A 197,569-nucleotide genomic window follows, 5' to 3' on the forward strand; every position below is an offset into this window, starting at 1 on the left:
ACCAATATTCCTCTGGGGATCGCCGACGGTGATGACGACACGACCTATACCGCTGGCACTGGACTGACCCTATCTGCCGGTAACGAGTTCGCACTAGATGCCGCAACAATAGTCGCGGACTGGGCCAACCTAACGGGAATCCCTGCCAATCTCGACCTTGACCAAACTGATGATTTCAACGGGGACTTTACCAATTTGACCAATATTCCTCTGGGGATCGCCGACGGTGATGACGACACGACCTATACCGCTGGCACTGGACTGACCCTATCTGCCGGTAACGAGTTCGCACTAGGAACAATATCAGGGGGACCCTCAGGTGTAATAGCCAATAACTCAATTACTCAAGGCGATATTGCAAATGGTGCAATTGGACCAGGAGAAATACAATCCGATGCTGTTTCTTCTGATGAAATTGAAGACGACAGTATTCTCAATGAAGATATAGCAGCAGGAGCAGCAATTGACGGCAGTAAGATATTGCCCAATTTTGTAGTTCAAATTGATGCAGCAGCTGGTTTAACTTCAGGAGCTGATATTTTAATGAATGGAAATGCTGTAATTCCCGACTATGTTTTCCAAAAATATTTTACTGGAAACTCAAGTTTAAAAGAAAGCTACAGTTTCCTTGATTTAGAAGAAATTGAAACTTTTATCAAAAAATACCATCATTTGCCTGGAATCAAATCTGCTGAAGAAGTCAAAAAAGAAGGTTTCTGGAATTTAAGCGAATCCAATATCCAAAACCTAGAAAAAATAGAGGAGCTCTTTCTTCATACCATAGAGCAGGAGAAAAAAATAAAAGCATTGCAGTCCAAAAATGAGACCCTAACCCAAGAATTGGATTCCATTAAAAAAGATTTGGCAGAAATAAAGGCCTTGTTAAAAAACAACAACTAATATGAAAAAGTATTTTTTTATACTCTTTTTCCTTTTGGTTTGTTCTACACACGCCCAAACTGCCCTATACAATAGTGGCAACATACAAATCCATGAAGAGGGGCAATTGGGGTTCCACACCCACCTCATCAACAATGCCCCCTTTGATGAAAATCTGGGGTTGGCAGGTTTTTATGGCAACACACCTATTGAGGTATCCGGTGCCTTTATGCCCATTTTTTATGATGTGGAAATGGCCAGCGTTGCGGGAGTAACCCTACATACAGTGGTTAGCGTGGCCAATAACTTTAATTTTATTACCGGTAACATATATACCCCAAGGATAGACAAAGCAATTTTCTTAAGTTTTCTGGAAAACTCGTTTTATAATGGGGAAAGTGACTTCTCCTATATAGATGGGTATGCAAATATTGCCAATAGTGATTTCTTTACCTTCCCTGTGGGTGATGATGGCCGGTTACGTCCTTTAACCTTAGAATCCAGCTCTATTAATCCGCTTGCAAAATGCGCCTATTTCTTTGAAGACCCCAACATTCCCCTATTTTTTGAAAATGGATTTAATACAGATATTTCTGAAACCAATTTTTTGAGCATCAGCACACAGGAATTTTGGCGATTGGAAGGCTCCCAATCTGTCAAAGCAACCCTTACCTGGGATGCCCTAAGCAGTGCTATTGTATTGGGAGAAACCTTGGAGGACCTTAAAGTGGTAGGATGGAGAAAATCCAGCAACAGCTGGGTAAACCTTGGCAATACCCGTGTAGAAGGTACCATGGAGGCTGGATCTATCACATCGGACACCTTTACACCTAACAATTATGAAATAATTACCCTTGGGGGCACCAATAATTTATACGAGACCCTAAATTCCTCCAAACTGGACAACTATTTTATGTCACCCAATGGGGATGGCGTAAACGATACCCTTATCATAGAAGAATTGGATCTTTCACCCAACAATACTCTTTCTATCTATACCCGTGCCGGGCTCAAGGTATTTGAAATGAAAAATTACACCAACGAGTTTAACGGCTTTTCCAACATAAATAATTTAGTCATTAATAGGGAGCAAGGACTCCCAGAAGGTATGTATTTCTATGTACTCACGTTAGATGATTTAGGGCTCAACTATCAAGGGTTCCTCTATTTGGATAGATAACCTATCCGTATTTTAATGACCATTCATATTGCAAAATACTTCTTAACTTTGGGGAAAACTTTTTCTAAAGAATTAGGATATAACAATATTGGCAATGTTTTTGATATTCCCAAGGTTGGAAAATATAATATCCAAAAAACAAACCAGATGAAGAGACGATCATTTATACATAAAAGCAGCTTTTTTGGCATGGCACTTACCACTATGCCTCATTCCATTTGGCCAACACAAGAAGAATATACCGTGGAAGAGCTTATGGGCAAAGCAGAAATTAAGTTGCATGGAGAGGGAATCAACTTAAGAAAAGAAGCCCATGATGCTTTTTTGGAAATGAAAAAAGCGGCCTATAGTGATGGCATTGATCTAAAAATAGTATCCAGTTTTAGGGATTTTTACAGACAAGAATCTATCTGGGAGAGAAAGTACAACCAATACACCGAGTCCGACAATATGGATCCTTTGGATGCCATTGACAAAATCATTGAATATTCCACCATTCCAGGTACTAGCCGTCATCATTGGGGTACCGACATTGATATTATTGATGGGTATAGAAAAACCACAGGGGATGTTTTAGTGCCAGAAAAGTTTGAAGAAGAAGGACCATTTGTGGCCTTTAAAAAATGGATGGACGAGAACTCAAGGAAATATGGGTTTTATTTGGTATACACCAATGAGCCCAAAAGAAAAGGATTTAAATATGAACCCTGGCATTATAGCTATGCCCCTATTTCCATTCCTATGCTTGCAGCTTATCGAAGCAAAAACATTCTACAATTAATACAAAAGGAAGAATTTTCCGGAAAAGAACATTTTACTGCAGGTTTTATAAGATCCTATATAAGAAATAATATTTTGGATATTAACCCAGAACTTTTATAGTCTTTTTTGTAAATTGAAAATCTCACTTAAACACTAAAACCATGAGAAGAGGTAGTTGGAAAATTCGCATTTTTATTGGCTTGGCCATCGTGGCCTTTGCCTTTATTCAACGCTGCAGCAATAAAGAAGAAAACCCGTATACAGGTAGGACCCAGACAATTAATATGAGTGCAGAGCAAGAAATTGCAATTGGTCTACAAAGCGCTCCAGAAATGGCACAACAGCATGGAGGGCTCTATCCGGACGAACGTTTGCAGGCTTTTGTGGATGCTGTGGGCCGCAAATTGGTACAAAGTAGCATTGCCAGGGAAACACCCTACCAATATGAATTTCATTTATTGGCAGACGATCAAACAATAAATGCATTTGCACTACCTGGAGGGCAGATATTTATTACCTATGCCCTATTTTCCCAATTAAACGAAGCCCAATTAGCAGGTGTTCTAGGACATGAAATTGGCCATGTAATTGGCAGACATTCTGCTGAACGTATTGCTGAAAGCAGTTTTTGGCAAACACTTACCATGGGTGCATCTGTTGGTGGTGACATGGGTGGTCTTGTTAGTGGAGTGGGCCAAAATACCTTATTAAAGAACGGAAGGGGCGATGAATTGGAAAGCGATGAACTTGGTGTGCTTTTTATGATTCAATCGCACTATAATCCCAACGAAATGATTGAGGTCATGAGAATCTTGAAAGCGGCAGCTGGACCCAATAGGACACCAGAGTTTCAGAGCACCCATCCGGACCCTGAAAACCGAATTGAAAAAATAAAAGAGGCAATCAACAAATATAAAGGACAATAGAACGATAAAATCCCAATATTTAACCTTTGCCAAATCTTAATTTGTTATATTTGATTCCCTCCAAATCTTAATATAAACAACCTTACATTTAGCCCTTATAGCTGTGGTCCGAACCGATTAAAGAGAACGCTATATGGGGACATTATTAAATTTTAGAAATCTATACGTAGATTCATTCAACGAATGCAAGCCAGGGTTTGCAGTAACAATCTTAAAAGCTTATTCCGTTTTTTGCGGTATTTTACTGGCAATGGCCGTATATGCATTTATGTATAGGGTTATTACAGGCTTTGATTTTTAATATCAAATTACTCTTTTACCTGAACACTATTTGAAGTAATTTAGAGGATAACAAAAACGCCATCGGTATTTCCAATGGCGTTTTTTGGTTGATGAATAAACGTATAGCTATTTTTTCTTGACAGTTTCCAATAAGGCCAAAACTTCATTGGCATTGGACATTTCAGCATATTTTTTAACTGTATATCCCTTGTCGCATTTGGTTTTTAAATTGGCACCATTCTCAATCAACAATTGTAAAATTTCTGCTCTATTGTAGCGTGCCGCAAATATTGCCGGTGTTTTGCCCAATGATTTTTGATTTACATCCTCCCCCAGGTCAATTAATTTTCTTACCGTATCAATATCACCTTTCATAATGGCTTTGCAAAATGAATTAATGTCAACGCTTGTTAAGCTAGTTAGGTTCTCGGTCACATTAGTGACATCTTCTTTGCTTTCGGCACAAATACCGGTAGCTGCCAACATAAATGCAGCAGTTACAGTTAAAATCGTTTTTTTCATGATGAATGAATTATAGTTTTTGATTATACAATAATAGACTCCAGCTATCTCAAAATGTTTCAGCATTAACAGTTAAATAACTTAATTTTAACATATTCACTTATCCTTCAGTTAAATTTTTAACAGAAATATAAAAACAATGTGAAACTTCATAAAAAGCCCAAGTAAATCTTAGCTATACTTATGAGATCGTTCTATTTTTGATGTTGGAACAAAGATGACACCAATGAACAAGAAAGTAATATTGATGATTTTGGATGGATGGGGAAAATCTCCAGACCCAAAAGTATCTGCAATAGATAATGCCCATACTCCTTTTATAGATTCACTTTATACAAAGTATCCAAATGCCTCTTTAAGAACAGATGGTCTGCATGTTGGTCTGCCTGAAGGTCAAATGGGAAATAGCGAAGTGGGCCATATGAACCTTGGTGCAGGACGTATAGTATACCAAGATTTGGCAAAAATAAATCTTGCTGTGGAAAATGATACTTTAAAAGATGAAAAAGTATTGATCGATGCCTTAAAGTATGCCACTGACAATGATAAGAACGTCCACTTTTTAGGGTTATTAAGTGATGGCGGAGTGCATTCACACACCAGTCACTTAAAGGGTTTTATAGATGCGGCCAATGCATCAGGAGTTAAAAATTCATACATTCATGCCTTTACTGATGGGCGTGACGTAGACCCAAAATCTGGAAAAGGATATGTTCAGGATATTGAAAATTATATTGCTAAAACCAATACTAAATTAGCTACAATTACTGGCCGATACTATGCAATGGATCGAGATAAGAGATGGGAACGGGTTAAGTTGGCATATGATGCATTGGTGAATGGTGTGGGAACCAAAACAAGTAACGCTACCGAAGCTATTCAGAAAAATTATGATGTGGACATCACTGATGAATTTTTAAAACCTTTAATTCTTACAAACGGAACCGATGAGCCCATTGCAACCATAGAAAAAGATGATGTGATTATCTTTTTCAATTTTAGAACGGATAGGGGGCGTGAGCTTACTGAAATGTTGAGTCAGAAAGATTTTCCAGAATACAACACCAAAAAATTGGACTTGTATTATGTTACCATTACAAATTACAGTGATGCTTTTCAAGGAATAAAAGTCATTTTTAACAAAGAAAACATTACCGAAACTTTGGGAGAAGTACTTGCCAAACATGGTAAAAAACAAATACGAATTGCGGAAACAGAGAAATATCCCCATGTTACCTTTTTCTTTTCTGGTGGACGAGAAGAGCCTTTTGAAGGGGAATCCCGTATACTAAAAAACTCTCCAAAAGTGGCTACCTATGATTTGCAACCAGAAATGAGTGCATATGAATTGCGTGATGCCTTGGTTGCCGAACTTAAAAAAGGTGAAGCTGATTTTGTATGTCTAAATTTTGCCAATGGAGATATGGTAGGCCATACAGGAGTAATGGAAGCAGCCATCAAAGCGTGTGAGGCTGTTGACGAGTGTGCAAAAGATGTTATTACAACTGGCTTGGAAAATGGCTATACAACACTCTTGATTGCCGATCATGGAAACTGCGAAACCATGGTTAATCCAGATGGAAGTCCGCACACAGCGCATACCACCAATCCCGTTCCAATTATTTTAATAGACAAAGATCTAAAGAAGATCAAAGGAGGTGTCCTAGGAGATGTGGCCCCAACAATTTTAAAATTAATTGGAATACCGCAACCTGAGGTCATGACACAAAAACCACTAATTTAAAAAGTATAAAAAACATCTATACCAATACCTATTTTAATCACTGAATTCAATAAAATCTTTTCTTTTATAGGATTCCTAGTATCTTTGCCCGTATGGTAAAAATCAAAACTTTAGAGGAAATAGAATTGATGCGTGAAAGCGCATTGGTGGTTTCCAAAACCTTGGGCATGTTGGCATCAGAAATTAAACCTGGGGTCAATGCCCTATACTTGGATAAGTTGGCTGAGGATTTTATACGGGAACAAGGTGCAGAGCCCGGTTTTTTGGGAATGTACGATTTCCCAAATACCTTAAATATGAGCCCCAATTCCCAAGTGGTTCATGGAATTCCTACTGCAGAACCCCTTAGAGAAGGCGATATTATTTCTGTTGATTGTGGTGCCCTAAAAAATGAATATTATGGAGACCATGCCTATACTTTTGAGGTTGGAGAAGTAGCTGCGGAAACCAAAAAACTTTTACAGGTCACCAAGGAATCCCTTTATATTGGAATTAGAGAGTTTAGAGCTGGGAATCGTGTGGGAGATGTAGGTTTTGCCATACAAAACTATTGTGAAAATCATGGGTATGGAGTTGTTAGAGAACTTGTCGGCCATGGTTTAGGAAAAAGTCTTCATGAAAAACCAGAGATGCCCAACTATGGAAAAAGAGGAAGGGGCAAAAAATTTGTGGACGGAATGGTAGTTGCCATAGAACCCATGATAAATATGGGGACCAAAAACATAAAACAGTTAAAAGATGGATGGACCATTCTTACCGCTGATGGAAAACCAAGTGCCCATTTTGAGCATAATGTTGCCCTTGTAAATGGCAAACCAGAACTGCTTTCCACATTTCAATATATTTATGAAGCCTTGGGTATTGAAAGTGATGAGGAAAATGAGTTTAGACAGAGTAAACTTCAATTATAAATTCCTGTCTTTACAGGAATGGCAAAATGAAAAAACTTTTTAAATACATCTTAAACATATTTCCACGACCCCTACTTATAAAATTAAGTTACTTGGCAAGACCTATTCTTGCATTATCATTGAAAGGGAAAAACTATACAGACCCTATTGATGGCAAACAATTTAAAAGCTTTCTTCCTTATGGATATGAAAGCCCCCGAGAAAATGTTCTCTCCCCTTCTACTCTATCATTGGAAAGGCACAGATTATTATGGTTGTTCCTTAATAAGGAAACTAATTTTTTTACAGGAAAACATAAAGTCCTCCATTTTGCTCCAGAACAGGCCTTTTTTAAACGTTTTAAAAAGCTGAAGAATATAGAATACATTACTACTGATTTGAACTCTCCTTTGGCAACCGTGAAAGCGGACATCTGTGATTTACCCTTTCTTGATAGTTCTTTTGATGTTATTTTATGCAACCATGTATTGGAACATATTCCCAATGACACTAAAGCTATGCAAGAACTATTTAGGGTATTAAAACCAGGAGGTTGGGGAATTTTTCAAATACCTCAAGATTTGGATAGAGAATCAACTTTTGAGGACAATACCATAACAGATAAAAAAGAGCGCGCCAAAGTATTTGGTCAATACGATCATGTCCGCATCTATGGTAGGGATTATTTTAACAAACTTAGAAGTATTGGTTTTAAAGTGGAAGAAGTAGATTACACCTCCAAATTATCGGCAAAAGAAATTAATGAATACCGATTGGCAAAAGGAGAAATTATTCCTTTGGTCAAAAAATAGTTATTTTACCACTAGATTTTCAAATCCCCTTGTCATAAATTCTGTAGTTTCTCCATTCTTATCCAAATAGATAATATAAGCATCCATACCTTGTTGTTTTACCAACAATTTTATGGAATCATCTAAATCCATTGCCATAAATGCCGTTGCAAAAGCATCTGCCTCCGCACAGGTATTGGCAATTACAGTAGCTCCCAATACATTGGAAGTCTTGGTGTAACCTGTTTTAGGATTAATGGTATGTACATACTTTTTTCCAGTAATGGAATCTATTCTGAACTTTCTGTAATTTCCGGAAGAAGCCAATGCCTTGTCCTTTAATTGAAGTAAAATTTTAGGTTCACTCCTATTTTCGCTCTGTGGGTCATCTACACCTATGGTCCATTTTTTCTCAGAAATTCTATTCTCTCCCTTGGCCACAATCTCTCCCCCAACTTCAATTAAATAATCGGTAATTCCCTTAGCATTTAGCATAGCGGCCAATCTATCAATGGCATATCCTTTTGCAATTGCATTAAAATCAAAGTAAATATTGGGTGATAATTTATGCACAGTGTTAGCCGAAGTAATACTTACTTTATCAAACCCTACATAATTTAAAAGGCTATCAACCCTAGCGCTATCCAATAGTATTTGATTCCCAGGCCCAAAACCCCAAGCGTTAACCAAGACACCCACTGTAGGGTCAAAATAACCATTGGTCCTCTCAAATACCTTATAAGAAAGCTCAAAAACATCCTTGAACATGGCATCCACTACTATCGTAGAATCTCCTTGGTTGATTTTTGAAATATCCGACTCTGGCAAATAAGTTGACATGGATTGGTTTACAACTGTAAAAACAGAATCTATTTCATTTTGAAAATCCAATTCCCGATCAGCTAAATATGTAATGTTGTAAGAGGTCCCTAAAGCAGACCCATAATTGGTATTTTTAGTAAGTCTATTACATGAAAACATGGAAATTAGAATTCCAAGCAACAGTATCTTCTTCATTCTTCTAAACTTCAATAAGTCCGTCATAGTCAACAATATAATCTTCATTTAAGTACACAGGTAAATATTCATCTTTAGCGTTGGACAAACCCACTCCAGCATAATAGGTTATGGCTTTGTACCCCACCGCATGTTGTTTTATTTTTTTCATCAAATTCGCATCATATACCCTTGGGTTTTGGTCATAAGCAACATTGCGTACCACAATAAAATAAACCTGCTTTTCTTTAATACATACAAATTGGGGATTTTTCTTTAGGGCGCTGTTTACGGCCATAAATTCATATCCCTGAGCTTCCAATTCCCGACCCACAATATTCATTGCCAAATTATGCAATTCTTGCTCAGTTAATTCTTTCATCGGTTATAACATTAAAAAAAACCGATATTCATAAAATATCGGTTTATTATTTAGACTCCTACCTTCGTAGAAATTATAATTCTTAATATATCCTATTAACCACCAAAGTCATCAAAACGGATATGTTCATCTGGGATTCCAAAATCCTCTCCCATTTTTTGCACAGCTTTGTTCATTAATGGAGGACCACAGAAATATAATTCAATATCTTCTGGTGATTCATGATGATTTAAATAATTATCTATAACACAATTATGTATAAATCCAACAAAACCATCACCTGGAGCATCTATGCTTTCCTTTACCTTCCAGTTATCCTCGGGTAAGGGCTCGGAAAGAGCTAGGTAAAAATTAAAGTTTGAAAATTCTTTTTCCAATTGATAAAAATGGTCCAAATAGAACAATTCTCTTTTAGAACGACCACCATACCAATAGGTCACCTTTCTTCCGGTTTTTAATGTTTTGAACAAATGGTATAAATGCGAGCGCATTGGTGCCATACCAGCACCACCTCCAACATAAAGCATTTCTGAATCCGATTCGTTGATAAAGAATTCACCATAAGGCCCAGATATAACACAGTCATCACCTGGCTTTAAATTAAAGATGTAAGAAGAAGCAACACCAGGATTTACATCCATCCAACCATTTTTAGCTCTATCCCATGGTGGTGTAGCAATACGTACATTCAACATAATTTCTCTACCTTCTGCAGGATAAGAGGCCATTGAATACGCTCTTTCTACAGTTTCAGGATTTTTCATTACTAATGGCCATAAATTAAATTTATCCCATTCTGCTTGAAATTTATCTGGAGTTTCATGTTCCTCGGGGTGCGCTGTGATATCAATATCGGCATATTTAACCTCACATTCAGGAATTTCAATCTGAATATAACCACCAGCCTTATATGGCATATCCTCTGGTATTTCTACAACAAATTCTTTGATAAAAGAGGCTACATTATAGTTACGAACTACTTTTGCCGGCCATTTTTTAATACCAAAAACTTCCTCTGGAATGGTAATCTCCATGTCCTGTTTCACTTTAACCTGACAAGCTAAACGGGCTCCATGATTTAATTCTTTTTTAGAGAAGTGGGGAGTTTCTGTTGGAAGAGCTTCTCCCCCACCAGATAAAACATGACACTCACATTGAATACATGTTCCACCACCACCACATGCAGAAGGCAAAAATACTTTTTGATTCCCCAAAGTGGTCAACAATGAACTACCTGAAGCTACTTCTATTTTTTTCTCTCCATTAATGGTAATGGTTACGGGCCCCGAAGGAGATAATTTTTGTTTAGTAAATAACAACAAGGCAACTAAAGCCATAAGCAGTATTAAAAAAGATACTACAGTGATCAATATTGTTCCACCTGTACTTGCAACTAACATCATACTATTTTCTTATTATGTTGTTATAAGAGACTTCTTCTTTATTGTTTTCTATCTCTTCCTTAATTTCTTTTTCCTTATTTTCTTCAATTACCTTTACAGTGGTAGTTTCCTCTTCAGCAGGTGCCTCATCGCTACCACCTGTTAACATACCACCAAAACTCTGAAAACCAATACCCATTAATCCTGTTATAATAAATGTGATTCCCAATCCCCTTAGTGGGGCGGGTACATTGGAATACCTTATTTTCTCACGAATGGCAGCAATGGCCAAAATGGCCAAAAACCAACCAATACCAGAACTTACTCCATAATTAAAGGCCAAACCTAAAGTTTCGATCTCTCTAGCTTGCATAAAAAGAGAACCTCCTAAAATAGCACAGTTTACGGCTATTAAGGGTAAAAATATCCCCAATGAATTATACAACGAGGGAGAAAATTTTTCTACAACAATTTCCACCAATTGCACCATAGTCGCAATGGTTGCAATAAAAAGAATAAAAGAAAGGAAGCTTAAATTATAATCAGCATATTCAGGGCCCAACCAAGCCAAGGCTCCGTCTTGCAATAAATATTTATCCAACAACCAGTTTAAAGGAACGGTAACGGCCAATACAAAGATTACCGCAGCACCTAATCCTACCGCTGTTGCAACTTTTTTGGAAACAGCCAAATAAGAGCACATTCCCAAGAAAACAGCAAACACCATGTTATCTATAAAAATGGACTTAAAAAATAATTCTATATGTTCTAACATAATCTTCTACTTAAATTCTATGTTTAGTTTTCTTCTACTAATGCAGGATTTCTTGAACGCTGTACCCAAATAATTATACCTACCACAATTAAAGCGGCTGGTGGTATAATCATAAATCCATTGTTCTCATAACCTGTAGCGTATAATCCTGTTTTTGCGATAGGGTCTCCTAATACAGGTATTCCAAATAAGGTTCCAGAACCCAATAATTCTCTAAAAAAACCAACAATTATTAGAATAACACCGTAACCCAAAGAGTTCCCAATACCATCCAAAAATGAACGCCATGGTCCATTTGCCAAAGCAAATGCTTCAAAGCGCCCCATGATAATACAGTTGGTGATAATCAATCCCACAAAAACAGCGAGGGTTTTACTCAATTCATAGGCAAAAGCCTTTAGTACTTGATCAACAATGATAACCAATGTTGCCACTACGATGAGCTGAACAATAATTCTGATTTTTGATGGGATAATATTTCTCATTAAAGAAATTACCACATTACCAGCCCCTAATACAAACATTACTGAAATTGCCATTACCACAGATGCTTTTAGTTCCGCAGTAATTGCCAAGGCTGAGCAAATACCCAATACCTGTATAGTAATAGGGTTGTTATCCGCTAGTGGATCTAAAATTAGACTGGTATCTTTTTTTGAAAGTAGTCCCATAATTACTTAACTCTAATAGTTTCTAAATAGTCTTTATACAAATTAACGCTCTCCTTAATCATAGCAGAGACACCATTACCCGTAATGGTAGCTCCCGCCAATGCATCTACTTCATTGTCGTCTTTTGTTTTATTTAACGGATCATTATTTCCTTTTGCCACTGAAATACCAGCGTAGCGCGTACCATCCAATATGGTTTCGCCAGCAAAATCATCCATAAAATATCTCATCTTAATATTTGCACCCAATCCAGGTGTTTCACCTTTATGGTCAAAATAAACCCCTTGCACAGTCATGGTATCATCAAGAGCAACAAAACCCCATATAGCGTCCCATAGTCCCTTCCCGTACATAGGAATAATATAAAACTTCTTATTGTCCTTCTCTCCTATAAAAAGGGGAAGTTTATATGCTTCGCCTTTCTTTTTGGCAGCTAACTGTTTTTTAAGATCAATTAGGTAGGCTTCTTTATCTGACGTAGTTTTATCCCCTTCTATTACTAACTGTTCTTTTATATAACTGGTAAATTCACTTTCCACCTTATCCGTAGGGATAAAATTTACACTGCCTGTATCATCACCATTCTCATTTACACCCATGGCGTAAAGAATATTCTGCTGCTTCTCAAACCTTTCATTCTCCGCAATATTCGGTCGAAGAGCGGAAGCCAAAAAGGCAAGGATTGAACCTACTATTACAACCATAACGGCTGCAAAAATAACGGTATAACTATTTTTATCTGTATTGATTGCCATAACTAAACTGTTTCTGCTTGAAGTTCTGCAGTTTTCCCATCTGTATCTTTAGGAATAATTACTGCGTTTTCTAATCTCTTTAATCTGCGTTTTATATTACTACGCACCACATAGTGATCAATTGTTGGTGCAAAAACATTCATTAACAATATTGCCAAGAACACTCCTTCTGGGTACGCTGGATTAAATACTCGAATCATTACTGATAAGAAACCAATAAAGAAACCATAGAACCATTTACCTCGATTTGTTTGTGCACCTGTAACAGGATCCGTAGCCATATATACAATACCAAAAGCTAATCCACCCACTAATAGATGCTTCCAAAAATCAAAATTCATTAAGCCATAGAATTTGCTAGTCTCTGTTATCCAACCCAATTCTACAACTTGGTTAAAAACGAGCCCCATAAATAATGAACCCAAAACAGCGCTTAACATAATTCTCCAACTGGCTATTTTACTAAATATTAAGAAAAGACCTCCTAATAATATTAATAATGTTGGTGTTTCACCAACCGAACCAGGAATAAATCCGAAAAACATATCCGAAACAGTATAACTCATTTCAGCACCTTTGTTCTGAGCTAAAAAACCAAGAATTGTTTCACCTGAAAAAGCATCAACATTGGTTGCCCCTGCAAGAATCTCTTCTGACCTTTCTCTAGCACCATGCACCCATACCTTATCCCCACTCATCCATGTAGGGTATGCAAAGAACAAGAAAGCTCTTATAGTAAGTGCTGGGTTTAAGATATTCATTCCTGTACCCCCAAACACTTCTTTACCGATTACAACACCAAAAACAACAGCTACTGCAAGCATCCAAAGTGGGGTATCTATAGGAACAATAAGCGGAACCAAAATACCGGTAACCAAATACCCCTCCTCTACTTCATGCCCCTTAATTACCGCAAAAATAAATTCCACCAATAATCCAACTCCATAGGACACAGCCAACAAGGGAAGTACTTTAACTATCCCAATCCAGAAATTATCCCAAGTAAGAAAATGTTCCATTACTGAAAAATCCTCTGGAAAACCATTAATGGCCGAAAAATGCTGATACCCTGCATTAAACATTGAAAACAACAATACTGGCACCAAAGCCATAATTACTGTATTCATTGTACGTTTTAAGTCATCAGCAGCCCTTACATGAGAACCCGAATGGGTTGTCTCATCTGGAGTGTACAAGAAGGTATGAAAAGCATTAATGGCCGGAGCCATTTTTTTGCCCTTATACTTCATCTTCAAGTCATGCATTTTACTTTTTAAGCTCATCTCTTATCCTATTTCTTTTTGTAATAAATCTAGTCCTTCACGAATGATCTGTTGATGCGGTTGCTTGGATACACAAACGAATTCTGTAAGCGAAAAATCTTCTGGAGCCACTTCATACAAGCCCAACTGTTCCATTTCATCTAAGTCCTTATACATACAAGCTTTTAATAATTGCATGGGAAAGATATCCAATGGAAAAACTTTTTCATATTGCCCTGTAAGCACAAAAGCTCTATGCTCTCCATTAGTATTGGTATTTAAATCAAACTTCTTACTGGGCATCATCCAAGAGAAGGTCATGGCTCTTGTTGCCGATATTTTGTTAAAAATAGGCTTGTTCCATCCAAATAAATCATAATCATCACCTTCGGGTATAGCAGAAACAGTATTGTTATAAAACCCTAAAAAACCATCTTGGCTACTTTTAGAACCTGTTAAAACATCACCATTTATAACCCTAAATTTATTATCATTTACTCCACTTGCATATAAAAAGGTAGAAGTTTCCGCCCCAATTTTTGTTTTGTAATATTTTGGTTGCTTTATCGATGAGCCAACCAATGCTATAGTACGTTCAGCATTAAATTTACCAGTCATCAAAAGCTCGCCAATAATTACTAAATCTTGCGGCGCCAAAGTCCAAACCTTCTCTCCTTTATTAATAGGGTCTATCTTATTTATCTGAGTACCCACCAAACCTGCAGGATGTGGCCCAGAAACTTTATGAAGCACCAATCCGTTTAAGCCCTCAAAAGGCGAGTTGGACGATCCCCCAATAGAAACATGAACTTTCCCGGGAGTTAATTTACCCAATGCCGTGATAGCTACTTGAAGTTCCTTTTCTTTTCCTTGCAATACGTAGTCCGCTTCAGCGGCCAAAGGAGCCGTAGTATATGCAGAAACAAATATTGCCTTAGGAGTGTCATTGGGATCAGCAATAATATCATATGGCCTTTGTTTGATAAATGGCCAACAGCCAGATTTCAACAACAGTGCCATAATTTCTCTTGCAGATGCCTTTTCCACATCTATCTTTTTGTGCTCTAGTGAACTCTGTTCCTTATCAGCTAGAATTTTCAAAGTAAGAACTTTTCTCCTTGCACCTCTTTCAATCTCAACCAACTCACCACTAACTGGGGACACAAAAAGCATATCCTCATTGTTTTTGCTATAAAAAAGCGCCTCTCCAGCTTTCACCTCTCCACCCTGTTTTACCAGCATCTTAGGAGTGATTCCATGAAAATCCAAAAGATTTATTGAGTATGCGTTGCTTAATACGGCTTTAGAAGTAGTCTGTTCAGCGGCTCCAACAAGGTTAATGTTCAAGCCTTTTTTAATCCGAATGTCTTTAGACATATTTTGTAGACCTTAAATTATCAAAATTTGCTGCAAATCTAATACTTAATCAAAAGTTTTCATAATAATTAACTAGAAAAATGGGCATTAAAACGAGGATACTATTTTAGGTACGCTTTTTGTTTAACTTTGCCAAAAAAAGGATTAAATGCCTATAAAACTTAAACAAATCTTCGTTTTCCTATTTGTCCTGCCCATGTTTTCACAGGTACAAGAAGAAGTAAATGCACCCTTAAATATTAAATCAATTGTTTTTAAAGGGCCAACGGAAGATCAATTTCCCATTGTGCAACTGGGCGAACCCATTACTTTAGAATTTGATGATCTTTTGGCGCAAGAACAGGATTATTACTACAAAATTGTACATTGCAATTATGATTGGACACCTTCATCCCTATTAAAATCACAATATATAAATGGTGTAGACAATCAACGTATTATTAATTATGAAAATAGTTACAATACGCTACAGGCCTATTCCAATTATCAACTTACCATTCCCAACAACAATACTAAATTAAAAGTGAGTGGCAACTATGTCCTAGAAATATATAATAACAGCTATGAGCTTCAGTTTTCGAGAAGGTTTATTGTTTACAAGGATGTTGCCAAGGTAGGAGCAGAAATAAAAAGATCAAGGGATTTTACATTTCTTAATGAAAAACAAGTGGTTCACTTTACTATAAATCCTGTTGGGATTCAGTTGGTAAACCCAAAAAGAGAAGTTAAAGTTGCCATTATACAAAATTATCATTGGCCAACCACACTTTATAACATTGCTCCCCAATATACCATTGGAAGGCAATTGGTATATAAATATGACCAAGAGACCAGTTTCTATGGAGGGAATGAATTTTTGAATTTTGACACCAGTGACCTTCGCGCCCCTAGCGCGGCTATCTCTAGAATAGAATACAAAGAATTGTACCACCATATATTATTTTCCGATAGGGCACGTGCAGATAGACCATATACTTATTTTCCTGATATTAATGGAGATTTTGTAATTAGAACGCTTCAGGGGAATGACAACTCTCGAGAGGCCGAATACACCCAAGTACATTTTAGCTTACCCTATACGCCAGAAATTGGACTGGATGAAGTCTATGTTTTTGGAAAATACAACAATTATGACCTGAATGATGAAAATAAAATGACCTATAATGAAGAATCTGGTTATATGGAAGCAATGATTAAAATAAAACAGGGCTTCAACAACTATAAATATGTGGTTAAAAATGGGGATGGTATTATAGATTTGAATTCCATTGGCGGCAATTTTCATTTTACGGAAAACAATTACACCATAATAGTATATTACAGAAATTTTGGAGACCTTTATGATAGTGCAATAGGAATAGGCTCTGCAAACTCAAGAGATATTAGTAATTAGCCTATATTTACTTCCTAAGGAAGATGGACAACAAACCAACCATACTGACCAAAGGGAGATACAATCTTAAATATCGGGGAACCCTGTGTTTAAATTGTGATCATCCTTTAGATATGAGCGACAAATATTGCCCCAGTTGCTCACAGGCCAACAGTACCAAAAAGTTAACTCTTAAGGATTTTTTTGATGAATTTTTTAGCAGTTTAATATCCTATGATTCCAAACTTTTAAAAACATTATCTGCCCTTGTTTTAAAACCTGGAAGAATTACCCGTGATTATATTAATGGAAAAAGAACATCTTACACCAATCCGTTTCGTTTTTTATTAAGTCTTGCCATTGTCTATTTTTTAATGGTAAACTATACTGGAGATTTTGAAAAACTAAATGAAACAATGGGTAATGATGAAAAAACAAATCAAAAAGTTGGCGCTATCAATTTCAATTTTAATGAAGCCATGGAACAGGAAAAAGAAGCAAAGGCAGCTTTGGACTCCTTGGGTCTAACAGAAACCATTAGCAAGGGGATTGAAAAAGGCATTGAAGAAGCCTCCAAAAAAGACTCGATCATCTTGGCCGACCCCACCGCGCATTTTAGTGTCATAAAAAGCAAATCTGGCTTGGAAAGATATTTTGACAAACACGAATTTTTTAATCTCTTGCTCAACGAAGATGTAGTATCTAATTTTGACGAGGTCAAGGAAAAATATGATATAGAAGACTCCGTTGAAAATAGAAACATATTTAATATGGCCGTCAATATAGAAAAGGCGAAAACAGAACCAGGAACCTTTTTAAGCTACATTGTTTCTAAACTCCCATTTACTATATTCTTCTTTTTACCGGTCTTTGCATTGTTCATTTGGTTGGTTTATATCAGAAAAAAATACAATTATACCGATCATCTTATCTTTAGTTTCCACAATCAATCATTGTTGTTTATCTTGCTCATTATTAGTTTTTTAATAGATACCTTGTTTAAGGTGAGCAGTTCTGGGATTTTTCTTTTGATATTTTCCATTTATCTATATAAAGCTATGAGAAAATTTTATGGACAAGGAAGATTTAAAACTATTGTTAAATATATGTTCCTTAACTCTATTTTCTTTATTTTAGCAACTGTTACTGTGCTCCTATTGATAACGGGAAGCGTGTTAACATTTTGAGATTAAAAAAATATGATCACACAAGTAACAAAAGGCATAAAAATATCTGTGGATACTAGTTTTGAAGGCACTTTCTTCAAAAACTATAAAATGCACTTTGCCTTTGGTTACACCATCACCATAGAAAATCAAAGTAAGGATTCCGTACAACTTACATCTCGTCACTGGCGCATCTATGATGCTTTGAACGAAATGGAAATTGTTGATGGGGAGGGAGTTATTGGCAAAAAACCCGTTATAAAACCTGGCGAATCCCACACTTATAGTTCTGGATGCCTTTTAGGCTCACCCATTGGGGCCATGAGAGGTCATTACAATATGGTAAATTTTAGCTCTACTGAAAAATTTAGAGTCTATATACCCACCTTTAAGTTCAGCGCCCCTTTTGCTTTGAACTAGTCTTTTATTTCTCTTTCTTTTATTTTAAAACCCTTTGAGGTTTCATTACCTTTATCCCGACTAATTATAAAAAACAATTTTATCATGGGAAAAGGATTTTTTCAGGTACCTACAGCATATAACGAACCTATTAAAAGCTATGCTCCCGGCACACCGGAAAGAGACGCCGTTCTTAAGCAATATAAAGCTTATTATAATGGAAATGAGGATGTTCCACTTTATATTGGTGGGCAAGAAATACGTACGGACAAGACAAGAACAATGTCCCCTCCCCATGATCACAAACATCTTGTAGGCAAATACCATTTAGCTGAAAAGACCCACGTAGAACTTGCTATTGCAACAGCTTTAGAGTCCAGAGAAGCTTGGGCCAACTTGGCATGGGAGCAACGAGCCGCCATTTTTATGAAAGCTGCAGAACTAATTGCCGGACCTTACCGAGCTAAAATCAATGCGGCCACCATGATTGCACAGTCCAAGACCATTCACCAAGCAGAAATAGATGCCGCCTGTGAATTTATAGATTTTCTAAGGTTTAATGTAGAATTCATGTCACAGATTTATGAAGAACAGCCTGATTCTGCAGAAGGTATATGGAACCGTGTGGAATACCGTCCCTTAGAAGGCTTCATCTATGCCATAACTCCTTTTAATTTCACTGCCATTGCAGGAAATTTACCTGCAAGTGCGGCAATGATGGGAAATGTAGTAGTATGGAAACCTAGTGACCACCAAGTCTTTTCTGCAAAAGTAATTGTAGATGTATTTAAAGAGGCTGGCCTACCAGATGGTGTTATCAACGTTATTTATGGAGACCCAGTAATGATTACCGAAACTGTATTGGCAAGTCCAGATTTTGCTGGCATCCATTTTACGGGATCCACCTATGTATTTAAAGAGCTTTGGAAGCAAATTGGCACAAATATACACACCTATAAAACATACCCAAGAATTGTTGGGGAAACTGGGGGTAAGGATTTTATCGTAGCTCATCCCTCTGCCAAGCCAAAACAAGTAGCTACTGCCATAACCAGAGGTGCTTTTGAATTCCAAGGGCAAAAATGCAGCGCTGCATCCAGAGTTTATTTACCAAAATCCACAGCTAATGAAATATTGGAATTGGTAAAAGCAGATATCAAATCTTTTAATAAACCTGGCTCTCCAGAGGATATGGGCAATTTCATTACAGCTGTAATCCACGAAGGTTCTTTTGATAAATTGGCAAAATATATAGATCAAGCTAAAAAGGATGAAAATGTGGAAGTGATTGCTGGTGGTGAGTATAACAAATCCAAGGGGTACTTTATAGAGCCTACAGTATTGCTGACTACTGATCCAAGATATACTACTATGGAAACCGAACTTTTTGGTCCCGTAGTCACCATCTATATATATGAGGATAAAGATTGGGGCAAAACTCTAAAATTAGTGGACACAACCTCCGAATATGCATTAACAGGCGCTGTACTTTCCACTGACCGCTATGCCATTGATGAAGCAACCAAAGCTTTGCAAAATAGTGCTGGAAACTTTTACATAAATGACAAACCCACGGGAGCTGTAGTTGGGCAACAACCCTTTGGGGGCGCCAGAGCTTCTGGAACAAATGACAAAGCAGGTTCTGCACAGAATTTGTTACGTTGGGTATCTCCTAGATTAATTAAAGAAACCTTGGTCACACCAGAAAATTATAGGTATCCTTTTTTAGGGGAATAGTTTCTAAAATAGAACATTTTGAAAATTTCTTCTAAGTATTCTTTACTTTTAAAGTTCTTTCCAAGAGAATTCAAGGCAAGGGCATTTTCTTCATTGAAATAACCAAATTAATTTCCGTTTGTCGGAAATATTACGACTTGTCGGTTTTGTGTTATTTCAATGTCGGAAATGTTATAAAATTTGCCGTTTTTGTGCCAGTCACAGAATAATACCCCCCACTACCTTTGCCCTCGAATTTTAAACTTTTAAAAATTAGTCTTATGAAAAAAATTGTATTAACCAGTTTAATATTGGCTCTAAATGCAACCATGGCCATGGCTTCTAATTCCATGAATACGCCCAAACAAGAATTGCGCAAACAAGTAATGGAATTATTAGATAGCCCAAACATTGAATTTAAAAGTGAATTGATTGAAGCAAAAATCACCTTTACCCTTAACAGAAAAAGAGAAATTGTGATCCTTTCAATTGACACCGAAAATTCCGCATTGGATAGTTATATTAAAAGAAAATTAAACTATAAAAAGGTTCTTTTAAATGATATAGCTGTCGGAAATAAGTTTACAGTAAATTTTAAGATAGAAAAAGTTGATATATAATAGTATCACTGAGTTAAGATTTTATATAAAACCTTAATAAATTCCTAAAGTTTAAGGATTTTTACAATCTACATGTTAATTTATTACTTTTAACACGACCTATTCTGGGTATTATTAATCCTAACCCTATAAAAAATGAGAATTCTATTATCTTTTCTAATGTTTATGTCCGTTTTTGCCCTTAAAGCTCAGGACAATGTTGTACAATCTACTTTGCAGGGCACCTTGGCCTACAACCAAGGACAAGTAGTTTCCTTGGCAGAGGCTTTTTCTGAGGATCAATATGATTGGAGACCTTCCGAAGGTGTTCGTTCTGTTGGAGAGTCCCTATTACACATTGCTGGAGGAAATTATTACCTAGCATCTAAAATGGGTTTTGCGCCACCAGCAGATGTTGACATGATGAATATTGAAAAAATCGAGGGCAAAGAAAATATCATTGCTACCTTGAAAAAATCAAATGAATTTGTTCTCAAGAACATAATGCTAATTGAAAGCGATAAATTTGGAGAAGAAATTGATTTTGGTTTTGCCAAAATGAGTGCTTTATCGGGCCTTCTTACCATTTTAGAACATAATGGTGAGCATAAAGGCGGATTAATTGCTTACGCCCGATCCAATGGGGTTGTTCCTCCTTGGAGCAAATAACGACTAAGAAAATGCGTATACAGTAAAAAAGGTGCCATATTATGGCACCTTTTTTTGTTTTTAGAAATAGCAACTATTAATACTCTAAATCCTCCTAAGTCCCTATATACTTAACTTTATTTCATTTTTTCTTCGATAACCAGCAAAGGCAATGTTATCTTCAATGTAAATTTAATGTTAATTAATTGTAAATTAAAAGATAAAAAACATACCTTTGTTTCTAACAAAAGACAGAAAGAACATGAAAAGGCATATATTTTTTATAAAATTTAAAGCATATTTAAGTGCAGTGTACTACCATATTTGGTCATATTTAAAAATTTATGCCAAAAAATACAGGACAGCTTACTATAGAAGTTTAACGCTTTAGTCCTTTTTAAATTTAACAGGTAGATAGACAACTTTTTTAGTCTCAAAAAAGTCTTCTTTAAAATAATTGGGCAAATCAAATATTTGTGCGGTTCGGTAATCCTTTAATTCTTCAGATAAATCCCCTCCCTTTAAGTACAGAATTCCATTTTTTCTTTCGTGTACAGATTCTTTTTTGATTTTTCCTTTTGTCCAATGCACAAAAGTAGGCATGGCGGCAACCGCCCTGCTCACAATAAAATCAAATTGAGGCTTTAATTCCTCGACCCTTCCATGAATAGTTGTTACATTTGATAATTGCAAACCGGCCACAACTTCATCTACCACCTTTATTTTTTTTCCAATGGCATCTATTAAAGTAAAATGGGTTTCTGGAAATACTATGGCCAAAGGTATACCAGGAAAACCACCACCAGTACCAACATCCAAAACAGATGTGCCCGGGTTAAACTTATGTATTTTGGCAATTCCTAAAGAATGCAGAACATGACGTAGGTATAATTCATCTATATCCTTTCTGGAAACTACATTTATTTTTTGATTCCAGTCTTTGTATAGTTCTTCCAGTTTTAAAAACTGATCCTGTTGTAATTTTGTTAAATCTGGAAAATAGTTAAAAATTATGTCCGCTTTCATTGATATTGCCGTAATTTTGTAAAAATACTACTTTAGTATTGTTTAGCGTTATTATCTTATAAAAGGATATCCAAAAAAAATTAATACATTCATAAAAATATATTACATATGGAAAAAGGGCCTATCCGATTTTCTAGAAAAGATTCAACCCAATTCTTTAAAACACTTAATCAAAGAGTAAATACCTATTTCAAGGAAAACCAAGTAAAAAAAACAGGGAACTGGAAATTACATTTAAAGACCATAGTAATGTTCTCAATGTTTTTAGCTCCTTACTTTTTAATTTTAACATTAAACCTTCCTGTATGGGCGTACCTATTGTTAACAGTAGTCATGGGAGTAGGAATGGCCGGTGTTGGCATGAACGTAATGCACGATGGAAATCATGGTTCTTATTCCAACAAAAAGTGGATTAATAAATTGATGGGAGGAAGTATCTATATTCTTGCTGGCAATGTATACAATTGGCAAGTACAACATAATGTCTTACACCACACATACACGAATATCCATAACCATGATGAGGATTTGGAAGCAGGTCGAATTCTTAGATTCTCCAAGCATGCTGAATGGCGAAAACATCACAAGTTTCAACATTTTTATTCTGTTTTCCTATATGGTTTATTAACTTTTAATTGGGCAATTACAACAGATTTTCAACAGATGTACCGGTACATGAAGCGTAAATTGTCCTATGGAAAACTACCAAACAAAGTAACCAATTGGAGCACCTTGGTCATTACCAAAATACTATATATCTCAATTTGGATAGTACTTCCTTTAATTTTTGTTGATATAGCATGGTGGAAAATACTTTTAGGTTTCTTTATCATGCATTATGTTGCCGGAGTTATTTTAAGTGTAGTTTTTCAATTGGCACATGTTGTTGATGATGCTGAAACTCCATTGCCGGATGAAAGTGGTACCATGAAGAACACTTGGGCCATACATCAATTGCTTACAACCGTAAATTTTGGCACTAAAAATAGAATTGTAAACTGGTTTACTGGTGGGCTTAACCACCAAGTGGAACATCATATATTCCCCCACATTAGCCATATACATTACACAAAAATCTCCAAAATTGTGAAACAAACGGCCAAAGAGTTTAATTTGCCTTATAACGAATATAAAACTACAAGAAAAGCCATAATTTCGCACTTCAAACATTTAAAAGAGTTGGGTAAAAATCCAGCTTTACAGTACTAGCAAATTATTCAACTTATGAGTAACCAATTATCAGATAGGATTAATAGCCTAACACCTTCTGCTACCCTAGAAATGGCAGCAAAGGCACGAGAATTAAGGGCTTCAGGAAAAGACATTATTGGTTTAAGTTTAGGGGAGCCGGATTTTAAAACTCCCGATTATATTAAGGATGCAGCTATTGAAGCGATTAATCAAGGCTATAATTCCTATACGCCAGTTGATGGTTACGTGGAGCTTAAAAATGCCATTATCACAAAGTTTAAAAGGGATAACAACATCACCTATGATCCTTCACAAATTGTAGTTTCGACCGGTGCCAAGCAGGCACTTTATAACCTGGCCCAAGTTTGTTTAAACAAAGGAGATGAAGTGATTTTACCTTGCCCTTATTGGGTAAGCTATAGTGATATAGTTAAATTGGCAGATGGTGTTCCTGTGGAAGTTGCAACCTCCATTGACACGGATTTTAAGATGACTCCAGAACAATTGGAAGCAGCCATAACACCAAAGACAAAAATGCTTTGGTACAGCTCTCCTTGTAATCCCAGTGGATCTATTTATAGCAAAAAAGAATTACGTGCATTGGCAGACGTTCTTCAAAAATACCCTCAAATTATTGTTGTTAGCGATGAAATTTATGAGCATATTAACTATGGCGTTACAGAACATGCATCCATGGGAGCTTTTGAGGATATGGCTGATAGAACTGTAACTGTAAATGGTGTTGCTAAAGCATTTGCCATGACCGGATGGAGAATTGGGTACATTGGTGCTCCCACATATATTGCTAGAGCATGTAATAAACTACAAGGACAAGTGACCAGTGGAGCCAATTGTATTGCCCAAAGAGCAGTTATTACTGCTTTGTTAGAATCCCCAACCCGTATAAAGTATATGGTAGATGAATTCAAAGAAAGACGTAAACTGATTTTAGGTTTACTAAATGATATTGAAGGTTTTAAATGTAATGAGCCAGAAGGTGCATTTTATGTATATCCAGATGTGACTCATTTTTTTGGAAAAACATTGAATGGCACTACAATCAATAATGCTTCAGATTTTGCAATGTATTTATTGGAAAAAGCCAATGTGGCTACTGTGACCGGTGATGCCTTTGGAAATGGTAATTGCATCCGTATTTCATATGCCGCATCAGAAAAAGAAATAAAGGAAGCTATTTCTAGAATAAAAGCAGTAGTTTAAAAAATAAATAAAATAGTATAAATCGGTCATTAACTATCTTAGTAGCTAATGACCGATTTTTTTTGCTATGTTGACTTCCAAAAATAAGGTGTCAACAAAATAAGTACGGTAAAAAGTTCCAATCTACCTGCCAACATTAAAAAACCACACCACCATTTCCCTGCATCTGGCAGACTATTAAAATTACTTATAGGATTAAGGCTTCCCAAAGCCGGTCCTACATTCCCCAAGGAAGATGCCGCACCCCCGATGGCAGATTGAAAATCTAACCCTAAAAAACCGAGTCCTAATGAGCCAATTATGAACAATAACATATAAAGCACAAAAAATGCAATGATATTATAAACAATATGCTCTTGTACAGTTTTATTATTATACCTAACAGGAATAATAGCATTTGGATGCAAAGTCCTTTTAAATTCCAATAATCCATTCTTAATAATTAATAAATGGCGCATCACCTTAATACCACCTGCTGTAGAACCTGCAGAGCCTCCCAAAAAGAAAAGCCCAAAAAAGAAAACCGTTAGAAAGGGTGTCCAACTGGTAAAATCAGCACTTACAAACCCAGTTGTGGTAATAACTGCCACAACTTGAAACAATGCATGCCTAAAAGAACTTTCTTCTTTTCCCCATACCATAGGGTGGTAATCTGACAAAGGAACATTGGCATTGAAATAAATAACCAAAGCCGAAACAATTGCAAAAAGCACAATAAATATGGTATAGTATTTAAACTCTTCATCTTTTATGATTCGTTGTATTTTACCTTTAAAAGCAAAATAGCTGAGTACGAAATTACTACCTGCTAAAAACATAAAGAATATTACAATATATTGAATGATGGGTTGGTTGTTCCAATAGGCCAAACTGGCATTTTTGGTAGAAAAACCTCCTGTGGACAAAGTTGCCAAAGAATGATTAATAGCATCAAAAAAAGACATTCCTGCCAATTTTAATAAAATAGTTTCTGCAACCGTATAACCTAAGTAAATAAACCATAGCCTTTTAGCCGTATCCGTTATTCTAGGGTGCAATTTATCACTACTTGGGCCAGGAGCTTCAGCAGCAAACAATTGCATTCCACCAATTCCCAATAAAGGTAGGATAGCAATGGCCAAAACAATAATTCCCATACCACCTATCCAATGGGTAAGACTGCGCCAGAAAAGAATTCCTTCTGGCATGGATTCTATATCATCCAAAATAGATGCCCCCGTTGTGGTATATCCAGAAATGGTTTCAAAAAATGCATTGGTCACATCTGGAATTGCATCAGAAAATAAGTAGGGAAACATTCCTGAAGCTGACATAACCAGCCAGCCAAAGGTGACAATAATGTATCCCTCTTTACGCTTTACCTCCTTTTTATGGCCCCTAGTATAAAACATGGCCAAAACGCCAATGAGCATGGTAACAATTGCCGCAAGGGTTATATCCAAGGTTACGCCATCTTTATATATACCACTTACAAAAGCGGCAATCAACATAAAAAAGCCATTGCAAAGCAACAGCAATCCCATAAGGTGAATAATAATTTTGGAATTTAGACCCATTACAAAAACAGCTTTTCAATTTTTGGAATAGCCCTTGGCAAACAACATACCACAACCCTATCCCCTTGCATAATCTTAAAATCACCTAGAGCGATAATTCCTTCTCCATCACGCACTACACCACCTATGGTTGCCGACCTTGGAAAATCCAGTTCACGTATGATTTTGCCATTTACAATAGAAGTTGGTTTTACAATAAACTCCAAAATTTCAGAATTTAGGTTGTTCAATCTAGTCAAGGCAACAACTTCTCCTTTTCTAACATACCTAAAAATATTATTGGCAGCCAATAGCTTTTTATTGATAAGCGTATCTATTCCTATGGAGTGTGACAACTGAAAATAATCCATATTCTCTACCAATGCAATCGTCTTTTTAATATGCCTTGATTTTGCTACCAAGCAGGACATAATATTGGTTTCGGAGTTTCCTGTAACCGCAATAAAAGCATCCATGGATTCCAGACTCTCCTCTTCCAATAATTCCACATTACTACCATCTCCATTAATTATCAAAGCATTGGGCAATCCATCAGCTATTTCAAAAGCCTTTTCTTTATTTTTTTCAATTACTTTTACATTAAACTTTTTGGCACATAGATCTCTGGCTGTTTTAAAACCTACCTTACTCCCACCAAGAATCATTACATTCTTAATTTCCTCTTTTTTCTTTCCTGTTAACTTATACAATTCATCCACTCCACCTTTAGATGTAACAAAATACACTTGATCTTCTTCCTTAAAAACTGTATCACCTCTAGGAATCAATGTGTACTGGGTACCTGCTCGTTGAATGGCAATGGGCATAAAATGTAGCTCTGGAAATATCTTGGCAGCTTCTTTAACCATTTTACCTACAAATGGAGCCGATTTTGGCAAGGATACCCCAACCATTATCAAAGCACCGTCTTCAAACTCATAGGTATCATTAAAAGCTGACTGATTCAATAACAACTGAATCTCTGTTGCAGCCAATTCTTCTGGGGAAATAAGTTCGTCAATTCCCAACTCATCAAACTTAACAAGTTCTTTATAGTCAACAAATTCTGTATTGGATATTCTTGCAATGGTTCTTTTACATCCCAACTGCTTGGCCAACATACATAGTGTAATATTGGTGGTTTCGGAGGCTGTAACTCCAATCACCAAATCTGACTTCTCCGCCTGCGCATCCAATAATACAGATATTGAAGTGGCATCGCCCTTTAAAACCCTTATATCCAAATGACTATCCGCATAGGAAAGATTTTCTTTATTAATATCAATTAAAGTAATATTTTGAGATTCGTACGATAGTAGTTTTGCCAAATGAAAACCCACTTCACCTGCTCCAGCAATTATTATTTTCATTTGTTCTTAAAATTGTTCTTCATAGGGTAAGACCTATATCTTGTAGGTAATTAACATGTAGCAATCCAAAGCTTCTAATGCCCTGATAGATAATGACTAAATAAAAGAGTTCTTTATCTTGGGACAAAATTACATAAATTAATTTTCCTGTTTATATTATTCCAAGAATATGTATCCATCAAGGGATTCTCAACACATCTTTTACAAAAGAATCAATCTGTACTTGTATATTTGCCCAAAATAGTAACATGGCAGAGAAAATTACCCCATACAAAGATTCCCAATTGGGGAAAAAAGAACAGGTTACCAAAATGTTTGACGCTATTTCTGGAAATTATGATGGACTTAACAGAGTAATTTCTTTTGGAATTGATATAAAATGGAGAAAGCGGGTAGTTTCCATACTTACCAAAAAACAACCACAAACTATTTTGGATATTGCCACAGGGACTGGGGATTTGGCCATTAATCTAGTAAAAACCGGAGCTAAAAATATTATTGGTTTAGATATTTCACCTGGAATGCTAGAAATAGGCAAGAAAAAAGTGGCTGAAAAAAAGTTAGATTCAACTATTGAAATGGTTGTGGGTGATAGTGAAAACTTACCTTTTAATGAGAATACATTTGATGCCATTACCGTTGCCTTTGGAGTACGCAATTTTGAAAACCTTGAAAAAGGATTGTCCGAAATCTATAGGGTTTTAAAGCCTTCTGGAACTTTTGTTGTTTTGGAAACCTCTGTCCCAACCAAAACCCCATACAAACAAGGTTATTCATTTTATACTAAAAATATATTGCCCCTTATAGGAAAAATTTTTTCAAAGGATCAATCGGCTTATAGTTATTTATGTGAATCGGCCTCTGTATTTCCTCATGGCAAAGCCTTCAACAATATTTTGGACAAAATTGGGTTTATAGGTATAGAGAACAGACCCCAAACATTTGGGGTTGCATCCATTTATGTTGCAACAAAATAAATACATGAAAAATATTTTTCCCCTCTTAGCGGGATTTTTACTTTTTTTAGCCCCTGCACAAGCACAGTTTAACGAAAAGCCCATTTTAAATCTTGAAAATGAAGACAAGCCTTTTTTAAATTTTGGCTACTTTCTGGGTTTTAATCAATATGATTTTCAGTTTGAATATAAGGATGACCTACCAGATATTTTGGTAGACAAATCTTTTGGGTTCAATGTTGGTTTAATTGGCGAGATGCGAATTAATGAATTTTTGGATGTTCGTTTTGAACCTGGCTTACATTATACCCAACGAATAATGGGGTTTCCAGGTTTTACCGCAGAAAATGATGCCATTAGAGAAGTTAAATCCACTTACATAAATTTTCCCTTGTTGTTGAAAGTTAGCGCCAAAAGATTAGGGAATTGGAAACCTTTTTTAATTGGTGGAGCATCTTCTTCCCTAAACCTTGGAAGCAACCAAGACAGTTTGGACGATAATAGTAGCGGTACTTTTAGAATGAAAAAAATAACCTATTATTATGAACTGGGATTTGGAATTGATTTTTACACCCAATATTTTAAGTTTGCTCCTTCTATTAGAGGTGTTTTTGCCTTAAGTGATGAATTGGTAAGAGATGTTGACCCAGACAGCCCATGGACAGGGAATATTGATGCCATGCGCACCCGAGGGATTTTTGTAAACTTTACTTTTGAGTAAAAACAGATTTACTCACTCCTTTTAATTTCATTCAATAAAATAGCGGTAGCAGTAGCCACATTTAAGGATTCAGCAGTTTTGCTGCCAAATTGTGGGATACTCACTTTTCTGGTCACAAGAGCTTCTATTTCATTAGAAATACCATTAGCTTCATTCCCCATAACCAAGATTCCAAATTTTGGCATAGGTTCCTTGTAAACAACATCACCATCCATAAAAGCTCCAAAAATTGGAACAGCAGAACCTTCAAAATAAGTTTTTAAATCAGCATACATTATATTAACCCGACTTATAGAGCCCATAGTGGCCTGAAGCACTTTTGGATTATAACAATCTACAGTATTGTGAGAGCACAACAAAGTTTTTATCCCAAACCAGTCGCATAAGCGTATTATTGTTCCTAAATTTCCAGGATCACGCACATCATCCAAAGCCACGGTCCAATCAGCAGTATCAATTTGCTGGGGAGTTGGAATATTAAAAATTCCAACAACTTTATTGGGAGTATGTAGGGAGCTTATTTTTTTTAAATCAGCTTCCGAAATCAATTCGGCCACATCCTTATGCTTTTCAACAAATTCAACATCTGTACTATAAACAACCTCTGCATTAATATGCGAAGCCATAAGCTCCTTTACAACCTTAATACCTTCTACAACAAACTTACCATGTTGATTTCGGTACTTTTTTTGCTGTAAGCTTTTTATAAACTTTATCTGGCTTTTAACAACCATACAAATAATGTATTTTTGATTTCATGAATACCCAAAAGAGTCTTACTGAATACATAGCAAAAATAGGTTTATTATTACTATGTGCTATCATTGCCTCATGCAATACTCTCAAAAGGGTTGGGGAAGACGAGCTTTTACTTACCAAAAATACCATTTACGCTGATGGTGAAAAAGTAACAAACGATGATATAAAAAGTTTAATTGTTCAAAAACCCAACAGTACGCTATTAGGCTATCCATTAAGGCTTAATTTATACAATTTGGCCAAACAAAACCCAGACTCATCTTACCAAGACTGGTTACATAAAAAAGAAAAAAGAGAGCAACGCCTTACCAATTGGCTATCAACAAAACAAGTGGATAGATTAGGGGAGTCCTTTTTGGTAAAAGGATATAGTGAATGGCTCAAAAATATTGGCGAACCTCCTACTGTAATAGACACATCAAGAACGACCAAATCCTTAAATAGGCTGGAGGCCTACTATGGTAGTAAAGGTTATTTTAACAACAAAACAGATTACCACATTGTAAATAGCAATAGAAAGCAACGAGCCCAAATAGATTACAGCATAGACTTGGGAAAACCCTACATAATAGACTCTATCACCAGTGATATCAGTTCAAAAGCTATTGATTCAATTTATAAAAGTCAAACAGATGAGTCTCTTATTGTTTCTGGAAATCAATTTGACCTAAACAATTTTACTTATGAAAGGGAAAGGCTTACATCTCTTTTTAGAAATTCTGGTATTTATAATTTTCAGGAAAGCTCCATAAAATACACAATTCTTAGGGACACCACAACAACCCATGATGATCAAAAAATGGATATTGAGCTCAATATTGACAATCTAAAATCAAGAAGTGAAAATACTTTAACAACATCCGAATATAAGGTCCATAAGTTTAACAAAATTAATATTTACACCGATTATTTATTTAACGAAGAGAAAGACTCGCTTCAATCGGTAGATTATGAAAATATCACTATTTACCATAAGGGCAAATTACGTTATAGACCTAAGGCCCTTGTCAATTCTGTTTTTTTGGAAAAAGACAGCATCTACAGAGACATAGATAGATTGCGAACCTATAGACAAATAACCAATCTAAATACTTTTAAATATCCCAGTATAGACCTTATTCAAGATAGCACCCATACTAAACTTACATCCAACATTTATTTAGCGGCACGACCAAAATATTCATCGGAAACAAATTTTGATGTTACACATTCTGATATTCAACGCTTAGGATTTGCCTTTAGTCAATCTCTGGTTATAAGAAATGTGTTTAGAGGTGCAGAAACCTTAAGTTTTTCAGCTAGGGGAACTTTTGGTCTTTTAGCTGACCGTTCATTGTCCGAGGATTTTTTTTCAGAAATAGGTGGCGACATCAATTTGACATTCCCTAGAATTTGGATGCCTCTGTTCAATACAGAAAAAATCATCCCATATTATATGCTACCACAGACAAGAATGTCCATAGGTACCAGTTTTCAAAAAAACATTGGATTAGATAAGCAAACTTTTAATAGTATACTCAGCTATAATTGGGCGCCCACTAATTTTAAAAAAAACAATATTGAATTGTTGAACCTTCAATTTGTAAGAAATTTGAATACGAGTAGGTATTTTGTTGAGTACCAAAATTCGTATAGAAGATTGGATGAAATTGCAAATGGCTATGATAATCCCATTGAATACCCAGAGCTTATTCCTTTATTTGATGATAACACAGACCCAGCTTTAACAATACCTGATGGCACAACTGGATTTATAGATGAGGCACTGAACAATGGTCTAATTTCACCGGGCACAGAAGGTTATAATGAAGTTAGAAGTATTGAGGAACGTAGAGAAAGGCTTACGCAGGATAATCTTATTTTTGCAACCAATTATTCCTATACCAAAAACAATAAAAATGGAATAAATGATAATGATTTTTACCAATTTAGATTTAAACTGGAGAGCGCTGGCAATCTTTTATCGGCCATGTCCAATATTGTCACTTTTAATCAAGATGAAAATGCCAATCTACTTGTTTTTGATGTTCCCTACTCCCAATATGTAAAAACAGAATTTGATTATATTAAACATTGGGACCTTACGGGCTCAAATGTATTGGCAATGAGAAGTTTCTTTGGCATCGCCATACCCTATGGAAATTCTAACAACATACCATTTACCAGAAGTTATTTTGCCGGTGGATCTAACGATAATAGAGCTTGGAATGTCTATTCCCTAGGTCCTGGCAAAACACAAGAAGTCAATGATTTTAATGAAGCCAACCTTAAATTGGCCCTTAATATGGAATACCGTTTTCCTATCGCAGGTGACATAAAGGGAGCTTTATTTGCCGATGCAGGAAATATTTGGAATGTTTGGGACAATGTGGACGACACAGATGCCACTTTCAATGGTTTTAGTTCTCTAGCAGATATAGCTCTGGGAACAGGTTTTGGTCTTCGTTATGATTTTACATATTTTGTTATTCGCCTAGATACAGGATTTAAAACCTACAACCCTGCAAAAGTAACTTCCCAAAGATGGTTTAGTGAATACAATTTTGCCAATGCTGTTTTTAATATAGGTATAAATTATCCTTTTTAGACCTAATAATTTTAGTACATTTGTGCCGATATTTTTAACACAACTAACAGATAACAGACCAAAATTATGTCCCACAATATCAAAGCAGGAGTTGCCACAGGAGATGAAGTTCAAGAAATTTTTAATTATGCAAAAGAAAAGGGATTTGCCCTTCCTGCTGTAAATGTAATAGGCTCCAACACTATCAACGGGGTACTGGAAACTGCGGTTAGCTTAAATGCTCCCGTCATTATACAGTTTTCAAATGGCGGCGCCCAATTCAATGCAGGAAAAGGATTGTCCAATGAGGGGCAAAAAGCAGCTATTGCAGGTGCTGTCGCTGGAGCAAAGCATGTACATCAATTAGCTGAAGCCTATGGCGCAACTGTTATTTTACATACCGATCACTGTGCAAAAAAGTTGTTACCTTGGATAGATGGTCTTTTAGATGCCAGTGAAAAGCATTATGCGGAAACTGGAAAATCACTTTTCAGTTCACATATGATAGATTTATCAGAAGAGCCTATCGAAGAAAATATTGAAATCTGTAAAGAATATTTGGCAAGAATGGCCAAAATGGATATGACATTAGAGATTGAGCTTGGAATTACGGGTGGCGAAGAAGATGGTGTTGACAATTCTGATGTGGATGATTCTAAATTGTACACTCAGCCCGAAGAAGTGGCCTATGCATATGAAGAACTATCTAAAGTAAGTCCTCGATTTACCATTGCAGCAGCTTTTGGAAATGTACATGGAGTTTACAAGCCGGGCAATGTAAAATTGACGCCAAAAATTCTCAAAAATTCTCAAGAATATATTTCAGAAAAATATGGTGTGGAGCATAATCACATAGATTTTGTTTTCCACGGTGGCTCTGGATCTACTGTAGAAGAAATTAGAGAAGGCATTAGCTACGGAGTTATCAAAATGAACATTGATACAGATTTACAGTATGCTTTCCTTGCAGGTGTAAGAGATTATGTTCAAGATAAAAAAGACTATTTACAAGGGCAAATAGGAAACCCAAATGGAAGCGATGAGCCTAACAAAAAGTATTATGACCCACGAGTATGGTTGCGCGAAGGGGAAAAAACTTTTGTGGAGAGATTAAAGAAAGCCTTTGAAGACCTTAACAATGTAAATACATTATAATTTAACAACATCCTTCTAATATTATTTTTGACGTATGACAGCATGGTTTAAGAGAACGGAAAAAGGAATCCAAACAGCAACAGAGGAAAAAAAAGACACACCAAAAGGGCTTTGGTATAAGTCTCCCACAGGAAAAATTGTTGAATCGGAAGAATTAGCAAAAAACTTTTACGTTAGTCCAGAGGACGACTACCATGTTAGAATAGGAAGCAAGGAATATTTTCAGATTTTTTTTGATGATAATAAATTTAGGGAATTGGATGCCAAGTTAACATCCAAAGATCCCTTAAAATTTGAAGACACCAAAAAATATACGGATAGACTTAAAGCAGCGGAGAAGAAAACAGGATTAAAGGATGCTGTTAGAACCGCTGTTGGAAAATCATTGGGCAAAGATTTGGTTATTGCCGCAATGGATTTCAGTTTCATTGGAGGTTCTATGGGAAGTGTAGTTGGAGAAAAAATTGCTAGGGCAATTGATTATTCAATTAAAAAGAAAATCCCTTTTTTAATGATATCCAAATCTGGTGGCGCAAGAATGATGGAGGCTGCTTTGTCTTTGATGCAACTGGCAAAAACATCTGCTAAATTGGCCCAACTTGCCGAAGCTAATATTCCTTACATATCTTTATGCACGGACCCAACTACAGGTGGCACAACTGCTTCTTACGCAATGCTTGGCGACATTAATATAGCAGAACCTGGGGCATTGATTGGTTTTGCAGGGCCCCGTGTTGTAAAAGATACCACTGGAAAAGAATTGCCAGAAGGTTTCCAAACTTCAGAATTCCTTAAAGAACATGGTTTTTTGGATTTTATCTCCCACCGAAGAGACCTTAAAAAGAAAGTAAACCAATACATAGATTTAATACAGAACAATCCTATTAGAAAATAATAGTTACTGACCTCTAGATATCTTAAAAATACCGGTAATTAATTTTGACCCTTTTTCGCTATAAAATTTTCCATTGAGAATTTTAAGATTGCGATAGTCTTTTAAGGCAGGGAGTAATTCTTTTTTTGAAAGTTTTATTTCTTCTTTCAGATTCCTTTTATTTATCTCAAATTCATCAGGTCTCAACATTATAAATCCTAATGAATCCAGAGCAATATAATTCAATTCAAAATCAATACTAGAAGCTCGAAAATATAAATTAGGTTCATATTTTACAATGTGACCGTTCACATCAGTCACTGGATCCACTTCCAAAACCTTAAAAGTGTATACATCACCTATCTGGGGATCATTAGCATAAAGCTCTTTCTTATCTATCCTTTCCTCCTTTTTCCTCCATTTGGAAAAATTATCTTTGGACACATCAAATGTTCCATAAAGGACATAGAACAAACCAATTAAAATGGGAAACGCCAATATCAATGTCCCTGAAAATGACCATAGAGGGCTTTTAGTCTTTAAAAGGGCCATATCCAACTTATTCCTAATTTCTGGAGTAGAATCCAAGAATTTTTCTTTTGTTCCCTTTTTAAATATTGCCCAATACTTTTCAACGGGAAAAAGAGGGATGTACCAAAAATGAAATACTTTTTGATGAAAAGAAAAATCCAAATGATCATAATTTCCCATAAGGTTCAAATCATTCTTAGTCAATGATTTAATTTTAATAGAATAGGTGCCAAACTTGAAAATTCTCATAATAATTTATCGCTGTAGGTAAAGCTTTAACGTTTTCAGAAAAATGATATTGCAACATATTAAGTTATATACCAAAACAATATTATAAATTAATTGTATATTTGCGCCCTGATTGAAAATCAATCATATACATAAAAATCATTTAAAATAATATTGGAATGTATTTAACAAAGGAAGTAAAAGCCGACATTTTTAAAAAGCACGGCGGTTCTGAAAAGAACACAGGTTCTACAGAAGGACAAATTGCATTATTCACGCACCGTATCAATCACTTAACCGGGCACTTAAAAAATAATCGTAAAGATTATAACACAGAGCGTTCTTTGGTTAAATTGGTAGGTAAAAGGAGAAGCCTTTTAGATTATTTAAAGAAGAAGGATATTGAAAAATATCGTGCTGTAATTAAAGAATTGAATATTAGAAAATAAAAAAAAAAGGGGAAGCTAAGCTTCCCTTTTTTTCAACATAAAGTCCTAATTATAAAATTAGGCAACACAAAAAGCTGCATTTAGTTTTTCATTGGTCAACACAACAACACAACCCGACCGTCAGGAAGACGGTAGACCAAATGTTTAACAGACCTATTAAGATAAAATAGGTTGTAACAATTATTTATGATTCCGAAAACTTTTAAAGAGGTCATAGACCTCGGTGACGGTAGAGAAATTTCTATCGAAACCGGAAAATTGGCAAAGCAGGCCCATGGTTCTGTTGTTGTTCAATCTGGAAAATGTATGTTATTATGTACAGTAGTTTCCAATTACAAACAAAGCGATGTAGATTTTCTACCCTTAACGGTAGATTATCGTGAAAAATTTGCTGCTTCTGGCCGTTATCCTGGAGGTTTCTTCAAAAGAGAAGCAAGACCAAGTGATGGCGAAGTATTGACCATGAGATTAGTGGACAGGGTTTTACGACCATTGTTCCCAAAAGATTATCATGCAGAAACGCAAGTAATGATTCAATTAATGTCCCATGATGATGAAGTAATGCCAGATGCAATGGCTGGTTTAGCGGCATCCGCTGCTATTCAACTATCAGACTTTCCTTTTGAATGTGCTATTTCAGAAGTGCGTGTGGGTCGCGTAAATGGTGAATTCATCATTAACCCAAGTAGAGCACAATTGGAAGAGAGCGATATTGACATGGTCATTGGAGCTTCTGCAGATTCTGTAATGATGGTAGAAGGTGAAATGGATGAAATTTCCGAAGAAGAAATGGTAGAGGCAATTAAAGCCGCTCATGAAGCCATTAAAATACAGTGTGCTGCACAAATTAAGCTAGCTGAAGCTTTTGGAAAGAAAGAAGTTCGCGAATATGAGTCAGAAAGAGAAGATGAGGAGCTTGCCAAGAAAATTCATGATATGGCATATAATAAAGTTTATGCCATTGCAAAAGCAGGTTCAGCCAAACATGAAAGAAGCACTGCATTTTCTGAAATAAAAGAGGAAATTAAAGCTTCTTTTTCTGAAGAAGAAATAGAAGACTTTGGTGATTTAGTTTCAAAATATTACTACAAAGCGGAAAAAGCCGCTGTTCGTGACCTTACATTAAATGAAGGTTTGCGTTTAGACGGAAGAAAAACAGATGAGATACGTCCTATCTGGTGTGAAGTTGACTATTTACCTTCCACACATGGTTCCGCAATATTTACAAGAGGGGAAACCCAAGCTTTGGCAACTGTGACTTTGGGTACTTCAAGAGAAGCCAATCAAATAGATATGCCATCTTACGAAGGTGAAGAAACATTTTATTTACATTACAACTTCCCTCCTTTCTCAACAGGTGAAGCAAGACCTATTAGGGGAACATCCCGTAGAGAAGTTGGGCATGGTAACTTGGCACAGCGTGCATTAAAAGGAATGATTCCCGAAGACTGTCCATATACCGTTCGTGTTGTTTCAGAAGTATTGGAATCTAACGGATCCTCATCAATGGCAACTGTTTGTAGTGGTACTATGGCATTAATGGATGCCGGTGTGCAACTTAAAAAACCTGTTTCTGGTATCGCTATGGGATTAATCTCTGACGCGGATAGTGGAAAGTATGCTGTTCTTTCGGACATCTTGGGTGATGAAGACCACTTGGGGGACATGGATTTTAAAGTAACCGGTACTGATGACGGAATTACGGCTTGTCAAATGGATATTAAAGTAAAAGGGCTTTCTTATGAAATCCTAGTAAATGCTTTAAAACAAGCTCAAGCTGGTCGTATTCATATTCTTGGTAAGTTGACCGACACTATAGCAACTCCAAATATAGATGTTAAGGCACATGCACCAAAAATGGTCACTAGAACCATTCCAAATGAGTTTATTGGTGCGTTAATAGGACCTGGTGGGAAAGTAATCCAAGAATTACAAAAAACTACCAAGACCACTATAGTAATCAATGAAGACCCTGTTACAGAAGAGGGTATTGTTGAGATTTTGGGAACAAATCAAGAAGGTATAGATGCGGTTTTGGCCAAAATAGATTCTCTCTTGTTTAAACCAGAAGTTGGTAGTGTTTATGAAGTAAAAGTAATTAAGATGTTAGATTTTGGGGCTGTGGTAGAATATATGGAAGCTCCAGGAAATGAGGTTTTATTGCATGTTTCAGAATTGGCGTGGGAACGTACAGAAAATGTTTCTGATGTGGTGAACATGGGAGATGTTTTTGATGTGAAATACTTTGGAATCGATGCTAGGACCAAAAAAGACAAAGTATCAAGAAAAGCGTTGTTGCCAAAACCTGAAGGTTACAAAGAAAGACCACCTAGAACCGATAGGGACAATAATCGCGGTAGAGGAAACGATAGAAATAGAGATAGAGATCGTAAACCAAGAAGGGATTAAAACTTCTTAATTACAGAAACTGCAAAGCCTTCAAAATCATTTTTGAGGGCTTTTTTTATACTATTTATCCAAAAAAATAAAAATTTGATAACACTTTTGTAACATTTCTTCTTTTTCTACGTATAAGTATATGCAGTCTATGCAAATTGAACTTAATTTATTTTAATGAGACAGCTTAAGATTACAAAACAGGTTACCAATAGGGAAACCGCATCTTTGGATAAGTACTTGCAAGAAATTGGCAAAGTGGATCTTATTACCGCAGACGAAGAAGTAGAATTGGCACAACGAATCAAGGCAGGCGACCAGATCGCTCTTGAAAAACTAACAAAAGCCAATCTAAGATTTGTGGTGTCCGTGGCCAAGCAGTACCAAAACCAAGGGCTTACTTTACCGGATTTAATTAACGAGGGCAACCTTGGCCTAATTAAAGCTGCACAACGTTTTGATGAAACAAGGGGGTTTAAATTTATCTCTTACGCCGTATGGTGGATTCGTCAATCTATATTACAAGCATTGGCCGAGCAATCGCGTATTGTTCGTTTGCCATTGAATAAAATTGGTTCTATTAACAAGATTAATAAAACCTTCGCTTTCTTGGAGCAAGCTCATGAGCGTATGCCATCAGCAGAAGAAATTGCCAAGGAATTGGACATGACAGTTGACGATGTAAAACAATCCTTAAAAAACTCTGGACGCCATGTATCCATGGATGCGCCCTTAATTGATGGAGAGGACTCCAACCTATATGATGTACTTCGTAGTGGTGAGTCTCCTAATCCAGATAGGGAGTTGTTGCACGAATCGTTAAGAACAGAAATAGAAAGAGCTTTAGAAACATTGACTCCTAGAGAGGCAGATGTTATTCGTCTATACTTTGGTTTAGCCGGACAACATTCGATGACTTTGGAAGAAATTGGTGAGACTTTTGACCTAACAAGAGAAAGAGTCCGTCAAATTAAAGAAAAAGCCATTAGAAGGTTAAAGCATACTTCTAGAAGTAAAATTTTAAAGACATATCTTGGTTAACCAAGAAAAAATTACAAGTTAAATTTAACCTAAATTGGAAATTTGGCATATTAATTGTAATTTTAACAGTAACAACAGTTTATCATGACTGTTCGTTTTTTGATTGATGAATAAACTCCGGCTGATTACCGGAGTTTTTTCATTTATAGAATTTTACCAAATAAATGGAACGAAATTCCGTTAATACCCAACAAACCATACAGCATGAAAAAACCATTTTTTTTATTCTTATCAACCTTAGTACTAACATTTGGAAAGGGTTTTTCCCAAGAATCTGGAAACTACTTATTAATTATTAACAATGACACCACAAAAATTAATTTAAAACAGGCATTTGAGTATAAGGCAAAAAAAGGTGAACTATTGACCATCATTGTAGATCAACCAGCAATACAAACCTATTCGGATGAAATGATTTCTTTTCAATATGACAAAGCATACGGCGCGTCCAAAACCAAAATTGACATGGGAATTGAACAGATTATGGTAATGAGCTCTGATGGAAATGGTTTTATTGTCCAAAAATATTCCTCGATGGATCCAAGTGGCCTAATAAATCTAATGATGAGTGAATTAATTAAAGAAAGTATTACCTACGGCTACAAAAAAACTGAAGAACCCTATACCAAAGAGCTTAAAAGTGGGCAAACTATAAAGGGAATAAAAAATACCCTTGAATACAAGGGTGAAGAAATTGTGTATATGGTGGGAGCCCATGGTGGTAAAGATGAGGGGGTTTTAATAGTTACCATGCTCCAAGACGCAAGCTATACGCAAAATGGCCTACCTATGATCAACCTCTTTTTGGACTCTCTTCAAATAAAAGAATAGGCCATTATTCTATTGTAGGTCCAATACCATTAACCATTACATTTTCACTATTTTTGTATACCTATCCATAGAGAGCAGAAATAATGAGTAAAAAGATTATTGCACCTTCGCTTTTGGCAGCCAATTTTGCCAACTTACAGCATGATATAGAAATGGTGAATCAAAGTGAGGCAGATTGGTTTCATTTGGATATTATGGATGGTGTCTATGTACCCAATATTTCCTTTGGAATGCCAGTGGTAAAAGCAATTGCCAAATATGCCAAAAAAATATTGGATGCACACTTAATGATAGTAGAGCCTGATCGTTACATACAAACTTTTGCAGACTTAGGAGTCAACAATCTTACAGTTCACTATGAGGCTTGCACTCATTTACATAGAACTATACAAGCAATAAAAGATGCTGGAATGAAAGCTGGTGTAGCATTAAATCCACACACGAATATAGATTTATTGGAAGATACAATATCAGATATTGACATAGTCTGCATTATGAGTGTTAATCCAGGTTTTGGCGGTCAATCCTTTATTGAAAACACCTATGACAAAGTAAAAGATCTTAAATCCTTGATAAAAGCTAAAAAAACAAAAACTTTGATTGAGATTGATGGTGGTGTTACTTCAAAAAATGCCAAAAAATTAGTTGATGCTGGAGCAGATATCTTGGTAGCGGGTAGTTTTATCTTTAAAAGTGAAAATCCGCCCCAAACCATTATAGAACTTAAAAATACTATTTCATAATGGAACATTTTGATGTTGCCATTATTGGCGGGGGACCCATTGGGATTGCCTGTGGTCTGGAAGCCAAAAAAAAAGGACTGACATATGTTATACTTGAAAAAGGCCCAATTGTAAACTCTTTGTTCAATTATCCTGTGAATATGCAATTCTTTTCCTCTTCAGAAAGATTGGAAATAGATGATGTTCCTTTTATCAGTAAAGAAGCAAAACCTAAAAGAAGTGAGGCACTGGAATATTATAGAAGAATAGCAACTTCAAATGAATTAAATATCAAACTATTTGAAAAAGTAGAATCGGTGTCCAAAACCAATCAAAATTTCACAATAGTTTCAAATAAAAACAAGTACAATTCCCAGAATGTAATTGTAGCTACAGGTTTTTATGATTTGCCCAATTTACTGAAGGTTCCTGGAGAAAACCTGGCAAAAGTATCCCACTACTATAAAGATCCCCATTTTTACGCAGGTCAAAAATTGGCTGTAATAGGGGCAAGCAATTCCGCGATTGATGCGGCATTGGAATGTTGGCGTAAGGGTTCGGACGTAACCCTTATTATTCGTGGGCCAGAAGTAGGGAAGCGTGTAAAATATTGGGTGCGCCCTGATATTATTAATAGAATTGAGGAAGAAAGCATAAAAGTGTTCTACAATTCCACAGTAAAAGAAATAACCGAGAATGAAATATTAATAGATTCTCCCAAAGGTCCCATTAGATTGGAGAATGATTTTGTTTTAGCCTTGACGGGTTATATGCCCAATTTCAATTTTTTGAAAAAAATAGGGATAGAACTATCTAAAGACGATAAAAAATTACCCAAATATAATCCAGAAACAATGGAAACCAATGTGGAAGGAATTTATCTAGCTGGAGTAATTTGCGGTGGTATGGAAACCCATAAATGGTTCATAGAAAATTCCCGAGTACATGCTCCCATGATCATGGCCAATATTGTATCAAAAAAGAAAGCCTAAGATTTTTTATCAGATGAAAACCGATTCCCCAAAAATAAAAAATCCCTATCAAGACCTTTTTGATTTACAAAAAGAGAATCAGTACAATGTAGCAAACACTGCCTATAAAGAGCGTAAAGCCAAACTGAATGCTTTAAAATATGCACTGGAAAAAACATACAGAAGCAAGCTGCAAAAGGCGATGTATGACGATTTTAAAAAACCAATTTTAGAGACCGATTTAACAGAAATATACCAGGTCGTTGGAGAAATAAAGTATGCCAAAAAGCATTTAAAGGAATGGATGTGGAACCAATATGCAAAAACTCCCATTACGTTACTAGGGTCATCCTCTTGGGTAAAATATGAACCAAAGGGCGTATGTTTAATCATTTCTCCGTGGAATTTCCCAATAAACTTAACTTTTGGACCTCTTGTATCTGCCATAGCCGCGGGAAATACCATAATTCTTAAACCTTCTGAAATGACATCCCATACATCTTCTGTTATGGGTGAAATTATCGAGGAACTCTTCCCAAATAATGAAGTTGCCCTAGTTGAAGGTGGAGCAAATGTTTCAAAAGAATTATTAGAACTGCCCTTTAACCATATTTTTTTTACAGGCTCTCCGTCCATAGGAAAACTGATTATGAAATCGGCTGCCGAGCATTTAACATCTGTCACTTTGGAATTGGGCGGTAAATCGCCAACAATAGTGGACAAAACTGCCAATTTAAAAATGGCAGCACAAAGAATTGTCTGGGGTGCCTTTTTAAATAATGGCCAAACCTGTGTTGCTCCTGATTATGTTCTTGTTCATGAAAACAGAAAAGAAAAGTTGGTGGAAGAGATAAAAAAACAACTAGAAAAATTTTACTCTAATAATCCATCGACTTCCGAATCCTACTCCAGAATTGTAAATAAACACCATTTTAATAGGTTGGTCAATTATATTGAAAACGCAAAAGAAACAGGAGGGATTATTGAAATAGGAGGGGATTTTAATGAAAAGGATAATTATTTAGCACCAACAATTATTTCCAATTTGCCCAATAATGCCAAATTGCTTCAAGAAGAAATTTTTGGCCCCATTTTACCTATCGTAACGTACAAGACTATTGATGAGGCCATACAATATGTTAATTCCCATGAAAGACCTCTAGCCCTATATATTTTCAGTACCAATCGTAAAACAATGAACCACATACTCACCCATACGAGAGCAGGAAGTACTGGAATAAACAACAGTGTGCTACAATTTACAAATCATAACTTACCATTTGGAGGCGTAAATACCAGTGGTATTGGAAAATCTCATGGGTTTTACGGCTTTCAGGAATTCTCCAACATAAGATCGGTTTTAAAACAACATACTATAGGACCCACAAGTTTCTTGTTTCCTCCTTACAACAAGCTAAAACAAAAGCTGGCAAATATTACCATAAAATGGCTCTAGTTTTGACCTTCAATTAAATCTATTAAACAATAGCAAAAACTTAAAACGGCCATAATTAAGAACACATAATAGGTCCAATCCTTTTTATAGGTCGGTGTATTATTTATAAGCTTCATCTTACTATTTGATATTTTTGGTTCCTGAAGCAATTTTCTAAAAAGTAAACTCCATTCAATTTCTTCATTTTTATGAATCTCCAAAAAAACTCCTTGGTTTAAAAAAGCTCTTGCTCCCGGTCTAGAACATAGTAAAAATATATTAGTTCCATTGCCATCAAGGTTATCCAACAAATTTGGATTAAAGTCAATTATTTTCTGTACCATCTTATTGAGCTCCCACTCTTCACATACCACTCCTGTATATCTTTTGAGAAGTTCTTTTACCCTAAAATAATAAGGTCTGTCCAAAGAATAACCGAAAAATGTGCCTTGATTTCAGCTCATAATCTTTGGTCCATATAATTCTTAGAATTCGAAAGAAAGTTAAACCAATGACCAAAAAAGTGCCATCAACTAGCTATGAAGAAATTGTTGGGTAAAGATTAAACATAAAAAGCAAGCCTTATACTTATGCCTGCTTTTATATTAGTGACCGCGGAAGGATTCGAACCCTCAACCCTCAGAGCCGAAATCTGATATTCTATCCAGTTGAACTACGCGGCCTATGAATGTATATTTTTTAGGAAAGTTTTGCTTTTACAATTGTGGAGATTGTCTTACCATCGGCTTGGCCGGCCAATTCTTTCGATACCATGCCCATTACCCTGCCCATGTCCTGCATGCCAGAGGCTCCAATAGCATCAATGGTCTGCACTACAACTTTCTCTATTTCTTCCACGGATAATTGTTCTGGCAAAAACTTTTCTATTACGGCAACTTGTGCCAATTCTGGTGCTGCCAAATCTTCTCTTCCTTGTTCTGTAAAAATTGCCGCACTATCTTTTCTCTGCTTAACCAATTTTTGAACTAATTTAACCTCATCTTCTTCTGACAATCCGCCACCAGCACCACTTTCTGTCTGTGCCAACAATAAAGCGGATTTAATTGCGCGAAGGGATTCTAAAGCAACTGTATCTTTGGCCTTCATTGCGGCTTTCATCTCTTCCATTACTTGTTGCTGTAAACTCATAATTCAGTATTTTTTGCGGCACGAAGATAAAAAAATAAACCCGAAAATAGATGAACTATTTTCGGGTATGCTAATAGCTTTTATAACCCTAATTATAAAAAAACACTAATCCACATTATCGTGTAAAAAAGAGTTATTGGAGCGCAACTGTATTTCATCATTGCTGTCCTCGCTCAATGTTGTCCTTGAGACTTTATTTTCATTGGGCTTATCATTAAGGTTTACTCCTTGTCTTTTATAGGCAGGTTCCTTTTCTATTTCATCCACATTATTAATGTTATTCTGAAACTTATAATTAAAGTCCTTTAATTTTCTTCTTCTCTCATCGGCCCTATTGCGCAAGATATCTTCAATAGAACTGTTCATTGGGTCGGCTTCACCCCCCAAACTTGCTTCTGTTTTATTCTCTTTTTCCTTTAAGGTAATTTTTTCAAAAACCAATTCTTCTTCCACAATTTTAGGAACGAACTCTTCTGCCTTAGATTTAGCTCCTGTCAATTTTTCTTCCAATTCCATATAATCATCAAGACTATATCTTGTCTCACCTTCTTTGTTGTATTCTAATACTGGAACAACTTCTATATGGTCGTTTACATCAATATCATTCACTTCGTCGCTTAAATCAAACGTAATTACATGCTCCTGCTCATCCTCTTCCTCAATATCATCATTAAATAATGGTAGATCGAAACTCAAAGCTGTTTGGTCTTCCTCCTTTTTGGAAGACACCACGACAGGGTCAATTACTTCAATATCATTTATTAAATCTTTAGCATCAATTATAATAAAATCATCTTCAGCAACATTGTCGGCAACTACTTCCTCATAAAAAACATTGAAGTTTCTAATATAATTGGTTGTTGGAATTAAATCATCATCAAGCTCAATATCCATAAGCGTATGCTTAATGACCGGTTCTGGAGTCTCTTGTTCTTCCAAAACAATTTCCTCTATAGCTTTATTTTCCTGTATTGCCTGTTCCCCTTTTTTTTCATCCTCCAATGTATGGATAATCTTCTTTGTTTCGGTATTTACAATATCGTCTTGTTGTTCTATATTAAAACCTGTTGCGATAACAGTAACTGCAATGGCTTCTCCCAAAGAATCATCCTCACCAACACCCATAATAATATTGGCTCCAAAACCAGCTTCTGTTTGGATATGATCATTAATTTCCCCTATTTCATCTATTGTGATTTCTTGAGAACCAGAAACAATGAGCAACAATACATTTTTAGCGCCAGAAATTTTATTATCGTTCAATAATGGAGAATCCAAAGCCTTCATAATAGCCTCATTGGCCCTTGAGGAACCCGATGCTGTAGAAGAGCCCATAATGGCCGTACCACTATTGGAAAGCACTGTCTTAGCATCTCGTAAATCTATATTCTGGGTATAATGATGGGTAATTACCTCTGCAATACCCCTTGCGGCCGTGGCCAATACTTCGTCTGCTTTGGAAAAACCAGCTTTAAAACCTAAGTTGCCATATACCTCCCGTAATTTATTATTATTGATGACAATTAAAGAATCAACATTCTCACGTAACTTCTCTATTCCTTCTTGTGCCTGTTGACATCTCATTTTACCTTCAAACTGAAATGGCATAGTGACAATTCCTACTGTCAAAACATCCATTTCCCTAGCTTGTTTTGCTATGATGGGAGCAGCACCAGTTCCTGTTCCCCCACCCATACCAGCAGTAATAAACACCATTTTTGTACTATGTCCCAGCATGTTTTTTAAATCTTCCATACTTTCAATAGCCGCCTGTTCACCAACTTCAGGATTTGCACCAGCACCCAATCCCTCTGTTAATGAAACGCCAAGTTGTATTTTCTTTGGAACCGGGCTATTTTCCAATGCCTGGGAATCGGTATTGCAGATTACAAAGTCCACCCCATTGATTCCTGCCTGGAACATATGATTTATAGCATTACTACCGCCACCGCCAACGCCGATAACTTTAATTACGTTACTTTGATTCTTAGGTAAATCAAAGGAGATATTATCAAATTCGGTGCTCTTGCTCATGTTTTAAAAATTACTGGTTGTATACTGATTTTTTTTTGAATGATTTATTTATTCTGCGTTATCTAAAAAGTCTTTCAACTTTTCAGACCATTTATCAAAAACAGACTTTCGTTCTTTTTTGACCGCTCCAGTGGTCGCAGTTTCCATATGCTGCTCATCATATATACCCTCTTCCAATTCACCTTGCTCATCAACAACTCTATTCTTATCTTTATTTTTTACTGCGTTCATTAATAGTCCCACGGCAGTTGCATACATTGGGCTAGCTATTTCTTCATCAGAATCACCCGCCAAATGCTCATTTGGAAAACCAATCCTTGTATCCATTCCCGTGATATATTCTACCAACTGTTTTAAATGCTTTAACTGGCTACCTCCTCCTGTTAGAACAATACCTGCAATCAACTTTTTCTTTTGGTCATCGTGACCATAGTTCTTTATTTCCACATATACCTGCTCTACAATTTCCACTACTCTAGCATGTATAATCTTAGAAAGGTTTTTAAGTGTAATCTCTTTTGGCTCCCTTCCTCTTAACCCAGGAATGGAAACAATTTCATTATCCTTATTCTCTCCTGGCCAAGCTGAACCAAATTTCATTTTTAGCAGTTCCGCTTGCTTTTCTATAATGGAGCAACCCTCTTTAATATCCTCTGTAATTACATTTCCACCAAAAGGAATAACCGCGGTATGCCGAATGATTCCATCCTTAAAAATGGCCAAATCTGTTGTTCCTCCTCCTATATCTATAAGCGCCACACCTGCTTCTTTTTCTTCCTGACTCAGTACTGCATCAGAAGATGCCAAAGGCTCCAATGTTATGTTTCCTAAATCCAGTCCAGCACTTTTAATACACCTTCCAATATTTTTAATTGAAGTAACTTGGCCAACAACAACATGGAAATTGGCTTCCAATCTCCCACCGTACATTCCCATGGGCTGTTTTATCTCTGCCTGTCCATCAACCTTATATTCTTGAGGCAATACATGGATTATTTCCTCTCCGGGAAGCATTATTAATTTATACACCTGATTACATAACTTATCCAAATCCTCTTCATTGATAACTTCTTCTGAATTGATTCTAGTTATATAATCACTATGCTGCAAACTTCTTATGTGCTGACCAGCTATACCAACAACCACGGAACCAATTTTTAATCCAGCATCTGCTTCTGCCTGCTCCACAGCTTGTTGAATAGACTTTATGGTTTGGGTAATATTGTTTACCACCCCACGATGAACACCCAAACTTTTAGATTTACCAATACCCAAAACCTCAATTTTGCCGTATTCGTTCTCTTGCCCAATAATGGCTACAATCTTTGTGGTCCCTATATCTAACCCAACTGAATAATTACCTTGTTCCATATTTTATATTTTGGTGCAAACTACCTGATTATCAAACTCTAAGCTTACCATGTTATATTCTTCTAGCGTTTTGTCCTTATTAGCTTTGGTATAAAACGCCTTAAAATTGTTGAACTTTTCCGTTAAACTGTCAACCCCTCCAAGATTCACCACAAAATTTTCCATTCGGAATTTAAGTTGGTACTTATCCACATCATCAATGTGTATACCAATCACATTTTTACGTAAAAATTCATCAGAATTTATGTGTTTTAGAATAACATAAACATCCTCCAAACTTTCACCTGTGATTTTCCCAGTAATTATAGGAACCCTTGCTGAATGATATTTGGATAACGGCATGCGTTTTCCTTCATCATCCACATAAAATTTTGTAATCCCCTCAACTCTTCCGATTGGTCGCCTTTGAACAATTTTTGACGTAAGTTCACCATCCACAGTAAGATAAACTTGGGCACTTTTCACCATTTCATTGGCCTCTATGACCTTTTCTATAGTATTCAAAACTAATTTTTCTTTGGTGATGTTTTTAAGGCTCCCATAATTTTGTATTAACAATTTATTAACCGACTCATTTGTTAGGTATAAATTATCAATTCCAACAAACTCTATTTTTAAGTCCTTGATTTCCTTGTTTTTACTTCTATTATTGGTAAAGGCATAAAGACCACTTACAATAATCAGAAGAAATACCATTTTAAAAATGTTCCAATTAAATCGCATTTTCAAATTCTTTTTTTATTAGTGATACTTCCAACCCAATATCGCCAGCCCCCATAGTGACCAGAACGTCTGGTTTTTGTTTTTTTATTTCTTCAATTAAGTCCTTTTTAAGGACAAGCTTTTTATTCTTGTTATCAATTTTATCTAATAACCATTTTGAGTTAACCCCTTCTACTGGCAGCTCCCTTGCAGGATAAATATCTAATAATAGAACACTATCAAATTTTGCCAAACTCAAGGCAAAATCAGCTACAAAATCCTTAGTTCTAGAGAATAAATGAGGTTGAAAAATAGCCAACACTTTCTTATTGGGGTGCATTTCTGAAATAGCCTCATAAACGGCATTGATTTCTGTAGGGTGATGCGCATAATCATCTATAAAAATGAAGGCATCATCCTTAATTTGATAAGAAAACCTACGTTGCACTCCTTTGAAGGATTCCAAGGCATCTACAAGACGATTCAAAGGGGAACCAGCTTGAATCGCCATTGCAAAAGCTACTAAGGCATTCAACAAATTATGCCTTCCTGGCTTATTGAATTTAACCCCATTAAGACTAGTTTCTGGGGTTTCCAAATCAAAAATGTAGGTGCCATGTTCTATTTTCAAATGTCGAATACAATAATCCGAATCATCTTCTATTCCATATGTTATTCCTTTCAATGGCAATCCTTTTCTAATAAAAAGCTTCCCATTTGGCTTTATTTTACCTGCAAAATCCTCGAAAGATTTCTTTAATTCATCGGAATTACCATAAATGTCCAAATGATCGGCATCCATAGAAGTTATACATGCAACATTTGGAGATAGCCTTAAAAATGAACGGTCGAATTCATCTGCCTCCACAACAGAATATTCATTTCCTTCAAATAAAAAATTACTATTAAAATCTTCCGAAATCCCCCCCAAAAATGCCGTTAATGGAGTTCCTGTTTCCTTAAGCAAATGTGCCAAGATGCTAGAAGTGGTAGTTTTTCCATGCGTTCCTGCAACCGCAAAGCAAAATGTATCCTTGGTAATAATTCCCAAAACTTCTGACCGTTTTTTGACCTTAAACCCATTTTTCAAAAAATAGCAAAGCTCGCTATGCTCTTTTGGAACCGCTGGCGTATAAACTATAAGTGTGTTCTTTGGATTTAAATATTCTTTGGATACCGACCCCATATAATCATTATAATGAATATCAATTCCAATACTCTCTAAACTTTCCGTTAACGGGGTTTTAGTCTTATCATAGCCTGCAACATTCTTCTCAATAAATTTAAAATATTTGGCCAGGGCGGACATACCAATACCTCCTATACCAATGAAATAGACGCTATGTATATCTTTTAAGTTCATGATGCCTTTAGCAATTTCTCTATTTGATCTACAATATGTTTTGTAGCCCTTGGCAATGCCAGTCGTTTTATATTATTAGCTAATTCCTCTTGTTTGCTTTTTGATATATATACATCCGAAAAAAAAGGTTCGAACTCATTTTCCAAATCCTTTTCCTTAATCATTAATGCCGCATTTTCTTTAACTAGAGCTTCAGCATTTTTTGTTTGATGGTCTTCCGCTACATTGGGAGACGGTATAAAAATTGCCGGTTTCCCAGCTATACAAAGTTCAGAAACGGAACCTGCCCCTGCTCTTGAGATAATAATGTCGGCAGCAGAATATGCATAATCCATTCTGTCCAAAAAAGGCAAAACTTTTATCTTATTTGAGTCATATTTTTTATAAGACTCATAATATAACTTACCACATTGCCATATAACTTGTAGGTCAAAAGTTTCAAAAAATTCTAGCTTTTGCTCTATCAATTGATTAATTCTCCTTGCGCCAAGACTACCTCCCAAGACCAATAAGGTTGTTTTATTTACATCCAAGCCAAAGAATTCAACAGCTTCTTTCGCAACACTCCTATTTTCAACCAAATCGGATCTAACAGGGTTTCCTGTCTTAACAATTTTATCAGCAGGAAAAAACACCTCCATTCCGTCATAGGCCACACATATTGTCTGTGCTTTTTTTGAAAGTAGCTTATTGGTAATTCCTGCGAAAGAATTCTGTTCCTGTAAAATACAGGGAATTCCTTTTTGAGAGGCTACTTTTAAAAGAGGTCCACTGGCAAAGCCCCCAGTGCCAATTACAGCATGCGGTTTAAACTTTGCTACTATGTTCCTTGCCTTTATCAAACTACTTATTAATTTTATTGGAAACATTATATTTTTTAGGGTTAGTTTCCTTTGCAACCCACTAATCCACAAACCCTCTATCTTATAACCTGCTTGGGGCACTTTCTCCATTTCCATTCTATCCTTTGCTCCAACAAATAGAAATTCAGCCTCCGGATATCTCTCTTTTAACTCATTTGCTATGGCAATGGCAGGATAAATATGTCCGCCAGTACCTCCTCCAGAGAGTATAAACCTATAATTGCCCACTCAAAACTTCTAAAGGGTTCGTCTCATCCATCTCCATACTTTGTATTTCAGAAGATGTTCTTTTAATACTGGCACTTAAAACAACTCCAATAGCCAAACAGGTCATCCAAATCGATGTGCCACCCATACTAATCAGTGGCAAGGGTTGACCCGTTACCGGAAAAAGTTGAACAGCTACCGCCATATTAATCAATGCCTGAAAGACAATAGGAAGGCCTACACCCACAACCAACAACTTACCAAAAATGGTCTGGTTTGCATTGGCAACCACTACAATTCTAAACAACAACAACAAATAGAAAAACATGAGTGTAAACCCTCCAATTAGTCCGTATTCTTCAACAATTATGGCATATATAAAATCCGATGAACTCTGCGGCAGAAAGTTTTTCATGACACTCTTCCCCGCTCCATTCCCTATTAAACCCCCGCTTGCTATGGCTATTTTTGCCCTTTCAATTTGATAATCCGCCTCAGTATCTTCAGAATTTGAAAAACTTTCAATTCTGCTCATCCAGGTATCCACTCGGTTCGGAAATAAATCTGGTAAAGCTTTCGCTGTCAACACAAACAAGGTCAATCCCAACAACCCAGCACCAACTATTCCCATTAAATATTTTATGGGATATCCACCTAAAAAGCACAATACCAACACCATAAAAAAGATTATGGCAGCTGTGGAAAAATTTGCTGGTAAAATCAAAACAATTACTAAAAAAACCGGAATCCATAGAGGCAGTATACTTTCTGAAAAAGTAATTACTTTATCTTTTATTTTGGTTAAATACCTGGCCACATAAATCATTAATACAACGGAAGCCAATGTTGATGCTTGAAATGTAAATCCCACTATAGGCAAACGTATCCAACGACTGGTATTGGTAGCACCCGAGCTAGAACCCTGTGCCAATGTGTAGACTAATAATATTAAAACAACGGGCATTGCTATTAAGGACAGTCCCTTAAAAAAATGTGTGGGAACTTTATGTACACCATAAATAATTCCAAAACCCAAAAACAAAAACAAGGCATGCTTTACCAAATAACCCATGGTAGTACCATTGCCCACAACATAGACTAAATTGCTACTTGCACTATAAACAGGCAAAAAGGAAAACAATGCCAAAAGGGCAACCACACCCCATATAGCCTTATCCCCTTTTATATTTTTAAAGAATTTCATCATTCCTTATAAACTTTTTACTGCCTCTTTAAATTGGTCCCCTCTGTCCTCGTAACTATTAAAGAGGTCAAAACTTGCACATGCTGGTGACAACAATACGGTGTCCCCTCTTTCTGCTATTTTATATGCAACTTTTATAGCCTCTTCCATTGCATAGGTTTCCACAATTAAATCCACCACATTTCCAAAAACGTCCACTATTTTGGAATTATCCATGCCTAAACAAATAATTGCTTTCACTTTCTCGCGGACCAATGGCATTAATTCCATATAATTATTGCCCTTATCCACACCTCCAACAATCCAAACAGTAGGAGAACTCATACTATCCAAAGCATAATATGTCGCATTTACATTTGTTGCTTTAGAATCGTTTATATATTGAACATGATGTATTTTTAAAACTTTCTCCAACCTATGTGGCGCTCCTTGAAAATTTTCAATACTCTGGCGTATGGTTTCTTTTCTAATGCCTACCAATTTAGCCGCCATTGATGCTGCCATCGTATTTTTAAGGTTATGTCTTCCTTCTAAAGCCAATTTGTCCGTAGTCATCATTGTAGTCTCTCCTTTAATATTAATTCTAATTTCATTGTTTACTAAACATGCTCCTTCTCCTACTTCCTTCTCAATAGAAAAAGGCAACAATTTTGATTGAATAGGGTTTTCGTCCAACCATTTTACCAACACCTCATCATCTGTATCATAAATAAGATAATCATGGTTATCTTGGTTTTTTGTTATCAAAAATTTGGATTCAATATAGTTTTCAAACTTATAGCCATATCTATCCAAGTGGTCCGGCGTTATGTTGGTAATAATGGCTATATGGGGCTTAAAATCTACTATACCATCCAGTTGAAAACTACTGATTTCCAAAACATAGAAATCAAAATTGTTTTCTGCCACCATCTTGGCGTAACTATCACCAATGTTACCTGCCATACCTACATTAAAACCACCTTCTTCCAAAATATGGTTCGTCAACATAGTTGTGGTGGTTTTTCCATTACTCCCTGTAATTCCTATAATAGTGGCATCCGTATATTTGGATGCAAACTCTATTTCAGAAATAACGGGAATTCCTTTCTCAATAATTCTGAGAACCAAAGGGACTGTGTCCGGAATTCCAGGGCTTTTCATAACAACATCAGCATTCAATATTCTATCTTCCGTATGCTGTTGTTCCTCCCAATCAATCTCAAAATGTTCAAGAACTTTTTTGTACTTATCTTTTATTTCTCCTTTATCAGAAACAAAAACCTCAAATCCTTTGTTCCGTCCTAAAATAGCTGTACCAACACCACTTTCTCCACCTCCCAATATTACCAACCGAGCCATTTATCTCACTTTTAATGTCACAAATGTCACAATGGCCAATAGGATTCCAACAATCCAAAATCGTACAACTATCTTACTTTCGTGATATCCCTTTTTCTGATAATGGTGATGAAGTGGTGCCATTAAAAAAATACGCTGCCCTTCACCTAATTTTTTCTTTGTATACTTAAAATACCCAACCTGTAGCATCACAGAAATAGACTCAGCGAAGAAAATCCCACACAAAACAGGTATCAATAATTCTTTTCTAACAATTATAGCTATGACCGCAATGATTCCTCCAATTGTCAAACTCCCCGTATCTCCCATAAACACCTGTGCCGGAAAAGCATTGTACCATAGAAAACCCACCAATGCTCCAACAAAAGCCGTAATAAAAACAACCAATTCCCCGGCCATTGGTATGTAAAAAATATCGAGATATTCGGAAAAAATAACGTTACCTGAGACCCACGCAAAAATACCTAGGGTAAGAACTATAATTGCGGATGTTCCAGCAGCCAGCCCATCAATGCCATCGGTTAAGTTGGCTCCATTTGAAACTGCCGTTATAATTATGATTACTATCGGAATAAAAATCAGCCAGGCATACTTTTCTAGACCATCCCCTGCCCAGGAAATTAAATCTGCATAATCAAATTCATTGTTCTTAAAAAATGGAACTGTCGTTTTTGTAGATTTCACCTCTTGACCAGGAATTTCTTCCACGGTAAATTCTTGTGTGATTATAGTCTTACTTTGCTCTTTCATTGTCACCTGCGGATGAAGGTAAAGCGTTGCGCCAACCATTAATCCCAAGACCACTTGACCCATAATCTTAAAGCGACCTTTAAGACCTTGTTTATCCTTTTTAAACACTTTTATATAATCATCAACAAAACCGATAATACCCATCCAAACGGTAGTAATAATCAATAAAACCACATATACATTATCCAGTTTGGCAAATAAAAGCACCGGAATCAAAGTTGCCATGATGATTATTAAACCCCCCATTGTTGGGGTCCCTGCTTTTTGTTTTTGACCTTCCAATCCAAGGTCTCTAACTGTTTCCCCAATTTGTTTACGTCTTAGGAAAAGAATTATTTTTTTTCCAAATACTGTTGCAATTATTAATGACAATAACACAGACAAGGCGGCCCTAAATGTTAAGAACTGGAAAAGTCCAGCTCCTGGCAGCTGATATTGTTTTTCCAAATATTCAAATAAGTAGTATAACATAATTGCTAACCTGTCAAGGTCATTTATTTAAACTAGTCAATAATTCCTTTACAATCTTAAAATCATCAAAATCCGTTCGTTCACCGTTTGTTTCCTGATAGGTCTCATGCCCTTTTCCGGCCACAAGAATAATATCATTGCCAACTGCCAATTGACAGGCTGTTTTTATGGCCTGTTCGCGATTCTCGATGGAGAGTATTTTTTTTATATTTTGGGGCTCTACACCTGCTTCCATTTCTTCAATTATCAGGGCTGCAGATTCCGTACGGGGGTTATCTGATGTGAAAATTGTCTTATTGCTCATTTCTGAAGCGATATGACCCATAACCGGGCGCTTAGACTTATCTCTGTCACCACCACACCCCACTACGGTGATAACATTTTCATTTCCAGTCCTCAATGCATTGATAGTATCAAGTACATTTTTAAGCGCATCCGGCGTATGGGCATAATCAACAATTGCCGTTATTTTTTCTTTAGATATATAATATTGAAATCTTCCGTCCACATTTTCCAATTCACTCAGAAGGCGGAGTGTTTCCATTTTTTCCAACCCCAACAAATCAGCCGTTGCATAAATTGCCAACATGTTATAGGCATTAAAGTCTCCTATTAATTTTGACCATAATTCATTGTCATCAATCTTTAAAAGTTGACCATGAAACTGATTTTCCAAAATATTTGCCCTATAATCTGCATAGGTCTTTAAAGCATAGGTATACTTCTTGGCCTTGGTATTTTGCAACATTACCAAACCATTCTTATCATCAATATTGGAAAGGGCAAACGCCTTTTTTGGAAGATTATCGAACAATTTTTTCTTGGTATCCCTATACTCAGCAAAGGTCTTATGATAATCCAAATGATCATGGGATAGATTTGTAAAAATTGCCCCTTCAAAGACCAAGCCCTCTGTTCTTTTTTGGTGGATTCCATGCGAGCTCACCTCCATAAAACAAAATTCCACGCCTGCATCATTCATTAAACTTAAATGTTTGTTTATAACCAATGCATCTGGAGTAGTGTGGGACGTAGCATATTGTTCATCGTCCACCATAATTTTTATTGTGGAAATTAATCCAACCTTATACCCAGCCCTTTTGAACAATTGATACAAAAGGCTACTGACAGTAGTTTTTCCATTGGTACCGGTAACAGCCACCAGCTTCAAATTTTTAGATGGATTTCCATAGAAATTTGAAGCCATAATAGCTAAAGCTTTTGCTCCATTATCAACCTCAAGATAGGTAACACCATTTACCATGTTTTTGGGCAATTCTTCACATACAATGGCCTTGGCTCCTGCATCAACGGTTTTGGCTATGTACTTATGGCCATCTGTAACTGTTCCTTTTATAGCCACAAAGACATCGTCCATTCCTACTTTTCTAGAATCAAAGCATATGGTATTTACCATTGTATTTGTAGTTCCACTTACTGCAGAAAGACCAACTCCATATAATATGTCTTTAAGCAACATCACGATAGTTCCAATACTATTTTTTTAACCTTATTCAAATCTGTTCCCTGGGATATAGATTGTTCTTTTACTTTTCCGTTTCCTTTGACCTCAACTTTTAATCCTAAATTTTCAAGAATGGAAACAGCATCCATTCCGCTCATACCTTTTACATTGGGCATAGTGCTGTACTTTTTTTGAGCTTCCGCATAGTATCCCTCATACTTTAATTCCAACTCATTGTTTTGGGGCTTTAGAAACTCCACTTCATCTGTCTTTGGAGAAATAGTATATATTTTCTGGGCAATTGATTTAAAAACCGGACCGGAAACATCGGCACCATAATATCCAACGCCCCTATCGGGCTCATGAATCACTACAATGCAAGAATATTTTGGATTGTCTGCTGGAAAATACCCAGCAAAAGATGAAATGTATTTTAACTTATCCGGATCCTTAGAAACATAGTTTTTCTGCGTAGTGCCTGTTTTTCCTGCCATTGAAAAATTTTCAGTATACAATCCATGCCCAGTTCCATGTTTTTTTTCGACCACATTCTTTAGCAACTGCTTTACCTTTCCAGCCGTTTCTTTGGAACAAATAGATGAATTGATAACCTCCTTATCAAACTTCAGAATGGTCTTGTTCCATTCCTTGACCTCTTTAATCAATCGAGGTCTTAACATTTCACCATCATTGGCAATGGCATTATAAAAAGAAAGTGTTTGCAATGGGGTTAAGGACACTTCATAGCCATGGGACATCCAAGCCAAAGAAATACCGGACCATCCCTTATCTCCTGGATATCTTATAACTGGCGCACCCTCCCCTTTAATGGGCATTCCCAATTCTTTATGAAGACCCATATTCATTAGCCTATTCACAAACTTTTCTGGGTTCTCCTTATAATTATTATGAATCATTTTAGCAAAAGCCGTGTTAGAGGATACTTCAAAAGCTTTAGAAAGAGAAATCTCTCCATATCCTCCCCATTTAGAATCTCTTACAGTTCTATCATACACCTTAAATCTTCCTTTTTCGGTATCAAGTACAGTACTGGTATCCACTACTTTATCCTCTAAAGCGGCAACCATGGACATTAGCTTAAATGTTGAGCCGGGTTCATGGGATTCTCCTACCGCATAGTTTAGCCTTTCATAATATTTACCCTCTGCCGTTCTTCCTAAATTGGAAATAGCCTTTACTTCTCCTGTTTTAGTCTCCATGACAATGACACAACCATGGTCTGCTTTATAATGTTCCAATTGCCTCAACAAAGCGTGATGTGCAATATCCTGAATATTAATATTAATAGTAGAAACCACATCATAGCCATCCTTAGGTTCCACAATATTGTCCAACCCAATAGGCTTCCATTGTCCTTTAGCAATTTTCTGCTTTAAACGTTTACCCTCAACACCTCTTAAGTATTGCCCAAAAGCCCCTTCCAGTCCAACTCTGGTATAATATCCATTTTCATCCACGCGTTCATAGCCAACACTACGTTCAGCAATTTTTCCCAAAGGATGCTCTCGAACGATTTTTTGCTCCGCAATAAAACCCCCTCTATTAGGCCCCTTCTTAAAAAGAGGAAATGTTTTCACTTTTATATAGTCAGAATAGTCAAGATTTCTAGCAATAAGGGCGTATCTATTTTTGTTGACTTTTGCTTTTCTTAAAATTTGTTCGTAATAAGAAGACGGTTTACTTAGCAATTTGGAGAGCTCATTGGAAAGCGGTCTGATGTTTTCCTCAAAATCAACATCTTTAACAGTTTCAGCATCAAAACGAATTGTATATCTGGATACCGAAGTTGCCAATAGGCTACCATCATCTGAATACAGATTACCCCTATTGGGTTCTATGGTAAACATCCTTTCTGTACGCTGCATGGCCAAATTCTTGTACTTATCACCATCCACCATTTGTATCCTCGTCATTTTAAATACCACAGCAAAAGCAAAGACAAAAAGAAATCCTGCCACTATATATAATCTGGTCAATATTTTTTTTTCTGTTACTGCCACTATTCTATTGCCTTAACCTTTATTTTTTTTGGTGGAGTTTCTGACGGGTACAAACCCTTTGCCTCCACAACTTGCATTACTTTGGATTCCAATTTTAATCTTTGAACATCACCACGGGTATCCACAAACTCACTTCGTAATTCTTTCACCTCTTCATTTAATGCCGCTATTTGATGTACTTTTTTATCTGCACTATGGGAACTTGCAATCATCACCACTGCCAAAAAGGAAAAGAAAAAAATGAACAGCCAATTTTTTGGGGCATCTCCACTTATTAAAAACTTTCCTTTTAATATGTCCAATAGTCCTTTTTTCATTTTCTATATTCTTTCAGCTATTCTCAGTTTAGCACTTCGAGCTCTATTATTTAATTTTATTTCTTCAGCTGATGGAGTAACCAACCCTCCTACTTTTTTAAAGGGCACATTAACATTACCATAAAAATCTTTCTCAGCCTCTCCCTCAAATTTACCTTCCCGAACAAATCTTTTTACCAACCTATCTTCCAAGGAGTGATAGCTTAAAATGCTCAATCTCCCTCCTTTATTAATTAAATCCGGTGTCTGTAGCAAGAATTCCTTTATTACCTGAATTTCTTGATTTACCTCAATACGAATGGCCTGATATATCTGGGCCAAAATTTTATGCTCTTTAAACTTTGGCAAAAACCTTTGCAACACCTTTTTTAATTCCTCAGTAGTCTTTATTGGGGACTCTTCCCTGTACTCCACTATTGTTTTTGACAAAGCATTGGCATTTCTTAAATCCCCGTACTCAAAAAAAACCTTTCTTAAATCATCATAGGAATATTGGTTTACCACTTGAAAAGCGGAAACACTATTTTTTTTACTCATTCTCATATCCAAATCAGCATCAAACCTTGTGGAAAAACCACGTTCCGCTTTATCAAATTGATGAGAAGAAACCCCAAAATCTGCTAGGATTCCATCTACTTTCCGAATGCCATAGAACTTTAAAAACTGAGTTATGTACCTAAAATTTTCATTAATCAGGGTAAACCTTTCATCTTTCAAGGCATTTTGCAACGCATCTTCATCTTGGTCAAATGCATATAGCTTGCCTTCATTGCCCAGCCTTTTCAATATTTCTTTAGAATGCCCTCCACCGCCAAAGGTCACATCCACGTACACTCCATTTTGCTTTATGCCTAGACCATCTACAGTCTCTTTGAGCAATACTGGACTATGGTAACTCATCGGCTTCTGTCTTCTTACTTCCCATGGACTCCTCTGCCATTTTAGCTACCTCCTCATCTGACACATTTATGGTTTCTTCATATCCATCCTTGTCCCAAACTTCAATAAAACCAACAGAACAGGTCAAAACCACTTCTTTACTGATACCAGCAAATTCTACTAAGTTTTTTGGGATTTGCAATCTTCCCGTACCATCTATTTCAACAGGTGCCAAACCAGCCGTATAAATCCTAAAAAAAGTATTGTTTACTTTATCAAAACTATTCTGCTCCCTTAACTGCTTGCTTATATCGTTCCAGTACTCCATTGGATGTAGTTCCAAACAACGTTGAAACATTGATCTCTTAAGAACAAAGCCGTCATTAAGCACAGGTGCCAGCTGTTTTTTTAGCACAGTTGGCAACATAATCCTACCTTTGGTATCGGCTTTACAATTAAATTGTCCTATGAGATTAATCACTGAATATGAATGGCTTTAGCTTTAATAACTCAAATATATAGAAATTATTACCACATTTTTCCACTTTTCTCCATAATTTACCACTTTGTTGATAAATTTTTCCACTTTCGCATGCCTAAAACCCACTTTAATGAAGAAAAGCACGGCTGATATTTGACCTATTTCCACAAAAAAATCAATGGTTTATGAGGTATAGATTACATGTGCTGACAATACTTTTGCATGGTATTATATGGAAATGTATATATTTGTCACAATTGACCGGAACTAGCCTTTAATGGAAGAAAAAATTATTACAGATGGAAAATACCGATATATAGAAATAGGGGATGGAACCCCTATTATTATATTACATGGTTTGATGGGGGGATTGAGTAATTTTCAAGGAGTTACGGAGTATTTTCCAGAAAAAGGCTATAAGGTCTTAATTCCTGAACTACCCATCTATGACATGCCGTTATTAAAAACCAATGTGAAATTTTTTGCAAAGTTTTTAGAGAAATTCATTGAGCATAAAGGTTTAAAGGATGTTATCCTATTGGGAAACTCCTTGGGTGGCCATATTGGGTTATTGCACACCAAACTATATCCTGAAATGGTAAAAGCATTAGTAATTACAGGAAGTTCTGGCCTTTATGAAAGCGCCATGGGTGATGGATATCCCAAGCGAGGTGATTATGAGTTCATAAAAAAGAAGGCACAGGATGTTTTTTATGATCCCGAAGTGGCAACAAAAGAAATAGTTGATGAAGTTTTTGCAACGGTTAACGACCGAATGAAGCTTGTAAAAACATTGTCCATTGCCAAAAGTGCCATACGTCATAACATGTCCAAGGATTTGCCGCATATGCACACTCCAACCTGTATTATATGGGGCGAGAATGACTCTGTTACTCCGCCTAATGTAGCAAAGGAATTTCATGAACTTCTACCGGATTCCGACTTGTTTTGGATTGAAAAATGTGGACACGCACCTATGATGGAACATCCGAAAGAGTTTAATGAGTTATTGGATGCTTGGCTTACAGAACGTAAATTCTAAATAATACTTTTCTGATGAAAATAAAGTCTTCCGACTTTGTAATGAGCAACTCCAGTGTGGAAAAATGCCCCAATGAACCCATTCCAGAATATGCGTTTATAGGAAGGTCCAATGTAGGGAAGTCTTCTTTAATTAATATGCTTACGCAAAGAAAAGGATTGGCAAAAACATCCGGCAGACCAGGGAAAACCCAGCTTATCAATCATTTTAAAATTAACGGCAATTGGTTCTTGGTTGATTTACCTGGTTATGGGTATGCAAAAGTCTCCAAAAAAGAGAAAAAAACATTTCAAAAATACATTACGGATTATTTTTTAAAAAGAGAACAGCTGGTATGTGCCTTTATTTTGATTGATATTAGGCACGAACCGCAAAAAATTGATATGGAATTTATGGAGTGGATGGGTGAAAACCAAATTCCTTTTTCCATTATTTTTACCAAAGCGGATAAACTTAAACCCAAAACAATTGAACAACATGCCAATGGCTATCTCAATGAATTACTAAATGGTGTTTGGGAAGAAGCTCCAAATCATTTCATTACTTCCTCATCTAAAAATATTGGAAGAGAAGAAGTTCTGGATTATATCGATTCTATAAACACAAATTTTTTTAAACAGGTTCAAGATTGATTTATATCTTAAAAAACCTCTTTTTTTTCACCTCAATAAGTTCTATTAGTTCCTCGGAAGTTTCTACAACATTTAATATTTCAGTATGTATAAAAACTTCCATATACCCATTAATAATTGCAAATACTATAGGATATGAATAGGGATCATCGTCTTGATGGTCAAACTTCTTTATAAATTCGTTCTTATGTAAAAACTGCATTTCAAGACCCTTGGGGTTATGAGCCTTAACCATATTTTTATTGCTCTTCCTATATTTTCTCCAAATCTTATCTTCCTTAATAGTTCCATAAGTTATATCGCAAAGATTACAGGCATAGGTTTCTGGGCTTAACATTTTATGGGCACTATCCAAAATAGCATTATGTATTCCAGAATTGGCATTGTAAACAAAAATTAACTTGTTGTTTGCCATGAATTATTTTTTCAACTCCAACTTCTCAGCAAAATATTCACAAAAATCCTTCATAGTGGCAGTCATTTTTTCATCTTGGGTTGCTTTCATAAAGGTATCGGAAAGAGATACCAAAGTCTGGTGAAAGAAAATTTTCATTTCATCAACAGGCATATCCTTTGTCCATAAATCTATCTTGAGGGACTCTTTATTTTTGCTATCCCAAACAGACAACAACATAGCTTTAGCTTCCTCATTGTCTATACCACCATCTTGTGCGGACCAAGTTAATTTCTCTGGAACTCTGTTTTCATCCAAGCCTACCGTCAATGTAATTTCTGATGTATGCAATTCTGCCATTTATTTTGTGGGTTTATAATTTGATTCTTTAAATATTTCCTCCTCAGGTAAATTTAGTAACTGTTCAAGGGTCACATCATTATCATCCATGAATGCCCTAACTATTTGCCAACCCATATATCGACCTATTCTTCCTGGGGATTCATTGTCAATTATTTCCAATTGAAACTTGGAAAATGGTGCCGGATCCAAAAATCGAGGCCCCAGTTTACTGTCCGTACTGTATAGCAACTCTCGCTCTATAAAATATCTCCATGTTTGTTCTTCATTTGCTTTGGCCCAATCCAATTGCTCTTCCGTATAACCTATTTTCTGGGCATCCGTCTTAAAAGGAATCAATTTATCCTTTAAATAAAGTTCTTTTCCATAAAATATCATTTGAGATAAAAAAGAGCGGTCTTTTGATGGCTTCACCACTATTTTGGCAAAAGCACTCGCTACATCGCTTATGATATATTCTTTGTCCAATCCTTGAGCTATATACCGTTGAATACCAGTATAGAATTTATGTGAACCTCCCAAATAATTATCCAAACCTATCAATAACAAGGAATCTGCCAACACTACCCTATTTTGATATTGCACGTCAGAAATTACAGTAACAACTTTTGGGGTTTCAAAATGAGGAAAATAATATTTAATATGTTTAAACAATAATTCCAAATCAGCAGATTCCTGCTCAAAATCACCAAAAGTAGTATTGACTTCACTTAACAATTCTATTTGCAAGGTGTCCGTCATTTTAGATATCCATACACTATCAGGGTATTGTTTGGGAAATAGATATAGGTATTTATTCTTTAAATCTGCTAACTGTTCGGGGGTAGTTTCTGCAAACTCTCGGTCAAAACGACTTATTTGTAGATTTAAGGATATGTTTTCTATCTCTTTAGCTATCTTATCATTATCATTACAGCTTGTTAAAAACAAAAAAAGCAAGAAAACTATAAAAAAAGGCTTATACATAATAAGTAATTGGAAATCAATTTTATTTTTAAGCGTATACACTTTATTTTTACAGGCAAAGTTAATTGATTTCATTCTAATAAAGTACCACTATGCACACAGAAAAAGTTACGGACTATATAGTGAATTGGTTAAAGGATTATGCAACCAATGCAAATATTAAAGGTTTTGTAATTGGAGTTTCTGGCGGAATTGATTCCGCTGTGACCTCAACATTATGTGCCAAAACTGGTTTAGACCTTTTGGTTTTAGAAATGCCCATTCACCAAGCTGAGAGTCAGGTATCAAGAGCTTCGCGACATATCGATTGGTTAATGGATAATTTTAAGAATGTGAACAGACAAATGGTAAATCTTACGCCAGTTTTTGACAGTTTAGTAGCAACTTTACCGAAAGTTGATAATGAGGAAGAGCGTTTTATGTCACTTGCAAATACGCGGGCAAGATTGCGGATGACGAGTCTCTACTATTTTGCCGCTCTTAAAGGATATCTTGTGGCCGGCACAGGAAATAAAGTAGAGGATTTTGGAGTTGGTTTTTATACCAAATATGGGGATGGCGGTGTAGATTTAAGTCCAATCGCCGACTTAATGAAGTCTGAGGTTTATGAAATAGCAAAATTCCTAGGAGTAAATGAGGATATAATTAAAGCCCCACCCACTGATGGTCTTTGGGGCGATGATAGAACTGATGAAGACCAAATAGGAGCATCTTATCCAGAACTGGAATGGGCCATGAAAATGAATGATAAAGGAAAAACAAGTGATGATTTTACCGGAAGGGAAAAGGAGGTTTTTCTAATTTATAAAAGGTTTAATTCTGCAAATAAGCATAAAATGATTCCCATACCTGTTTGTGAAATTCCAAATACTTTAAAATAACGTCTCAACTGATAATCATGTAATTAAATCGAAAAAAGAGTGAAAATATGTTAATTCCAATAAAAAAATTCAACCTTTACCCTTGATAATTAGATTTTTAACCTTACATTGCATGTCAGTATTTTTACACAAATAAAAAAGGTAAATAAGTCTTTTAAACCACCAGACCATGATAAAAGTATTGATTGCAGATAATCATCCAATTGTACGCTTAGGTATTAAACAGGTATTGGAATCTGCAAATAATTTTGAAGTAATTAATGATGTTTCCACTACTAGTGAGTTGTTCAAATCAATGGAAACTGCCGCTCCAGATGTAATTATTTTGGAGATGGATATCCCAGAAATTAACGGAATAGCAACTCTTAGAAAATTAAAGCAAGATTATCCTAACGTAAAAGTGTTGATTTATAGCAGCCAGTCTGAGGATGTTTATGCTTTAAGCACTATAAGAGCTGGCGCATATGGATACCTTTCCAAAACAGCAGATTTGGACTATATCATTAGTGCGTTAAAAAAAGTAAGCAATGGGGATATGTTTATAACCAATGAACTAGCGCAACGTTTGGCCTTTGATGAAGGAACACAAAAACCAAGAAGGTTCTTTAGAAAGCTATCCACAAGAGAAGTGGAAGTATTGAAAATGCTGGCCAGTGGAAAACGTAATAAAGAAGTTGCCGAAGGATTAAACCTTAATGAAAAAACTGTAAGTACCTATAAGGCCCGTTTAATGAGAAAACTTAATGTTGACAACCTTGTGGATTTGCTACAGCAAGCAAAAGCTTTGGAATTATATTAAGACATAAAAACTATAACGATTTCGAAAATCCTTAGATTAGTTTCTTTGGATTTTTTTGTTTTTAGGAAAGTACCCTATTCAACTTTTTATTGAGCAATTTATTTAATTGAAGATAATTCATGATTTCTTCCAAAATTTCCGAATTGTCTTCCATATTTCCTTCTGTGCCTTCTTTTAATTTTTCTATTCTTCTTTTTATCAAAAAGCAACGTAGAGTCAATATTGTTTCACTTACCAATTGCGAAACCGATTTTTGCTTTTCCTTGGGATAAATATTTTTTCTCTCCCAATTATGAAGTGCATATTTTTCATCTTCCATTAAAATGGAAGAAATTTCTGAACTTATATCATGTTCCAAATTGGATATAAATGTATTAACAGAAAAATTCTCTTTCTCGTTCAACTCCTCAATCAACTTATAATAGGTGTTTTTAAATTGACTGTGGGTTAGTTCTATCTCATCTTCCTGTAAGTCCAAATATATTTTTTCATATACCTTGGATTCCATGCTTTCTGGTTCCAAAACTAAGTCCCCCTCTTCATTCTCTTTTAAGATTAAATCTTCAAATTCTTGCTCTTGGTTTCCGTACAGCAAGAGCATTTCAATGATTTTTCTTTCTAGTTCATATTGTACATCTACTTTTTCAACGGTCTGTTTATTTTTAACAATTTCAAAAGCCTTTTGTTCCTGCTTAACCTTTTTCACGGCATCAGCAGCTCCTTTTTTACCTATCTGCGCTAATGTATTGAATAAAACTTCTTCCGAAACATTCATTAATCTAGCACATTCCTGAATATAGATTTCCCTTTTGATTTGATCAGGAATTTTGGAAATACTGTTTACAATATCACGTACAGTATCCGCCTTTTTTATAGGGTCATTATTGGATTCTTCTACCAACAACGAAGTTTTAAACTGAATAAAGTCTTTAGAATTCTCTTGCAGATAAAGCACCACCTCCTCATACCCATTGTTCTTAGAAAAGCTATCAGGGTCTTCCCCTTCTGGAAAAGTGCAAACTTTTACATTCATCCCCTGTTCCAGAATTAAATCTATTCCCCTTAAAGAAGCGCGAAGACCAGCTGCATCTCCATCAAACAGTACCGTTATATTTTTGGTCAATCTATTGATCAATCTAATTTGATCCGGGGTCAATGCCGTACCACTAGAAGCCACCACATTTTGAATTCCTCGTTGGTGAAACTGAATTACATCTGTATAACCCTCTACCAAATAACAGTTATCCTCTTTCGCAATGGCCTGCTTGGCAAAATTAATACCGTACAGCACCTTACTCTTATGGTATATTTCACTCTCGGGAGAGTTTAGGTACTTGGCAGCTTTCTTATCATTTGTCAAAATTCTTCCACCAAAACCTAAAACCCTTCCACTCATGGAATGAATAGGAAACATTACACGACCTTTAAAACGGTCGAATTTTTTGGTGGCATCTGTTCCTTCTTTCACAATGGTGAGTCCCGTTTTCTGCAAAAATTCCAATTGATATCCCTCATCCAAGGCTCTGTTTGTAAAAGCTTCCCATTGATCTAGACTATAGCCCAATCCAAACTTTTTAATGGTTTCATCGGTAAAACCCCGTTCCTTAAAATAACTCAGGCCAATGGCTTTTCCCAGTTCTGATTGCCAAAGGGTATTGGAAAAATATTTTTGGGCATATTCAGATACCAAATACATACTTTCACGTTCATTCGCCAGCTCTTTCTGTTCGTTGCTCTGCTCTGTTTCCTCTATCTCTATATTATATTTTTTGGCTAAGTACTTTATAGCCTCTGGATAGGTAAAGTGTTCGTGCTCCATTAAAAAAGCCACCACATTTCCTCCTTTGCCACTACTAAAATCTTTCCAAATTTGTTTTACTGGGGAAACCATAAAACTAGGGGTACGTTCATCCGAAAATGGACTAAGTCCTTTAAAACTGGAACCCGACTTTTTTAATTGAACAAAGTCACCAATAACCTCCTCTAAGCGAGCGGTTTCATATACTTGGTCTATTGTAGCTTTTGAAATCAAGGGTTCATTAATTTGTAGCAGATAAATGTAACAAAAATAGTTGCGCTTAAAAAGGGAAAATTATGTAGATTGAAGTTCATAAAAGATTTGAAATGATTTTATTCTTTGGGACCAGACCAGGAAAAACTAAAACTATTGCCATACAAAATACTCCATGTCCAAATTGTGGGCAAACAAATACATTATCATTAGTTACTACAGCTAACTATTTTCATTTATTTTGGATAAAGCTTTTTAAAATAAGTACTGATTCTTTTGCAGAATGCGCTCATTGCAAAAGAGGTTTTTATAAGAATGAGTTTACAGAAAAAATGAAAAAAGCACTATAAAATAAAAAAGGGATGCGTGACACACCCCCTTTAACACTTAACTAAACTTTACATAATTATAAATCAAACCTTAGGCCCAAGGAGATATTGCGTTGTTCTATGTCGGCATTCTTAAACAACGGATTCAAATCATACTTCGCATATAATAAAACCCCATCAAAACCTACATAGCCACTTAATCCATAAACAAAATTGGTAGTATTATAACCTCTTTTCAACTTATCCTTTACGTTTTCACCTGCTCTATCGTATTTTAGTTTTTGACGTGTCCCCAAATTAAATCCTCCATATCCTCCAATGCCAATTCTAAATTGATTTTGTATAGAATAGCGAAAGTTATTTTCGTTCTCTCTTTTTCTAGAGGGGCCAAATTCCAAATGCATTGGAAATACCAGGTTATCCATACGAAGTTTAGATTTCTTTAATTCATATTCAAAATCTGCCAATTCAGATTGACCATCAACGACGGTGAAATATTGATTGTCCTTTGGTTTTAATCCATTGTACTGAAAGGAGAACCCATAATTAATTCTCATAAAGTTAGAGTTTTTAAACACTCTTGTTCTCCATTGCCATCCCATTTCAAAAAAACGACTTCCACCAATTTTATAGGGTGTATCCTCTATAGACTGTCCCTCTATTAAAGTATTATTTAGACCAATAGCCATAACAAAGTCTGAATATGTTCTACGATCATATTTAATTTCTCTTTTTTTCCAATGTTTAGAGTTTTTAGAGCTAAAAGAAAAAGCTGGCTTTCCGTTAAAACTTATTCCAAATCTAACATTGTCGCCACTAATGGTATCAGCTTCTATAAGAATCAAAGTCTTCCCATCGTTTCTTTCCAACAGGGAAATTTCATTTTCTATAATTGCTATTCTGTCCTCTATATTTAAAGCTCTTTTTGTTGCTGCAGCTTCTTTGAGAGTTTTTGCCTCTTCTTGGGTAATTTCATTGTTATCAATTCTTCTATTTATATCCTCGACTTCAATTTTAAGAGCCTCTTTTTCTTGAAATGTAATTTTATTCTTCCTCTCTTCCAAAACTTCCACTTTCTCTTTATATGAAGAATCCTGGGCGCTTATTTTTTGGATAAATAAGGAAAATAACAATACAACTAAAACGAAAATATTTAACGTTCTCATACTAATTTTGATTTAGAGCCCCCCTCCCTTCCTCTCCAGATGGAGAGGAAAGCTTGGAAACTATTGGTTAATGATTGATGAATAAACTAATTGTTGCGGTCTGCAACTGCTGTTCTTACTTTTATAAATCCACTTTTTAAAGACTCAAAAATTTGGTCACGGAAAGAATGGTCCAGCTCATCTTCAACTTCACTCAGTAGTGCCAAGGCATCGACCTTTTGATTTTCCATAAATATTTTATTGGTCAGTATTTCTGTTTGCGCTTTTCTTAGCAAGGAATCAACTTCCATATCTGTTAGCAAATCATTGTCTTTTTCCAATAAATTCACCTTTGCTATCACCTCAGCTATTTTGGAATCAATTAATTTTTCAGTGTCAGACAATGATTTGTTTAACATCGAAGACTGGTTTTCTTGAGTAACCGCAACCGTTTGCTGCTCAATATTTTTAACCTCCTTCTTATTTTTCTTGATGGTGTTTTGCTTTACCGGGGCAACTTCCTCCACTGTCGCATATACCTCTTCTTGCTGTAATGGAGCAATAATTTCAGTTTTACTTTTCTCTACTTTATTCTCCAAAGGTTCATCAACAATTTCAACCCCTTTACCTGGTATAGAACCACTAGAATTAAAAACCAAAGTGGACACTATCAAAATTCCTATGAAACTGGCTGCCACGGCATACCAGATAAAACCCTTGGTTCTTTTATTTTGTGGAGTTTCTAACGTGCTGGAAATCTTCTCCCAAGCATTTTTTGATGGAGCAATTTCTCTCTTTTGCAACTTCTCCTTTATTTCATCCTCAAATTTAATGGGCGCCATAACCTAAAATTTTCTGTTCTTTTAATTTTTCTTGCAACATTTTTCTTGCCTTATACAATTGAGATTTGGAAGTGCCTTCAGATATTTTAAGCATTTCGGCAATCTCATTATGCTTATATCCTTCCACGGCATACATCACAAATACCATTTTATACCCTTCTGGAAGTTCATCTATCAATTTTTGAATATGCTCCACATCCATACTGGAAGAAATGGACACATTTTCATGGGCTTCGTTTTCATATAATTCATTGTCAAAAACTACAAATTGTTTTTTCCGTAAAAAGGATATGGATTCCCTAATCATAACTCGTCTAATCCATCCTTCGAAACTGCCCTCATGTTTAAAACTTTCCAAATGTTTAAAAACTTTTACAAATCCGTTGACCATAACGTCTTCTGCGAATTGCACATCCTTTACATATTGCCTGCAAACACTCAACATTTTTGGGGCATATCTTTCATAGATTAGCTGCTGAGCTTCTCTATCATTAGCGACAGCCTTGCTGATTAGTCTTTTCTCGTTATTGTAAAATGAAATAATTTTCAAACCTCACATTTTGTCTTCTATAAAGATAGACGTAATGAAATTGAAAAGCGTTGTATGAAGAATTAATATTTTTATTAAAAAATATGTAAACTACTGATTGTTAAATATTTAATTTTTTATTTTTTTCTATCCACCACATAGTTCACCATCAATTTTAAGGAGCTTTTATAATCAGATTCCGGGTAGGCATCCAAAAGTGTAAGTGCTTCTTCTTTGTATTTAAGCATCTTTTCAATGGCATATTCCAAACCTCCATTGCTTTTTACAAAGGAAATTACTTCTTTAACTCTCTTTTTATTTTTATTATGGTTTTTAATGGAGTTGATGAGCCATTTTTTCTCCTCTTTGGAACAGTGATTCAAAACATGAATTAAAGGAAGAGTCATTTTCTGTTCCTTGATATCAATCCCCGTAGGTTTTCCTATTTGTTCTTCACCATAATCGAACAAATCATCCTTTATCTGAAACGCCATTCCTATTAGCTCCCCAAACTTTCTAAACGTTTCCACATCATCTGACTCTGGCTTTACTGAACAAGCCCCTAAACTACAGCATGCTGCAATTAAAGTAGCAGTTTTTTGCCTAATGATTTCATAATACACGTCCTCTGTGATATCTAGCCTTCTTGCCTTTTCAATTTGTAAGAGCTCACCTTCACTAATCTCCCTCATGGCAACGGAAATAATTTTAAGCAAATCAAAATCATTATTATCTACTGATAACAACATACCTTTGGCCAAAAGAAAATCGCCAACAAGAACAGCAATCTTATTTTTCCAAAGTGCATTCACCGAAAAGAAGCCTCGGCGTTTATTGCTATCATCCACTACATCATCATGTACTAGGGAGGCAGTGTGTATTAATTCTATTACTGAAGCACCTCTATAGGTTCGTTCGTTCACCTCGCCATTGTTCAACAACTTTGCTGTTAGAAAAACAAACATGGGGCGCATTTGTTTTCCTTTCCTATTTACGATGTAATATGTAATTCTGTTCAATAGGGCAACCTGGGAGGACATTGATTTATGGAACTTTTTTTCAAAAAGTTCCATTTCATTCTGTATAGGTTCCTTTATTTGTGATACAATTTTCACTGGCAATGACTTTTCAAAAGAGAAAAAGTATAGGTTTGGTCAGATAAAAGTAGTTAAAATAACAAGTTTTAAGGCAACTATTAGTTAAGGTTGCCATAAAATCCCATTAAAAAGAAAACAAAATTTAATTCTTATGATTTATTTGCCAATTGGCCACATGCAGCATCTATATCTTTCCCTCTGGAACGGCGTACGGTTACCGTAATTCCATTATCCTCCAAAGTATTTACGTACATTTCTATTGCTTTGTTAGATGCTTGCCGAAATTCCCCATCATCAATTGGATTATACTCTATTAAATTAACTTTAGATGGTGCAAATCGGCAAAAATCCACCAACGCATCGACGTCCTTTTTAGAATCATTAATACCTTGCCAAACTACATATTCATAAGTAATTCTGCTTTTTGTTTGTTCATACCAATATTGTAGGGATTCCCGTAAATCTTTCAAAGTAAAATTGGCATTAAAAGGCATTATCGATGTTCTTATTTCATCAATTGCAGAATGTAGTGAGACGGCTAGCTTAAATTTTACTTTTTCATCTGCCATTTTTCTTATCATCTTGGGAACTCCAGAAGTGGAAACTGTAATACGTTTGGATGACATACCCAAACCTTCTGGGGATGTTATTTTATCAATAGCCTTAAGTACGTTGTTATAATTCATTAAAGGTTCACCCATGCCCATAAAAACTATATTGCTCAAGGGCATATTATGATAAAGCTTACTTTGACTATCAATAGCAACTACCTGGTCATATATTTCGTCAGGATTCAAGTTTCTCATTCGTTTTAGGCGGGCAGTTGCACAAAATTTACAATCCAAGCTGCACCCAACTTGGCTAGAAACACATGCTGTAGTTCTCTTACTGGTAGGTATTAAAACTGATTCCACAATAAGCCCATCATGCAAACGCACGGCATTCTTAATAGTACCATCCTTACTCCGCTGCATTTGATCAACCTTAATATGATTAATTACAAAATTGGCGTCCAATAATTCCCGTGTTTCTTTAGACACATTGGTCATACCATCAAAAGAGTGGGCAGATTTCTGCCACAACCACTCATATACTTGATTGCCCCTAAAAGCCTTATCGCCTTTTTCCACAAAGAAGTCGCGCAATTGCTCTTTGGTCATTGACCTTATATCTTTTTTACTATTTGTTTTCACTGCGATAAAGATAGGAAATAGAAAAAATCCTGTAACCCAATTTCTTAATAGGTAACAGGATTCTTATATTTAAGTGAGTCCCTTATTATTGGAAATCAAAAATTATAAAATCAACATGGCATCGCCATAGGAATAGAACTTGTACTGTTCCAAAATAGCCTCCTTGTATGCTTTTTTCATTAAATCATGGCCCATAAATGCAGAAACCATCATCATTAATGTAGATTTTGGCAAATGGAAATTGGTCACCATACAATTAGCTATACTAAATTCATGTGGGGGAAAAATAAACTTGTTCGTCCAACCATCAAAGGTGTTTAAGGTATTCTGGGAAGAAACTGCACTTTCCAGCCCTCTCATTACCGTTGTACCTACAGCACAAACTCTTTTTTTATTGGCTTTAGCTGCATTGACCACTTCAGTTGCTTTTTCTTCTATCACCAGTTCTTCACTATCCATCTTATGCTTGGACAAATCTTCCACTTCAACAGGATTAAAGGTTCCCAAACCAACATGGAGTGTCAATTCGGCAAAATCTATTCCTTTTATTTCCAAACGCTTTAATAAATGCTTTGAAAAATGAAGACCGGCTGTAGGAGCGGCTACCGCACCTTCGTGTTTTGCATAAATGGTTTGGTATCTTTCTTCATCTGATTCTTCCACCTCTCTTTTAATATATTTTGGAAGCGGAGTTTCTCCCAATTCTCTTAACTTTCTTCTAAAATCCGTATAAGATCCGTCATATAAAAAACGAAGTGTTCTACCTCTAGATGTTGTATTGTCTATCACCTCGGCAACTAGAGTTTCATCATCCCCAAAATATAGCTTATTACCGATACGGATTTTACGCGCTGGATCTACCAAAACATCCCAAAGACGTTGCTCTTCATTTAATTCTCTTAACAAAAAAACTTCAATTCTTGCTCCAGTTTTTTCCTTGTTTCCAAATAATCTTGCAGGGAAAACTTTTGTATTATTAAGGACCATCACATCTCCTTCATCAAAATAATTAATGAGATCCTTAAACATTTTATGCTCTATTTTTCCTGTTTCTCTATGAACAACCATTAATTTGGATTCATCTCTATGCTCAGCAGGATACTCAGCCAATAAATCATTAGGAAGTTCAAAACTAAAGTGTGATAATTTCATGTAAACTTTATGTTATGGGTTTAAGCGGTGGCAAATATACAATCCTGACATAGGGGATGTCAAGTAAAACCGTATTTAAATAACAACTAAAGTTCTTTAATGCCTATTTTAAGCTTTTCCATGTCCGTCCAAAAATCTGGATATGATTTGGAAACTACTTCTGCATCATTGATTATTATTGAGTTTTTTAATGCCAATGGGGCAAATGCCATAGCCATTCTATGGTCATTATAGGTATCTATAGCCACTTCATTATTAATTGTCTTGGAAGGTTTCAAAGTCAATGTTTTATCAGTAACTGTAATATTCGCACCCAATTTGGAAAGCTCAGCTTTTAATGCCTCCAGTCTATCAGTTTCTTTAATTTTTAGAGTATGAAGACCTGTAAGGTGACATCCCAGCCTTAATCCAAAACAAGTAACAGCAATTGTTTGGGCAATATCTGGAGCATTGGAAAGGTCATAATTTATAGAAGGTTGTGCCTCAGCTGTTTTCCTTAAAACAATTTCATTCTCCAAAAATGTAGTTTCTACTCCGAAGTCCCTATACAGTTCTGCCAAAACACTATCTCCCTGTAACGAATCACTTTTGTATGCCGTCAATGAAATTTTGGTTCCAACTTCACTAAGAGCTACAATACTATAAAAATAACTGGCTGAACTCCAGTCGGACTCTACCACCATTATTTTGTCCAGCACATCTTTTTCAGGAGATACTTTAATAACATTACCTTCAAAAAAAGTAGTAACTCCAACCTGGTTCAATAAGCCCAATGTCATTTTTATATAAGGAACGGATGTTATTTTTCCTACCAAATCCAATTCTAATCCATTTTCTAAACTAGGTGCTATTAACAACAAGGCCGATATATACTGACTACTAATATTAGCAGGCAAACTTACCTTGCTCTTTATAAGCTTTTTACCTTTTATTTTCAAAGGAGGGTATCCATCATTGCGCTCATATTCAATATCGGCACCTAATTCCTTCAGTCCATCCACCAAAACTTTTATGGGTCTTTCCGTCATCCTTTTCGAACCAGTCAGCACCACTTCTTTTCCTTCTTGAGAGGCAAAATACGCTGTTAGAAAGCGCATTGCTGTACCCGCATGGTGAATGTCCACTTCACCAAAAGAAACTCCCAATCCATTTTTCATTACCCTTCCATCATCCGAATTAGATAGATTTTCTATTTGAATATTGGGAAACAAGGCCTGTAAAAGCAACAACCTATTGGACTCACTTTTGGAGCCAGTTACTTGAATATTGGTTTCTATTAGATTAGTTGGTGGAGTAGAAAGAAATAACTTCAACGGTATGAATTTAAAGCATTAAATTGGAGCACAAATATACTATTGTTATTTGAGTTTTTTATTGTTTTGATGCCTATCGTGATCACGCCTGGCTTTAACGTCCAGTTTCTTATCAAAAGCCTCTTGCAAGTCAACTCCTGTTTGGTTTGCCAAACACAACACTACAAAGAGAACATCAGCAAGTTCTTCTCCCAAGTCTTTATCTTTATCAGACTCTTTCTCGCTTTGCTCACCATAACGACGGGCTATAATTCTGGCCACTTCCCCTACCTCTTCGGTTAATTGTGCCATATTGGTGAGTTCATTAAAATAGCGAACTCCATGATTCTTAATCCATTCGTCAACGACTTCTTGTGCGTTTTGTATGTTCATTTTTAAATTTTAGATAATACTATTTGCTCAGATTCTTTTACTATTATTTGTTTATAAAACTCCTTTAAATAAAGGTAAACATCAGCACCTATCTTAGAATGGTTAATTTCATAATTAACGAGCAATTTAATCATATTATCATCATTATTTATCACATACTTAAAAGCACCCATATCCTCAGGCAACTTCATTAAAATTGTTTCCGGTTTGGATTCTAAACTATATCCTTCAGGAATTTTAATATTAACAACATATGTGTTTTTAAACGGAAATCCGAAATCTACAGGATATTCCCTCTTTTCCATTTTAAATGGATTTTCTCCTTTTTTTAAAAAAGTCAAAGGCTGAAAATATATCTTGTCATTTATTATTTCTGAGGCATTCTCATCAAAGAAATCAAAAAATTCTGATACTGGCCCCTCAAAAGTAGTTGCATTCCTTGTCTCATGATTAGATACTTCTATACCGTTGAACCTTGTTTCCAAATCAGTTAAATAAGACTCTTCGTTTTTGTCTTTATATTCTTTTCTATAGTCCATTGCAGCATGCTTGGTGTATCGAAGGCTACACTTGCCTTCCGAGGTGCCATCTTCATTAAGCGTTAACTCCAAATTAGCCATTCTTTGAGCTTTATTTGGGGAGTTAATATCAATTAAATCCCATTTCATACTATCATTATCTATTAAAATACCTCGCCAATTATAATCTTTTATGGGAAGTAAGTTAACATCACTAAATTCTTCCGTTGCATCTAAAAAATAAGGTTTGTCATTTATTATGGCATAGGCCAGAACATAATTTAGCCTATCCACAGTAGGAAAAAAAGGAACGGCATTCTCCTTTGTACTAATTATTACTGGGTTGGCGTCTATGCCTGCATATCTTAACATGGCCACTGTTAAAAGATTAATATCCGCGGCATTGCCCTTTTTCTCTTTTAATGTTTTTTTCAATCCGTTATAAAAATATTTACCATCTATTCCATTCCAGGTAATATTATCCTTAACATATTTGAAAATGGATTTCATTTTGCCCATTTGGTCATCTTCATTGGCTAACAAAATATCTAGTTCATCATCAAATGAATTAGATTTATCCAGTTCATTTTTATAATCGTCTGAGTTACCAATTGTTTGAGCTACATCTTTCCATGTTTGAGCATAGCTTTTAAAATAAGGGGGGATATTAACTGACACCAACTCAAACATTACACCAGCTCTATAATTATCTATGTTATCTACATAATTTTCTTCCTTTAAAGCAGGTACGTTGTTAAGGTTGTACTTGTTAATAACCACATTCATTCCTATACGGTTATCCCTTTCGGCACTTTCCTTTGGGTAAAAAGGCACACTTCCTTTGAACGTTTGCTTGAACTTAAAACCTTTTGGAGTCCTAATCTCTGCATGTAATTTTTTTATAGGAATATCATATTGAAACCTAAACTCATCTATATTCCAAATAAAAGGTGAGCTTATTAGATAGCTAAATTCTACAACTGAACCCTCTTTTACATTGGGCATTGTAAATTTTACTTGTTTATAATTATAACTAGCCTCTGTCTTAAATATTTGATTTTTATCTAGCTCCGTTTCAACAATTTTATCATTCTCCAGATTATAGGTAAATGCTTTAATTTTGCTTACCCCCTCACTGTCATGACGGGTTTTAAACAGATTAATTGACTTTGTTGCATAATCAAAACCATCCTTATTATATATTTTAATACGCTCATGAACCTTTGTCATTAACATACCATCTCCGCCTGCATTTACATAATATGTATTTTGATTCTTATATACAACTACAGCATTTGCAGATTTATCATTTACATATTCTTTCTCCAATAACTCTTCCTTGGTTACTTCTCCAAATTTTACTTCTTGAGCAGTAAGGAACTGTATAGAAATAAATAGTATTGAAATTACAATTGGGAACTTTCTCATCTAATTATATTTTGGTTAGCACAATTTTAGAATTATCATTTTTAGATATTTCCCTTCTAAAATTTCTGTAATCATTATAGTCCGTATTGACATAATCACCCTTCTTAATCAAAAGTCTTCTTTTGAATATAATTTGATTCCCATTAAGGGCATAGGACACTTCATATTCCCCAAACATATTCTTTATAGAAGTTTCTTGTGGGAAAGCTTCAACAGCATATCCTTCGGGCAAATCAATTATATATTCATCCTCATCCAAATAGCCCCTTTGTACTTCAAAAGGTAATTTTCGACTTCTATATCTATTAGGGACATATTGACTATTGTTGAACAAATTGCCCGACAGTAATAGTTTGCCATCTGTTACCGTTGCATATTTGGTTGCATTTACTTTAATGTGCTCCCCGAACACCACACTATCTTTGTTATTTTCAAATTGATAGCTTTCAATCTCTAGATTATTAATATTTTTCCAATAATTTTTATAATATTTTTCTAATTCAAGGTCTGCCATATCTTCCAAATAAAAGTGATTATCGTATTGCGTTCCCTTAGTTAAAACTTTTATATCACCAACAATACTTCCACTCTCTTTCAATCTAACACTGGCATAAGTCTTTTGATGATTATCATCATTAATATAGGATTCTGTAGTAACAATTTCTCCACCATCTGGTTTAATTAGCAACACTCTTCTACCATCTGTAAAATCCCCCAAAAATCCAAACGGATGTACTTGGGATGTACAGTCTATCCAATAATATTTTTCATTATAGGGTATTGCTAGAATTACATGATTTCCTTGTCCTATAGATGGGAAATTATTTTCAAAATCTATTTTATCCCTACCTGCTTCAACATGTGTATAATATGCTTTTACCCCTACAGCCTTTAATAAAGCCTTAGTATAATTTGAAAGCCCTTTACAATCACCATATTTTAATTTATCCACTTCAATGGCGCTAATGGGCTGAAGACCTCCAATGCCCACCTGTACACTTATATATCTGGTGTTCTGCTGCACATATTTATAAACCAATTTGGCTTTTTCCAAATCATTCATTTCGTCATTGACGAGCTCTTTTATTTTAGCGACCGTGCCTAGCTCCAACTCGTCCCGTCCTTTTAGTAAATTAGAATACATCCAAAGTCCAACGTCATTCCATTCCTTAATAGTGCCTTCATATCCCTCGTAATAAAAATTAAAAGGACTGATCATTAACCTTGGAACAAGCTTATTGAACGAGGGGCTTAAACTCTCTTCTTTTATAGCGGCAATGTTATTTGCCCTATATAATATACCCCCATTTACTTCTTCTCTTTCAATTGCATAGCCTTCAAAATTCCTTTCTTTAATATTTGGTTTTAGTTCTGGAGATGAAAAATCCAGCTTGTAACTACTATTTTCAGTACTTACCATGAAACCATCTAAAAAAACCCAAGATGGAATAGTACCTGTATTATCAGTAATAACTTCGTATGTAAAAGAAATAGTATAGGGATATTGGATTGGGGTATATCCTAAAAACAGCACTCTTGAATCTGAATATAAGGTTCCACCATCTACTGCGCTTACATCTATAAAATCCTTTTGCTTTTTCTTGTCAAGAACCTTTCCATAAGAATCATAAATGATGGCCTGTGCATTTTTTACTTTTAGGCTTTTGTTATATCCAATATAGGCTTGTGCATGCTTTGAACCAGATTCATTTATTACGGTAACTACTCTTGTATGCGTTATCTTCATTTGCCTTAAAGCAACTATTTCAATATGCATGTCATTTATTCTTACTACTGCATTGGCATTGACCAATAACTCCTTGGGAATAGACTCTGAAGAATAGTTAATGGTTTGTGAAACGGATAGATTATAGAATAAAGAGAGAATTATATAGGAAAATAATCGCATGTAGCTTGGCTGGTTTAAAGTATAAAACGTAAAAAACACTTTCTTCTTATATAGCACCAATATTTACTCTCTATTTTTTGTGTCGATACAAATGGTCACCGGACCATCATTTAATAATTTCACCTTCATATCAGCTCCAAATATACCCGCACCCACCTTTTTACCTAAGTTATTTTCAATTTGCATAATGAATTCTTCATATAATGGAATGGCAATTTCTGGTTTAGATGCTTTAATATATGAAGGTCGGTTTCCTTTTTTTGTCATGGCATGTAAAGTAAATTGGCTTACCACAATTACCTCTCCATCAATATCTTTTACAGAACAATTCATTACTCCATTTTCATCGCCAAAAATCCTAAGCTTACTTATTTTATTGGAAAGCCACTCTATATCTTCTTTATCGTCTGCATCTTCAATCCCCAATAAAACCAAAATACCTTCCTCAATTTTGGAAACAACTTTACCATCAACGGTAACACTTGCATAGGATACTCTTTGTATAACTGCTCTCACTATTTTTCTGCGTAAATATCTACCCTATAATTATCGTCCTCCCCCGTTACCATACTTACATAACTCCTGTACCTACTCCATGCTACTTCATCATTTTCCAGGGCATCCTTGACTGCGCATTTAGGTTCGTCTAAATGCAAGCAATTATTAAACTTGCAATTCTCCTTTAATTCAAAAAATTCAGGAAAGTAATCCCCAATTTCTTCTCTTTCCATATCCACAATTCCAAATCCCTTGATTCCAGGAGTATCTATGATTTGTGCTCCCATTGTCAAATCATACATTTCTGCAAAAGTGGTAGTATGCTGCCCTTGAAGATGTTGTTGGGATATTTCGGTGGTTTTTATGTCCAACCCTTTATCAATGGCATTTACCAAAGTAGATTTGCCCGCTCCCGAATGACCAGAAAACATACTGGTTTTTCCAAACATCAATTCCTTTACTTTATCTACATTCTTACCAGTTTTTGCCGATATTCCAAGACAGGTATACCCTATTTTTCTATATAAGGCTGCCAAATATTTTATTTCAACTAGTTCATCTTCATTATATGTATCTATCTTGTTAAAAAGTAAGATAGCCGGGATATCATAAGCCTCGGCAGTTACCAAAAAGCGGTCAATAAAACTGGTATATGTTTTTGGGTTATTAAGGGTGACCAATAGGAAGACTTGGTCCAAATTTGCCGCAATGATATGTGTTTGTTTCGAAAGATTTACCGATCTCCTAATGATATAATTCTTTCTATCTTTAATCTCTTTAATTACTCCTATAGTATCATCACCAATTTTTTCTACACTAAAAACAACTCTGTCTCCGACTGCTATAGGATTTGTACTTTTTATACCTTTTATTCTAAATTTTCCTTTTATACGGCATTCATAAAAACTACCGTCATCTGTTTTCACAGTGTACCAACTCCCAGTAGATTTATAAACCGTCCCTTGCATATATTGTTAACATTTTTACAAAGAAACAACAATCCTTTTATACTACTATCAAAATATGAACGTTTGAAATTCAATTATCAACCAATAATTAATAATAATAAACATGAAAAAAATCTTATTAATTGCCTGTTTGGCTTTAGCTGCCACAATTGATGTTAGCGCCCAACAATTTAAAGTAATCACCAGTGTAGAATCTATTGTTCCAAACGGATTGGGTAGATCAAGAATCGTAAATGCATTGGAAGAAAAAGACTATAAAGAGTTTACCAGTGTACAAACTGAGGATGACAATACCAGAAACAAATCCAAAAGAGACGAGATTAGAGTTAAAAACTTTGAAGAAACAAAATTGTTAAACTTCTACAATATTGGGGGTATTCGTTTTCAAAATATTGCAGCCAATGATGCCTTATTAACTTCTATGATCAACGATATGGTCGCCAATGGCTGGGAATTGGCCTTTGTGACCAGTGCTGTTGAAAGTGAAGGTGGTAAAGGTGATGGAAAAGGGATTTTTATTACAAGATATATTTTCAAGAAATAATCTTAAACATACAATTAAAAAGCCCGATATAAAATCGGGCTTTTTAATTTTTAATCTTTTATATAAATTCTACCTCCAGCCAAGGTGCTTTTATTAACTATTTTGGGGTCGCCGTACACATAAACATCCCCGCCAGCTTTTACATTAATATCAATTTGGTCAGCTGCATAAACTTCTGCTTCACCAGCTGCCGTAATTTTTACTTTGGAAAACTCGGTTATAAGTTCCCTTCCTTCATAAACTCCACCAGTATTCAAAACTACTTGCTGCTCTGATGCCAAACCAGATGCTTCCACAATTCCACCTGTTACAGCTCTAATGTCCACAAAATCCACATCCAAACCTGCAACTATCTTGGCCCCTTCCTGAGTACGCAACTCTATAATATCTTGTTTTACTGTTTCATTAAAAACAATTCTAGCTCCCTCATTTCCATCTATTACATTCAGTTTTTTATAGTGAACCTCTACAAAAGTATGTTCCCCCTGAAACTTTCTATCCAACTGCATTCTTATTTTTAAAACTCCATTTTTGTTCACTACCTGAATATCATCTACATTCCATCCTTTGATAAGCACTTTATTCTCGTCAGATTTAATAAGATTTACCTCAATAAGGTCAAATACTTTGATTTTATCAAAGTCTCCAACATTTTTATCCACTGTTCTTTGGGAGAAAGCTGATAAAGAAAAAAGACATAAACAAGCAACAATTATTTTTTTCATGATCTGTTTTTTTGATTTATATAAGAGACAACTAAAAATGTTATCTGTTACACTTCTAAAAAAATAGACAAAAAAATCCCGATGCTGGCATCGGGATTTAAAATAACTATGCGTTAATTACTTTTTCTTGATGGTTGATAGATTCCTGGTGAATGGCCTTGAACATCTTAAGAACAAACTCTTCACTTAGACCTTCCCTTTCTCCTTCCAAAATCATTTTTCCCAAAATCTCGTTCCAACGATTACTCTGTAGCACTGCTACATTTCGTTGTTTTTTCAAGCCTCCAATAGTATCGGAAATTTTCATACGCTTACCAAGAGTTCCTATAAGTTGGTTGTCAATTACATCTATCTGAGCTCTTAAATTATTCAACTTGCCTTTATACTCAGTCTCCTCATCGGTTTCTTTTCTAATCTTCAAATCTCTCATAATCTGCTTCAACGAATCAGGAGTCACCTGTTGTGCAGCATCACTCCAAGCATTATCAGGATCATGATGTGTTTCTATCATCAAACCATCAAAATTTAAATCCAACGCGGTTTGTGATACATCAAAAATCATATTTCTTTTTCCTGTGATGTGGGATGGATCACATATCAAAGGTAAATCTGGAAATTTGTTTTGGAACTCAATTGCCATTTGCCACTCAGGAATGTTTCTATATTTTGTCTTTTCATAGGTAGAGAAACCTCTATGGATAGCTCCTAGATTTTTTATTCCCGCAGTATACAACCTTTCTATCCCCCCTAACCATAAGGATAAATCTGGGTTTACCGGGTTTTTAACCAATACTGTTTTATCTGTTCCTGCCAAAGCATCCGCTATTTCTTGCATTATAAACGGGCTCACTGTAGAACGTGCCCCAATCCAAAGCATATCAACATCATATTCCAAAGCCAATTTTACATGAGCTGCATTGGCTACTTCAGTGGTAGTTTTTAAACCTGTTTCTTCTTTTACTTTTTGAAGCCATTTTAAACCTAAAGCACCTACGCCCTCAAAATTTCCAGGTCGTGTTCTTGGTTTCCATATCCCAGCACGGTAGTAATTTACGTCTGAATCCTTAAGCTCATGTGCAATTCTTAAAACCTGTTCTTCAGTCTCCGCACTACAAGGTCCAGCAATTACAAGTGGATGATCCAATTTCATATCATCTAACCAAGACCTCATTTCCTTTTTATTTTCCATCTCTATATTCTATTTTTTGTTCTGTGGTATTCCGTTTAATATTTCTTTTATTCTATTGGTATTGTTCATTTCGTTATAGATACTATCATAATCATCATTTTTTAGCATTTCTTTAAATGCCTCTAAATTTTGAATATACTCTTCTAATGTGTCCACAACATTTTCTTTGTTCTGCTCAAAAATAGGTGTCCACATGGCAGGTGAACTTTTTGCCAAACGCACTGTGCTTTCAAATCCACTACCAGCCATATCAAAAATATCCCTTTCATTTTTTTCCTTCTCTATCACCGTCTTTCCAAGCATAAAAGAACTAATATGAGACAAGTGAGAAACGTAAGCAATGTGCTTATCATGTGCCTCTGGGTTCATATATCTAATTCTCATGCCCAACTGTTTAAAAATGTCCAACGCTTTCTTATGAATGTCTTCATTTGTCTTATCTACCTCACAAATAATATTCGCTTTCCTATCAAACAATTTATCAATAGCTGCTGAAGGACCCGAAAACTCTGTACCAGAAATAGGATGACACGCCAAAAAACTACTTCTATTAGGGTGATTTTCTACAGCTCTGCAAATATTACCTTTTGTAGAACCAGCATCAAAAACAAGAGTATTGGAATTTACGATGTCCAAAATCTTTGGCAGTTCCAAAACCATGGCATTTACTGGAATACTTACAATAACTACTTCAGCCAGATTTAATTCTCCATAAGATGATTTTTTATCTATAATATTTAAAGCCAATGCCTCATCCAAATGCACTTCGTTGGTGTCTATTCCATAGATTTTAGCCCTAGGGTTACTGCGCTTTATATCCTTGGCCATGGAACCTCCTATTAATCCGATACCGATTACAAATACTTTCATATTCTTTTGCTAAAACCTACTAATAGCCTCTTTTATCTTATCTTCTTTTACACACAATGAAAACCTAATATATCCTTCTCCATTGCTCCCAAAAATTGTTCCAGGGGCAATGAAAACATTCTTATCATAAAGTATTCCATCAACAAATTTTTCTGCCGATTTTATTCCCTTGGGCAATTTTGCCCAAACAAACATTCCAACTGCATTTTTATCATAGGAACATTCCAGTTTATCGGCTAATTGGAACATTAAATTTCTACGAGTAGTATATAACTCATCCAATGCATTAAACCAATCCTGTCCACTCTTTAGCGCAGCAATGGCACCTTTCTGTATTCCATAAAACATACCGGAATCCATATTACTTTTTACTTTTAGGATGGCATTTATGTGTTCTGAACTACCTAAAACCATTCCTACACGCCAACCGGCCATATTAAATGTTTTACTCAAAGAATTAAGTTCCAACACAGTTTCTTTGGCACCATCAATAGACAATATGCTTATAGGGTTAGTACTCAATACAAAACTGTATGGGTTATCATTGACCAATAAAATATTATTTCTTTTTGCAAAATCCACCAACTGTATTAACTGCTCATTGGTAGCTGTTGCTCCCGTTGGCATATGAGGATAACTTGTCCACATTACTTTTACTTTGGACAAATCTTTTTTTTCTAATTCTTCAAAGTCAGGAAACCACCCATTTTGTGCCTCTAAATCATAATATTTTGGTTCTCCCCCAACTAATTTTGTTACCGAAGTATATGTTGGATAACCAGGATTAGGAATTAGAACCTCGTCTCCATGATTTAAAAAAGCCATGCTAATGTGCATTATTCCTTCTTTAGAGCCCATTAACGGTAGAATTTCGTCAACTGAATCAACAACTACATTAAATTTTTCCTTGTAAAAATCCGCAATCGCCTCCCGCAATTCTGGCAGGCCTTGGTAGCTCTGATATTGATGGGCATTATCATGGTCAATAGCTTCTTGAACTGCCATAATAACTTCTTTGGAAGGAGCTAAATCTGGACTTCCTATTCCCATATTAATAATAGGTCTACCTTCCGTTATTAGTCCACGTACCTCTCTCAATTTTTTGGAGAAATAATATTCTTGTACTGTATTTAATCTATCGGCAGTAATCATACTATTCTTGCATTTTTATATTCTCCCAATACCCTAAAATCCTCGGCCATGATTTCTAGCAAAGCTTTTGCCTTTGAAAAATCTGAATACGCATCAAAAGTGACATCTACAAAAAAAGAATATTTCCATGGTGATTCTATAACCGGCAAAGACTGTATTTTAGTTAAATTCAAATTACAATCGCTCATTACATTTAACACGGCTGCCAAACTCCCCCTTTTATGATCAGTAATAAACCTTAAGGATGCCTTATTTATTTCATTTTCAGGTAAAACTTTATTTTCTGTTTTTACAATAATAAACCGGGTCGCATTATTATTAATAGTCTGTATTTCATTGGCAATAATATTCAAACCATATAACTCAGCTGCAACTTTGGGCGCAATGGCCGCAACACCTCTTAATTGTTCGTCTTGGATTCGTTTTGCGGTTTCCGCAGTATCTACATCTTCCATCAATTTAATGTGCGGGTATGTTCTTAAATACTCCTTGCACTGCAACAATGCCATGGGATGTGAGGATACTTCCTTTATATCATCTATTGACTGCCCTTTTAAAGCCATTAAATTATGGTGAATGCTTAAATAATGCTCTCCTATTACATGAAGATGATTATTGGCCACCAATGCATAATTGGGAATTATGGAACCAGCGATAGAGTTTTCAATTGCCATTACACCTTTGTCTGCTGTTTTGTTGATTAAATGGTCTACCATATCATCAAAAGATAGGCACTCCACCAACTCTACCTCATCTCCAAAGTATTCTCTGGCCACCTGATGATGATTAGATCCTTTTATTCCCTGTATGGCTATTTTTAAACTCATTTTATTATTTACCCTTTATTAAAAGACAATCTTTTAAACTGTTCGGATTCTGAAATAAATTCAGAGTATTTTCAATTTTATTTACTTATTGAAAATAAAAAAGTCCCGGTTTTCACGGGACTTTCACAATCTACTATATTTTAAAATATGCTAGAACAGTCCCGTACTTCTCTTAAAAAAGAAGTAGAAATAAAAACCGTTCCAGAAATATTGTTTTGTCATTCTATTATTAAACTTTGGCTAAGATAACAATTAAATTTAAAAATCAAGTTTTACTCCCTTTTTTTTGATTAATACAATTTCTGTTGAACTCTTTTGTAATACTTTTGATATGTAATTCTCTATTTTTGAAACAAATTAACAGCAATGTCTATCACCGTAAATAACATCACTAAAAGTTTTGGCAACCAAAAAGCTTTGGACAATATATCTTTTTCCATAAATAAAGGAGAAATTGTTGGGTTTTTAGGACCTAACGGAGCAGGAAAATCTACCCTGATGAAAATATTGACCACCTATAGTTTGGCGGATGAAGGAGAGGCTAAAATTAACGAGTTCGATGTTGTAAAAGACCAAAAAAATGTTCAAAAAAGTGTAGGTTATTTGCCAGAGCATAATCCCTTATATCTGGATATGTATGTTAAAGAATACTTTGGTTTTAATGCCGATGTTTACAAAACTGACAAAAAGAGAATAACAGAAGTCATAGAACAAACTGGATTATCGTCTGAAGCCCATAAAAAAATAGGACAGCTTTCCAAAGGGTATCGCCAACGTGTTGGTCTTGCGGCGGCATTGTTGCACAATCCGGAGGTTTTGATATTGGATGAGCCAACCACTGGATTGGACCCCAACCAATTATTGGACATAAGGAAATTGATAAAAGAAATTGGTAAGGAAAAAACAATTCTCTTATCCACTCACATAATGAAGGAAGTGGAAGCTGTCTGTGACCGCGTTATTGTAATTAACAAAGGTGCTCTAGTTGCCGACAAAAAACTGAAGGAATTACGAGAAACGGAAGAGCAGATTATTGAGGTTGAGTTTGATTATCGTGTGGAAGAACAATTATTACAGCAATTGCCCAATGTAGCAACAGTAAAAAATACTGGTGGTTTTATTTATGATATTACCTTTAATACCAATAAAGATATGCGACCTGCTGTGTTTGATTTTGCCCATGACAATAAACTAAAAACACTTCAGTTAAGCCGAAAAAATAAAAATTTGGAAAGTTTGTTTACGGAGTTGACCCAATAAAGTAATTAAATCCTTTTTAAATCAACATAATGGGCAATTGCGGCCAATACAAAATAACTTGCCAAAGCAGAAATTGTCAAAGCAATTACATTGTGGTTTGCAGGTAATACAAAAAGGTTTAAGTAATTAACCAACAACAAGAACACCACAAATATTATAGCTATATATTTCCCAATATTTGAAGTCGGTTTTGTTTTTTTTAAGTAGTACCATAGTCCTGCGGCCAATAAAATTGCTTCCAAAGCAAAAGTTAAAATTTTATTATTCCAGAGACCCAATCCCACTTTAGGCTCTCCATAAATCAATGGCAAATCTGGTGTATGCACCAATAAATCTGCAAACCAATGGGAAAGTACCGCCAAACCCATTATCAATGCAATACGTTTTTTAGTTTCCTTCTTTTTTGCAAAAACAAAATAATACAACGCATAAATCAGCCCGGCCCAAAGCATACTTGCAAGTAGCCCATGGGTATAGGGAAACTCCATTTTAAAATCGTTCACGGCAGTATATCTATCAATAAAAGTCAATTTTTCTAATCCAAGGACGACAAGAGGAAAAAACAAAATATCTACAAATTGGGTTGCTAAAAAAAGCATTCCCAATGAAGCATTTTTTTCCTTGCCCTTAAGCACAAAGGCAGCAGCATAATGGCCTACAAACATTACAAAAGGTATTGGTTACCATATAAAAATAAGGATTATATGTTCTAAATCAACTCTTCACAGTTTAAAATAAGAGTACTGATAACTTCATCCAATTCAGGCTGTACTTTTGGGTCCGTGCAATTTATCAATATAGAAAAAACCATTTGTTCTTCTGGATATATATAAAAATTAGAATACCCTCCCACACCATTGCCAACATGCCCGTAAAAAGGTCTTCCTGTTTTATCAAAACTAACCTGCCAACCCAAACCATAATAGGTAGGCTTCCCTTTTATTTTTTCTGAAGTCAAAAAATGGGAAAGAATAGCTTTATCCCCAGTTTTTTTATCCAAATAGGCCTGTCCCAACTTAGCAATATCTTCTGAGGTCGACAAAAATCCCCCACCAGCTAGTTTGTAAAAATTGTTCACACTAATAGATTCTCTAAAACCTAACTTAGTTTTGGTATAAAATGTGGTCAAATTGGAATGCTCATTCTTTATTTCAGAGAATGTATTGGTCATTCCCATTGGCTTCAAAACCTTTTCTTTTACATATTCTTCAAAAGGAATTCCACTTGCCTCTTGCATCGCCAAAGAAACCAAAACCCAATCAAAACTATTATACAAATAATCCGTTCCAGGTTGAAATACTAAATCATCCTCTTTAAAAATATCAATACTATCTTTTATGGAATATGCTTCGTTTAGCGCATATTCCTTTCCCCTGTATCCTCTTATTCCTGCCGTGTGATTAGCCAATTGTCGTATTGTAAAATCATATTTCTTTTTAGGAAAATAAGGTACGTAATCATAAAGTGAAGCATTCAAATCAATTATACCCTCTTCTACCATTTTGGCCAATGCCGTAGCCGCTATAGGCTTGGAAACACTTGCAATCCTAAAAATACTTTTTTGTGGGTCAATGAGTTCACCGGTATCCATGTTGGCATAACCATATCCTTTTTGAAATATGGTTTTTCCGTCCCTTAAAGCAGTAATTGCCAATCCCGGAACCTTGTCTTTATCCACCAGATCTTTTAAAAGTATATCTGCTTTTACCAACTCTTTAAGGTGATTATCTTCCCCTAAAATCTTCTTGGATACAATAAGATTTTTTAGATATGTAAAAATGGGATTCACTAATCCTTAAATATTAATTTTCCGCGATACAGCTCCTCAACTTCTACTTCTGAGGGACGATTATAACTTATAACATCTCCTGTCCCTCTAATAATGCCATTTATAGCTTGTTGTGGATTGACCAAAACATCATTGGATGCTCTATGGTTTATAGAAATTCTTTCAGCCATTAGACCTTCTGCTTCTATTCTAGAATCACCGGCTGCCAAATTCACAGCCAATCTACCGGTACTTCCTTTTAATTGAAAATATGCCAATCCATTAGATACAATTGAGACACTATTATTTTCCAATTCCAAATTAAAATGTCCATCTGTGGTATCCGCATTAGGATTTGAGAAGCTTTCAGAAAGCAAGTTTAAACTTGGGAAGGTCAATATTCCATCACTTTCAATCAGCAATCCCGTACTACTTCTAATTTCAGAAACATTGGGTGAAGTTACATACACTTTTGTTAAGCCATAATCCCTAACATAATTGCAACTATTTTCATTCCTGAGTACCAATCTACCTTCTTCAACTATTGCCGTTACATCATTTCTTAAAAACTCACCTGTTTCAATTTCTACTTTTTGAACTTCTCCTTGTTTAATGACCAGACCCACATTTTCAAATACCGTGATTTTTGAAAAATCTGGCATACTAACTTCCTCCCTAACTATTTTCCCAGCTTTTTGAAAGCAGTCTCCGGCATTTTCACTGTTACATGATATGAAAATAGTCATCAGTATTATAAAAATAGATTTCTCCTTTACTCTGGAAACGACATTCTGGTATATATTGTATCTATCTTTTAACATCTATGTCCTAAAATCTAATTCCTATTCCAAATTCAACTGCTTCAGCTTTGGCTCCATGTGATTTCAAGGTAATCGCTCCAAAGACCTTGTCACCAAAATAACGTTTTAATCCAATCCTATTGTATACTTGCCCCTCAAAATCAAATGGATAATAAATATAATACCCAAGCTGAGCTATCATGCTCATTTTATTAATAAACAATTCATGTCCCAGAAAAATTCCTGCTCTTTTGAAATCCTCGTCACCTGAAACATTCTGTTCTGGAAAAGCTATAGATTGATATTCTATCAACTCCTTTAAAAAATTAGAAAAGAAAACATCTGTTCCTATTTGAATAGCGCTTTTTCTTCCCAAACGTTTATCCGCATAGGCCGAAAAAATATAAAACCCATATTGGCCAGAATTTATTACATCACTTTCATTTAGACCTGTCCTTAAAACAAGATTTATTTTAATTGGCTCGGTAATTTTCTCTTTTGTAGGGTTTACCACATACGCCATTTCTTCACCACCTTCCAAATTATATACCATTCCAACATTTAGCGCCAATGTATTGGTAGAAGTATTGGGTGCCCTAAAATTAGCATTGGAATAATGAACTACCATTAAACCTGCCTTAAAACCCAAACCTTTAAAAACATTCTCTTTGTGGTAATTGAGCATAAGATAGGTAGAACTCAAAAAATCTGAACCAAAGGCATTATTCCTAAAATTGGTTTCCTTATCATAAGGATTAGTATTGTATGCAATTCCCTGACCCAATCTAAATTGGATGTTTCTCTTAAAAAAGTAAAAATTATAATGTACATATAGCCCTAGGTTTTTACCTAGAACAGAGTTATTATTATCTTGATATACAGCAGAGTACCCCAAATCTGGATAATTATATTCCTGTTCCCATTTCTTGGCTCCGTATGTTTTCCTACTGTAGCTAATAATGAAACCGCCAGGATGATTTGTTATTAAATGGGAAATATCTGGATTATGAAGTAAAATTGATCCGTAAAACTGATTAACATCAATAGTGCGTCCAGCTTTTTTTTCACTGTCTTGGGAAAAGCAAAAGACACCGATAAAAAGAAAGTACAAAAAGACCTTTAGATTCATGGAATGTAAAATTAGACAATTAAAAAAGCTCTCTAGCTATTGCCTTTACATTATCTGATTTTCCCATAGAATAATAATGCAGCACTGGAACACCAGCTTCTTTTAATTCTTTCGATTGTTGAATTGCCCACTCAATACCAACTTGTCGCACAGCTTTGTTATCTATACATGCATCCACGGCATCAATTAAATCCTGTGGCAAATCTATTTTAAATACTGGTGGAAGAATATTCAAATGCCTTTTTACCGCAATAGGTTTTATTCCTGGAATTATTGGAATATTAATTCCCATAGCTTTTGCAATTTCAACAAACTCAAAATACTTTTGGTTATCAAAAAACATTTGGGTCACAACATAATCTGCTCCTGCATCTACCTTTTCTTTTAATCTTTTTAAATCTGATTGTAAGGACGGTGCTTCCATATGCTTCTCAGGATAGCCAGCTACTCCAATGCAAAAATCGGGTAGATTATCCATCTCTATATCATCATGTAAATACTTGCCTTCATTTAAATTTTGCACTTGCGCTACTAGTTCCGAAGCATAAGTATGTCCTCCCTTGGTTGGTGTAAAATATTTTTCTTCTTTCATTGCATCCCCACGCAAGGCCATAATATTTTCAATGCCCAAATACTGACAATCGACCAACATATACTCTGTTTCTTCTTTGGTGAAACCACCACACAATACATGTGGGACTGTATCCACCCCATATTTGTGCTGTAAAGAGGCGCAAATACCTACCGTCCCAGGGCGCAAACGGGTCATTTTCTTATCCAAAAGCCCGTCTTTCTCTTTATATATATATTCCTCTCTTGATGTTGTTACATCAATAAAAGGAGGGTTAAACTCCATTAACGGGTCTATATTATCGTAGAGACTTTGGATATTTTTTCCCTTTACCGGTGGTACAATTTCAAAGGAAAACAAAGTTTCTCCTTTTGCTTTTTCTATATGATCGGTTACTTTCATTATTCTTTCGTCAATTTCTTTTTAATGGATTTATAGCTTTCTTCATATTCCCAATAAACCCATCTACCGTCTAAATAATCTATCAATATATATTTTTCGCTCAAAGATTTTATTCTTGACAAAGCTACCAACTTGTTTGAAAAATCTGCCGCTACTTCTTCCAATATCTCCTTATTATTCTCATCATACCCATGAGAAATCATATGGCTTCCTAAAGTTAATTCTATAAATTTCCCACTCATGATTCTGCAATATTAGGGGCCAACCATTTTGTAGCCATTTCCAAAGATATTCCTTTTCTAGTAGTAAAATCCTCCACTTGGTCCTGCGCTATTTTTCCTAATCCAAAATATTTGGATTCCGGGTTACCAAAATAATACCCACTGACACTTGCAGCAGGCCACATGGCCATGCTATCCGTTAACTCTACTCCTATTTTTCCTTTTACATCCAAAAGTTCCCAAATTGTCAATTTTTCCAAATGATCTGGACAAGCAGGGTATCCCGGGGCAGGGCGAATTCCTTTATATGACTCTCTTATTAAATCCTCATTACTTAAACCCTCATTTGCCGCATAACCCCAATGTTTGGTTCTCACTTCTTTATGCAAATATTCTGCAAAAGCCTCGGCCAATCTATCTGCCAACGCCTTGATCATAATGGAATTGTAATCATCCATATCTTTTTCATAAGCTGCTGCTAATTCTGCTATTCCAAATCCTGTAGACACGCAGAAAACACCCATATAATCTTGGATTCCAGACTCCTTTGGTGCTATAAAATCTGAAAGGGCTATGTTTGGCACCCCCTCTCTTTTCTTTAGTTGCTGACGAAGGGTTCTAAAAATTAGAGATTTTTTGCTTTCCTTCGAAAGGACTTCTATATCATCATCATTAATAGTATTGGCTTCGAACAAACCAAAAACAGCTTTCGCTTTTAATTGCTTTTTTTCTATAATGTTTTTAAGCATGGCTTGTGCATCAGCAAAAAGCTCCGTTGCTTGTTCCCCAACAACCTCATCTGTAAGAATAGCTGGATATTTACCATGCAATTCCCAACTTCTAAAGAAAGGTGTCCAATCTATAAAATCGACTAATTTTTTCAAGTCAAAATCTTCAATGACTTGGATTCCCAATTGGTTCGGTTTAATAATTTCGGCAACCTTCCAATCTAATTTTAATTTATTGGCACGCGCCTGATTTAAAGTGAGGTATTCTTTCTGTTTTCCCCTATTCAAAAATTTAGTCCTAAAATCATTATAATCCGCTTTAACGGATGTTTTATATGATTCCGAAGTCTCTTTTTGAAGCAAGTCGCCAACTACAGTTACCGCTCTAGATGCATCATTTACATGTACCACTGCATGTTGATATTGTGGGTCTATTTTTACCGCTGTATGTGCTTTACTGGTTGTTGCGCCCCCAATAAGCAATGGTACTCTAAATTTTTGACGTTCCATTTCTTTTGCCAAAAAGACCATTTCATCCAAAGACGGGGTAATCAATCCACTAAGCCCAATAATATCAACTCTCTCTTCTCTAGCTTTTGCAATAATTTTCTCCGGAGGTACCATTACACCCATATCAACAATTTCATAATTGTTACATGCCAAGACCACGCCAACAATGTTCTTTCCAATATCATGTACATCACCCTTAACCGTCGCCATTAGGATTTTACCAGCTGCTTCTGATTTTCCTTGTTTGGAGGCTTCAATGAAAGGCAATAAATAAGCCACCGCCTTTTTCATTACCCGAGCAGATTTCACCACTTGTGGTAAGAACATTTTTCCGCTACCAAACAAATCCCCCACCACATTCATTCCGGTCATTAAATGACCTTCAATCACTTCAATAGGTTGATCAACACTGGTTCTTGCCTCTTCTACATCTTCAACTATAAACTCATCTATCCCTTTTACCAAGGCTCGGGTAATTCTATTTTGAAGTGGCTCCTGTCGCCATGACATATCCACTTTACTTTCTTTTGTTGTGCCTACTACGGTTTCGGCAAACTCCAACAAACGTTCCGTAGCATCGTCTCTTCTATTCAGGATTACATCTTCAACATGCTCTAATAAATCTTTTGGAATATCATCATAAACTTCCAACATGGTTGGGTTTACAATTCCCATGTTCATACCCGCTTTTATTGCATGGTATAAGAATGCAGAATGCATTGCTTCTCGTACAGGATTATTTCCTCTAAATGAAAAAGAAACATTACTTACCCCTCCACTAACACTACAATAGGGAAGATTTTCCCTAACCCATTTTGTCGCTTTAATGAAATCTATGGCATTTAATTTGTGTTCATCCATTCCTGTTGCTACAGGGAAAATATTAAGGTCGAATATGATATCTTCAGGTGCAAAATTCACTTGATTAACTAAAATATCATAAGAACGCTTTGCAATTTCTATTCTACGCTCATAATTATCTGCCTGACCAACCTCATCAAAAGCCATAACAATAACCGCTGCCCCATATCTTTTAATAAGCTTCGCATGATGAATGAATTCTTCTTCTCCTTCTTTTAAGCTGATAGAATTCACCACACATTTACCCTGTACCACTTGAAGTCCGGCCTCAATAATTTCCCATTTAGAGCTGTCTATCATAATAGGAACTCTAGAAATATCCGGCTCGGAAACAATCAAGTTTAAAAACTTAACCATGGCTTCCTTTCCATCGATTAAGCCATCATCCATATTAATGTCAATAATCTGGGCTCCCCCTTCAACTTGATGCCGTGCAATTGCCAAAGCTTCATCAAACTTTTCTTCTTTTATCAACCGAAGAAACTTTCGAGAACCTGCTACATTGGTACGTTCTCCCACATTAATGAAATTGCTCTCTGGAGTAACGACTAGTGGCTCTAGACCGCTTAATTTTAAATATTTAGCTTTTATATTATCCATAAATGGATTCCTACCTATGCAGGAACAACAATTTTTCTAGGTTCATACTTGGCAACAACATCAACAATAGCCTTAATATGCTCTGGTGTTGTTCCGCAACATCCTCCAACAATATTTACTAAACCTTTTTCTGCATACTCTTTAATCTGCGCTGCCATTTGCTCCGGGGTTTCATCGTACTCTCCAAAAGCATTGGGCAAGCCAGCATTAGGATGTGCAGATACCGCATTATCAGTTTTTGATGCTAAAACCTCTAAATGGGGTACTAACTGACTGGCGCCCAAAGCACAATTAAACCCCACTGATAAAATTGGGATATGGGATACCGATATTAGAAAAGCTTCTGCTGTTTGACCTGACAATGTTCTCCCCGATGCATCTGTAATAGTGCCGCTGACCATAATAGGCACGTCTATATTTCTTTCTTCTCGCACCTCATCGATGGCGAATAATGCAGCTTTGGCATTTAGTGTGTCAAAAATAGTTTCCACTAATAATATATCTGCCCCTCCATCCAACAAAGCTTCAACTTGTTGTTTGTAAGCAACACGTAATTCTTCAAAGGACACAGCTCTATAACCAGGATCATTTACATCTGGGGACATGCTGGCCGTTTTATTGGTCGGGCCTATGCTACCTGCAACAAAACGTGGTTTATTAGGGTTCTTTGCTGTATACTCATCCGCAACTTTTTTTGCTATTCTAGCAGATTCATAATTAAGTTCATATACCAAATCTTCCATGTGGTAGTCGGCCATGGCAATGGTAGTACCCGAAAAAGTATTGGTTTCAATAATATCTGCTCCAACATCCAAATAAGCCCTATGTACATCTGCAATGGCCTCGGGTTGAGTTAAAGAAAGTAAATCATTATTACCTTGCAATGGATGTTCCCAATCCTTAAATCGCTCACCACGAAAATCTTCTTCATTGAATTTATAGCGCTGTAACATGGTACCCATGGCCCCATCCAATACTAAAATTCGTCTGTTTAATTCTTCTCTAATCTTACTCATAACTACTTGTTTGAAAGAATACCTTATTGGTTGTCTTTAAAACGAATGCAAAGAAACGGCACTCCTTAACCAATTGCAAGAAATGTGTGTTCCGTAACTTAATTGCAATAAAAAAGCCTTTCAACCAAAATGGTGAAAGGCTTTTATCATTTTTTTAAATTTTTAAACAATACTTTGCACCACTTCTTTTTTAGCTTCCTTTTTAGATCCATCAAATCCTTCTACACCTCCCACAGTTGTATATTTCATTACAAACTTTTTGTTTGGGTTAATGATTTGATACGCAAACTGACACATGACGGCTGCTTCATGGAAACCAGAAAGAATCAACTTTAATTTTCCTGGATATGTATTCACATCACCGATAGCAAAAACACCTGGGATGTTTGTTTGATAATCCTTTGCATTATTTACTTTAATGGCGTTCTTTTCGATCTCTAACCCCCAATCACCAATAGGGCCTAATTTTGGAGAAAGTCCAAATAGAGGTATAAAATTATCAACCTCCAAAAGTACATCTTCTACATCTGCCTCTGTGCTTTTAATTAACACAGAATTTAGCTTATCCGTTCCGTGTAGTTCTTTCACCTCAGCTTTGGTATACAGTTTAATCTTACCCAACTTAGCCAATTCTGATGCTTTTTCAACTGAATCCAAAGCTCCTCTAAATTCATTTCTACGGTGGACCAAAGAAACCTCTGAAGCAACATCAGCCAAGAATATGGCCCAATCCAAAGCAGAATCACCACCACCAGCAATGACCACTTTTTTATCACGGTACACTTCTGGGTCTTTAATAATGTATGCGATTCCTTTATCCTCAAAATCTACAATATTGGAAATCTGAGGTTTACGCGGTTCAAAAGAACCCAATCCTCCAGCAATAACAACAACTGGAGCTTGATGCTTAGTGCCTTTGTTTGTGGTCACAATAAATGAACCATCTTCCTGCTTATCCAATGTTTCAGCTCGTTCACCCAATGTATACCCAGCTTCAAATGGTTTTATTTGCTCCATTAATTTATCAACCAAACCACCCGCCAATATTTCCGGATATGCCGGAATATCATAAATGGGTTTTTTTGGATAAATCTCTGAACATTGTCCACCTGTTTGCGGTAATGCATCGATTAAATGACATTTTAACTTTAACAATCCTGCTTCAAAAACGGTAAACAAACCCGTTGGTCCCGCTCCTATTATAAGTATATCTGTTTTAATCATTTCTTCTACTATTTGAATCTGATGTAGATTCTCACTTTCTAATTATTAACTAATTCTATTTGACAGAAATTCTTGTTGTATCTGTACGATCTGTTCTCTATGCCTTACAACTTCTCCTATTACAATTATTGCCGGATTGGACAAATTTCGGGATTCCACAACTTCTAATATGGAACTAATGTTGCCAATCCCTATTTTTTCTTCATTTGTTGTACCACTTTGAATAACTGCCACTGGAGTTTCTGATTTTCCTTCTGATATAAATAATTCAACAATTTCTGGCAATTTGGACATTCCCATTAAAATAATCACCGTGGCACTTGATTTTGCTGCCAAAGACACATCTTTTGAAAGCTTATGCTCCTTATTGGTGCCAGTAATAACCCAGAAACTTTCGGATGCACCTCTTTTGGTTACAGGAATATTTTGTGAAGCCGGTACAGCTACAGATGACGAAATTCCGGGCACCATTGCAACTTCTAGACCATGTTCAGCGGCATAAAGCATTTCTTCCGATCCCCGACCAAAAACAAATGGGTCTCCACCTTTAAGGCGAACTACGTGACCATGTGTTTGGGCTTTGGCCACTATCAATTCATTGATTTGTTCTTGTTGGTATGCATAACAGCCTTTTCTTTTGCCAACAAATATCTTTTCAGCATTTTGAGCAAAATCTAAAAGCTCTGGATTCACCAAAGCATCATACAAAACCACATTGGCATCTTGTAGGGCTTTGACACCTTTAAGGGTGATCAATTCCGCATCGCCGGGTCCAGCACCAACCACCGTCAATTTCCCTCTGCTATAATATGATTTCTTGTTATTATCCAAAACTATTTATCAGCTACAAGTTCCAATTGTCTAAAAGACTCCAATTTTGCAAGTACCTGCTTTGCATCTTCTAAATAAGATTTTGCAAAAACTTCAGTAGGCTCATTCTTATTTAATTGAAGCACTAATTCAGTAAATGTACCAATAAAATCAATTTTTTCCGACTCTACAAAGGTTGTATCAAAATCTTTGATGATACCTGCATGTGTATTGGTTTTTACATTTTCAGCAGTTAATAAGGCTTTCGCAGAATTCACCATGGATGTATACGAATAATATATACTGGCAGCCCATTTTTGCTCCTTTATTGCCTCTTCCGCATTTTCAATTTTTTCCTGACTTTCAAAAAATAATGTTGCAATTAAATCGATTACAACGCCTGCACACTCTCCAATACCAATTTCTTTCTTATATTTTTCCGTTGTACCCCAATCAATAAAATCTTCTGGAGTCAAATTATCAACATCTGTCAAGACCTTTAGGATATCATAAAAATAATGCTCCCCTTTTTCAGCATAATAATCCACAAAAGAAGCTCCATTTCCATTTGCTTCAAAATCATTTAATATCAATCGTAATGCCTGTGGCCCTCTTTTGCTTGGAATTTTCACCACTTTGTCAGCAAAACGTCCTTGGCCATTTCCAAGATTTCCACCGCCCAACAACACCTGAAGCGCTGGCGCAACCAATTTATCCTTGGTACGTACCGACATTCCTTGAAAACCAATATTTGCCATATTATGTTGTCCGCAAGCATTCATGCATCCACTGATTTTAATCACCACATCTGGGTTATTTATGTACTGTGGATACTCCGCTTTTATTACTTTTTCCAACTCATCTGCAATTCCAGTACTACTGGAAATCCCCAAATTACACGTATCAGTTCCTGGGCAAGCAGTAATATCCAATGCCTTGTTATAACCGGCTTCAACAAATCCCAATTTTTCCAATTCCACATAGAAAAAAGGAATCAATTCCTCTTTTACATATGGTATCAAAATATTCTGTCTCAATGAAAGTCGAAGTTCACCAGCAGCGTATTTCTCTACCAATCTAGCTAATTCTCTAGCTTTATCAGTATAAAAATCTCCCAGTAGAACTTTGATTCCAATAGCTACATAACCTTCTTGTTTTTGAGGCACAAGATTGGTCGCTTTCCATTGCTCAAAAGCCTTTGTATTTTGAACCTCTACTGATGGCGTTTCTATATTGGCCACTTTAACCTGTGGATAGCTCTCATAATGGATTGGGTATGTTTTTACGGGTACCGCCTTTTGTTCCGCTTCCAACAATTCCTTAAATCCATCCAACCCTATATCTTTTAACAAGAATTTCATTCTTGCTTTGGCCCTACTTTTACGTTCTCCATATCTATCAAACACCCGAACAACACCATCCATTAAGGGAATAATCTTATCCGTAGGCAAAAAGCTATACAACTCATCTGCATGTCTAGGTTGAGAGCCCAAACCACCGCCCAACATTACTTTAAAACCTCTTACACCATTTTCGATTTTAGCAATAAAGCCAAGGTCGTGCATATAAGAAAGTCCAGTATCTGCATCACTTGATGAAAAAGAAACTTTAAATTTCCTTCCCATTTCCTGACTGATAGGGTTTCTTAAAAAGTACTCAAACAATGCATGGGCATAGGGAGAAACATCAAAAGGCTCGTCTACATCTATCCCAGCTGTTTCACTGGCCGTTACATTTCTTACAGTATTCCCACAGGCCTCACGAAGGGTAACATCATCTTTTTCCAGCTCCGCCCAAAGCTCTGGAGTACGGTTTAGATCCACATAATGTATTTGAATATCTTGACGTGTGGTAATATGCAATCTACCTCTAGAATATTCATCGGAAACATCACAAATACGTAATAATTGCTTGGACTTTACTTTTCCATAAGGCAATTTAATACGAATCATTTGCACACCTTCTTGACGCTGACCGTACACACCTCTTGCCAAACGCAAGCTCCTGAATTTTTCCTCATCCAATTTCCCATCATGAAACTGACGGATTTTGGCCTCTAATTCTATAATATCCTTTTGGACAATTGGATTCTCTATTTCTGTTCTAAAACTTTGCATCTTATCTTATTGTAAATGAATTCCACATTCTCTATTTTCTAAGGCCTTAATTGGGTCAAAATAAGTATGATTTTTAGGCAGCCCATTCTTACACAACAAAGCATCTAATTCACCATCAGTCCAATAATAAAATGGGCTCACTTTTAAAATACCTTCTTTGCTATAGCTCAAAATATCCTTAGAGTTTCTATATTCTGTTTTCCTAACCCTAATATTGGTAAACCAAAGATCTGGCTGGTGTTTCTTTAAAGCCCTTCTAAATGGTTCCAACTTAACAATTTCCGAAAATTCCTTATGTTTAGGATCTTTAATATCAGGCAAGCCAAGCCTAAACTCAGTAAATGCTCTAGATTCCTTTGGGACATATACATTTAAATTAAGTTTAAAACGACTTATCAACATACTTGCATGCTCATAAGTTTCTGGCAAATTATATCCAGTATCGCACCATACCACATTGATATTACTGTCTTTTCGATTGAAAGTACTCAACAATACAGCTGAGTATTTCCCAAAACTAGTTGTTACAATTCGCTTTTCTGATAGTTTCAGAGCCCAATCAATAATTTCATCAGGTGTACTATCTTTGAGCTTTTTATTCCAATAAGACAAATCAATATTCTTAATGTCATCTATTGGATTTTCTGTAACAGTATTCTTTGAGGAAGAATTAATCAAAGTACCATTTTCAATTTTAAAACTAAGCTTATCCTCTCCGTAGTTATTATTTTTCAAAATATAATATTTTTATCCTATAGACTTAATAGAGTATTCAAAAATACATCTTTTATTTATATATAGACGTTAAAAGCATCAGAATATTACCTTTATCCTATAGTTTTAGTAGATTAATAGAAAAACTAACCTATTTTTAATAATATGAAAACAAAAAAAGTTAGGATATTAAGTCTTGTAAGGCAGTATTGCGGTAGACTGTCAATGCGCTGTCTCTTACAGCAATCATAAGTTTGTGAACCGAGCACTTATTTTCGTCCGGGCAATCATCACATTTTTCATAGTAGTTTAGACTTACACATGGTACCATGGCAATAGGCCCTTCCAGTACCCTAATAACCTCTGTCATTTGAATTTCGGAAGGCCTTTTAATAAGATAATAACCTCCACCCTTTCCTTTTTTAGAGCTTAAAAATCCTGTTCTCCGCATCGAAAGCAAGATGCTCTCCAAAAATTTTTGTGAAATGTTCTCATGTTTAGCAATTTCAGCAATCTGAACAGGTCTATTTTCTTCTTGTCCAGCTAAAAACGCCAGTGCTTTTATTCCGTATTTCGTCTTTTTGGAGAGCATATGGCTAATATAAGTATTTCTCTTAAATCCTATAAGACAAGCATACTCTCTTTTAGGAATGCAATGTTAGCTCCATCATAATATTGCTTCTCTTATATTCTGTATGTCCATCCAAAGGGACTTCAACAAATCCATACTTTCTATATATATGAATAGCATTCTCTAAAATTATATTGGAATATAATATTAATTTATCCCAAGGCTGTTGTTTAGCAAATTGAATGCAGAATTGAAGTAGTTGTTGACCAATTTTGTAGCCTCTATATTTTGGGGAAACGCCCATTTTTCCCATTTCATAAACACCTTCTTTAACTTTTATCAAAGCAAAAGTACCCACAATTTCCTCTTCTATCTTTGCAAAAAAGATATGCCCCCCTGGGTAGATAATAGACTCTTTACAGTTTAATAAAAGTTTTCTATCCTGTGGCTCTACTTCAAAATATTTTTCTATCCACTCCAAATTTAACTCTGCAAAATTAACGGCATATCTATCCTCAAAAGGCACGATCTGAAGTTTCTGCATTTTTAATGATTTTTTAATTTTGAAAGTATTCTTTTACTTAATGATTTTGCTTCCAGTTTTAATTCAATTTCATAGAGCATGTCAACAAGACTATTGGCACTCACTTGAGTCAATGTTTTAGCCTCTTCATTTATAACTTTCCAAATAGGTTTTAATAACATATTTACCTCTTCCCCTTTCTTTGTTATATATAATAGTTTTTTTCTACCATCATTCTGATCAATCTTAGATGAAACATAACCCAATTTTGATAGTTTCCCTATGGCCTGAGTTATAGCGGGCTGGGTATACCTTAATGCTTCCTGAATGTATGATGTTGTGGTCTCTTGATTATCTATAATAGTTTTAAAGATTGGGAATAAATAAGGATCAAAATCTACTTTCATCTCATCATATACTATTTGCGTTTCCCTGGCTATATAACCACTCAACCTTTTTAGTCTTGACCCAATTCCTAATTCCAAAAAGTGTAAAAATTTATCTTCCATAAGTATTTATATAATTACTTATGTAAATATATACAATTGATTTGATATTACCAAAGACATTCGGATTTAAGCCAATGCCTGCTCTATATCCGAAATAATATCCTCTATATGTTCCAAGCCCACAGAAACCCTTACAGAACCATCGGTGATGCCAACTTCTTCCCTTTCTTCTTTGGTAAGTTTACTATGGGTTGTAGACGCAGGATGGGTAACTATACTTCTAGAGTCCCCTAAATTAGCCGATAGGGACAACAGTTTAATAGAATCGAAGAATTGTCTACCGCCATCTATACCCCCTTTAACCTCAAAAGCAATAACACTACCACCTGCTTTCATTTGCTTTTTGGCCACTTCATATTTAGGATGAGACTTTAAGAAAGGATATTTAACCCAATTAATTTTTGGGTGATTTTCTAAGTAATGAGCCAATTTCAATGCATTTTCACAATGTCTATCCACCCTTAGACCAAGGGTTTCCAAACTTTTGGATAGTATCCATGCACTAAAAGGTGAAAGTGCAGGACCTGTAATCCTAGAAAAACGATATACCTTATCCATTAATTCTTTGCTACCTACAGTTATTCCGGCCAACACCCTACCTTGCCCGTCCATCAACTTGGTGCCAGAATGTATCACCAAATCAGCACCAAACTTAATGGGCTGTTGTAAATACGGAGTAGCAAAACAGTTATCTACAACAAAAATAAGGTTGTGTTTTTTTGCAATTTTTCCCAACACCTCCAAATCCAAAACGTCTACTCCGGGATTGGTCGGTGATTCCGCATAGATGATTTTTGTTTTGGGAGTGATTAAACTTTCAATCTTTTCCAGTTCATCCATCTTAAAATAACTGGTAGAAATATTCCATTTGGGAAAAAACTGAGTAAACAATGTATGGGTTGAGCCAAATATACTTCTGGAAGATATAATATGGTCTTCACTTTCCAACAAAGCTGCCAATGTGGAATATACCGCTGCCATACCCGATGCAAAAGCAAAACCATCTTCTGCACCTTCCATTTTACAGACCTTTTCTATGAGTTCTGATGAGTTTGGGTTAGAATATCTTGAATAAATGTTCCTCTCTTTTTCTTCAGCAAAAGAAGCTCGCATATCCTCTGCATCCTCAAATACAAAACTTGATGTTAAATATAACGGACTGGAATGTTCCAAAAATTTAGAACGTTCTATTTGAGTCCTAACCGCTTCTGTTTCGAATTTATACTTCTCCATATTAATTTTTTTCTGCTATTCTTAATATATCACCAAAAACACCTCTTGCAGTTACTGCTGAACCTGCACCTGCCCCCTGGATTACCAATGGATGACCTCCATAGGATTCTGTAAAAATCTCAATAATGGAATCTGAACCCTTTACTTGTCCCAGTGCACTGGTTTTGGGAACAGAAATAAGTTTCACATCCAATTTCCCCTTCTCTTCCTGTAGATTTCCAGATAAATCTCCAACATATCGCAATACATGATTAGGCTTTTGCTTCATTTTTATTTCATTAAAGATTGGGTCTAATACTTCACAATTTTTAAGGAAATCTACTACTGTACCTTTTTTAAGTTCTTCGGGAATTAAATTTTGAATATTAATATCCGAAAACTCGTTGTGTAAATCCAGCTCCCTTGCCAAAATCAATAGTTTTCTTCCAACATCATTTCCAGACAAATCTTCTCTTGGGTCTGGCTCAGTAAAACCTTTATCCATTGCTTCCTTTAAAATAGTGGAAAAAGAAGCGTCAGACTCCGAGAATGTGTTGAAAATATAGCTCAATGAACCTGAGAAAATCCCTTTGATACGCGTAATGTTCTCACCGGACAAATGCAACAATTTAATAGTATCAATCAAAGGCAACCCCGCACCTACATTGGTTTCGTATAAATACTGTTTTTGATTTTTGATTAAATCCTCACGCAATAATTTATAATAATCGAATCCTAACGTATTAGCAATTTTATTTGAGGAGACTAAATCGAAACCGTTTTCAACGAAGTCAAAATAATTGCCCACAAACTCCTCACTTGCCGTATTGTCCACGGCTATTAAATTCTCTAAATGGTGCTCCTTTGCATACTCAAAAACTTCATTTAACGTATATGGAATTCCTTTTTCCTTAAGATTTGCTTTCCAATTCTTGGTAATCCCTTTTTTGTTGAACAAAATGTTTCTTGAATTTGCCACGGCAAAAACATTTAAATGAATCCCCTTGCGCTCTTCAATTGTTTTATTCGATTTTAATATTTGGTCTATAAGGGTACCACCAACATTACCATGCCCAAAAACTATGACATTGACTTTTTTAGAAATTCCAAAAATTTGTCCGTGCATTACATTCAATGCCTTCTTCAAGTCAGATTTCTTTAAAACCAAACTCACATTTTTTCCTGAAACCGTATTATTGAAGAGTAAAGGAACTATTTGATTCTTTATCAATGCATTGTACGGTTTATGAAAGGTGCTTAAATCCTGCCCTACAATTGAAACCACAGAAACATTATCCATTACTGTAATCATATTCACATCCTTGGAATGAAAGTCATTTTCAAACTCTTGTTCCAATGCAGTTTTTGCTTCAACTGCCTTGTTGGCAGCAACCACAAGACCTATTCCTCTTTCAGAGGATCCTTGTGAAATAATGCTCACATTAATTCCCTTGTTCCCAAGAGCCTTAAAAATACGTGCATCTACTCCAACTTTCCCAAGAAGTCCCCTACCTTCTAAATTAATAAGTGCCGTATTTTCAATTACGGACAAAGATTTTATTTTCTCCTCACTGCTCTTGGCACTTATTAAAGTACCCTTATCATCATTATTAAAAGTATTGAGAATTCTAAGTGGAATATTCTTTTCAATTAATGGAATGATGGTCTTGGCGTGCAATATAGTGGTTCCAAAATTTGCAAGTTCATTTGCCTCGCTATAGGATAACACTTCCAATTTTTTAGCATCTGAAACAAAATCTGGGTTTGCTGTATAAATTCCATCCACATGGGTGTAATTCTGTAATTCTTCGGCATCCAAAAAATTGGCAATCAAGGCAGCCGTATAATTACTTCCATTTCTACCCAATGTAGTAGTCTCATTGTTCATGTTAGAAGCAATAAACCCAGTTATTACAGGCACTTCATTTGCTTTTAATTTAGAAAATTCTTCCACCACATTTTCTTTGGACAAAGCTTCCAAAACAGCGGCATCACCAAAAGTTGTATCAGTTTTTATCAACTCCCTGGCATCTAACATTTTAGAGGGTATACCTTTATCATTCAACAATTGTGTCACCACTTTCGCAGAAATAAGCTCTCCATAGGCCAATACCTCATCTTTTATTTTGGAGCTATAATCACCTAAAAGAGCTACTCCTTCAAACAATCTGATCAATTCCCTAAACTCCTTGGAAAGGTTTATATTCTTAAAGGTATATTTTTGATAGGCTTCAAACTTTTCAAAATCCTGTGAATAATCCTTTCCATCAGCTGCTTTTTGCAGCAAAATTTCTAATTGATCGGTTGCCTTTTCCCTAGCCGATAGTACAACAGTTATTTTCTCCCCCTCATTTATTTTACTACCAATGATATTTAAAACCTGTTCTATGCCTTCACCATTAGCCAAAGATTTTCCTCCAAATTTCAAAACTTTGGTTTTTTTGTTTTTCCCATTTTTATTGAACACTCCTTTGAGCAATTGCTCCATTTGTTCAAACTCAATTAAAAAGGCATCGTGTCCATGAAGCGAATGTATCTCTCCATAGGTTACATTACTATTGGCCTGAGCCAAACGTTTAAAGGTTTCCTTATTTTCCTTGGCCGTAAAGAACAAATCCGAATCCACACCAATAATATGAATGTTCGTACCACTATTTTGAAGTTTGATAAAATTGCCTTCTCCTTCACGGGTAATATCAATGGTCTTCAATAATTGGTTCATCAATTTATAAGCTGATAATTGAAAACGTTCCTGTAATTTTTTACCATGGTGCGTTAACCAACTCTCTACATTAAAAACCTGAAGCTCGTCATTTGTTGTTCTTTTAAAACGCTCCTTAAATGATTCTGGTGTACGGTAGCAAAGCATGGCATGCATACGGGCATCATGCACTGGCTGTTTGGAATTTATCAAAAACTGCTCCTGAATCTGACAGTTTGCAATTAACCAATCAGTAGATTTCCAATCCGATGCCACAGGAATCAAATGCTCTGTTAAATTTGGATTCAATGCTGCCATTTCCCAGGCAATACCTCCTCCCATAGAGCCTCCAATAATTGCATATAATTTATTGATGTTCAACTCCGTTAAACCTCTTAAAAATATTTTGGCAATATCTTGAGCAACAAAATTCTTATAATTTTCAATAATAAAACTATCGTGCCCATTTCCAGGCACATTAAAACATAAAACAGTATATTTCTTGGTATCAATGCATTTATCATCGCCTACCAAAGCAGACCACCATCCCTCTTTACCAGCAACATCAGAATTACCTGTTAGGGCATGGTTTACCAAAACAATGGGTGCTGTATGGAGCTCCAATCCAAATAATTGATAGGATAAGGAAATATCCAATTCCTTTCCGCTATTGGTAGTATACTTATCTATTTTTATATGATGTAGCATCTTATTTTTGTATAATTATGGGCCTGTACAAAAGAGGCCCCAATACCCTTCTATTATAATTGAGCAAAAACCTGCTCCAAATCCGCTTTTAAATCCTCAATATTTTCCAAGCCAACTGACAACCTAATTAGATCTTTAGTAACTCCGGTATCCTCCTGTGCTGCCTCATCCAACTGTTGGTGTGTTGTACTCGCTGGGTGTATAATTAAAGATTTAGTGTCCCCAATATTTGCCAATAAAGAAAACAATTTGGTTTCATCTGCAATTTTCTTTGCCGCATCATACCCCCCTTTAACTCCAAAAGTCACTAATCCGCTTTGCCCTTTTGGCAAGTATTCCTCAGCCAATTTTTTATACTTGCTAGATTCCAAACCTGGATAGTTCACCCAATTCACCTCATCTCTGTCCTGCAACCATTTTGCCAATGCCAGAGCACTTTCACTGTACTGTTTAATACGAACCTCCAAAGTCTCCAACCCTTGAATAATTTGAAAAGCATTAAATGGGCTTAAACATGCACCAAAATCACGCAATCCTTCAATACGCACTTTAGCAATAAAGGCTGCTGCACCTAAGGCATCATGATAAACCAATCCATGATATCCCGCAGATGGTTCTGTAAACTCTGGAAAATTTCCATTTGCCCAATCAAACGTTCCTGCATCTATAATGGCCCCTCCCAGAGCAGTTCCATTTCCATTAATGTATTTTGTAAGCGAATGAATTACGATATTGGCACCATGCTCAATAGGGTTCAATAATGCCGGGGTGGCCACCGTATTATCCACAATAAACGGAACTTTTGCAGCTTTGGCTTCTTTAGAAATGGCTTTTAAATCCAGCACATCCAATTTTGGGTTCCCCAAAGATTCCACAAAGAAAGCACGCGTATTGTCTTGTACTGCCTTCCCAAAGTTAGATGGGTCTTCTGGATTTACAAAAGTTGTTGTAATTCCCAATCGGGGAAGTGTAACGCTCAATAAATTATAAGTACCTCCATATAAGCTGTTGGAAGCCACAATATGGTCCCCTGCTTTTAACAATACCAATAATGCCGTGTTTATAGCACCAGTTCCAGAAGAGGTAACTACAGAAGCAATTCCACCTTCTAAAGCTGCAAGACGTTGTTCCAATATATCATTGGTCGGATTATTTATTCTTGTATAAATATTCCCAAATTCCGCCAATGAAAAAAGATTGGCCGCATGGTCAGAATCATTAAAAACATAAGCCGTACTTTGATATATGGGTACTGCCCTAGTTCCTCCGTTAGCAGCAACATCATGTCCTGCGTGTAATGCGTTGGTCGAAAATTTTTGTTCACTCATGGTTCCCAGGTTATTAGTTAAATTTTATTTGTTTCAGTTTAAAAATTGCCCATAAAAAAAACCCCTGCTTCTGCAGAGGTTTTGTAAATTCTTTATTGGGTAAAGTTTATACAATACTGTCCTCTGCGGATATCTTCCACATCATCATAGACATATTGTACATTACTTTTTTCATTTCTTTCTTGTTGTACAAATTATTCGAAACATTTTTCAAAAAACCAAATTTATTTTAAAAAATGTTGTTTTGTCTATAACGGTGAAAGAGACAATTATATTTTAAAAGCTTCTTTTACTGCATCGATCATATCCAATTTTTCCCATGTAAACAATTCCACTTCTTTTTCAATTCTACCGTTATAAGGAGATTCAAATACCTTGGTAATTGTTCTTGGCTCTTTACCCATATGGCCATATGCTGCGGATTCCAAGTAAATGGGATTTCTCAATTTCAATCTTTCTTCCAAAGCAAAAGGGCGCATATCAAACAATTGTGCAACCTTATCGGCAATTTCACCATCCGTCATATTAACTTTTGATGTACCGTAGGTATCCACAAAAATAGAGGTAGGCTCTACCACACCAATGGCATAACTTACTTGTACTAATATTTCATCTGCAACACCTGCTGCCACTAGATTTTTTGCCGCATGTCTTGCTGCATAAGCTGCACTTCTATCCACTTTACTTGGGTCTTTACCACTAAAAGCACCTCCGCCATGGGCTCCTTTACCACCATAAGTGTCCACAATAATTTTTCTTCCTGTAAGTCCAGTATCTCCGTGAGGTCCTCCTATCACAAATTTCCCTGTTGGATTGATGTGATAGTTTATTTGACCATCAAATAGTTTTTGAACCTTAGCTGGGAACTGGGCCACTACCTTTGGAATAAGAATATTGATAATGTCCTCTTTGATTTTTGCCAACATTTTATTGTCGTCTTCATCAAATTCATCATGTTGGGTGGACACTACTATGGTATCTATACGTACCGGAGTATTTTCATCCGAATACTCAATGGTTACTTGTGCTTTGGCATCTGGTCTTAAATATGCTATTTCTTTCTTCTCTCTTCTTAAGTCTGCCAAGACCTGAAGAATTTTGTGGGATATATCCAATGCCAAGGGCATATAATTCTCAGTTTCTTTGGTGGCATACCCAAACATCATTCCTTGGTCTCCGGCACCTTGCTCTTCTTTAGAGCCTCTATCCACACCTTGGTTGATTTCTTTTGATTGTTCATGTATCAAAGAAATTACCCCACAAGCATTTCCACTAAATTGGTAATCCCCATTAGTGTAACCTATTTTATTGATTACATCCCTTGCGATTTGTTGTACATCTAAATAGGTATGGCTTTTAACCTCTCCTGCCAATACCACTTGACCGGTAGTTACCAGGGTTTCACAGGCTACCTTACTTTCTGGGTCAAAGGCCAAAAAATTATCCAATAATGCATCACTAATCTGATCTGCAATTTTGTCCGGATGCCCTTCACTAACGGACTCCGAGGTAAATAAATACGACATGTTTAATTTTTGAACGGAAAAAGGATTTGACGGAAAGTAAGCCCTAAATTTAAGCTACTGCTTTAGCATTTTTTTAATGAGGTTGCAATCAGTCAAATCCTTCCTCTAATTAATAATAATGGCAAAAGTACGTATTTGTTGGAAACTTAAAAATATTTAGCGTTTCATTTTTAAATCTTTTGTATTTCAACCTTTATTTTTTCTCTAACCCAAGATACTTTGTATATTGTGAGGCACATTTAGAATCAACCATTAATTAACAAAACCTATGCACATTGCCGTTGCAGGAAATATTGGAGCAGGAAAAACAACTTTAACTCGGCTCCTTTCAAAACATTATAAATGGGAAGCACATTTTGAGGATGTTGTGGACAATCCCTACCTTGATGATTTCTATACCCAGATGGAACGTTGGAGTTTTAACTTGCAGATTTATTTTTTAAATAGTAGGTACAGACAAATTCTACAAATACGTGAAAGCGGCAAAAATATTATCCAGGACCGTACCATTTATGAAGATGCCCATATTTTTGCTCCCAACTTACATGCTATGGGTCTTATGACCAACAGGGACTTTAATAATTATTCCTCTCTTTTTGAGCTAATGGAAAGCTTGGTGCAACCACCAGATTTATTAATTTACCTAAGAAGTTCCATTCCCAATTTAGTGAACCAAATTCACAAACGCGGAAGGGATTATGAAAACTCCATTTCCATTGATTACCTAAGTAGATTAAATGAACGTTATGAGGCTTGGGCCCATGGCTATGAAAAAGGAAATCTTTTGGTCATAGATGTAGACGATTTGGATTTTGTTGATGACCCAGAACATCTGGGACTTGTCATTAATAAAATTGATGCCGAAATAAACGGGTTGTTTTAAGCTATATTCATACTTAGATCACATTAAAATTCATTTCCCTCACTCAAAAGGTGCGTTCCCTCATTTGTCATTTTTTTAAACGGGTTAAACTGGTAGTTTTATTTAGGCATTATGCTCCTATAAACTAAAACACCTATTGTTTAACCAACCTGCCCTGGCAGGTCTAAATTTTAAAAAAATGAAACCAAAAAAGAATCCTAAAAAAGATTTAAACAAAAACAGAGGCTTGTATTTTATAGCAGGCCTTGCACTTGTAATGCTTTTGGCATATGTAGCTCTGGAATGGAAAACCTACGAAAAAAATTCAATATATATTGGAAGTATTGATGTTCCAGATGACAATATTGAGGAGGAACCTGCTATTTTTCAGCTTAAAACTCCACCGCCACCGCAACCTATAGCACCTCCAGTAATTGAAGTCGTTGATGATGAAAAAGACGTAATTGAAGATGAAATAATATCATCAGAAACAAACCAAGAAGAAGAGGTAGTGAAGGTCGAGGATATAATAGTAGAAGATATAGATATTGTAGAAGAAGTAGATTTTATTCGTATTGAAGAGGCACCTATTTTTCCGGGGTGCGAAAAAGCTTCAGATAAAAAAGCTTGTTTTCAAGAAAAAATGAAAGAGCATATAAGAAAGAACTTCAGATACCCTGAACCTGCCCAAGAAATGGGAATTCAAGGTAGGGTAAGTACTATGTTTGTAATTCAGAAAGATGGAAGTATAAGTGATATAAGATTTCGAGGACCCGACCCATTATTAGAAAAAGAAGCGCAACGAATTATTGGTAAGCTTCCAAAAATGACACCAGGCAAACAACAAAACAAGTCAGTAAGGGTTTCCTTTGTTCAACCTATCATTTTTAAACTCAATTAGAAAGTCATTAAAAACCTCCCTAAAGAGAAACAAGTTTCAATCGTTTCTCTAACGAAAATAACAAAACAAAAAAAAGCCCGAAGTTATACTTCGGGCTTTCATATTTTAACAGAAAGATTTTATTCCTTTACCTCTTCAACTACTTCTTTAATGATTTTCTTTCCTTTTACTTCAATATCAACATTTTTAAGGGATTCAATTTGTGATTTCACCTCTTCTTCTGTTCCTGTAAAATCTCGAACTTCTTTCTTTTCAACTCCATTTTCAATATATGTAGTTGTAACTGTTGCTGTAGCTATACCAACATCATTCTTTACCATTTCTATACGGACATCTTTTTTAGATTCATGGCCGGCCATTCCAGTATCTGAATGTCCTCCCAAGATTGGAGCGATTACTAAACCTACCAAACATGTTAATTTAATTAAAATGTTCATGGATGGTCCAGAAGTATCTTTAAATGGATCTCCAACAGTATCACCAGTTACAGCTGCTTTATGGGCATCAGAACCTTTATATGTCATTTCACCATCAATCTCTACTCCAGCTTCAAAAGATTTTTTAGCATTATCCCACGCACCACCTGCATTGTTTTGGAAAATAGCCCACATTACACCACTTACACAAACACCTGCCATGTAGCCTCCCAATGGCTCTGCACCAAACAACAATCCAATAATTATTGGAGTAATAATGGTTATTAAACCTGGGACAATCATTTCTTTTAAGGCTGCTTTAGTAGAAATATCCACACATTTAGCGTATTCGGGAGTACCTGTTCCTTCCATAATTCCAGGAATCTCCCTAAACTGTCTACGTACTTCATGCACCATTTCCATGGCAGCTTTACCAACTGACTGCATCGCTAATGCTGAGAAAATAACAGGAATCATTCCTCCCACAAATAACATGGCCAATACATCAGCCTTAAAAATATTAATTCCATCTATTCCCGTAAAAGTTACATAAGCAGCAAAAAGAGCTAATGCAGTTAAGGCCGCAGAAGCAATTGCAAATCCTTTACCTACTGCCGCAGTTGTATTACCAACGGAATCCAATATATCTGTACGTTCTCTTACTATATCATCTAATTCACTCATTTCCGCAACACCCCCTGCGTTATCGGCAATTGGTCCAAAAGCATCAATTGCAAGTTGCATAGCCGTTGTTGCCATCATTGCAGAAGCTGCCAGAGCAACTCCATAAAAGCCAGCCAATTCATAAGAACCATAAATTGCAGCAGCAAATAAAATAACGGAAAGGAAAGTAGATTTCATACCCACAGCTAATCCGGCAATAATATTTGTTGCCGCACCTGTTCCACTATTTTGTACAATATCATTTACTGGTTTTTTTCCCAAACTAGTATAGTATGCGGTTACATAAGAGATTAATCCTCCTACAGCCAATCCTATTAAAGTAGTATAGAATACATGTCTAGATGGTATGCTTTTTATTCCCTCCCCAAAGAAGCTCATTTGTAATGTTTCAGGCAACATCCATTTAATTAAAAACCAACCGGCAATAGCTGTAATTATCATGGCCACCCAATTCCCTGTATCCAATGCTTTTTGAACTTGAGATTCTTTAGCATCGTTCGAAGATATTTTTACCAAAAATGTTCCTATGATTGAGGCTAAAATACCAACACCAGCAATTACTATAGGAAGTAAAATTGGCCCCATATTATTAAATGCATCTGTAAACTGGGTTGTTGCAGACATATCTTTTATAAGGTAGTTACCCAATACCATGGCCGCCAATACAGTAGCAACATACGAACCAAATAGATCTGCTCCCATACCCGCAACATCACCAACATTGTCCCCTACGTTATCTGCAATGGTAGCAGGGTTTCGAGGGTCATCTTCTGGAATACCAGCTTCTACCTTACCAACTAAATCAGCGCCAACATCAGCAGCTTTAGTATAAATACCACCACCGACACGAGCAAACAACGCAATAGATTCAGCACCCAAAGAGAACCCGGCAAGAGTTTCCAATACTATGGTCATATTATCATAAAAAGAACCTTCCGTTCCCATAAACTGACCTGCAAAAAACAGAAACAAAAGACTTAATCCAAGAACTGCCAAACCAGCAACCCCTAGACCCATTACTGTACCACCTCCAAAAGAAACTTTCAATGCCTGTGGCAAACTTGTTTTAGCTGCTTCAGCGGTACGTGCATTAGAATCCGTTGCAATACGCATTCCTATATTTCCTGCCAATGCAGAAAAAACAGCTCCGATAATAAAGGCAGGAACAATCATCCAACTGGTTGACTCAACTATTGTAGAAATACCAAACAAAGCGGCAGAAGCAATGACCACAAAAATAGCCAATAGCCTGTATTCGGCACTTAAAAAAGCCAAAGCCCCTTCTTTAATACTTTTTGATATGCTTTGCATTTTATCATCCCCAGCTGCTTGTTTTCTTACCCACGAGGCTTTAATTATCATAAAAACTAACCCTAAAAGAGCAAGTGCAATTGGTATGTAAATGATATTGGATTCCATAAGTTGTTATAAGTTAAATTTCAATTATTTTAAGCTGGGCAAAAGTAGTAAAATCTAAGAGAATAAAAAAAGCAATATCTATAACTGATATTGCTCTATATATAACTGGATACATTGAAGTTAAGCTTTCGTTTTTAAATCTAAAAAAATTAAAATTAACTTCTTGTAATTTATTCTAAATTGTAAAAGTGCGTTTCTTTTTGTGTTCACTATTTTCATAGCGTTCCACGCATTCATGATAAATTTTTACGGCCTCATCTGCATTTCCCCATCCCCCAACATCGACTTTCTTCTTTTCTAAATCTTTATATACTTGAAAAAAATGTTCAATCTCCTTAAGTCTATGAGGGTTTAGGTCCCCTATATCATTATTGTTGCTCCAGATTGGGTCAGAAATTGGGACACAGATAATTTTTTCATCAGGGCCCTTTTCATCTGTCATATGAAAAACACCAATGGGTTTTACCTCCATGACCACCATAGGATAAGTAGGCTCTGTCCCCATGACCAAAACATCTAATGGGTCTTTATCCAATGCCAAAGTCTCAGGAATAAATCCATAATCTCCAGGGTACATCATAGAAGAAAACAACATACGATCAAACCTAATTTTATGTAATGTAAAATCGTATTCATACTTATTTCTACTTCCCTTTGGGATTTCAATTAAAACATCAAAAGTCAATATTTTGTTTTTACTCATTTTATTTTTATTAAAGAGAATTCTTAATCACACTTAAAGAAAGTTGTCTAAAAACTAAACCCAAATGAACCGGTTACACTAAAGGGCCTTGCATTGGGGTTTTCTAGATAATTTCCCCTAAAGTTTAAATCTAACCTAAATATCTTGAAAATATTGCCTACCCCAAAGGAGTATTCCCAATAAATTTTATCAGTTGGGGCCAACAAAGGAATATTGGTTGGACTGCTTAAGAGTATATTCTCTTCCGATAAATCACCCCAAACTCCTCGCAACCCAATAATCTCCCGCAAATTCAATTTACGCAAAACAGGGATTCTCGAAAAAAGTCGGCCATTAAAATTATGCTCAAAATGTACAGATGCGTAAGTATCCGTCACAAACTCATAAAAATCCAAATTGGGAAATGTGTTATACAAAGTAAACAAAGTTTGGTTCCCAGGAACAACATTCAATAATCCCAAGGGGACTGCCCCAAAAGTCTTACCAACCTCTACGGTACTGAATAATCTCCCCATACCTCCTATTTGCCATGGCTGGCTATACGAAAACTGTAGTTTTTCATATTCAAAATCACTTTCCATAAATCCATCCAACCCTTTGGTATAACTCAACAACAATGTACTATAATCATCATTGATATCGTATCTCTCCACTCCATATCCAATGGTTTTCTTCCCAGGAGTGTAAACTAAAGTAGTATTAATATCAAATTGTTTTATTTCGGATGATACACCTATTGGTGAAGTGGGGTCCAAATAATCCAAACTAAAGGCATTTGGTAAAGCGGAGCTAAGCGTTCTAAAAGTGGAGCCAACCCTAATCCTAAAATTGGTTAGCGGTTCCATTTCCACATTAAAGGTGCTTAAATTAATATTGGTGAGCCTATCATTGTTTCCCACCGTTACCACGGATGATGAAGCAATACTTCTTCCCAAAACATCGTTTGTGGAAGTTAGACTAAGACCCAATTGCTCAATATCCCGTCTATTTCCTCCCGAAATCATTAATCTACTTTTTCTATCCAACAACCATTTTGCGGAAAAACCGTGTTTTACTTTGCGGTCTCCAAACCCGTAGGCCATATAACCTTCCAACCGCCATGGGTCATTTTGCCCAAAATAGGTTCTAGCGCCACCACGCAACCGTACCCCCTCTGCATCGTTATAACCAAAAACACTGTACACATCACCAATATCCAGGTTCCATTTGTCAATTTCGACATAACCAGAGGCCATAACACTGACCAAATTATAGTAAGTCTTAAACTTTGGAACTGTTTTTAGCGTATCCAACAACTTGTAAATGCCTGACTCTTCTTTATTTAGCTTCTCTAAACGATTGTTTTTCCAAAAGGTACTGTCCCTACTAAAAACAATAGGGTCAAAAGGGTCAGACTCATTTTTATAGAATGATTTTGGCTTAGGAATGTCAAACTTATAGTTATCATATACAGTTGTTCTTTTTCCATAAAGTCCTTTGGATTTTTCTTTTTTGCTAAAACTAAAATCGCTCAGCATATAGTCTCTTTTCAGAAGAAATACAGAGTCGCTTACAACCTCAAAATCCTGTTCAATATAAACCTCTTTTACCCAATTGATATTAGCACTTTTGGTAACCTCCAGATTTATTTTTTTAATAGCAAAGGTTGAATCGTTCACCCAAAAATCTCCTTTAAATGTCAATTCATTTTTTCGTCTAGGGTAATAAATAATATTATAACACCATTTGTTATCTATAAACGTACTGTCTGAAAGCACATAATTGTATGTATCTATACCCGTTTTGGAGAGTGGACTTGTAAAACTCTTATCAAAAAACTTAAGGTAATTATCATAAATATCATAATCGGAATACAAATCCTCAACAAAGGCCGTAATTGCTTGGTTATTGCTAAATCCAGAGTTTTTACTTCCTAAAATATCTTCCTTACTTTCATCCAGTAGATTATCACCATATGCTTTAGAAAAAACTTCATTTATAAAAATGGGCAGGTAGGTCTTCCCTGTAATTCTAGAAGTGTCCAAATCCTGAAAAACAAATTCCATTCCCTTAAAAATCTTACTTTTCATTAGGGCACTGTCTATGGTATTTAGATCAAACTCAACTTTCTCGTATTTATCATACTGGTACTGTTTAAATTTATAAACCCCATTTACCCGCTTTTTAGCCCATATTTTCTTTAAAATATCGATAGCAGGGTTGTTCTTTTTAGATTGTTTACCAACATAAATTACAACCTCGTCCAACTGTTCATTGGATTCTTGTAAAACAATATTCATGTCATAATTCACCTTTGAAGGCAATGGAATTTCTTGCGGAGCATATCCTATAAAAGAAACTAACAAAATATCATAGGTATTGTCAGATTCCATATAGAACCTTCCATTATCATTCGTGATGGTTCCCTCAACGGAATTTTTGAAAAGAACATTGGCAAAAGCGACGGGATCACCCAATTCGTCCACAACAACACCACTCACTTTAGATTGGGATATGGCGAAACAAGAGAAAAATAAAAATAAAGGAAAGACTATTTTCTTCATTAGCTTTTACAAATAAAACAATAATCAAAGTGATTAAGTTAATAACGCAGTAAAAAAGTTTGGAGTAAATATGCAATCAAATAGTATGCCTTTAAAAAAATGAAGCTCCATCAACCCAGGGTTGATGGAGCTAAGATAGTTTTACAAAATGATATACCTTATTTATATAACACTTTCTTAACAGCCTTGATCACATCTTGATGGTTAGGCAACCACTCTGCCAATAAAACTGGTGAATAAGGTGCTGGCGTATCCGCTGTATTTATTTTTTGAACTGGGGCATCCAAATAATCAAATGCTTGCGACTGCACTTGGTAGGTGATTTCCGTCGCAACATTTCCAAAAGGCCAAGCTTCTTCTAAAATGACCAATCTGTTTGTTTTCTTAACAGAGTTAATAATGGCGTCAAAATCCAAGGGTCTCACGGTACGGATATCAATAATCTCACAGTTAACACCTTCTTTTGCCAACTCATCTGCCGCTTTATGCGCCTCTTTTATAATTTTTCCGAAAGATACTATGGTTACATCTGACCCTTCTCTCACAATATCAGCAACACCCAGTGGAATGGTATACTCTCCTTCTGGCACCTCTCCTTTGTCACCATACATTTGCTCTGACTCCATAAAAATCACTGGGTCATCGTCCTTAATTGCCGCTTTCAAAAGTCCCTTGGCATCTCTGGGATTAGATGGCACAACTACTTTAAGCCCTGGACAGTTGGCGTACCAACTTTCAAAAGCCTGTGAATGAGTTGCCGCCAACTGACCCGCAGAACCAGTTGGTCCTCTAAAAACAATAGGACAATTAAACTGCCCACCGGACATTTGCCTAATTTTTGCAGCATTGTTTATAATCTGGTCTATCCCTACCAAAGCAAAATTAAAGGTCATAAACTCTACAATAGGTCTATTCCCATTCATAGCAGACCCGACAGCAATTCCTGAAAACCCAAGTTCTGAAATAGGAGTATCGATTACTCGATCAGGTCCAAACTCATCCAACATTCCTTTTGAGGCCTTATAAGCACCATTATATTCGGCAACTTCCTCTCCCATTAAAAAAATGGATTCATCCTTTCTCATTTCTTCGGACATTGCCTCTGCTATGGCCTCCCTAAACTGTATTGTCTTCATTTAGTATGGAATATCTTAATTTATTAAAAGTTTATCTGAAAATGCAAGCAAAAATAGGAAATAATCCAACAAATAGCGGTTGTGGTGAAGTAAAAAAATAACAAAATTTACTATGCGTGCATAGTAAATTTGAAAATTAATACCTATCTTAGCCCTGCCAAAAAAAAAGACAAAAAAATGAAAATATTAGTATGTATAAGTAATGTCCCAGACACTACTTCCAAAATAAATTTCACAGATGGCGATACTAAATTTGATGCCAATGGTGTACAATTTGTAATAAACCCCAATGATGAATTTGGCCTAACCCGAGCCATGTGGTTTAAAGAAAAACAAGGAGCCACAGTACATGTGGCAACTGTTGGAGAAGCATCAACAGAACCTACTATTAGAAAGGCCCTTGCCATTGGCGCTGATGAAGCCATTAGGATTAATGCTATTCCAACAGATGGTTTTTTTGTAGCACAACATTTGGCCGAAGTGGTAAAAAATGGAAGTTATGATATTGTTATAGCAGGAAGAGAGTCAATTGATTACAATGGCGGAATGGTTCCAGGTATAATGGCAGCCATGTTGGACTTTAATTTTGTGAATTCGTGCATTAGTTTAGAAGTTGATGGAAATAATGCAACTGCCATTAGAGAAATTGATGGTGGTAAAGAAACGCTGAGCACTTCTTTACCATTAATCATTGGCGGGCAAAAAGGATTGGTTCAAGAAAGCGACCTTAAAATTCCAAATATGAGGGGCATCATGATGGCCCGCCAAAAGAAACTAAATGTAATTGAACCCATTGATGCCTCTCCAGCTACACTGGATACTAAATTTGAAAAACCAGCACCAAAAGGGGCAGTTAAGTTGATAGATTCAAGTAATATAGATGAATTAATAGATCTTTTGCACAACGAAGCAAAAGCAATTTAAAAAAGAAATATGTCAGTTTTAGTTTATACAGAATCCGAAAACGGAAAGTTTAAAAAAAATGCACATGAAACTTCATCCTATGCATATGAAGTAGCCAAACAACTGGGAGTTTCAGTTTCCGCAATATCCTTTAATGCAGATAACAATGACGAATTGGGAACATATGGTGTTTCTAAAGTCTTGAATGTGTCAGATGAAACACTCAAAACCTACAATGCCAAAGCATTTGCCAGAGCCATTGCTCAGGCTGCAGAAAAAGAAGGTGCAAGTGTAATTATTTTAAGCTCCAGTACCAATTCAAAATATCTTGCACCACTCCTAAGTGGAATGCTAAAAGCAGGCTATGCCCCCAATGTAGTTGCCGCACCAGAAAGCACAAGTACTTTTACAGTAAAAAGAACAGCCTTTAGTAACAAAGGTTTTGCGCATACCCAAATAACAACAGCTACCAAAATAATAGGAGTCTCCAATAACGCCTTTGGAGTTATTGAAAATAAGGTTGAAGTTGTTATTGAAGATTTTAGTCCATCCGTAACAGATACTGATTTCTCAGCAAAATCCACCAATATTGATAAAGTATCAGGAAAAGTGACCATTGCAGATGCAGATATAGTTGTCTCCGGAGGAAGAGGTTTAAAAGGTCCTGAAAATTGGGGAATGATAGAAGAATTGGCAGATGTATTGGGAGCTGCAACAGCATGCTCCAAACCAGTTTCTGATTTGGGTTGGAGACCCCATAGCGAACATGTTGGACAAACAGGAAAGCCTGTTGCCAGCAATTTATATATTGCAATTGGAATTTCTGGTGCAATACAACACTTGGCGGGAATAAGTGCCTCCAAGGTAAAAGTGGTCATAAACACCGATCCGGAAGCGCCATTTTTTAAAGCCGCAGATTACGGAATCGTAGGGGATGCCTTTGAAGTTGTTCCTGAACTCATCGAAAAATTAAAGGAATTTAAAGCCCAAAACGCTTAATTTTTGTTAATTTGTGCCCTTAAAGGGCTGTTTAAATACTTAGGGCATCCCTTTATTTAAACAGCCTTTCTTGTTTTAAAAAGATTTATGAGTTTAGTAAGATTAAAAATAAAGGGGATATCCTATAGTCAAACACAAAATGGCGCATATGCCCTTATTTTAAATGAGGTTGATGGCGATCGAAAGCTACCTATTGTTATTGGTGCTTTTGAGGCCCAGTCAATTGCCATTGCACTAGAAAAGGAAATTAAGCCTCCAAGGCCTCTGACCCATGATCTTTTCAAAAATTTTGCTGACCGGTTTGACATAGTTGTAAAACAGGTTATCATCCATAAATTGGTAGATGGTGTATTTTATTCCAGTATCATATGTGAACGTGACAAGATTGAAGAAATAATTGATGCCAGAACCAGTGATGCCATAGCTTTGGCACTTCGTTTTAACGCACCCATTTTTACCTATAAAACCATTCTAGACAAAGCGGGTATATTCTTAAAATTCTCTTCAAAAGAAAAAGATAAAGAAGAAGATGGGGATGACAGTATTATAGTGGATGAAATATTACAGGAAGGTGAAACAGTTGAAATTGATACTGGAGCAACTGATGCCTATAAGGAACTTACTGTTGAAGAGCTTCACCAAGAACTAAATAAAGCGGTTGCCAATGAGGACTATGAAAAAGCGGCACAATTAAGGGACGAAATATCCAAACGTAATTAACCAATTTACTTTTTATGAAAATAGGCCTTTGGATTTCCTTTCTTCTTCTATTCTCTTTTCCATTAGTTGCCCAAGAAGTCACCCTTACAGATTCCATACAGAATGTCGTTGAGACCGTTACAATTAATGATATTCCATCCACAGAAACTCCACAAATAATTCCCAATGAAGGGTTTTCTTTTACTAGTTTATGGCGTGGGATTTTAGGTATGTTCATCCTTATTTTAATCGCTTTCTTGTTTAGTTCTAACCGAAAAGCCATAAACTGGAAAACCGCTGGAATTGGTTTAGGGATTCAACTCATACTGGCCATTTGTATTTTAATAGGAGAAAAAATTGGTTTTAATGCCTTTGGCAGAAGATTTGACCTGAGTTTTGTATCAAATATCTTTGAGTTTGGCGGAAAGATTTTTGTCAGTATTCTTGATTTTACGAGGGCTGGAAGTAAATTTTTGTTTGAGGGGTTAGTTGTTGACATGGATAAATTTGGTTATATTTTTGCTTTTCAGGTATTACCAACTATTATTTTCTTTTCTGCGTTAACATCTGTTTTATATTATTTAGGGGTTATTCAAAAAGTTGTAAAAGGACTGGCTTGGTTGTTGACAAAATCCTTGGGAATTTCGGGGGCTGAAAGCCTAAGTATTGCTGGCAATATATTTTTGGGACAAACAGAAGCACCATTACTTATAAAGGCATATTTGGAGAAAATGAACAAATCTGAAATGCTTTTGGTAATGATTGGCGGTATGGCAACTGTTGCTGGAGCGGTATTGGCAGCATATATTGGGTTTTTGGGTGGAGATGACCCTGTTCTTAGACTATACTTTGCTAAACATTTATTGGCAGCATCTGTAATGGCTGCACCAGGAGCCATAGTAATTTCGAAAATACTATATCCCCAAACCGAAGCTATTAATACTGAGGTTAAAGTATCCACTGATAAAATTGGAAGCAATATTTTAGACGCCATTGCCAACGGAACTACCGAGGGTTTAAAATTAGCTGTTAACGTAGGTGCTATGCTATTGGTTTTTGTAGCTTTTATCGCCATGATCAATGGTGTATTGGGCTGGGTTGGCGATACTACTTCATTTAATTCATGGATAGCTTCCAACTCGGGATATGAGAAACTAAATCTAGAAGCAATTTTGGGTACCATTTTTGCCCCACTTATGTGGTTAATAGGAGTAGCCAAAGAAGATATGATGCTTATGGGGCAGCTACTAGGAATTAAATTGGCTGCAAGTGAATTTATTGGTTATATACAATTGGCAGATTTGAAAAACCTAGCGAATTCCAATCATCTAACCTATAATAAATCCATTATTATGGCAACCTATATGCTTTGTGGATTTGCTAATTTTGCATCTATTGGCATTCAAATTGGTGGCATAGGTTCCTTAGCTCCAGGACAGCGAAAAACCTTGTCAGAATTTGGAATGAAAGCTGTTTTAGGCGGTTCTTTGGCCTCCCTGATTTCCGCTACCATTGCCGGAATGATTTTAGGATAATTCGTTAATAACGTTTTAATAAAAACTAACCATAACGCATTTGCTTTCCTTCTGTTTTTTATACTTTAGTTTCCCAGAAATCCTTAAAGGAAAATGAAACAATACCACGATTTATTACAACATGTTCTTGCCAATGGCAATCAAAAAGGAGACCGTACTGGAACGGGCACCCTAAGTGTTTTTGGGCACCAAATGAGGTTTGACCTTAGTGAAGGTTTTCCTATGGTGACTACAAAAAAATTACACTTAAAATCCATAGTACATGAGCTTCTTTGGTTTTTAAAAGGTGACACCAATATAGAATACTTAAAAGAAAATGGGGTTCGTATTTGGAACGAATGGGCCGATGAAAATGGAGATTTAGGACCCGTATATGGATATCAATGGCGTAATTGGAACGGCGATGAGATTGACCAAATAAAAGAAGTAGTCCGTAGTTTAAAGAACAATCCCAATAGTAGAAGAATGTTGGTTTCCGCATGGAATCCCAGTGTGTTACCCGATACCTCTGTTTCCTTTTCTGAAAATGTTGCAAATGGGAAAGCTGCCTTGCCGCCTTGCCATGCATTTTTTCAATTTTATGTTGCGGATGGTAAACTTTCTTGTCAACTCTACCAACGTAGTGCAGACATATTTTTGGGAGTACCATTTAATATTGCATCATATGCCCTATTCACCATGATGATGGCCCAAGTCTGTGGGTACCAACCCGGGGAATTTATCCACACTTTTGGAGATGCCCACATATACAACAACCATTTGGAACAGGTAGAACTTCAATTAAGTCGTGAACTAAGACCCTTACCAAAGATGGTCCTAAATCCTGAAGTAACGAGTATTTTTGATTTCAAATTTGAAGACTTCGCCTTAATCGATTATAATCCTCATCCACATATAAAGGGCATGGTTGCTATTTAAAACTATAAAAGCCCATTAAAATTTTAATGGGCTTTTATAGTTTTCTTTTTTTATAATACAACTACACCTCCAAAACAGCATTTTCACCACCTGCATAATCATTCCATTGATAACGATCAGCTTCTGTTTCGTTTATATAACTCCCGTCCACTATATATTTAAATTCATATGAATTTTCTTTTGGGAGATCAAAAGTCCCTTTAAAGGTTCCATTTTTTAATTTTTTCAAAAGACTACCCTTAGGGCTCCAATTATTAAAATCTCCTACAACTGCCACCTTTTTAGCATCCACCGCTGGCACGGTAAAAGTAACTTTGCAAACGGGTTTGGTTTTTAGGTATTGCTTTGTGATTGACATAGTATATTTTTTTAATGTTAGGAGCAAAATTAAGCCATTAATTGACTAGTTAACAATGACTTTCGTCATATTTATGATTTTCTTAATATTCAATAAACTATATATTCATTTTCATAAAATAATGCAACCTAATTTTTAGAATCAGAAAAAATAGAACTTTAATTATTACGGTTTAAGTAAAATGATCCGGAACATTAAATTATATTTGTTAGTAAACATATGAGCCATGTTCTCTAAAGAGAAAAAAAGCCCTAAAATAGATTTGGAACAGCATGAGCTGTTGGAACATGCCCAAGTTAGAATCAAACAAAAACAAAGGTTATACCAGCATTTTGTAATTTTTTTGACGGGAAGTATCTTCCTGGTTTTAATCAATAAAATTTTAAAATACGGAGAACAGTATAACTGGTTTGTTTGGGCAATTACTGTATGGGCCTTTTTATTTGTTCTACATGCTTTTAATGTTTTTGTTTCTCAAAAATTTATGGGTAAGGAATGGGAACGAAAACAAAGGGAAAAATTGGTCCTGTTGCAAAAAAGAAGAATAGCAGAACTTCAAAAAGAAATAGAAACAGATTTTCCCATGACCAATATTAATAAAAAAAAAAGTCCATGATGGTTACTATGATAGCTGCTGCTGGGGAAAACAATGCGCTGGGAAAAAACAACGATTTGTTATGGCATTTACCCGATGATTTTAAGCGTTTTAAAACCCTAACTACAGGTCACTATATCATTATGGGACGTAAGACTTTTGAAAGTTTCCCTAAACCTCTACCCAATAGAACTCATTTAATCATTACGAGAGACAAAGACTATTCCACGGAACACAAAAATTGTATTGTTGTCCATTCTTTGGCAGAAGCCATAAAACTGGCCGAAAAAGACAAGACTCCATTCATAATTGGAGGAGGTGAAATTTATAAATTGGGAATGGATTTTTCTGATAAAATAGAACTTACCAGAGTACATCAAAGTTTTGAAGCTGATACTTTTTTTCCTAAAATTGACAATAACATTTGGAAACTAATTTCGGAAGAATACCATCCAAAGGATGAAAGACATAAGTATGATTTTACGTATCTAACCTACGAAAGAAAATAAATCCTAAAAATCCAAACTATCAATACTTACATTCTTTCCTGTAATGCCCAATAACGATCTTAAAACGGATGCATTCCCATTGCTATAAAATTGATATGTTGCTTCCTCCCCCTTTATTCTCAATATACCGTTCTTTTCCAAAATGGCCTTTGTTTGCCTTGCCACTGCCTCACCTGAATCAATGACCTGTATGTGCTTTGGGAGCAACTCGCGTAAAGCCTCCATTAAATATGGATAATGCGTACACCCAAGAACCAAATAATCTATTTCTTCTTTTAACATGGGCTGTAAAATCTTATCCAACAATTCCTTGGTTTCTTTTGAATCTATTTTCCCCGCTTCAATTAAAGGCACTAGGCCTGCTCCTTCCATTTCAATAATGGTAATACCAGAAGCATGGTCATTTGAGGTTTTATGAAACAACGCACTGGAAAGCGTTCCCTTAGTAGCTAAAACACCTACTTTTTTTGAATTTGATTTTAAAGCTGCGGGTTTGATGGCGGGCTCTATACCAATAAAAGGAACATCATAGTTTTCCCTTAAATGGTGAATAGCATTGGTTGTTGCCGTGTTACACGCCACAACTATTAGCTTACAGCCCATTTTTAGTAACAGTTCTGTATTTTTGATACTAAGCCTCAATATTTCTTTGGGCTTTTTTGCCCCATAAGGTGCATTTTTACTATCAGCTAAATAAATTGTACTCTCATCAGGGAGCATAGTATTGATTTCTTTCCAAATAGAAGTTCCACCTACTCCAGAATCAAAAATACCAATGGGATTGTTTTTCATTCTATATTTTAGCTATACCATAAAAATAAAAAACCGTCTTGATCAGGACGGTTTTTTACAACAATATTTTTTATGTAGAGTTCCTTTTACTTAGAATCCCAACTCCTTTTTAACTTCAGGCAATAAATCTTTTCCTTTAAAAACAATAAGACCTGTTCCTTGGGTGGCATCCAAAACATAATCAAAACCTTGGGCCGCTGCAACTTTTTCTATTGCCTCTTGCGCCTTTTTAGATATTGGAGCAAAAAGCTCTGCTTGCTTTTTTTGCAATTCTTGTTGTGCAGTTTGTTGAGCATTTGCAATATTTTTATCTGCATCCTGTAACTCAGCTGCTCTTTTTTGATTTTCCTCTTCAGACATCGTTGTCGCCTCATTAGAGTATTGGGTATACTTGTTTTTAAGCTCTGTCATTGACCCCTCTATATCCGCTCTATACGTTTCTCCCAACTTTTTAATTTCTGCCTGCGCAGCAATCATTTCTGGCATTTCAGATAATAATTGAGATACATCTATATGAGCCACTTTACTCTGTGCATTCACAAAACTGGTAGCTGCAATAAATAATACTAGGGCTACTGCAATTTTCTTTACGTTTTTCATGATTTTAAATAAGTATTAATTTGAGTGTTAATTTTTGAATTTATTATTTATATTTATTATTCTAATTGATTGAGTCCTTTACTGGCTCTGTATTTTCTTTTCTTTCTTCCAATTTAGCTTTTCTTTTAGCCTCCCTCTCTTCCAATAGTTTATTTCTTCTTTCCTCATAGGCCTTCTTTCGCTCTTCTCTTAGCCTTATCTGTTCTGCTCTTTTTTCTTCGGCTGTTTTAGCTCTAGCAGCTTCAGCGTCTTTTGCTTTATTTTGTCTTTCTTGTAACGCATCATTTACAACATCTTCATCTTCTCCCTGTAGCTCTTCTAACCTACTTTTATTGTTTTTCTTTTTTGGTGCACTAATTTTCCTGGTTCTTGCTATTCCCCTTAAAATCAGGTCACTTATATCGTGTCTTTTTTCGGAATACAACATTACAACATCTGCTGATTTATCAAAAATAAAATCATACTTTTTATTTGCGCCAATTTTTTGTACTTCATTAAACACTTGGTCCTGTATTGGTTGTATTAACAACTGTTTCTGTAGCACCAAATCTCCTTGAGGGCCAAATCTGTTTTGTTGATATTCCAACATTTCTTTTTCCAATATCTGAATTTCCTCTTCCCGCTCTGCAATCAATTCATCTGTTAATAGCACTTTTTCTGCCATTAAATCTTTCTTCATTTGCTCAACTGAACTCTGTATTTGTTCAATTTCCACTTTCCACTTCTGGACTTTAATATCCAATTGCTCGGTTGCATCCCTATACTCCTCTACATTTTCAAGTATATATTCCATATCCACATAACCAATCCTTACACCTCGCTGCGCAAAGCTGTAAGTTGAAAACAATACCATGGTTATTATTAAAAGAACTTTTTGTTTCATTTTTGTTTCCGTTTTATACATAGAAAATATCGTGCCAAAAATACCAATTATTTTAAAATGAGCACATTAACTTTGTTCGGAAAGAGATTTACTAAAATTGCTGACCAATGATAAAGTGTGTTTGCCAACCACTGGGCCCATTGGACTGTGGCGAATAATCTTCATCAAATCCGTACCCAAAATCTATTCCCAATAATCCGAAGGCGGGCATAAATATACGTAGTCCCACTCCCGCAGATCTTTTTACTTGAAACGGATTAAATTCACTAAAATTGTTGAAAGCATTCCCAGCTTCTAAAAAAGTAAGTGCATATATAGATGCAGATGGCTTTAAAGTAAGGGGATATCTTAATTCCATTGAGAACTTATTATAGATCACCCCTCCTTCTTGACTTCCTGTCAATGGATCTATTGGGGTTAAAGAAGAGTTTTCATAACCCCTCAACTGAACAACATCACGACCGTCCAATGTAAAGTTACCCAATCCATCACCACCTACAAAAAAGCGCTCAAAAGGAACATCTCCAATATCTGGATTGTAATGGCCCAAGAACCCAAATTCTGTATTTGTCCTAAGCACCAGTTTATCCACTATACGAGTATACCAATCACCCTTAAACTTAATTTTATAAAACTCCAGCCATTTAAATCTTTCCTCTTCCAATTGTTCTAAACGTCGATTGATAGCTGGCGCTGAAGCATCATCTGGGCCAACCGTTCTAAGTTCATTTAAAAGTTCTTCACTTTCATCTTTAATAGATTTATAATCTTTATCGCTAAATAGGGAAAAGGGTGGTGTAAACTTACCTGTAAACTCAAAATTGGATCCGGTCATTGGAAATATTCTACTGGGACCCGAAGAATTTCGAGAAACACCAAATGTATAGGTCAAGCCATTTGCACTACCATTTCCAAAATTAAAAAGTCCAATATTATAATTTCTAAAATCATACAATTGATAACCCAAAGAGTGTGAAATAGTAAAGAAATCATCTGGCCATTGTACTCTTTTTGCCAAACCGGCCGAAACACCAGTAATAGAAAATTGTCTATCCTTATTTACCTCTCTATTGATAAAATCATACTGGAACTGTTGTGTTCTGGAGAAGGAAAGATTAAATCTTACCGGTTTTTTACCGCCCAGCCAAGGTTCTGAAAAATTTAAACTATATACCCTAAAGGATCTACTTGCTTGTAAACGAAGAGAAAAAGTTTGTCCATCACCCATTGGAACTGGCTTATAGGCCTCTCCTTTAAAAAGATTTTGCATTGAAAAATTACTAAAAGAAAGTCCTAGGGTACCAATAAAGCCACCGCCTCCATAACCACCTTGCAATTCTATTTGACTAGAGCCCGCTTCTACGAGACTATAATCTATATCAACCGTACCTGCATTGGGATCTGGGTTTTGGATGTCCGGCTTTATGTTCTCTGCATCAAAAAAGCCCAATTGTCCTAATTCCCGTATACTTCTAATAATATCTGACTTGTTATATTTTTGGCCAGGTTTAGTTCTTAACTCCCTAAAAATTACATGATCATTGGTCTTGTCGTTTCCATTGACCGTAACATGATCCAAGAAGGTTTCTTTTCCTTCTATAATTCGAATCTCAAAATTGATAGTATCATTTTCAGCAGAAACCTCAACCGGGTTTATAGAAGAAAATAAATATCCATTGTTTTGATACAAATTGGTAATATCCTCAGCATCTGGTTTGGTATCATCCGCAATACGCTTCTTCAACAGTACCCCGTTATAAGTGTTTCCCTTTTTAATTCCCAAAACTTGAGCCAATTGCCTATCCGTATAAACAGTATTTCCGACAAAATCTATATCACCAAAATAGTACTTGTTACCTTCCTCAACTTTAATTTTTATATTGATATTGTTCTCATCAACATTAATAATAGTATCAGATAAAACCCTAGCATCCCTATATCCGTTTTCAGCATATTTATCAACAAGAGAGGTTAGATCTTCATTGAAATCATCCTCAATATATTTTGATTTTTTCCAAAACCTGTATAATTTTTTCTTCTTGGTCTTTTTGAGTGCTTTCTGTAATTTCTTCGCCTGAAGTTGTTCGTTTCCTTCAAAGATTATATCCTTTACCTTTACCTTATCCCCTTTGTGGACATTTATAACCATGTTTTGGGCATTGGTCTCTGATGTATCTATAGCCGTGGCAATAGTAACTTTAGTGTTTAGGTATCCTTGCTTTTTATATTTATTCTGAAGGTAGTTCTTGGTATTGGCAATAAGACTTTCGGTGATTTTCTTTCCCTTTTTAAGATCAGTATCCTTAACTATCTCGCTTACCTTTTTTTCTTTAACACCATAGACTGTCACCTTAGATAAGGTAGGTCTTTCAATAATATTAAGTTCCAAAAATATTTTATCATCCTCTATATTGGTGATAAAAAAAGAAATGTCAGTAAAGAGTTCTAACCCCCAAAGTTTGTTGATAACAGCACTAATTTGTTCCCCAGGTATTGTTATGGGCTGACCAACCCTCAAACCAGTATAAGTTTTTACTGTCTGCTCATTGTAACTTTTAATCCCTGTAACCTCTAGACCACCGAGAATATAATTCTTCCCATCTTCATAGGAGGTTTCCTGTGCCTTGGTACTTGTAGTAAATAAAAGGAAGGTTAATGTAAATAAAAGTCCAATCGATATGAACTTTTTCATATCGCTAATTGAGTTGTTCGCTAGTTTTTCCAAATCGTCTTTCTCTGTTCTGGTAATCTAATATTGCCCCTACCAAATGATGTTCACTAAAATCGGGCCAAAATACGTCAATAAAATGTAATTCCGCATATGCAATCTGCCAAAGCAAAAAATTACTTATCCTGTGTTCACCACTGGTTCGGATAAGCAAATCCACATCCGGTAAATTTTGCGTGTAAAGATGGTTATTAATAATGGTTTCGTCAATGTTTTCGGGAGAAATTATATTATTTTTAACTTTGACACTTATCTCCTTAACGGCATTTTTCAACTCTTCCCTAGAACCATAACTTAAGGCCAAAGTAAGCGTCATTGCCGTATTTTCAGCAGTTTTACGCATAACTTCCCTTAATTCCGTTTTAGCCTTGTCGGGTAAGGAATCCAAATTGCCTATGGCATTTAAACGTATGTTGTTTTTGTTAAGAGTTTTAACTTCTTTCTTTAATGAGGACACCAAAATATTCATTAATGTATCCACTTCAAACTTAGGCCTATTCCAGTTTTCAGTTGAAAAAGTATATAGGGTAAGGTACTTAATTCCTATTCTTGCACAATTTTCAACTGTTTCTTTGACACGTTTTACCCCGTTTTCATGCCCAAAGACTCGTAATTTTCCTTGCTTTTTTGCCCACCTTCCATTGCCATCCATAATAATTGCAAGATGCTTGGGAAGTTTATTTTCATTTAAGTCTTTAATCGTATTCATCTTATGTGTTACTCAAAACAATCTTGGCAAGGCTTTCTTCCAAAGGTATAAGTTAATGTTAAACCAGAAAAAACATACCAGTCATCACTAAAAATATTTCCAAATCTAAATTGCTCAAAATTAGACCCTTCGGGGTTGCTGGCATCTAAATTATCTGTAAATGTGTATCTAGCCCCTATTTCCCCACCAAAAATTAAATATTGATTTATTCTTTTCTTAAAACCAACTGTCATAGGGATAGCAAAAGAACCATCCTTTTGACCAACATCTTGAAGTTGTGATGCTTCAAAATAATGATAGCCATACCTAAAATAGGTAATACCTGTATATAGATAAGGAGTAAAGGCAGGGCCCAACTGATGCAGATTGTAATCCACAAAATTAAACTCTAGCCCAGCTGACGCCTCTAATACAGAATTGTCTACCACATAACTTCTTTGCTGCCTGGATGAAATACTGGATTTGGAATCATCAGCAGTGAAATTACCATATATAACAGTTGCGCGCCATGCGTAACGCTTGCTAATATTCCATTTTGCAATACCGCCAAATGCTACCCCCGATGGTAAAATGAAATTGGTTTTTCCTACATCGCCTATATTATTGGCTCCCCCAGCAAACAATCCTATTTCATAGGTTTGTGCTCCCATTTTCCCAAAAACCAGTAAAAAAATTGAAACAATTAAAAATCTCATTCCGCCTAAAAGTTTGCAAATATAACAATTCCAGTTATTTACTTCACCGAAATCACAACATTCATGTTCTCTCTTGATAAACAGTATTTAAACTCATTTATTGCTTAAGGCTCTTTAATTGCGCTTATCCTCGCCCCACAGCAATTTATTACGAAGTGTCTTAAGAAAACTCTCTGAAGTATACTCAATCAATTTTACAGTAAAGTCTGCTTTTTTAATGATTATTTCTGTGCCATTCTCCAACGTGGCTATCCTAGAATCCAAAGAAACCAAATGATTTTCTTCCCTACCCGAAACTTTTAACCTAATAACGGTTCCATCAGAAATAACCAAAGGTCTGGCGCTAAGATTGTGTGGTGCTATTGGCGTTAAAATGAAAGATTTTACGGTTGGCTCAATGACAGGTCCTCCACAGCTAAGCGAATAACCTGTAGATCCTGTAGGCGTGGCAATAATGAGACCATCTGCCCAATAGGATGTTAGATATTCATTATTTAAATGAGTTTCCACCGTTATCATGGATGTAGTATCCTTTCTGCTTACAGTTACTTCATTTAAAGCAAAATTCATGGTTCCAAAAGCATCAGTCTCAGGATTGGTATTAACCTCCACCAAGCTTCTCTCTACAATATTATAAGAGCCTGATACAAACTCGGTCACCACCTTTCTTACATCTTCTTTTTTAAAAGTGGACAAAAACCCTAACCTTCCGGTATTTACCCCAACAACGGGTATTCCCAAATCTCTAACATAGGTAATAGCTCTAAGCACCGTGCCATCTCCGCCAAAACTAACAAACATATCAAATGAGGAATCCAGCCCAGAGGAATCTGTATAGGTATCAAACACCCCAATACCTCGTATGGCCGATAAATATTCTAAAAATTGTTGCTCAAAATAAACTACAGCAGCAACTTTATTTAACTCATCCAAAAGCTCCACCACATAATCCAATGCGATTTCATGGTACGTTTGACCATAGATGGCAACTCTCATACTTGTTAAACGTTTAAATATTTATCAAGATAATCCGATCGCTGTTTTAAATCTTCCAAAAATTGATCGTCACTGTTTCCAAAAAGTATACTGTAGTTATAACGCCTAAAAGTCTGGGATACTTCATTAAGGTCTGTACTGCTTATTTTTAGGGTAACCTGCACAATATCATTATGCATGTCTGTAATAAAACCGCCAATAAGTCTGGCATTGTTGGTTTCAACAATTTGGGCAATTTCACTAAACGAATAATCCTTTAATCCCTTTGCCACAACCAATATTCCGCCAGGTTCTTTAAAAAATGGCGTATCTATGAATTCGCTCACAATATCACTAAGATCATAGTAACCCATCACCTTTTCCCCCTCATTAAGAATGGGAACAAGATTAGCATTATTTCTGGCAAAGATTTCAAGAACATCCAACCAAGAAGTCTCCTTTCTAACAAAGAAAGACTCAAGATTATATCTATAATCACCTATTTTTTTACCCTCTTCAAAATTATCTAGATCATCCTCGCTTAAAACTCCCAAAAACCTATCTCCTTCAGCAATAGCAACATGACTAAAGGTTGTATCCTTAAAAAATTTGATAACATCCTTTAAAGAATCATCCGCCTTGAAGACCTTTATTGAATTAAGTATGTGTGATTGAAGCTGCATAAACTTAAATTATAACGCAAAATACTAATTTATAATATCAAAAGGCATGCCTTATTTGTATTTTTGCCTTCTCTTTTAAAAGATTTCTATATATGGCAAAACTAAGCGTTAACATTAACAAAATTGCAACATTACGTAATTCGAGGGGTGGGAATATTCCAAACCTTTTAAAAGTGGCATCGGATATTGAGAATTTTGGAGGGCAAGGAATAACCATTCATCCAAGACCAGATGAAAGACATATCAAATACCAAGATGCAAGAGATTTAAAACATACTATCACTACAGAATTTAATATTGAGGGGAATCCTGTACCAAAATTCATTGAATTGGTTATGGAAACAAAACCTACCCAGGTAACTTTGGTTCCAGATGCCGTAGATGCAATAACCTCTAACGCGGGCTGGGATACTATAAAACATTCTGATTTTCTTAAAGAGGTAATTTCTGATTTTAAAAATAAAGGCATACGCACCTCTATTTTTGTGGACCCTGTCGCCAAAATGATTGAAGGAGCAGCAAAAACTGGAACAGATAGAATTGAATTGTACACAGAAAGTTTTGCCAAAAATTTTAATCAGAACAAAGAAAAGGCTATACAACCTTATACAGATTCAGCAATACTTGCCAACCAATTGGGATTGGGCATCAATGCTGGTCATGATCTTAATTTAGATAATATTCACTATTTTAAAAACAACATCCCCCATTTATTGGAAGTCTCCATAGGGCATGCTTTAATATGCGAATCCCTTTATTTAGGGTTGGACAATGTTGTAAATATGTACTTACATAAACTAAAATAATGCAATCATTACACTCAAAGGTATTGGGAGAAGGAAGGCCCATGATAATTTTACATGGTTTTCTTGGCATGTCCGACAATTGGAAAACCTTAGGTTCGCAGTATGCTGAAAATGGAATGGAAGTCCATTTAATAGACCAAAGAAACCATGGTAAAAGTTTCCATTCCGAGGATTTCAACTACAAAATCCTTTCAGAGGATATTAGAAATTATATAGAAAGGCATAGTTTGTCCGAAGCCATAGTATTAGGTCACTCCATGGGTGGAAAAACAGCCATGCAACTGGCCTGTAGCTATCCGCACCTGGTAAATAAACTAATCGTCGCCGATATTGGCCCAAAGCAATACCCTCCACACCACCAACACATCATCAACGCACTTATAGAGCTTCCTATAAATGAAATCAGCACTAGAGGCCAAGCAGATACTATATTGAGTAAAAAAATCTCCGATTATGGTACACGACAATTTTTATTAAAAAATCTTTATTGGGTAGAAAAGGGAAAACTTGGTTTTAGAATGAACCTTCCCGTTTTAAGCGCCAAAATGAAGGAAATTGGAGAAGCTCTCCCAAACAATACTTTTTATAGTAAACCAACCCTTTTTGTAAAAGGAGGTAATTCAGACTATATCCTATTAGAAGACACACCACAAATAAAGAAGCACTTCCCACTAGCATCCATAGAGACCATTGAAAATGTTGGACATTGGCTACATGCAGAGAACCCTGCACTTTTTTTAGAAAAGACACTCAATTTTATAAATCAATAAAAAACACCCTATTTTATTATGCATGCATAATTTTTTTGTCTGTTTTATTGTGAGTATAATAATAATTGTTAATTTTGAAACATTCGATTTACATTTTTTTAAAATAAAATTAACTCAAAATTATATAGATGAAAAAGTTCCCGTTTTTGCTCATTTTTTCTGGGCTTTTGCTTATTTCCTGTAGTGATGATGATAGCACCATAGACACCACTCCAGTGGAACCAGAGCCAGTGACCTACACCAGTGGTTCGGCAGATTTTACAAATTATGTTTCAGTAGGAAACTCCTTGACTGCGGGTTATTCTGACAGCGCTTTATTTATTGATGGACAAACAGCTTCCTTTCCCAATATGCTTGCATCTAACTTTGCACTTGTTGGTGGTGGAGATTTTAAAATTCCTTTTATGGCCGATAATTTAGGGGGCGCAACTTTGGGAGCGCAACCAATTCTTGGCAATAGGCTTTTCTTGGATTTCACAACTGGATCTCCAACACCTACTCCCGTTAGCGGTGCTGGAACCACAGAAATATCCAATACCCTATCAGGGCCTTTCAACAATATGGGAGTTCCTGGAGCTAAAAGTTATCATCTGGCAGCACCAGGATATGGCAATGTTGCAGGTATAGCTGCTGGATTGGCAAATCCATATTATGCAAGATTTGCATCCGCAGCAGATGCAACCGTCATTGGAGATGCCGTTGCTCAAAACCCTACGTTCTTTTCTCTATGGATTGGCAATCAAGATATACTGGCTTTTGCTGTTTCTGGTGGTGATGGTGTTGACCAAACTGGAAATTTAGACCCAAGTACCTATGGCGGAAACGATATTACAGACCCAAATGTTTTTGCAAGCGTATACAATGGTTTGTTACAGGCTCTCACAGCAAATGGCGCAGATGGTGTAATTGCCAATATCCCAGATGTTACGACCATTCCTTATTTCACAACTGTTCCGCACAATCCAGTACCGTTGGATGAAGCCACAACTGGATTGTTAAATGGTGCTTATGCTGCTTACAACGGAGGACTGGCACAACTACAGGGCCTTGGTTTAATCACAGCAGATGAATTGGCGCAACGAACCATTTCCTTTAGTCCAGGAGAAGGAAACGCTGTTGTAATAATTGACGAAGATTTAACAGATTTGACCGGTTTTAACCCAGCTTTAATTAATATGAGACAGGCTACCGCAGATGATTTACTGGTTTTTACCTCACAGACAATTATAGGCACATTGACAAACCCTGCCGACCCAACATCCATAAATGGAGTGGCAGTGCCCTTGGCCGATAAATGGGTGTTGACCCCAGAAGAGCAGTTAGCAGTAAAAACAGCACAAACTGCATACAATCAAACCATTGAAGCATTGGCCCAACAATACAATCTAGCATTCGTTGATGCCGAAGGTGTTATGGCGGAAATTGCCCAAAACGGATTTCAAATGCCCGATGGCAGTATGGTAACCGCCACTTATGGAACCGGCGGTGGATTTTCATTGGATGGCGTCCACCCTACCCCAAGGGGTTATGCCATATTGGCTCTCTTTTTTGTAGAAGCCATCAATACAAAATATGGCTCGGACTTACCTGGAGTAAACCCATTGGATTATACTGGGTTATATGTTAATTAGTAAAAAATATATTCTTAATTTTAAGGCATCGAATTAAATTTCGGTGCCTTTTTATTTAAACCTAAACCATATCACCATGAAAATGATTTTAAGAATTTTATTGAGTGCACTAGCCGTGGTAATCTTATCCAAAATACTACCAGGGGTTGGGGTGGACTCATATGTAACGGCCATTTTTGTTGCCATTGTCTTAGGGTTATTGAACTTTTTGGTAAAACCCATTTTGGTGTTTTTTACACTACCCGTAACTATTATAACCTTTGGTCTTTTCCTCCTAATTATCAATGCAATTATCATTCTACTGGCAGATTATTTTATTGATGGTTTCCAAGTGGACAACCTATGGTGGGCACTACTTTTTAGTCTTTTGCTGTCTTTTCTTCAGTCTGTTTTATTTTCGTTCTTAAAAGAAGACACCATAAAGTAAGTTACTATGTGGTATACAGTGGTTTAAAAACTTGTTGAACTACATAAAATATACTACTTTTGCAGCCCATTTATAAAAGCAAAACAAGAGATAGATGAATATTACCAAAGAGCAGATAGACGATTTAAATGCTGTTGTAAAAGTCGCCGTTACCAAAGACGATTACCAAGATAAGGTAGAGACCATACTTAAAGATTATAGAAAACAGGCAAATATTCCTGGTTTTAGAAAAGGTCAAGTACCCATGGGGCTTATCAAAAAACAATATGGAAAAGCAGTATTGGTGGATGAGGTAAACAAATTGTTGCAAGACAATCTCAACAAATATCTTACCGAAGAAAAATTGGATGTGCTTGGAAATCCATTACCCAAACAACAAGACAATTTTGATTGGGATACAGAAGATTTTGCTTTTGAGTTTGAGTTAGGCTTGGCTCCCAATTTTGAAGTGCCCTTAAAGTCCAAAAAAGCTATTGTTCATTATACTATTGTTGCAGACAAAAAAATGGTAGATGAGCAGGTGGAACGTATCCAAAAACAATATGGAAAACTTGTAAATAAATCCGAGGTTGGTAAAAAAGATGAAGTTATAGGTGTATTTAAAAACGAAGCCGAGGAAATAGACAACAAAACAACTATAGAACTAGATAAGGTAAAGAGTAAAAAAGCACTTGAGAGTCTTTTAGGGAAAAAAGTTGGTGATGTAGTTTCATTAAAAACAAAAGGACTTTTTAAAGAAGATTATTTGCTTTCCAGTGCTCTAGGAATTGACAAGGAAAAAGCGGAAAAATTAAATACCGATGTTGATTTTACTATTGAAGAAATCAATGAAAGAGAGCCTGCTGAACTAAACCAAGATTTGTTTGACAAACTGTTTGGCAAGGACAATGTGAAATCTGAAGCCGAATTGAAAGCTAAAATCAAAGAAGATTCAGAAAAACAATTTGAGCAGCAATCCGATCAAAAACTTTTAAACGATATAACCGAGAGCTTCATTTCAACCGTTAAGTTTGACCTACCTTCTGGATTCCTTAAAAAATGGATTCAAATGACAGGTGAAAAACCTTTGACAGAAGAAGAGGCCAATGAAGAATATGAAAAGTCTGAAAAAGGGTTGCGCTATCAGTTAATCGAAGGCAAGATAATTAAGGACAACAATATTGAAATTCAGTTTGATGAATTAAAAGAATTTGCCAAAGGATTCATTAAATCCCAAATGGCTCAATATGGTCAATTAAATCCAGCTGAAGAGGAGTTGGACAATATTGCAGCAAGGGTAATGAGCAACCAAGATGAGGTAAAAAGATTGTCTGAGCAATTGATGAGTCAAAAACTGCTTAATCTTTATAAAGAAAAGGCAAACTTAAAAACCAAGGAAATTACCTATGAAAACTTTGTGAAAGAAGTATACGGGTAGTTTTCAAAAATAAAATAAGTATCTTTACGGTGCCGAAGATCTTCTTTTCGGCACCTTTTTTTTGTTAAAAATTTGATTTATAAACAAATGGATTACGGTAAAGAATTCAAAAATTACGCTATAAAAGATCAGGGCATAAACAGCATGTACTATGATAAAATAATGAGTAGCATGTACCCAGTAAATATGACCCCCAATATCATTGAGGAAAGACAACTTAACGCAATTGCAATGGATGTCTTTTCCAGGTTAATGATGGATCGTATTATTTTTTTGGGAACTGGAATCAATGATCAAGTGGCAAATATTGTGCAGGCACAATTACTTTTCTTGGAAAGTGCAGATGCCTCAAAAGATATTCAGATATATATTAACTCTCCAGGTGGCAGTGTGTATGCCGGTTTGGGAATATATGATACTATGCAATTTATAAAGCCTGATGTAGCCACAATTTGCACAGGAATGGCAGCCTCAATGGGAGCTGTGCTTTTATGTGCTGGACAAAAGGGAAAACGAAGCGGGCTCACACATTCCAGAGTTATGATACACCAACCAATGGGAGGTGCTCAAGGACAGGCCAGTGATATAGAAATTACGGCTAGAGAAATCCTTAAATTAAAGGAAGAGTTATATGAAATTATTGCCAATCACTCTGGGCAAACCATTGATAAAGTACACGACGATAGTGACAGGGATTATTGGATGAAAGCGGAAGAAGCCAAAAAATATGGCATGATTGATGAAATTTTGGTAAGGGACAAGGCATAAATTCGACCAAATACCCTATTAAACGAACCAAAAGTCAGAATTTTCCGTTATTATAGTTAGAAATTATTCTTTTTTATGGCAAAAGAAAACCTAGAATGTTCTTTTTGTGGAAGAAAAAAACCAGAAACAAATCTTTTGATTGCTGGTTTGGATGCACATATTTGTGATAGATGTATAGAGCAAGCACATGGTATTGTTGCGGAGGAATCCAAACAATCCAAAAATGATGATTTATCATCAGAGTTGACTCTAAAAAAGCCCAAAGAGATCAAGGATTTTTTGGATACTTTTATCATTGGACAAGAGCGGACCAAGAAAGTAATGTCCGTAGCGGTATACAATCACTACAAAAGATTATTACAACCCTCTTCCAAGGAGGATGATATTGAGATACAAAAGAGCAACATTGTAATGGTGGGGCAAACAGGTACAGGTAAAACCTTAATGGCCAAAACCATTGCTCGCATGCTCAATGTTCCATTGGCCATTGTAGACGCTACTGTTTTAACCGAAGCTGGCTATGTGGGTGAAGATGTCGAAAGTATCCTTACCAGGCTATTGCAAGCTGCAGATTATAATTTGGAAAAAGCAGAACGTGGTATTGTTTTTATTGATGAGATTGATAAAATTGCCCGTAAAAGCGATAACCCATCCATTACCAGAGATGTTTCTGGTGAGGGGGTACAACAGGGATTATTGAAACTTTTGGAAGGAACCGTTGTAAATGTGCCACCAAAAGGAGGCAGAAAACATCCAGACCAGAAGTTTATAGAGGTCAATACTGAAAACATATTGTTTATTGCCGGTGGTGCTTTTGATGGAATTGAACGTATTATCACCAAACGCCTTAACATGCAAGCAGTAGGTTATAGCGCCTCTAAGGTTGAAGACAATGTGGACAATACAAATATTTTACAGTACATTATTCCCAAAGATTTAAAAGAATTTGGATTGATTCCTGAAATTATTGGAAGACTTCCGGTTCTTACACATATGAATCCGTTGGATGAGAAAACGTTGCGGGCTATTTTGACGGAACCAAAGAATGCCATCATCAAACAATATGAAAAACTGTTTGCCATGGATGGTATTACCTTCAAAATAACTGAGCAAGCGCTTGATTATATTGTTCAAAAAGCCATTGAGTACAAATTGGGCGCAAGAGGGCTCCGGTCTTTATGCGAAGCCATTTTCACAGACGCTATGTTTGAACTGCCAAGTAGTGATATTACCGAGTTTAAGGTCACTAAGCCTTATGCCGAAGAAAAACTTTCTTACGAAACCATTAAAAAGTTAAAAGCCGTTTCATAGAAACGGCTTTTAACTTTTATCGTTCAAACCAACTAAACAGTTTTATCCTTGAAACTGTTTGTGCATTACCTTTTGCAATAGGTCTTTACTTACCTTTTGGATTATTTTTTCATCACTATATAACTCATGCCCAAAATTTGGAACAAATTCTATCCATGAGTTCATCTGCTTACACCATTCTCTAGAAGGTTTGTAAGCATCATTAACACCATAAAGCAATTTGATTTCACAGTCAGGCTTATCAGTTTCATAACGCACCCTTGTTGGGGAAACGGCATTTAAAGATTTCATTGGCAGCCCTTTAAGACCTGCCTTCCAAGCAATGGTACCACCTGTACTAAAAGCCAAATAGTGACAAGGCTCTTTTTCTTTACTCAAAAGATGTGCAACAGCAGTGTCAATGCCGCCCTCCACAAATTCCCTGTGAATATTTTCCTCAGAATTAACCGCTACATCTATATTTGCCAATTGCTGACAGTCATAAAAAGTAATATCGTAATGTTGCTGTAAATATCCAAGATAAGAAGTTATCCAAAGGCCCTTTTTTACGCCCCACATATCCGATAAGACAATCAATCGTTCTGCCATAATAGTTATAGTTTAAATTAGTATTATAGTTAATTTATATTCTAAAGGTGATTATTAAACGAACCATATCCCGATTTATTTGTTTATTCGAATAAATTATTCGGTGTTAAGTCCAAATGCATTATTCTAACGGCAAGAGGTTAAGGCAAATAGAACTCCTTTTTTTAAGGACACAATTTGTTTTAACCCAAATAATAAATGAAAAAATTGTTTAATTCCATAACAAATCTTCTCCTCTAAACCCTAAAATAATATTCCAAAATTAAAGACATTATCGGGGTCTTAAATGCTAAATCTTATAATTGGCACATTTTTAAACAAATTAGGGATGAATAAATGTGTAAACAGTCTAATTAATAAAAAAATAGAATAAGAATAAACACCACATTTTTAACAGTCCATGGTTTTTAATGTTTCATTCAAAGCCATTGAACCAACCTATTACACAAGTCAAAATCATACAAAAAACAAAAAATTGGACAGCTTAAGGGCACATCTCATTTTCTAAAAGAAGTGGGTGTCTCCCCAGTAAACTTTTTAAAGGCGGTATAGAAAGTAGATTTGGAGTTAAAGCCACATTCCAAACCAATGGAGAGGATGGTATAATGTGAAAAATTAAGGTCCAAAAGAATTTCCTTGGCATTATCTACCCTAAGTTTATTAATGTAATCCGAAAAGTTATGGCCAGAATAACCGTTCACTAATTTTGAAAGGCTACTAGATCCCATGTCTAATTCTTCTGCAAGTTTCTCCATGCTTAAATAGGGGTCCAAATATTTTTTATTGGACAATACATACTGGTCCACTTTTTCAAACGATTCTTGTTCCCTTTCTAAACGTTTGGAGGCGTCTGTTACAACATCTGGTTTCTTATATACATAATAAATCCCCAAATCTTTTCTAAGTGCTATTCTATCCTTCATCAATATATAATGAAAAAATGCCTGATAGCCTACCCAGTATATCAATGCCGATGAGCTCAACCTCAAAGGATAATAACTATATGGCGGATTGGACACTTCTGAAAAAGAATTGACCAATACAGCAAAACCCCAAAACAAGAAGACAACCCCTCCCAGTTTAAGAAAAAGCTTAATCCATTTAAGGTCATCAAACTTCAAGACATCGGGATATAATTGTTGGTAATTGAACATGAGCCGGATTGACTTTATGTATAAAAAAATAGAATAGGATAAAGCTATTGCATCCTCAACAAGGTTATAGGTCCTCATTGTGAATGTGCTCATTGCTTCATTTTGCGCCAAAAAAATCAAACTTATCCTAACCATTAATGCCAGGGTAAAAAACAGTAGCGAGAATTTAATGAAAGACAATCGTTTCTCCTCTATCCCCAAATAGAAAACCAAAAAAGCATAAAACATAGGTACAATAAGAATGTACCAGGGAACAGTAAAATTTTCCCAAAAGAAATTTACATCCAAGAACTTCTTATCCACCAACCAAGATTGAAGGTTGTTCAAGGAAATAAAAAGAACAAACAAGTTTAAAAAGAGTACAGGCTTTTCGATCTTCTTACGAGAGAGAAAGGTGCCAATGTTGAACAAAAAACCTTGAACAGCTCCAGCAATTAAAAGAAAATTAAAAATTGCCGTTATATTCATCCCATATAAAGTTTTATGACATTCGTATTGTCTGTTTCTAATTATTCATACGTAGCAATTCCTCTAAATAATCTCTTTCATTAGATAATCTTGGGATTTTATGTTGGCCACCCAACTTATCCTTGGACTTTAACCAATCATAGAAAAGGTCTTGTCTAGCCACATGCACCTTGGGCATTTTTAAAGTCATATTATTATATCGCTTCGCCTCGTAGTCCGAATTTAGGGATTTTAAGGCATTGTCCAAAAACTCAGTGAAATAGGCAATTTCATCAGGGGTTTTTCTAAATTCTATAATCCATTCATGCCCCCCTTTTTCATTTCCGTTCATAAAGATAGGGGCTGCCGTATAGTCCTTTATTTCCGCTCCAGTTTTTTTACAGATACTTTTTAGGGCTTCTTCGGCATTTTCAATAATAAGTTCCTCTCCAAAAGCATTTATATGGTGTTTAGTCCTCCCGGTTACCCTTACTCTATACGGCCTGGTTGAAGTAAACCTAATCGTATCACCTATTTTATAACGCCATAGCCCAGCATTGGTGGTTATGACCACTGCATAGTTCTTGTTCTCTTTTACTTCCCACAAGGGTATTGCCTTCTGATCATAGGACCCATATAAATCCATGGGGATAAACTCGTAAAAAATTCCATAATCCAGCATAAGCAAAAGATCGTCCGCATTGTTCCTATCCTGTATGGCAAAAAAGCCTTCGGAAGCATTGTAAATTTCATAATACTGAAAATTCTTTCTAGGCAACAACTTTTTATACTGGTCTTTATAAGGGTTAAAACTAACCCCCCCATGAAAATACACCTCCAAATTTTCCCATACCTGAAAAAGATGGTCCTTACCGGTCTTCTCAATTACATTATTCATAAGAACAAGCATCCAAGATGGAACACCGGCCAAACTAGTAACGTTCTCCTGTATACTCTCTTCAATTATGGCTTCCATTTTAGCTTCCCATTCGCTCATTAATGACACTTTATTGCTAGGAGTGCTGCTCAACTCAGCCCAAAAAGGCATATTATCAATTAAAATTGCAGAAAGATCCCCAAAAAACGTCCCATTATCCTCGTATAATTCCTTACTTCCTCCCAATCGCAGGCTCTTACCGGTAAATAGTTGGGAATTCTCATTATTATTAAGATACAGGCATAGCAAATCCTTACTGGATTTATAATGACAATCTTCCAAGGATTCAGTGCTTACGGGAATAAATTTGCTTTTTGCGTTGGTAGTGCCACTACTTTTGGCAAACCATTTTATAGAAGTGGGCCAAAACAGGTTCTGCTCTCCCCTTCTGGTTCGCTCAATCAAGGGCTCCACCTCTTCGTAGGAAACAATGGGCACTCTACTGGCAAAGGTCTCATAATTGGAAATAGTTCCAAAATCGTATCTTTTACCAATTTCGGTATCCTTGGCAAAATTAATAAGCTGACTCAGCACCTCTTCCTGCACCTCTTCTGGGTACTTCAGAAAAAGTTCTATTTGGTGATAGCGCTTTTTCAATAGCCATGAAGCAATAGAATTAAATAAAGGTATTGGCATTTTTAGGTATCTTTAACCTGATATAATTCAGGTGGAAATAGTTAATTTATTCTGTTAAAAATAGCTTTTAAAGATACAATTATCAAATCATCTTTTTAATTAGTTTATAATGCAATACGAAGGGGTATTACAGAAAATGCAAACTGAAATGGGAACCCCCATACAGTACTACTTGGTTTTTGAAAACGATTTTTTGAACATGAATCAGGTTTTGGACAAAAAACTGGAACTTACCTTTATAAAACACCAATGTTTAAACTGTGGATTGGACAAACCCATATACCGGCAAGGGTTTTGTAAAAGCTGTTTTTTTGAAATTCCTTCTGCAGGTGATTGGATCATGCGCCCAGAATTGAGCACTGCCCATTTAGACAAAGAGGACCGGGATTTGGACTATGAAAAAAAAGTACAGTTACAGCCCCATATTGTCTATTTGGCAAACTCCAGTAATGTAAAAGTGGGGGTGACCAGAAAAAGCCAAGTTCCTACCCGTTGGATAGACCAAGGGGCACACGAGGCCATAGAGATAGTAGAAGTACCCAATAGATACTTGGCCGGCATAACAGAAGTTGCACTAAAAGAACATGTGAGCGACAAAACCAATTGGAGAAAAATGTTGACCAACAATTTGGAAGATGTCAACCTTGAGGATTGGAAAGAAAAATTAAAGCCTTTTGTCCCCAATGAAGCCGTTGACTATTTTCTTGAGAACAATACGGAAACCCATTTGGAATTCCCCGTGCAACGTTATCCAGAAAAAATAAAAAGTCTTAATCTGGAAAAAGCCATAAGTTATACAGGTGTACTAAAAGGCATAAAAGGACAGTATCTAATTTTTGAGGACAATACTGTTTTTAATATTCGGGGAAATGAAGGGCTTTATGTTGGATTGGAAATAAAGTGAATTAAGAATAAAAATAATCACCTATAAGAGCTGTACATAAGTGTATAATACAACTATATAAACAAGTTAGCAAAAATTTAAAACCAACCGAATGAACAAAATAATTCTGACATCATTAAGCATAATTTTTGCTTGTAATTCAATTTTCGGACAAACGAACGAAGAAAAATATGCGAAAGATGTAAAATCAATAGATGCTATAATTAATGCATATTATGATGTTGTTTCAGGCTCGAGTAGTGAGCCTTGGGAATTTGAAAGAGATAAATATATTCATTCAGAAAGTGCTGTAATCACAAGACTGGACGAAAACGGAAAAGCGGAATCGCATTCTCTTGAAGGGGAATATATACCAATCGGATTATCACCGAAAGAAGATTTTTATGAAAAGGAACTTAAAAGAAAAGTGAGCAAATATGGAAATATTGCACAAGTTTGGAGTGCATTTGAAATAAGAACTGACCCAAATACGGAATCTAATATTAGAGGACTGAATAGCGTTCAACTTCATTACGAAAACGGAAGATGGTGGATAGATAGTTGGACTTGCGAAATGGAATCTGAAAAAAGTTCTGTAGTGACTGAATTTATGAAGAATGAATAAAAAAACTTTTGCTAACAATGTATAACCGCAATTACGGCGGATTCGACTACGTCCGAATCCACTCGGAATTGCTAAAGTCAGTGTCAAACCGAAAATAATCGCTAATTTAACCCGTAACTGACGGTTATACGAATCCTTTCAAGTCAATTAACCGTATCCTTCTTTTTCTTTTTACCCAATAATCCACCTAAAATATTGGTAGCTGCTTCCTTAACCGCATCCTTTTTTTGAGGAACAGAATCGTTTTTAACCACTGTACTGTCTTCCTTTTTACCCCCTAAAATACCTCCAAGAACTTCTTTTACATCTTCCTTGGTATCATTTTTGGGTTTGGTGGAGTCTTTCGGGGTTGTGTTTCCAGCAAGAATTCCTCCCAATAAATCTTTGGCCTTATCTTTTCCTTGGTTCAACAATTTTTGCTTTTCCAATTCTACCAACCTAGTGGTTAGACTTTTTACACCCGATGTTAAATCCGTGCTTACCGTAGGGTTGCTGTACATACCACCAATATTGGCAGTCACGGGAATGGTAAGGTTTTGCAGTTCCTTTTCATCAATTTTTGCAATCAATTGGTTTATTTCGGTTCCCAAATATTTAGCAGGAACATCCAAAGTGGCAGTGTAACTCAATTGCTTATCAAACGTATGGCTCCCTGTCACCTTCACGGCAATATCATTATAATTAACGGTAAAAGGTTTTACGGTTACTTTTCCGTCCTTAAAATCCAGCATTGTTTTTAATCCTTTTAAATCCAAGCTTTTTAAATCTAGAAAACTCAACTTGCTCCCTAAATTGGAAAGTAATGGAGCTTCATTTGGATTAATGTCCGTTGCCAAAACCTCGGCCAAAACCTTTCCAGAAATGGTTGCCAAATCCGGGGTAAAATCGTCGGTCAATTTTCCAGATATTTCAATATCAGAATTCAACTTTCCTTTTAAAACTTTAGCAATAGGCGCCAAAACGTCAAAAAGCTCCAATGCGCTGAACGTCTCTCCAATTTTAAACTGCTCCATATCCAATTTCATGGAAAAAGAAGGAACTTCTTCTTTTGTGGACACTTCACCGTTAAACCCTAACTTACCATCAAACATGGAAGAGGTCATATTGGTCAAGATTGCCTTCTCATCCTGTATTCTAAGGTTTCCAGAAACATCTTTCAAGGTTAAATTATCATACAAAACAGTATTTGCAGTGGCATCTATACTGCAATCCAAAAAGGATGGGATTTTAATTTTCTCTTCACTGGTTTCTGTAGCTCCTTCTTCAGCAACTTCCTCCACCATAAAGTCATTTAACGAAAACTGATTGGATTTTAGATTAAATCTCCCTTCCACCTTTTCATCATTGAACATAAAGCCCAATAAGTTGTGAATGGTTCCTGTAGCATTAAAATCGGTCTTTCCTGTTTTTCCATTAAACTCTTTTAAAGTGACTGTTTTTGGATTAAAATCCATGGCAACCGAGTTAATGGCCACGGGATTTGCCAATTCTTCAGATTTATATTCAAAATCCTTTAAGTCCAAAGTACCGCTGGTTTTAGTGTTTTCGTACTTTTTATTTTCTATGGAAGCCATATCAAAAGCTGTAGTGATATCGGCTTTCAACAAACCTTTTAAATCCATTCCATCTGGTACAGGATATGCTTTGGAAAGATTGGCCAAGTTCATATTTCCCTTTATATGGGCGTTTACTTTGGTATTGCCCATTAAATCTGCAATTTTTGCAGTAAGATTAAACTTGTCCTCATCTATCATAAAGGTGAGTTTATTGATATCTACATAGGTATCCTCTGTAATCCCTGTTGTATTTACAATCTTGGTATCTATGTGCACATTGCGAACCGATTTTGGCAAATCTGGATACTTAAAAGATGCATTTTCAGAATTAATCTGGATATTGAACTTTGGAATATGGGTATCATCCACAATACCTGTAAATTCCCCGGTTACCTCAAAATTACCGGTAGTTGTTACATTGCTAATGTTTTTGGAATATTCCTGGGGGATAACCGCCAGAAAGTTTTTAAAATCTGAAGATGGCGTTTTAAAATTAATGTTCACTTCTTGGTTGTCCTCGTTCAATTTTACAAACCCATCAAAAACCAATGGCAATTGGTTCACCAAAGCTTCGTTCTTTAAAAAGGAATATTTATTTTCCTTTAAATCAATACCTATCAAAGCATCCAACTTTACTATATTTTTATTCAAATATTTGGTGCTGTCCATTTCAAAACTCACAAAAGCATCTGTCTTGGTATCCAGTTCCGATTTCTCCAGGGACAAATCCCCATTTCCAAAATGGTTCATTTCAGAAATGTCCAACAACAGTTTCCCTGCTAAATCATTATAAACAATATGGGCGTTGGTAATTTCATAAGACTCTAAGCTTAGATTAAACGTTGTGGCTTCTCCACTATCATCTGTTTCATCTTCAGAGTCCTTGGCAATATCATAATTGGCATTTTCATCAGTATCAATCTTAATATATAAATCAGCTCCATCAATTTTTAAACTGGTAATACTAATGGGCTCATCCACACTTTTAAAAAGCTCTTTGATAGACATGTTAAGTTCCAAATTCTTGGCAGCAAAAAGGGTATCACCCTCAAAAGGAGCTTTATTTGCCAACGAAACACCTTTTAATGTAAGATTGGCTTTGGGAAAGTTTGAGACCAGACTTAAATCTGCATCCGTAAAATCCAAAGTGGCATTCACATTTTCATTTACCTTGGCTTTAATGATGTCACCTATTTTTCCTTCCAATATAAAAGGTAAGGCAATCAATGCTCCAATAATGAGCAATAAGAAGATTCCAACTATTTTAAACAGTTTCTTTTTCATAAAATTCAAAATGTGTCAGTGAAGAAAAATCGTTTATACACCTAACTGAATTTCCTCTCCAACCTTAAGGTTAAATCGTTTTCTCAGAATATATACGAACAAATAAAGTAAAGGGGTGTCCAGAAATGCTATAAAAACTTTAAAAAGAAAGCCACTGACCACCAAACCATAGAACAAATTCCATGGCAATACCTTAAATACGCATAACAAACATACAACGGTGAAAGTGTCAATAAATTGGGAGGTAAAGGTGGAAAAATTGTTGCGCAACCATAAATGTTTTCCTTGGGTGAAATTTTTCCAAAAATGATAGATGGCAATATCCACATATTGTGCTAAAAGATAGGCAATCATAGAGGCCAAAACTGCTATAGGCGATAGTGCAAAAACCTTGCTAAATTCCTCATTATTAACAGGTGAAGCGGTCAAAGCAGGAGCGGCATCCGCTACAAAAACAATGCCCATGGAAAAGAAGGAGGCAAAAATACCTGCAGTAACAACTTGATTGGCTTTTTTCTTCCCAAAAATTTCAGAAATAAGGTCTGTAATCAAAAAAGTAATGGGGTACGGCAATATACCTACAGAAACTTCAAACAATGAAGCTCCAAAAACAGTGACATCACCAAAAGGTTTCCAGTAAAAAAACTTCTGAAAAATTAGGTTGGATACCACCAATGAAGTAATAAAAAGTGCTCCCAAATACAGATATATTTTAAAAGCAAGCTTTTTATCATGCTCAGACATAGGTTCTTTAGCCAAAGAATTATCCATAAATTACAATTAAAGGTATCAAATTTCGTTCTTTTTCAATACTTCCTCAAAACCACACTACTCAAGCTTAAACTTTACTTTAAAAAACAAAAATAACCTAATTACTAAATGATGGTAAAAAAATTAATTCTTGGATTGTTCTTAATTGGTTCTGTGTGCACTAGTAAAGCACAATCCTATTTGGGATATCTTACGGATAACTATAGTGGTATTCATGGGATACTATCCAACCCTGCAAATATTGTGGACTCACGTTTCAAGTCAGAAATAAACCTAGTAGGAGCTAGTGCCTTTATTTCTAATGACTATTATAAGGCTGCATTGGGTGATTTAACCGATAGTGATTTTGATTTTGATATCCATGGCACCAAAACCCCTACTGAAAACAACAACGCTATAGGAAATGTGGATATCCTTGGACCGTCATTTATGTTCAACATTAATCCAAATACTGCAATAGCTGTTTTTTCCAGAGGAAGGGTTTTTTATAACATTAGTGAAATAAATGGTACAACCATTGATAATTTTGCTGACGAATTGGATGAAAGTTCAGATTTTAATGTTGATGAAGGCAACTATTTTGCAAATGCAAATGCATGGGCAGAAATTGGGTTGACCTTTTCCAAAAACCTTATCAACAAAGAGCAACATTTTTTAAAGGGAGGTGTTTCCCTAAAATATCTGCAAGGATTGGGCAATGCATATTCCACTGGAAACAATGTGTTAATTAATTACGATGCCGATGGTACAGATCTTGGCGGTGGACAAACTACAGGAAGTATAAATTCTACAGGAGAAGTATCATACGGATATAGTGATAACCTAGAAGATGATATAGAGGATTTTGAAATAGTAAAAGGAGCCACCGGTCTGGGAATAGATTTTGGTGCCATTTATGAGTGGAGACCAAATTATGAAGACTATTACTACAATGATAAGGACGGCAACACGCTTCCCTATAAAAACAAGAACAAATACAAACTTAAATTTGGGTTGTCCATTACGGATATTGGTAGCATAAATTACAAAGAAAGTACGGAAACGGTTTATGATATCACCAACACTATTAATGAGGACGACTTTGAGGATGAGGATAGTTTTAATGATGTTTTGGACAACTTATATACTGAGATTTCTTCAGGAAGTGCTTCAAAATCCATTCTCCCGACTGCTTTGCACTTAAATGCGGATTGGAGCATCAACAACAATTTCTATATTAATTTAAACACAGATCTTGCTTTAACATCCAACAAAGTAAACACCAATAGAATAGCTAACATCACTTCTTTGACCCCCAGATTTGAAAGTAAATGGTTCAGTTTTTATTCTCCCTTTAGCCTAGTTCAAAATGCAGGGTTTAAATGGGGTGCAGGATTACGCTTTGGGCCACTATATGTAGGTTCCGGTTCTGTTGTTTCTGCATTGTTTAATCAAGAAATGGCCTCAGCAGATGCGTATGCAGGATTAAAAATTCCTATCTACCAACCAAGATTTAAAGACAAGGATGGTGACGGTGTAATGAACAAAATGGATGAATGCCCAGAAACTCCAGGGCCTGTTGAAAACAGTGGTTGCCCATGGCCAGATACCGATGGTGATACGGTTTTGGATAAAGATGACCAATGCCCAGAAGAGGCTGGTGAGATAGAAAATCAAGGTTGTCCATGGGAAGATACTGATGGTGACAGTATTTTGGACAAGGATGATGCTTGCCCACAAGAAGCAGGGCCGGCAGAAAACAACGGTTGTCCTTGGAAAGACAGTGATAAAGACGGAGTACTCGATAAGGACGATGAATGCCCGCAAGAAATGGGTACCGTAGCCAATAAAGGGTGTCCAGAACCCATTGTGACAGAAACAATACAAAAAACATTGAATGAGTATGCCAAAACCATATTGTTTAATTCTGGAACAGCGTCCATTAAAATTGAATCTACAAATGCATTATTGGATATAATAAATATTTTAAAAGAATATCCCAATGCCAAATTTACTGTAGAAGGGCACACAGATAGTATTGGAACTGTCGGCAGTAATCAAAAACTGTCTGAATCCAGAGCCGCGGCCGTAAAACACTTTCTAGTTGAAAAAGGTATTGATGCCTCTAGATTATTATCTGTGGGTTATGGAGAAAGTAAGCCTATTGCCACAAATATGTACAAAGATGGCAGGGCACAAAATAGGCGTGTAGAAATTAATTTGATAAAGTAAACAGCCAATTTCTATCTTAAATATCCAATTAAAAAATGCCTCAATAAACTTGAGGCATTTTTTATATAATACTTTAACCTAAATCCTACTTAATATTTAAGACAAATGGCATTCTAGCTTGTATACCCTCTTGTTTCATAGCAGATTTCACCTCTTTTAAGATGGAATAGGCCTCTACCCCTATTTCTTCCTCAATAAAGCTCTGTTTTACTTTAGTGCTGGTGCTGGCATAATTTTCCATAAAACGTTCCAAACTAGATTTGTATTTAGGATAACTCTTAATACCATATGTGTCCAACCCAACCATGGCGGCCGCTTCCTCAATGGCGTCATCCAAACCACCCAATTCATCAATAAGACCCAATCTTTTAGCATCTACCCCACTCCATACACGGCCTTGAGCCATATTGTCCGCTTCTTCCATAGTAATATTTCTTCCTTTGGCTACCCTGCTTAAAAAAGTTTGGTAGGTTTCTTCCACACTTTCTTGCACCACATTTCTAAAAGTGTCCGTCATTGGCTCAAACAAGGAGTAGTCAACCGAATTTTTATTGGTACCTACTTGCTCCGCATTGATTCCAATGTTTCCAGCCAGTTCACTTATGTTAGGTACGGTTCCAAAAACACCAATACTACCTGTTATAGTTGTTGGTTCGGCAAAGATTTTATTTGCACCAACAGCAATATAGTATCCGCCCGAAGCCGCCACATTGCCCATGGAAACCACCACAGGTTTTGCTTCTTTTGTAAGTTCTACTTCTCTCCATATAAGATCCGAGGTCAATGCATTTCCCCCTGGTGAATTTACCCTAAGTACAATGGCCTTTACACTACTATCTTCTCTAGCCTTTATCAATGCCCTATTAATAATTCCCTGGGCAATAATATCTGGACCACCTTCTCCGTACAAAATTTCACCTTGTGCATAAATCACCGCTATTTTATCTTTCCCCGTATGCAATTTCTTTTTATTGGAGAATGTGATATAATCATCAAGGATAACATAATCCATTTTGTCCTCATAATCTATCCCTGCAGCTTCTTTTAATTTTCCCTCATACTGATCATAAAAAACGGTATCATCTATTAAACCCGATATTTTTGCCATTTCGGGGCTTCTCCCCCCTAAAGTATCCGCGATAATGTTCAATTGCTCAGGACTTAGATTTCTTCCTTCGGAAATATCATCTAACATAGAAGTCCAAATGGAGCCTATCAACTCCTGAATTTGGGTTCTATTGGCATCGCTCATTTCATTGGATAGAAAAGGCTCCACGGCACTTTTATATTTTCCATGGCGAATGACCTCCATTTTAATCCCTGTTTTTTCTTGCAAATCCTTATAAAATAATACCTCGGAAGCTAACCCTTTGTAATCCATGGCACCTACCTTGTTCAAGAACACACTATCTGCCACCGTTGCCAAATAATAATCTTTCTGGGTATAAAAATCTGCGTAGGCATACACAAATTTGCCATTTTCCTTAAAATCTTTTAGGGCATTCCTCAATGCCTTTGTCTGGGCTATGCCCGACATCAGAAAGTTGTTTTTTAGGCTTATCCCTTTTATTTTATTATCATTTTTTGCTACCTCAATGGCATGTATTATTTCATTGAGTCCCATGGACTCTTCAAACAATATAGCAAAGGGATCCGATGCATCATTCCCAACATAATCCTTTATGGGTTTTTGTAATTGCAGCTCTAATACCGAATTGCTCTTTATAACCACTTTGTCCTCTCCACTTCCCATAAGGGCAACAAAAATGAAGAACATTAAAAAAAGAATGCCAAAGGCAATTAAACATCCTATAATTGCCGCCAGCAAGTTTCTTAAAAAATTCATGAATACATCAGTTATTATTAAGCTCCAAATATAACTATATCCCATGTATTTTTAGATTATTGGGTACATGTCCTTTTCTTTTCATTATTTTGCTTTTAGAATATGAGCAACAACAAAACCATATACCTTTCCCTTGGAAGTAATTTAGGGCATCGGTTGAACAACTTACAAAAAGCTATATTTCAACTTCAAGAAAAAGTCGGAAAAATTATATCCATTTCCCATGTATATGAAACACCATCTTGGGGTTTTGATTCGGGTGATTTTTTAAATGCCTGTGTAGCTTTGGAAACCGGCCTAAAGCCGCAAGAACTGCTTGATATTATTTTAAAAATTGAAGGGAAGCTTGGGAGAGTCCGAACCCCTGAAGAGGGATATAAATCTAGATCCATTGATATAGACATCCTCTATTTTGATAAGGCAATTATTGAATCCGAGAATTTGACCCTTCCCCATCCCAATTTGCAAGATCGAAGATTTGTATTAAAACCATTGGCAGATGTTGCCCCACAGTTTTACCATCCCATATTCAATAAAGACACTAGAAATTTATTGCAGCAATGCCAGGATAAAAGCAAATTGAGCAAAATTGAGCACATTTTATACAAAACAAAGGAAGCTTTGTTTTCCAAGCTTCATTTTATTGCCATAGAAGGAAATATTGGTGCTGGGAAGACTACAATTGTCAAAAGGATTTCTGAGGAATTCAATGCCAAATTGATATTGGAGCGCTTTGCGGACAACCCCTTTTTGCCCAAATTTTATGAAGATCAAGGCAGATATGCTTTTCCTTTGGAAATGTCATTTTTAGCGGATAGGTATCAACAATTTACAGACGACACTTCCCAATTAGATTTGTTCAAAAACTTTATGGTGGGTGATTATGATATTTTTAAATCGCTCATTTTTGCAAAAATCACCTTACAGGAAGAAGAATTTAAACTTTACAGAAAGGTATTCGATTTTATGTACAAGGAGGTCGTTAAACCCTCCGTCTATGTTTATCTTTATCAAGACACAAAGCGATTGTTGGAAAACATAAAAAAGCGTGGTAGAGATTATGAGCAAAATATTGCACCTGATTATTTAGAGAGAATAAATCGTGGATATTTGGACTTCATTAAAAGTTATCCTGACCAAAATAGCCTAATTATTGATGTTAGTACACTAGATTTTGTAGCTAATGACAAGGACTATGAAAGCGTAATCGACCAAATTCAGGAATTTATCGTGGGAAAGAAATTTTAAGACAATTTTCACAAATTATTTGCATAAAAGAAAACGTTTTCTTTTATTGTACGCCCTAACAAAGGAAACTAACTAACTCAAATTCTATATTTCTAGCCCAACTTCGGTTGGGCTTTTTTTATTTAAACAGATAAATCAACCCATTAATTTGGACCACAAATCCCAAACAACAACCCCAACACTTACAGAAATATTTAGGGAATGTTTTGTTCCATATTGGGGAATTTCAACAACAGCATCACAAAAAGGGATTACCTCATCGGCAACGCCTTTAACTTCGTTACCAAATATTAGAACTTGTTTTTTGGAAGTATTGGGAACATATTTATTTAGCATCGTTGCTTTATCGGCTTGTTCCACTGCCAAGATTTGGTTTTCATAACCTTGAAGTTCTTTAACAAGTTCCAAAGTACTCTCCCTATATTCCCAATCCACACTCTCTGTAGCTCCCAAGGCTGTTTTACGAATGTCTTTATGTGGAGGTTGTGCCGTTATACCGCACAGGTAAATTTTTTCTACCAGAAAAGCATCAGAAGTCCTAAACACAGAACCTATGTTGTTTAAACTTCTAATATTGTCCAATACAATAATAATCGGAGTTTTCTTTGCTTGTTTAAACTCTTCGGTACTTAATCTATTTAACTCTTCGTTCTTAAGTTTTCTCATTAAATCTTTTACTTATTTCTAACCCCTTTTGAAATTTAGGAACTTATCCCAAAATATCAACAATGGTTTAATTTCCATAAAGAAAATAATACATTCGCTGAGAACAAAAGTAAACCAATAAAATCGCTTTGTCCAAAACAGAAAAAACAAAGAAGGTAACCCCTTTAATGAAGCAGTACAACACCATCAAGACCAAACATCCTGATGCTCTGTTACTTTTTCGTGTGGGTGATTTTTATGAAACTTTTGGTGAAGATGCCATAAAAGCATCCAAAATATTGGGCATTATTCTTACGCATAGAAACAATGGTGGTGATAAAACAGAATTGGCGGGTTTCCCCCATCATTCTTTAAACACGTATTTGCCCAAATTGGTAAAAGCGGGCCAAAGGGTTGCCATTTGTGATCAATTGGAGGACCCTAAACAAACAAAGACCATTGTAAAAAGAGGGGTCACGGAGCTTGTCACCCCTGGTGTAGCCCTAAATGATGATATCCTTAGCGCCAAAACCAACAACTTTTTATGTGCCGTCCATTTTGGACGAAAACGCATAGGGGTTTCCTTTTTAGACATTTCCACGGGTGAATTTCTGACCTCTGAAGGAACCGAGGAGCAAATTGATAAATTATTGCAAAACTTTTCTCCCAATGAAGTTTTGGTATCCAAAGTGCATAAAAAAGAATTTTTGGATTTATTTGGAAGCCAATTTCATACTTTCTACATGGAGGATTGGATTTTTCAAGAAGATTATGCCACAGAAACCCTAACCAATCATTTTAAAACTGCAACCCTAAAAGGGTTTGGGGTGGACCATTTATTACATGGTGTGGTGGCATCGGGAGTAGTATTGCATTACCTCTCGGAAACCCAACACAGGCAATTGCAACACATTAACCGACTACAGCGAATTGCGGAAGAGGAATATATTTGGATGGATAGGTTTACCATTAAAAATTTGGAACTATACCACTCCACCAATTTAAATGCCGTTACCCTTTTGGATGTCATTGACAAGACCATTTCCCCTATGGGAGGGCGATTGATCAAAAGATGGTTGGCACTTCCTTTAAAGAATATTGAAAAAATAAGAAGAAGACACCAAGTGGTTTCCCATTTAAACCAAAATGAAATTTCTCTACAAAAACTGCAACAGTGGTTAAAGCAAATTGGAGATTTGGAGCGTTTAATTTCCAAAGTGGCCACGGGGAAAATCAACCCAAAAGAGGTTGTCCAGTTAAAAAACTCTTTGGAGGCCATTGTCCCGATAAAACAACATGTTTCTGTTAGCGATAATGAAGCCTTACAACTCATTGGTGATCAATTGCATTCCTGTGAAATGCTAAGAACCAAAATCAAGGAAATGATCAATGAGGAAGCCCCTATTCTTATTTCCAAGGGGAAAACCATTGCCGATGGGTATTCCCAAGAATTAGATGAGCTAAGGGACCTGGCTTTTTCTGGCAAGGACTACTTAAATAAGATGTTGGAAAGGGAAACGGAACGCACGGGCATTACTTCCTTAAAAATAGCCTCCAACAACGTATTTGGTTATTATATAGAGGTTAGAAACACCCATAAGGACAAAGTCCCCGAAGAATGGATCAGAAAACAAACCTTGGTCAGTGCGGAACGCTATATCACCGAAGAGCTTAAAGAATATGAGGCCAAGATTTTGGGAGCGGAAGAACGTATCTTAAGCCTGGAACAACAGTTATTTTCCCAGCTCATTGTTTGGATGCAAGAGTATATTAGTCATGTCCAAAATAATGCCCAACAGATTGCCCAATTGGATTGCTTGTGTGGATTTACACAATTGGCAAAAGAGAACAACTATGTGGAGCCTTCTTTAAACGATTCCACCGAAATTGAAATCATTAATGGCCGTCACCCAGTTATAGAAAAGCAACTGCCCTTGGGAGAGGTCTATATTGCAAATGATGTGGTTCTCAATAGGGAAAGCCAACAAATTATTATGATCACAGGGCCCAATATGAGTGGTAAATCGGCCATTCTAAGACAAACTGCCCTAATTGTGCTATTGGCACAGATGGGAAGTTTTGTTCCTGCAGAAGCAGCGAACATAGGCTACGTAGATAAAATATTCACCCGGGTGGGTGCCAGTGACAACATTTCCATGGGGGAATCCACTTTTATGGTGGAGATGAACGAAACAGCTTCCATTTTGAACAACCTCTCTGAACGCAGTTTGGTCTTGTTGGACGAAATAGGTCGCGGCACCAGCACCTATGATGGTATTTCCATTGCTTGGGCCATTTCAGAATATTTGCACGAGCATCCCGCTAGGGCAAAGACTCTATTTGCCACCCATTACCATGAAATCAATGAAATGGCCACCACCTTTGAGCGCATCAAAAATTACAATGTGTCCGTTAAGGAACTTAAGGACAATGTTCTTTTCTTACGTAAATTAACCCCTGGTGGCAGCGAACATAGTTTTGGTATCCACGTGGCAAAAATGGCCGGTATGCCGCAGCAAGTGATCCACAAAGCCAACAAGATTTTAAAGAAATTGGAGAAATCCCATTCCAGTGAGGAACTCACGGATAAATTGCAGTCGGCCCAAGATGAGATGCAATTGAGCTTTTTTAATTTGGACGATCCCCTTTTGGAGCAAATAAAGGAAGAAATCATTCATTTGGATATCAATACCTTGACTCCTGTGGAAGCCCTTATGAAATTAAACGAAATTAAACGCATGCTCTCCAAAAAAGGGAAGGCCACTTCTTAAGGTATACTCAATCCACTCTTTTAAGTTCTTCAACGGTACCCGAACTTCTTATCTTTTTGCTGGTCATATGGCCAAAACTGCGCGAATAACTAAGTCTAAATATTCGTGAAAAGGCAGACTCATCCCTATACCGTGACTTTGTGTCAATATCAAAAACTACGGGCGCCATACCCCCATTGTGGTTATAAATATTAAACGACCTAAATATATCTGTAACCGTAAATTGCAAGGTGCCCCATTCTTTTTTAAATTTCTTTGCCAAGCCAAAATTTACAATACCAAACCCTTCGGTTATGTGCGAACCATTATAGGAAGGAAAATTGTACCATCCGGATAATTCCATATCCATCTGCCAAGGCAGTTTAAAGCCTTGATTGAAATTTAGGTTTTGAAAGAAGTATAATTTTTCGGCAGGATTGGGAATATAAGAAATACTGTATTTTCTATAGGATGAAGTGCCAGATACATTCAATTTTGCCCAATTTGACCATTGCACAGGAACGTTCAAGAATACATTAAGGCTTTTTTGATACTCTCCATTTTGTGGCGAAACAATGAGTATATCATTTTGAGGGGTTGTGGTGAACTGATATCTTAAAATAGGGTTTAATTCTTTTTGATAGGATAACCCCACATTGAATCCTTTGATATTGTAATCCAATTGAACCGTGTTTGTAATCGCAGGTTTTAACACTGGGTTTCCTGTAAATATGGCTATTGGGTCATTGTAATACAGACTAGTGATCAAATCGGTGTAAGAAGGTCTACTGATTCTTCTATGGTAATTAAAATTTAAATTTTCATTTTCGGATAACGTATACTGATATGAAAAAGATGGGAAAAACTGCCTCACCGCAAACGGATCTTCATTATTGGATAGGGTACGGTTCCAATCCTCATACCGAACACCCGCTTGGAGGGTAGATTTTTCATTGATTAAAAACTTAAACTGTGTATAGGCGGCCCATAATTTTTCATCACTGGAAATTTCACTTTGGGAACGGGGGTCTACCTCCCAGACCCCATTGTTATTTGTTTCTATTCTACTATCATTTTCATTTTTTGCGATACTTCCCTTAAAACCAAATTCGCTTTCCAATTTTTCATTTAGATTCAAGGAAAAATCTACTTTAAACACTCCAAATTGTATATTGGATTTACTTTGGCCCCTATTTCCATCCGTGAAAATGTCATTCTCTGGTACTATGACCTCACCTTCACCATCAAAATACTCACTTGTTGTGAGTGCCGGACTGTCATTGGAATAGGTGAGATAATTAAAATCGATATTGGCATAAAGATTCTTTGAAAGTTCGCTTCCCAAATAAACCGAGGAAATTAGATTCTTTTTTGTTGTTTGTCTATCAGTTACCAACCGGGAGGCAAAAAAATCTTGACCTTCCAATTTTCTGCCATTGTTGACATTGGAAATGGAGTGGTTTTTTGAAAAAGAATAAGTCAGTTCACCCCCAACCTCCATTTTGGGCCGTATTTGGTATCCCAATGCCATATTAAAATTATGACTGTTGCTATTGTTGTTAAAATAGGTAGAGAAATCCGCTCTACTGGGCGCCCCTAAAACTGGCATGTTGCTGGTTCCAGAACCTTCAAAACCATTCTTGCTTCTATCATGGGAAAAAGCATAAGAACCGGTAAGGCTCACTTTGTTATGGCCATGGGCATATTGTAAAGATGTACTTGCTTTTTCCCCAACACCATAACCCAATGCTGTATTTAGGTTGAACTGGTTGCCCTCATATTCATTCTTCTTAAATATAATATTGATGATTCCCGCCCCGCCATCTGCATCATACTTTGCGGTGGGCGAAGTTATGAGTTCCACTTTTTCAACGGTATCCGCTAACGTACTTTCCAATAGGGACATTACCTCTTCCATGGATAAGGGCATTCGTCGGCCATTGAACATAACGACCACCCCACTCTGTCCATTTAGGCTAAATTGGCTATTTTGTTTATCCAATAAAACCCCTGGCAGCCTTTCCAAAATCTGCAAGGCATTGCTGCCTTTGGTCATTAAGCTACTTTGTACATTGATCACCTTTCCAAAAGAAGTATTTTGAATTACATTTTTCTTGGCGGAAAGTACAACCTCATCCAGTTCGTTCCTGTTCTCCAATAGGGTCATTGTGCCCAAATCTATTTTTGGATCATTGCTCATAGCAAATACGTTAGAATAATATGTTACGTACCCTAAACTGCTTAGGCCCAACATATACTCCCCTTGAGTTTCATGCAACAAGCCAAATTCACCCTGCTCATTTGTAGTGGCACCCTTAATGATCGTTGTATCCGTTGCCTGGTAAAGAATCACATTCACATAGGGTATGGCCGTACCTTCCCCATCTATAACCCTCCCCTCAATTTGGCCATGGACACATACCGTTCCCCATAGCTGGATGAGTAAAAAATGAATAACAAACAATGGTGTTTTCTTTTTGTTCATTGGGAATTGCTTTACTGTTCTTCCCAAATAAAAAGCGCAATAAGAAGTGTTGAAAATAGTATTGATATAGAGCCCCTACGGCTTGACCAAGTCCTTTTTTTGCATTATCAATGATAATAGTACAACTTGTCAATTACTTCCTGTCACTCATCAATAATTCTTTTTAACATCTTGAAAATCTATACCTTGTACTATTGTTTTACAACGGACCCATGCTCACTACAAACTTGAAAAACTTTTTTTTAAGATATAAACTGTACCATATTCCCTTTTGGTTGGCGTACCATCTTGTTTGGCTCATCCTCAATATTGGTAGCTTTAAAGAGGTCTATACCTACTTGTTTTATTCGGATGCCTCGGTAAAATTTTATTTCTATGTGGTTTTCCAAACCCTGGGGGTCTATTTTAACCTTTACTACCTAATTCCCAAACTGCTGTATGTTGGGCGCAACATAGCCTTTATTTTTTCTGTGATTGCCACCACATTGCTCTGCACGGTATGCATAACTTGTGGTTATTATCTGGCCGCCTATTTTTCTGACCAAACCTTTATGGAGTTGTTTGGTGTGGGTGTTGGGGAATACCCTAAAATATTTTTCACCTGGGCATTGCCCTCCTCTGCAGCGGTAATGACTTTGGGCATGAGCGTTAAACTGGCCAAAAATTGGTTGAATGCCGAACAAAAAAGAAAAATGCTTGAAAAGGAAAACCTTGAAACGGAGCTTAAATACCTTAAATCACAGATCAATCCCCATTTTCTGTTCAATACTATTAATTCCATATTTGCTTTGATTCCCAAAAACCCCGATTTGGCTTCGGAATCCTTGGCCAATTTTTCCAATATGCTCCGGTATCAATTGTATGAATGCAATGATGAAAAAATAGAGCTGGCCAAAGAATTACAATTTATTGAGAATTTTATTGATCTGGAGAAACTACGTTTGGACCATGGGCATACAGAAATGCATTTTAGCATAGAGAACAGCACCACCAAAAAACAGACCCTTGCGCCCTTTATATTGATTCCGTTCATAGAAAATGCCTTTAAGCATGTATCCAAGGGAAAGGGCCAAAAAAACTTTATCCGAATGAATTTGAAGGCCAATGACAAGGCTCTTGAGCTAAAGATTGAAAACAGTTATACAGCATCCGCTCAACAGTCACAGGATGTTTCCCAGTCTAGCGGTATTGGCTTAAAAAATGTGAACCGAAGATTAAATCTTATTTATGGTCCAAAACATTTATTGACACACCGGTCCTTAAAAAACAAATTTTCCGTTATATTGAAAATAGAATGGTAACAAAGCTAACATGTGCGGTAATAGATGACGAACCTCTTGCGAGACAAGTACTAGAGGAGTATATAAAAGTCATTGACTATCTGGAGCTACTGTTTGTTGCCGAAAATGCCCTGGAATTAAACCAAGCCCTAGACCAAGAAGCTATAGATTTAATCTTTTTGGACATTGAAATGCCCTTTATGACAGGTTTGGACTTTCTAAAAATCAGGACCAACCTGCCCATGGTCATCATCACTACGGCCTATCCAGATTATGCTTTGGAAGGTTTTCAATTTAATGTATTGGACTACTTGTTAAAACCTATCACCTTTAATAGGTTCTTTAAAGCGGTTAGCAAGGCAAATACCCAGCACACCCTAAGAAATGGCACCTTGAACAGCAGCGAAAATACGGTAAAAGAAGAAGCTTATTTTTTTGTAAAGTGCGAAAATAGATATGAAAAAATATACATTGATAAGATACTTTATGTACAAGCTTTGCAGAACTATGTTCTCATACATACAGAAGAAGAAAAATACATGTCCTTAATGCCCTTAAAGACCATTGAAGAGAATTTAAGCCCCAAAACCTTTATACGGGTTCATAAAAGCTATTTGGTTTCCATTTCCAAAATACAAACCTTGGAAAACCACGAGTTAATATTGACCCAAGGGTCCCATATTCCCATAAGCAGGAATTTTAGAAAAACGGTGCAAAGCAATGTGTTGAAAAATAAGGTGTTAAAAAAAGGCGCTAACCAAAAGGACCATCCATAGTATTTGTATGCCCCTCTTAACTTGTTTAATTTATTTCTTTTGTAAAAATATACTTTGGTTTTTATAGAATTGTATTAAATTTGCATCCGCATCTGTGAAAAGATGCAAACGTTCTTTAGTATATGCGAAAATAGCTCAGTTGGTAGAGCATCACCTTGCCAAGGTGGAGGTCGCGGGTTCGAATCCCGTTTTTCGCTCAAAAAAGACGCTGCTTGCCAGCGTTTTTTTATTACTGTGCAAACAGGCTCGAGTGGTGGAATTGGTAGACACGTTGGACTTAAAATCCAATGGCCATTAGGCCGTGCGGGTTCAAGTCCCGCCTCGAGTACAGATGATTGAAAAAACCTAAGCGAAAGCTTGGGTTTTTTTGTTCCGAAAACTTGGGGCAAATGTATTTGGACAAGATATTGAGGGACAAAAAAGAATCATGAAATGAGCGAAATATTTTGCATCGCTTTTAATAACAGTCCATTTTAATCTGCCCACGATTTTGGTAGTAGCTTAGGTCTTTATTCAAATAGGTGCTGCAAATGTTTTTCAATTCATTCATAACCTCCCCTTGCATGTTAATCGACCCACATATCATCACACAACCACCTTTACGCAAGACCTCCGCAATTTTGTTGCCGTCTCTTTTGATTAAGTGCTGAACATAGACCTTATTAGGTTGGCTTCGTGAATAAGCAGGGATAAAGTGTTCAAGTTGTTTTTTGGAGATGGCCTTATTAATATGTGATTGGTAAAGACAGAACGATTCTGGAGTTCTGCCTCCCCAATAAAGTCTTAGTTTTCGTTTAGCGGTGTTGGAAGAAATCATGCCCAAAAAAGGGCCAATACCCGTTCCCGTCGCAATCAACACCGCTTCTTTGGAACCTTTTGGAAGATGAAAATGTCTGTTTTTAACCACTCGTGCCGACAAGATTTCATCGTTATCCAGCTGTCCCAGCCAGTTGGAGCAGATTCCATGGGGATGCTTTTTTACGCTAATAGCCAATATGTCATTCCCTAGGTTCCCGATAGAATAGAGGCGTTCGATCCCATCTTTTTCAGTTGTCAAAGATAAGAGGTCACCCGAAACAGTTTTTGTACCACTTATATTTTTAAGGGTAAGTAGAAAGGTATCCTCTTTTTCAAGGTCCAATCGGCCTACCACTACAAAATCGGAAGCATGGTTTTTGTGTAGGGTTGCTTTGGGCTTTTTAAGGTGAAGAGTCATTCCATGAGATTTGGCCCATCGATTCGTCCAATCCAAAAAAGCTTGAAAAGATTGGTTGTTTACAGTAAAAACCTCTTCAAAAACCTGAGCATTAGAAAGATTTTTAAGCTTTTCCTGTACGTCATATGCATATTGGCAAAAGTTGGGATAAGCAGTGGACCCAAAACCGATAACCGAAAATGAAAAAGGCCGGGATTGGGGGTGTTTTTCCACCAGCTCCATAAATCGTGTTGCACTTGCAGGCGCCTCTCCCTGTCCGTATGTGGCAGTGATGACGACACATTCATCCATTTTTTTGAACAAACCATAGTCGTTCATAAGCCCCAAATAACTTTTTTTACCCATCTTTACTACTTGTCGATGGAATTCTTGGGCATATTGCAGGGTAGTGCCCCCCTCGGTCCCGACCAAAATTACGTGGTCACATTCGTTTTTGGAAAATCTATTTTTAATACGGGTTTTGGGCCGTTTGAAATAGATGATAAAGCCCGTAACCATCAAAAAAGGAATGGAGAGGCTTCCCAGCCCCAATACCGTAGACCACAAAATGCTTCCTTCTCCTGTATGAAGCACATTAGCCCAGGCCGAAGCCATTGTCACAAATGGATATTTTTGCTGGCCCAACACTTCACCAGTATATTGGTTGAGGAGTACTTCCTTATTTTTTAGACGAACAATGTAGTAGTCCTCTACAAATTCCGAAAAAGGATATTCCAATTCCCGTAATTCTGATAACGAGGTATTCTTTAAAAGCTCAAAATCCTTATAGTTCTTTAGCGGCTCCTCCCTTAGCCTATCAAAATCAACTTCATGGGAAACCTGTTGCTGGGGAATCACATCAAATCGAAGCAAGGAGAGATAAACTCCAGTTAAGGCCAATACCAATACTGGCAACAAAACAATACGTGCATACACTACATGATGGTACTGCGAAAAGTTCTCACGTACCACTGGTGAAAAAAATTTGGAATACCCCCCTTGTCTCTTCGCAATTAACACAATACCAGAAACGGCAATAAAGAACAACAGTAGTGAGGTGAGACCCACAAAAAACCGTCCAAAAGACTTTAGAAAAAGGGAACGGTGAAGATTGGTGGCAAATTGAAAGACAGGGGCTTTTTGGATAAGATCTCCCAATCGTTCCCCTGTGTATGGGTCTATATAGAAAGACTCGTTTTTTCCATCAATTATGACCGTTACACTAACAAACCCATTTCTGTCACGGGAAACTAGCAACACTTCGTCATAGACCGCATTGATCGGGTTAAGAACTTCGGCCAATGAAAGACTGTCCGCACCCGAAACATTGTAAGGCTGTACTTTGTTAGCGATAGGCTCTACAGCTAAAATGACCCCGGTTATGGAGGCAATCAACAAAAATAATGAAGAAGATATAGCCAAAAATAGGTGGCTATATCTCCATATGGATACAATCATTCTTGTTTAGTTTGGTACCATTCTAATGTAACGTATGTAACCCTTTCCTTCTACTTTTTCTTTAATTGTGGCCGAATTGAGTTCTATTTCTGCATCGATTTTATAATATTCCTGATTTTCAACAGCCGACTCAAAACGCACTTTATGACCACTGTCAATCTGAGAAGTATCAAAACTTAGCGAAACAATATTTCGTTGTCCATTGCCAATGGTCGCTCCTGTAATGGCATCTATATTTTCGTTAATGCCATCACTGAATTTCCACCAACTTCTTAAATCGGGAAACCATTCCTTGTCATCACCCTGAACATAGAGCGTCTTTACATATTTACCGTCAGGATCAATCAATGATACCACTACATAAGCCTTCTCCCCTGTATAATTTGTCATCTGAATCAAGCACTTGTAACTAACTTGCGGCTCAAAATTCGCAAATGAATAGGCCATTAAAATTTGCACAGTAAAAACGCTTACCAAACAAAGATTTAAAACTGATTTTCTCATATACTAAATTTTAATTAAGGAAATCCAAACTACTATTGGTTTTCGCTAAAAGTTCATTTTCTTTTGCTAGGTCGAGTGCAGTTTCTCCAAACTCCGTTGTCGATTTTACATCGGCACCATTGGCAATTAAATATTTTAAAATTTCAGTGTTATTTGTTTTCATTGCCGCATTGTGTAAAGGGGTATTGCCCTGGTCATCTTTTGCATTGATATCTACACCAAAACCACTTACTTTTTTGAGTAATCCCAAATCATTTTTACTCAATGCTAAATGCCATATTGTACTCTTATTAGCTTGTGGCATTTTAAAATTAAATCCTGCTTTGGTCAAAGCTTGCACTTTGGAATCAAACTCTTTTGGCATTCCTCTAGTTTCAAAAAGGTAATATGCCAAGTTGTTACCAGATGCATCCAAAACATCAACTTTGGCACCTTTTGAAAGTAAGTAGTCCACTACTTCTGCACTATTGTTTTGAATAGCCAATGCCAAAGGTGTCTGCCCTTCTTTATTCGCCTGGTTTATATCTTTGGATTTTTCCGTAAAATAAGAGATCACTTCAAGTTTATTTCGAGATACAGAATTAAGTAGAGCGGTGTTTCCTTCTTTATCTTTTGCATTAGGGTCTACACCTTTTGCTATGAAATAGTCAAAAAATTCGATATCTGAAGAAGAACGTGCAAGATTAAGAAGCGGGTTGTTGCCATTATTACTGGTTACGTTGGCATTTAAACCAATGCTTTCCAAATACTTAATGACCTCAAGTTTTGCCGTTCTGCTTTGGCTTGCAAATAAAATGGCGTTTTCGCCCGTTTTGCTATTCTTTGAAGTTGTGACCCCTCGTTCTTTTAAGGCTTTGAGTATACTACTATTTCCACCTTTGGCAGCATAATTAAATATGCCATTGCCTTCGTCATCAATGGTATCAATATCCAATCCTTTAGAGATTAAAAAGTCTACCAATTTAAGATCTTTTGCGCGTGAGACGGCAACCAGTAAGATATTTGCACCGTGATGGTCTTTTTCATTTTTTAAATCTGCCCCATTGGCAATAAAAAATTCATAAACTTTTAGATCTTGTTGACCTCCTGCAGCGGCAAAAGAACTCGGTGAATAACCATGCGAATCTTTAAGGTTTAGCTGGGCCCCTTTTTCAACAAAATATTGCATTAATTCTAAATTGCCCCTTGAGGCAGCCCAAAAGATATAGGTTCGCGAATCATGGGTTTTTTTGTTTACATCGTTTCCGTGCTCCACTAAATGTTTGATCGTAGTTAATGGGTTATCCGCAAATATTGCAAAAGTAGTAGCATCAAAACCTCCATTATTGGCTTCGGTAACCGAGTGTCCTTTCGCAATGTTGGCATTTATATCGGCAATACTGGGTTTAGCTGCCCAAAAATCGCGGTCCAAAAATGGATTGCCCGATGTTCTTTGGGCAGAACTTCCAAAAAGACAGCCCAGCATTAAAAAGAGCATAGGTGCTATAGACTTATAATTTGTTTTCATAATTAAAAGGATAAAAAGGGAGGCGCAAAATTCTGCATCTCCCTATAGTTAATTTTTATGTTTATGGTTTCATGACCATTTAATGGGTTTACTTTTTAGAATACACCTATAAAGTGGCTTCCCTCTACGTTCACCAACTCCGCACCTTTGGTTACAGCTCCTGTTTCTGTATCTATAACATATATGTTTCCGTTTTGCCCAACTGGGGCTTGGGTTACATATATTTCAGTTCCCTCAACCACAAAACCTTGGTATTGGAATAAGTAAAAATCTGTATCATAAGGAATAGCATCAATTTTTTGTGCCGTTTTAGCATTTAAATCGGCCAAGGCAAAAAATCCTTGGGCCCCTGCCACACCTTCAGCAGATCCCGCATGACGATATGCTATTACAGCTTTGCCGTTCCCTGCAGGTCTCCAAGCAAGAATGTAAGCTTCTTCCACACCTAGAGCGTCGTCTAAATTAAATACATAAGAATCGTCATATTCGTTGTCTGCATCAATTTTTAAAATATGGGAACCTTCTGGATCACTTTGGTTCGCTTGGTACACACTTCCTCCATACAGAAAAGCATTGATACTACGATATCCATTGGTATTTCCGTATCCTACAGTAGAAGTAATCACAGTTGGGTTTAGTAAAGAAGGATAATCCAATACAATAGTTTTAGAACCTAAAATTTCGTAATCACTGTCCCTTTCCACGGTGGCAGGGTCCACCTTACTTAAACGTGCACCAATATATAGTTTATCTCCAGCGGCATTTAAAACCGGCATGTCAATTCTAGAGATGTAATAGCCGTTTGCTTCTTCTTCTGCACTTAAAGCTACACTATGCTCTTGGAATTCTTTTATTGACGAATTCACTAAATCCAAAGTAACCACACCAATGTTCGCATCTGTACGTACATACGTATCGTCCGTTGCATCATCTGGTGTACCATTATCATCAATTTCATGTTCTGTTGACACATAGACAGCGGCTCCTGTTTGATCTCCATCAAATAATTTTATCCATCTTGGAGCAGACCCCACATACGGTGCAATACTAACTTCGGAACCTGATGGTGTAAAGGTTTGTCCGCCTTCTACTATATATTTAGTATAGTTACCACCCGTATCACCGGCATAGCTAATATTAAAAATGGTATTGCCATCTTCGGAGGATTGTAGTCTAGCCGTTCTGTTTGAAGGCGCAATAAATCCATTTTCAAAAGGCTCAATAGACACTGTAGGGTCTTTTGCATCTTCACTGCTTACAGCATAAATTAGGGTTCCACCATTTCCGTCACCCGGGTTATCCCCCATTTTAGCTGCGGCGACAGTAATCCATCTGGATTCTTCTAGCTCTTCCTCCGCTTCACCTTCTGTATCTGGGGTGGGAGTAATATCATCACTACTACAGGCGATCATTAAACCTACTGTGAGTACAGCAGTGGCCAATGTTTTAAAATTTAAAAAAGTACGTTTCATCTTCTATGCTATTTAAAAAGGTTAAAAATTATTTATTCTGTAATTTAATTTTAGGTAAAAAGCTCTTCCCGGCTTTTGTATGGATAAGTTGTCATAAACCGGTTCGTCGAATATATTTTTGATGTCAAAACTCATCACAAACTTATTGCTTGGAAATGCGTAGCTAAGTCCAAAATCTTGCGCCAATTGTTGGGGTACCTTAAAAAAGTCATCCCCTATGGTATTTGATCCCTGAGAAGTCAAGAATGAAAACTCATCCGTGAAATACATGGTGTAAAAGAGATTCAATCGTGCGTTTTTTTGAATTAAATCTTTAAATGAATAGCGCAAACTACCGTTCATAGTAAAAAATGGTGTGTTGGGAACGTCTATTTCTATGTCCCTGTTCACAATTTTTAAGTCAAAACGAGACACATTAAAGTTGAGGGCAAAATTGTTGTTGTAGGTATAATTTAGTTGTGCATCTATTCCTTTGGATGTTCCACTACCTTGATTTACATAGAGTATTAATTCATCATCAACATTCAATGATGTTTCAATAGGCAGACCTATTCTATCTTTAATATTTCGTGTGAAGACATTGGTTGAAACAGTAAAATCATGCTTTTTGATTTTAAACATTCCAAATCGAAACCCCAAGTTATAGTTATTGCTACTTTCTGGATCAATACTGGAATTTGCTACAACATTATCCCCATCATCACCAAATATTTCGGTTTCGTTGGGTAAACGTATCGCCTTTTCTGCTGAAGTCAAGAGTGTAATATTTGGAATAATGGCATATGAAAAAGCAAAACCATACCCATCATATTTTTTATTACTACTTACAATCTCATCTACTATTATATCGTTCCCATTAGAGTCTGTTTCTATGGCGGGATCAATACTTATTGTTTTTTGTTGGTAATGCTTCCCAAACAAACTAGCTTTTAATTTGTCTTCCAAAGCCATTAATTCATAGGTTAAGGAATATATGTTTTTGTCTAAATTCCTTGTTGCTTGAAAGGTGTTTTCCAAGACCGATCTCAAGGCATCGCTATCCTCCCTATCAATTCCGCTATAAACATGGTTTAGTAGTACTTTATGGTGGTCATTAAGTGCATAGGACAGCCCTGTTCTAATGGATGCCACATTTCTGTTTATCTTTGTCAATGTTGGCCCTCCTTCTTGTTGGGAACCCCATGAATATTCGTATTCATCCCCTCTAAAATCAATGGCCCTTTCCCCATTCCAGCTATACGCCCAAGCAACAGTATCGCTTACCATACGGTTTCGTTTACCATATAGGCCGTGCACATTTAGATCCAATCCTTTGGCAAAAAGATCTTTCTTTTGATAGGTTAAATTGGTCAGCATTGCATCCGATTCCACAAATCTATCCTTATAAGGGGTTATGGTCATAAAAGCCCCATGTTGTACTTCCTTATAATCATCAGAACCTGTAAAACCAATTAAAAATTGGTCTGCCCATTTTACATCGGTATAACCTATTTGCGCCATTCCGCCTGTAGATCTATAGGCATCGTTAAACCTTTTGGCGGTAATAGGTGTTTGCACCCCACCTAAACCTGTAACAACAACACTCCTGCCCGAAACTTTATAATTGTTATCGGAATAATTATGAAAAAGAGATGCCTTTACGGTGAACCCAGATTGTTTAAACCGGTACAAGCCATTGATACTTGTTTGTAAGGTGTTAAAAGAGCCATAGGAAACCGAGGCATTGAAATTTGTTTTTGCGTCTTTATGGAGTACAATATTAATAGCTCCCCCAAGAGCATCGTCTGCCAAATGACCCGGAACCACCCCTTTGTAGACCTCAATATTCTTGATCATTGAAGGAGGGATGCTATTTAGGTTAAATGAAGAACCGTATGTAGAAATAGGAATTCCGTCAATAAAAATTCGGACCGAGTTTCCGGATAATCCATTTAAACTATAGCTAACATCGGAACCCAAACCTCCATTCTGCCGAATTTTAACACCAACTGTAGTGTTTAACAATTCATTGGTCTGGATATTTCGGAGACTGGCCTCCTTTGTTTTTACGGCCCTTAGAGCAAAACCTTTGGTCTCCAGCTCTGTTTCTTTGCTCTTCCCACTCACGGTTACCTCATCCAGGTACTCTGCGGTTTCCTCTAGAACAAAATCCATCTTAATCTCCCTCGCCCTTTTATTAACCTCAATGGTCTTTGAGCGCTTACCATACCCTATAAAGGACACTACGACCCTGTGCTTTCCAAAAGGCACATTGTTAATGGTGTACAACCCATTATCGTCTGTAAGAACACCTAGTTTTACGCCTTCTACCAGAACACTGGCGTAGGGCAAAGGATTTTTTGAAGCATCAACTACCTTACCCGATATGGTACCCAAAACCTCTTGGCCTTGGACCGATAAACAAATTAGGAGTAGGAATGCCGTAAATAAGTTTTTCATTTGAATAAAAAAATCTAGTTATTCTTATTAAGATTTAGTCTAAATAAATAACTTTGCAAATCTAAAACAGGATTGCACGGCGAAATACCGTGAAAGGAATTTTTATCTACGTGAAAGGAACTAATGGAGGCAACCTTAAAAAGTGATATTTTCAAGAACAGTATTTATAGGAAAAAATACACTAAGGACTTCTTGACCAAAAAACTGATTGAAAACAGCATTATAGTGGATACCCCACAAGTTACCGGTGTTATCCAGGAACTACAGCTCAACGGAATGTTCGTTGTTATGAACACTATGGATGCCCCAGAAGGCTATAGTATTAAGGTGCTTAATGATTTCCCCATGTTTAAATTGCATTTTGAGATTGCCGGAAACTATAGTTATACCCACAAGGAACAACACAAACCCTTTGTCCAAATACCAGATTTTCATTGCAATCTGTTTTACTTGCCAAGGACCAATGGGCTTCTAGAATACAAGGGTTCTCCCAGGCGTACACTTGAAATTATATTTACACCCGGCTTAATTAAAAAACTGGCAGGGGACAACTATAATGAACTACTTAAAAAAATAAACAATGTCATTGAAAAGGATAAGCCCTACGTGTTCTGGAAACAGCCCCGTCCCATTTCTTCAGAATTTGGCCAAATTCTGGAAGATATCATAGCCTGTCCCTTAACTGGTCATTTAAAAAAAACGTATACACAATCCAAGATTACGACGCTCTTGGTAGATTTATTGGTCGAGGCCAATGGAAAAGCGAAACCTAGCACAAAGATCAATATACCCAAAACAGACATAGCTGGTCTGCAGATTGTGGAACACCACATAAAGTCCAACTTAAATAAAACGTTGCCCATTAAAGAACTGGCTATTATAGCAGGATTTAACGCCTCCAAATTAAAGAGGGATTTTAAACTGGTCTATGGCACCACCCTATTTAAATATATTACCAGGTTACGTATGGAAAAGGCAAGTGTACTTATACGTAATGAAGGGTTACCGATAGCCCAAGTTGCCTATGAGGTAGGGTATACCAACCCACAACATTTCACCAATGCCTTTAAACGGACATTGGGCTATTTGCCAAGCAAACTAAAAAAGTAATTTTGTAACGTATTCATTGGTACACACCTTTAAGTTCCACCTAGAGTACAGATGATTAAAAAGCGAAAGCTTGGGCTTTTTTTTGTTACGTGAACTTGCCGAAAAAAATAGCATAACACAAAACTTCTAAAATATGGTCGCTCCCCTCGCCTATTGTTTTAGGTAAAGTTCTCTTAGGGCTGAGAACATTTTAGTTGCTCAACCTTTCTTGCTGCCATTTATTCAAAATCTCCTTTTTTATCAACCAATCATGTATTCTTTTGACATAACCAAAGTCTTCTTCGGATATTTGATCACTGGAAACGTGGGAAACAACATTTCTCAAATCATTAAGTTTAACCCACCATTTAGTTTTTTCTTCTTTATTAAGGTTCTCTTCTGATGGCATTGTGTAATCAACTTCAAAAAACTTTATCCTCTTATTTTCTTCATTCACATATTGCCAATTTTGCTGTGCAATCTCTCGATAATGAATCAAATTTAAATTATCCCATTCCTCTGTCTCTTCCTCTTTAATTCTTGTTCTATTCTTTTTTCTCATCCTATCTTCAGCATCATCCTGAATTTTAATTGGAACACCTTTTTTCCAAGCCCATTCTTCTCCCAAACGCTCATATAACTTTTTCTTAAAATCTTCTCGCATATGCTCTTCAATATCTTTAATCATTTCAAAAGTCTTGATATTTAGGGCTCGCTCTTGATTTCTAATATAATCCTTCAATCCGACCGGGTTAAAATCAGTATGAACGGCGCGAACACAGATCTGAAATCTTCTCCAATATCTCGTAGGAGCCGTAGACCCCTTCATATCCTTAAATTTGAGTCTTGTATCCTCATCCATTTCTCTGACAAAAACAATTAAAGGGTCTAAATACATTTGAGTTTCACTGAATAACTCTTGACTACTATGTTTGTTCGTATCTATTATCCCTGAATGTTCGAGGTGATCAAGAACATCACTTAACAACAATACTACTGCATAAACCCCTTTATTTACAAATAGAAAGCTATCTTTCTGCAACTCCCAATCCTCCTTCAAACTACTTTTCAAATACTCAAACACCAATCTCAGAAATTCATAAGTTTTTTGAAAGGCTTCTTCCAAATCACCTTTATAGAAAAGTCCAAGTTTTTCTATTTTGTCCCTTGTTACATTTCCGAAAAAATTACTTTTGATTAATGCAGCCGATAGACTTCCAGGTGTCAGCACTCTATTATCCTCACCTAATGAGACGTAATTGTAAAATGGAGAATCTTTTTCCTCACCCAAAAAAATAGAAATTCTTGAGCAGAGAGCCTTTAATTGTTCTTTTTTGTTAGAAGATGTCCAAAGTAAGTCTGCGTTCAAAGTTTCTCTCAAGGTTTTGGGTACAGCTTTTTGATTTTCATTTATTTGCATGAATAAATCAACTTGCTCCTCACGCTTTAAATTGACAAAAGCTACAACGGGTATAGAATTAGTTTCACTGTACTTTGTTCCTGCATATCCATAAAGTCTATGTTGTCCATCAATTATATACGCAGACCTATACTTCTTGGGGAGGTATAAAACACCCACTTTTGAAATAGCTGTTGGAACCTGCGTATTTGCAGGATCAAATCTTAACCCAGAACCTTTCGCGTCAAGGCTTATAATTATTGAGTTTGGAAAAAAACCAGATTCCTCTGTAATAAATTCACGAATTTGTTTTAATCTATTTTTTTTGATAATTCTTTGATAGGTAGGCATCATTTTTCGATTGGCTTTACTTCTGTGCAAAACATAGCCAATTTTCAAAAGTTTATCAGGTTCAATGGAAAATGAATAATAAATGTGGTTGCCCATTTTTCCTTTTATTGCAGGAATTTGATTATCTAAATCTGGTATCATATTTCCTGCAAAAAGAGAACCTAGGAGTTGATATCGAGCAGCAATACCTATTTGGCCGAACATTTTGAGGTAATATTCAATGGCTTCTTCATCGAGATGTGTTCCTCCAAGATTAGCAAGTCTCTCTGCATCTTTATCCCCTAATGTCTTGTTTTCTGTTGCCAGAATAAACTTGATTCGAGGTTTATTATTAGGAAACATTTTCTTAATTGAAGTTTCCAGGCCTCCCTTGATTCCCTGATAAGCTTCTAATTCTTTTTTAAAATCCCCTCGGCCATAATTCAAAGAGGACTTGCATTCCACATAGATTATAGACTCATCGTCTTTAGCAAATACATCTATTTGTTTAGATAATTCAGGATTTTTTTTGTCGTATGGCAGGGCAAAAGCCCGGTCTCTATTTAAATGAGTAAAACCTAATTGAGCGAATACACTCCAAACCTTATCTTCAAACAGGATATCATGAGGCTTGGGGCCTTTCATTCTGAAAGAATTCTTAAGCTCCCGTTGGATTATCCAGCCTTTTGAAATATATTCTTTTAATACTTCTTCGTCTTTAGGAACATCTTCTAAAACATAATCTCTTCTTTTTACTCTTAGAATTTTCACTAATTCATTATCCTTTACAAGGCTTCCTAACAATTTTACTCTTGTATCGTCATCCATCAAAATAGGGTGTATCCATTAAATAAATTTATCCAGTTTTTTTCTTAACAATTTCATTTAACCATTTATGTGAAATTGCGTAGTCTCTAAAAGCTAGAAACTGTAGGTTTTTATCTTTGGAATCTCTAATAAACTTTTTAATTATTATGCGTATCTCACTTTCTTGGTCTTGGATTGTGGCATTATCTACTAATGCCGATTCAATATCACGTTCTAAAATGTCCAATAACCTTCTTCTCTCATCGTTTAAAAAGTCTCTATCGATTTTACATCTTTCAATCGTATAACTAAATCTTTCATCATCTGAAGTTATTTTTCCATCTTTTTCAAAGGCTATAAATCCTTTGGGGTCATTAATTTCTGGATTGACCATTCTTGGCATTTCAATAACATCATATCCCGCCGAGCTAGTATTAATTGTCTTGATGCTATCCTCGTGATCTTCAAACATGGCCATGACACCTGAAATATCAAAGTTGGTTCCTTTATTTTGGTTACAAGTGCTGCAAGCCAATAACAAATTATCCCAAGAAAAGGCAATCCAATAGTATGTCTTTTTAGGACGATAATGCTCTACATGGTATTGCTCAACTTTCTGTTCACAAAAAGCGCACTTAGTCTTATAAATATTTGATAAAGCTAATTTTATATCTTTTTTCTTATATCGGCTGTTATATTTATTTTCATCAATATAGCTCTCATTCTTAATTATTTCTAATCTTCTTTTGTGGGTTGTTTTAGATGTTTGGGGAACACCGTTAGGGAAAAACTCAACTTCAGGTAGTTGCAAAGAATCAGGGATACTTTTTAAGTCCTTTTCAATCTTAATCATTCCTTTCCAAGTTCTTCATCAATAATATCGTCAATTAAGGAATCAATTTGATTGTCGGATATGAATTCCTTCCCTTGCTTTTTTTGCCTGTTCAACTCTATTTCCAATTTCTTGTTGATACGATATAAAAGATATGTCTCACTAGTATTGGAATAATCATTTTCATTGTCCAAACGTGAATTCTCCAATCCGAATAGTGGAGAGGTTAGCAATGTATTAATCATTAGATGGTTTAAGTCTTTTCGAAAATAAGGCTCGCTTACTCTGGTTTTTCCATCCTCAGAATTTCTGTATACTCTGTAAATAACGGCATCGTTTGAGGCACCTTGTATTATTGTAGGACTATGAGTAGTAAATATAAACTGGACATTTGGTAATAAGCCTCTTAATTTTTGTATCAAAACCCTTTGCCATTTGGGATGCAAGTGAAGATCGATTTCGTCCACTAGAACTATTCCATATAATTTCCTAATATCAGTAATATCTGACTGATTTTTCTTAAGCCTATATAACAAGTCGGATATAAAAATAACTATGCTCTTATATCCTTCGGAAAGTTGGTCAAAATTCAACTTGGTGCCTTTTTCTATGAAAGTAACTTCTGAACCTTCAATCTTAACAATTACGTTTTTCTCCAATAGTTCGAAAAACATGTTTTCTAAAAATCGGATAGAAATCGAACTCGGAATATTTTTTTCTTCTGAGTTCATATTTGAGACATTGATTTCCTTTTCAAATTCAATTAACTTTTGGTCTTTTAACCAAGAAATAGGATTGATAAGGGTTTCATTACTATCGAAAAGAGACATAAAGCCATATTGTTCTGTGTCATCGGTAGAATATCTTCCCCTATGTGTACCATATGCAAACAAATTACTTAAGTAACCAACATTTTTATTTCTATAGTTCTTACCAGAGCTATCGACCCCAGACAACTCCATTTCCTTATTTTTTTGAAGAATGTCAACTACTCTGCCCGTCTTCTCTTTATCGGTTTGCTCCGTAATAAAAAACTTGTTATAAGTAAGATAAATAGCCATCAACACCAATGACTTGCCGTCGCCATTCTCTCCAAGGAAATATACCTCCTTCGCGCCATCAATTTCATTTAAATATGCCTCACTTATTGAAAAAAAATTTTTAATTTTTACTTTCTCTACGTAACTATTAATCGAAATCATACGACCTTCTAACCAAGATTTAAATTGGGTTTCAGATACGCTTAGAGTTTTATGGAAATTATTGGAAAAACAAATATTATAGAATTCTGATTCACTTGGTCTGACTTTAGTTAATCTAGTGACTCTCTCTTCTAGAACTTTCTTGAACAATTTCCCTACTTCTAAATTTTGAAATATTGGAGAAAAATCAAATGGCACTAACTTTTCTCTTCGTAAATATGGTTCAGAGGCACCAGATTCGACGAGTGCACTTCTTAAATTCGTATGTTCTTTTCTACCTTCTTCGAATACATAAACACCCTTCATGCCCCCGGTTGAGTATATTTCCGCAAACTTTTTTATTATCTCACCATGGGTAAAAATTAAAGCAAATAAAGCAAATAATTGCTTTTCACTTGGATAGTTCTGAATTTCTAACCAATAATGAGGGATTTTATTATCTAGCGATTTCATTCCCAAAAAGGACCTGAGAATGGGTTCGTTAATTGGAGCCTCTTTATTAACAAACTTTTTAAGCGTTTCTTCGCTATGAATTACTTCCATGACCTGGACAATGTCATATTTTGTCCAAGAGGTTTTCAATTTTGAAAGATTTACTTCTAACGCCATTTGATTAGATAGGTTTGGCAATTAATAAGTATTCCTTAACTTCCCTAGACTTGTCATCAAATCTTCCCATGGTACTGTGTAGATAGTCAACTTCTTTTGTATATACTTCAAATTTGTTATTCAAAGTATTTTTAGCTATTTCTAAAATTTCACTTAAACCAATCATGCCAGTATTACTATAACTAAGTACTAATTTAAGCCGTTTTTGTAAAACTTTTTCAAACATTTCAGTGAATGCCCCAACCACCTCAGTTCTTTTGCAAAAGGGAGATTGATGACGATCATTTCTATATCTTCCCTTGTATTGAATAGTCGGATAATCGTATTTGACCAAAGTTTCTAAAGCGTGATAAAACCTTGAATAATGTACAAACGAGTATGGAGGGTCAGCATATACTAGAGTCCCGTTGGGCAATATATCCAAACAATCTCGATAATCTAATGAAGAAATATTGTGGTTCAATTCATTAGAACCCGTAAACTGGATCAACTCTTTCAATTTCCTTTTAAAATATGGTTTGATTTTTTTATTTCGACATCCAATAATACTATTCATAGAGTATAGATTATTTGCATCTCTATACTGAGCATAATGACCGGTACTTTGTGCATTGTATGCCATTGCAAACATTAAACTAGATAATATTGGAAAGTAAACTGGGGTTTCAAGGTATTCTTCCGCAGCTGTTCGTATTGCATCTATCCAAAGGCATTGTTCAAAAGACCAATAGGTTCCAGAATAATTTTTAAGGAATAAATGATTTTCAATATCCTCAAAATTGAAATAAATCAATTCTTGTTGCTGTTGTTCCAAAGCATTAAACTCGTTAAGAGTGATGCCCTCTGTATAATTGAACTCAAAATCTGGATATAAGTTTTTTACATTATCTACATGAATTTGAGCATTTTCGATAATTGCCTCAGCTAAATCCGGATACTCCTTCCAATCATAATTACCTAAATAAGTTTTAGCGAAAACAGAAGAATATTGTTGGATATCATTTGAATACATTACAATATTGTGGCCAATAGCACCGCTTAGGACGCTAGTTCCTGCAAATAAATCACAAACAACTTCCCCATCATAAATTTCATTTATTGAATCAACCAGATATTTTACTAAATCTCTTTTGGAACCCATATACTTAATTATATGGGGTACACTTTCCTTAAATTCTATTCTTGTCCTTAATTCAATGTTATTCTCTTCCGAAACTATGCTCATAGGTCTTTACCCCTCTTTTTTGATGATGGTTCAACTACTCCCAAAAATAAGGATAGAATTAGGTATAAATATTTAAAACAATAAAAATTTACTTACGATTTCTTAACAATATCATTTTATCCATTCCACACACATTGCCCTCCCTCCTACCGTCGGCTTGTATAACTAGTGTTCTATACCTTCTGAAAGAAGTTTTTAGAAAGAAAAGAGATGAGTTAATAGCTTTTTTTACTCACTTTTCAATTCTAAACTTTTGCCATTGTTAGGTTTTACTTTTTTGTTTTATCCTCTGTCTTTTTTGAATATATGTTGAATGGTATTCCCAATCTGATTCTTCCAGTAAAATCATTAGAAACTTTGGATTTATAAATTGAGTTACTCCAGCCAACATCAATCCCAAAGGTTAAGCTGGTGTTATCATCTTTTGTTTTTCTAAAAATAGGGCCAAAAAGAGCTGTAAAGTTATTTTTGAAAAAAACATTTTCTGGTTTGTCAATGAGATAGCTATGACTGAGCGATGCATTAAATCCGAAACTTTTCTTTTTGGTGAAAAAAATTGCACCATAGGCATTCAGGGATCCTGTTTTTAGGTTCTCTTTAATCAAATCAAATCTACCTAAGTTCTGCTCTTCTTCATCCTGTAGAATATATTCGCTAGAATTATTTTGAACGACTTTAGGTGTTCCATCTATTAATGTGCTTTCAAGAAAAGATGAGCTTGAAGCAGATAGCCCAATTTGATAGTACCAAACCAATTTCTCTGAATTATGAGTATGATTAAAGTTAAAAGAAATTACTGTTTTGAGCTTATTGGCATCTTCATTGTCAAACTGATTATTGAATGCTTCTAAAATGGTGGCTTCGATATTTTCTTCAGAGAACTTATATGTACTGTTGCTTAAATTAACGTTTAAATCTAACCATTTTAGAATATAACCGTATGTCATGTCGTTTTCTTTGTCAAAATTATAAAGAATATCATCTTTAACATATTTCTCCAATTTGCTTTGAGTAGCTAGGCTATTCAAATAATTCTGTACTTTTTTATGTTCAGAATCTAATTTCACATATGCCTCTTCATATTTCTTTTCTTCAATAAGTTTTTTAACATCTGGTAGACTATCAAGTACGTTTTTATGTACATTAAGAACACCCCCGTAATAAATTAAAATATCATTTTTTAAGCTATCAATTTCGGTTTTTGAGGTCTTGGTGTATTTTCTTGGATTGTAGATTGGTTCACTACCTCGTATTTCCCTTCTAGCTTTATTTAATTTAAACTTCTTTTCGTCTCCTTTGAAAAAGGTGACTGGTTTACCAACATTAAGAATTAAGCCCAAGTTTAATCCAACATTGTTTCTCCAAGAACCATCTGAATAAAATTCAAAAATACTTTTGCTCCCTGTTACATTTGCCCCTAACCTGAGGTAAATGGCATCTTGCAATTTTATATTACCATTAACTGTGACATTCGTTTTTTCTTCATCTTGGGTGTATCCAAATGCAGAGGTATTAGAGGCTAAATCAGAATTGGAGAATATCACATGGCTAAATGCAGTAGTTATATTTTCCTTAAAGAGCTTGTTTTGTATTGCTTTACTTTTAATGTTATACTTGCCAAGTTCTATATCTAATGTTGAACTGTAGTTTGGTGTTTGAGCCTTTAGGGCTAAAACAAGGAAGAATGTTACGATAGAAAAGTAATAATTTTTCATAGTTAGTCGAGGTAAAAAAAAATAAAGATTATTAAGTATAAACTAAGCATCAAATATTAAGCAATACAATACCCATTCGCGGGTATTTTCTGGGGGAAGTAAAATGTAGGAAGTCATCTCTTTGGAGACCAAAAAGTTACAAAAAACTTCAGTAAATTAATTATAGGAAAACCCTAGACTTAATATGGTTTTTATAGGATTTCACACACTTTTTCTTACAAAACTGTGTGTTTTTAAAGCAAAAGTGGTGCATTGCCTTTTTTGGAGAGAATTTTTAGCAGCACAACTTAGCATTGTAATCATCAAAAAAGGGCCACATAACCAAATACAGCCCTTTTAAGAAAACTAACTCAAACTACTAACACTACTTAACAACTATTTTTAATATTTTACTATACGTATCATCAATAATTATGGGATTTTAGATAGCCGTCCAACTCGGCCCGGGTCATGGGCAGTTTACTATCTGGGTAGGCTTTGATCCAACCCATAAAATCGGCCTTAATGGCATCCGTCCATCTAGTATCTATCTGTCCCGCCAAATATTTTTTCTCCCGTAACCGTTGAAAACCAAACTCGTCCCGTAACGCCACTACTTCTGAGGCCAGTACCAGTTCCTCCACAAAATTAGCAGGGATAAAGATGATTCCGTGCCTATTGGCCAATACCACATCGCCCGGTAGCACCGTGACCCTACCTATGCGTATGGGAGCGTTTATGGAGGTCAACATCTGCTCTTGTAGGTAAGAAGGGTCTTCGCCCCTGTACCAACCGTTAAAGCCCTCTATTTCCAATAATCCGCCCAAATCCCTAATACCGCCATCAAAAATGACCCCGTTCTGGGAATTGGCATAAATGGCATTGCCCAGGTTGGACCCTATTAAGGTGCCGTCTATGATCCTGCCATAACCATCTGCCACATAAATATCGCCGGGTTTTAAAATTTCAATGGGCCAAGAATTGCTCCCACCAATGGTATCCCTATTCTCTGCCGCCCCTTGCAGTTTTACCGTCTGCTGAAAATCTGGTCTCAAAGGCATATATTGTGCGGTTACCACACGGCCGGTCATGACCCCTTCTGGGTGAATGATCTGCCAATTGCCCTCATACTGGTTGTTGTATCCTTTTCTGCGCAGATACCCCCATGCCTCTTCTATCCTAATTTTTTTAAGTCGGTTCAACAGGGCATCAGAAACCTTGGGCCTACCGTCCGGGAAACGTTCGCCTGTCCAATCTGAAGTCAGGGTTTTTATATAATCTGGCGAGGCGCCCACATCCTGTGCATTCACAAAGCCAAGTGCCACAAAGGCCACTAGGGCGGTCAATAGTATGTTCTTCATTTTTAATAGAGTTGGTTTATACAATTTTAGCTATACGTTCTGTCATGCGACCTAAGTTCATTCCACTCGTCTGTAGATTTAAAGAAACTTTTGTCCCTTGAATCCAAGTGTTTCTTCACCACTTCCTCATTTAATTCTATTCCCAATCCAGGAGCGGTCAATGGCACAGTAGCAAAGCCTTTGTCTATCATTTTAAAGCCCCCTACCGTGGTCACTAAATCTTCCCACCAGGGTACATCTACCGAGTGGTGTTCCAATGCCAAGAAATTTTGGGTTGCCGCGGCACAGTGTACATTGGCCATAAAGGAAACCGGGGTTCCCGCCTGGTGCATGGCCATGGCCACACCAAATTCCTCTGCATAATCCGCAATTCTTTTGGTTTCCAAAAGCCCACCAGAAGAAGCTAAATCTGGATGGATAATATCCACGGCCCGCTCCTCTATCAAAGGTTTAAAGTCTTTTAATAAATAGATATCCTCACCCGTAGTGGTAGGCGTTTCTATGGAATTGGTAATGGTCTTCCATTGCTCGGTATATTGCCATGGCACCATATCCTCGAACCAGGCCAATCTATATTTCTCCAAGGCCCTTGCCAAACGGATATTATTGTTTAAATCAAAATGACCGTAATGATCCGTAGATATCGGAATTTCATACCCTACCATATCCCGAACGTTGGCAACCACTTGTTGCAGTTCTTCCAAACCCTTGTCCGTAATTTGTATTTGTGTAAAGGGGTGCATGGTGTTGCCGTAGGACATAAAATTTCTCCTATCCCCCCATTGGTTCAACCTACCATTGGCATCTTCCCAAAACTTGCCGTTGACCACTGTATTGGGCTTGCCCCTTAGTTCCCCTATGGAGACATCCATTTTTAACCAGGTGTATCCTTGGTCCTTTACCCTATAATTGATCAGTCTTTGCTGTTCTTCGGGGGATCCAGCTTCTGGTGTATCTGCATACAGCCTTACCTTGTCCCTATACCTACCCCCAAGCAATTGCCATGCGGGAACATTATACGCCTTGCCACAAAGGTCCCACAGGGCCATTTCTACGGCACAAACACCACCAGCCTGCCTTGCAGGGCCTCCAAATTGCTTAATGCTTTTAAAAATCTTCTCAACGTTGCATGGGTTTTTTCCCAGAATACGGCTCTTGAGCATGAGTGCATATCGTACATCGGCAGCATCGCGCACTTCTCCCAGTCCGTAGATTCCTTGGTTGGTGTCTATTCTTATAATGGCCGTACCACCCATTACAGCGGTTAGCGCGTAGCGCATGTCCGTTATTTTTAACTCGGACGGAGCGGATGAGCGGTTTACTTTGGATGTACTTTGAGAAACCGTATCCTCAAAAGAATAGCCCACAAAACTGGATAGGGCCATACCTCCCAAAGCGGTCTTCTTTAAAAAATTTCTACGATTACTTTCTGTTTTGGGGTTATCAATTTCTTTTTGCCTAGAAGCTGTATATGCCTTTTCCTCTTCCTTATTTTTTACAATTAGTTGTTCTAATGCACTTTTCATTGGTTTGATTTTTATGGTTGGGTAAAAAATATCTGCTCTTCAATTTATAACAAAATTTTGAGATTCGTACCTATTTGGCTATTTGTCAACAAGTTATTTGATTTGGGGCCTAAAAATTCTCTTTTTAGTGAAAATAAATAGGCCCAAATCATCTAACAAATAATTGGTTGGTTGGTATTATTATTAAATCAATTGTCCCACCAGACTTTGGTATCCAAATTGTCTGGTCCCATTCTACTTATAGCGGCATCCACATTTTCCTTGTTGACAGCTATTTCTGCACTAGGATAGGTTAGCCTGTTTATAAAGTCGCCTGTAATATCTTGCCCTGGGTATGGGTTTGGTGTTAAATCTGGATAACCCGATCTTCTAAAATTGGCAAAAGCTTCTGGTCCATTTAAAAAAGAGGCTACCCAATATTGGTTGTTTATCTCCTCTATGGCATTCCCCGCATCTAATGGGTTAGCAGCTACAAAGTCATCTATATCTGCAGTGGGAATGGCAATATCTGCACTGTAATCTGCCAATTGTTCCATATGCGCCCTAATTCCGTCCGCATAATGTTCCGCAGCGTTTCCACCTGTCCATCCATTGGTGGCCGCTTCTGCCAATAGCAACTGGGTCTGTCCATAAGTACACAAAAACATGGGTGCACTATTGGCTCCCATAGTAAACCTATCCAATTGTGTAAAGTCATAAAAGCTGGCCAATCCCAAATCTGTTGCAACAGCTCCTATAGAACTATTGTCATGCCCCATAGGCATACCTATCTGATCGGTTGGGTCTTTTGAACCAATTTCTATAACTTGTTCTGGTCCAGATGCCGCCCCAATATACCTTATGGCAATAGCTGCCAATCTTGGGTCATCCTTATCAAAAAGAAAATTTACAAAACCATCAACGAGATAAAAGTTATTGGCTTCCGTTCCATTAAAAGTATTTCCAAAGGGATTCACAAAATTATTATCATGCCTTATCACAAAATTATCCTCATTGGATTCCATGACCCCCCCTGTAAAAGCATCTTGCACCGTTTGCTGTGCCAAGGCACTATCCACATTGGAAAGGCGCATACCTATTCTTACCAATAAAGAATTTCCCAATTTTCTCCACTTGCTCAGGTCTCCTCCATACATTACCTCACTCACCGTATCCCCAGAATCATTTAAAGCAGCAACCGCCTCCTTTAATTCGTTGATCAAATCTGGATAAATATTGGATTGTGGATCGTAAACGGGAAGTACAATTTGGTCGGAAAAACCCCTTCCAGCCTCAAAGTAGGGTATTTCCCCATAAGTGTCTGTAAGCACCATAAAAGCATATGCCTCTATAATACGTGCTATATTGTATAGGTTACCTTGCTCTGGGTCATCTTGGACCTGCCCAATTACATCTCCCGTATGCTTAATTACGTTTTGGTAGTAACTATCCCAAAGGTTACCCGTATTGTTTCTATTATCCTGATTGTAATTAGCTCCAGAAACAAATCCTGAATTGGGTGTTACAATTTGTTGAACAACACCTGCCTCATAGTAAATATTGGTTCCACTAGGGAACGAAAGTCCTATAATGGCATTGTTCAATACATAGACCGCATCTACACTTTCACTAGTAGGATCTACGGTGTTTGTATTTATTTCGTCAAAGTCTTTCTCACAGGACAAAACTGATAATATCAGTGCGAGAACCAAAAAAATGCTTGCTCTATTTTTCATATCATTTATGTCTTAAAATTTAACGTTTAGATTAAACCCAATACTCCGGGTAGTAGGAACACCTGTAGACTCCAACCCAGAAACATTATCTGAACTAAAACCAAAGGAATCTGGGTCTATATTATCCACCCACTTTTTTAACAACAGCACGTTGTTGGCGATCAAACTTAAGGTGGCACCCTTTAATGGGGATTCTTCTGGTATAAACTTTTTAAAGTCATACCCTAAAGTCACCTGTCTAAGTTTCCAATATCCCCCGTTGTATACAATAGGTTCTATAAGCTGTTGAGATCTTACCACTTCCCAATATCTTTGGGACTCTGTTGCTACCGTATTTGGTTCTCCCGCCTCATTGACACCATCGCCTATAACACCGGTATCCCTTCCTGGCAACGTCATTTTATGCAATCCATGTCTTACCGCATTAAAATTGGTTCCAGAGATCATTTTACTTCCCAATTTAAAATCGATCAAGAAAGAAAAATTGAAGTCCTTGTAGCTTACATTGTTGGTGATACCACCGACCCATTTGGGCAGGGCACTGCCATAAAATTTGATGTCGTCCGACCTTAGCGGTCTTCCATCTCCACCAAATACTTGGCGTCCTTGGTCATCAAACTTATATCCAAAACCAGCCAATTGCCCAATTTCCTCACCTACTACTTGGTACAAGAACCCGTTAAAAGGATGATTTCCCACTACAATACTTTCTCCTTCTTCATCCGTCAACAAGCTTATTACCTTAGTCTTATTATAAGAGGTGTTAAAGTTGACTTCCCAATTTAAATTTTCATTGGATATAGGAACAACTCTAAGCAAAGCTTCAACTCCGTTACTTCTACTTTCCCCGCTATTGATCAACGTGCTTACAAACCCCGAAGAATTTGAGATTTGTGCCGGTATTATTTGATCAAATGTAGTTTTACGATATACGGCCATATCCAGTCCCACTCTATTATCGAACATGCGAAGATCTATACCAAACTCCGCCTCCGTAGTCCTCATAGGTTTTAGATTTGGATTAGGCAATGTATTCGTATTTGCTCCAGCAACAGGGTTTGATGAACCATCTGGCCCTGAAAAGAAATTGGAATTTATAGAGTAGAACAATGCATCGGAATATGGGGAAACATCCGTATCACTCCCCACCTCTGCATAGGCAGCTCTAAACTTTCCAAAAGTCAGCCATTCTGGTTTGTTTTCAAAAGAATTGGAAAACACATAACTAGCAGAAACGGATGGGTACAAAATACTTCTATTTTCCTCCGACAAAGTTGAAAACCAGTCATTTCTAAGTGTTCCACTTAAGAAGTACGTGTCCATATAAGAAACATCTGCAGACCCATAAAGCGAGTTTACTGCACGCTCCGAAAGTGAATAGGTTGGGTTTTTAACCCTACCGTTCTGAACAGTGTACAAATCCCTTATCACGAAATCTGTTACCGCAACCCGGTTTAAATCTGACCGACGTCTCATTTGGTTACCACCCAAATTTACCCCAATACCTAGGTTCTCATTAATGTCCTTAGATGCAGAAAATAAGAAATCTACATTGGTTTCCCTAAACCTTCTGGACTCTTGAGTATATGTACCATTCACAAAACCAGCAGGGGCCGAAGGCCTTGAAGCTTGCCCTGTGGGATACCCATTATAATCCTGATCTCTGGACCAATAATCCTGTCCAACCCTTATTTGACCAAACAACCATGGCAAAATGTTGTATTTAGCAGATACATTGCCAAAGACACGATCCCTTACGATGTTATTAAATTGTTCCGATAAGGTGAAATAGGGGTTTGTCCTATTTCTAAACCTAGAATAAACAAACTCATTCCCGTTAGCATCAAATTTATTTTCATCCAGCAACTCTAATGGCATAGAATTGGCCATATTATATAGGGCAACAGAAATCGTATTATCTTGCTGCCCTACATTTGGTGGGTTGGTATTTTTCTCGTTTGAATAATTAACATGGGCCTCCACACTAAACTTGTCCGACAAATCATAGCTGGTTCCCAAACTTATGGTTCTTCTAACAAACTCATTGTTAGGAGTTATCCCATCGCTCTTTAAATTGGACAATGATAGATTAAAACCTCCTTTTTCACCTCCACTAGAAACAGAAATTGAATTCGTTATATCGAAACCATGTCTATAGAAATTTTTAATTATATCCCTTTGCGGTACATAGGGAACCTCTATACCATCGAACAAAACCTGTGTCATTCCTGGTTGGAATTTCTCCCCAAAAGACCATTGTCCCGAAGTTGGATTGGCCGTGGTGGGTCTTACCCCATTTTCTCCTTGCCCATATTCATATTGATAGTCTGTAAAATCCAATGGATTAGAGTCCACAATATTAACATTGTAAGTTACTCCCAATCCTTGTCCCCGTCCTCGAGTTTTTGTGGTAATCATAATTACACCATCCTTTGCTCGCGAACCATAAAGTGCAGCACCTGTGGCACCTTTTAAAATGGTCATGCTTTCAATATCATCTGGATTAATACTGGAAAAGCCATCACCTCCATCCGAATAGACACCTCCACTATTGGTACCTACTTCAGAACTTTGACTACCAGGGCTGGTTCCAAAACTAGTATTGTCTATTGGCACCCCGTTAACAACAATTAAGGGGTTGTTTTGACCAGAAATAGAAGACTGCCCACGGATACGGACCTTGGATGATCCCCCTGGACCTGTTCCCAAAGAAGAAATATTTACTCCCGCTACTTTTCCTTGCAAGGTATTCATGAAATTTGAAGACCTGTTTACGTTGACATCATCAGCATCTACTTGAGCGATGGAATACCCAAGCTTTTTGGTCTCCTGTCTAATTCCCAAAGCTGTAACAACAACTTCACTCAAATTCTCCGCATCGGCTATCATTGTGGCATCAATAGTACTTCTTGATCCAACTTCGAATTCCATACGTTTCATCCCTATATAAGAAAAAACCAATATTGCATCACTAGAACCAACTTCTATAGAATAATTTCCATCAAAATCTGTGGTTGTTCCTGTGGTAGTGTTTTTAATAAACACAGATACTCCAGGTAAGGGTTGGTCGTTTTCATCTAAGACGGTACCACTAACAGTTTGTTGAACCTCTAGTGACGCCCCATCATCATTGCCAGAAGAATTTTCAAGAATTGCTTTTTGCTCCTTGGCACGTTTTAAAACAATCTGTGTCCTAAATATTTCATACGTTATAGGACTTCCCGCGAAGATTTTTTCTAAAACTTGGGGTACAGATTCATTGGTTGCAGTAACAGAAATAGTTCTTTCATAATCAACTTCCTTGTCGTTGTACAAAATTTTATACTCTGTTAGGGATTCAATCTTTTTTAGAACTTTTTCTACAGTAACATTTTCTAATTGAAATGTAACTTTTTCGTTCTCGGCGTAATTGCTTGCCTGAATTTGTAAAAATGAGATAATAAATAGTGAGATAGTTAGTTTCATTTTTAAATCAAGCTGAAAAGGATAAGGAATAGCATTCCTTAACTTTTTAAAGTTTTCCATATCTTTGAATTGATTTTAGGTGGTTTAACATTTAGTCTTAAATCATTTTAAACACAATCGGGAAATGTGCCAGCATTTTCCGATTTTTTATTAAGACCTTTTTAAAAAAAGTTTCACTTCATATATAATAAGCTTGTTTAGAGTTAGTTAATTAATATTTCATTGTCATTTATTTGGTAGTCAATACTATAATTAATGTTGAAAGCAGAAAGCACTTCCTCAATGGTTTCCGTATCAAAACTGGCGGTAAACTGCTCTTCATCCAATTGTTTGTTATAATTGGTAATAGAAACATCATAATGCCTTTCCAATTTTTTAAGAATATCCTTGAAAGCCATATGGTTAAAAACAACTTTTCCGTTCATCCATTCTGTATAATCAGAAGTGTTAACCTCCTCTATACTAATGTTCTTTTCTACTTTGTTCCAAGTTGCCTTATGGCCAGGATCAAGCATCGATGCACTTTCCACACTAAATTCTTCTCCTTTTTTAAATAGCCCAACTGACCCCTCAACCAATACAGTATTGATATTGGTATCCTCTGGATAGGAGGAAATAACAAATTGGGTGCCCACCACTCTAACATTTACTTCGTTTGTATGGACTATAAACGGGTTTTTCGCGTCCTTTGCCACATCAAAATAGGCTTCTCCATTTAAAAAAACCTCTCTATTCTTTCCATTTATAAACCCTATAGGGTATTTAAGGGATGTGCCAGAATTTAAATGAACCTTTGTTCCATCTGCCAAAACAACTTTAAACTTTTTCCCATAAGGAACCTTTAAAGTATTAAAGACCAGTTTTTTTGATTGAACAGTACTTCCTTCACCATTGGTCCCGGACACCTTATATTCCTTTAAATTTCCAGTGGATTCCTCAATATACTCAGGAAGAACCTCTACACTGCCATTTTCCAATTGAAGTGTGACCATACCCTCGGTTGGAACAACTTTGTCCTTTCTATTAAAATTTTGTTGAAAAATATAGCCCACTCCTATAAATAAAATCGCAATTGCGGCATATTTTAAAAATGAATTAAAATTGAGTCTATATAGAATGTTCTTGTCCTTACGGATTTTCTTAAGTAAGGCTTTTTTTGACTCCTCCAAGTTGTATTCGCTCATGCAGTTGCTTATTGCGTAATTAATTTTAACATAGGTTTCAAATTCATTCTCATCATTATGTTCCTCGGCCCATTTTGACAATTTGTCCAATTCGGGCGATGATATGGAATTAGTTAAATATTTTATGAATATTTTTTCCATCATAGGAGATTTCACTCTTTTGCTCTTATAATGTATTACGTTCGAAATTTACAATACCCTAACATTTTATAAATATTTTTTTTATATTAACATAATCTAATATATATTTTTAGTTATTTCATAATCATGGGAAATAGTTTTGATGACAACCAGGTTTTAATAAAGCATTTAAAAAAAGGTGATGAAAAGGCATATTCTTATCTTTTAAACAATTACCATCACAGATTATGTGTCTATGCACATTGCTTAATAAATGACAAGGATATGGCAGAAGACATTGTCCAAAATGTATTTATAAGGGTATGGGAAAAAAGAAATAACCTTAAAACAAATTTTTCCATTAAGAGTTTTTTGTACAAATCCGTCTACAATGAGTTTATAGACCAAAATAGAAAACGTAAATCTGTTACCTTTTTGGAAAAAAAATATATTGATGCTTTAAACACCATTGTTAAAGAAGATACGGATGTTCTGGAAAAACTCTTTAACCTAGTTCAAAAAGAGATTCAGGCCTTGCCCCCCAAATGCAAAATGATTTTTTTATTGAGCAAAAAAGAAGGCCTTAGCAATATAGAGATTGCAGAACATTTGGATCTATCCATAAAGACTATAGAATCTCATATAACCAAAGCATTTTCAATTATTCGTGAAAAACTGGATAGCAAAGTAGATGTACAAACTTTCCTTTTTCTGCTATTCCGAACAAAAGGAATCAAAACTACATTACACTAAAAATTGAACTAATCATTTTTAATTGATCTCTTATATCTAGAAAAGGTTTTCCGATTTAAAGTAATATAAGGTAAGAACCATTCATTACCTTTGAATTGCCATATGAAAAGAAAACACCTGTATTTTGTCTTATACGCTATAGCCACATTTCTAATCTCTATTCGCCTATGTGATTATGCCATTGAAAATGCTGCAAAAGGAAAAACATTTTCAAACGTAAATGACATTAAAAAAAATAGAGTAGGTCTTGTACTGGGAACATCCAAAAAACTTACCACAGGTCAACCCAACCCCTATTATACTAATCGTATTAATGCAACTGTAGAACTTTTTAAAGCTGGGAAAATAGATTATGTATTGGTAAGCGGGGATAATGGCACGGAATATTACAATGAACCCTCCACCATTAAAAAAAATCTGGTTGAGAACGGAATTCCAGAAGAAAAAATATTCTTGGATTTTGCCGGTTTTAGAACTTTGGATTCCATGGTTCGTGCAAGAGAAATATTTGGACTGGACAGTGTCACCGTTATTTCCCAAAAATTCCACAATGAGCGTGCTATTTATTTAGCCAAAAAAAAAGGACTAACAGCCATTGGTTATGATGCCAAAGCAGTGGGTGGAAGTAAGGGAATAAAAATGAAGGTAAGGGAATCCTTGGCAAGGGTAAAAGTATTTATTGACTTGCTATTTAATACCCAGCCCAAATTTTTAGGTGAAAAAATAGAGATAATATAGTTTTAAGCCTTATTCAATAAAAAACTCTATTTTAGTTACCCAATTAACCACCAAAAATGTCCAAGCTTAAAACTCTGGTCAAAAACCTGGGACCGGGCTTGCTTTTTGCAAGCATGGCGATAGGCACTTCCCATTTGGTATTATCCACCAAAGCTGGTGCCCAATATGGATGGATAATGGCCATTCCCATATTGCTGGCCAACATTTTGAAATACCCCTTTTTTGAGTTTGGGATACGGTATACCAATGTAACCAATACAAGTCTTATTAAAGGATATTTAAACAGGGGCAAGGGTTATTTATGGCTCTATGCCTTCATTACTTTAATTTCCACTTTTACCATTTTAGCTGCTTTATACGTAGTAACATCCGGTCTATTTATCAATTTATTTGAAATAACCGATGTTTCTGTAGCTTTGATAGCATTGGCCTTATTTGTCTTTATAAGTGCTCTTTTGATCATTGGCAGGTACAAACTTTTGGAAACGTCTTTAAAATATTTAATACTAATTCTATTTGGGGCTTTAATAATTACCACTTTTTTGGTTTTGTTTAAAGGAAAAATAGTTCCAAGTACAGATTTTAAGCCTTTGCCAATTTTTAATGAAGTCGGCATTTTATTTTTAATTGGTCTCATGGGGTGGATGCCCACAACAGTTGAAGCATCCAGTTGGATTAGCTTATGGAGCTTGGAAAAATATAAATTGACAAAAAAACCGTCCTTATCCGAGGCGTTACAGGAGTTTAATACAGGCTACACCATTACAGGTCTTTTAGCTTTTTTCTTTCTTATAATTGGATGGTTTACCTTATATGGAACGGGTACGGAAATAAGTGGAAATGCTGTGCTTTTTGCTGACCAATTAGTAAACCTTTTTACAACCCACATAGGCAAATGGGCCTATATTTTTATTGCAGTATCTGCTTTCGCTACAATGTTCAGTACTTGCATGACCGCCCACGATGCCATTGCCAGGGTATGTATAGATATTTTTGAGTTGTTAAGACCCGAAAAGAAAAACATCCCCACGAAGAAGTACTATACCATAGGGATACTAGCTTTAGCTTTTATTAACTTAGGTGTGATTGCAATCTTTAGCGCCAATATGGGAAAATTGGTTGCTTTGGCCACTTTTGTTTCCTTTGTTCTGGCACCCGTAATTGGCTATATGAACCTAAAAAACGTTACAAGTACAGACCTTCCCCAACATACACATCCTAACAAATCCATGCAAATACTTACTTATATGGGCATTATCTTTTTATCTCTTTTTGCTATATATTATTGCTGGATAATACTCTTTTAATTAAGAAGGTTATAGTTTAGAACAACTATTAAGGACCTTTCGTTTTGCCTATGCAGCATATCTAAACAATATACACCATTAGTGCAATTATTGGTGATTTTATCCTCCCCATAACCTACAGAATAAAGAAGGTTACTTTCTGGAACACCTTTTTCTCTAAGGTATTTTTTTATGGCATCTGACCTTGATTGGGACAATCTAAAATTTGTACTACTTCCTCCCCTACTATCCGTATGGGATTCAATTCGTAATTGAAATTCAGGGAATCTATGTACTGCTTCCACTACCTTATCCAATTCTTCGGCAATTTCCGCTGTAATCTGACTTTTCCCCTTATCAAAAAAGAATTTATTCAATTTAATAACCTCTTGTCCTTCTTTTTCCTCTATTAAATCATCCATTAAGGCCAAGTCAATATGAAAATCCATTTTCTGAATATCGTTCAAAGCTGACTCATCTAAATCTTTTTTATAAATGGAATAGCGTTCTTTGCCTGCTTCTATTTTAATGAAATCCCTCCAAGGTATTTCAAATTGATACTGACCCTCCCCATCGCTATAAACTTCCTTAAGAAGTTCATTGTCTGAGCTAAATACTCTAATATAAGCCTTTGCAACACCAGTGGTTGAGGCTGGCTTAACCACTTTTCCCTGAACAGCAATAGTTTTTAATCCCGGCTTTTCCGCCACATTAAATCCATAAATATCATCATTGCCCTTACCTCCTTTTCTATTGGATGAAAAATAGCCTAAAAGCCCATTAGTGTCATTATTCCGTATTACGAACCCAAAATCGTCATCTTCAGAATTAATCCCAATTCCCAAATTGATTGGGATACTAAAAGTTTCATTGGGTTGAAAGTTAGATTTGTATATATCCATACCCCCCAAACCATAAAAAATATCGGAAGCAAAATACAGACTATTTTCAAAAATAAAAGGTGATATTTCATTCCCCGGTGAATTAATACGAGGACCTAAATTCACAGGTGCCGACATTATTTGCCCTCCATTGGTGTACACATAATAAAGATCTGTACCACCATATCCATCTTCAAAATTTGCTGCAAAAAAAAGTTTCCCCGTTGATTCTTGATAAAATGGATAATAAAAAGAGGTGTTTAAATCCCTTAGAAGATATTCAAATTCCCCATCAATTTCATTTTTGCCTATTGCCAAAGTGTTCTTTCCTTCTTCACTGTACAAAAGACCATTTTCATCTGCATTGGACAGAACATAAAATATGATTTCCTGAGCATTGGAATAATAGGGTGTTGCCTTATGAAAACTTGAACTTGGAATTAATGTAAAGGGAGTGGCACTATTGGCGTTTCCGTTTTGTTCTATTCTGGACACAAAAATATCTAAATAGGATTCGCCAGAGGGTTTGTATAATTCCTTTCCATTTCCATGGCCCCTACCGCTTGAAAAAAGAAGTTTATCATCATAGAACGTAGGGGAAAAATCTGCTTGTGGACTATTGGCGCTTATGTTGAATATTTCATAATTCAACTCTGAACCCAGATTGGATTTCAAAAGCTCAAAGTTAAAATCGGAATTTTCCAATAACTCATTTGAGAGTCCAGAACCTTTAGTTGACAAAAAAGCCTTTATTCTATCCTGTCCAGAGGTCTTGTAAAAACTTTGCAACATTTTATTAAAATAATGATTGGACATGGTGCTATCCCTTTTAAATACTTCCAAATAGGTTTTTGAAGCATTTTCATAGCTTCCTGTTTTTAAATAGGAATCTGCCAAATTAAGATATTGTTGATTGGTCAAAGGTTTCTCACGAAGCTCTTTTTGATAAGCAACAATGGCGTCTTTGTAGTCATAACCAAAGAACAGAGCATCCGCCTTGGACATCTTATCTTGACCAAAAGATAAGCTTACTATCACTAAAAAAAATACTATACTTGCCTTAAACTTCATACTAATTTTATTTAGAAAAACCTTGGTGTATCTATTTGTTTGGGTTTTCCTTTAACATTTTTTGTTTTAGGACCTTTGGCTCTATTGTTATTATTGCCAATATAGAATTTTAAAATGGCCTCATGTGAGCCACTGTTGTATTCTCCCAATCCATTAGTGTTATAATCATACGAATATCCAAAAAACATTCCACTGGATATTTGGAACCCTGCCAAACCGCTGACTGAGTTATTAACACGATAAGAGGCTCCAACAGTAAATACATCCTTTATCAAGAAATTAGTGGAAACATCAAATTTAATGGGCAATCCCTTTAAATAATGTGCCAAAAAAGCAGGTTTAAACTTAAGGTTGTCCGACAATTCAAAAACATAACCTCCAATCAAGTTAAATTGAACTTGGTCATTAACCAAAGTTGCCACTTCCTCATCCTCTATTACACTCGTTAAGAAATTGGGTACAGAAGTTCCCAAATACCAATCCTCTGCATACAAAAACAACCCAGCACCAACAGTAGGGTAAAACTTATTAAAGACATTATTTATAAGCAATGGCTCATTTGGGTCTTGAAAACTTCCTTTTGAATAATCAACATCCAATAAAGAACCTCCTGCATCTACACCAAAGGATAACTTGGTGTCATCAGAAATATTTACCTGAAATGAATAGGCTACATCAATAAAAGTCTGTGTAGTAGGCCCCAATTGATCATTCACAACATTAAATCCGAGTCCATTTTTGTTATTGGACATAGGTAGATTAACCCCAAAACGTATTGTTTTTGGAGCTCCCGGAATATCTATCCATTGCGCTCTGTACAAAGCGGAAATTTCAGTCTTTTCAACCGTACCCACATAGGCAGGGTTAAAACTCCCAATGTTATACATATACTGTGTATATTGAGGTTCTTTTTGCCCCTGGACAACACATATTGCCGCAAAAAGCAATACAAATAAAAGAGCAGTTTTAGATTTTATTCTACACATTAAATAACTCATAGTTTCTTATCTTAAAATCTGGATCCAGCCTTTTTTAACCTCTGTTCCATCTCCAAGATCTAGTATATAAAAATAGGTTCCTTTAGGCAAATCACCACTCTTCCCTGTTCCACCCCATGTATTATCATAATTTTGGGCGCTAAATACATTGCTTCCATATCTATCAAAGACTTCTATGGACAGATTGGGGTATAAATCAATACAATTAACAAACAACAAATCATTTATTCCATCACCATTGGGTGAAAATTGATTGAAAACAAATCCACACCCATCAGGTGGAGCAACTATTGCATTTACTATTATCGTAGATTCATTATTACTATCATCAAAATCATTTGGGAATGAATCCAATAGAGTAGCAGTATTTTGAAGAGTTCCCTCACTCAACACCTCTACAGTAATCTCCAAAGTGGCTACTTCATTTCCTAGAAGCTCGTCTATTTCCCATAAACCTGTAGTTTCATCATAATTTCCTATTGAAGTCGAATGAGAAGTATATCCAAACCCCGATTCCAATATTTCACCTACCTCAATGTCTATGACCCTATCCATGGTAAGGTTGGTTAAGGTAATGGTAAATATTATGTCACCTCCAACCAAAGGACTATCATCATCAACTTCTTTAAGAATTTCAAGATCAATATCCGCTGGATTACAATCAGGAGACAAATTAGGGTCACAAGCATCTAATGGATCTGTACCATTTTCAACCTCTTCCCCATCCTCAATAGTATCGTTATCTGAGTCTGGATTATTGGGGTCGGTGCCCAATGTAGCTTCCTCTCCATCTGTGAGTCCATCATTATCGGTATCTACAATACAATCGTTTACAGAAATGGTCACATCTACCGATTCATTTACACATGGTGCACTTGCTCCTGTAGTGGTATAAGTAAATATATAGTTCCCATCCGCTAGGCCTTCAAAGTCCACCACATTATCTGTATTCACAGTAGGAGTCCCTGGCCCCGATGTAAAAGTCCATACACCCGTATCTGCCCCTGTCAATGTATTATCCAAATCCACTGTGGTAGCACCACCATTTCCACTCACATTACAGGCAGCTATATTGGTTGTTGTCCCCGCAGATGGTCCAATATTAACCGTTGCAATGACAGCTTCTCTGACAGATGGACAACCATTTGCAATGGCTTCCACGTAATAGGTTGTACTAGATGATATATTTGGAGTGGTAAAAGAAGATCCTGTTCCTAAAAATACTCCTCCCGTCTCACTATCGTACCAATTTAATGTTCCTCCAGTACTCACTGTAGCCCCCAAGGTCACTGTTCCTGTTCCACAAATGGAGCTTGGAGTGGTACTATTCACCGTTGGCGTTATATTGATGACCAATGAAACTTCCAATTGAGGACTAACACATAAGTTGGTGGCATCATAGAAAAACGCATAATATGTTCCTGGAGCATTGACAACAGTATCTGACAGGTGTCCAGAAGTATCCAATAAATCTGGATTTGTACTCCATGTTAAAACCGACCCAGTCGGTGCAGTTGAGTTGGTATACTCGTTTAAATCTTGATCAATGCTATCACAAAAACTTGTGGGTATATCTGTATTTAATACGGGAGCTATATTGCCCGCATCACAGGGAATTGTACAATCTATAACCGATACCGTTAGACTTTCTATTTGATTAGTGCATGGAGCAACGGCCTCAACTGTTGTATATCTAAATACATAATCCCCTAAGGGCTGTCCATTAAAATCAACAGTATTACTTCCAGTGATTGTTGTAGTCTCTCCCACAGGAGCACTTATCAAAACCCAAGAACCAGCATCCGCATCTGTTATTTGATTATCCAATTCCACTAAACTATTACCTTCGGTAGAATTGTCACAAACAGAAATATCAGTGGCCGTTCCCGCAGAAGGAGTGGTATTCAATGTTAATGTTACTGTTAAAACTGGACTGGCGCAAGAATTTAAGGAGTCATAAAAAAATCCGTAATAAGTTCCCTCCCCAGGGGCTATACTACCAACTATATGGTCAGCAGTTATTAATGGATCACTATTTGTACTCCAAAGGAGTTCGGAACTTACTGGAACCGTACTAGTGGTATAAACATCCAAATCCTGGCTTAGCGTATCACAAAATGATGTTGCTACCGACCCATCCAATACGGGTGCCGTTGTACCTGCTGTACAGGAATCATCATTTGTAAAACTACTAGACCCGACTCCATCTGTAGCGCTAATAATAACATTGGCACTTGGGTTATTCAAAGTTACCGTAATGTCCTCATCTGGCTCAATAATTGTATCCCCGCTTGTGGTAACGCTCACCGTTTGGCTCAATGTCGCAGTGCCTGCCAAAAAGGTCAACGTATCTGTAGTAGCGTCCTCGTTCCCTCCGCTTATTGTATAATCAATAGTAATAGGCAATCCAGGGTCCGACTGGTCTATGCTCACCGTAAAGTCTATCTGCGCAGGGCCTGCATCACCCTCCGCAACAGGTGCTGGGTCACCGATGCTCACCGTTGATGTATCGTCGTCATTTATCGTATAGGTCGTTGAAGTGATGGCTCCAAGGGTGGCATCTCCCGTGGGAGTGCCCAAGGTAAGGTCGATCGTTTCGTTGGTTTCAACTATCCCATCTCCAACTATTCCCAAGGTCGGTATAG

Annotated in this window: 169 protein-coding genes, 3 tRNA genes and 1 pseudogene; 64 read left to right on the top strand and 109 right to left on the bottom strand. The window is 36.2% G+C overall.

Features of this window, described 5'->3' with window-relative positions; genetic code table 11:
• From GGR42_RS06000 to GGR42_RS06020, 5 genes and pseudogenes are all read left to right on the top strand, one after another.
• A pseudogene (locus GGR42_RS06000) lies at positions 1-900 on the top strand (TMF family protein); the annotation flags it as partial.
• 1 nt (position 901) lies between these two features.
• Positions 902-2,059 (top strand): gliding motility-associated C-terminal domain-containing protein, encoded by a 1,158-nt coding sequence (locus GGR42_RS06005; protein WP_167961885.1) that lies wholly within the window; start codon positions 902-904, stop codon positions 2,057-2,059.
• Positions 2,060-2,206: 147 nt separating this feature from the next.
• On the top strand, positions 2,207-2,941 hold the full coding sequence (locus GGR42_RS06010) for a M15 family metallopeptidase (protein WP_167964383.1): 735 nt from the start codon (positions 2,207-2,209) through the stop codon (positions 2,939-2,941).
• Between the two features lie 41 nt (positions 2,942-2,982).
• Positions 2,983-3,747: a M48 family metalloprotease gene (locus tag GGR42_RS06015; protein WP_167961887.1), complete on the top strand. Its 765-nt coding sequence runs from the start codon at positions 2,983-2,985 to the stop codon at positions 3,745-3,747.
• Between the two features lie 133 nt (positions 3,748-3,880).
• Complete coding sequence (locus tag GGR42_RS06020) at positions 3,881-4,048, top strand: DUF6747 family protein (protein WP_167961889.1); 168 nt, start codon at positions 3,881-3,883, stop codon at positions 4,046-4,048.
• Between the two features lie 107 nt (positions 4,049-4,155).
• Here GGR42_RS06020 and GGR42_RS06025 read toward each other — a convergent pair whose 3' ends face one another.
• On the bottom strand, positions 4,156-4,551 hold the full coding sequence (locus GGR42_RS06025; RefSeq protein ID WP_167961891.1) for an ankyrin repeat domain-containing protein: 396 nt from the start codon (positions 4,549-4,551) through the stop codon (positions 4,156-4,158).
• Between the two features lie 226 nt (positions 4,552-4,777).
• Here GGR42_RS06025 and gpmI point away from each other — a divergent pair, with 226 nt between their 5' ends.
• The 3 genes from gpmI (at position 4,778) to GGR42_RS06040 (ending at position 7,997) form a co-directional block, all read left to right on the top strand.
• A complete protein-coding gene (gpmI, locus tag GGR42_RS06030; RefSeq protein WP_167961893.1) occupies positions 4,778-6,295 on the top strand; it encodes a 2,3-bisphosphoglycerate-independent phosphoglycerate mutase in 1,518 nt (505 codons plus the stop codon).
• A 92-nt stretch (positions 6,296-6,387) separates the two neighbouring features.
• Positions 6,388-7,206, top strand: coding sequence for a type I methionyl aminopeptidase (gene map / locus GGR42_RS06035; RefSeq protein ID WP_167961895.1), 819 nt, complete (start codon positions 6,388-6,390; stop codon positions 7,204-7,206).
• Between the two features lie 26 nt (positions 7,207-7,232).
• Positions 7,233-7,997 (top strand): class I SAM-dependent methyltransferase, encoded by a 765-nt coding sequence (locus tag GGR42_RS06040; protein WP_167961897.1) that lies wholly within the window; start codon positions 7,233-7,235, stop codon positions 7,995-7,997.
• Here the strand turns inward: GGR42_RS06040 and GGR42_RS06045 are convergent, their stop codons facing one another.
• From GGR42_RS06045 to GGR42_RS06080, 8 genes are all read right to left on the bottom strand, one after another.
• Positions 7,998-8,993, bottom strand: coding sequence for an FAD:protein FMN transferase (locus tag GGR42_RS06045; protein ID WP_245201402.1), 996 nt, complete (start codon positions 8,991-8,993; stop codon positions 7,998-8,000). It abuts the gene before it with no gap.
• 4 nt (positions 8,994-8,997) lie between these two features.
• Positions 8,998-9,354: a glycosyltransferase family 1 protein gene (locus GGR42_RS06050; RefSeq protein ID WP_167961899.1), complete on the bottom strand. Its 357-nt coding sequence runs from the start codon at positions 9,352-9,354 to the stop codon at positions 8,998-9,000.
• A 95-nt stretch (positions 9,355-9,449) separates the two neighbouring features.
• A complete protein-coding gene (nqrF, locus tag GGR42_RS06055; RefSeq protein ID WP_167961901.1) occupies positions 9,450-10,757 on the bottom strand; it encodes an NADH:ubiquinone reductase (Na(+)-transporting) subunit F in 1,308 nt (435 codons plus the stop codon).
• Position 10,758: 1 nt separating this feature from the next.
• The gene (nqrE, locus tag GGR42_RS06060) at positions 10,759-11,511 is read right to left on the bottom strand and encodes an NADH:ubiquinone reductase (Na(+)-transporting) subunit E (protein ID WP_167961903.1); all 753 of its coding nucleotides are present in this window, start codon (positions 11,509-11,511) and stop codon (positions 10,759-10,761) included.
• A gap of 23 nt (positions 11,512-11,534) precedes the next feature.
• Positions 11,535-12,182 (bottom strand): NADH:ubiquinone reductase (Na(+)-transporting) subunit D, encoded by a 648-nt coding sequence (locus tag GGR42_RS06065; RefSeq protein WP_167961905.1) that lies wholly within the window; start codon positions 12,180-12,182, stop codon positions 11,535-11,537.
• Between the two features lie 2 nt (positions 12,183-12,184).
• Complete coding sequence (locus GGR42_RS06070) at positions 12,185-12,937, bottom strand: Na(+)-translocating NADH-quinone reductase subunit C (protein WP_167961907.1); 753 nt, start codon at positions 12,935-12,937, stop codon at positions 12,185-12,187.
• Positions 12,938-12,939: 2 nt separating this feature from the next.
• Positions 12,940-14,220, bottom strand: coding sequence for an NADH:ubiquinone reductase (Na(+)-transporting) subunit B (locus GGR42_RS06075; RefSeq protein WP_167961909.1), 1,281 nt, complete (start codon positions 14,218-14,220; stop codon positions 12,940-12,942).
• Positions 14,221-14,223: 3 nt separating this feature from the next.
• On the bottom strand, positions 14,224-15,576 hold the full coding sequence (locus tag GGR42_RS06080; RefSeq protein WP_167961911.1) for a Na(+)-translocating NADH-quinone reductase subunit A: 1,353 nt from the start codon (positions 15,574-15,576) through the stop codon (positions 14,224-14,226).
• A 148-nt stretch (positions 15,577-15,724) separates the two neighbouring features.
• Between GGR42_RS06080 and GGR42_RS06085 the strand changes: the two genes are divergently transcribed.
• The 6 genes from GGR42_RS06085 (at position 15,725) to GGR42_RS06110 (ending at position 21,497) form a co-directional block, all read left to right on the top strand.
• Complete coding sequence (locus GGR42_RS06085; RefSeq protein ID WP_245201403.1) at positions 15,725-16,969, top strand: type IX secretion system plug protein; 1,245 nt, start codon at positions 15,725-15,727, stop codon at positions 16,967-16,969.
• 113 nt (positions 16,970-17,082) lie between these two features.
• Positions 17,083-18,135, top strand: coding sequence for a DUF3667 domain-containing protein (locus GGR42_RS06090; protein WP_245201404.1), 1,053 nt, complete (start codon positions 17,083-17,085; stop codon positions 18,133-18,135).
• Between the two features lie 12 nt (positions 18,136-18,147).
• Entirely contained in the window at positions 18,148-18,534 is a 387-nt protein-coding gene (gene apaG, locus GGR42_RS06095) for a Co2+/Mg2+ efflux protein ApaG (RefSeq protein ID WP_167961915.1), read from the top strand.
• A gap of 84 nt (positions 18,535-18,618) precedes the next feature.
• The gene (pruA, locus tag GGR42_RS06100) at positions 18,619-20,250 is read left to right on the top strand and encodes an L-glutamate gamma-semialdehyde dehydrogenase (RefSeq protein WP_167961917.1); all 1,632 of its coding nucleotides are present in this window, start codon (positions 18,619-18,621) and stop codon (positions 20,248-20,250) included.
• Between the two features lie 260 nt (positions 20,251-20,510).
• Positions 20,511-20,849: a hypothetical protein gene (locus tag GGR42_RS06105; protein ID WP_167961919.1), complete on the top strand. Its 339-nt coding sequence runs from the start codon at positions 20,511-20,513 to the stop codon at positions 20,847-20,849.
• 135 nt (positions 20,850-20,984) lie between these two features.
• Positions 20,985-21,497 (top strand): DinB family protein, encoded by a 513-nt coding sequence (locus GGR42_RS06110; RefSeq protein ID WP_167961921.1) that lies wholly within the window; start codon positions 20,985-20,987, stop codon positions 21,495-21,497.
• A gap of 366 nt (positions 21,498-21,863) precedes the next feature.
• Here the strand turns inward: GGR42_RS06110 and rsmG are convergent, their stop codons facing one another.
• Positions 21,864-22,502 (bottom strand): 16S rRNA (guanine(527)-N(7))-methyltransferase RsmG, encoded by a 639-nt coding sequence (rsmG, locus tag GGR42_RS06115; RefSeq protein WP_167961923.1) that lies wholly within the window; start codon positions 22,500-22,502, stop codon positions 21,864-21,866.
• Between the two features lie 108 nt (positions 22,503-22,610).
• On the opposite strand from rsmG, the gene GGR42_RS06120 reads away from it, so the two are divergent.
• Both GGR42_RS06120 and GGR42_RS06125 read left to right on the top strand, forming a co-directional pair.
• Positions 22,611-23,711 carry a fatty acid desaturase family protein gene (locus GGR42_RS06120; protein WP_167961925.1) on the top strand — a complete coding sequence of 367 codons (1,101 nt, stop codon included), beginning with the start codon at positions 22,611-22,613 and terminating at the stop codon, positions 23,709-23,711.
• Between the two features lie 15 nt (positions 23,712-23,726).
• Complete coding sequence (locus GGR42_RS06125; RefSeq protein ID WP_167961927.1) at positions 23,727-24,914, top strand: pyridoxal phosphate-dependent aminotransferase; 1,188 nt, start codon at positions 23,727-23,729, stop codon at positions 24,912-24,914.
• Between the two features lie 65 nt (positions 24,915-24,979).
• Here the strand turns inward: GGR42_RS06125 and GGR42_RS06130 are convergent, their stop codons facing one another.
• A complete protein-coding gene (locus GGR42_RS06130) occupies positions 24,980-26,470 on the bottom strand; it encodes a TrkH family potassium uptake protein (RefSeq protein WP_167961929.1) in 1,491 nt (496 codons plus the stop codon).
• Positions 26,470-27,819: a Trk system potassium transporter TrkA gene (trkA, locus tag GGR42_RS06135; RefSeq protein WP_167961931.1), complete on the bottom strand. Its 1,350-nt coding sequence runs from the start codon at positions 27,817-27,819 to the stop codon at positions 26,470-26,472. Before trkA ends, GGR42_RS06130 begins: the two co-directional genes overlap by 1 nt.
• Before the next feature lie 248 nt (positions 27,820-28,067).
• Here trkA and ubiE point away from each other — a divergent pair, with 248 nt between their 5' ends.
• The gene (gene ubiE / locus GGR42_RS06140) at positions 28,068-28,796 is read left to right on the top strand and encodes a bifunctional demethylmenaquinone methyltransferase/2-methoxy-6-polyprenyl-1,4-benzoquinol methylase UbiE (protein WP_167961933.1); all 729 of its coding nucleotides are present in this window, start codon (positions 28,068-28,070) and stop codon (positions 28,794-28,796) included.
• 4 nt (positions 28,797-28,800) lie between these two features.
• Positions 28,801-29,496, top strand: coding sequence for a type IX secretion/gliding motility protein PorT/SprT (porT, locus tag GGR42_RS06145; protein ID WP_167961935.1), 696 nt, complete (start codon positions 28,801-28,803; stop codon positions 29,494-29,496).
• 8 nt (positions 29,497-29,504) lie between these two features.
• Here porT and GGR42_RS06150 read toward each other — a convergent pair whose 3' ends face one another.
• Positions 29,505-30,230, bottom strand: a complete 726-nt coding sequence (locus GGR42_RS06150; RefSeq protein ID WP_167961937.1) for a TrmH family RNA methyltransferase — start codon at positions 30,228-30,230, stop codon at positions 29,505-29,507.
• Between the two features lie 23 nt (positions 30,231-30,253).
• Here GGR42_RS06150 and tamL point away from each other — a divergent pair, with 23 nt between their 5' ends.
• The 3 genes from tamL to accD all read left to right on the top strand — a co-directional run bounded on the left by tamL (position 30,254) and on the right by accD (position 34,871).
• On the top strand, positions 30,254-32,842 hold the full coding sequence (gene tamL / locus GGR42_RS06155) for a translocation and assembly module lipoprotein TamL (RefSeq protein WP_167961939.1): 2,589 nt from the start codon (positions 30,254-30,256) through the stop codon (positions 32,840-32,842).
• Between the two features lie 66 nt (positions 32,843-32,908).
• Positions 32,909-33,976, top strand: a complete 1,068-nt coding sequence (gene fbaA, locus GGR42_RS06160; RefSeq protein WP_167961941.1) for a class II fructose-bisphosphate aldolase — start codon at positions 32,909-32,911, stop codon at positions 33,974-33,976.
• A 34-nt stretch (positions 33,977-34,010) separates the two neighbouring features.
• Positions 34,011-34,871, top strand: a complete 861-nt coding sequence (accD, locus tag GGR42_RS06165) for an acetyl-CoA carboxylase, carboxyltransferase subunit beta (protein WP_167961944.1) — start codon at positions 34,011-34,013, stop codon at positions 34,869-34,871.
• A gap of 3 nt (positions 34,872-34,874) precedes the next feature.
• On the opposite strand, the gene GGR42_RS06170 is transcribed toward accD, so the two are convergent.
• Complete coding sequence (locus GGR42_RS06170) at positions 34,875-35,630, bottom strand: hypothetical protein (protein WP_167961946.1); 756 nt, start codon at positions 35,628-35,630, stop codon at positions 34,875-34,877.
• Positions 35,631-35,788: 158 nt separating this feature from the next.
• On the opposite strand from GGR42_RS06170, the gene rpsO reads away from it, so the two are divergent.
• From rpsO to GGR42_RS06205, 7 genes are all read left to right on the top strand, one after another.
• The gene (rpsO, locus tag GGR42_RS06175) at positions 35,789-36,058 is read left to right on the top strand and encodes a 30S ribosomal protein S15 (RefSeq protein WP_167961948.1); all 270 of its coding nucleotides are present in this window, start codon (positions 35,789-35,791) and stop codon (positions 36,056-36,058) included.
• Positions 36,059-36,244: 186 nt separating this feature from the next.
• Positions 36,245-38,467: a polyribonucleotide nucleotidyltransferase gene (locus GGR42_RS06180; RefSeq protein WP_167961950.1), complete on the top strand. Its 2,223-nt coding sequence runs from the start codon at positions 36,245-36,247 to the stop codon at positions 38,465-38,467.
• A gap of 165 nt (positions 38,468-38,632) precedes the next feature.
• Complete coding sequence (locus GGR42_RS06185) at positions 38,633-39,496, top strand: sigma-70 family RNA polymerase sigma factor (protein ID WP_167961952.1); 864 nt, start codon at positions 38,633-38,635, stop codon at positions 39,494-39,496.
• Between the two features lie 204 nt (positions 39,497-39,700).
• On the top strand, positions 39,701-40,327 hold the full coding sequence (locus GGR42_RS06190) for a hypothetical protein (protein WP_167961954.1): 627 nt from the start codon (positions 39,701-39,703) through the stop codon (positions 40,325-40,327).
• Between the two features lie 83 nt (positions 40,328-40,410).
• The gene (rpe, locus tag GGR42_RS06195; protein WP_167961956.1) at positions 40,411-41,070 is read left to right on the top strand and encodes a ribulose-phosphate 3-epimerase; all 660 of its coding nucleotides are present in this window, start codon (positions 40,411-40,413) and stop codon (positions 41,068-41,070) included.
• Positions 41,070-42,041 (top strand): YpdA family putative bacillithiol disulfide reductase, encoded by a 972-nt coding sequence (locus GGR42_RS06200; RefSeq protein ID WP_167961958.1) that lies wholly within the window; start codon positions 41,070-41,072, stop codon positions 42,039-42,041. The genes rpe and GGR42_RS06200 overlap by 1 nt, the downstream gene beginning before the upstream one ends.
• Before the next feature lie 13 nt (positions 42,042-42,054).
• The gene (locus GGR42_RS06205) at positions 42,055-43,476 is read left to right on the top strand and encodes an aldehyde dehydrogenase family protein (RefSeq protein ID WP_167961960.1); all 1,422 of its coding nucleotides are present in this window, start codon (positions 42,055-42,057) and stop codon (positions 43,474-43,476) included.
• Here the strand turns inward: GGR42_RS06205 and GGR42_RS06210 are convergent.
• The 16 genes from GGR42_RS06210 to GGR42_RS06285 all read right to left on the bottom strand — a co-directional run bounded on the left by GGR42_RS06210 (position 43,473) and on the right by GGR42_RS06285 (position 60,073).
• Positions 43,473-43,883: a hypothetical protein gene (locus GGR42_RS06210; RefSeq protein ID WP_167961962.1), complete on the bottom strand. Its 411-nt coding sequence runs from the start codon at positions 43,881-43,883 to the stop codon at positions 43,473-43,475. The two genes, GGR42_RS06205 and GGR42_RS06210, sit on opposite strands and share 4 nt — an antisense overlap.
• A 181-nt stretch (positions 43,884-44,064) precedes the next feature.
• A tRNA-Arg gene (locus tag GGR42_RS06215) sits at positions 44,065-44,138 on the bottom strand.
• A 16-nt stretch (positions 44,139-44,154) separates the two neighbouring features.
• The gene (locus tag GGR42_RS06220) at positions 44,155-44,604 is read right to left on the bottom strand and encodes a GatB/YqeY domain-containing protein (protein WP_167961964.1); all 450 of its coding nucleotides are present in this window, start codon (positions 44,602-44,604) and stop codon (positions 44,155-44,157) included.
• Positions 44,605-44,709: 105 nt separating this feature from the next.
• Positions 44,710-46,638 (bottom strand): cell division protein FtsZ, encoded by a 1,929-nt coding sequence (gene ftsZ, locus GGR42_RS06225; RefSeq protein WP_167961966.1) that lies wholly within the window; start codon positions 46,636-46,638, stop codon positions 44,710-44,712.
• 48 nt (positions 46,639-46,686) lie between these two features.
• On the bottom strand, positions 46,687-48,009 hold the full coding sequence (gene ftsA / locus GGR42_RS06230) for a cell division protein FtsA (protein WP_167961968.1): 1,323 nt from the start codon (positions 48,007-48,009) through the stop codon (positions 46,687-46,689).
• A 3-nt stretch (positions 48,010-48,012) separates the two neighbouring features.
• Positions 48,013-48,732: a cell division protein FtsQ/DivIB gene (locus GGR42_RS06235; RefSeq protein WP_167961970.1), complete on the bottom strand. Its 720-nt coding sequence runs from the start codon at positions 48,730-48,732 to the stop codon at positions 48,013-48,015.
• A complete protein-coding gene (murC, locus tag GGR42_RS06240; RefSeq protein ID WP_167961972.1) occupies positions 48,722-50,074 on the bottom strand; it encodes a UDP-N-acetylmuramate--L-alanine ligase in 1,353 nt (450 codons plus the stop codon). Before murC ends, GGR42_RS06235 begins: the two co-directional genes overlap by 11 nt.
• Positions 50,071-51,165, bottom strand: coding sequence for an undecaprenyldiphospho-muramoylpentapeptide beta-N-acetylglucosaminyltransferase (gene murG, locus GGR42_RS06245; RefSeq protein ID WP_167961974.1), 1,095 nt, complete (start codon positions 51,163-51,165; stop codon positions 50,071-50,073). Before murG ends, murC begins: the two co-directional genes overlap by 4 nt.
• On the bottom strand, positions 51,152-52,351 hold the full coding sequence (locus GGR42_RS06250; RefSeq protein ID WP_167961976.1) for an FtsW/RodA/SpoVE family cell cycle protein: 1,200 nt from the start codon (positions 52,349-52,351) through the stop codon (positions 51,152-51,154). The genes murG and GGR42_RS06250 overlap by 14 nt, the downstream gene beginning before the upstream one ends.
• Before the next feature lie 3 nt (positions 52,352-52,354).
• Positions 52,355-53,689, bottom strand: coding sequence for a UDP-N-acetylmuramoyl-L-alanine--D-glutamate ligase (gene murD, locus GGR42_RS06255; RefSeq protein ID WP_167961979.1), 1,335 nt, complete (start codon positions 53,687-53,689; stop codon positions 52,355-52,357).
• Entirely contained in the window at positions 53,690-54,910 is a 1,221-nt protein-coding gene (mraY, locus tag GGR42_RS06260) for a phospho-N-acetylmuramoyl-pentapeptide-transferase (protein WP_167961981.1), read from the bottom strand.
• A 19-nt stretch (positions 54,911-54,929) separates the two neighbouring features.
• Positions 54,930-56,393 (bottom strand): UDP-N-acetylmuramoyl-L-alanyl-D-glutamate--2,6-diaminopimelate ligase, encoded by a 1,464-nt coding sequence (locus tag GGR42_RS06265; protein WP_167961983.1) that lies wholly within the window; start codon positions 56,391-56,393, stop codon positions 54,930-54,932.
• On the bottom strand, positions 56,390-58,396 hold the full coding sequence (locus tag GGR42_RS06270; RefSeq protein ID WP_167961985.1) for a penicillin-binding protein: 2,007 nt from the start codon (positions 58,394-58,396) through the stop codon (positions 56,390-56,392). The genes GGR42_RS06265 and GGR42_RS06270 overlap by 4 nt, the downstream gene beginning before the upstream one ends.
• Positions 58,396-58,713, bottom strand: coding sequence for an FtsL-like putative cell division protein (locus GGR42_RS06275; protein ID WP_167961987.1), 318 nt, complete (start codon positions 58,711-58,713; stop codon positions 58,396-58,398). Before GGR42_RS06275 ends, GGR42_RS06270 begins: the two co-directional genes overlap by 1 nt.
• 3 nt (positions 58,714-58,716) lie before the next feature.
• On the bottom strand, positions 58,717-59,613 hold the full coding sequence (gene rsmH / locus GGR42_RS06280) for a 16S rRNA (cytosine(1402)-N(4))-methyltransferase RsmH (RefSeq protein ID WP_167961989.1): 897 nt from the start codon (positions 59,611-59,613) through the stop codon (positions 58,717-58,719).
• Positions 59,600-60,073: a division/cell wall cluster transcriptional repressor MraZ gene (locus GGR42_RS06285; RefSeq protein WP_167961991.1), complete on the bottom strand. Its 474-nt coding sequence runs from the start codon at positions 60,071-60,073 to the stop codon at positions 59,600-59,602. Before GGR42_RS06285 ends, rsmH begins: the two co-directional genes overlap by 14 nt.
• Before the next feature lie 277 nt (positions 60,074-60,350).
• Between GGR42_RS06285 and GGR42_RS06290 the strand changes: the two genes are divergently transcribed.
• Positions 60,351-61,115 (top strand): alpha/beta fold hydrolase, encoded by a 765-nt coding sequence (locus tag GGR42_RS06290; protein ID WP_167961993.1) that lies wholly within the window; start codon positions 60,351-60,353, stop codon positions 61,113-61,115.
• A 14-nt stretch (positions 61,116-61,129) separates the two neighbouring features.
• Positions 61,130-61,747: a ribosome biogenesis GTP-binding protein YihA/YsxC gene (gene yihA, locus GGR42_RS06295; protein WP_167961995.1), complete on the top strand. Its 618-nt coding sequence runs from the start codon at positions 61,130-61,132 to the stop codon at positions 61,745-61,747.
• Position 61,748: 1 nt separating this feature from the next.
• On the opposite strand, the gene GGR42_RS06300 is transcribed toward yihA, so the two are convergent.
• Genes GGR42_RS06300 through gldB form a run of 3 tightly spaced genes read right to left on the bottom strand, consistent with a single transcriptional unit; the run spans position 61,749 to position 63,467 of the window.
• Complete coding sequence (locus GGR42_RS06300; protein ID WP_167961997.1) at positions 61,749-62,162, bottom strand: GTPase; 414 nt, start codon at positions 62,160-62,162, stop codon at positions 61,749-61,751.
• A 3-nt stretch (positions 62,163-62,165) separates the two neighbouring features.
• Positions 62,166-62,501: a gliding motility protein GldC gene (gene gldC / locus GGR42_RS06305; RefSeq protein WP_167961999.1), complete on the bottom strand. Its 336-nt coding sequence runs from the start codon at positions 62,499-62,501 to the stop codon at positions 62,166-62,168.
• Positions 62,502-63,467, bottom strand: a complete 966-nt coding sequence (gene gldB / locus GGR42_RS06310; protein ID WP_167964390.1) for a gliding motility lipoprotein GldB — start codon at positions 63,465-63,467, stop codon at positions 62,502-62,504. It abuts the gene before it with no gap.
• A gap of 92 nt (positions 63,468-63,559) precedes the next feature.
• Between gldB and nadE the strand changes: the two genes are divergently transcribed.
• On the top strand, positions 63,560-64,348 hold the full coding sequence (gene nadE / locus GGR42_RS06315) for an NAD(+) synthase (RefSeq protein WP_167962001.1): 789 nt from the start codon (positions 63,560-63,562) through the stop codon (positions 64,346-64,348).
• A gap of 169 nt (positions 64,349-64,517) precedes the next feature.
• Entirely contained in the window at positions 64,518-65,147 is a 630-nt protein-coding gene (locus GGR42_RS06320; protein ID WP_167962003.1) for a response regulator, read from the top strand.
• 61 nt (positions 65,148-65,208) lie between these two features.
• On the opposite strand, the gene dnaG is transcribed toward GGR42_RS06320, so the two are convergent.
• Positions 65,209-67,179, bottom strand: coding sequence for a DNA primase (gene dnaG / locus GGR42_RS06325; RefSeq protein ID WP_167962005.1), 1,971 nt, complete (start codon positions 67,177-67,179; stop codon positions 65,209-65,211).
• 92 nt (positions 67,180-67,271) lie between these two features.
• On the opposite strand from dnaG, the gene GGR42_RS06330 reads away from it, so the two are divergent.
• Positions 67,272-67,508 (top strand): zinc-ribbon domain-containing protein, encoded by a 237-nt coding sequence (locus GGR42_RS06330; RefSeq protein WP_167962007.1) that lies wholly within the window; start codon positions 67,272-67,274, stop codon positions 67,506-67,508.
• A 56-nt stretch (positions 67,509-67,564) separates the two neighbouring features.
• On the opposite strand, the gene GGR42_RS06335 is transcribed toward GGR42_RS06330, so the two are convergent.
• From GGR42_RS06335 to rsgA, 12 genes are all read right to left on the bottom strand, one after another.
• Positions 67,565-68,653 carry a coiled-coil domain-containing protein gene (locus tag GGR42_RS06335; RefSeq protein ID WP_167962009.1) on the bottom strand — a complete coding sequence of 363 codons (1,089 nt, stop codon included), beginning with the start codon at positions 68,651-68,653 and terminating at the stop codon, positions 67,565-67,567.
• 86 nt (positions 68,654-68,739) lie between these two features.
• The gene (locus GGR42_RS06340; protein ID WP_167962011.1) at positions 68,740-69,474 is read right to left on the bottom strand and encodes a hypothetical protein; all 735 of its coding nucleotides are present in this window, start codon (positions 69,472-69,474) and stop codon (positions 68,740-68,742) included.
• A complete protein-coding gene (locus GGR42_RS06345) occupies positions 69,461-70,024 on the bottom strand; it encodes an RNA polymerase sigma factor (protein WP_167962013.1) in 564 nt (187 codons plus the stop codon). The genes GGR42_RS06340 and GGR42_RS06345 overlap by 14 nt, the downstream gene beginning before the upstream one ends.
• A gap of 116 nt (positions 70,025-70,140) precedes the next feature.
• Positions 70,141-71,118 (bottom strand): polyprenyl synthetase family protein, encoded by a 978-nt coding sequence (locus tag GGR42_RS06350; RefSeq protein ID WP_167962015.1) that lies wholly within the window; start codon positions 71,116-71,118, stop codon positions 70,141-70,143.
• A 131-nt stretch (positions 71,119-71,249) separates the two neighbouring features.
• Positions 71,250-72,293, bottom strand: a complete 1,044-nt coding sequence (gene rlmN / locus GGR42_RS06355) for a 23S rRNA (adenine(2503)-C(2))-methyltransferase RlmN (protein WP_167962017.1) — start codon at positions 72,291-72,293, stop codon at positions 71,250-71,252.
• Positions 72,294-72,395: 102 nt separating this feature from the next.
• Positions 72,396-73,445, bottom strand: a complete 1,050-nt coding sequence (queA, locus tag GGR42_RS06360) for a tRNA preQ1(34) S-adenosylmethionine ribosyltransferase-isomerase QueA (protein WP_167962019.1) — start codon at positions 73,443-73,445, stop codon at positions 72,396-72,398.
• 86 nt (positions 73,446-73,531) lie between these two features.
• Positions 73,532-74,758: a 3-phosphoshikimate 1-carboxyvinyltransferase gene (locus tag GGR42_RS06365; protein WP_167962021.1), complete on the bottom strand. Its 1,227-nt coding sequence runs from the start codon at positions 74,756-74,758 to the stop codon at positions 73,532-73,534.
• 45 nt (positions 74,759-74,803) lie between these two features.
• Complete coding sequence (locus GGR42_RS06370) at positions 74,804-75,130, bottom strand: nucleotide pyrophosphohydrolase (protein WP_167962023.1); 327 nt, start codon at positions 75,128-75,130, stop codon at positions 74,804-74,806.
• Between the two features lie 2 nt (positions 75,131-75,132).
• Positions 75,133-77,076 carry a transglutaminase domain-containing protein gene (locus tag GGR42_RS06375; RefSeq protein WP_167962025.1) on the bottom strand — a complete coding sequence of 648 codons (1,944 nt, stop codon included), beginning with the start codon at positions 77,074-77,076 and terminating at the stop codon, positions 75,133-75,135.
• Positions 77,077-77,080: 4 nt separating this feature from the next.
• Positions 77,081-78,985, bottom strand: coding sequence for a DUF3857 domain-containing protein (locus GGR42_RS06380; RefSeq protein ID WP_167962027.1), 1,905 nt, complete (start codon positions 78,983-78,985; stop codon positions 77,081-77,083).
• 63 nt (positions 78,986-79,048) lie between these two features.
• The gene (gene dtd, locus GGR42_RS06385; RefSeq protein ID WP_167962029.1) at positions 79,049-79,501 is read right to left on the bottom strand and encodes a D-aminoacyl-tRNA deacylase; all 453 of its coding nucleotides are present in this window, start codon (positions 79,499-79,501) and stop codon (positions 79,049-79,051) included.
• Positions 79,501-80,451 (bottom strand): ribosome small subunit-dependent GTPase A, encoded by a 951-nt coding sequence (rsgA, locus tag GGR42_RS06390; protein ID WP_167962031.1) that lies wholly within the window; start codon positions 80,449-80,451, stop codon positions 79,501-79,503. The genes dtd and rsgA overlap by 1 nt, the downstream gene beginning before the upstream one ends.
• Positions 80,452-80,554: 103 nt before the next feature.
• Between rsgA and GGR42_RS06395 the strand changes: the two genes are divergently transcribed.
• Positions 80,555-80,995 (top strand): hypothetical protein, encoded by a 441-nt coding sequence (locus GGR42_RS06395; RefSeq protein ID WP_167962033.1) that lies wholly within the window; start codon positions 80,555-80,557, stop codon positions 80,993-80,995.
• A 50-nt stretch (positions 80,996-81,045) separates the two neighbouring features.
• Here GGR42_RS06395 and GGR42_RS06400 read toward each other — a convergent pair whose 3' ends face one another.
• The 5 genes from GGR42_RS06400 to GGR42_RS06420 all read right to left on the bottom strand — a co-directional run bounded on the left by GGR42_RS06400 (position 81,046) and on the right by GGR42_RS06420 (position 85,758).
• Positions 81,046-81,720: a head GIN domain-containing protein gene (locus GGR42_RS06400; RefSeq protein WP_167962035.1), complete on the bottom strand. Its 675-nt coding sequence runs from the start codon at positions 81,718-81,720 to the stop codon at positions 81,046-81,048.
• Between the two features lie 106 nt (positions 81,721-81,826).
• Positions 81,827-82,909, bottom strand: a complete 1,083-nt coding sequence (locus GGR42_RS06405; RefSeq protein WP_167962037.1) for a bifunctional 3-deoxy-7-phosphoheptulonate synthase/chorismate mutase type II — start codon at positions 82,907-82,909, stop codon at positions 81,827-81,829.
• Between the two features lie 9 nt (positions 82,910-82,918).
• Positions 82,919-83,779: a prephenate dehydrogenase gene (locus GGR42_RS06410; RefSeq protein ID WP_167962039.1), complete on the bottom strand. Its 861-nt coding sequence runs from the start codon at positions 83,777-83,779 to the stop codon at positions 82,919-82,921.
• 9 nt (positions 83,780-83,788) lie between these two features.
• Entirely contained in the window at positions 83,789-84,931 is a 1,143-nt protein-coding gene (locus GGR42_RS06415; RefSeq protein ID WP_167962041.1) for a pyridoxal phosphate-dependent aminotransferase, read from the bottom strand.
• Positions 84,928-85,758, bottom strand: coding sequence for a prephenate dehydratase (locus GGR42_RS06420; protein WP_167962043.1), 831 nt, complete (start codon positions 85,756-85,758; stop codon positions 84,928-84,930). The genes GGR42_RS06415 and GGR42_RS06420 overlap by 4 nt, the downstream gene beginning before the upstream one ends.
• Positions 85,759-86,124: 366 nt before the next feature.
• Here GGR42_RS06420 and gldA point away from each other — a divergent pair, with 366 nt between their 5' ends.
• On the top strand, positions 86,125-87,018 hold the full coding sequence (gene gldA / locus GGR42_RS06425; RefSeq protein WP_167962045.1) for a gliding motility-associated ABC transporter ATP-binding subunit GldA: 894 nt from the start codon (positions 86,125-86,127) through the stop codon (positions 87,016-87,018).
• A gap of 5 nt (positions 87,019-87,023) precedes the next feature.
• On the opposite strand, the gene GGR42_RS06430 is transcribed toward gldA, so the two are convergent.
• From GGR42_RS06430 to metK, 19 genes are all read right to left on the bottom strand, one after another.
• On the bottom strand, positions 87,024-87,683 hold the full coding sequence (locus GGR42_RS06430; protein ID WP_167962047.1) for a hypothetical protein: 660 nt from the start codon (positions 87,681-87,683) through the stop codon (positions 87,024-87,026).
• A gap of 44 nt (positions 87,684-87,727) precedes the next feature.
• Complete coding sequence (locus GGR42_RS06435; protein ID WP_317169672.1) at positions 87,728-88,807, bottom strand: serine hydrolase domain-containing protein; 1,080 nt, start codon at positions 88,805-88,807, stop codon at positions 87,728-87,730.
• The gene (locus GGR42_RS06440; RefSeq protein WP_167962049.1) at positions 88,807-89,607 is read right to left on the bottom strand and encodes a head GIN domain-containing protein; all 801 of its coding nucleotides are present in this window, start codon (positions 89,605-89,607) and stop codon (positions 88,807-88,809) included. Before GGR42_RS06440 ends, GGR42_RS06435 begins: the two co-directional genes overlap by 1 nt.
• A 7-nt stretch (positions 89,608-89,614) precedes the next feature.
• Complete coding sequence (locus GGR42_RS06445; protein ID WP_167962051.1) at positions 89,615-90,715, bottom strand: acyloxyacyl hydrolase; 1,101 nt, start codon at positions 90,713-90,715, stop codon at positions 89,615-89,617.
• Between the two features lie 19 nt (positions 90,716-90,734).
• Complete coding sequence (metF, locus tag GGR42_RS06450) at positions 90,735-91,688, bottom strand: methylenetetrahydrofolate reductase [NAD(P)H] (RefSeq protein WP_167962053.1); 954 nt, start codon at positions 91,686-91,688, stop codon at positions 90,735-90,737.
• The gene (locus tag GGR42_RS06455) at positions 91,688-91,930 is read right to left on the bottom strand and encodes a hypothetical protein (RefSeq protein WP_167962055.1); all 243 of its coding nucleotides are present in this window, start codon (positions 91,928-91,930) and stop codon (positions 91,688-91,690) included. The genes metF and GGR42_RS06455 overlap by 1 nt, the downstream gene beginning before the upstream one ends.
• Positions 91,927-94,608 carry a methionine synthase gene (metH, locus tag GGR42_RS06460; protein ID WP_167962057.1) on the bottom strand — a complete coding sequence of 894 codons (2,682 nt, stop codon included), beginning with the start codon at positions 94,606-94,608 and terminating at the stop codon, positions 91,927-91,929. Before metH ends, GGR42_RS06455 begins: the two co-directional genes overlap by 4 nt.
• Positions 94,609-94,622: 14 nt before the next feature.
• Positions 94,623-95,624 (bottom strand): homocysteine S-methyltransferase family protein, encoded by a 1,002-nt coding sequence (locus tag GGR42_RS06465; RefSeq protein ID WP_167962059.1) that lies wholly within the window; start codon positions 95,622-95,624, stop codon positions 94,623-94,625.
• A 162-nt stretch (positions 95,625-95,786) separates the two neighbouring features.
• The gene (locus tag GGR42_RS06470) at positions 95,787-96,848 is read right to left on the bottom strand and encodes an NAD(P)/FAD-dependent oxidoreductase (RefSeq protein WP_167962061.1); all 1,062 of its coding nucleotides are present in this window, start codon (positions 96,846-96,848) and stop codon (positions 95,787-95,789) included.
• A gap of 45 nt (positions 96,849-96,893) precedes the next feature.
• A complete protein-coding gene (gene cobA, locus GGR42_RS06475) occupies positions 96,894-97,679 on the bottom strand; it encodes a uroporphyrinogen-III C-methyltransferase (RefSeq protein WP_167962063.1) in 786 nt (261 codons plus the stop codon).
• A 2-nt stretch (positions 97,680-97,681) separates the two neighbouring features.
• Entirely contained in the window at positions 97,682-99,775 is a 2,094-nt protein-coding gene (locus GGR42_RS06480) for a HEPN domain-containing protein (RefSeq protein WP_167962065.1), read from the bottom strand.
• Positions 99,776-99,781: 6 nt separating this feature from the next.
• Positions 99,782-100,510 (bottom strand): phosphoadenosine phosphosulfate reductase domain-containing protein, encoded by a 729-nt coding sequence (locus GGR42_RS06485; protein ID WP_245201405.1) that lies wholly within the window; start codon positions 100,508-100,510, stop codon positions 99,782-99,784.
• 160 nt (positions 100,511-100,670) lie between these two features.
• Positions 100,671-101,081 (bottom strand): RrF2 family transcriptional regulator, encoded by a 411-nt coding sequence (locus GGR42_RS06490; RefSeq protein WP_167962067.1) that lies wholly within the window; start codon positions 101,079-101,081, stop codon positions 100,671-100,673.
• Positions 101,082-101,133: 52 nt separating this feature from the next.
• On the bottom strand, positions 101,134-101,604 hold the full coding sequence (locus GGR42_RS06495) for a GNAT family N-acetyltransferase (protein ID WP_167962069.1): 471 nt from the start codon (positions 101,602-101,604) through the stop codon (positions 101,134-101,136).
• Positions 101,605-101,606: 2 nt separating this feature from the next.
• Positions 101,607-102,092, bottom strand: a complete 486-nt coding sequence (locus GGR42_RS06500; protein WP_167962071.1) for a MarR family winged helix-turn-helix transcriptional regulator — start codon at positions 102,090-102,092, stop codon at positions 101,607-101,609.
• A 66-nt stretch (positions 102,093-102,158) separates the two neighbouring features.
• Complete coding sequence (locus GGR42_RS06505) at positions 102,159-103,325, bottom strand: trans-sulfuration enzyme family protein (RefSeq protein ID WP_167962073.1); 1,167 nt, start codon at positions 103,323-103,325, stop codon at positions 102,159-102,161.
• A gap of 1 nt (position 103,326) precedes the next feature.
• Complete coding sequence (gene thrA / locus GGR42_RS06510; RefSeq protein WP_167962075.1) at positions 103,327-106,713, bottom strand: bifunctional aspartate kinase/homoserine dehydrogenase I; 3,387 nt, start codon at positions 106,711-106,713, stop codon at positions 103,327-103,329.
• A gap of 53 nt (positions 106,714-106,766) precedes the next feature.
• A complete protein-coding gene (locus GGR42_RS06515; protein WP_167962077.1) occupies positions 106,767-108,041 on the bottom strand; it encodes an O-acetylhomoserine aminocarboxypropyltransferase/cysteine synthase family protein in 1,275 nt (424 codons plus the stop codon).
• Between the two features lie 269 nt (positions 108,042-108,310).
• Positions 108,311-109,567, bottom strand: a complete 1,257-nt coding sequence (metK, locus tag GGR42_RS06520) for a methionine adenosyltransferase (RefSeq protein ID WP_167962079.1) — start codon at positions 109,565-109,567, stop codon at positions 108,311-108,313.
• A 268-nt stretch (positions 109,568-109,835) separates the two neighbouring features.
• On the opposite strand from metK, the gene GGR42_RS06525 reads away from it, so the two are divergent.
• Together GGR42_RS06525 and GGR42_RS06530 are read left to right on the top strand one after the other, a co-directional pair.
• Positions 109,836-110,450, top strand: a complete 615-nt coding sequence (locus GGR42_RS06525; protein ID WP_167962081.1) for a deoxynucleoside kinase — start codon at positions 109,836-109,838, stop codon at positions 110,448-110,450.
• 178 nt (positions 110,451-110,628) lie between these two features.
• Complete coding sequence (locus GGR42_RS06530) at positions 110,629-111,330, top strand: energy transducer TonB (RefSeq protein WP_167962083.1); 702 nt, start codon at positions 110,629-110,631, stop codon at positions 111,328-111,330.
• Between the two features lie 119 nt (positions 111,331-111,449).
• On the opposite strand, the gene GGR42_RS06535 is transcribed toward GGR42_RS06530, so the two are convergent.
• The 4 genes from GGR42_RS06535 to GGR42_RS06550 all read right to left on the bottom strand — a co-directional run bounded on the left by GGR42_RS06535 (position 111,450) and on the right by GGR42_RS06550 (position 118,231).
• Positions 111,450-113,849: a sodium-translocating pyrophosphatase gene (locus GGR42_RS06535; protein ID WP_167962085.1), complete on the bottom strand. Its 2,400-nt coding sequence runs from the start codon at positions 113,847-113,849 to the stop codon at positions 111,450-111,452.
• A 175-nt stretch (positions 113,850-114,024) separates the two neighbouring features.
• On the bottom strand, positions 114,025-114,552 hold the full coding sequence (locus GGR42_RS06540; protein WP_167962086.1) for an inorganic diphosphatase: 528 nt from the start codon (positions 114,550-114,552) through the stop codon (positions 114,025-114,027).
• A gap of 47 nt (positions 114,553-114,599) precedes the next feature.
• Positions 114,600-117,095 (bottom strand): DUF5686 family protein, encoded by a 2,496-nt coding sequence (locus GGR42_RS06545; RefSeq protein WP_167962087.1) that lies wholly within the window; start codon positions 117,093-117,095, stop codon positions 114,600-114,602.
• A 158-nt stretch (positions 117,096-117,253) separates the two neighbouring features.
• A complete protein-coding gene (locus GGR42_RS06550; protein ID WP_167962089.1) occupies positions 117,254-118,231 on the bottom strand; it encodes a pyruvate dehydrogenase complex E1 component subunit beta in 978 nt (325 codons plus the stop codon).
• A gap of 177 nt (positions 118,232-118,408) precedes the next feature.
• Here GGR42_RS06550 and GGR42_RS06555 point away from each other — a divergent pair, with 177 nt between their 5' ends.
• The 5 genes from GGR42_RS06555 to GGR42_RS06575 all read left to right on the top strand — a co-directional run bounded on the left by GGR42_RS06555 (position 118,409) and on the right by GGR42_RS06575 (position 123,285).
• Positions 118,409-119,155, top strand: coding sequence for an electron transfer flavoprotein subunit beta/FixA family protein (locus GGR42_RS06555; protein ID WP_167962091.1), 747 nt, complete (start codon positions 118,409-118,411; stop codon positions 119,153-119,155).
• 9 nt (positions 119,156-119,164) lie between these two features.
• Entirely contained in the window at positions 119,165-120,133 is a 969-nt protein-coding gene (locus GGR42_RS06560; protein ID WP_167962093.1) for an electron transfer flavoprotein subunit alpha/FixB family protein, read from the top strand.
• 87 nt (positions 120,134-120,220) lie between these two features.
• Complete coding sequence (locus GGR42_RS06565; protein ID WP_167962095.1) at positions 120,221-120,853, top strand: bifunctional nuclease family protein; 633 nt, start codon at positions 120,221-120,223, stop codon at positions 120,851-120,853.
• A gap of 14 nt (positions 120,854-120,867) precedes the next feature.
• Positions 120,868-122,367, top strand: coding sequence for a NupC/NupG family nucleoside CNT transporter (locus GGR42_RS06570; RefSeq protein WP_167962097.1), 1,500 nt, complete (start codon positions 120,868-120,870; stop codon positions 122,365-122,367).
• A 93-nt stretch (positions 122,368-122,460) separates the two neighbouring features.
• A complete protein-coding gene (locus GGR42_RS06575; protein ID WP_167962099.1) occupies positions 122,461-123,285 on the top strand; it encodes a thymidylate synthase in 825 nt (274 codons plus the stop codon).
• A gap of 61 nt (positions 123,286-123,346) precedes the next feature.
• Here GGR42_RS06575 and GGR42_RS06580 read toward each other — a convergent pair whose 3' ends face one another.
• Positions 123,347-123,643, bottom strand: a complete 297-nt coding sequence (locus GGR42_RS06580) for an isoamylase early set domain-containing protein (protein WP_167962101.1) — start codon at positions 123,641-123,643, stop codon at positions 123,347-123,349.
• 226 nt (positions 123,644-123,869) lie between these two features.
• Between GGR42_RS06580 and GGR42_RS06585 the strand changes: the two genes are divergently transcribed.
• Complete coding sequence (locus tag GGR42_RS06585; RefSeq protein ID WP_167962103.1) at positions 123,870-124,259, top strand: 2TM domain-containing protein; 390 nt, start codon at positions 123,870-123,872, stop codon at positions 124,257-124,259.
• Positions 124,259-124,747: a dihydrofolate reductase gene (locus GGR42_RS06590; protein ID WP_245201457.1), complete on the top strand. Its 489-nt coding sequence runs from the start codon at positions 124,259-124,261 to the stop codon at positions 124,745-124,747. The genes GGR42_RS06585 and GGR42_RS06590 overlap by 1 nt, the downstream gene beginning before the upstream one ends.
• A gap of 3 nt (positions 124,748-124,750) precedes the next feature.
• Here the strand turns inward: GGR42_RS06590 and murI are convergent, their stop codons facing one another.
• The 8 genes from murI to GGR42_RS06630 all read right to left on the bottom strand — a co-directional run bounded on the left by murI (position 124,751) and on the right by GGR42_RS06630 (position 132,812).
• Positions 124,751-125,539 (bottom strand): glutamate racemase, encoded by a 789-nt coding sequence (gene murI, locus GGR42_RS06595; protein ID WP_167962105.1) that lies wholly within the window; start codon positions 125,537-125,539, stop codon positions 124,751-124,753.
• Between the two features lie 90 nt (positions 125,540-125,629).
• Positions 125,630-126,139, bottom strand: a complete 510-nt coding sequence (locus GGR42_RS06600; protein ID WP_167962107.1) for an OmpH family outer membrane protein — start codon at positions 126,137-126,139, stop codon at positions 125,630-125,632.
• Positions 126,140-126,200: 61 nt separating this feature from the next.
• The gene (locus tag GGR42_RS06605) at positions 126,201-127,022 is read right to left on the bottom strand and encodes an OmpH family outer membrane protein (protein ID WP_167962109.1); all 822 of its coding nucleotides are present in this window, start codon (positions 127,020-127,022) and stop codon (positions 126,201-126,203) included.
• Positions 127,023-127,113: 91 nt separating this feature from the next.
• The gene (locus GGR42_RS06610; protein ID WP_167962111.1) at positions 127,114-129,714 is read right to left on the bottom strand and encodes a BamA/OMP85 family outer membrane protein; all 2,601 of its coding nucleotides are present in this window, start codon (positions 129,712-129,714) and stop codon (positions 127,114-127,116) included.
• A gap of 4 nt (positions 129,715-129,718) precedes the next feature.
• A complete protein-coding gene (locus GGR42_RS06615; RefSeq protein ID WP_167962113.1) occupies positions 129,719-130,459 on the bottom strand; it encodes an isoprenyl transferase in 741 nt (246 codons plus the stop codon).
• Positions 130,460-130,467: 8 nt separating this feature from the next.
• Complete coding sequence (gene porG / locus GGR42_RS06620; RefSeq protein ID WP_167962115.1) at positions 130,468-131,154, bottom strand: type IX secretion system protein PorG; 687 nt, start codon at positions 131,152-131,154, stop codon at positions 130,468-130,470.
• 114 nt (positions 131,155-131,268) lie between these two features.
• Positions 131,269-132,150 (bottom strand): NAD kinase, encoded by an 882-nt coding sequence (locus GGR42_RS06625; RefSeq protein WP_167962117.1) that lies wholly within the window; start codon positions 132,148-132,150, stop codon positions 131,269-131,271.
• 5 nt (positions 132,151-132,155) lie between these two features.
• Positions 132,156-132,812, bottom strand: a complete 657-nt coding sequence (locus GGR42_RS06630) for a CBS domain-containing protein (RefSeq protein ID WP_167962119.1) — start codon at positions 132,810-132,812, stop codon at positions 132,156-132,158.
• A gap of 92 nt (positions 132,813-132,904) precedes the next feature.
• Between GGR42_RS06630 and GGR42_RS06635 the strand changes: the two genes are divergently transcribed.
• From GGR42_RS06635 to clpX, 7 genes are all read left to right on the top strand, one after another.
• Positions 132,905-133,618 (top strand): pyridoxine 5'-phosphate synthase, encoded by a 714-nt coding sequence (locus GGR42_RS06635; protein ID WP_167962122.1) that lies wholly within the window; start codon positions 132,905-132,907, stop codon positions 133,616-133,618.
• Complete coding sequence (locus tag GGR42_RS06640; RefSeq protein ID WP_167962124.1) at positions 133,618-134,388, top strand: alpha/beta fold hydrolase; 771 nt, start codon at positions 133,618-133,620, stop codon at positions 134,386-134,388. Before GGR42_RS06635 ends, GGR42_RS06640 begins: the two co-directional genes overlap by 1 nt.
• A 128-nt stretch (positions 134,389-134,516) precedes the next feature.
• The gene (locus GGR42_RS06645) at positions 134,517-136,019 is read left to right on the top strand and encodes an SGNH/GDSL hydrolase family protein (protein ID WP_167962126.1); all 1,503 of its coding nucleotides are present in this window, start codon (positions 134,517-134,519) and stop codon (positions 136,017-136,019) included.
• 76 nt (positions 136,020-136,095) lie between these two features.
• Complete coding sequence (locus tag GGR42_RS06650; RefSeq protein ID WP_167962128.1) at positions 136,096-136,446, top strand: phage holin family protein; 351 nt, start codon at positions 136,096-136,098, stop codon at positions 136,444-136,446.
• Positions 136,447-136,540: 94 nt separating this feature from the next.
• Positions 136,541-137,863, top strand: a complete 1,323-nt coding sequence (gene tig, locus GGR42_RS06655) for a trigger factor (RefSeq protein WP_167962130.1) — start codon at positions 136,541-136,543, stop codon at positions 137,861-137,863.
• A gap of 87 nt (positions 137,864-137,950) precedes the next feature.
• Positions 137,951-138,631 carry an ATP-dependent Clp endopeptidase proteolytic subunit ClpP gene (clpP, locus tag GGR42_RS06660; protein WP_167962132.1) on the top strand — a complete coding sequence of 227 codons (681 nt, stop codon included), beginning with the start codon at positions 137,951-137,953 and terminating at the stop codon, positions 138,629-138,631.
• Positions 138,632-138,706: 75 nt separating this feature from the next.
• Positions 138,707-139,942 (top strand): ATP-dependent Clp protease ATP-binding subunit ClpX, encoded by a 1,236-nt coding sequence (gene clpX, locus GGR42_RS06665; RefSeq protein ID WP_167962134.1) that lies wholly within the window; start codon positions 138,707-138,709, stop codon positions 139,940-139,942.
• 42 nt (positions 139,943-139,984) lie between these two features.
• Here clpX and GGR42_RS06670 read toward each other — a convergent pair whose 3' ends face one another.
• From GGR42_RS06670 to GGR42_RS06680, 3 genes are all read right to left on the bottom strand, one after another.
• Positions 139,985-140,530, bottom strand: coding sequence for a hypothetical protein (locus GGR42_RS06670; RefSeq protein ID WP_167962136.1), 546 nt, complete (start codon positions 140,528-140,530; stop codon positions 139,985-139,987).
• Between the two features lie 497 nt (positions 140,531-141,027).
• Complete coding sequence (locus GGR42_RS06675) at positions 141,028-142,152, bottom strand: AraC family transcriptional regulator (protein WP_167962138.1); 1,125 nt, start codon at positions 142,150-142,152, stop codon at positions 141,028-141,030.
• 37 nt (positions 142,153-142,189) lie between these two features.
• Positions 142,190-143,704, bottom strand: a complete 1,515-nt coding sequence (locus GGR42_RS06680; protein ID WP_167962140.1) for a GH3 auxin-responsive promoter family protein — start codon at positions 143,702-143,704, stop codon at positions 142,190-142,192.
• 109 nt (positions 143,705-143,813) lie between these two features.
• Between GGR42_RS06680 and GGR42_RS06685 the strand changes: the two genes are divergently transcribed.
• On the top strand, positions 143,814-144,608 hold the full coding sequence (locus GGR42_RS06685; RefSeq protein WP_167962142.1) for a DUF2797 domain-containing protein: 795 nt from the start codon (positions 143,814-143,816) through the stop codon (positions 144,606-144,608).
• A gap of 91 nt (positions 144,609-144,699) precedes the next feature.
• Positions 144,700-145,212 carry a hypothetical protein gene (locus GGR42_RS06690; RefSeq protein WP_167962144.1) on the top strand — a complete coding sequence of 171 codons (513 nt, stop codon included), beginning with the start codon at positions 144,700-144,702 and terminating at the stop codon, positions 145,210-145,212.
• 143 nt (positions 145,213-145,355) lie between these two features.
• Here the strand turns inward: GGR42_RS06690 and GGR42_RS06695 are convergent, their stop codons facing one another.
• Both GGR42_RS06695 and GGR42_RS06700 read right to left on the bottom strand, forming a co-directional pair.
• The gene (locus GGR42_RS06695; RefSeq protein WP_167962146.1) at positions 145,356-148,052 is read right to left on the bottom strand and encodes an AsmA-like C-terminal region-containing protein; all 2,697 of its coding nucleotides are present in this window, start codon (positions 148,050-148,052) and stop codon (positions 145,356-145,358) included.
• Between the two features lie 33 nt (positions 148,053-148,085).
• On the bottom strand, positions 148,086-148,796 hold the full coding sequence (locus GGR42_RS06700; protein ID WP_167964398.1) for a queuosine precursor transporter: 711 nt from the start codon (positions 148,794-148,796) through the stop codon (positions 148,086-148,088).
• A 135-nt stretch (positions 148,797-148,931) separates the two neighbouring features.
• Here GGR42_RS06700 and GGR42_RS06705 point away from each other — a divergent pair, with 135 nt between their 5' ends.
• Positions 148,932-151,034, top strand: a complete 2,103-nt coding sequence (locus GGR42_RS06705) for a DUF5723 family protein (RefSeq protein WP_245201406.1) — start codon at positions 148,932-148,934, stop codon at positions 151,032-151,034.
• Positions 151,035-151,119: 85 nt separating this feature from the next.
• On the opposite strand, the gene sppA is transcribed toward GGR42_RS06705, so the two are convergent.
• On the bottom strand, positions 151,120-152,880 hold the full coding sequence (gene sppA / locus GGR42_RS06710) for a signal peptide peptidase SppA (RefSeq protein WP_167962148.1): 1,761 nt from the start codon (positions 152,878-152,880) through the stop codon (positions 151,120-151,122).
• 102 nt (positions 152,881-152,982) lie between these two features.
• Here sppA and folK point away from each other — a divergent pair, with 102 nt between their 5' ends.
• On the top strand, positions 152,983-154,128 hold the full coding sequence (gene folK / locus GGR42_RS06715) for a 2-amino-4-hydroxy-6-hydroxymethyldihydropteridine diphosphokinase (RefSeq protein WP_167962150.1): 1,146 nt from the start codon (positions 152,983-152,985) through the stop codon (positions 154,126-154,128).
• Between the two features lie 135 nt (positions 154,129-154,263).
• Here the strand turns inward: folK and GGR42_RS06720 are convergent, their stop codons facing one another.
• Positions 154,264-154,794: an RNA methyltransferase gene (locus GGR42_RS06720; protein WP_167962152.1), complete on the bottom strand. Its 531-nt coding sequence runs from the start codon at positions 154,792-154,794 to the stop codon at positions 154,264-154,266.
• Positions 154,795-154,961: 167 nt separating this feature from the next.
• Here GGR42_RS06720 and mutS point away from each other — a divergent pair, with 167 nt between their 5' ends.
• The gene (gene mutS, locus GGR42_RS06725) at positions 154,962-157,544 is read left to right on the top strand and encodes a DNA mismatch repair protein MutS (RefSeq protein WP_167964402.1); all 2,583 of its coding nucleotides are present in this window, start codon (positions 154,962-154,964) and stop codon (positions 157,542-157,544) included.
• Positions 157,545-157,551: 7 nt separating this feature from the next.
• Here mutS and GGR42_RS06730 read toward each other — a convergent pair whose 3' ends face one another.
• The gene (locus GGR42_RS06730) at positions 157,552-160,008 is read right to left on the bottom strand and encodes a TonB-dependent receptor domain-containing protein (RefSeq protein WP_167962154.1); all 2,457 of its coding nucleotides are present in this window, start codon (positions 160,006-160,008) and stop codon (positions 157,552-157,554) included.
• 227 nt (positions 160,009-160,235) lie between these two features.
• Between GGR42_RS06730 and GGR42_RS06735 the strand changes: the two genes are divergently transcribed.
• From GGR42_RS06735 to GGR42_RS06750, 4 genes are all read left to right on the top strand, one after another.
• The gene (locus tag GGR42_RS06735) at positions 160,236-161,309 is read left to right on the top strand and encodes a sensor histidine kinase (RefSeq protein WP_167962156.1); all 1,074 of its coding nucleotides are present in this window, start codon (positions 160,236-160,238) and stop codon (positions 161,307-161,309) included.
• Complete coding sequence (locus tag GGR42_RS06740; protein ID WP_167962158.1) at positions 161,303-162,064, top strand: LytR/AlgR family response regulator transcription factor; 762 nt, start codon at positions 161,303-161,305, stop codon at positions 162,062-162,064. Before GGR42_RS06735 ends, GGR42_RS06740 begins: the two co-directional genes overlap by 7 nt.
• 124 nt (positions 162,065-162,188) lie before the next feature.
• Positions 162,189-162,261: transfer RNA gene (locus GGR42_RS06745), tRNA-Gly, on the top strand.
• Between the two features lie 47 nt (positions 162,262-162,308).
• A tRNA-Leu gene (locus GGR42_RS06750) sits at positions 162,309-162,392 on the top strand.
• A gap of 129 nt (positions 162,393-162,521) precedes the next feature.
• Here GGR42_RS06750 and GGR42_RS06755 read toward each other — a convergent pair.
• The 5 genes from GGR42_RS06755 to GGR42_RS06775 form a co-directional block, all read right to left on the bottom strand.
• Positions 162,522-164,717: a PepSY domain-containing protein gene (locus GGR42_RS06755; RefSeq protein WP_167962160.1), complete on the bottom strand. Its 2,196-nt coding sequence runs from the start codon at positions 164,715-164,717 to the stop codon at positions 162,522-162,524.
• Positions 164,718-164,723: 6 nt separating this feature from the next.
• Positions 164,724-165,221, bottom strand: a complete 498-nt coding sequence (locus GGR42_RS06760; protein WP_167962162.1) for a DUF2271 domain-containing protein — start codon at positions 165,219-165,221, stop codon at positions 164,724-164,726.
• Between the two features lie 10 nt (positions 165,222-165,231).
• A complete protein-coding gene (locus tag GGR42_RS06765) occupies positions 165,232-166,728 on the bottom strand; it encodes an ankyrin repeat domain-containing protein (RefSeq protein WP_167962164.1) in 1,497 nt (498 codons plus the stop codon).
• A gap of 95 nt (positions 166,729-166,823) precedes the next feature.
• Entirely contained in the window at positions 166,824-168,200 is a 1,377-nt protein-coding gene (locus tag GGR42_RS06770) for a hypothetical protein (RefSeq protein ID WP_167962166.1), read from the bottom strand.
• Positions 168,201-168,221: 21 nt separating this feature from the next.
• The gene (locus GGR42_RS06775; protein WP_167962168.1) at positions 168,222-170,639 is read right to left on the bottom strand and encodes a TonB-dependent receptor; all 2,418 of its coding nucleotides are present in this window, start codon (positions 170,637-170,639) and stop codon (positions 168,222-168,224) included.
• 123 nt (positions 170,640-170,762) lie between these two features.
• On the opposite strand from GGR42_RS06775, the gene GGR42_RS06780 reads away from it, so the two are divergent.
• The gene (locus GGR42_RS06780) at positions 170,763-171,749 is read left to right on the top strand and encodes a helix-turn-helix domain-containing protein (protein WP_167962170.1); all 987 of its coding nucleotides are present in this window, start codon (positions 170,763-170,765) and stop codon (positions 171,747-171,749) included.
• Between the two features lie 190 nt (positions 171,750-171,939).
• Here the strand turns inward: GGR42_RS06780 and GGR42_RS06785 are convergent, their stop codons facing one another.
• The 10 genes from GGR42_RS06785 to GGR42_RS06830 form a co-directional block, all read right to left on the bottom strand.
• Complete coding sequence (locus tag GGR42_RS06785; protein WP_167962172.1) at positions 171,940-174,285, bottom strand: DGQHR domain-containing protein; 2,346 nt, start codon at positions 174,283-174,285, stop codon at positions 171,940-171,942.
• A 28-nt stretch (positions 174,286-174,313) separates the two neighbouring features.
• Positions 174,314-175,117 carry an HNH endonuclease gene (locus GGR42_RS06790; RefSeq protein WP_167962174.1) on the bottom strand — a complete coding sequence of 268 codons (804 nt, stop codon included), beginning with the start codon at positions 175,115-175,117 and terminating at the stop codon, positions 174,314-174,316.
• Positions 175,114-176,907, bottom strand: a complete 1,794-nt coding sequence (locus GGR42_RS06795; RefSeq protein WP_167962176.1) for an AAA family ATPase — start codon at positions 176,905-176,907, stop codon at positions 175,114-175,116. Before GGR42_RS06795 ends, GGR42_RS06790 begins: the two co-directional genes overlap by 4 nt.
• A 4-nt stretch (positions 176,908-176,911) precedes the next feature.
• On the bottom strand, positions 176,912-178,132 hold the full coding sequence (locus GGR42_RS06800; RefSeq protein WP_209023931.1) for a DNA adenine methylase: 1,221 nt from the start codon (positions 178,130-178,132) through the stop codon (positions 176,912-176,914).
• A 269-nt stretch (positions 178,133-178,401) separates the two neighbouring features.
• The gene (locus GGR42_RS06805; protein WP_167962178.1) at positions 178,402-179,847 is read right to left on the bottom strand and encodes a hypothetical protein; all 1,446 of its coding nucleotides are present in this window, start codon (positions 179,845-179,847) and stop codon (positions 178,402-178,404) included.
• Positions 179,848-180,251: 404 nt separating this feature from the next.
• Complete coding sequence (locus GGR42_RS06810; protein ID WP_167962180.1) at positions 180,252-181,187, bottom strand: RraA family protein; 936 nt, start codon at positions 181,185-181,187, stop codon at positions 180,252-180,254.
• Positions 181,188-181,213: 26 nt separating this feature from the next.
• Positions 181,214-182,713, bottom strand: coding sequence for a mandelate racemase/muconate lactonizing enzyme family protein (locus tag GGR42_RS06815; protein WP_167962182.1), 1,500 nt, complete (start codon positions 182,711-182,713; stop codon positions 181,214-181,216).
• A gap of 188 nt (positions 182,714-182,901) precedes the next feature.
• The gene (locus GGR42_RS06820; RefSeq protein WP_167962184.1) at positions 182,902-184,428 is read right to left on the bottom strand and encodes a SusD/RagB family nutrient-binding outer membrane lipoprotein; all 1,527 of its coding nucleotides are present in this window, start codon (positions 184,426-184,428) and stop codon (positions 182,902-182,904) included.
• A 12-nt stretch (positions 184,429-184,440) separates the two neighbouring features.
• Positions 184,441-187,893 carry a SusC/RagA family TonB-linked outer membrane protein gene (locus tag GGR42_RS06825; protein ID WP_167962186.1) on the bottom strand — a complete coding sequence of 1,151 codons (3,453 nt, stop codon included), beginning with the start codon at positions 187,891-187,893 and terminating at the stop codon, positions 184,441-184,443.
• Between the two features lie 203 nt (positions 187,894-188,096).
• On the bottom strand, positions 188,097-189,218 hold the full coding sequence (locus GGR42_RS06830; RefSeq protein WP_167962188.1) for a FecR family protein: 1,122 nt from the start codon (positions 189,216-189,218) through the stop codon (positions 188,097-188,099).
• A gap of 126 nt (positions 189,219-189,344) precedes the next feature.
• Here GGR42_RS06830 and GGR42_RS06835 point away from each other — a divergent pair, with 126 nt between their 5' ends.
• The 3 genes from GGR42_RS06835 (at position 189,345) to GGR42_RS06845 (ending at position 191,995) form a co-directional block, all read left to right on the top strand.
• Complete coding sequence (locus GGR42_RS06835; RefSeq protein WP_167962190.1) at positions 189,345-189,950, top strand: RNA polymerase sigma factor; 606 nt, start codon at positions 189,345-189,347, stop codon at positions 189,948-189,950.
• 102 nt (positions 189,951-190,052) lie between these two features.
• Positions 190,053-190,688: a SanA/YdcF family protein gene (locus tag GGR42_RS06840; RefSeq protein ID WP_167962192.1), complete on the top strand. Its 636-nt coding sequence runs from the start codon at positions 190,053-190,055 to the stop codon at positions 190,686-190,688.
• A 56-nt stretch (positions 190,689-190,744) separates the two neighbouring features.
• The gene (locus GGR42_RS06845) at positions 190,745-191,995 is read left to right on the top strand and encodes an NRAMP family divalent metal transporter (RefSeq protein WP_167962194.1); all 1,251 of its coding nucleotides are present in this window, start codon (positions 190,745-190,747) and stop codon (positions 191,993-191,995) included.
• Here the strand turns inward: GGR42_RS06845 and GGR42_RS06850 are convergent.
• From GGR42_RS06850 to GGR42_RS06860, 3 genes are all read right to left on the bottom strand, one after another.
• Positions 191,992-193,926, bottom strand: a complete 1,935-nt coding sequence (locus tag GGR42_RS06850; protein ID WP_167962196.1) for an OmpA family protein — start codon at positions 193,924-193,926, stop codon at positions 191,992-191,994. The genes GGR42_RS06845 and GGR42_RS06850 overlap by 4 nt on opposite strands.
• 11 nt (positions 193,927-193,937) lie before the next feature.
• Positions 193,938-194,924, bottom strand: a complete 987-nt coding sequence (locus tag GGR42_RS06855) for a PorP/SprF family type IX secretion system membrane protein (RefSeq protein WP_245201407.1) — start codon at positions 194,922-194,924, stop codon at positions 193,938-193,940.
• A gap of 6 nt (positions 194,925-194,930) precedes the next feature.
• The coding region (locus GGR42_RS06860) for a T9SS type B sorting domain-containing protein (protein WP_167962198.1) at positions 194,931-197,569 on the bottom strand (2,639 nt) is incomplete at its 5' end.

This window comes from Saonia flava, assembly GCF_011927795.1.
In the GTDB taxonomy this organism is placed as follows: domain Bacteria; phylum Bacteroidota; class Bacteroidia; order Flavobacteriales; family Flavobacteriaceae; genus Saonia; species Saonia flava.

Excerpts from the sequence above, each read along its gene's own strand:
- GGR42_RS06005 (WP_167961885.1), top strand. The coding sequence starts at position 902 with ATGAAAAAGTATTTTTTTATACTCTTTTTCCTTTTGGTTTGTTCTACA.
- GGR42_RS06010 (WP_167964383.1), top strand. The coding sequence starts at position 2,207 with ATGAAGAGACGATCATTTATACATAAAAGCAGCTTTTTTGGCATGGCA.
- GGR42_RS06015 (WP_167961887.1), top strand. The coding sequence starts at position 2,983 with ATGAGAAGAGGTAGTTGGAAAATTCGCATTTTTATTGGCTTGGCCATC.
- GGR42_RS06020 (WP_167961889.1), top strand. The coding sequence starts at position 3,881 with ATGGGGACATTATTAAATTTTAGAAATCTATACGTAGATTCATTCAAC.
- GGR42_RS06025 (WP_167961891.1), bottom strand. The coding sequence starts at position 4,551 with ATGAAAAAAACGATTTTAACTGTAACTGCTGCATTTATGTTGGCAGCT.
- gpmI (WP_167961893.1), top strand. The coding sequence starts at position 4,778 with ATGAACAAGAAAGTAATATTGATGATTTTGGATGGATGGGGAAAATCT.
- map (WP_167961895.1), top strand. The coding sequence starts at position 6,388 with ATGGTAAAAATCAAAACTTTAGAGGAAATAGAATTGATGCGTGAAAGC.
- GGR42_RS06040 (WP_167961897.1), top strand. The coding sequence starts at position 7,233 with ATGAAAAAACTTTTTAAATACATCTTAAACATATTTCCACGACCCCTA.
- GGR42_RS06045 (WP_245201402.1), bottom strand. The coding sequence starts at position 8,993 with ATGAAGAAGATACTGTTGCTTGGAATTCTAATTTCCATGTTTTCATGT.
- GGR42_RS06050 (WP_167961899.1), bottom strand. The coding sequence starts at position 9,354 with ATGAAAGAATTAACTGAGCAAGAATTGCATAATTTGGCAATGAATATT.
- nqrF (WP_167961901.1), bottom strand. The coding sequence starts at position 10,757 with ATGATGTTAGTTGCAAGTACAGGTGGAACAATATTGATCACTGTAGTA.
- nqrE (WP_167961903.1), bottom strand. The coding sequence starts at position 11,511 with ATGTTAGAACATATAGAATTATTTTTTAAGTCCATTTTTATAGATAAC.
- GGR42_RS06065 (WP_167961905.1), bottom strand. The coding sequence starts at position 12,182 with ATGGGACTACTTTCAAAAAAAGATACCAGTCTAATTTTAGATCCACTA.
- GGR42_RS06070 (WP_167961907.1), bottom strand. The coding sequence starts at position 12,937 with ATGGCAATCAATACAGATAAAAATAGTTATACCGTTATTTTTGCAGCC.
- GGR42_RS06075 (WP_167961909.1), bottom strand. The coding sequence starts at position 14,220 with ATGAGCTTAAAAAGTAAAATGCATGACTTGAAGATGAAGTATAAGGGC.
- GGR42_RS06080 (WP_167961911.1), bottom strand. The coding sequence starts at position 15,576 with ATGTCTAAAGACATTCGGATTAAAAAAGGCTTGAACATTAACCTTGTT.
- GGR42_RS06085 (WP_245201403.1), top strand. The coding sequence starts at position 15,725 with ATGCCTATAAAACTTAAACAAATCTTCGTTTTCCTATTTGTCCTGCCC.
- GGR42_RS06090 (WP_245201404.1), top strand. The coding sequence starts at position 17,083 with ATGAGCGACAAATATTGCCCCAGTTGCTCACAGGCCAACAGTACCAAA.
- apaG (WP_167961915.1), top strand. The coding sequence starts at position 18,148 with ATGATCACACAAGTAACAAAAGGCATAAAAATATCTGTGGATACTAGT.
- pruA (WP_167961917.1), top strand. The coding sequence starts at position 18,619 with ATGGGAAAAGGATTTTTTCAGGTACCTACAGCATATAACGAACCTATT.
- GGR42_RS06105 (WP_167961919.1), top strand. The coding sequence starts at position 20,511 with ATGAAAAAAATTGTATTAACCAGTTTAATATTGGCTCTAAATGCAACC.
- GGR42_RS06110 (WP_167961921.1), top strand. The coding sequence starts at position 20,985 with ATGAGAATTCTATTATCTTTTCTAATGTTTATGTCCGTTTTTGCCCTT.
- rsmG (WP_167961923.1), bottom strand. The coding sequence starts at position 22,502 with ATGAAAGCGGACATAATTTTTAACTATTTTCCAGATTTAACAAAATTA.
- GGR42_RS06120 (WP_167961925.1), top strand. The coding sequence starts at position 22,611 with ATGGAAAAAGGGCCTATCCGATTTTCTAGAAAAGATTCAACCCAATTC.
- GGR42_RS06125 (WP_167961927.1), top strand. The coding sequence starts at position 23,727 with ATGAGTAACCAATTATCAGATAGGATTAATAGCCTAACACCTTCTGCT.
- GGR42_RS06130 (WP_167961929.1), bottom strand. The coding sequence starts at position 26,470 with ATGGGTCTAAATTCCAAAATTATTATTCACCTTATGGGATTGCTGTTG.
- trkA (WP_167961931.1), bottom strand. The coding sequence starts at position 27,819 with ATGAAAATAATAATTGCTGGAGCAGGTGAAGTGGGTTTTCATTTGGCA.
- ubiE (WP_167961933.1), top strand. The coding sequence starts at position 28,068 with ATGGCAGAGAAAATTACCCCATACAAAGATTCCCAATTGGGGAAAAAA.
- porT (WP_167961935.1), top strand. The coding sequence starts at position 28,801 with ATGAAAAATATTTTTCCCCTCTTAGCGGGATTTTTACTTTTTTTAGCC.
- GGR42_RS06150 (WP_167961937.1), bottom strand. The coding sequence starts at position 30,230 with ATGGTTGTTAAAAGCCAGATAAAGTTTATAAAAAGCTTACAGCAAAAA.
- tamL (WP_167961939.1), top strand. The coding sequence starts at position 30,254 with ATGAATACCCAAAAGAGTCTTACTGAATACATAGCAAAAATAGGTTTA.
- fbaA (WP_167961941.1), top strand. The coding sequence starts at position 32,909 with ATGTCCCACAATATCAAAGCAGGAGTTGCCACAGGAGATGAAGTTCAA.
- accD (WP_167961944.1), top strand. The coding sequence starts at position 34,011 with ATGACAGCATGGTTTAAGAGAACGGAAAAAGGAATCCAAACAGCAACA.
- GGR42_RS06170 (WP_167961946.1), bottom strand. The coding sequence starts at position 35,630 with ATGAGAATTTTCAAGTTTGGCACCTATTCTATTAAAATTAAATCATTG.
- rpsO (WP_167961948.1), top strand. The coding sequence starts at position 35,789 with ATGTATTTAACAAAGGAAGTAAAAGCCGACATTTTTAAAAAGCACGGC.
- GGR42_RS06180 (WP_167961950.1), top strand. The coding sequence starts at position 36,245 with ATGATTCCGAAAACTTTTAAAGAGGTCATAGACCTCGGTGACGGTAGA.
- GGR42_RS06185 (WP_167961952.1), top strand. The coding sequence starts at position 38,633 with ATGAGACAGCTTAAGATTACAAAACAGGTTACCAATAGGGAAACCGCA.
- GGR42_RS06190 (WP_167961954.1), top strand. The coding sequence starts at position 39,701 with ATGAAAAAACCATTTTTTTTATTCTTATCAACCTTAGTACTAACATTT.
- rpe (WP_167961956.1), top strand. The coding sequence starts at position 40,411 with ATGAGTAAAAAGATTATTGCACCTTCGCTTTTGGCAGCCAATTTTGCC.
- GGR42_RS06200 (WP_167961958.1), top strand. The coding sequence starts at position 41,070 with ATGGAACATTTTGATGTTGCCATTATTGGCGGGGGACCCATTGGGATT.
- GGR42_RS06205 (WP_167961960.1), top strand. The coding sequence starts at position 42,055 with ATGAAAACCGATTCCCCAAAAATAAAAAATCCCTATCAAGACCTTTTT.
- GGR42_RS06220 (WP_167961964.1), bottom strand. The coding sequence starts at position 44,604 with ATGAGTTTACAGCAACAAGTAATGGAAGAGATGAAAGCCGCAATGAAG.
- ftsZ (WP_167961966.1), bottom strand. The coding sequence starts at position 46,638 with ATGAGCAAGAGCACCGAATTTGATAATATCTCCTTTGATTTACCTAAG.
- ftsA (WP_167961968.1), bottom strand. The coding sequence starts at position 48,009 with ATGGAACAAGGTAATTATTCAGTTGGGTTAGATATAGGGACCACAAAG.
- GGR42_RS06235 (WP_167961970.1), bottom strand. The coding sequence starts at position 48,732 with ATGCGATTTAATTGGAACATTTTTAAAATGGTATTTCTTCTGATTATT.
- murC (WP_167961972.1), bottom strand. The coding sequence starts at position 50,074 with ATGAACTTAAAAGATATACATAGCGTCTATTTCATTGGTATAGGAGGT.
- GGR42_RS06250 (WP_167961976.1), bottom strand. The coding sequence starts at position 52,351 with ATGATGAAATTCTTTAAAAATATAAAAGGGGATAAGGCTATATGGGGT.
- murD (WP_167961979.1), bottom strand. The coding sequence starts at position 53,689 with ATGGCTCGGTTGGTAATATTGGGAGGTGGAGAAAGTGGTGTTGGTACA.
- mraY (WP_167961981.1), bottom strand. The coding sequence starts at position 54,910 with ATGTTATACTACTTATTTGAATATTTGGAAAAACAATATCAGCTGCCA.
- GGR42_RS06275 (WP_167961987.1), bottom strand. The coding sequence starts at position 58,713 with ATGAAAAAAGGACTATTGGACATATTAAAAGGAAAGTTTTTAATAAGT.
- rsmH (WP_167961989.1), bottom strand. The coding sequence starts at position 59,613 with ATGAGTTACCATAGTCCAGTATTGCTCAAAGAGACTGTAGATGGTCTA.
- GGR42_RS06290 (WP_167961993.1), top strand. The coding sequence starts at position 60,351 with ATGGAAGAAAAAATTATTACAGATGGAAAATACCGATATATAGAAATA.
- yihA (WP_167961995.1), top strand. The coding sequence starts at position 61,130 with ATGAAAATAAAGTCTTCCGACTTTGTAATGAGCAACTCCAGTGTGGAA.
- GGR42_RS06300 (WP_167961997.1), bottom strand. The coding sequence starts at position 62,162 with ATGGCAAACAACAAGTTAATTTTTGTTTACAATGCCAATTCTGGAATA.
- gldC (WP_167961999.1), bottom strand. The coding sequence starts at position 62,501 with ATGGCAGAATTGCATACATCAGAAATTACATTGACGGTAGGCTTGGAT.
- gldB (WP_167964390.1), bottom strand. The coding sequence starts at position 63,467 with ATGTATAAGCCTTTTTTTATAGTTTTCTTGCTTTTTTTGTTTTTAACA.
- nadE (WP_167962001.1), top strand. The coding sequence starts at position 63,560 with ATGCACACAGAAAAAGTTACGGACTATATAGTGAATTGGTTAAAGGAT.
- GGR42_RS06320 (WP_167962003.1), top strand. The coding sequence starts at position 64,518 with ATGATAAAAGTATTGATTGCAGATAATCATCCAATTGTACGCTTAGGT.
- GGR42_RS06330 (WP_167962007.1), top strand. The coding sequence starts at position 67,272 with ATGATTTTATTCTTTGGGACCAGACCAGGAAAAACTAAAACTATTGCC.
- GGR42_RS06335 (WP_167962009.1), bottom strand. The coding sequence starts at position 68,653 with ATGAGAACGTTAAATATTTTCGTTTTAGTTGTATTGTTATTTTCCTTA.
- GGR42_RS06340 (WP_167962011.1), bottom strand. The coding sequence starts at position 69,474 with ATGGCGCCCATTAAATTTGAGGATGAAATAAAGGAGAAGTTGCAAAAG.
- queA (WP_167962019.1), bottom strand. The coding sequence starts at position 73,445 with ATGAAATTATCACACTTTAGTTTTGAACTTCCTAATGATTTATTGGCT.
- GGR42_RS06370 (WP_167962023.1), bottom strand. The coding sequence starts at position 75,130 with ATGAACATACAAAACGCACAAGAAGTCGTTGACGAATGGATTAAGAAT.
- GGR42_RS06375 (WP_167962025.1), bottom strand. The coding sequence starts at position 77,076 with ATGAGAAAGTTCCCAATTGTAATTTCAATACTATTTATTTCTATACAG.
- GGR42_RS06380 (WP_167962027.1), bottom strand. The coding sequence starts at position 78,985 with ATGCGATTATTTTCCTATATAATTCTCTCTTTATTCTATAATCTATCC.
- rsgA (WP_167962031.1), bottom strand. The coding sequence starts at position 80,451 with ATGCAAGGGACGGTTTATAAATCTACTGGGAGTTGGTACACTGTGAAA.
- GGR42_RS06395 (WP_167962033.1), top strand. The coding sequence starts at position 80,555 with ATGAAAAAAATCTTATTAATTGCCTGTTTGGCTTTAGCTGCCACAATT.
- GGR42_RS06400 (WP_167962035.1), bottom strand. The coding sequence starts at position 81,720 with ATGAAAAAAATAATTGTTGCTTGTTTATGTCTTTTTTCTTTATCAGCT.
- GGR42_RS06405 (WP_167962037.1), bottom strand. The coding sequence starts at position 82,909 with ATGGAAAATAAAAAGGAAATGAGGTCTTGGTTAGATGATATGAAATTG.
- GGR42_RS06410 (WP_167962039.1), bottom strand. The coding sequence starts at position 83,779 with ATGAAAGTATTTGTAATCGGTATCGGATTAATAGGAGGTTCCATGGCC.
- GGR42_RS06415 (WP_167962041.1), bottom strand. The coding sequence starts at position 84,931 with ATGATTACTGCCGATAGATTAAATACAGTACAAGAATATTATTTCTCC.
- GGR42_RS06420 (WP_167962043.1), bottom strand. The coding sequence starts at position 85,758 with ATGAGTTTAAAAATAGCCATACAGGGAATAAAAGGATCTAATCATCAT.
- gldA (WP_167962045.1), top strand. The coding sequence starts at position 86,125 with ATGTCTATCACCGTAAATAACATCACTAAAAGTTTTGGCAACCAAAAA.
- GGR42_RS06430 (WP_167962047.1), bottom strand. The coding sequence starts at position 87,683 with ATGTTTGTAGGCCATTATGCTGCTGCCTTTGTGCTTAAGGGCAAGGAA.
- GGR42_RS06440 (WP_167962049.1), bottom strand. The coding sequence starts at position 89,607 with ATGTTAAAAGATAGATACAATATATACCAGAATGTCGTTTCCAGAGTA.
- GGR42_RS06445 (WP_167962051.1), bottom strand. The coding sequence starts at position 90,715 with ATGAATCTAAAGGTCTTTTTGTACTTTCTTTTTATCGGTGTCTTTTGC.
- metF (WP_167962053.1), bottom strand. The coding sequence starts at position 91,688 with ATGAAAGTAACCGATCATATAGAAAAAGCAAAAGGAGAAACTTTGTTT.
- GGR42_RS06455 (WP_167962055.1), bottom strand. The coding sequence starts at position 91,930 with ATGAGTGGGAAATTTATAGAATTAACTTTAGGAAGCCATATGATTTCT.
- metH (WP_167962057.1), bottom strand. The coding sequence starts at position 94,608 with ATGGATAATATAAAAGCTAAATATTTAAAATTAAGCGGTCTAGAGCCA.
- GGR42_RS06465 (WP_167962059.1), bottom strand. The coding sequence starts at position 95,624 with ATGAGTAAGATTAGAGAAGAATTAAACAGACGAATTTTAGTATTGGAT.
- GGR42_RS06470 (WP_167962061.1), bottom strand. The coding sequence starts at position 96,848 with ATGATTAAAACAGATATACTTATAATAGGAGCGGGACCAACGGGTTTG.
- GGR42_RS06480 (WP_167962065.1), bottom strand. The coding sequence starts at position 99,775 with ATGCAAAGTTTTAGAACAGAAATAGAGAATCCAATTGTCCAAAAGGAT.
- GGR42_RS06490 (WP_167962067.1), bottom strand. The coding sequence starts at position 101,081 with ATGCTCTCCAAAAAGACGAAATACGGAATAAAAGCACTGGCGTTTTTA.
- GGR42_RS06495 (WP_167962069.1), bottom strand. The coding sequence starts at position 101,604 with ATGCAGAAACTTCAGATCGTGCCTTTTGAGGATAGATATGCCGTTAAT.
- GGR42_RS06500 (WP_167962071.1), bottom strand. The coding sequence starts at position 102,092 with ATGGAAGATAAATTTTTACACTTTTTGGAATTAGGAATTGGGTCAAGA.
- GGR42_RS06505 (WP_167962073.1), bottom strand. The coding sequence starts at position 103,325 with ATGGAGAAGTATAAATTCGAAACAGAAGCGGTTAGGACTCAAATAGAA.
- thrA (WP_167962075.1), bottom strand. The coding sequence starts at position 106,713 with ATGCTACATCATATAAAAATAGATAAGTATACTACCAATAGCGGAAAG.
- GGR42_RS06515 (WP_167962077.1), bottom strand. The coding sequence starts at position 108,041 with ATGAGTGAACAAAAATTTTCGACCAACGCATTACACGCAGGACATGAT.
- metK (WP_167962079.1), bottom strand. The coding sequence starts at position 109,567 with ATGTCGTATTTATTTACCTCGGAGTCCGTTAGTGAAGGGCATCCGGAC.
- GGR42_RS06525 (WP_167962081.1), top strand. The coding sequence starts at position 109,836 with ATGCACATTGCCGTTGCAGGAAATATTGGAGCAGGAAAAACAACTTTA.
- GGR42_RS06530 (WP_167962083.1), top strand. The coding sequence starts at position 110,629 with ATGAAACCAAAAAAGAATCCTAAAAAAGATTTAAACAAAAACAGAGGC.
- GGR42_RS06535 (WP_167962085.1), bottom strand. The coding sequence starts at position 113,849 with ATGGAATCCAATATCATTTACATACCAATTGCACTTGCTCTTTTAGGG.
- GGR42_RS06540 (WP_167962086.1), bottom strand. The coding sequence starts at position 114,552 with ATGAGTAAAAACAAAATATTGACTTTTGATGTTTTAATTGAAATCCCA.
- GGR42_RS06545 (WP_167962087.1), bottom strand. The coding sequence starts at position 117,095 with ATGAAGAAAATAGTCTTTCCTTTATTTTTATTTTTCTCTTGTTTCGCC.
- GGR42_RS06550 (WP_167962089.1), bottom strand. The coding sequence starts at position 118,231 with ATGAAGACAATACAGTTTAGGGAGGCCATAGCAGAGGCAATGTCCGAA.
- GGR42_RS06555 (WP_167962091.1), top strand. The coding sequence starts at position 118,409 with ATGAAAATATTAGTATGTATAAGTAATGTCCCAGACACTACTTCCAAA.
- GGR42_RS06560 (WP_167962093.1), top strand. The coding sequence starts at position 119,165 with ATGTCAGTTTTAGTTTATACAGAATCCGAAAACGGAAAGTTTAAAAAA.
- GGR42_RS06565 (WP_167962095.1), top strand. The coding sequence starts at position 120,221 with ATGAGTTTAGTAAGATTAAAAATAAAGGGGATATCCTATAGTCAAACA.
- GGR42_RS06570 (WP_167962097.1), top strand. The coding sequence starts at position 120,868 with ATGAAAATAGGCCTTTGGATTTCCTTTCTTCTTCTATTCTCTTTTCCA.
- GGR42_RS06575 (WP_167962099.1), top strand. The coding sequence starts at position 122,461 with ATGAAACAATACCACGATTTATTACAACATGTTCTTGCCAATGGCAAT.
- GGR42_RS06580 (WP_167962101.1), bottom strand. The coding sequence starts at position 123,643 with ATGTCAATCACAAAGCAATACCTAAAAACCAAACCCGTTTGCAAAGTT.
- GGR42_RS06585 (WP_167962103.1), top strand. The coding sequence starts at position 123,870 with ATGTTCTCTAAAGAGAAAAAAAGCCCTAAAATAGATTTGGAACAGCAT.
- GGR42_RS06590 (WP_245201457.1), top strand. The coding sequence starts at position 124,259 with ATGGTTACTATGATAGCTGCTGCTGGGGAAAACAATGCGCTGGGAAAA.
- murI (WP_167962105.1), bottom strand. The coding sequence starts at position 125,539 with ATGAAAAACAATCCCATTGGTATTTTTGATTCTGGAGTAGGTGGAACT.
- GGR42_RS06600 (WP_167962107.1), bottom strand. The coding sequence starts at position 126,139 with ATGAAAAACGTAAAGAAAATTGCAGTAGCCCTAGTATTATTTATTGCA.
- GGR42_RS06605 (WP_167962109.1), bottom strand. The coding sequence starts at position 127,022 with ATGAAACAAAAAGTTCTTTTAATAATAACCATGGTATTGTTTTCAACT.
- GGR42_RS06610 (WP_167962111.1), bottom strand. The coding sequence starts at position 129,714 with ATGAAAAAGTTCATATCGATTGGACTTTTATTTACATTAACCTTCCTT.
- GGR42_RS06615 (WP_167962113.1), bottom strand. The coding sequence starts at position 130,459 with ATGAATACGATTAAAGACTTAAATGAAAATAAACTTCCCAAGCATCTT.
- porG (WP_167962115.1), bottom strand. The coding sequence starts at position 131,154 with ATGAGATTTTTAATTGTTTCAATTTTTTTACTGGTTTTTGGGAAAATG.
- GGR42_RS06625 (WP_167962117.1), bottom strand. The coding sequence starts at position 132,150 with ATGAGAGTTGCCATCTATGGTCAAACGTACCATGAAATCGCATTGGAT.
- GGR42_RS06630 (WP_167962119.1), bottom strand. The coding sequence starts at position 132,812 with ATGCAGCTTCAATCACACATACTTAATTCAATAAAGGTCTTCAAGGCG.
- GGR42_RS06635 (WP_167962122.1), top strand. The coding sequence starts at position 132,905 with ATGGCAAAACTAAGCGTTAACATTAACAAAATTGCAACATTACGTAAT.
- GGR42_RS06640 (WP_167962124.1), top strand. The coding sequence starts at position 133,618 with ATGCAATCATTACACTCAAAGGTATTGGGAGAAGGAAGGCCCATGATA.
- GGR42_RS06645 (WP_167962126.1), top strand. The coding sequence starts at position 134,517 with ATGAAAAAGTTCCCGTTTTTGCTCATTTTTTCTGGGCTTTTGCTTATT.
- GGR42_RS06650 (WP_167962128.1), top strand. The coding sequence starts at position 136,096 with ATGAAAATGATTTTAAGAATTTTATTGAGTGCACTAGCCGTGGTAATC.
- tig (WP_167962130.1), top strand. The coding sequence starts at position 136,541 with ATGAATATTACCAAAGAGCAGATAGACGATTTAAATGCTGTTGTAAAA.
- clpP (WP_167962132.1), top strand. The coding sequence starts at position 137,951 with ATGGATTACGGTAAAGAATTCAAAAATTACGCTATAAAAGATCAGGGC.
- clpX (WP_167962134.1), top strand. The coding sequence starts at position 138,707 with ATGGCAAAAGAAAACCTAGAATGTTCTTTTTGTGGAAGAAAAAAACCA.
- GGR42_RS06670 (WP_167962136.1), bottom strand. The coding sequence starts at position 140,530 with ATGGCAGAACGATTGATTGTCTTATCGGATATGTGGGGCGTAAAAAAG.
- GGR42_RS06675 (WP_167962138.1), bottom strand. The coding sequence starts at position 142,152 with ATGAATATAACGGCAATTTTTAATTTTCTTTTAATTGCTGGAGCTGTT.
- GGR42_RS06680 (WP_167962140.1), bottom strand. The coding sequence starts at position 143,704 with ATGCCAATACCTTTATTTAATTCTATTGCTTCATGGCTATTGAAAAAG.
- GGR42_RS06685 (WP_167962142.1), top strand. The coding sequence starts at position 143,814 with ATGCAATACGAAGGGGTATTACAGAAAATGCAAACTGAAATGGGAACC.
- GGR42_RS06690 (WP_167962144.1), top strand. The coding sequence starts at position 144,700 with ATGAACAAAATAATTCTGACATCATTAAGCATAATTTTTGCTTGTAAT.
- GGR42_RS06695 (WP_167962146.1), bottom strand. The coding sequence starts at position 148,052 with ATGAAAAAGAAACTGTTTAAAATAGTTGGAATCTTCTTATTGCTCATT.
- GGR42_RS06700 (WP_167964398.1), bottom strand. The coding sequence starts at position 148,796 with ATGTCTGAGCATGATAAAAAGCTTGCTTTTAAAATATATCTGTATTTG.
- GGR42_RS06705 (WP_245201406.1), top strand. The coding sequence starts at position 148,932 with ATGATGGTAAAAAAATTAATTCTTGGATTGTTCTTAATTGGTTCTGTG.
- sppA (WP_167962148.1), bottom strand. The coding sequence starts at position 152,880 with ATGAATTTTTTAAGAAACTTGCTGGCGGCAATTATAGGATGTTTAATT.
- folK (WP_167962150.1), top strand. The coding sequence starts at position 152,983 with ATGAGCAACAACAAAACCATATACCTTTCCCTTGGAAGTAATTTAGGG.
- GGR42_RS06720 (WP_167962152.1), bottom strand. The coding sequence starts at position 154,794 with ATGAGAAAACTTAAGAACGAAGAGTTAAATAGATTAAGTACCGAAGAG.
- mutS (WP_167964402.1), top strand. The coding sequence starts at position 154,962 with ATGAAGCAGTACAACACCATCAAGACCAAACATCCTGATGCTCTGTTA.
- GGR42_RS06730 (WP_167962154.1), bottom strand. The coding sequence starts at position 160,008 with ATGAACAAAAAGAAAACACCATTGTTTGTTATTCATTTTTTACTCATC.
- GGR42_RS06740 (WP_167962158.1), top strand. The coding sequence starts at position 161,303 with ATGGTAACAAAGCTAACATGTGCGGTAATAGATGACGAACCTCTTGCG.
- GGR42_RS06755 (WP_167962160.1), bottom strand. The coding sequence starts at position 164,717 with ATGATTGTATCCATATGGAGATATAGCCACCTATTTTTGGCTATATCT.
- GGR42_RS06760 (WP_167962162.1), bottom strand. The coding sequence starts at position 165,221 with ATGAGAAAATCAGTTTTAAATCTTTGTTTGGTAAGCGTTTTTACTGTG.
- GGR42_RS06765 (WP_167962164.1), bottom strand. The coding sequence starts at position 166,728 with ATGAAAACAAATTATAAGTCTATAGCACCTATGCTCTTTTTAATGCTG.
- GGR42_RS06770 (WP_167962166.1), bottom strand. The coding sequence starts at position 168,200 with ATGAAACGTACTTTTTTAAATTTTAAAACATTGGCCACTGCTGTACTC.
- GGR42_RS06775 (WP_167962168.1), bottom strand. The coding sequence starts at position 170,639 with ATGAAAAACTTATTTACGGCATTCCTACTCCTAATTTGTTTATCGGTC.
- GGR42_RS06780 (WP_167962170.1), top strand. The coding sequence starts at position 170,763 with ATGGAGGCAACCTTAAAAAGTGATATTTTCAAGAACAGTATTTATAGG.
- GGR42_RS06785 (WP_167962172.1), bottom strand. The coding sequence starts at position 174,285 with ATGGATGACGATACAAGAGTAAAATTGTTAGGAAGCCTTGTAAAGGAT.
- GGR42_RS06790 (WP_167962174.1), bottom strand. The coding sequence starts at position 175,117 with ATGATTAAGATTGAAAAGGACTTAAAAAGTATCCCTGATTCTTTGCAA.
- GGR42_RS06795 (WP_167962176.1), bottom strand. The coding sequence starts at position 176,907 with ATGGCGTTAGAAGTAAATCTTTCAAAATTGAAAACCTCTTGGACAAAA.
- GGR42_RS06800 (WP_209023931.1), bottom strand. The coding sequence starts at position 178,132 with ATGAGCATAGTTTCGGAAGAGAATAACATTGAATTAAGGACAAGAATA.
- GGR42_RS06805 (WP_167962178.1), bottom strand. The coding sequence starts at position 179,847 with ATGAAAAATTATTACTTTTCTATCGTAACATTCTTCCTTGTTTTAGCC.
- GGR42_RS06810 (WP_167962180.1), bottom strand. The coding sequence starts at position 181,187 with ATGAAGAACATACTATTGACCGCCCTAGTGGCCTTTGTGGCACTTGGC.
- GGR42_RS06815 (WP_167962182.1), bottom strand. The coding sequence starts at position 182,713 with ATGAAAAGTGCATTAGAACAACTAATTGTAAAAAATAAGGAAGAGGAA.
- GGR42_RS06820 (WP_167962184.1), bottom strand. The coding sequence starts at position 184,428 with ATGAAAAATAGAGCAAGCATTTTTTTGGTTCTCGCACTGATATTATCA.
- GGR42_RS06825 (WP_167962186.1), bottom strand. The coding sequence starts at position 187,893 with ATGAAACTAACTATCTCACTATTTATTATCTCATTTTTACAAATTCAG.
- GGR42_RS06830 (WP_167962188.1), bottom strand. The coding sequence starts at position 189,218 with ATGGAAAAAATATTCATAAAATATTTAACTAATTCCATATCATCGCCC.
- GGR42_RS06835 (WP_167962190.1), top strand. The coding sequence starts at position 189,345 with ATGGGAAATAGTTTTGATGACAACCAGGTTTTAATAAAGCATTTAAAA.
- GGR42_RS06840 (WP_167962192.1), top strand. The coding sequence starts at position 190,053 with ATGAAAAGAAAACACCTGTATTTTGTCTTATACGCTATAGCCACATTT.
- GGR42_RS06845 (WP_167962194.1), top strand. The coding sequence starts at position 190,745 with ATGTCCAAGCTTAAAACTCTGGTCAAAAACCTGGGACCGGGCTTGCTT.
- GGR42_RS06850 (WP_167962196.1), bottom strand. The coding sequence starts at position 193,926 with ATGAAGTTTAAGGCAAGTATAGTATTTTTTTTAGTGATAGTAAGCTTA.
- GGR42_RS06855 (WP_245201407.1), bottom strand. The coding sequence starts at position 194,924 with ATGAGTTATTTAATGTGTAGAATAAAATCTAAAACTGCTCTTTTATTT.